Below are 226,331 nucleotides of genomic sequence, written 5' to 3' on the forward strand. Positions count from 1 at the left end.
GATGACTACGCTGGACGTTCAACATATTCGATACCGGCATGCAGCCAGGTCATAGAGATGACAAAAACTGCAGGGTGAGAAAAGTTACAGGGGCAATGGTTTTTCAAGCACCCGCCGCCCACCGAAGTCATTAATGACCTCGTAATGAACAGAGGCTTTGCGATAGGTCTGAGGAGCCCGTTCGGGTAATGGGAAAAACCCACTACTGAAAGGTGCGATCATTTCATCTTTAACTGCAACCCGTCGCCCATCCAGAGCAACTTCTATCTTGCCGAAAGAAACGTAATATGCAGTCGGATTAGTCACCTGAACTCCCAGGCGATTCTCGACTTTACCTTTTCCATCTGGATGCCTGGCCTGTTTGAATTGCCAATCGAGCTTGTTCGCCACCAAGTCCACATCCGACTTCAGGTTCTTGGGTCGAAAGAACACTTTGATTCGGGTTCTGAAGGTAAACTGCAAGACATTTTCATCGACTTCCTTGCGTGGAGGTGTTTCCAGTACATTGAGCCAGAACAAGGATTCCCGATCTTCTGCAAGTTTTTCACCCGTGAAGGAAACACGCAGTGAAGCTGAACTGTCCGAATCCAGGCGAATCACCGCCGGGGACACCAAAAATGGAACTTTCATTTCCTCGGGCCCCTTAGTTGAATCGCCATCATCAATCCAACTTTGGACCAATACAGCAGAGGCACCGGTATTGTTCACTTTTATTGTCACTTCACGAGCATCCGACGGATAAACCAACCGAGTACCCTGGATGACTACCGACGCCTGTACGATTCCAGAACATACGCCCAAGAACATGACGCCGAGAACGAAAGAAGAAAAAATACGCGCTTTCGGCGTCATGAATCACTCCTCGGGCGCTGGTCTTTACTTATACGACAGGGTGTATCGAACGAAAGAGTTACCCGAACCCGCACCAACACTAGCCGCGGTCGCAACATAGTTCGCCTTGAACTTGAGGGTTGCAGTGTTGGCTGCAACGGTGGCGACCTGTGGCGTGGCTTCCGACTGACCGAGCGGGATTTTCGTGCCAGCAGCCACATTGTCGTTGAACACCTGGATCTGCACGCCGGTGGCAGGCGCTGCGCCGATCAGCTTGAGGTTTCCGGTCGCCGAGTCGACGTTGCCCACTTGGTCAAAATCAACGACGACCTTGGTTCCATTGGCACATTGCGCGCCGGACAGCACCAACGCGAACTTCTCGAACGGAGAAGCATCGCCAATGGCCTTGAAGATCGAAGGAGAGATGCGCCCCAGTTCCACGTTGGTGATGTTGTTTTCACCCGGTGCCTGGCCGTTGATATTGCAAGTCACGTCAGAGATGCTGCCAGAGAAGTTAACCACGCCATCAGTGGCATGAGATAACGAAGGAACAAGCGCAGCAAGCATCAAGCTGGAAGTTGCCAGGGACAGTAAAGATGTGCGTTTCATGTGATTTCCTTGTTCACGTTGATCGGCAAAAGAAGTGCAATCTATTTGATTGTTCTCCCGGTTCAGCCATGACCAAATCACACCGGCCATGGCAGCCCAAGCCTCTCTCACTCAAAGTCTAAGTCAATGGGTCGACAACAATAGCAAGCTCCTTTAGGTGCCCCATGAAGAACCCCCAAAGGAAGCCGTAGCTTACCGATCAGCCTTCGAATTTGAATTGAGAGACGGCCGAAGCACCCATCAGAAATATCTTAATAAACCGCTCATTGATTTCGTCTTTACTTATGAGACAAGACTGTGTACTTCTTCAACGCGCGCGTGTTAGCTGAACTCTACCAAGTGCTCGCGTCGCAGTAGCCTGAACCAGGCCAACTCGCTACTCAATAAAAAATTAAAGGAGTCTACCCGTAGGCCTGCGCAATGAGCGCCGACAAAAAGGCCCAACCTCAATGAGAAGAATTGAATATAGAGAGTAAGAATATAAAACCTACACGCATAACCAATATAGAGAGAGCACACTATGGGATCCATAGTCATAGTCGACGACCACCCCCTGGTCAGGATTGCATTGAAAGTCATACTTGAGCGTAACGGGCACCATATCGCCGCCGAGGCAGACAATGGCGTCGACGCCATTCAAGTTGTTCGTACCCATAAGCCGGACTTGGTAATACTTGACCTCGATCTACCGCAACTGGACGGGCTATCCGTACTTACTCACTTCAAGGCCAATAACTTCCTGGTAAAAACACTGATATTGACTTCCAGCGACTCAAAGAACTTTGCCGTACGTTGTTTGCATGGGGGCGCAGCAGGGTTCATCTGCAAGGACGAAGCGCTGGATGAGGTGGGAGATGCAGTAAAAGCATTGTTATCAGGACATACCTATTTTCCTGAAAGTTCTCTGCTCCTGTTGCAGGAAAGCATTCACACCAACCAGATGCAAAGCATTGCCGCCTCCCAGCTGACCAACAGGGAAATCACCACATTAAGGTTATTGGCACAGGGTCTTAACAACAGGGAGATTGCAGCGACTCTGCTTATCAGTCACAAAACGGTCAGTACTTACAAAGTAAGACTCTTGAAGAAGTTCAACACCACCAACCTTCTGGCCCTGATTGAAATAGCCAGGCAGAAAGGAATCATATAGGCCTCTTGCGAACCCCAGCAACGCATGGACATCTGTCTGTTCCAGAATCAGCGTCTTATCGGTTTTGCGACGGGACATCGAGCACTACTCCCTTGGAGCAGCAGAGGAATCAGCGCTCACGAGGCAGTTCTCTCAGATTGATTGGCCCATCATCCTGTATGGCTACAAGACAGATGTCCTTGAGGTTGAGCAGCGCCTGCTCGACCCACTGCGCCCTTTCCAGCAGCACTGGCCAGGTCCCTGCGATACTGATTTCCCTCAGGCGCTGGCAGCTGGAGATCAGCGGCTGGTACTTCAATACACAAGCCGCACCCGCCATCTTGTGGCACAGCCTGGCAATGGCTTGCCGATCTTTTTGTTCGCAGTACGCCCGCAACAGTTCAAGGTCTTTGATCTGGTAAGTCCGTACCTCCTCGATGAGCCGTCGGGCGACTTGCTCATTGTCGCCAGCAAGGTCCATGAGCCTGCCAAGCACCTCCAGCAACGACTCGGCGGAACCGACCCGAATAGCGTGAAACACCTCCTCATCCACGCTTCCCCCTGCGTTGAAGCTTGGTGTCTCCGGCGTTGCGCCGGCCTGTGCATCCTGCCTATTCATATCTGCCTCCTTGCTCACTTGAATATGCCGCAGCCCGTTCATCGAATACGGGTCAGGCTAGGCAAAACTCCTGGAGGCGAATATCAGACGTTTCTCAAAGCGCTGAATAGGGCGGCTTTACTGAGGGAGTCCCCAGACATTGAAGTCCGGAGAGCATGAAAAAAAACCGCCAGAAAAATGCTCTGCCGGTTTTTTTTAATAACTGACGCTGCAACTTGCGGCCACCCAGCACTGGCATGAGCCAGCCAGCCCTTGCCGCATAAGGGTTTCAGCCAATTGAGCCGCATCAGTGCCGGGTACCTGCGAGCATTTCGCCAAAAACACATCGACACAATATTGACACCAAAACACCCGCCTGTCGGAATATTGGCACTTCGTGCTGTTACTCCCGGTTAACACCTTTACAAGGCCTGACCCCACAACTAAACAACTATCCAACTGATATCAGGAATGGCCGTATCCCTGAATCAGAATGACCCAGATTCATCCAGCCATTACTTCAGGAGTCCCTTTCATATGGGTGCTCTCAGGCTATTGCGCACCCTGCGCAGCGCAGCTCCAGGCTTGGGCTCATGTTCGCCCAACCGCTCCTGCGACTCGCTTTTCAAGTACGGCGAACTTCTTCACCTGCACGCCACCTGCGTCCCTCTTCCGGCAGGCCCAGACGGCCGACGATGTCCGGGATCAGCTCGCACCGCTCCTTGACACCCTGAGCGGTACAAGCATGGGACTTCGTCCTGTCAGCAGGACCTGGCGATTCTAAAAAAAGCATTCTCGGGAGAAAGACATGGCTACCACTACAACGACCAGCGGCGGCACCACCACTTCGTTTTCCAATACACCGCAGGCGCAGGACGACATTTTCACTACAGGTGTCATTGGCACGAGCAGCGCAGCCATCACTGAAGACCTGCTGGGGATCGTGTATCTGGACGTCATGTCCAATGACCTGGGCGGCAATGCAAAGACACTCTGGTCACTCGATAACGCGACCAGCCTTTCTACTGCTACCAAGATTTATGCTCCGGCCGATCTCCTGGTCCAGGACACGAGCAGAGTCGAGGCGACGAGTTCCGACACCAGCTTCAATGGTGCAAAAATCTGGATTACGTCGGATGGAAAAGTCGGCTACGACGCCACGACCTTATCGACGGCTTTCAAGGCGCAACTTCAAGCGCTTGCTGCCGGAGCGTCCCTGACAGACAGCTTTACGTACGCGATTCGTCTCGGCAATGGCACGCTCAGCTGGGCCACTGCGCAGGTGCAATTTGCCGGTGCGAATGACAGTGTGACGATGAGCTTCGGCACACAGGCCGGTACCGTGACCGAAGATGCGGCCACGACAGCGAGCCCGACCGACTCGCACAGCGCGACGGGCACGATTGCCTTTAGCGATGTCGATCTGAGCGACACGCATACCGCCTCGTTCGTGGCGGCACAAGGCAATGCCACAGCGCTGGGCAACTTCGCCCTCGCCTCTGTGACGGAAGCCGCCGATACGGCCAACGGCACCGTCAACTGGACTTACACCCTGGATAACGCGGCAGCCCAGTCCCTGGCTCAGGGTCAGACGGTCAGCGAAACTTATGTGGTCACCATCAGTGACGGGCATGGCTCGTCGACAACGCAGAATGTGACCATCACCATCACCGGTACCAACGACCAGGTGCAGATCACCAGCGGCGTACAGAGCGGAGATGCCAAGGAAGACAGCGGCGACTACGCTGCCAGCGGCAACATCACCTTTACCGACGCCGACCTGATCGACAGCCATAGCGTTACCGTCACGCCGGGCGCTTCGGGCTACCTGGGCAGCTTCACTACAGACCCGCTGAACGACAGCACCGGCACGGGCAGCGGCTCGCTGGGCTGGCACTTCGCGGTAGACAACACTGCGCTGCAGTTCCTGGGCGAAGGCCAGACCGTCACCCAGACCTATAACGTGGCGATCGGCGACGGCACAGTGCAGACCGTGACCATTACCCTCACCGGTACCAACGACCGGCCGACGCTGACGATTGCCGACACTACCGGCGCCATGAGCGAAGGCAACGCTGCGGCCACACTGAACGACAGCGGCGCCCTGAGCTTTGCCGACCTGGACAACATCGACGTGGTGACGGTGTCGCACACCGCCAACGGTGACATCGCCTGGAGCGGTGGCACTCTCAATGCGGACGTGGCTTCGGCACTGGTGGCCGGCTTCTCGGTCGATCAGAACAGCTGGGACTACAGCAGCAGCCAGAACCTCGACTTCCTCGGCGCGGGTGAAACCATCACCTTCTCGTACAGGGTGGTCGCCACCGACAACAGCGACGCGGCCAACGCTACATCGGCGACGCAGACCGTCAGCATCACCATTACCGGCAGCAACGACGCGCCGGTACTCAGCTTCGCCAGCGGCAATGATGCCGGAGCCGTGCAGGAAGACATTACCCTCAGCATCAGCGGCCAGTTCAGCTCGATCGACATCGATCACGATGCCTCCGCTATCTGGACCATCAATGGCTCGCCAACTGGTAGCTACGGTTCGATTGCCGTGGACGGCAGCGGCCAGTGGACCTACACCCTGGCCAACGGCACCGATGGCGTTGCCAGCGCCGTGCAGTCATTGAAGGCCGGCGAGAGTCATGATGAGGTGTTCAGCGTGCAGGTCAGCGATGGCCTGGGCGGCGTGGATACCCAACTGGTGACCATTACCGTCACCGGCAGCAACGATGCGCCGGTACTCAGCTTCGCCAGCGGCAACGATGCCGGCGCAGTGCAGGAAGACACTACCCTCAGCGTCAGCGGTCAATTCAGCTCGACCGATATCGATCATGCCGCCACCGCTACCTGGAGCATCGTCGGAGCAAACACCGGCTCCTTCGGTTCGATCGCCGTGGACAGCAGCGGCCAATGGACCTACACCTTGGCCAACGGCACCGATGGAGTCTCCAGTGCCGTGCAGTCGCTGAAGGCGGGCGAGAGTTACGACGAAGTGTTCAGCGTGCAGGTCAGCGACAGCCTGGGCGGTGTCGACACCCAACAGGTGACCATCACTGTCACCGGCAGCAACGATGCGCCGGTACTCAGCTTCGCCAGCGGCAACGATGCCGGCGCAGTGCAGGAAGACACCACCCTCAGCGTCAGCGGCCAATTCAGCTCGGCCGACATCGATCACGATGCCTCCGCTATCTGGACCATCAATGGCTCGCCAACTGGCAGCTTCGGCTCGATTGACGTGGACAGCACCGGCCAGTGGACCTACACCCTGGCCAACGGCACCGATGGCGTTGCCGGTGCGGTGCAATCGCTCAAGGCGGGCGAAAGTCATGACGAAGTGTTCAGCGTGCAGGTCAGCGATGGCCTGGGCGGCGTGGATACACAACTGGTGACTATTACCGTCACCGGTAGCAACGATGCGCCGGTACTCAGCTTCGCCAGCGGCAATGATGCCGGCGCAGCGCAGGAAGACACCACCCTCAGCGTCAGCGGTCAATTCAGCTCGGCCGACATCGATCACGATGCCTCCGCTATCTGGACCATCAATGGCTCGCCAACTGGCAGCTACGGCTCGATTGCCGTGGACGGCAGCGGCCAATGGACCTACACCCTGGCCAACGGCACCGATGGCGTTGCCAGCGCCGTGCAGTCATTGAAGGCCGACGAGAGTCATGATGAGGTGTTCAGCGTGCAGGTCAGCGATGGCCTGAGCGGTGTCGACACCCAGCTGATGACCATCACTGTCACTGGTACCAACGACGCCGCCGTACTGTCCTCGGCCAGCGTCACGCTGAGCGAAACCAATGCTCCATTGACTACCGGCGGCAGCCTGACCGTCAGCGATATCGACAGCCCGGAAAGCTTCCAGGCGCAAACCGACACCGCTGGCAACTACGGCAAATTCTCCATCGACACCGGCGGTGCCTGGACCTACGTCGCCGACTCCGCGCACAACGAGTTCGCCGCCGGCACCACCTACACCGACACCTTCGCCGTGAGCAGTGCCGATGGCACCCTCACATCGGTCACTGTACATATCCTCGGGACCAACGATGCCGCCGTGCTGTCCGCCGACATCGCCAACCTGACCGAGACCAATGCCGCCGTCGACATCTCCACCGCCGGCACCCTGACCATCAGCGACGTCGACAGCGCCGCGACCTTCGTCGCGCAAACCGACACCGCTGGCAACCACGGCAAGTTCTCCATCGACACCAGCGGTGCCTGGACCTACGTCGCCGACTCCGCCCACAACGAGTTCGCCGCCAGCACCACCTACACCGACACCTTCGCGGTAAGCAGTGCCGATGGCACCCTCACTTCGGTCACGGTGCATATCCTCGGCACCAACGATGCCGCCGTGCTGTCCACTGGCATCGCCAACCTCACCGAGACCAATGCCGCCACCGACATCTCCACCGCCGGCAGCCTGACCATCAGCGACGTCGACAGCGCCGCGACCTTCGTCGCGCAAACCAACACCGCCGGCAACTACGGCAAGTTCTCCATCGGCACCGGCGGTGCCTGGACCTACACCGCCGACTCCGCGCACAACGAGTTCGCCGCCGGCACCACCTACACCGACACCTTCGCCGTGAGCAGTGCCGACGGCACCCTCACTTCGGTCACCGTGCATATCCTCGGCACCAACGATGCCGCCGTGCTGTCCGCCGGCATCGCCAACCTGACCGAGACCAATGCCGCCGTCGACATCTCCACCGCCGGCACCCTGACCATCAGCGACGTCGACAGCGCCGCAACCTTCGTCGCGCAAACCGACACCGCTGGCAACTACGGCAAGTTCTCCATCGACACCAGCGGTGCCTGGACCTACGTCGCCGACTCCGCCCACAACGAGTTCGCCGCCAGCACCACCTACACCGACACCTTCGCCGTGAGCAGTGCCGATGGCACCCTCACTTCGGTCACCGTGCATATTCTCGGCACCAACGATGCCGCCGTGCTGTCCGCCGACATCGCCAACCTGACCGAGACCAATGCCGCCGTCGACATCTCCACCGCCGGCACCCTGACCATCAGCGACGTCGACAGCGCCGCGACCTTCGTCGCGCAAACCGACACCGCTGGCAACCACGGCAAGTTCTCCATCGACACCAGCGGTGCCTGGACCTACGTCGCCGACTCCGCCCACAACGAGTTCGCCGCCGGCACCACCTACACCGACACCTTCGCGGTAAGCAGTGCCGACGGCACCCTCACCTCGGTTACCGTGCATATCGCCGGCAGCAATGACTTGCCGACCATCACCTCCAACGGTGGTGGTACGACGGCTTCGATCAACCTGGAGGAGAACACTGCAGCGGTCACGACCGTGGCGGCAACCGATGCCGATCTGCCGGCACAGATATTGAGCTACAGCATCGTCGGCGGAGCGGATGCCGCGAAGTTCTCAATCGTTACCAGCACAGGTGCATTGAGCTTTATCTCTGCCCCCAACTTTGAAGCACCGACCGATTCGGGAACGAACAATGTCTATGACGTGATTGTGCGGGCGTCGGACGGCACGCTGTTTGACGACCAGGCGATCGTGGTAACCGTGACGGGCGTCAACGACAACAGCCCGGTGATCACCTCCAACGGCGGGGGTGCGACGGCTTCGGTCAACGTGGCGGAGAACACTACGGCAGTCACGACGGTGGTGGCGAGCGATGCCGATCTACCCGCGCAGACGCTGAGCTACTCGATCCTGAATACGGCCGGCACGGACTTCAGCAAATTCTCGATCAGTTCGAGCGGAGTGCTGACGTTCAATTCGGCCCCCGATTACGAAAATGCCCAGGATATCGGGGGTACCGATGGCGACAATGCCTACGTTGTGGACGTCCAGGTGTCCGACGGCAATGGCGGAACCGACACGCAGACCCTTACGGTAAACGTGCAGAACGTTGTCGAGACGCCAGTCGATAGCGTACCGCCAACGGTGACAGTGACGGGAACGGCCTTGGGCAGCTCGATCGGCTCTACGTCGACGGTCACATTCCAGTTCAGTGAGGCAGTGAGCGGTTTCAGCCTTTCGGATGTCTCGGTGACTAAGACGAGCGGAGCGCCCCGCGGAACCTTCAGCAACTTTACCCAGGTCGATGGCGATACCTACACCGCGACGCTGACCAGAACGCTGGGCGGTAGCGTGAAAGTCGACGTTGCCGCGAACAGCTACACCGACCTGGCGGGTAATGCTGGGGCTGCCGGGAGCAGTGCAAACCTTCCGGCAGGCGTTGCCGGCGAGCCCATCAACCTGGCCCTCGACATTCCACCGGCCGAGATTGACGGCCCCGTAACGGTGGCCATCAGCGGCGTTCCTTCGGGGTGGGTGTTCAATGCAGGAACCGACAATGGCGACGGCACCTGGATCGTGCAGACCAACGATCCCGGTGCCTTGACCGTGACAACCCCAAGCGACTTCGCGGGTGCGTTGGTGCTTGAGGTCAACCTGTACTGGAGCAACAGTGACGGCAGCAGCGCAAGCGCCTATGTGTTCAACAACGTCGAAGTCTATGCCCCCGGCTCGCCGATCTTCGCCTTGTCCGCTGACGACAACCTGACCGGCTCATCCGGTGCCGACACGTTCGTCTTCGCCCAGCCGATCGGCAACAACCAGATCTACAATTTCGACGTCACGGCGGACAAGATCGACTTGATCGGCTTCACAGGCGTCACCGCCTTCGCTGATTTGAGCATCAGCAACGACGCAAACGGCAATGCCCTGGTCAGCATCGGCTCCGGCCAGACGGTCACCCTGAGAGGTGTCGATGCGACGGACCTGGGCGAAGCGAACTTCCGGTTCGATACGGACCCACTCACCCACAACAGCGGTACCCTCACCATCGCCGACAGCGCGATCATGCCGTTCGGTGGCGGCCTCCATAACAGCGGCACCATCGAACTCGGCTCCGCCGGCAACGAGACCAGCCTGGAGATTCTGTTCCGTGGCGCGACCTTGACCGGTGGCGGCCAGGTACTGCTATCCGACAACGCGCAAAATGTGATTTTCGGCGGCAGCGCCGACACCGTGCTGACCAATGTCGACAACCGCATTTCCGGCGCCGGCCAGTTGGGTGCAGGGCAAATGATACTGGCCAATGCGGGGCTGATCCTGGCCAGCGGCATGAACAGCCTGGTGCTCGACACCGGCACCCACACCATCAGCAACAGCGGTGTACTGGAGTCCACCGGCACAGGCGGCATGACAGTGGCCAGCGCGGTCGAAAACACCGGCCATCTGTGGGCCAACGGTGGCGACCTGCGCCTGCTGGCCGACGTGACCGGCAATGGCAGCGCGACCATCGACGGCGACGCCAGCCTGACCTTCGCCGGTGCCGCACACACGTCCGTCGCCTTTCACGGCGCAGGCGCCGGCTCGCTGGTGATCGCCCAGGCTGAAGCAGCGGGGTCGCTGGTCGGCATCCTCGGCCTCGAGAGCGATGACTTGCTGACGTTCGGCGATCTCGCTTTCGGTGCCAATACCCAGCTCAGCTACACCGCCAACGCCTCTGGCGCCGGCGGCCTGCTGACGGTGGACGACGGCGCACATCGAGCCGAGGTGAACCTGCTGGGACACTACTCGGCGGAAGACTTCCAGGTCACCGATGGCGGCGAAGCCGGCACCCAGGTCAGTTACCACGGCCAATCCAGCGGCACACTGGTGGGCAGCATGCTCGCGGACACGCTCAGCGGCAGCGACGGCAACGACATCATCGTGGGTCGTGGCGGCGAGGACAGCCTCAGCGGCGGCGCGGGAGCCGACATGTTCGCCTACCTCAACGCGAATGAAGGCGGCGACCATATCCTCGACTACAACTTCGCCGAAGGTGACACCCTCGACCTCTCCACGCTGCTCAACGCCAACTTCGTCAGCGGCACCAGCCAGGTGGCCGACTTTGTCCAACTGGCGCAGTCCGGCAGCGACATAACGGTGCAGGTGGATCCCGATGGCGCCAATAATGGCAAGCACTTCGTTGATGTCGCGGTGCTCGACCACATTGGCACACCCAATCCCGATCTGGTGCGCACCTGGTTCGGGGAAGCCGACCATACACTGACGGCGTGATGCATTGGGCTGGAGTTGACTGGGAGGGTAAGTGTTCTCGATGTGGATCGAGCGCCCCCTCGAAATCCCAATAGGGGAACAAGCGGGGGAATAAAAAACAGCCAGAAACGACGAAGCCCCTGAAAACTTTAACGTTTTCAGGGGCTTCGGCTACTTCAATAATGGCGGAGAGATAGGGATTCGAACCCTAGGTACCCGCGAAGGTACAACGGATTTCGAATCCGTCCCATTCGGCCACTCTGGCATCTCTCCAACGGCGCGCATCATAACAGCACCTTTGCCCGAAGCGAAGCCCCTCGGGCAAATTTTTTCCGTGCTATCAGTCGGTTGCGTCGATTACAGCGGTACGCCCAGACGGTTTGCGACTTCTTCGTAGGCTTCGATCACATCACCGAGGCCCTGACGGAAGCGGTCCTTGTCCATCTTCTTGCGGGTTTCCTTGTCCCACAGGCGGCAGCCATCCGGGCTGAATTCGTCGCCCAGGACGATCTGGCCGTGGAATACGCCGAACTCCAGCTTGAAGTCCACCAGCAGCAGGCCAGCGTCGTCGAACAGCTTGCTCAGGACTTCGTTGACCTTGAGCGACAACTCTTTCATGCGCGCCAGTTGCTCGGCGGTGCCCCAGCCGAACGCCACGACGTGGGATTCGTTGATGAACGGGTCGCCCTTGGCGTCGTCCTTCAGGAACAACTCGAAGGTGTAAGGGTTGAGTTTCAGGCCCTCTTCCACACCCAGGCGCTTGACCAGGCTGCCGGCGGCGTAGTTACGCACGACGCACTCGACCGGGATCATGTCCAGCTTCTTCACCAGGCACTCGTTGTCGCCCAGCAGTTTGTCGAATTGGGTCGGCACGCCGGCCTCTTCGAGCTTCTGCATGATGAAGGCGTTGAACTTGTTGTTCACCATGCCTTTGCGATCGAGCTGCTCGATACGCTTGCCGTCGAACGCCGAGGTGTCGTTGCGAAACAGCAGGACCAGGCGGTCGGCGTCGTCGGTCTTGTAAACCGATTTGGCTTTGCCACGGTAGAGTTCTTCACGTTTTTCCATGATGGGCTCCGCTTGCTAAGTAGGTGGGCTAGGCGATGTGGCGCCAGTCGAGCCCTGAATCTTGATCGGCCAGTTGCAGCCAGTCCGGGTCGCACCCGAGGGTGTCGACAAAACATTGCCGGGCCAGCTGCGGCAGGTTGTTCTTGCTGCTGAGGTGGGCCAGTACCAGATGCTGCAGGTCCTGCCAGCCCAACTCGGCCACCAGGCTTGCGGCCTGATGGTTGTTCAAATGTCCCATTTCCCCACCGACCCGCTGCTTGAGGAAATACGGGTAGTAACCTCGGGCCAGCATGTCGCGGCAGTGATTGGCCTCGATCATCAAGGCATCCAGCCCGCGATAGCGGTCGATCACTGTGTCGCAGTAGGAACCCAGGTCGGTCAGCAGGCCGAAACGCCGCTGGCCGTCACTGAACACGTACTGCACAGGTTCCAGCGCATCGTGGGCGACGCGGGTCACGTCGATGCTCAAGGCACCGACCTGAAGCGTCTCGCCCCCGGCGAGAAAACCCGCGGCGTCCACCGGCTTGCGCATCCCGCGCAACGTGCCGCGACTGAGGTAGACCGGTAAATTGTAGCGCCGAGACAGCAAACCCACGCCATGCACGTGGTCGGCATGTTCGTGGGTTACCAGAATCGCGCTCAGCTGCGCGGGGGCTACCCCCAAGCGCAGCAGGCGCCGCTCGGTTTCGCGCAAGGAGAAACCACAATCCACCAGGACGTAGGTGTCGTCACTGGCTATCAGCGTGCCATTCCCTTGACTACCACTGCCGAGAACGGCGAAACGCATCGGATCAGCCCAGGTTGTCCTGAATCACAGTCAACACTTTGCGCGCCACTTCAGGCGGGGCAACGGTGTTGATGTCTTTCTCGACGGTGACCTGGACGTTGTCGCCCACCTTGCTCAGGCGAACCTGATAACGCTCGGCGCGGGCTTCGATTTCTTCCTTGGCCGGTGCGCTGCCGAACAACTTGCCGAAGAAGCCCGGCTCGTCGTTTTTCTTCTCGGCTTTTTCCGCCAGGTTGATGTAGTACAGGCCCAGGCTGCGGTTGATGTCTTCAACGCGCCACTCACCCTGTTCCAGGGCGCGGCCGACGCTCGACCAGGCGCGGTCGAGGTCTTCGCCGAGGTTGAGCACCACGTTGCCGCTGCCGTCCTCGGTGAGGCTGACACGGCTTGGGGTATCGAAATCACGCGCAGCCAGCAGGGAGACCGAACCGCCCTTCTCGGCGCTGCGGCTCATGCTGGCAAGCATTTCGTCGACCAGCGCGGCATCCAGGCTGGTGTTGACCGAACGGTTGGTGAAATCGACGTTGGAGGTACTGCCGACAGGACGCTCGGCGCTGACCACGTAGACTTCACTGGTATTGCGCTGCACGCCGGGTTCGATACGCACCCGCACGCGGGTTTCGTTATCGGCCGAACCTACGCTGCCCAGGCGCTTGGCCATGGATGCGGAGAGCTCGTCGGAACGCTGCCAGGCGGTGCTGAACTCGCCGGTTTGCGGGCGTTGGTCGTCGATACGGAAACCGTTGTCCTGGAAGAACTGCATGGCCACCGGCCAGACTTCGGCCGGGGCGTGCTGGGCCATGACCCAACGTGCATCGCCGCTCTTCTGCAGGGTGTAGTCGCTGGCATCGGCCACCGAGCCCAGCGGCTGCGGACGCGGCACGATGTATTCGCCCTTGACGGTGTCGTCGGCCACGTTGCGCGGAATCGGCAACAGCGGATCAAGGCGTTTGGAGGTGCTGACATCCGACGGCAGTTGCATCGGTGCGGTCTGTTGCGCTTGCAGGTAATCGCTGCCGCGGTCACGGAAGTAGCCTTCCGGCCCCCAGATCCAACCGCAGCCACTGGTGCTGGAGATAATCAAGGCAAGTGCGGAAAGTCCGGCCAATCGCTTCATGCGTAGTACTTCCTCAATTAAACCAATACGCCGGACTGGCGCATGGCCTGCCGCAGCGGTTCGTGACAGGCAGCACTGAGCCAGGTGAGCGGCAGACGGATACCGTTCGCCATCAAGCCCATCTCGCACAGGGCCCATTTCACGGGAATAGGGTTGGATTCGATAAACAGCGTCTTGTTGAGCGGCATCAGCTTCTCGTGGATCGCCCGGGCGGTGGCGGCATCGCCACGCATCGCGGCGGCGCACATCTCGCTCATGGCTTTTGGCGCCACGTTGGCGGTCACCGAAATATTGCCCTTGCCGCCCAGCAGGATCAGTTCGACGGCGGTTGCGTCGTCGCCGGAATACACCAGGAAGTCGCTGCTCACGCCGGCCAGGATGTCCTTGGCGCGCTGCAGGTCGCCGGTGGCTTCCTTGATGCCGATGATGTTCGGCACGGTCGACAGGCGGATCACAGTCTCGGCCTTCATGTCGCAAGCGGTGCGACCCGGCACGTTATAGAGGATCTGCGGGATATCGACGGCTTCGGCGATGGCACGGAAATGCTGATACAGACCTTCTTGCGTCGGCTTGTTGTAATAAGGGGTCACCAGCAGGCACGCGTCGGCACCGGCGATCTTCGCGTTGGTGGTCAGTTCGATCGCTTCGCGCGTCGAGTTCGCGCCGGTACCGGCGATCACCGGGATGCGCCCTGCAACCTGAGCGACCACGCGACGAATCACTTCGATGTGTTCGTTCACATCGAGGGTAGCCGACTCACCTGTAGTGCCGACCGCCACAATGGCGTTGGTGCCCTCTTGCAGGTGGAAGTCCACCAGTTTGCTCAGGCTGTCCCAGTCGAGACGACCCTGTGCATCCATGGGTGTGACCAGTGCCACCATACTGCCCGCAATCATGCAACCGCTCCTGCCGGAAAAAGAGAGCGGTAATGGTACTGGCGCCAAGATGCTTGCACAAGCGAAGTACCGCGCTGCGAGCATTCCCCTGAGCGATGTATTTCGCTACCCTTCAGACTTTGATCGGTACTGCTAAGCTCGTACGCCGGGTTCCAGCCTCCCTTTTCGGCATCCGAAGCCCCAATCCCGCGTTGCCGCCCTTCGCTCTCGCCTTTATGGAGTTCGTTGCAACCGGGCGGTTCAGGGCTTCTGAAACCGCATCCGGACGTTTACCCAGTACTCGAGCCTGTAAAAGTATCGACCGCTCATCGCTTTAGGAATGCTGCATGTCCACCCCCACAGTCCGCGAACAATTCCTTGTCATCAGTGCCCTCGGCGCCAACCCCATGGAGCTGACCAACGTCCTGTGCCGCGCCAGCCATGAAAACCGCTGTGCCGTGGTGACCTCCCGCCTGACCCGCCACGGCGAGTGCAGCGCGCTGGTCCTGGAGGTTTCCGGCAGCTGGGATGCCCTGGCGCGCCTGGAGGCCGGCCTGCCGTCGCTGGCGAAGAAATACGCCTTCACCGTCAACGTGGTACGCAGCGCGGCCCTGGAAAACCGCCCGCAGGCCCTGCCTTATGTGGCTTACGTCAGCGCCGCCTACCGCCCGGACATCGTCAACGAACTGTGCCAGTTCTTCATCGACCACCATGTCGAGCTGGAAAACCTGACCTGCGACACCTATCAGGCCCCGCAGACCGGCGGCACCATGCTCAACGCCACCTTTACCGTGACCTTGCCGGCCGGCACCCAGATCAGCTGGCTGCGCGATCAGTTCCTGGACTTCGCCGACGCCATGAATCTCGATGCGTTGATCGAACCCTGGCGCCCACAGAACCCAATGTAAGGAAGCCCCAATGGCCGTTGCCATCGACCAACCTGTTGCCAACTTCGAAGCCCCGGCCACCAGCGGTCAGACCGTCAGCCTCGCCGCGCTCAAGGGCAAGCAGGTGGTGATCTACTTCTACCCCAAGGACAGCACCCCGGGCTGCACCACCGAAGGCCAGGGCTTTCGCGATCAATACGCCGCGTTCAAGGCCGCCAACACCGAGGTGTTCGGCATCTCCCGCGATAGCCTGAAGTCCCATGAGAACTTCAAGTGCAAGCAGGAACTCCCCTTCGAGCTGATCAGCGACAAGGACGAAGCCGTCTGCCAATTGTTCGACGTGATCAAGCTGAAGAAGCTCTACGGCAAGGAATACATGGGCGTCGATCGCAGCACCTTCCTGATCGACAAGAATGGCGTGCTGCGCCAGGAATGGCGTGGCGTGAAAGTGCCAGGCCACGTGGATGCGGTACTGGCTGCCGCGCAGGCGCTGAACAAGGCCTGAGCGGGGTAAACGACTAAAAAAGGGGGCGGCTGAATCAGCCGCCCCCTTTTCATTTCCAGGACAGAGCCGTTCTAGAGCAAGGGCGCCACGACCGGCTCCTTGCGCGGCCAGGCATCCAGTACCGCCTTGAACAGGGTGGCCAGGGGAATCGCGAAAAATACGCCCCAGAAGCCCCACAACCCGCCAAACAGCAGCACCGCACAGATGATCGCCACTGGATGCAGGTTCACTGCCTCGGAGAACAGCAGCGGCACCAGCACGTTGCCGTCCAGGGTCTGAATGATCCCGTAGACCGCCATCAGATAGATAAACTGGTCGCTCCAGCCCCACTGGAACAAGGCGATCAGCGCTACCGGCACGGTCACCACCACCGCCCCGACGTAGGGCACCACTACTGAAATCCCCACCAGCAATGCCAGCAGGGCCGCGTAGTTCAGCCCCAAGGCCACGAAGGCGATGTAGGTCACTCCACCACAAATGACGATCTCGATCACCTTGCCACGAATGTAATTGGCGATCTGCCGGTTCATCTCCTGGGCCACCCGGGTGATCAGCGCCCGCTCGCGCGGCAGGTAACCGCGCACCCACTGGCTGATCATCGCCCGGTCCTTGAGGAAGAAAAACACCAGGATCGGCACCAGCACCAGATAGATCATGATGTTGACCAGCAGTGGCAGGCTGGACAGCGAGAAGGTCAGCGCCCACTGGCCGAACTTGCCGATCTCGCCACGCGCCACCTCGATCGCCTGCAACACCTGTTCGTCGGACACCAGGTGTGGGTAACGCTCCGGCAACAGCAGAAGCAGCGATTGCCACTTGGCGAGCATTCCCGGCAGCTCGTTGAACAAAGTGATCAACTGATGCCACAGCAGCGGCACGACGACCACGATGAACACCAGCAGCAGCCCCATGAACAAGGCAAACACCAGGCCCACCGCCGCCCCGCCAGGCAAACGCCAGCGTTCCAGCGTGAGCACCAGCCCCTGCATCAGGTAGGCCAGCACCATTCCCGCCAACACCGGCGCGAGCATGCCGCCCAGGGTCAGCACGGCGGTGAAGGCCAGGAACAACAGAACGGCCAGCACCACAGCCTCTTCGTCGGAGAAGTAGCGCTGAATCCAGTCGCGTAACACTTTGAACATCAATGATCCTTAGACAGAGGCGCGATGATTTCCGGGGCGGTTCAGGCCTTCTTCAGCCAGTAACGATAGACCCCGGCTTCGTCTTCCTCGCGCAGCAGGGTATGACCGGCCAAACGGGCAAAGGTGCGAAAGTCGCGCTGGGAACCGGCATCCGTGGCGATCACCTTGAGCACCGCGCCGCTGGCCAGGCGATTGAGTTCCATCTTGGCCTTGAGCAGCGGCAGCGGGCAGTTCAGGCCGCTGGCATCGAGCTCGGCGTCGTGGGCTACAGCATCAGTCATTGCGTCACTCCGGGAGGGTCGTCGAGGTGCCTAGAATATCTGGTCCAAGGCCTGGTGTCCGGCTACAGTAGACTCTTTGTCGACTAAGGCTTTGTGCATGACTTTTTTGCGCCCTACCCTGCTGACGCTCGCTTGCCTGCTCGCCTCACCAGGCTTCGCCGACGACCTGCCGTCACTCGGTGATGCCAGTTCTGCCATTGTCTCGCCCCAACAGGAACACCAACTGGGCCGCGCCTGGCTGGCGTTGCTGCGCAGCCAGGTTTCGCAACTCAACGACCCGCAACTCAAGGATTACGTCGAGACCAGCGTCTACAAGCTGGTCGAGACCAGCCAAGTCAACGACCGGCGTCTCGAGTTCATCCTGATCAACAGCCCGCAGCTCAACGCCTTTGCCGCTCCCGGCGGCATTGTCGGGGTCAACGGCGGGCTGTTCCTCAATGCCCAGACCGAAGGCGAATACGCCTCGGTGCTGGCTCACGAATTGGCGCACTTGTCGCAACGCCACTTCGCCCGTGGCGTCGAGGCCTCGCAACGCATGCAGGTGCCGATGATGGCCGCCCTGCTGGCCGGTATCGTGATCGCCGCGGCGGGTGGTGGCGACGCCGGGATCGCCGCCATTGCCGGCACCCAGGCCGCGGCCATCCAGGAACAACGGCGCTTCTCTCGGCAGAACGAGCAGGAAGCCGACCGTATCGGCATCCTCAACCTGGAAAAGGCCGGTTATGACCCGCGCTCCATGCCGACCATGTTCGAGCGCCTGATGCGTCAGTACCGCTTCGACGCCAAGCCGCCGGAGTTCCTGCTGACTCACCCGGTCACCGAATCGCGGATCGCCGACACCCGCAACCGTGCCGAACAGGCCAAGGCTGGCGGCAAGGAAGACAGCCTGCGCTACCAGCTGATCCGCGCACGCGTGCAACTGATCTACGAAGAGTCTCCCGGCATGGGCGCCAAGCGTTTCCGTGCCCAGCTCGACGAAAACCCGAAAAACGACATCGCCCGCTACGGACTCGCCATCGCCCAGATCAAGGGCAGCCAGTTCAACGATGCCCGGGAAAACCTCAAGCAACTGCTGGCCAAGCAGCCTAACGACATCACTTACAACCTGGCCCAGATCGATCTGGATACCGCCACCAGCCGTTTTTCCGACGCTCAGGCCCGGGTGGATAAAATGCTTGCGCAGTACCCGGGCAACTATCCACTGAACCAGGTCAGGGTCGATCTGCTGCTCAAGCAGAATCGCCCGGCGGACGCCGAAAAGGCTCTGGAAAGCCTGCTCAAGACCCGCTCCGATGATCCGGACGTCTGGTACTCGGTGGCGGAAACCCGTGGCCTGTCCGGCAACATCATCGGCCTGCATCAGGCGCGGGCCGAATACTTTGCCCTGGTCGGCGACTATCGCCAGGCGATCCAGCAGCTGGATTTCGCCAAACGCCGCGCCGGCAGCAACTTTCCCCTGTCTTCGCGGATCGACGCACGTCAGCGTGAGTTGATGGACCAGGAGCAGATGGTCAAGGACATGATGCGCTGAGCCCGACCGGCGCCCACAAAAAAGCCCGCCTCTTCCGAGGCGGGCTTTTTATTGCGCGATCAACCCGCTAAGCGGATTACTCGGCCAGCTTGAAGGTAATGAAGCTGGCGCGCCCCTGACGCAGAACCCGCATCGAGACCGAACGGTTCTTTGGCAGCGCCTGGGCGATTTCGGTGAAGTTCTTGGTTGAAGTGATCGCCTGATTGTTCAGGTGAGTGATCACATCACCCGGCTGCAGGCCGATCAGCGCGGCTGGGCCATCCTGGACTTCCTTGATCACCACACCACCCTTGAGGTCGAAGGCTTTCTTCTGCTCATCGGTCAACTCGACCACCGCAACGCCCAGACGGTTGCTGCTGCGCTCGGCACCGGACTTGCTGATGACATCCAGGGTCTTGTCTTCGTCCGGAATCGCACCAACGGTCAATTCGACGTTCTTGCGCTTGCCGTCACGAATCACTTCAAGGTTGGCTTTCGCGCCTGCCTTGAGGGCACCGACCAGATGCGGCAGGTCCGCCGACATGATGATCGGTTGACCGTTCATGCTCAGGATCACATCGCCCACCTGCAGGCCGCCCTTCGCTGCCGGACCGTCGTCCTGGATCTGTGCCACCAGCGCACCGGCCGGTTTCTCCAGGCCGAAGGATTCCGCCAGGTCCTTGTTCACTTCCTGGATGACCACGCCCAGCCAGCCGCGGCTGACTTTGCCACCGGCTTTCAGCTGGTTGGAAACATCCATGGCGACATCGATCGGGATAGCGAAGGACACACCCATGAAGCCACCGGAACGGGTGTAGATCTGCGAGTTGATACCCACGACTTCACCGGCCAGGTTGAACAGCGGACCACCGGAGTTACCCGGGTTGATCGGCACGTCGGTCTGGATGAACGGCACATAGTTTTCGTTCGGCAGGCTACGACCGATGGCACTGACGATGCCCTGGGTCACGGTGTGGTCGAAACCAAATGGCGAACCGATGGCCACCACCCACTGGCCGGCCTTCAGGTCCTGGGATTTGCCCAGTTTCAGCACCGGCAGGTCCTTGCCATCGATTTTCAGCAATGCCACGTCGGAGCGTGGATCGGTGCCGATCAGCTTGGCTTTGAGTTCGCTGCGGTCAGCCAGGCGGACAAGGATTTCATCCGCGTCGGCGATCACATGGTTGTTGGTCAGGATGTAACCATCCGACGAAATGATGAAGCCAGAACCCAGGGACTGGGCCTCACGCTGGCGATCGCCCCGTGGCGAACGCGGCTGCGGCGGCATGCCACGCTCGAAAAACTCGCGCAGCATCGGCGGCAAGCCTTCGAGGTCTGGCATCTGGGCGGAAACCTTGCGGTCCGGGAGCTTCTGCGTGGTACTGATGTTGACCACTGCAGGCGATGCCTGCTCGACCAGTTGTGTGAAGTCAGGCAAGTCCGCCGCCTGCGCGGTAACGGCCTGACCGAGCACCAGCACAGTAGCGAAAATGGAGAGATAGGATTTCAAACGTGGTATCGACATACGGCTCCCATTACAACGAGCGTGGTTAAGCGATAGGGACAAGAAATACCAGGCGATTCGCGCAGTACTTTTGTCCCGGAAACGACAAACAAGGCCAGAACCTAGTGGCTCTGACCTATAAGAAAAAACAGGGGGTTTTGCAAATGAAAATGTTCACCGAACATTTAGATATCTCGATTGCAGAGCTGGCATTGCAGACCTCTTACACAACCAACATTAACGCTCGATGAACACCTGGGCTGTACTCACTGCGCCTTGGGCGCAGCGGCGTCGGTACGCATCGACAAGGCGATCCGTTCGGCGGTGCCGATAGGGATCTCGCCCACCACCGTTACCATCATTTCGCCTTCAGGCGTGGTCAGGCGCCGGGATACCGCCACGGTTGGGCCCAGTTGAGTGCGAGTGTCGGTCACCGTCGCACCGTTGAGCGGCTCGAGGAACACCGAGAAGCGGGCCAGGCCATCGTCATACATCAAGCTGTTGACCATGGCCTTGGTGTCGGGATCCTTGCGCGCACTGCTGCTGGTCAACTCGAAGCCTGGCGGCAACCAGTCGGAATGCCAGGTCTGCGCAGCCTTCACCGCGGAAGCCTTGTCGCTGTCCAGGGCCACAGCCTTGCATTCGGCGCTGGCCTGCAACTCGCTGTCCTTCGGCACATCAGCCGTATCCAGGCGAGTGAACTGGAAGCGCTCGAGCAACTGCCCCTTATCGTTCAATAGCAACGATTTCAGCGGCAGGCCCGTCTCGCGGTCCAGATGCAATTCAAAACCATAACGGTGCTGGTCCCGTGGGGTCAGGGAAACAATGACCGCCGCACGCCCAGCCACACGCGACTTGCCGATGACGGCAAGGTCGTACCAATTCTTGAGCTTTTCTGGATCGAGTGAGTGGGCCGAAGCGTTGGGGGCATCCCCCAGTCCAGCCACCAGCGTACCGCTGACACATTGGGTACGCCCATCAACACGCACAACCTCTTGAGCGGAACCGTCGAGCTGAATCAACCGCTCGCGGACCTGGCCATCCTGGACGCGATGCCAGATGTTATGGGTAGAAAAACTACCGTTACGCTCGTAGACGAAAGTACCCTGGAAGCTTTGCTGCTGTTCGGCTTGCCCAAGACGTTTCAACCAATCCTGAGCTTCGTCGGCGTGGGCTGGAACGATGAACCAGCCACTGAGCAGAAGCGAGAGTAGAGGGATGGCGCGCATGATCCTCCTTAACGGTTTTCCAGGCTCGCCGCACGAGCATAAGGCAGAGCGCTTTCAGTGCCCTTCAGTGCAGCTTGTTGAGCATGCTGACGCAGGTAGCTTGGCAGACGCTGATCGTGCCAGCCTGGCTGACCTTGCAATACGCCGTTGGCCATAGGGCCAGTGGCTTCCGAACTCTCATTGTAGCCGGCCAATACCGCTGGGCCTTTTACTTGAGGAGCGGCCAGGGTTTGTTGGTTCGATTGCTGTGCCAGTTCGACACCAGCGATCTCGTCCTGGTTGTACAGGCGAACACCCGCCAGCACGGCAACGGTCACCGACGCGGCAACAGCCAGGCGACCCAGGCTGCGCCATGGACCACGAGTGGCCTTGGCCGGTACGGCTTCGTCAGCCAGCGCAGCAGAAACGGCCGCGGCGATGTCCAGACGCGGAAGCAGCAATTCCTTGTGCATGGCCGCCCGGGCGATCTGGTAACGAGCCCAGGTCTCACGGGTTTCCACTTCGTCGACGGCATTCAATACCCGACGTAATTCCAGTTCGTCCGCTTCGTTATCCATCACCGCGGACAGCGATTCCTGCAGGGCTTCACGACTCATGGCGGTTCCTCTCTTGGCTGTCGCCGCTGTCTCAGGTTTCCTGCAACAACGGCTGCAGGGCTTTATCGATGGCTTCCCGAGCGCGGAAAATCCGGGAGCGCACGGTACCCACCGGACATTGCATGACACTGGCAATGTCCTCGTAACTCAGACCATCGAATTCACGTAAAGTTAAAGCCGTACGCAAATCTTCTGGCAGTTGCTGAATGGTTCGATGGACGGTGCCTTCGATCTCATCCCGCAGCAATGCGCGCTCTGGAGATTCGAGATCCTTGAGGCCATGATCGCCATCGTAGAACTCCGCATCCTCGGAACTGACATCGCTATCCGGCGGCCGGCGGCCGCGTGAAACCAGATAGTTTTTCGCCGTGTTGATGGCGATACGATACAGCCACGTATAAAACGCACTGTCACCGCGGAAATTACCAAGCGCACGGTAAGCCTTGATAAAGGCTTCTTGTGCAACATCCTGGGCTTCATGGGTGTCGTGCACGAAACGCACGATCAACCCGAGAATTTTGTGCTGGTATTTCAGCACTAGCAGATCGAAAGCTCGCTTGTCGCCGCGCTGAACGCGCTCGACCAGCTGCTGATCCTCTTCCTGGGTTAGCATGAACACTCCTCGATAAGCTCGGAGGAGGCTTGCATAACTAAACGATCAGGCTTGCAAACATAGACTCGGGCTTTTCGCAAAAGTTCTCCCCCTCCAAGCAAGTTTCCTGCGGGCTCTGATTTGGCACGCACGAAAAACGCAGCGCGGGCAAGGCCGGCTGCGCGAATAATCCTGTCGTCGAATTGAGTTGCATGACCACAACACAAGTCCTGCATAAAACCGACGCTGTCCCTTCTATCAGGCAACCTTCTATTGAGTTTGGGGCCGTGTCAAAAGTTCCCAATCTTTATAGCCGTGCAGGGCGAACATTGTGTAACCATGAAGAGAAAAAGGTTGCTACATCTTCGATACAGTCGCCAGTTTCCCGATTTGACGGAAAAATCTAACCGCCCGCCACTGCCTCGCAACACCGCCTTTTCCCGCGCCCATAATTTCATAATGCCACGAAGGCACCGCTATTGTGCCGATCCCCCCCTCTATATACTAGTGGGCTGCATGGCTGCTTTGACTCGCCGATCCAGGCGTCTTGCGCCAACCCCGACCCGGGTCGCTTTTGAGCGGAATCTTCCAATGAGCCAACAGTTTCAACACGATGTTCTGGTGATAGGCAGCGGCGCTGCCGGTTTGAGCCTTGCGCTGACCTTGCCCGGTCATCTGCGCATCGCCGTATTGAGCAAGGGCGATCTCGCCAATGGCTCGACCTATTGGGCTCAGGGTGGCGTCGCGGCAGTGCTGGACGACACCGATACCGTCGAATCCCACGTCGACGACACCCTCAATGCCGGTGGCGGCCTGTGCCACGAAGACGCGGTGCGGTTTACCGTCGAGCATAGCCGCGAGGCCATTCAATGGCTGATCGATCAGGGCGTGCCCTTCACCCGTGACGAACAATCGGGCAATGAAGACGGCGGTTTCGAATTCCACCTGACCCGCGAAGGCGGCCACAGCCATCGCCGCATCATCCATGCCGCCGACGCCACCGGCGCGGCCATCTTCACGACATTGCTGGACCAGGCCCGGCAACGCCCGAATATCGAGTTGCTGGAACAGCGGGTCGCCGTCGATCTGATTACCGAAAAACGCCTGGGGCTGGAAGGCGATCGCTGCCTCGGCGCCTATGTACTCAACCGCGCCACCGGCGAAGTCGACACCTACGGTGCGCGTTTTGTCATCCTCGCTTCCGGCGGTGCCGCCAAGGCCTACCTCTATACCAGCAACCCCGATGGCGCCTGTGGCGATGGCATCGCCATGGCCTGGCGTTCGGGCTGCCGGGTGGCCAACCTGGAGTTCAACCAGTTCCACCCGACCTGCCTCTACCATCCGCAGGCCAAGAGTTTCCTGATCACCGAGGCCCTGCGCGGCGAAGGGGCACTCCTGAAGCTGCCCAACGGTGAACGCTTCATGCCGCGTTTCGACCCGCGTGCCGAACTGGCGCCGCGGGATATCGTCGCCCGGGCCATCGACCATGAAATGAAGCGCCTGGGTATCGACTGCGTGTACCTGGACATCAGCCACAAGCCGGAAGCCTTCATCAAAAGCCACTTCCCGACCGTGTACGAACGCTGCCTGGAATTCTCCATCGACATCACCAAGCAGCCGATCCCGGTGGTACCGGCAGCGCACTACACCTGCGGCGGGGTGATGGTCGACCAGCAGGGCCGCACCGACGTTCCGGGCCTGTATGCCATTGGCGAAACCAGCTTCACCGGCCTGCACGGCGCCAACCGCATGGCCAGCAACTCGCTGCTGGAATGCTTCGTCTATGCCCGTTCCGCGGCCGCCGACATTCTCGAGCAACTGCCACAGATCGCCATTCCGATCGCCCTGCCCGCCTGGGACGCCAGCCAGGTCACCGATTCCGACGAAGATGTGATCATTGCGCACAACTGGGACGAACTACGGCGATTCATGTGGGACTATGTCGGTATCGTGCGCACCAACAAGCGCCTGCAACGGGCTCAGCACCGGGTGCGCCTGCTGCTGGACGAAATCGATGAGTTCTACAGCAACTACAAGGTCAGTCGCGACCTGATCGAGCTGCGCAACCTGGCCCAGGTCGCCGAGCTGATGATTCGTTCAGCCATGGAGCGCAAGGAAAGCCGGGGCCTGCATTACACCCTCGACTACCCGAACCTGCTGCCCCAGGCACTGGACACTATTCTGGTGCCGCCCACCTACGGCGACTGAACTTGAGCCGCACGCGCAGGCGCCGATGCACATCGGCCGCCTGCGCATCCCGCGGCACACAGACCGACCTCACCCAGCGCTCGCCCGGCAAGCGAAAACGCAACACCACCAGCAACGGCAGCGCCAGGCTGTCAGGCCGCAGTTGCACCGGCCGCCAGCCCTGCCCCGCGCACCACAACTGCCAGCCATCGACATCGCGACGCAGACCGCTGAAAGCCGAGGGATGACTCAGCAGAATCCGCCGCGGCAACGTCCAGACTGCGTGGCCCAGGCACAGCAGAGCCCCGAACAGACCGGCCCAAAGCGGAATATCGAGCATCAGCAAGGCGCCCAGCGCGAACAGCTGGGCCAGGAGATAGGCCGCCAGCAATTGCCTGGAAGGCTGCCAGCGGCATTCGAAGGTGTTACTTGGGTTGGACACGATCCAGGATCATGCGGACCATGCGTTGCAGCTCGGGATCTTCGGATTCGGAGCGTTCCATGAACCAGCCGAACATGTCCTGATCTTCGCATTCGAGCAGCCTGACGTAGCAGGCACGGTCAACATCGTTCAGATGCGGATAGACTTCTTTCACGAATGGCACCAGCAACACGTCCAGTTCCAGCATGCCGCGGCGGCTGTGCCAGTAGAGGCGGTTCAGTTCAACATCTTCGACCATGGAGCGCTCCTCAAATAGAGCGTAAGTATACAGTCCGACGGATGCCAGAACAGTCGGCTTTGGTCGATCGCCACCCATCCTTTGTGAACTACCCATTTCAAGGGCACCACCTTATGATGTTCGCCAGACTTTTTACCCTGCGATGACCCATGGCTGATTCCGCTTTTTTCTGCTCCCTGTCCCACGAGGGCGTTCTCGCCGTCCGCGGCCCCGATGCCAGCAAGTTCCTTCAGGGCCAGCTGACCTGCAACCTCAATTACCTCAGCGATAGCCAATCCAGCCTGGGCGCCCGTTGCACCCAGAAAGGCCGCATGCAATCGAGCTTTCGCATCCTGCTCGAAGGCGATGGCTGCCTGCTGGCCATGGCCACCGAGTTGCTGGAGCCGCAACTGGCGGACCTGAAAAAATACGCGGTGTTTTCCAAGGCCAAGCTCAGCGATGAAAGCGCCCTGTGGGCGCGCTTCGGCCTGGGCAACGCCGATGCGCTGCTGGCCGGTCTCGGGCTGCAGCTGCCGGCGGAAGACGGCGCGGTCGCCCGCAACGACGGCCTGATCGCCATTCGTGTCTCAGCGGACCGGGCCGAGCTCTGGGCCCCGGCAGATAAAGCTGAAGGCCTGCGCGAAAAGCTGGCCGCGCAACTGCCCGAAGGCGATCTCAACCAATGGTTGCTGGGCCAGATCCGCGCCGGTATCGGCCAGGTCATGCCGGCCACCCGCGAGCTGTTCATCCCGCAAATGCTCAACCTGCAGGCCATCGGCGGCGTCAGTTTCAAGAAAGGCTGCTACACCGGCCAGGAAATCGTCGCGCGCATGCAGTACCTGGGCAAACTCAAGCGCCGCCTCTACCGCCTGGCCCTGAACGTCGAAGAGTTGCCGGAACCCGGTACCCCGCTGTTCTCCCCGACCCACGGCAGCTCCATCGGCGAAGTGGTGATCGCCGCGCGCGCCGAACAAAACATTGAACTCCTGGCCGTACTGCAAGCCGAAGCCGCAGAGGATGGCAATCTCCATCTCGGCGCGCTCGAAGGCCCCGGGCTGCAGTTGCTGGACTTGCCTTACCAGCTGGATCGCGATCGAGAAATCCAGCGCTGATCGCCGCAACTTCCTGCAATACCCCTAGAGAACAGAAATGAGCGAGCTGGCGGAAAAGGTCCAACAGGATTTGGTTGAGGCCATCGATAACGATGACCTGGTTCTGCCAACGTTACCGGAAGTGGCCCTGCAGATTCGCCGGGCCGCCGAAGATCCGGAAATCAGCGTCAGTACCCTGAGCAAAGTGATTGGCCGTGATACGGCGCTGTCGGCGCGCCTGATCAAAGTGGTCAACAGCCCGCTGCTGCGCGCCACCCAGGAAGTCACCGACCTGCACACCGCGATTACCCGGCTGGGGGTCAATTACAGCAGCAACCTGGCCATCGGCCTGGTCATGGAGCAGATTTTCCATGCCCGCTCGGAGGTGATCGCGCAGAAAATGCACGACGTCTGGCGCAAAAGCCTGGAAGTGGCCGGCGTCAGCTATGCCCTGTGCCGCAGCCATACCCAGTTGAAACCCGACCAGGCCGCCCTTGGCGGACTGGTGCATCAGATCGGCGTGCTGCCGATCCTGACCTATGCGGAAGATCACTATGAGCTGCTGTCCGACCCGGTCAGCCTCAACCACGTGATCGAACGCATCCACCCGTTACTGGGCGACAAGCTGCTACAGGTCTGGGAGTTTCCGGAACAGCTGGCCAAATTGCCGGGGCAGTACCTGGACTTCAAGCGCCAGTCCACACGTGTGGATTACGTCGACCTGGTGCAGGTCGCCAGCCTGTATTGCCACAAGGACACCGATCATCCGCTGGCGAAGATCGATCTCCTCAGCGTACCGGCCTTCAAGAAGCTCGGGATCGATCCCGAGAACAAGGTGATGTGCAGCGATCTGGCCGAGTCGCGGTCAATGTTCTACTGAACCTGTACCGCAAGCCCCTAGCCCGCGTTAAAACTCACCCGCACCTTCAGCCCCGCCTGCGCGCCATCGTGCAGGCTGATCTGCGCCAGATGGGCGCGACAGATTTCGCCGACAATCGCCAGGCCCAGGCCGGAACCGGCGACATGGGGGTTACGCCGGTAGAAACGCTCGAATACCCGATCGCGGTCTTCCAGCGGAATCCCCGGGCCGTCGTCCTCCACCTCCAGCACCGCCGGTGCACTGACCCGCAGGATCACGTTTCCGCCCGCCCTGGTGTGGGCCAGGGCATTGTCCACCAGGTTGCTCAGCAGCTCGTTCAAGAGGGTCGGCTCGCCGCGTAGCCAGACCGGCTCGTCGGCTTCCAGGGCCAGGGCGATCCCCCGGGCGTGGGCCAAGGGCGCCATGGCCATGCCCAGTTCGCGGGCCAGCTGGCTGAGATCGAGCAATTGCGCGCCGCCCTCGGCAATCGCCCGGGCACCGTTTTCGATCCGCGCCAGGGACAGCAACTGATTGGCCAGGTGAGTCAGGCGATCGGTGCCCTGGGCGGCGCTTTCCAGGGTGCTGCGCCAAGTCTCGGGTTCCGACGCCCGCAGCCCCAGTTCCAGGCGTGCCTTGAGTGCCGCCAACGGGGTGCGCAATTCGTGTGCGGCATCGGCGATGAACTGCGCCTGGCGCTCGAACTGCCCACGCAGCCGCTCGGTGAAGTGATTCAGCGCCCGCACCAGTGGCCACAGCTCGCGCTGCACCTCGACCAGCGGCAAGGGGCGCAAATCATCGGGCTGGCGCTCTTCCACCGCGCTGCGCAAACGCTCCAGCGGACGCAACGCGGCGCTGACCGCGAACCACACCAGCAGCAAGGCCCCCATGGCCAGCATGCCCAGGCGCAACAGGGTATCGGCCATCAGGCTGCGCGCCATGCGGACCCGCGCCTCGTCGGTCTCCGCCACGCGAATCTCCGCCATGCCGTTCATGTTCGGCTCGCTGACCGCCTTGAGCAGGCTCACCACCCGGACGTTCTGCCCTTGATAGGTGGCATCGTAGAACCGCGCCAGCGCCGGGTAATCGTCGGTGCGCGGCGTGCCCGGCGGCGGACCGGGCAGGTTTTCGTAACCGGAAATCAGTTTTTGGTGGATGTCGTTGACCTGGTAATAGATCCGCCCGGCGCTGTCGTAGGCGAAGGTATCGAGGGCGACATAGGGCACATTGGCGCTCAGGCCGCCGTCGCGCTGGGACAGGCCGGCGGCGATGGTGCGGGCCGAGGCCAGCAGGGTCCGATCGTAGGCGGTGTCCGCCGCCTCGCGGCCGTTCCAGTAGGCACTCAGGCCGCTGGCCAGCATCAATACCACCAGCAGCAGCGCCAGGTTCCACAGCAGGCGCCAGCGCAGGCTCCTGGGCCTATGCATCGCGGCTTTCCAGCAGGTAGCCGAGGCCACGGAAGGTGACGATGGCCACCGGCTGGCCGTCGAGTTTCTTGCGCAAGCGATGGACATAGATTTCGATGGCATCCGGGCTGGCCTCTTCATCCAGGCCGAAGACCTGGGAAGCCAGTTGCTCCTTGCTCATGACCCGCCCCGGCCGGGCGATCAGCGCCTCGAGCACCGCCTGCTCGCGAGAGGTCAACGTCAGCAGTTCTTCACCGAGGGTAAAACGCCGGGTATCGAGGTCGTAGGCCAGCACTCCGCAGCGCTGCACCCGCTCGCCGCCGAGCACGCTGCGCCGCAGCAGGGCCTTGACCCGCGCTTCCAGCTCGGTCAGCTCGAAGGGCTTGGCCAGGTAGTCGTCCGCCCCCAGGTTGAGGCCGTGGACCCGGTCCTTCACATCGCTGCGCGCGGTCAGCATCAGCACCGGCAGGTTCTTGCCCCGCGCTCGCAGGCGCGCCAGCACTTCGAAACCATCCAGGCGCGGCAGGCCCACATCGAGGATCGCCATGGCGTAATCCTCGCTACCCAGGGCCAGGTCCGCGGCGACCCCATCGTGCAGCACATCCACGGTCAAGCCCGTGCTCTTGAGCGCCTGGGCGACACTTTCAGCCAGCTGCAGGTGGTCTTCGACGAGAAGCACGCGCATGGATTTCCTACCTCGTTCAGGGGATCGACGGCACTTTTTATTGCCGCGGAGTTTACAGCCGGGACCGCTGCTGTGAAGCCCGAAAACCGTGAAAGTCTGCTGAAAGGTTAGCGAAAGGTTGGCCCTTTAGAGTCCTGTCACGGATTGTTTCGACTTCCGTGGCTACCCCCCGGTGGCCTCCCGAAAAACGCCTCGAAGCGTTTTCGCCAATAAGAACAATAACGGAGTACAACACGATGCTGTCCATGCAGCCTCAGGCTTGCCAGCCTGTTCGTTTTTCCCGTCTGAGCCACACCGCCCTCGCCAGCGCCGCCGCCCTCGCCGGTTTCTCACCGATCAGCCAGGCCGCCTTCTTCGAAGACAGCAGCGCCACCCTCGAAACCCGCAACATGTACTTCAACCGCGATTTCCGCAGCGGCACCAGCGCCCAGCAATCCAAGCGCGACGAATGGGCCCAGGGCTTCATGCTCAACCTGCAATCGGGCTACACCGACGGCACCGTGGGCTTCGGCGTCGATGCGCTGGGCATGCTCGGCATCAAGCTCGACTCCAGCCCCGACCGCACCGGCACCGGCCTGCTGCCGACCCACGACGACGGGCGCGCCGCCGACGAGTACTCCAAGGTCGGCCTGACCGGCAAAGTGAAGATCTCCGCCACCGAACTGAAGATCGGCAGCCTGATCCCAGAACTGCCGACCATCAAGCCCAACGACGGGCGCATCCTGCCGCAGACCTTCGAGGGCGGCCTGCTGACCTCCAGGGAAATCAAGAACCTGACCTTCACCGGCGGGCGCCTGGAGAAAGCCAAGGATCGCGACAGCACCGACTTCGAGGACATCGCCCTCAACAACAAGAACAGCCGCTTCGCCGGCACCGTCGCCGGCAAGCACTTCGACTTCGGCGGCCTGGACTACAAGTTCACCGACAAGATCACCGGCAGCTACCACTTCGCCCAGCTCGCCGAGGTCTACAACCAGCACTTCTTCGGCCTGCTCGCCTCGCAGCCGATGGGCCCGGGCACCTTCGCCACGGACCTGCGCTTCGCCGTCAGTGACGACCAGGGCCAGGCCCGCGGCGGCAAGATCGACAACAAATCCCTCAACGGCCTGGTGAGCTACGCCCTGAACGGGCATAAACTCAGCGCCGGCTACCAGCACATGTCCGGCGACAGCGCCTTCCCCTACCTCGACGGGGCCGACCCGTACCTGGTCAACTTCGTGCAGATCAACGACTTCGCCGGCGCCGAAGAGCGCTCCTGGCAAGCCCGCTACGACTACGACTTCGGCAAGCTCGGCATCCCCGGCCTGACCTTCATGACCCGCTACCTGAGCGGTGACAACATCGCCCTGAAAAACGGCGACACCGGCAAGGAATGGGAACGCAACACCGAGATCAAGTACGTGGTGCAAAGCGGCACCTTCAAGGACGTCGCGGTGCGCCTGCGCAATGCCACCTACCGTTCCAACTATTCGGCCCGCGATGCGGATGAAGTGCGCCTGCTGGTGAGCTACAGCCTGGCGCTCTGGTAATCGACCGACCTTCGGCAAGTGCTGACACCTGCCGAAGCCCCTGGCATGCAATACACAACAACAACTCCTGTGGAGACAAGCATGAACCCATCACTGCGTAAATTGGCCCTCGCCGCCGGCTGTATGCTGTTCGCCGGTCAACTACTCGCCGCCAGTGGCGAACCCAAGCGCCCGGAATGCATCGCCCCGGCTTCCCCCGGCGGCGGTTTCGACCTGACCTGCAAACTGGCGCAGAGCGCGCTGGTCAACGAAAAGCTGCTGACCAAACCAATGCGCGTGACCTACATGCCCGGCGGTGTCGGCGCGGTGGCCTACAACGCGGTGGTGGCCCAGCGTCCGGCCGACGCCGGCACACTGGTGGCCTGGTCCAGCGGTTCGCTGCTGAACCTGGCCCAGGGCAAGTTCGGCCGCTTCGATGAAAGCGCGGTGCGCTGGCTGGCCGCGGTCGGCACCAGCTATGGCGCCATCGCCGTGAAGAGCGACTCGCCGTACAAGACCCTCGACGACCTGGTCAAGGCCCTGAAGAAAGACCCGAGCTCGGTGGTGATCGGCTCCGGCGGTACCGTCGGCAGCCAGGACTGGATGCAGACCGCGCTGATCGCCAAGGCCGCAGGGATCAACCCGCGCGACCTGCGCTACGTGGCCCTGGAAGGCGGCGGCGAAATCGCCACCGCGCTGCTGGGTGGGCACATCCAGGTCGGCAGTACCGACATCTCCGACTCCATGCCGCACATCCAGAGCGGTGACATGCGCCTGCTCGCGGTGTTCTCCGACAAGCGCCTGGACGAGCCGGAAATGAAGGACATCCCGACCGCCAAGGAGCAAGGCTACGACATCGTCTGGCCAGTGGTGCGCGGCTTCTACCTCGGGCCAAAGGTCAGCGACGAAGACTACGCCTGGTGGAAAGACGCCTTCGACAAGCTGCTGGCTTCCGAAGAGTTCGCCAAGCTGCGCGACCAGCGCGAACTCTTCCCGTTCGCCATGACCGGGCCGGAACTGGACGCCTACGTGAAGAAGCAGGTAGCCGACTACAAGACCCTGGCCAAAGAGTTCGGCCTGATCCAGTAATCGCCCCTGTCTAGCGGTCCTGCCCCTTTCGCGGGGGCAGGGCCCAGGAGTTTGCCATGCTCTTACAACGCATTTTCGCCTCGGTGCTGCTCCTGGTCTGCCTGGGCCTGGCACTGATGGCCTGGCCTTACCAGGCCGCTTTTTCCTACGAACCGGTCGGCCCGCGCGCCTTTCCCCTGCTGATGCTCGGGCTGATGGGCCTGGCGCTGCTGTACATGGTGTTTCGCCCGGCGCCGATCAAGCACAGCGAAGACGAACCGCCGCTGGACCGTGAAACCCTGACCAAGATCAGCATCTGCGTGGTCCTGCTGCTGATCTTCGCCGGTCTGTTCGAACCCCTGGGTTTCATTCTCAGCAGCATCCTGATCGGCATTCCGATGGCGCGCCTGTACGGCGGCCGCTGGGTGCCCAGCGCCGTGGTCACCACGCTGATGGCCATCGGTCTGTACGTGCTCTTCGACCGGGTGATGGACGTGCCACTGCCCCTGGGCCTGCTCGACGTTCTGGAGAACTGATATGGATACGCTTGGCTATTTGGGCCAGGGTTTCGGCGTCGCGCTGAGCCCCTACAACCTGGTCACCGCCCTGACCGGCACCCTGATCGGCACCGTGGTCGGCCTGCTCCCGGGCCTGGGCCCGATCAACGGCGTGGCGCTGCTGATCCCGATCGCCTTCGCCCTCGGCCTGCCACCGGAGTCGGCGCTGATCCTGCTGGCGGCGGTATACCTGGGTTGCGAATACGGCGGCCGGATCAGTTCGATCCTGCTGAACATCCCGGGCGAAGCCTCCACCGTGATGACCACCCTCGACGGCTACCCGATGGCGCGCCAGGGCCTGGCCGGGGTGGCCTTGTCGCTGTCGGCCTGGAGCTCGTTCATCGGCGCCTTCATCGCCACCTGCGGCATGGTGATGTTCGCCCCACTGCTGGCGAAATGGGCAATCGCCTTCGGCCCGGCGGAGTACTTCGTGCTGATGGTGTTCGCCATTGTCTGCCTCGGCGGCATGGCGGGTGACCGACCGATCAAGACCTTTATCGCGGCGCTGATCGGGCTGTTCCTGTCGTCGGTCGGCATCGACGCCAACAGCGGCGTGTACCGCTTCACCGGCGACAACATCCACCTCACCGACGGCATCCAGTTCGTGGTGCTGGTACTGGGCCTGTTCTCCATCAGCGAGATCCTGTTGCTGCTGGAAAAAACCCATCGCGGCCAGGAAGCGGTGAAAGCCACCGGGCGCATGATGTTCAACTTCAAGGAAGCGGCGTCGGTGTTCGTGGTGAACATCCGTTGCGGCCTGCTGGGCTTCATCATGGGCGTCTTGCCGGGTGCCGGCGCGACCCTGGCCAGCGCCGTGGCCTACATGACCGAAAAACGCATCGCCGGCGCCAGCGGCAAGTTCGGCCAGGGCGACAAGCGCGGCCTGGCGGCTCCGGAAACCGCGATCGGCGCCTCGGCCTGCGGCGCCCTGGTGCCGATGCTGACCCTCGGCGTCCCGGGCTCGGGCACTACCGCGGTGATGATCGGCGCCCTGTCGCTGTACAACATCACCCCGGGCCCGCTGCTGTTCCAGCAGCAACCGGACATCGTCTGGGGCCTGATCGCCTCGCTGTTCATCGCCAACATCATGCTGGTGATCCTCAACATCCCGATGATCCGCGTCTTCACCCGCATCCTCGCCGTGCCGAACTGGGCCCTGGTGCCGGTGATCGCAATCATCACCGGGATCGGCGTCTACGCGGTGCACGCCACCACCTTCGACCTGTTCCTGATGGTCGGCATCGGCATCTTCGGCTACATCCTGCGCAAGCTGGATTTCCCGCTGTCGCCAGTGTTGCTGGGCTTTATCCTCGGCGGACTGATGGAACAGAACCTGCGTCGCGCGCTGTCGATCTCAAACGGCGCGATGGAAATCCTCTGGTCCAGCCCGATCACCGTCGGCGTCTGGGTGCTGACCGTGATCATGCTGCTGATGCCGATGATCCGCATCTGGCGCAAGCGCTCGGCCCTGCAACGCGCCGTGGCCGATGTCTGAGGTCAGCTTCAAACAGTGGTGGGGGACGCCCCTGGTCGGTCTGGTCGGCGGTTACCTCGCCAGCCAGATCGGCTGGCCGCTGCCGTGGATGGTCGGCTCGTTGCTGGCGATCATCCTGGTGCGCTGCCTGACGCCCTGGCAACTGGGGGAAATCCCCGGCGGCCGCAAATGCGGGCAATGGGTGGTAGGGATCGGCATCGGCCTGCACTTCACCCCGGTGGTGATGGAGCAGGTCATGAGCCATTTCGGCCTGATCTTCTTCGGTGCCCTGGTCACCAGCCTGTCCAGCGTGGTCGGGGTCTGGCTGCTGCGGCGCACCGGTGAGGACCGGGCCACCGCGTTCTTCTCCAGCATGCCGGGCGGCTCCGGCGAGATGGTCAACCTCGGCGCGCGCAACGGCGCGGTGCTCAGCCGTGTGGCGGCCGGGCAGAGCCTGCGGGTGCTGGTGGTGGTCTTGTGTGTACCGGCGGCCTTCAAGTACCTGTTGGGTGAAGGCGTGCCCCAATTGCATCCGGCCAGCGTCGATTGGCGCTGGCTGGCGGTATTGTTTCCGGCGGGCGCCCTGCTCGCCTGGCTCTGGCAGCGTCTGCGCCAGCCCAACCCCTGGCTGTTCGGGCCGCTGCTGGTCAGCGCCGCGGTCAGTATCGGCTGGGACCTGCACATCGGCCTGCCGGACGGCGGCAGCCAGATCGGCCAGTGGCTGATCGGCAGCGGCCTGGGCTGTCACTTCAATCGCCAGTTCTTCCGCCGCGCGCCCTCGTTCATGGGCCGCACCCTGGTCGGCACCGCGCTGACCATGCTGATCGCCAGCCTCGCGGCCGTGGCCCTGAGCGCCCTGACTCATCTGGATTTGCGTTCGCTGACATTGGGCATGATGCCCGGCGGTATCGCGGAAATGAGCCTGACGGCCGAGACCCTGCAACTGTCGGTGCCGCTGGTGACGGCGATGCAGGTGATGCGCTTGCTGTTCGTGCTGTTTCTGGCCGAGCCGCTGTTCCGGCATTGGGACAAGAAACCGGACTGAAGCCGGTCCCCCGTAGCCGCTGCCGCAGGCTGCGATCGACCCCGAAAGGGGCGCAATATACAGAATCGCCGAGGTCCTTCGGACCTATCGCAGCCTGCGGCAGCGGCTACAGGGTTTTGCGTTGTTTCTGTAGGAGCGAGGCTTACCCGCGATGACGGCCTTCAACCCTCCATCAAACCGGCGGCAAGCGCCATTCGATCGGCGTCTCGCCATTCTGCTCGAGGTATTTGTTGGTCCGGCTGAAATGCCCGCAACCGATAAAACCGCGGTACGCCGACAGGGGCGACGGGTGTACCGAGGTCAGCACCAGATGCTTGGTGGCATCGATCAGCTTCTGCTTGCTCTGGGCATGGGAACCCCACAGCAGGAACACCAGATGGGGCTGGTGCTGGCTCACCACTTCGATGATCCGGTCGGTGAAATGCTGCCAGCCCCTGCCCGCGTGGGAAGCGGCGTTGGCCCGCTGTACGGTCATGGTCGTGTTGAGCATCAGCACACCCTGGTCGGCCCAGCTCTGCAGGTAGCCGTGGTTGGGCATGTCGATGTTCAGGTCGCGCTTGAGCTCTTTATAGATGTTCACCAGGGACGGCGGCGCCGGTACGCCGGGCTGTACCGAGAAGCACAGGCCGTGGGCCTGGCCCGGGCCGTGATAAGGGTCCTGGCCGAGGATCACCACCTTGACCTTGTCCAGCGGCGTGGAATTCAGCGCGTTGAAGATCAACGGGCCCGGCGGATAGATCTCCTTGCCGGCGGCATGTTCCTGACGCAGGAACTCGCGCAACTCCGCCATGTAAGGCTGGTCGAATTCGGCACGCAGCGCCTGCTTCCAGCTGGGTTCGAGTTTGATACGGTCGTCATCGGTCATGGTTGCACCCGGTAAAATCAATGGGCGCACCCTAGGAAAGCCCACCACGCTTGTCAATTGATCTGACGCAGAACCGCCACTTTCGCCTATAGCGATCATACTGAACGCTCAAATTCCCGATCGAGGTCACGATGAATCTGCACTTCGAAGAACTCACCGGCACCGATGGCGCACGCATCGCAATTGCCAGCCTGGATGCCGAACAATCCCTCAACGCCTTGTCCCTGCCGATGATCCATCTGTTGAGCGACCGCCTGGAAGCCTGGGCCAAGGACCCGCAGGTGGTCTGTGTGCTGTTGCGCGGCAACGGCGCCAAGGCCTTTTGCGCCGGCGGCGAAGTGCGCAGCCTGGTCCAGGCCTGCCTGGCCCACCCCGGCGAAGTACCGCCGCTGGCCGGGCAGTTCTTCGCCGCGGAATACCGCCTCGACTACCGCCTGCACACCTACCCGAAACCGCTGATCTGCTGGGGCCACGGCTATGTGCTCGGTGGCGGCCTGGGCCTGCTGCAAGGCGCCAGCATTCGTATCGTCACACCGAGCAGCCGCCTGGCGATGCCGGAAATCAGCATCGGCCTGTACCCGGATGTCGGCGCCAGCTGGTTCCTCTCGCGCCTGCCGGGCAAGCTCGGGCTGTTCCTCGGCCTGACCGGCGCGCATATGAACGGTCGCGACGCCATCGACCTGGGCCTGGCCGACCGCTTCCTGCGGGACGACCAGCAGGAAGCGCTGATCGACGGGCTGCTGCAACTCAACTGGCAGGAGCAGACGCCGATGCAGCTCAACAGCCTGCTCAAGGCCCTGCAACAGGAAGCCATGGCGCAGATGCCCGCGGCCCAGTGGCTGCCACGGCGCCAGCAAATCGACGAGTGGCTGGACGTCAGCGACGTACGCTGTGCCTGGCGCGCCATCAGCCAGCTGCACAATCACTCGGATGCCCTGCTCGCGCGGGCGGCGAAAACCCTCGGCGAGGGCTGCCCGCTGACCGCCTGCCTGGTCTGGGAACAGATCCAGCGGGCCCGGCACCTGTCCCTGGCCCAGGTGTTCCAGATGGAATACACCCTGAGCCTGAACTGCTGCCGGCATCCTGAATTCAGCGAAGGGGTGCGGGCGCGCTTGATCGACAAGGACCACAAGCCCCGCTGGCACTGGCCGGACATCAACAGCGTTCCCGCCGCCGTGGTGCAGGCGCATTTCCACAAGGCCTGGGAAGGCCGTCACCCCTTGGCGGATCTGTCGGACTTCTAAAAAAGCCAGCCATGAAAAAAGCGGCGCACCAGGCGCCGCTTGTTCGTTGTGGGCAGATCAGCGGTTGTGATGACGGTCACGACGGTGATCGTCGCGGCCGCGATCGCTCCAGTCTCGACCGCCACGCCGGCCGTCATGGTCGCGGCGGCCGTCATGACGCCGATAGTCGTTGTTCCAGCCCTGGCGGTGGCCATCCCAGCCACGGTTCGGGTAGGCGCGATAAACCGCCCGCGGAGCCGATTGGTAATACCGCGGCTGGTAGTACCGGGGCGCTGGCTGATAGTAGCGAGGCGCAGGTTGGTAATAACGCGGCGCGTAATAGCCGCGGCCGGAAGAATAATAGGAGCCGCCGTAGTAGACCGGCGCCGGCGTCGTATAGACCTCAGAGCGGTAGTAAGTGGAACCTCCGTCGTAGTCGTAATAGGGAACGCAGGCAGAAAGAGCCAAACCCAGGAACGCAGTGAGAAGAATTCGACGATACATGGCGGCCTCCTGGACCGCTGATGGGCCATGCCAGCGACGCTGGCCGGCGGCAGCCAAGGATGTTCTGGCTGACGGAATATCTGACCGCGAAAACCGGGTCTGGTGCGATTTTGGTTACACCTTGATACAAGTCGCCAGGCGAGGATTTTGGATCCGAGAAGGCCCGGTTTTCGCTGGCTGCGGGCCATTGCTGGCGAGCTATCAAATCACGCCGCTACTCGTCGACGCAGCCACTAGAATGCTTGCATCGGGTCACTGCCAGGGAATCGCCCATGCCGCTTAGTTCCCCGCTGTATTCGCAGCGCTGGTTGATCATCACGCTCATCGTGCTGCTGGGTGGCGGTTTTATGGCCACGTCCTTGCTCAGCTATTACGCCTCGCGAACCTCGATCCGCGACAACATCGTCAACACCGAGCTGCCGCTGACTTCCGACACCGTGTATTCGGAGATCCAGAAAGACCTGGTACGACCGATCCTGATTTCTTCGATGATGTCCCGCGATACCTTCATGCGCGACTGGGTGATGAGTGGCGAACGCGATCCCGAGCAGATGACCCGCTACCTCAACGAAGTCATGACCCACTACGGCGCCTACACCGCGTTCTTCGTCTCCAACAGCACCCTGACCTACTACCACGCCAAGGGCGTGCTGAAAAAAATCGCCCCTGATACCCCTCCCGACGCCTGGTATTTCCGCGTCCGCGACATGGCCACCCCGTATGAAATCAACGTCGATCCGGACCAGGCCAACCAGAACAACCTGACGTTTTTCATCAATTACAAGGTCTACGACTACCAGGACAATTTCATCGGCGTTGCCGGTGTCGGCCTCAAGGTGGATACGGTGGTCAAGCTGATCGACCGCTACCAGCAGCGTTATCAGCGCAGTGTGTATTTCGTCGATACCCAGGGCCGGATCGTCCTCACCGGGGCCGAAGGCGGTCCGCAGGGCGCGCGGGCCGGCCAATCGCTGTCCGAACTGGAAAACCTGCGCGACCTGCAGGCCAGGCTGCCCAAGCCTCACAGCGGCAGCTACGAGTACAGCGCCCCAGACCAGCGGCACTTCCTCAATGTGCGTTTCATTCCCGAGCTGAATTGGTACCTGTTCGTCGACAAGCACGAGGGCAGCGCCCTGGGCGATATCCGCCGCTCGCTGTACCTCAACCTGCTGATCTGCCTGGTCATCACCCTGATCGTGCTGGCCCTGCTCAACGGCGTGGTCAGGCGCTTCCAGCGCAAGATCGAAACCCAGGCCACCCTCGACAGCCTCACCGGCCTGCACAACCGCCGCGGCTTCGACCTGCTGGCCGCCCAGGCCATGCTCGAAGCCCAGCGCGAGCCCAAGCCGCTGACCGCCCTGCTGCTGGATCTGGATCACTTCAAACGCCTCAACGACACCTATGGCCACCTCACCGGCGACCAGGTGCTGAGCGGCTTCGCCCGGCACCTGGAAAGCTGCCTGCGCAAATCCGATATCGTTTGCCGTTGGGGCGGCGAAGAGTTCATCGTGCTGCTCAAGGACACCGACAGCGCCACGGCGCTGAAGATCGCCGAGAAAATCCGCCTGCTGATCGAGCAACAGCGCTACGCCTATAAGGGCAAGAACATGCAGCTGACCGTCAGTATCGGCGTGACCACGCTGCAGGCGGACGATACCCTGCACAGCCTGCTGTCGCGCGCCGACCATGCGATGTACCGTGCCAAGCAGACTGGCCGTAACCGAACCTGCGTGGAAATGCCTCACTCCCGTTATGAATGAACCGACCCTGAACAGCCCCAGCCTCTGCCCGGCCTGCGGCGCCCGCAACGACTGCAGCCTGGCCGACCCGCGTACCGCCGACCAGGCCTGCTGGTGCTACAGCGTGAGCATCGATCCGGCGGTGCTCCAGGCGCTGCCGCCGGAGCTGCGCGATCGTGCCTGCCTGTGTCCGCGCTGCGCCCGGGTCGAGGCGCAACTGCAAGCGGCCGCCAGGCCGATCCCGTAAGATGCGCAGCCCTTTGCCAGCCTGCCGATAGCCATGCGCGTTGACCGTTTCCTCAGTAACCTGCCCCGCTTCAATCGTCAGCAGGTGCGCCTGTTGCTGGTGGCAAAGCGCATCCGCATCGACGGCCAGGTGGTCAGCGATCCCCACGCCGAGGTGCGCGAATTCAGCCGGGTCGAGCTCGACGACGAAGTGCTGCAGGCCGGCAAGCCGCCGCGCTATTTCATGCTGCACAAACCCATGGGCTGCGTCAGCGCCACCCGCGATCCCGAACACCGCACCGTGCTCGACCTGCTGGACGAACCGGACAAACACGAGCTGCACATCGCCGGGCGCCTGGACTACAACACCACCGGTTTATTGATCCTCACCAACGACGGCAACTGGTCGCGACGCCTGACCCAGCCGCAGACCAAACTGCCGAAGCGCTATTACGTCGAGACCGAACAGGACATAGGCCCGGAGTACGCCGAGACCTTCGCCCGGGGCCTGTACTTCGCCTTCGAGGACCTCACCACCCTGCCCGCCGAGCTGCAGATCCTGGGCCCCCGGTGCGCGCGGCTGAGCATCGTCGAAGGCCGCTACCACCAGGTCAAACGCATGTTCGGCCATTTCGACAACAAGGTCTTGCGCCTGCACCGCGAACGCATGGGACCGCTGGCCCTCGACGAAAACCTGGCGCCCGGCGAGTACCGGCCGCTGACCGATGAAGAAATCCGCCTGATCTGAGCACCTACAATTTCTGTAGCCGCTGTAAGCCATCGACGATGCGATGACCATTCAGCCGAAAGTTGTCGAACAATTTACCAACGGCACTTGCGAGACGGCGTTCTCCCTGCTTGAATCAGTCCGTCGGCCGAAATGTGACCGATGAGTCACGAACATACTTCTAAGAAATCCTTTGCCGTCCGAGCCGCCTGTGCTCATTCCTGTTGTCCGGCAAATTGCCCGCCTATAACAACACCCGTCGACCATCTGTTGCGGATCGACATGGGCTCAAAAATTCCAGGCGTATGCCTACCTGTCACAAATCTCGTGCACCCTCGGTTGCGCGCATACCCGCTTGCCAGGAGTCTTATGACATGAGGCCAGAAATCGCTGTGCTGGATATACAAGGTCAGTATCGGGTTTACACGGAGTTCTATCGCGCAGATGCCGCAGAAAAGACCATCATTCTGGTCAACGGCTCAATGGCCACCACTGCGTCTTTTGCGCAGACCGTGAAGAACCTGCATCCGCAGTTCAACGTTGTGCTCTACGACCAGCCCTACGCCGGTCGTTCGAAAGCCCACAACAGACACGAGAAAATGCTCACCAAGGAAGTCGAAGGACAGATCCTCCTGGAACTGATCGACCACTTCGCCGCCGAGCATGTGATGTCGTTTTCCTGGGGTGGCGCGCCGACGCTGCTCGCCCTGGCACAGCGCCCGCGACGCATCGAAAAGGCGGTGATCAGCTCGTTCTCGCCAGTGATCAACGAGCCGATGCGCGACTACCTCGAACGCGGTGTCGATTACCTCGGCAGCCTGGACCGCGACCGGGTCGGGCACCTGGTCAACGAGACCATCGGCAAGCACCTGCCGTCGCTGTTCAAGCGCTTCAACTATCGCCACGTCAGCACCCTGGCCGAGCATGAATACGGGCAGATGCACTTCCACATCAGCCATGTCCTCAACAGCGACCGCCAGTGCTACCTGAAAGCGGCGAAGAACATCGACGTACCGGTGCTGTTCATGAACGGCGAATGGGACGAATACACCGCCGCCAATGACGCCCGGCTGTTCGGCAACCATGTCCGGCACTCGACCTTCAGCACCATCCAGGCCGCCGGGCACTTCCTCGACATGGAACACAAGGCCGCCTGCCGGGACAGCCGCAACGCGCTGATGGGGTTTCTCAAACCGACCCAGCACACCAGTCGCCCGCGTTATCACTACCTGCAGGACCACCATGCCCTGGCTATCTGAAGTGGCGTCATCGCGAGCAACTCGTCCCCTGCCGCAGGAGCGAGCTTGCTCGCGATAGACCGCAAGACGGTCTTCGCCCCGTCACCGCGATGACGGCGTAGAAGCGTGCCCGTGCACGTCTCCCGCCGCTTCGCAAACACAGGCCCGGTAAAGAAAAACTTCAAATCCGCGCGCACTTCTGGTACAAAGTCAGCCGCTCCGAGCGGGTGTCGTATAATGGCATTACTCCAGCTTCCCAAGCTGATAACGAGGGTTCGATTCCCTTCACCCGCTCCACTATTTTCAAGGCCTCCAGCGGTATCGATGTAGCGTCAGGCGAGACTGGTGACAGTTTTGGTGACAGTTACTCAATATGCGTGGAAGCGCCGGTCAGCATCCCCTCCCTTAGCAATACCCCCGTTTTCAGTTGACCCATGGGAAAAAGGTAATTTTGGTAATGTCCTTTTTCACCACTCTGAAAGCTCAACAAAATCAAGCACTTATAGCCATTCTTCAAAGGTAATAATTGAGTAATAGATAGGTTAGAAAATTACCTATTCATTCAGTAATACCACGCCCTAACAAAACCCAATGAAATCAGGAACTTGGTGAAATATTACCTCCAGCCTTACCGAATATTACCTCTCAAGGTAATAAGTGGAAGCCGCGTCCGGTAAGGGTTCCATCCCATTCCTTGGTCTTCCTTACCAAAATTACCCTTTCGCCTAATCACTTCTAAATTTTCGAGGGCGCCCAGCGTGTGAAAGCTTGATCGTTAACCTTTTGCACCACTGACCTATCCTACGAAGAACGCAGAATGTAAATTATGCTGTTATTCGCTATGGATAACGGCAGGTACAAAAAGATTATGGAAATTTGGAACAGCGACTCGCTGGAGGGTTTCTCCAGCAAATTCGGTATCATTTTGGGTGAGGGCGAAGACCTTCCAAAACAAATAAATGAACTCGAAATAATAAGGGATGATAACTTCGGCATCCATATGATTACGCGATCACACGCGAATGATCGTCCCGAAAGAAAGCAAATCCCTCTCGGCCTCGTTTATCGCTTAGACAATAGCGTCGCTATATCCGGCTATGTGGGATCTGGAACAATACGAAGCTATTCTCAAACAAATGTTAGCATAAAATCCCTTAGCCCAAACCAAGACACAGCCACTACAGCAACATATAACATCGCAGAAATTGAGTATGCAAACTCCGACTCCGAAGCAATCTACACAATTGATCAAATTGCCAACCTACCAGATCACTATATTTGGTGCGATCGTTCTGAAAGTAAAAAATCAGGCGAGCATGAAATTACTTTCCCGGGACAGCCTGAGATAAACATAAAAACCTATCTACCAAGCAACACCAGCTTTACCACAGCATGTGCTAGATTTAATTTCGACGAACACGCCGTTATTATTTGTTCAGTTAAAGACTCATTCATACCTCTTTCAAACCGACCCGGATACATTTATTACAGTGGACATCCAGACAAAGCAACAAGAGAAAAAATCCGGACAAGTCTATCTTTCGCATTCGGATTACCTTTAGTTTATTTCGGTTCCAAATTCTTCACAGAACAAGGAGGGGTTATAGGTTTCGAGGCGGTGACCCCTTCAACCATCGGCGGTAGAGCATGGGATATAGTGTCGCAGCCATTCTCCCCCATCACGTCCAACGGTACGAATTTATTAAATAGTCCCCTCCTTCAAAAGATGGCCACGGGATTTTACAAAAACTACGAGCTTCTTGACCTGCAGAAATTCATTTTCCGACTATGGCATGCAGAGGTTTCGCCACCCTACATGAAAGCTGCTTATTACGGTGCAATGATAGAAACAATTCAAAAACGAGAAATTGAAAGAAGCAACTCAAAGATCAGTCACACCATCGTCGAAAAAGCCCAATATAGGCGCTCAATTAAAGTACTGACGAAGTACCTTCAGAAGCAAGGTATCCCTACTGAAGCGAAGGATCTTTTTCTTAAAAAAATACAAAATGGCAATATGGCACCCCAACGAACTTTAGCCGAGCGTTTCTATAGTTCACTTGGGCTTACGCTTGGAGTTCTTGAAAATGGTGCATGGGATAAGCGCAACAATGCGGCGCACGGAAATGAAGAGTTATCTGTAATCGAAAGTATTCGCTCCACAAAAATACTTAGAATCATACTCGGCAGGATTGTTATTAAACTAACTGAGGGGAGCGAAAAATACATTGACTACTATACATTTGGTCACCCTGTGAGGGATCTGCGCGAACCAATCGTAGAAAGTGACTGACAACAGAATGGGAGGAATATTCGCCAGGGATTTCGCGAGGCTCCATGGAAATGATGTGCAATCGGTGTGAAATCCAAACCCTTGTATAACGAGGGTTTCCAACCTTTAGGCTTAAGGACGAGTCTTTCAAATAGTAGGGTACCACTTAGTAAAAAATTCAGATTTTCGTGCTTTTTTTCAGTTCGCGCTTAGCAAAGCTGGGCATGTGGCTGATATGGCTATTGACTCCTGCTTTCTGCCGCTTTTGAAACGAAGCTGCAAATCCTTGCAAAAGGCTTCACAGATTGAAATTACCCCCTTGCACTCTCCCCCTTGGCGGGCGTGCTTGCCTAAACGGTTCGCATCACTGATGCGATTGCAAAAAACGACGAGATGAAGCCCGCTGGCGGGAGGGGGATAAGTGATTTCTCAGCAGATTTTTTCTCTCTGCAAGAAGTTTTGCTGGGCTGATGCTGCGCATAAAAAAAGCCCTCACCAGCCAAGGCCGTGGGGGCTTGTTTCAAGCGATCTGCCGCTGGGCTTAGGCCGCTTCCATCTTCTCTACGGAAAGCGTAATCCGACGCCCTAGCTCTTGTAGAGCACGCTCAACGTTCTCGATTTTGGAGTGATGGAGAAAGTCGACCAGGCGATCCACCTGAGGTCGATTAACCTCCAAGCGGCGGGCCAACTCGGCTTTGCTCACTCCCGATTCCAGGAGCGTATTCCACAACGCGACTTTCGACGCGGTGAGAGCTGGTAGACGCAACACGACTTCGCCCGTAGCCCCCCCACCAGTTGGGATAGCCCGACGATCATCGACATAAATTGACAAAGCTGTCTCGATTGAATCCAGTGCGCTGTCCAGCGCTTCCTCCAGAGTTTCGCCGGCGGCGTGCATCTCTGGAATCTCTACACATGACAACCAAACGCTGCCCGGCTCTTTGTGAACCTCTAACGTATACTCAAACATAAACGTGACCCCTCCGCGGCTTCCGCGACTACCTCGACTTCCTCGACTTCCTGCCTTCCTGCCTTCCTGCCTTCCTGCCTTCCTGCCTTCCTGCCTTCCTCGGCTTCCTCGGCTTCCTCGGCTTCCTGCCTTCCTTCCTGAATTGCTGATTTCCTGAATTGCTGAATTGCTGACGAGGGGTAAAGCTTGGCCTCAATCCTTGAGGCCCAGCTGTTTGATTATCGACTTTCTCAACCCTTCGCCCATTTCCTTGGCGCCATGGTCGGGAAATACGGTTGACTTACCATCTAGAGAAACTTTGAAGTGGCTACCCTTGCCGGCCTGAAACTCTACGCCTTGGGCCTTCAACCAACGCCGAAACTCACTGTACTTCATCTGTATCCCTCGCCGTTTCGGTGAAGCCATTGTGCATCACTTATGATGCACGTGCAACACTTATGTTGCGCGTCGTTGGAATTCAATCGTAACAAGTTCCGTACAGTCCCCCCGCCATCGTTTTGACATAATTGCCGCAACAGGCGCGGCTCTAGTCCGCGCCTTTCGTCGTTTTGCAGGAGTGGGTTGGTGTCAGAAAGGATTAAAGGCTTGTGCGGGAAAATCATGTTCGACGTGGATGCTGTCTACTGCATTTCGTTGAAAGAGCGCTCAGACCGGCGAGAGCTGTTCCGGGACTCGGTACAAAGCCTTATCCGAAACCCGGTGGTGTTCCATGTCGTGGAGCGGAACGCGGACCCTGTCCGAGGCTGCTATGAGTCGCACCAGGACTTGGCACGGATTGCGCTCGAGCGCGGACTTGACCGGGTATTGATCTTCGAAGACGACGTTGCACCGTATGAGCTGAAAGCGACCCCCATCCGCTGGATCAATAAATTCATCCGTACTCGGCAATTTGAAGCGCTGCACTTGGGGTACAGCATGGGCAGGACCTGGTTAACCTGGTTCCCCTTTATCGCCCGGGGTCGCGTCGTTGCGCTGCACGCCTATATCCTGTCTCGTGAGGGTTGTCAGATCCTGGCGAACACCCCGTACAACGGCACGCCTGTTGACGTGATTTTCAAGAAGCGCATAAAGCAGCACTGCGCCTTCCCGATGCTGTTCCGCCAGCAGCCGGCCACCCTGGCCGGTAGCGACATTGAGACCGAAGTGAAAAACGAGGATGAATGGTGGCAGCGCAATTGGGACAAGCACCGGATCTCGCCAATTAAAAACCTCTGGCGGACGATGCTCAGGCTCAACTTTTAAAGGGTGATTGGCTTCATCTTTCCGCCCAGCAGGTTGGCCTTGGCTGCCGCTGCAGTGAATGCAGCGGCGTTGCCCGGCGGCGGTGTCGGCCCATGGGTGTGAGTCGCCAGATGGTTGTTCATGTCGGCCACCAGGTCGAGCAGATCGCATATCACCTGCAGCGCATTAACCCCTTCTGACCCTATCCAGGTTCTTGGCGCCTGCAGGTGCTGGTTGACGGCCGCCACACTCCGGCGCAGCCCCTGGATTCTCTCCTGCATGTCACCGCCGACGGTGGCGTTATGTTTCTGCCCCACCACCAGATTCAGGTCGCGGCCGGTGGCCTGGTGCAGGTCATCCACGGCCGCCAGGCTTGCGGACCCGCCTGAAAGCAGCTTGAGCGCGCCTAGGGCCTCGATCTTCTTCACTCCACCCACTGACTCGGTCGAATGGTCGTCGATCGTCTGGGTGTGGCTCTGGAACTGCTCGCGGTTGTCCAGGGCCTCCACCTCGCGCTCGATCGCCTTGTCCTGGATCTTGCCATCGGTTTGGCGCAACCAGTTGCCATCGGCATCGACGCGCTGCTGGCAGGCCTCGCTGTGCTGCCAGACCTGATTGCCTTTCGGAACCCGGGGCAAGCTCAGGCCATGCGGCAGAACCTGAGTGATGAAAGGTTTCCCAAGCTGATAACGAGGGTTCGATTCCCTTCACCCGCTCCACTTCCCCATTCCGGGACGTCTCGACCCAAGGCGGACGAGCCTGGAAACGCCGCTACTACCAGGCAGACACGCAAAACCCCATCTCCCCCAATCGACCAAGACTTCCAGCCCACACCAGCGTGATGGTTCTGTTGGGCCTGCCGCGTCAGATATTACTGAAACATCTCAACGAACATCCTTGTCGCAGCCATGGTTTGCCCGATTGTATTGGCAGCCACTGAAGGGTTACGCCGCGGCGGGGCAGCCATTGCCTGCGTTGGAAGCGCTGCGGGAGCCGGGAAAAACACGCTCTGGCCGCCGTGTCATACAAGGCCGTTTTTAAGAACCTTCTTATGTTCTCAGTGCAGAAACGGCGGGGAGAATTGCGCATTCGAACTCGCCGCACACTCACGAATCGTTGACGACTCGTGGAGTCGGCGCAGTCGAGACACTCCTGCCAACCCTTCACGCCCATCGATTCTGTACGAATGAAATCCATCAATATCGCAGTCTGATGATTCGATAATTCGTGTGGAGCGGCGTCCAGCGGAGCCCTACTCCATGACACTGAAGCCGACTCGCCTCTCTCTCGCCATCCTGGCGGTGTTGTTCCCGTCACTCTCCATGACCGCGGCAGCGGCCACCTATCCCAGCATCGACCTGTCCTCGCCCAATGGCGAATCCATGCTGCTCGATCCCGGTGATACGGTGGTCAATCGGCAAGTCGCTCCAGCCATCCTTATCAGTGGGCCCGGCAACGCTCTCGCGGGCGATCGCGTCAGCATCGAATCCGGGATCGCCGATACGGGAGTCGGGGCCACGGGTATTACCCTGAGATCGGGCGGGACACTGGACCTGTCCAATAGCACGATCAACACCCAGGGCTACCGCAATGCCCAAGGCGTAGTGGTGCAGGACGCCGGCAGCAAAGCCGCCCTGAATGGCAACACGATCACCACCGAAGGACAGGAATCCCACGGCGTATACGCCCGCGAGGGCGGCCAGGCCGAAGTCACCGGGGGGACGATCAGCGCCCGGGGCTATGGCGCCCATGGCCTGAATAGTGCGGGAGCAGGTTCGACAATTACCGCTCAAGGCTTGGAAATTACCGCCTGGGGAGCGGAAGCCGCCGCGGTCAATGCCGAGGACGGTGGGAGTATCGTCCTGGACAAGGCCAGGCTGAATGCCAACGACACTGCCACGCAATGGGGCAGCAGAGGCATCATGATCAACCGTGGCTCGGTCACTGCGACCCATACCGATATCCGCACGCTCCGCGGAAGGGGTATCGAGACATCCGGGGGAACGCTTTCGCTCTCCCAAAGCACCATCGACGCCTATAGTTCCGGTGTTCACCTGGGCAGCGCTTCGGGGGCCAGCATCACCCAATCCACGGCCAAGTTGACCGATGTGAAGATTCATTCCGAGGCGGGCTATGGCCTCAACGCACAAAGTGAGAGTCGCGCCACCCTGGAACGCGTACAGATCGACAGCAACGGTTCCCAGGTTTCAGGCATCTGGCTGCCGAGCAAGGCGGTCGTATCCGTCAAGGACTCGACCATCGAGATGACCGGCGCCAATGGCGTGGGTGTCGACAACCGCGCGGGTACTTTCACCATGGACGGCGGTTCGATCACCACCCACGGGACCAGCGGCCACGGTATCTACTCATCCGAAGCCTGGACCGGCAGTGGCGGCCGCGCGACAAGCACCGCTCGTAACGTGGCCATCGAGACCTTTGGCGATCGGGCCGTTGGCGTGTTTTCCCGTACCGCGGTATCCAATATCGAGCTCGAAGGCGGCTCGCTGGCCACCCATGGGAATACCGCCTACGGCATGCTGGTCAATGGCGGTCGCTTGCAGGCCACGGGGACGACAGTACGCACCACGGGAGACTTCGCCACCGGCTTGATGGTGGGCAACAGCGGCGCAGCGGTCACGCTGGACGGCGTTGACATGCGCACCAGCGGTACGGGCGCCGCAGGCATGGTGGTCTACTCGAACACCGCTGGGGTCGACAATGAAGCGACGATCCGCAACAGCCATATCGAAACCGAGGATGGCAATGGCATCGCCGTCAAAGGCTCCGGTTTCATTGCGAACCTGATCGATAGCACGGTCATCGGCAAGTCGCAAAACGGCGGCAATGGCACCCTCCTGCAACTGGATGAATGGACCGGCAGCGACAACGCCAAGCTGAACATCGCCGCGCGTAACGTGCAGCTCAATGCACTGCGCAGCCGCCTCGAAGGCGATGTAGCGATCGATAGCGGATCGGCGAGCCTGAGCTTGCAGGACCATTCCATGCTGACCGGCGCACTGCTCGATCGGAACGGTCAGACCGTGGACAAACTGAGCATCGACGACAGCAGTGTCTGGCGCGTGCGCGGCAACTCGGCAGTAGCGGACCTGGACACGACGGGCAGCGTTTCCTTCGACACCCCTGGAAGCGGTTTCAAGACGCTGGACATCAGCGGCAATCTCAAGGGTGGCGGCCTGTTCGAAATGCGCACCAACATCGGCTCCGGCCAGGGTGACCTGCTGCGTGTCGCAGGCACCGTCGAGGGCAATCACCGCGTACTGGTGGCCAACAGCGGGACCGAACCTGCGACGGCCAATGGCGCCCTGAAGCTTATCCAGACCGAAGGCGGTCCAGGCTCCTTCTCGTTGGCCAACAGGGGCCAGGTCGTGGACGTCGGGACCTACCGTTATGAGCTCAAGCGCGATGACAGCGCAGGCGGCCGACCTACGGACTGGAGGCTGTTGAATACCGGACGAAACGCCCCGGTCGAGCCTCCTGCGATAATCCCCCCTCCAGTAACTCCGCCTCCCGTGGAGCCCCCGCCTGTGCTGCCGCCACCGGTTCCGCCTCTCCCCGTCGATCCGCCACCGGTCACTCCCCCTGGCCCTGACAAGCCGCGGCCGGAACATTTGTCGACGGCTGCCAACGCGGCGATCAACACCTCGGCCGCCAGCACCGCGCAGGCGATCTGGCATGCGGAGTCAGGCACGCTGGCCAGGCGCATGGGCGAGCTGCGTCAGGGCAAGGATCAAGACGGGCTCTGGATACGCAGCTTTGGCGAGCGTCAGAAGCTCGATAACCATGGAGCGCGAGCATTCGAACAGACCGTCAGCGGGATGCAAATCGGCGCCGACAAATCCCTGCCGGTCGAGGATGGCCGTTGGTACATCGGCGGCATCGCCGGCTACAGCTCCGCCGACCGCCACTTCTCGGGCGATGGCTCGGGCAGTGCCAACAGCTATCACCTGGGCGCTTATACCACCTGGTTGGCGGATTCCGGTTGGTACGTCGATGGCGTGCTCAAGGCCAACCGTATACAGCAGGACTTCAAGGTGGAGGCCACCGATGGCCAAAGGGTGAAAGGCAAAACGTCCCAGAACGCCATCGGCGCCACCCTCGAAGCGGGGCGCCAGCTGCAATTGGGCGAGGGCTGGTTCGTGGAGCCGCAGGCTGGCATGGCGGTCGTCCACGTCAACGGCGATAACTATCGAGCCAGCAACGGGCTCGACGTTTCGGCGGGAGCCGGCAATTCACTGCAATTACGGGCAGGCTCCGCGCTGGGTCGCCGCATCGAACTGGCCAACGCAGATTTTATCCAACCCTATGTCAAGGTAGGCCGTGCGCAGGAGTTCAACGGCAAAAGTACGGTGCGCACCAACGGCATCGCCACCCGCACCGACCTGTCCGGTGGCCGTACCGAGCTGGGCCTGGGCATCGCTGCCGCGCTGGGTGCCAGCCACCGCGTCTATGCCGACTATGAATACGCCAACGGCTCGAAGCTGGATAAACCCTGGTCGGTCAGCGCCGGCTACCGGTATACGTGGTGACAGCTCTCTTTGAGTCGACGCACTCATTGCCCGGCAAATACACACGTCCATTCGGTATTTGAAACCGCCCTGGCGTTCGGGCAAAAGGTCGAGGCCCTGCTCGCCCGTTCGCCGCGGTGAGACTTTAGTCGTACAGGTCGCCCACAGGCACGCGCGGACGAGTACGGCTACGCCCAGGTCGCATCCGGTGCATCGGCAGCGCTCGAAACTTCTACGATGGGCCCTCGCCTTTCACCGTAGAGACCGACCATGCGCCAGATCCTGCTCGCTCCCTTGCTCGCACTTTCACTGGTCGCCGGCAGCTGTCTGGCCGGCCCTTCGTTCGATCATCTCTACGCCTTTGGCGACAGCTATTCCGACAACGGCGCCAGCGACCGCTTGACCCGGGACATGCTCGCCCGCCAATTCAAGGATGCCCAGCAGTTGCCCGGCGAGCTGTACTGGCAAGGCCGCTGGAGCAACGGTCCGACCGCCGTCGAAGTGCTTGCCAAAAGCCTGCGGCTGCCCCTCACCGACCACGCCGTTGGCGGCGCGAAAAGCGGCCAGAACAATTACTACGCCTGGATGACCGCATACCGCGACACAGGAGTGAGCGGGCAAATCGACGACTACCTGGCCAACGCCAAAGGCCAGGCCGACCCTCGCGCGCTGTACTTCATCTTCATCAGCGCCAACGACTTTTTCGAGCACGCCGACTTCGGCCACCAGGAGCCGATCGACGAATTGGCCGCCAGCAGCATCGGTCATATCCAGAACGCCGTCAGCCGCCTGGCCAAGGCCGGGGCCAGGCATTTCCTGGTAATCGGCAGCACCGACCTGAGCCATGCTCCGGCAGTGGTGGCCAGCGGGCAGCGCGAACCGGCGCTGCGCTATCAGCAGATACTTGAACGGCAACTGCCGCCGCTGCTGGTGGCCGAGAGCAAAAAGCTCGATGTACAAATCACCTACTTCGACCACATCGCCTTCAGCGACCAGCTGCGCCGCCAGCCTGGCGAACAGGGCCTGACCCAGCTCGACCAGCCGTGCCAGCCGACCTACCCCGAGGTGAAGCCGGCATGCGCCCATCCAGACGAATATTTCTATTGGGATGAATGGCACCCGACCCGCAAGGTTCATGCCCTGGTGGGGGAAGCCATGGCCAAGGCCCTCGGCCAGGCCCACTAAGCCACAGCCGCATCGATGAGCAGCAGCCCTGCCCTAGACGCAGGACTGCAACGGAAAACGATTCGCCCCGCTCCAGGCCAGGAAGCGCTCCTGCAACATCGGCCGGGCGAGGAAATAGCCCTGGGCCTCATCGCAACCGAACGCGTACAGCATCTGCAGACATTTGAAACTCTCGATACCCTCGGCCACGGTGCGATAACCCAGTTCGCGGGCCAGGCTGATGATCGAGCGGGTGATCTTCTGGTGCTGGGTGTTGCGTTCCAGGTCGGTGATCATCGACTTGTCGAGTTTCACCACATTGGCCGGGATCTGATGCAGGTAGGCGAAGTTGCTGTAGCCAGTGCCGAAATCATCGATGGCCACATCCATGCCCAACTCGCGGATGCGCGTCAGCTGCGCCAGGACATTCGGGTTGGAACGTAGCCACTCGCCTTCGGTGATCTCCACTTCAAGCCGCCGCGGGTCGATGCGATGCAGCTCGCAGGCGCGACGGATCAGCTCGGCGATATCCTGGTCCTCGAAATCCTTGGGCGACAGATTGATCGACAGCTTGCTGCTCTCGGGCAGGCTCCAGGTGTGCAGCTTGCTCAGCACCGTGTCGATGACCCAGCGGGTCACCTGATGAATCAAGCCATTGCGCTCCATCACCGGAATGAACTCGGCGGGCGAGATCGGCCCCAGCCACGGATGCTCCCAGCGCAGCAAGGCTTCGGCACTCACCTGGGCCCCGTCGGGCAGGGCGAAGCGTGGCTGGAACATCAGGTAGATCTGGCCACTGCGCAAGGCATCGTTGAGGTCCGAGGCCAGGTTGAACGCGCGGCGCTGGGCATGATCGCGCCCGGCATCGTAGTGCGCCCAGAAGCTGCGCCTGGCCATGGCCAGTTCCAGGGCGAACATGGCCTTGCGCAAGGCATCGTCCACCGACTGGGTATCGATCTCGAACTCCACGGTTCCGGCGCAGACCGTGGGAATCATGGGAAACCCCAGCCCGGGCGGCTGGCGGCGCAGGCGACTGACCAGGGCATCGAGCAACTTGTCGAGTCCTTCGGCCGGCGCCGGCAGCAGGAAACCGAAGCGCTTGACCGACACGTGATAGACCCGCACATGCCGCCCCAGGTACTCCTGCAGGCGCAGCGCGAGAAAACGGATGATGGTCTCGAAAGGTGCCAGCCCCAGGGCCAGGGTCAATTCGTGGGCGACCTTCATGTCCAGGGCATCGATCAGCACCAGCACGCGCTTTTCGCCGAGGTGGTGCTCGGCCAGGTCCCGCAGGTCGCCCTGGAACTGCTCGCGATTGGCCAGGCCGCTGACCGGGTCGCGACGCCGCAGGCGCTGGCGTTGCTCGACCTGCTCCATGACCATCGCCGCCATGTCCCGCAACTGCTGGCGTTCGACGATGCTCAACTGCTGCTCGACCTTGTCGATGATGCACAGGCTGCCGATGGCATAACCGGAGGAGGTCAACAGCGGCGCCCCGGCGTAAAAGCGGATGCCCTGGTCCCGGGTCACCAGCGGGTTGTCGCAAAAGCGCGGATCGAGCGCCGCGTTGCGCACCTCCAGCACCTCGCGGCCTTGCACCGTGAAGACACAGAATGACTGGCTGATGGGGGTCTGCGGCTGATCGAACCCCACCCGCGACTTGAACCACTGGCGATCGCGATCCACCAGGCTGATCAAGGCGGTCGGCACCTTGAAGTACTCGGCCGCCATGCGGCAGATCCGGTCGAAATTCTCGCAACTGGCGGTGTCCAGCAACTCCAGGGCATGCAGGGCGGCCAGGCGCCGCTCCTCGGCAATCGCCTTATCGGGCATACACAACCTCGGGCCGGGATAACGCGATCATCACAATAAACAACCTATTCGCAGGGAGGCTGGAGGGACGCGACGACCTTGAATGCGATAGTGGCATTAGGACATCGCCCTCCAGAATGACTGACGGGCAGGCGCTTGCCAAACCCATCCGTCGGACGAACGGTATCGGTTACAAAAAAGTGCGGTTCTCAAGACCTTCGGTCTAGAGCGCTTTGACGGTTTTCGGCGCTGATCTCAGGCGCCAAAACGTGCGATAGCCGCATCGATGAAGTGCCGCAGCTTGGCGGTCATCTGCCGGTCCGGCCGGTACAGCAGATGCATGGTGCGGCTCGGCGCCTCATAGCCGGGTAGCAACTGCACCAACTCCCCCGCGGCCCGCGCCGGTTCGAGAAAATCCGCCGGCCCCAGGACGATGCCGAAGCCATCCACGGCCGCCGACAGCAGGGCCCTGCTCTCGTTGACCTGCAAGCGGCTGCGCACCTGAACCTCATGCACCTGGCCGGTGCGGCGGAACTGCCATTGGTGGTCCGCCGGCCGGGACCAGTAGACGTACCCCAGGCACTCATGCTGTTCGAGATCGGCCGGCACCCGTGGCGTGCCCCGGGCGGCGAGGTAGGCAGGCGCCGCGCAGGCGATCAGCCGATAGGGCGCCAGCGGCCTGGCGGTGAGGCTGGAGTCGGCCAGTGGCCCGATACGAAAGGCTGCCTCGTAGCCCTCCTCCACCAGGTCGATGTAGCGATCGGTGAGGTGCAGGTCGATTTCCACCTCCGGATGCTCGCGCAAAAACGCCGTCACGAACGGCATGAGGCTGTAGGAGCCGAAGGTCACCGGCGCGCTGATACGCAGCTTGCCCCGGGGCGTGGCGTTCATGATCTGCGCCAGGGAATCGGCGGCCTGGGCCTCGCCGAGGATGTGCTTGCAGCGCTCGAGATAGGCACTGCCCAGCTCGGTCAGGCTTTGCCGGCGCGTGGTGCGGTTAAGCAGGCGCGCGCCCAGCCGCTGCTCCAGCGCCGCGACATGCTTGGCAACCATCTGCGGCGACAGCCCCAGGCGGATCGCCGCACGGGCGTAGGAACCGCTTTCGGCAGCCGCGACAAAGGCCTCCATGCTGGTCAGACGATCCATCATTCAACACTCCCAGTAACGAGACCCAGTACCAGACGCTTATTTATCGCCATCCGGTGGCGAATCATCATAGCCGCTCGACCCTTTCAACGGAGCATGGACATGCGTATCGGCATTATCGGAGCAGGTTTTATCGGGCGCGCCGTGGCGCAACTGGCCCTGGCGGCGGGACATGAGGTGCTGCTCAGCAACTCCCGCGGCCCGCAGACCATGAGCAGCGTGGCCAGCGGCATTCGCGGCAGCCGCATCGGCAGCGTCGAAGACGCCGTGCAGTTCGGCGAGCTGGTGCTGGTGGCCATTCCGCTGGCCCACTACCGCAGCCTCCCCGCGGCCCTGCTGGCCGGCAAGACGGTACTGGATGCCAACAACTATTACCCGGATCGCGACGGCTATATCGAGGCCCTGGACCGCTTCGAAACCACCACCAGCCAACTGCTCGCCGAGCACTTCGAAGGCGCCAGGGTGGTGAAGGTGTTCAATGCCATCCTCGCCCAGGACCTGCTGACCGACGCCCGCCCTGGCGGTGCTGCCGATCGTCGGGCCCTGCCGATTGCCGGCGACGATCCGCAGGCCAAGGCGCAGGTCGTGCAATTGCTCGACGAACTGGGTTTCGACGCTGTCGATGGTGGCGGCCTGGCGGACAGCTGGCGCTTCGAACGGGCCAAACCGGCCTACTGCATCCCGCTGGATAAACCGGGGCTGCGCGCGGCCCTGGCGCAGGCGCAACGCGAGGTCGAACTGCCCGAAGGCTGGTGGCGCTCCTAACGCCAGCAGCATTTGATGTCGATCAGTCAAAGAAAGGGTAGGAGCGAAGCTTGCTCGCGATGGTCGCTAACGATAACGCGCATCTACTGGGTAAACGCGGCGCTCTCAAGTCCATCGCGGGCAAGCCTCACTCCTACAACGGATTACCTTCGCTTTTATAGCTGGGGCTATTCTCGCTCAACTGGCCCAGCCACCCGCATGCAGGTGCCAGCCATCGCCGCGACGCTCCCAGAACGGGTGCACATAATGGTACCCGGGGCGCAACGACTCCCAGTGGCCATGGACCGCCACATACTGCCGGCCATCCCAGTGCCAGTAAGCCCGGGACCAGACATAACCCGGGCGATGCATGGGCTCGACTTCGATGACCCGCACCGGCGGTGGCTGCGACGCAACCACCTCGGTGTACTCCACCGGCGCCGCGCGTTCGACCACCCGCCGCTCATGCACCACCCGTTCCTGCACGCACCCGGAGGCCACTACGACCACCGCCATCAGAGCCGTGTAACGTAACAACATGCTGCCTCCCCGGCGCTTGACGCCGACGTTTGAACTGCTGACAACGCCCCCTGCAACTACCCGGCTCCTGCCAGGCGTACGGAGTGTTTTAACAGCTCGAAACTGTCTGCTTGCTGAACCTGGTAGCGGCAGGCAGACCGCGACAGCGGGGTGGCGACAAACGGCCAGTCAGCGGCGGTAGATCAAGATCGTCGAGCGTCGAAATCCGCCCGGGTCATCTCGAAGAACTTGCTCGGCAAGCCTTCGAACTCACCGTCGCGCACAAAACGAAAACCCACTTTGCGCGCCACCGCCAACGACGCCTGGTTCAAGGCATGGGCATCGGCGACGATGCGTTCGACTCCAGCGCCGAGAAAAGCATGCTCGACGATGCGCCCCGCCGCCTCGGACGCAACCCCCTTGCCCCACGCCCGTCGCACCAGGCGCCAGCCCATTTCCAACTCGGGGCCGACGGCCTCGTAGGGAATGAACGACACCCAGCCGAGAAACTCCTCCGGCGCGGACTTGGCAAAGATCGCCCAGTAACCGCAGTGCTCACCAAAATCGCGCTCGATGCGCGAACGCACGAAATCGCGGTGCTCCTCGCCACCGTCCCAGGGGCCGGGAAGGTAACGGGTGACGTGGGGATCGAGGTCCATGGCGATGCACGCCTCGAAGTGTTCGAGGGTGCGCGGGCGCAGCAACAGGTTGGGGGTTTCGAAGTGGAGGTTCATTTGTCGTGATATCCATATTCCATGACATTGGCAGCACCCAGGGAGCAGCGTGTGCTCAAGAACAACAACACCTGGCATGCGATATCATTTGAGTTCTTTATAATTAAAGCCATAGCCATACGGAGCGACATTATAGAGCTTCACATAAGGAAACTTACTCCGAAACATATCGACCACGTCCTCGCTGTACTTCTCATCCATATTCGGCCCCAGATAAACACCTTTGATAGCCTCATTGGAAATATTGAACAACCCTTCCCTGCCACTCAGGAAGCGGAGTTCCTTTTCATACTCCCAGATCGAATGTTTTCTTAGAATCGATGTCTTGATGTAATCGTCCATTCCCACCTGATGGGGCTTGATGGCATTACGCATGAACTGCGGAAAATCCAGCTCACACATTTCAGGTTCGTAACTGATCAGCTCGTTATCCATGGCGTCATCGCGATTGAGCTCACGAAGCGATCTGTCGAGCACATGAAAGTCAAAGTCTATACACAAGCCGCGGAAGCTTTTCGTGTAGTGAGCCCACATAAGGATTTCATTCGCTCGTTCTGCGACGGTACTTCCAGACATGACTCGGCAGCATGAGAAAGCGGAGAAGGTTTCCATGATGTTTCGGACAGTATCTTTCTCTATCTCGCCAATGGCTTCCACAAGCCCATCATAGTGACCATCAATCTCCAAAGCTTTTCTGTATTCCGGAAGCTCCGCCGGGGCAATGGCCCCTTTAGAAGTGACGACCTCCAGAAATACATTAATAACTTCCTCACGCTCCAGCTTCGAAAAGCGGACATTGCCCTCAAAGGGATCATTCAGATTCTTCAAGTAACTGAACCAGACTTTTTCGTCTTTCAAAGAATCCAAGACATAGTCTTCTGGCGGTAGAAACTTCAACAACTTCTCGATTTTATCAACACTCATCACACTGTCCTTGTTCAACCCGCATAAGGTCCCTATCTAAAAGCCAGGGCAAGAATACAGAAGCCCCACTACACATATCAATGTGATATCACTCAAGCAAAAGCGAACATGCCTTGCGGTTTTTCAGCGGGATAAAGCGCCAGGCAACACGTAAGCCCATTGGTTATGCAGACGCTCAGGACAGTAGCGCCTGAATGTCTTGCCAGAGGGAACGAGGAATCTGCACACCGTGCTCGAGACTGCGCTTTCGAGCCTCGAAACGCCGCTGCGACGGCAGCCGCGCGCCTTGCGCGGTGATGGCCGCGAATAGCCCTTCGGCGCGCGCCAGGCCGTTCTCGTAGTCCTGCCCCAGAAACACCTTCGGATCGAACGCCAGGATCAGTTCGCCATGGCAGGGCGCGGCGCCGACGCCGGCGTCGAAGGCCATGGACTCGGCGCTGGTGAGGTCGCCGATCAGCGCGCCGGCCAGCAGTTCGATCATCGCCGCCAGGGCTGACCCCTTGTGCCCGCCGAAGGTTTGCATGGCGCCTTGCAGGGCCGCCTTGGCGTCCGTGGTGGGCTGGCCCTGGGCGTCGATGGCCCAATGTTCGGGGATGGCTTTGCCTTGGCGCGCGTGCAGTTCGATATCGCCGCGGGCGATGGCGCTGGTGGCGAAGTCGAACACGAACGGCTGGCCCGACGGCCGTGGCCAGGCGAATGCCAAGGGATTGGTACCAAACACCGGTTTGCTGCCACCGGCCGGCGCCACCCAGCTATGGCTGGGGTTCATGGCGATGCCCACCAGCCCTTCGGCGGCGATCGCCTCGACCTCCGGCCACAGCGCCGAAAAATGGAAGCACCGCTTGATCGCCATGGCCGCGAGCCCCTGGCTGCGGGCCTTTTCCGCCAGCAACGGCAGGCCAGTCTGGAACGCCAGCAAGGAATAGCCGTAGTGCGCATCCACCTCCAGCACGCCCGCGGAAATAGACCGCAGGCTCGGTTCGGCCAGCGGGTCGACCTTACCCTCGCGCACGGAACGCACACAGCCCAGCAGGCGATACACCCCGTGGGAGTGGCACTCGTCGCGCTGACCCTGGGTGATGACCTCGGCAATAGCCCGGGCATGGGCATCGGACAGGCCGTGGCGGGTCAGGACTTTGAGGGATAGTGCCTGGACTTCGGCAAGGGAAAGGGTAACGAGATCGGACATAGGGACTCCTGGTCCGGTGGCGACAGTCAAGGCCGGGGAAACCCGACCCTATTGGGTTGAAGGTGAGATCGCCGAAGGCCTGCGGCCTTATCGTCCGAACGCGGCCCGAACCTTCGGCAGCGGCTACAGACTCTCAACGCGGCCGTTCACCGTTGAGGCGCTGCGGAACCTGCCAGGGGTTGTCGCTGCGCAGGGCCTGCGGCAGCAGTGCTTGCGGCAAGTCCTGATAGGACACCGGACGCAGGAAACGCTGGATCGCCAGGCTGCCCACCGAGGTGGTGCGCGTGTCCGAGGTGGCGGGGAACGGCCCGCCATGGACCATGGCATGGCCGACTTCGACACCAGTGCCAAAACCGTTGACCAGAAGGCGGCCGGCCTTTCGCTCCAGCAACGGCAGCAGTTCCCGGGCTTGCGGATGGTCGTCGTCACTCAGGTGCAGGGCGATGGTCAGCTGACCTTCCAGGCTCGCCAGCAGCGCCTTCATCTGGGCCGCATCAGTGCAGCGCACGAGCAACGAGGCCGGGCCGAAGACCTCTTCCCGCAACTCAGCCCTGGCCATAAAGGCCGCCGCCGACGTGGCGAACAGCGCAGCCCGGGCCTGATAACGCTCGCCCTCGCCGCCCTGCCCCAGGCAGTCCACCTCGGCATGCCGCAGCAGCCGCTCGACACCCTGGCAGTAGCTAGCGTGGATGCCCGGCGTCAGCATGGTCTGCGCCGGCGCCACCTTGAGCGCCGCGGCCGCCGCGGCTTCGAATGCCCGCAACGCCGGGCTGTCGACGGCGAGGATCAACCCCGGGTTGGTGCAGAACTGGCCGGCGCCCAGGGTCAGGGAGCCGACAAAGGCCTTGGCAATTTCCTCTCCTCGCTCGGCCAGCGCATTGGCCAACAGCAGCACCGGGTTGATCGAACTCATCTCGGCATAGACCGGGATCGGCTCCTCGCGGGCCGCGGCGATCTGCATCAGCGCCACACCGCCGCTGCGCGAACCGGTAAAACCCACAGTCTTGATCCGCCCATCCGCCACCAGCCCCTGGCCGATGCTGCGGCCGGCATCGAACAGCAGCGAGAACACCCCTTCCGGCAACCCGTGGCTGTGCACCGCCTGCTGGATCGCCTGCCCTACCAGTTCCGAAGTGCCGGGGTGCGCCGAATGCGCCTTGACCACCACCGGGCAACCGGCGGCCAGCGCCGAGGCGGTGTCGCCACCGGCCACGGAAAACGCCAGGGGGAAGTTCGAGGCACCGAACACCGCCACCGGCCCGATGGCGATCTGACGCAGGCGCAGATCCACCTTGGGCAAGGGCTGGCGCTCCGGCTGGGCCGGGTCGATGCGCGCCTCCAGGAAACTGCCGTCGCGCACCACCACCGCGAACAAACGCAGTTGGCCGACCGTGCGCCCGCGCTCGCCTTCCAGGCGGGCGCGAGGCAGGCCGGTCTCGCTCATGCAGCGCTCGATCAGCTCGTCGCCGAGGGCGAGGATGTTGCTGGCGATGCTCTCGAGGAACGCCGCCCGTTGTTCCAGGCTGGTTTCCCGATAGCGGTCGAACGCCGCTTCGGCCAGGGCGCAGGCGCGCTCCAGGTCATTCGGGCCGGCGCCGCCAAAACTCGGCGCCAGGACCTCGCCAGTGGCGGCGGCCAGCGCATGCACTTCGCCGTGGCCGCCACGCACACGGGCTTGGCCGATCAGCAGTTGTCCTGTTACAGGCATGGGTTACCTCTCCGAATAGATGGTATGAACAGCGGTCATTCGTCTTCCCCTTCCAGCACCAGCTTGCTGCCCGGTACCCCGGTATTGGCGCCCCAGTAGTAGATGCACAGGGCCATGAGCGTGACGGCCAGGGTGTCGTAGGGATGGGTCAGCGTACCGATACCGCCGAAGCTGCCCAGGTAGGAAATGACGATGGTCAGGGCGTAAAAGGCGATCAGCCACAGGGACGAGCGCACCTGTTCGCTGAGGCTCAGGTGGTCGGTGGGTACCAGGCGCTTGCAGCCCAGGTAGATGACGAACATCAGGATCTGCAGGCCCAGCAGCCAGGACACCGTGCCCCAGCCGGACCAGTAGACGATCAGCGCGGCGATGACAAAGGACACCGGCCCCAGCAGGCCGAAGCCGCTGACCCGGAACGGCCGCGGCAGGTCCGGCGCGCTCTTGCGCAGCGCCGCCACGCTGATCGGGGCAATCGCATAACTGAGCACCAGGGCCGCCGACACCACATTGATCAGCGCCTCCCAGGACGGGAACGGCAAGGTCCAGAACACCGACAGGCCGAAGGTCAGCCACAGCGCCGGGCGCGGGATGCCGGACTGCTCGTCGATGCGGGTGAAGATCTTGAAGAAGGTCCCGGTCTTCGCCCAGCCGTAGACCACCCGTGGCGTGGCGTTCATGTAGATGTTGCCGCAGCCGCTGGGGGAAATCACCGCGTCCGCCACCACCAGATAGGCCAGCCAGCCGACGCCCAGGGTCAGGGCGATGTCGCGGTACGGCAGGGAGAATTCCTTGCTGATGCTGCTCCAGCCGTTGGCCAGCATGTCGGTGGGAATGCTGCCGAGGAACGCCAGTTGCAGCAGGCCGTAGATCAGGGTCGAGAGCAGCACCGAAAGGATCAATGCGATGGGAATGGTGCGCTGTGGATTACGCACTTCGCTGGCCACCGAAATGATCGGCGTCAGGCCCAGGTAGGCGAAGATGATACCGCCGGCGGAGACCGCCATTTCGATGCCGGACAGGCCGAAGGGGGCAAAGCCCTGGACGTGGAAATTGTCCGGTTTGAAGAAGGTGAACAGCACGCCGATGACCAGCAGCGGCACGACGAACTTGAACAGGCTGATGAGGTTGTTGGACTTGGCGAAGGTCTTGACGCTGGAGTAATTGAGCCAGAAGAACAGGCACAACAGGGCGAATTGCACCAGCCAGCCGAGAATGGTCGGGTTGCTGTTGCCGGCATGGGTCAGCCCCGGAAACCAGGCCGCCGCGTATTGCCGCGCCGCCACCACTTCAATGGCCACCAGGCTGGAAAACGCGATCAGTGTGATAAAGCCCATCAGGTAGCCCAGCAACGGCCCGTGGGAGAACACCGGATAGCGCACCACCCCGCCCGCTCGCGGCAAGGCCGCGCCCAGTTCGCAATAGACAATACCCAGCAGCAGGACGGCGAAACCGCCGAGCAGCCAGGAGAAGATCCCCGCCGGCCCGGCGATGGCCGAGACATGGCTGGCGGCGAACAACCAGCCGGAGCCGAAGATCGCCCCCAGGCCGATGAAGGTGAGGTCAACCAGAGAGAGCTGTTTCTTGAATTTGCCTTGGCCTGACATAGGCGCGCCTTCTTATTGAGTTATTGGAGTAGGCAGATCGAATGTCGCGCCGGCCTTCCGCGGACGGGGTACCGACGTGGTGAAACACGGCACTGCGCGAGTACCTGATTGTTCTTCTCGTGGACCAGGACGCCCCGCAAGCCACTGCGCGGGGGCGTCCTGTCGGCGGGCCTACAGACCGACGTCGGGCAATTGCGGACGCTCGGCCAGGGCCTTGGCGACTATCGCCTTGACCTCGGCCAGGGTCTCGCCCTGCAGGGCCAGGCGCGGTGGGCGGGTGATCGAGGAGCCGCGACCGACCAGTTCCTCGCAGAGCTTGATGCACTGCACCAGGTCCGGACGCGCATCCAGGTGCAGCAGCGGCATGAACCAGCGGTACAGCGTCAGGGCCTCTTCAAAGCGTTTTTCCTTGGCCAGGCGGAACAGGGTCTCGCCCTCTTTCGGGAAGGCGTTGGACATGCCGGAGACCCAGCCTTCGGCGCCGACGGCGATGCTTTCCACCACCACGTCATCCAGGCCGGCGAACAGCACGAAGCGGTCACCCACGGCATTGCGCAGGTCGATGAAGCGCCGGGTGTCGCCGGAGGAGTCCTTGAAGCAGACGATGTTTTCGCAGTCCTGCAGGGCGATCAGCACGTCCGGGGTGACGTCGTTTTTGTAGATCGGCGGGTTGTTGTAGACCATCACCGGCAGGTCGGTGCCGGTGGCGATGCTGCGAAAGTGCGCGGCGGTCTCATGGGACTTGGCCGAATACACCAGGGCCGGCATCACCATTACCCCGTCGACCCCGACCTTGGCCGCTTCGCGCACGGTGTTGCGGGCGAACTCGGTGGTGAACTCGGCGATCCCGGCGATCACCGGTACGCGGCCGCCGGCGGCGTCCTTGGCGACCTCGATCACCGAGAGTTTTTCCGCGGTGCTCAGCGAGGTGTTTTCGCCCACGGTGCCGCACACCACCAGGCCCGACACGCCGTCGGCCACCAGGTTGCGCATGACGCTGTGGGTGGCGTCCAGGTCCAGGGAAAAGTCAGCTTTGAACTGGGTGCTGACAGCAGGGAACACACCGCTCCAGTGGATGGCTTTACGGCTCATGGTCTTGTCCTTGTTGGTTGAGTCGGCCGGGCCGACAGGCGTTGAAAACGAAAAACAGATTCCGCCTTTCGCCGCCCTGGAGCTTGAGGTTTTTCCCGCTCAAGCAAGACGAAATCGGCACATTCACCCAATCGTCCACAGACCTTTTCCGTCCATTGCACCTGCGCGCTACCCTCCTTCGACCCGCCTGAAATCCCCTGCACCTGTAGCCGCTGCCGAGGTACGAGGCTGCGATCGGCTGCGCAGCAGACGCAGAACCTGTATCCCCGATCTTTCTGTCACACCACGTCGTCCGATCTGGCGGACGCTGCGCGTCCGTGCGCAGCCTGCGGCAGCGGCTACAGGGTTGGCGGGAAACCCCACTGTGCCAATTTCGTCATCCGCCGCAGAGAAAACCCACAAGCGATACAGCCCTTTCCCGAGCCAATCTGTAGGCCTTTTCCGTCAGGTGCTGCCATGAAAAAAATAACCGTCATCGATTCACATACGGGGGGCGAGCCGACTCGCCTGGTTGTCGACGGCTTTCCCGACCTGGGCAGCGGTTCGATGGCCGAACGGCTGGCGATCCTGCAAGAGCGTCACGATCGCTGGCGCACGGCCTGCGTGCTGGAACCGCGGGGCAGCGACGTGCTGGTGGGGGCCCTGCTGTGCGAACCCCAGGCGGCGGATGCCTGTGCCGGGGTGATCTTCTTCAACAACAGCGGCTACCTGGGCATGTGCGGCCACGGCACCATCGGCCTGGTGCGCTCGCTGCATCACCTGGGCCGCATCGCGCCCGGCGTGCACCGTATCGAAACCCCGGTGGGCACCGTCAGCGCCACCCTGCATGACGACCTCTCGGTCAGCGTGCGTAACGTGCCGGCCTACCGATACCGCAGCGGCGTCGAGCTGCAGTTGCCCGGCCACGGCCCCGTCCGCGGCGATATCGCCTGGGGCGGCAACTGGTTCTTCCTGATCAGCGAGCATGGCCAGCGCATCGCCCTGGATAACGTCGAGGCCCTGACCCACTACACCTGGACCGTGCGCGAAGCCCTGGAGGCCGCCGGCATCAGCGGCGCCGACGGTGGTGTGATCGACCATATCGAGCTGTTCGCCGACGACCCGCACGCCGACAGCCGCAACTTCGTGTTGTGCCCCGGCAAGGCCTACGACCGCTCCCCCTGCGGCACCGGCACCAGCGCCAAGCTGGCCTGCCTGGCCGCCGACGGCAAGCTGGCGCCCGGGGCGATTTGGCGTCAGGCCAGTGTGATCGGCAGCCAGTTCAGCGCCCGCTACGAGCAGGCGGGCGAGCAGGTCATCCCGACCCTTCGCGGCACCGCCCATATCAGCGCCGAAGCCACTTTGCTGATCGAGGACAGCGATCCCTTCGCCTGGGGCATCGTCTCGTGAGCGAGCCGGCCGAAGCCGACGTGCTGGTGATTGGCGGCGGCATTGTCGGGGCCGCCTGCGCCCACGAAATGGCCCGCCGCGGCCTGCGGGTGCGGGTGCTCGACAACGCCAGCGGCGGCGCCACCGGCGCGGGCATGGGCCACCTGGTGGCGATGGACGACAACCCCGCCGAACTGGCGCTGAGTCATTACTCCATCGGCCTGTGGAACCAGCTGCGCACGCACCTGCCGGCCGCCTGCGCCTACCGCAATTGCGGCACCCTGTGGCTGGCGGCGGACCCGGCGGAAATGGACCTGGCCCGGGCCAAGCAGGCGACCCTGGCCCAACACGGCGTGGCAGGCGAATTGCTCGACAGCGCGACCCTGGCCGGACTCGAACCCATGTTACGCAAAGGTCTTGGCGGCGCCCTGAAGATTCCCGGCGACGGCATTCTCTACGCCCCGGCCACGGCCCATTGGCTGTTGCACAACACGCCTGGGATCAGCTGCGAGCGAGCCACGGTCAGCGCCATCGCCGCCCAGCGCGTGGAGCTGGATGACGGCCGTGTGCTGCGCGCCGAGTACGTGGTACTGGCCAACGGTCTGGCGGCCAGCAGCCTGCTGCCGGAGTTGCCGCTGCGGCCGAAGAAGGGCCACTTGCTGATCACCGATCGTTACCCCCGACAGGTGTCCCACCAACTGGTGGAGCTGGGCTACGCCGCCAGCGCCCACGCCAGCAACGGCACCTCGGTGGCGTTCAATGTGCAGCCACGGCCGACCGGGCAATTGCTGATCGGCTCGTCCCGCCAGTTCGACACTCTCGACCCGGCCATCGAGCCCGAGGTGCTGACGCCGATGCTGCAACGGGCCGTGGCCTATCTGCCGGGCCTGGCGCAATTGAACGGCATCCGCGCCTGGACCGGCTTTCGCGCCGCCACCCCGGACGGCCTGCCGATCCTTGGCGAACACCCGCGATACACCGGCCTGTGGCTGGCGGTCGGTCATGAAGGCCTGGGCGTCACCACCGCCCCCGGCAGTGGCCGGCTGTTGACCAGCCTGATGCTCGACGAACGGCCGGATATCGATGCCCATGCCTATCGCCCCGAACGCTTCGCCGAGCTGACCGCCACCCTGACAGGAAGCGCCCCATGATCATTTACCTGGACCGTCAGGCGCTGACCGTGGGCGCTGGCCTGAGCGTCGCCGCCGCCATCGCCGCCAGCGGCGACCCACGTACCCGAACCTCCTGCACCGGCCAGCCCCGGGCGCCCTTCTGCGGCATGGGCATCTGCCAGGAATGCCGCATGACCATCGACGGCCGGCGCCAACTGGCCTGCCAGACCCTGTGCCGCGAAGGCATGCACGTGGAGCGCACGCCATGAAGCAACAGCGCCTGAGCTGCGACATCCTTATCGTCGGCAGTGGCCCGGCCGGCCTCGCGGCCGCCCGGGCGGCGAGCCGCAGCGAGCTCTCCATCATCCTGCTCGACGACAACCCGCGCCCCGGCGGCCAGATCTGGCGCAATGGGCCCGGCGTCACGCTCCCCGGTATCGCCCGCGAAGCCTTGCAGGTGCTGCAACACCCGCGGCTGCGCTACCTGCCGGGCACCCGGGTGGTGGCCGGCGCCGGTGCCAATGCCCTGCTGCTGGAAGATGCCGAGCAGGCTCTGCTGGTCCACTACCAAAGCCTGATTCTGTGCTGCGGCGCCCGCGAACTGCTGCTGCCCTTCCCCGGCTGGACCTTGCCCGGAGTGACAGGCACCGGGGCCTTGCAGGCGCTACTGAAAAACGGCCTGGCCGTGGCCGGCGAGCGGGTGGTTATCGCCGGCAGCGGGCCGTTGCTGCTGGCCAGCGCCGCCACCGCCCGCCAGGCCGGTGCCCGGGTCGAGGCGGTCCTGGAACAGGCCCCGCTGGCCGCGCTGGCGACATTCACCGCCGGGCTCTGGCGCTGGCCGGCCAAGCTCGGCCAGGCTGTCGGGCTGGCCACCACTTCCTATCGCTGCAACGCCCATGTGCTCGAAGCCCTGGGCGACGATCGCCTGGAAGCGGTGCGCATCCAGCAGGGCGAACAGGTGCGGGAAATCCCCTGCGAGCGCCTCGCCTGCGGGTTCGGGCTGGTGCCCAACACCACCCTGGCCAGCCACCTCGGCTGCCAGCTGCAAGCCAACGCGATTGCGGTGGACCGTTACCAGGGCACCAGCCTCCCGCAGGTCTACGCGGCCGGCGAATGCACCGGGGTCGGCGGCAGCGAACTGGCGAGGGTCGAAGGCGAGATCGCCGGACTGGCCGCCAGCGGGCAGACCCGGGAGGCCACCGCGTTGATCCAGCGCCGGACCCATTGGCAGGCGTTCGCCGAGCGAGTGAGTGAAACCTTCGCCCTGCAACCGGCGCTTCTGCGCCTGGCGCGAGCTGATACGCTGCTGTGCCGCTGCGAGGATGTGCCCTACGCCGCCGTGGCTGGCGAAGCGGGCTGGAGCGAGGCCAAACTGCACAGCCGCTGCGGCATGGGTGCCTGCCAGGGGCGGGTTTGCGCCACGGCGGCACAGGCCCTGTTCGGCTGGACCGTACCGACACCACGAGCGCCCCTGGTGCCGGCGCGGATCGAGACCTTGCTGATGGAGTCGACGCCCGGCGCGAAGTGAAGAGCAGACCATTGCCGCTGGCCGCCCACCAATGGCGCCGCGGGATTCAAGGATGAGCCAGTAGACCCAAAGTCGCGGGGCGCGCCCCGCCCCCTAACAAGAGCAGCCCTTGATGATCGACACCGCTCAGCTGCACCGCCTGCCCGAAGCCATCGCCAGCCAGGCGCCCGAGGATATTCACGACCTGCTGGGCAGCATGGCCCTGGTGATCCCGCTGCTCGACACCCTGCCCAACGCGGTGTTTTTCATCAAGGACCTGCAGGCCCGCTACCTCACCGCCAACCTGACCCTGGCCCAGCGCTGCGGTTTCAAGAACGTCGCGCCGCTGCTGGGCAAGACCTCGGCCGAGGTGTTTCCCGCCGTGCTCGGCCCGGTCTATACCGAGCAGGACCAGCGCGTGCTGCGCCAGGGCATCACCATCAAGGGCCAGCTGGAACTGCACCTGTACGGCAGCCGCGAACCCGGCTGGTGCCTGACCCACAAGCTGCCGCTGCATGGGCGCGACGGGCGGATCATCGGCATGGCCGGCATCTCCCTCGACCTGCAGGCCGCCCGCGACGCGCACCCGGCCTACGAACGCCTGGCCGCGGTCGACCGGCATATCCGCGAGCACTACAACGAAGCCATCCGCCTTGACGACCTGACCCTCATCGCCGACCTGTCCATCGCCCAGCTGGAGCGCTACTGCAAACGCATCTTCCACCTCACCCCGCGGCAGATGATCCACAAAGTACGCCTGGAACACGCCTCGCGCCTGCTGCTCGGCGAACTGCCGATCACCGACGTCGCCCTGCAATGCGGCTACACCGACCACAGCGCCTTCAGCCGCCAGTTCAAGGCCCTGACCGGCGTCAGCCCACGGCAGTTCCGGCAGAACGCTGCGCACTGACCTGGGCAGCCCGCAGGCTGAAGTTTTATCGGATGAAGGAATACGCAGGGATTGAAACCGGAGACTGTCTGCAAAAAAGAAGTTTATTCCCTTCATCCGTCCATTCTCTTGAGCGATCTATTTTGGTTCGATCTAAGTACTTAACAAAAGAACATATGCTAGATCTGAAACATTCAAATCTATAACTTAATGTTCCATATGATTTTTATGATTCGCACTATTTTTGTGCCGTTGCGCACCATAAGATGGCGACCAGACAAATTCATAAACCCCACAAAAAAGTTATTGACAGCTTTCCATTAGACAAGCACTTTTCAGTGCCACAGCCGTTCACACAAACAACACCGAAGACGTCAGGACAGACGCTGGTGCAGATGCGTTTTCTCTATCGAAAGAGGGATCTATGTTCGAGGAAATTGGCAACGACACTCACCAGGCCGACTTTTTAATTCCAGGCCTCAGATTCGAAAAGAACTCTGTCAGTAATACCTATGCTGGAAACGGCTGGTTCAGTCGAAAATTAATGTCCAGCAAGGGTCCGCTCATATCAGACTTCGTCACTCATGAACCCGACTTCAGTTATTCAACCTATGGCATACATGTCGGCCAGGACGATCGCCTGACATTCATGGGGGAAAACGGCAAGAAAATAGAAGGCTTCTTTGTCGATTGCCGAGAAGGCAGTCCTAGTATCCATCAAGTTGTCCAACTCAGATTCTCGCCAAGCCTGTATCGACACTTGGTCATTCCACGAGGCGTGGCTCATACCTTCGATAACCTAGAGTACATTGTCACCCGGGACGAACCAGTCTGGCACTCGGATCAAGACAATGCAGCATGGAATCTGGACAACGATCTTGTTTCAGTCCCTCGTACTACGGAACTTGCAAAGTTTCCAATTATCAAGGCCAACAGATACCGCTTGCCCGATGAAGCCCATCGCTTTCTTTCGAAGATTTCCCAGTCTTTGCTGGAGAACCCCAAATCCTATCTGGCCCGATACCCGGTGACCATTCGCGGCGCCGAACAGTATGTGATGTTCGAGCCCAAGACCTGGTCGGACGATGCCCGCAGCGTCGCTGAACGATTGACGGACGAGGAGTTCTGCGGAGTACGGATAAAACGCAACCGCTATGCCCTGACTGGCGCCAGGTCCTATACGCTGGTGCCCAATACTGCCTCCTGCGTGGCCGACGTCCTGGTGCTTCCAACGTCCGTTCCGGGCACTCCTCACCAGTACTACTGGCACGCCAGAACGAAAAAAACCTATACCTTCCTCAATAATCAGGAACTGCAAATCGACTTGAACCTGATTGATTTCAGGCATGACTCCGCCACTTACGGTCAGCACAAGTCTCTCCAGATCATTTGTGATCCACGCACCAGCATTCATATCGAGCAAGGTATTGCCTACACGTTCAACTGCAGTAAACCGACGCTGGTTCGCTGTGAACATGAAGTCTTCGTCAGCCAGAATGAGCCACGCTCGGATATTCCCATGTTCGGTCAGGACTTGATTCCATTCGCTATCGACCAGCCCTATCCAAATATCAAACTACCTGACATGCGCTGCCCGGACATCCTGCTGTACAAGATGGCCAAGTTCGAGCAGCAGACACTGGAAAGAACTTAGTTTTGGGGTGTGCACCCAAGTTGCAAACTTACTTACACCATGGAGATTCACATGAAAGCAACTCAAGAAGCAGTATCCTGGAAAGAAGAGCTGGCTGATCTGGTTGGTTCTGCGCAAAACGCGGAAGAGTCTCTGGCTCTTGCAGCGTTCGAGAAAGCGCTGTCCCCTTACCTGCAAGAACCTGGAGCACTGCGTACACTCCTGGGCAAGATACAAGCCATGGAAATTGTTGCGCTGGACAGCCTTACATCCAAAAAGGAGTTCAACAGCATAGAAGAACTCCAATCGTTCTTGCCTGCCAACATCAAAGCCCTGGCTGCATGATACCGGGCATATAAAAAATTTAACGGATTAAATTTCTGTGCACACCTCTTTCAATTCAACGGCGCGGTCAGTGTGGTCCTTTGTGGCTTTGGGGGTATTACTTATACTTTCCGAAGCCATCTACGACCTGGTATTCGCCAACCTCGCCTATTCCATTAGCGGAACGACGCTCGCTGTTACCACCACCTACGCCGTCGGCTATAGTGCTGAAATACTGGTAACCCTGCTAGGCGCGGGTTTTATCGATCGTTTCAACAAATGGAAACTGTTCATTGCCACGCAACTGGCCAACATTGCGGTGTTTGCCCTGGCTGTTTTTGTCCTCAGGATCTACGACAGCTCCGTGGAGTGGGTGTGGTTTTTTGCCTTCTTCGTCGACCTGATCCATCAGTACTCACGGCTGATCATGTTTGCCTTGATCCCGTTCCTTTTCACCGCTGACAACATCCCCAGAATCAACGGCCTGCTCGCCACCTTCAATGGCATCGCCAGGACCCTGGGGCCGGTCATCGGCGCCCTGGTCATTTTCAACGTCGGCTTGTCGATCTCACTGCTGGCCTCCATTGCCTTCATGCTGGCGGCGCTCGCCTTGACGATCAGCCTGAGCGCCTTGAATGAGAAGACCTCGACCCTCGATATCTGCAGCACGTCGTTTGCCCAACGCTTCCAGGAAAGTGTCACCGGCGCATCAAGAGCCACCATCGATCTGTTGCGCGCTCCACGCTGGCGGTATTTCCTTGCCTCCTATGCCACCTGCCTGCTGGTGGTCAGCGTGCTGGCGCTGCTGTGGGTCCCCTTGCTGCGGGGCTTTCATGGTTTTTCTGAAGCACAGACCGGCTACCTGTTCTCAGTTGGAGCAGCAGGCGCCATAGCCGGCGGACTCGCCTTGCGCGCCAGTGGCCAGGCCTCCCGGGTGCCGGGCACGATATTGCTGTCCCACCTGATCATGATCTCGGGGGTCTGCATCACGTTATGTCTGCGCGGCAACCTCTGGCTCGCGGGCACCGGCATGTTCGTGTTCCAGTTCGGTACCACGCTGTATTTTCGTACCACAGCCAGTGCCATCCAGCTCACCGTACCCAAGGAAATCATTGGCAGCTGGTATGGCTCGATAGACTTCATCAGCCGCTTTGCCGGACTCGTGGGCATTCTGCTGGCGGGTTGGGCCTACGATAAGCTCGGGACCTACGCCATCTACTCGATCCTCTTACTCTTGCTGGCACTGAGCAGTTTCAACTGGCGCGGCAGTCGCCAGGCTCGCTGGTTGGTCAATACCTGAGGCTGTGCCCCCTCGGTCCGTCTCAGTGCCCATGACCTGAAGCATGGGCACTTTGCGCGAAAGCCTCCTTGCCCGATGTTACTCGAGCAGCTCGCTGCATAGCTCGTCAGCATCTTGTCGTCCTCTGCTTCTGCATCATCGTTATCGGCATTCCCTGCTCCGAAGGCGCAGGCAACCGCAAGAGACGGCTGGATAGCACCACTCATTGCAGACCTGAGACGATCATTGATTTGATCATTGAGAAATTGACCCACCATTTTTCGAGTCAGCTCATAAAACTGTTCCCGGACTTTTTGGGTAATCACTCCGTCGTACACCCGCGATGCAAAGACATGGTTTTTTCCAGCGCCAGGGCACGCCGGCCGCACAACCCGGATCAATTTCGTGAACGCCAGGACTTGCGATGAATTATGATGCGCGCCCTTTCGGCTCGCGTTTCAGCGCAGGCTCACAGCGCCACCCCCTCGTTCGCCATCCAAGGCCAGGAACCCTACATGCTTCACCTCAGGAGCTTCACCCGAACGCTGCATCGGCAGCAGATCGATGGCGTGACCTTCCATTTCGATCCATCCCACCGGCACGAACTGGACACGCTGCTACGGCGTTTTTTGGCCAAGCCCGAGCAATACCCCACGCTGGATATTCCGGAAGACACTCGGGGCGTGTTCCTGCTCGAAGGCGAACGCCAATGGGTGCTCAAGCGCAACCGCCTGACTCACTGGAAAAAGCAGCTGCAGAACTTCCTCGGGCTCAAGCGCAGCTTCGGCCTGCACGACCTGACCAACGAATTCATCAACCTGTCGGTGGTGTCGGGCAAATCCGCCCTCTCGCCCCAGGTCTCGGCATTTGGCTACAAAGGGCGTTTTCCCTTCCTGCGCGAAGAGTACTTGCTGGTGGGTTTCTGGGCGGACCATTGCAGCGTCGACGACCGCTTGCTGGCTCATCCCGAGCAGGCTGAAACCCTGTTGCCGGCGATCTTCCGGCTGTTCGGCCAGATGCTCGACGACGACTTCGTGCATATGGACCCTCACCCGAAAAACATTCTGCTCGCCGCCGATGGCCGACTGCGCCTGATCGACTTCGAGTGCTGCGCCCACTCGGTGCTCGACCGCGACTTCAGCCTGGGTTTCCTGCTGGGTTACTTCTACCGCTTCTGGTTCCGGCGCTTCATCTCGCAGCAGGATTACGACCGGCTTTGCGAGGCCTACCTGAACGCGGAGCAACCCCACCTGGACCGCACCATCTTCCAGCCGGTGTACCAGCGCTTTCGCGACCAAACCGTCTCCCGCAGCACGCGCTACCGCATCCTCACCTGTGCCCGGGCACAAGCGGCATTCCAGCGTGAAATCAGCGGTCTGCCCGAGCAAGCGCGGAAGCCGAGTTGAATCGATATTGAACAATGCCTGGGGGAAACGGCGGCACTGGACGCGGTGCGCCTTCAGGTCATGCCCAAAGACACATCAGCGGCAGAGCCCCACTCAGCCATCCAACTGATCCAGGGCCCGGCCAGCCTTGAGGGCCTTGGCCATTTGTAGGTGGTTTTGCAGTTTCGGCAGGGTCTCTTCGGCAAAGGCCTTGAGTTCCGGTACCTCGGTGATTTCGGCCTGTTGCTGGATCTGCTCGATGGCCTCTTCGGTGGCCTTGACCTGGCTCTCGGCATAGGCGGCGTCGAAGGCTTCGCCTTCCGGGACCTCGGGGATCAGCGCCTTGGCCTTGCTGATCACTTCTTCCCTAGGCGCCACGGGCAGGTCGAGCTTTTTGGCGATTTTCGCCAGGTGCTGGTTGGCGGTGGTGCGGTCGTTGATGACCACGATGGTGTAGTCCTTGACGGCCTTGGAGGACGTCTTCTGGTGGGCCAGACGACTGGCCTCGATGTCTGCCATGCCCTTGGCCGAGGCGTCATCGATAAACTCCGCGGGGGACTGGGCGAACGCCGCGCTGGCGCTCAGGCCGAGCAGCAGCGCGAGGCAGGTGCGGGACAGATGGGTGGCCATGAAGCTCATGGTGTCGGCCTCCTTTGATCAGGTGACGGCGCACGGCGCCTGCACAGAGTGAGAGTTTTCAGGCCATCGAAGGTTTGAAAAAGTTGCATCGGCCACGACGAACGGTTGGCAAAAAAACGGCCAGCTCCGCCGCTTCCATCAAGCGCGGGATGGGCTTCGCTGGGCGCGCTTGGCCGCGTACATCGCCTCGTCGGCGTGCTTGAACAACTGCTTTTCGTCATGGCCGTGTTCGGGGAACAGGCCGATACCGATGCTCGGCAGAATGCTCAGCTGATGGCCGTCCAGGCGCAGCGGCTCGTTGAGTGCCTGGCGAATCTTTCCGGCGACGATGCCGGCATCTTCCGCGTGCTGGATACAGCCGAGCAGCACCACGAACTCATCGCCACCGATCCGCGCCACGGTATCGCTTTCGCGCACGCAGGCCTTGAGCCGGTTGGCCACAGCCTGCAACAGCATGTCACCCACGGCGTGGCCAAGTGTGTCGTTGACCTGCTTGAACCGGTCCAGGTCGACATAGAGCAAGGCCATGCGCCCGGACTCGCGACGGGCTCGGGCCAGGGCGTTGCGCAGGCGCTCGCGTAGCAGTTCGCGGTTGGGCAACTGGGTCAGCTGGTCGTACTGGGCCATGTACTGCAGGCGCGCATGCAGCTGCTTGCGCTCGATGGCGGTGGCGAGCTGGGCGCAGACGTATTGCAGCAACTCCTTGTCCTGCTCGGTGTATCGCTCGTCGCCCGGCGCGCTCTTGACGATCAGCGCGCCGATGGTGCCCTTCTGCGAATTCAGCGGCACACCGAGCCAGCAGGGTGAATGCGGGTCGGCGCTGGCATCCGGCAGCGGCACATAATCGTCAGGGGTCAGCAGCAACGGCTGGCCACTGCGGATCACCTCGGCACACAGGCTGCCGGTCAGCGTGCCCGGCTGCTCCGGGCAACGCTCGCGGTCGTCGACGTGATAGGGAAAGCTCAGCGCCTGGCATTGCTCGTCGTACAGCGCGACGGAGAAATTCAGCGCCGGCAGCCATTCCCCGATGATCCGGTGCACGCGCCGGAACAACGCCAGCAGGTCCTCGGCGGCATGGGCCGCTTCGGAAATTGCATACAGCGCCGCCTGCCGCGACTCGGCCTGCTTGCGTTCGGTGATGTCGCGGGCCACGGCGATGCGCAGCTGGTCGACCTCGGACCAGCGCGCCGACCAGAGGATATGTGCGACCTGCCCGTCCTTGCGCAGGTAACGGTTCTCGAAGTTGGGCATGGGTTCGCCGGCCATGATCCGCTCGGCGGCCTGCAAGGTGCGCGCACGGTCCGCGGGGTGCACCAGCTCGATCATGCGCCGGCCGACCAGCTCGTCCGGCGTATAACCGAAGATCCGCTCGCAGGCGGCGCTGACGAAGACGAAACGGCCTTCGACATCCACCGCGCAGACGGCATCCAGCAGAAGGTCGATGAAACTGGCCAGGGGCGCGGAGTTGTTGGTTGCCATCAGGGAACGACACTGCCTGTGAAGATAAAGCGCCGAGTATCAATCCCTGGGTTCCGGCAGCGGCGCAAAGCCGCTGCTTGTCCGTGACTGTCGCAACCTTGCGAACAGCCTTTATGCCTTGTTCGCCAGCAATCCCGGAACGGCATGCAGCAAGGCGTTGATGGCAAACCCGATGAACATCACGCCGCAAAGCCGGGTGATCGCCAGTTCGTGGCGCTGATACAGGGTCCGCACCCGCCGCGCACCGACGATGCCAATCAGAATAGCGTATGCGCCGATGCCGCCGAGGAAACTGAGGAAGATCAGCCAGGGCAGCATCGACCAGTTGAGCAGCTCGGCACGACTGGACAGCAGCGCGGTGAAAGTCGCCACGGCCACCGGGTACGCCTTGGGGTTGGTCAGGCCGAACAGGATGCCGTGCCAGAACGGCTGGCGCGCCGGCCCCTGGGGCTCCTGCCCGCTGCTGCGCTGGCTGCGGATTGCCCGCAGGCCGAGCCAGAACAGATAAAGGCCGCTGAGCACGCCCAGCACATCGAAGGCGCTGCTGCCAATCTCCCGCGCGCCGACGATGGCGATCAGCGCGGTGCTGCACCAGACCACATCGCCCAGCAGATGCCCGCAAAGAAAGCCGGCCCCGGCCCGCCGCCCGCGCGCCGCGCCAATGCCGAAGACCGCCAGTACGCCAGGCCCTGGGGTAATGCCGTAGATAAAACCCGAGGCGAGGACAGCCAGTAACAGCGAAGAAGTCATGCCACACTCCGAAGCGCCGAAGGTGGCGCGGTTTTGATCGCAGGATTCTGCCGGCTTGTGCGCCCCCGCACCACCCCACAATGGTCGTCACAGCGACAGCCAGTCGTCTTGAAGCGGCGGCGAGCGGTCATTCGTCGGTAAAGATCGTCATCCCGGCATAGGGTTGCTGCCGACAGGCGCGCAAGCGCGAGGCCAGATCGCCGACATGGGCTTCCAGCTGGTGGCCGTCGGGGTCGAGGAAATAGAACGAGGCGCCTTCGCTACGGTTGTCGCGCCACTCCCGCACACCGGCAGCACGCAGGCGCTGGACGAACGCCACGAAATGCCCGGCCTCGATGCTGAAGGCGTAATGGGTGTAGTCCGGCACCTCCGCCGAACGGCGCGACGAGTCCAGCGACAGGCACAACCACAGGCCCGGCAGCGACAGATAGGCGCCGCTGTCCCAGCTGGCGTCCAGGCGCAGGCCCAGCAGGTCGCGGTAAAACCCCAGGCTGCGGTTCAGATCGGTAACGGCGAGGGTCAGGTGGTTGAGGCCGGTCAGCATGCAAAGTCCTTGTTAAGAGGAAGGTCCTGAATCGTCTTGAATCAAAGCAGCGTTCGCACTGGACGAATGGCTCTGGCGGCGAGCCCCGATTGGCGATGTAGTATGTTGTATTACAAACCACTACATCGAGATCACCATGTCCGTCATGTCCTTGCGCCTGCCCGATGATGTTGCCGATACCCTGGCTCACTTGGCCAAGGCGACAGGCCGCAGCAAGTCATTCCTCGCTGTGGATGCACTGAGAGAATATCTGGCCCGCGAAGCCTGGCAAATCAACGAGATCCAGAAAGCCCTGACTGAAGCAGAGGCAGGCGACTTCGCCAGCGCCGAAGAGCTGGATGGCGTACTCAACAAATGGACTGGCAATGCACGTTGAGTGGCTGCGCAGCGCCCTCAAGAACCTCGATGACGAAGCCGCCTACATTGCACAGGACAGTCCTCAGGCCGCCGCGGAATTCGTCAAAGCCATCCTGAGTAGCATTCAACACCTGAGCCGTTTTCCTGCCAGTGGTCGCGAAGGTCGCCTGCCCGGTACCCGGGAGTGGGTGGTCCCCAATCGTCCTTACCTGATCCCCTACCGCGTACGTCAGGGACGCCTGCAGATACTGCGGATTTTCCACACCCGGCGCTTGCCGCCTGCCGGTTGGCAAGACGACCGCCAATAGCTCGTGGCGGCGCGCCCAGGACAGCAAGTCCCGAGCGCGCGGTAAAACATCTGTAGGTATCAGAACGCGCTGCGGAAGATTTCCTCGATCTGGCGCTGGTCGGCGGTGCGGGGGTTGGTCAGGCCGCAGGCGTCTTTCAGGGCGTTGGCGGCCAGGATCGGGATGTCCGTCAGCTTGGCACCCAGGTCGCGCAAGCCGCTGGGGATCTCGACATCCCGGGCCAGGCTGCGAATGGCGCTGATGGCCGCCTGCGCGCCCTCCTCCGGGCTGAAGCCACGGATGTCCGCGCCCATGGCGTGGGCCACGTCGGTCAGGCGTCCGGCGCAGACCATGGCGTTGAAGCTCTGCACATGGGGCAGCAGCACGGCGTTGCACACGCCATGGGGCAAGTCGTAGAAGCCACCCAGCTGGTGCGCCATGGCATGCACGAAACCCAGCGACGCATTGTTGAAGGCCATGCCGGCGAGGAACTGGGCGTAGGCCATGTTTTCCCGGGCCACCAGGTCGCTGCCGTCGTGCACCGCCTGGCGCAGGTTCTGGCTGATCATGGTCATGGCTTTCAACGCACAGGCATCGGTGATCGGGTTGGCCGCGGTGGACACATAGGCTTCGATGGCGTGGGTCAGCGCGTCCATGCCGGTGGCGGCGGTCAGGCCCTTGGGCATGGCGACCATCAGCGCAGGGTCGTTGACCGACAGCAGCGGCGTGACGTTACGGTCGACGATGGCCATTTTCACGTGGCGCTTTTCGTCGGTGATGATGCAGAAACGGGTCATTTCGCTGGCGGTGCCGGCGGTGGTGTTGATGGCGATCAGCGGCAGCTGGGGCTTGGCCGAACGGTCGACGCCTTCGTAGTCGCTGATATGCCCGCCATTGGTGGCGCACAGGGCGATGCCCTTGGCGCAGTCATGGGGCGAGCCGCCACCGAGGGAAATCACGAAGTCGCAGCCACTTTGCTGCAATTGCGCCAGACCCTTCTCGACGTTGTCGATGCTCGGGTTGGGCTTGGCGCCGTCGAAGATCACCGAATCGATGTCCTGCATCGCCAGCTTCTCGGCAATCATTCCGGCCACCCCGGCCTTGGCCAGGCCGGCGTCGGTGACGATCAGCGCCTTGCGAAAACCGTAGTTGCGAATCGCGACCATGGCCTCGTCGAGACAATCGATACCCATGATGTTCACGGCGGGGATGAAAAAAGTGCTGCTCATGGCGCGTCCTCCAGGCTAGGGGCGGATCGACCGTGCCGATCCGGCAAATGCGCACAGGATCGACCCATCGGTCACGCGCGTTGTTGATCTGGCTCAAGGGTCGGTCGTGATAAAGTCGGCGCCCTGTACACCTTCTGCCTTGAGACGACGAACCGCGATGATGGATTTCCAGGAATTTGATACCGACCTTGAAGACTGGAACGCCTTGCGCGCCAGCACGCCGATCGCCGGCCTGCTGATCGGCAACGGCGCCAGCCGCGCGGTGTGGGAAGACTTCGCCTACGACTCGCTGTTCGAGAACGCCCGCACCGTCGAGGAAAAGCCCCTGAGCCCCTCCGAGCTGAGCGTGTTCGACGCCCTGCAGACCCGCAGTTTCGAGCAGGTGCTGGGCGCGCTGAAGACCACCAGCCGGGTCAACAAGGCCCTGGCCGTCAGCTCCGCGGCGCCGCGCAATCGCTACTACGCGATCAAGGAAGCGCTGATCAATACCGTGCACGCGGTGCACATTCCGTGGCGCCTGGTGCAGCCGGCGAGTCTTTCGCAGATCAACCAGGAACTGCGCCGCTACCGCACGGTGTTCACCAGCAATTACGACCTGCTCAACTACTGGGCGATCCAGCACGACGCCCAGGGCATCGACGACCTGTTCCAGGGCGCCGACCCGAGCTTCGACATCGGCCAGACCGCCAGCCAACAGACCCGCGTGCTGTACCTGCACGGCGGCCTGCACCTGGTGCGCAACCAGGACGGCACCGCGCGCAAGCTGGGTTCCACCGAGGGCACCCTGCTGGGCAACTTCGCCATCAACAACACCCTGAAGACCCTCGACGATGTGCCGCTGTTCGTCAGCGAAGGCCCGGTGGCGGACAAGCTCAAGACCATTCGCAGCAGCGACTACCTGTCGTTCTGCTACCAGCAGTTGCTCAACCACAGCGACGCGCTGTGCATCTTCGGCCACGACCTCGGCCCCCAGGACAGCCACCTGGTGCAGGCGATCCGCCAGTCCGGGGTGCAGACCCTGGCGATCTCGATCCACCCGCGCAGCAAGGCCTTTATCCAGAACCAGAAGCGGCGCTACACCCAGCTGTTTGAAGGGATGGAAGTGACGCTGCGCTTCTTCGATTCGAAGAGCCATGCCCTGGGCGCGCCTGCGCTGTCGGTGCCGGTCGAACGCTGAAAGCTACCCGCGATCCGTAGGAGCGAGGCTTGCCCGCGATCCAGGCACTGCGGTCTGCCCGCAAGGACGCCATCGCGAGCAAGCTTCGCTCCTACAGTTTTCAAGCTGGTACGCCACCTGTAGCCGCTGCCGAGCGCAGCGAGGCAGCGGCTACGGGCCTACGGGGCAGCGGTTCGGCGCCGATGGTGTAGGAAAATCCACAATCCGCAGGAGCGGGCTCATTCCTCGCCGCTGTGCACCACCACCAGCAACTGTGCCTGCACCTCGCCCACCGAGCGCAGGCGGTGGGGTTTCTGCGCGTTGAAGTGCAGCGCATCGCCACGGTTGAGGATCACCCGCTCGTTCATGAAATCCACTTCCACCTGCCCTTCGTGGACAAACAGGAACTCCTCCCCCAGGTGTTCCTTGAAGCTCTTGTCGGTGAACTCCCTGGGCGGATAGATGATGAACGGCAGCAGGCTGCGCTCGCTGACCTGATGCGCCAGCACCGCGTAACCCGGCGCCTGGTCGTTGGCCGCCAGCGACTGGCGTTCGTCGCTGCGCACCAGGCTGTAGCTGTCGAGGCTGACCTTGTCTTCGGCGAACAGCTCCTCGACGTTCACGTTCAACGCCTTGGCCAGTTTCAACGCCGCGGCGATCGAGGGCGTGTTCAGGCCGCGTTCGACTTTCGACAGGTAACTCTTGGTCATGCCGGATTTCTCGGCCAGGGCCTCCAGCGTCACGCCAAGTTTTTTTCTCAATAATTTCAAACGGATAGACATGTAGAACGGTTAACCCATCAAGGAGCCGACGATTTGTCCTTGCCAATGACACAAAGTGTCATATAGCCTCTTTAGTGTCATTTGCTTTCACCCAACGACCTTGCGAGCAGCGGGAGCTGGCAAATCCGACGTCCATTGAAACGACCAAAGGACACCGATATGGCCAAGACATTAGCACTACCCAAAGAGCAACTGGTCAAGCAAGCCTTGACCCAGATGCAAAACACCCTGGCGGATAATACGTGGACCGACCGGCAAAAGCTGGCGCTGACGTGCCGCATCCTGTTCGAGAACGGGCATGACTCCGGCCTGGCCGGGCAGATCACCGCCCGCGGCCCGCAGCCGGGCACTTACTACACCCAGCAACTGGGCCTGGGCTTCGATGAAATCACCGCGGGCAACCTGCTGCTGGTCAACGAAGACCTGGAGGTGCTCGAAGGCCACGGCATGCCCAACCCGGCCAACCGTTTCCACAGCTGGGTGTACCGCGCCCGCCCCGACGTGAACTGCATCATCCACACGCACCCGACCCACGTCGCCGCGTTGTCGATGATCGAAGTGCCGCTGGAAATCTCCCACATGGACCTGTGCCCGCTGTATGACGACTGCGCCTTTCTCAAGGCCTGGCCGGGCGTGCCGGTGGGTAACGAAGAAGGCGAGATCATCTCCGCGGCCCTGGGCGACAAGCGCGCCATCCTGCTCTCGCACCACGGCCAGCTGTCCACCGGCGCCAGCATCGAGGAAGCCTGTGTGATCGCCCAGTTGATCGAGCGCGCCGCCAAGCTGCAATTGCTGGCCATGGCCGCCGGCACCATCAAGCCGATCCAGCCGGAGCTCGGTCGCGAGGCCCATGACTGGATCTCCAAGCCCAAGCGTCACGCCGCCGCCTTCAACTACTACGCTCGGCAGAACCTCAAGCAACACGCCGATTGCCTGAACTGAAACCACCCTATTCGCTAAAGGAGCGTCGCCATGTCGAACACCCACATTCACGGCATCATCGGCTACACCATCACCCCGTTCACCGCCAACGGTGAGCAACTGGACCTGGACACCCTCGGCCGTTCCATCGATCGCCTGATCGACAGCGGCGTGCATGCCATCGCGCCCCTGGGCAGCACCGGCGAAGGCGCCTACCTGAGCGACGCCGAGTGGGACCAGGTCGCCGAATTCAGCATCCGCCACATCGCCAAACGCGTGCCGACCATCGTCAGCGTTTCCGACCTGACCACCGCCAAGGCCGTGCGCCGCGCGCGCTTTGCCGAGGCCAAGGGTGCCGATGCGGTGATGGTGCTGCCGGCTTCCTACTGGAAACTCAGCGAAGCCGAAATCCTCGGCCACTACCAGGCCATCGGCGCCAGCATCGGCGTGCCGATCATGCTCTACAACAACCCGGCCACCAGCGGCACCGACATGTCGGTGGAGCTGATCCTGCGGATCTTCAATGCCGTGGAAAACGTGACCATGGTCAAGGAGAGCACCGGCGACATCCAGCGCATGCACAAGCTGCAACTGCTGGGCGAAGGCCAGGTGCCGTTCTACAACGGTTGCAACCCGCTGGCCCTGGAAGCCTTCGCCGCCGGCGCCAAGGGTTGGTGCACCGCCGCCGCGAACCTGATCCCGCAGCTCAACCTGGACCTGTACCAGGCGGTGCTGGACAACGACCTGGACCGCGCGCGCGAGCTGTTTTACCGCCAGTTGCCGGTGCTCGACTTCATCCTCAAGGGCGGCCTGCCGACCACCATCAAGGCCGGGTTGAACATGACCGGGCTGCAGGTCGGCGACCCGCGCCGGCCGGTGTTCCCGCTGGGTGAGGCTGGGCGTAATCAATTGCAGGCCATGTTGAACGCCGTGCGCTGATCGGGCCTTCACTGTAGCGGCGAGCTTGCGGGCCTCATCGCCGGCAAGCCTGGCTCCTACAGAAGCCAAAGACGCCACCGACCTGTAGGAGCGAGCTTGCTCGCGATGATGCCAGCAGGAGCGCCGCACAACTTGCCCGAGATAGCGGTGCATCAGGCAAAACACCTTGCCTTAAAACGCCGCCCAACAAAAAGCCCGACAGGTTGTCCTGTCGGGCTTTTGTGCTTCAGAGCAGAAAACTAAACGGTCTTGTCCTTGATGGTGGTGGTTGGACCGTTGGTCTTGACGCTTTCGATACCGCCGTCGCGTGCCGCCTCGGACGAATAGCGCTGGCTATTGCCGATGATCTGGTGGTTCGCCGCCTTGAGGTTGAAATAAGGCTTGCCGTCCTTGGAGACTTCCTTGGCGTAGCGGGCCTCGTTGGGGCTGTTGGTCTGCACCGAAGCGATGCCGTTTTCGGCGGCGCTGCGGGAGGAATACAGCTCACTCGTCAAAATGGTTTCAGCGTTGCCAGCCTTGAGAACGAAGCGGAACTGCCCGTCACTGCTTTTGCTTAATTCATACCATCCAGCCATGGTCCTGCTCCTGAGTGTCCAAAGATGCGAATGCACTTCGGATTAAAGCTTGTCTTTGCCGGTTTACCAGCGTTTGGGGTGTGTTGCTGAGGCACGCAGCATCAGACAGGAAAAATCGCATCCGGTTCATGAAGCGAAACTCATGCAGACAAATAGTAATAATTCTCGATATCATTCACGACCTTTCTGCCCGGCAGTACTTGCGAAGGATTTTCATGTCTCGCTTCAAGCCCGACCCCACCTCGGCGGACCCCGTCCGCGGGTTCTATGCGGACATCCTGCATTACCTGCGTAAACGCACGGACAACGCCAGCGATGCGGCGGACATGACCCAGGACGTCTTCACCCAATGGCTCGATTACCGCGACCGGGCCAAGGTCGAACAACCCCGCGCCTTTCTGTTCCAGATGGCGCGCAACCTGCTGCGCGATCACTGGCGCCGGCAGAAGGTCAGGCACAAGGTGCACCACGAACCGCATGCAACAGAACCCGAGCCGCTGGCCGACGAACACCACGAGCCACTGCCCGCGGCCCAGCGCCTGCAACGCCTGGAGCGCTTGAAGAGCGTGCTCACCGAACTCTCGCCGCGCCGTCGCGAAGCCCTTATGCTGCACCGCTTCGAAGGCCTGAGCCAGGCGCAGATCGCCGAACGCATGGGCATCTCCCTGAGCATGGTGGAAAAACACATCGCCTTTGCCCTGCTGCACTGCAAGCAGCGCCTGGAACAGGAACACGGCAAGGAGCAACCCCAATGACCCGCCCCCACGACACCGAGCAGCAGATCGACAGCATCGATGCCCAGGCGGCCGGCTGGTTCACCCGCAATCGCGACGATCGCAGCCAGGCCACGCGCGACGCCTTCGCGGCCTGGTCCAGCGAACCGGCCCACACCCGGGCTTATGCCGAGTTCGAGCGCTTGTGGGCCGACCTGGCCGAACTCGAACCACTGAACCGACCGACGCCGCTGCCGCTGAGCAAAAAGCCGCGCTGGCGTCCGGCCCTGGCGGTGGCCGCCGCGCTGGTCTGCGCATTGCTGGCCATCGAACTGGGTGCACCGCCGGCGATCTATTCGCAGCAGATCGCCGCGCAACGCCAGGGCATGCGCAGCTTCAACCTGCCCGACGGCAGTACCCTGTACGTCAACGCCAACACCCGTTTGCGCATCGACTTTACGGCGCAGCAACGCAACCTCTATCTGGACCAGGGCCAGCTGTACCTGGAAGTCGCCGCCGACAAGGAACGGCCGCTGTGGGTGCATGCCGGCGCGGCGCGGGTGCGGGTGGTCGGCACCGGCTTCGATGTGCGCCGCGGCGAGAAGCAATTGGTGGTCAGCGTCGCCCATGGCCAGGTGGCGTTCGTTCCCGACGAACAAAAGCCCGATTCGCTGCTGCTTGGCGCCCGCCAGCGCGGCATCTATGACTACGCCAGCGGCACCCTGCGGGAACAGCCCGTGAACGTCGCCGAGGTCGCCGACTGGCGCGGCGGCCACCTGGCCTTTCGCAATCGCGACCTGGCCAGCCTGGTGGACGAGTTGAACCTCTATCGCCGCCAGCCGGTGTTATTGGCCGACGGCGCCCTGGGCAACTTCAAGGTCTCGGGCAACCTCGATGTGCGGGATCCGGACGCCCTGATCAAGGCCCTGCCGGCGCTGATCCCGGTGAAAACCGTGGCCCTGGCCGACGGCCGCGTGCGCATCGAAGCCCGGCGCTGAAACTCATATGCGAATATTTTTCATTCGCATATGAGGTTTTAGTTTACTGACGCGTCTTCCTCCGGTCTGCGTTGTTTACGCACACCTTTTCTGGCCTTTGTCGCCGCTCCGGGGGATTTCATGTTTCGCGTGCCTTATCACTTGCAGCTCATCTGTTCGCGTCCGACCTTGCTCGCCGCCTGCCTGGCGTTCAGCCTGCAGGGCCAGGCGCAGATTCAGGCCGAATCGTTCGCCTTCGCCCTGCCCGCCCAGCCGCTGGCGGCCTCGCTGAGCCAGGTGGCGCAGCAGGCGAAGATCCAGTTGCTGTTCGACGAAGAGTTGCTGCGCAACGTGAAGGCCCCGGCGCTGAAGGGCGACTTCAGCCCCGAGGCGGCGATCCAGCAACTGCTGGGCGGCAGCCAGTTCAGCCTGGTCAAGGTCGACCAGACCTACGTGGTGCGCCCCGCGGAAAACAGCAGCACCCGCAGTTCGGCGTTGCAGCTGGGCGCCATGAGCGTCATCGGCAGCGGCCTGGAAGTGGACTCCGCCACGGTCGGCCGCTCGACCCTGAACCAGGCCGAGATCGATCGCCACCAGGCCACCAACATTCCCAGCCTGATCGCCACCCTGCCCGGCGTCAGCCTCGGCGGTTCGCTCAAGCCCGGCGGCCAGACCATCAACATCTGGGGCCTGGGCGATGCCGAAGACGTGCCGATGAGCGTCGACGGCGCAACCAAGAGCGGCTTCGAACGCTACCAGCAGGGTTCGATCTTCATCGAGCCGGAACTGATCAAGCGCATCGAAGTGGAAAAGGGCCCGCACTCGCCCGAGACCGGCAACGGCGGTTTCGGCGGCACCGTGCACATGGAAACCAAGGACGCCCCCGACCTGCTGCAAGAAGGCCGCGACACCGGCGCCATGCTCAAGTACGGCTACAGCAGCAACAGCCATGAGCAGGCCTACACCGGCGCGGTGTACGGGCGCACCGAGGACCGGCGTTTCGACGCCCTGGCCTACTGGACCAAACGCGACGGCGACGACATGAAGCTGGCCAGCGCCCAGCCGGACCCGCGCAACGCCTACCCGATCAACCCCAAGCGCCTGCCCAACACCGCCCAGGACCTGGACGGCGAGCTGTTCAAGCTGAACATGCAGCTGACCGACGAACATCGTCTGGGTTTGAGCTACATGCGCTCCAACAGTGATATCTGGGCGCCCTTCTCGGCCAAGAGCTACCCGACGCCGCCGACCCAGCGCGATATCGACAAGTACGGTTACGACGGCGCCACCCGGCGCTTCCTGGCCCAGCGCAACACCATCGACACCACCTGGCAGGCCAAGTACCAGTACACGCCGCTGGACAACCCGTGGATCGACTTCGAGGCCAAGTACTCCGACTCCAAGACCGACCAGACCGACGAGCGCGGCCCGAATGCCTACGCCCAGCCGGCCTCCGGTGGCCGCAAGATCACCGTGGGTTACGAGGACAGGATCCTCTCGCTGAAAAACACCAGCCGCTTCAACACCGGCCCGCTGGAACATGCCCTGACCCAGGGCATCCAGATCCGCAAGCACGACCGCGAAGTGGACATGTGGATGCCGGGCAAGACCTACGAGGTGCCCAAGTACAACAACGGGCATTACCAGCCGGGCTTCATGCCCCATGGCAAGGTCGACAACAACGCCTTCTATATCCAGGACGCCATCACCCTGGGCAACTTCACCCTGACCCCGTCCCTGCGCTACGACCATGTGCGCAACCGCGGGCAGAAAAACGACGCGCCGGTCTACAACAGCCCCGACCCGGTGGTCGGCCACGATTACGGCGACAAGACCTACACCGGCTGGTCGCCACGGCTGTCGGCGTTCTGGACGGTCACCCCGCAATTCGCCCTGTTCGCCGACTACAGCAAGACCTGGCGCGCGCCGGTGATCGACGAGCAGTACGAAGTCCAGGCGGCCGGCACCACCCGCTCCTCCACCAGCCGCGACCTCGACCCGGAGCGCATCACCGCGTTGCGCGCCGGTAACATCACCCGCTTCTCCGACGTCCTGACCCAGGCCGACAGCCTGCAGATCCGCACCACGGTGTTCCGCAATGAGATCAAGGACGAAATCATGAAGAACCTGGGGATCGGCTGCCCCGAGCAACTGAGCAGCGGCAAGAACATCGGCCAGGTGTGCAACCAGCCGACCATCGGCGTCTACCGCAATATCGGCGACCTGACCATCAAGGGCTTCGAAGTCGAGAGCTTCTACGATTCGACCTACCTGTTCGGCTCGCTGTCCTACTCCTGGATCACCGGCAAGCATGAAGGCGCCTACACCAACCCCTGGGGGCCGAATGTCTGGGCCCGGGACATCCCGCCACGCAAGTGGGTCGCCACCCTGGGGGTGAAAATCCCGCAGTGGGATGCGCAAGTGGGCTGGCAGGGCCAGTGGGTACGCCAGACCGACCGCGTGCCGAGCGACATCTACCCGGGCGGCCCGGCCAGCGCCGCGGGCGATTCCTACTGGGACCAGTACGAGAACGACCGCTACAACGTGCAGGGCCTGTTCGCCAACTGGAAACCGCAGCAGCCGTACCTCAAGGGCACCGAGGTCAATTTCACCCTGGACAACATGTTCAACCGCGATTACCGCCCGCCCCTGAGCGGCGAAAACGCCTCCAGCCTGGGGCGCAACGCCAAGATCAGCGTGACGCGGTTCTTCTGAAGCGGCGTTGCCTGATCGATCGCCATCGCGAGCAAGCTCGCTCCTACAAAGGAACGCCTATCCCTGTAGGAGCGAGCTTGCTCGCGATGGCAGTACGTCAGACACACCGCGTTGCCCGCATCGCCGGCAAGCCTGGCTCCTACACAAGCCAAGATCGCCACGGACCTGTAGGAGCGAGGCTTGCCCGCGATGACATTCTCACAGCCGCTGGAGGTCCTGCGACCAGCGTGGCCCGGACCATCGCAGCCTCGCTGGGGCTCGGCAGCGGCTACAGGTATTGGTCAGGGAGAGGTGCTGGGCAGAGAAGAAGTTTCGCTTTGTTTTGTAAGGTATTTCCTAGAAAATCCCCAACGCCTTTGAGCGCCTTGTCCCCCTCAAACCGATCAGGCAGTCTGCCTGGATCGCTGCAAAATCAGCGGCCCGGATGTGGAAGTCTGGTTCTGGAGAGCGTGCAATTCGTCTCATACGAAAACATCAGTGACCTTCAGTCCTGGTGAGTTCGTTTTATGGCGGCTGTATGTGGGGCACCCTCGGGTGCGCCGGTTCTTCAGTCCGGTCTTCCACACCTGCGTACGGCTGCCACCTCTCATGTGGAAGTGAGACCCGGCGGTTCCTTGAACAACTGGAGAAATCACCTCATGAAAAAGCTCGTCCCCGATCCCCCCTGCAATCCCCTCGTAAACTGCGCGACCCGGAACTGGATCGCGCCAACGCCAGCCTGATCGCCACCTTGCAAGGCACACGCCGCCGCCCCTTTGGCCTGCGCGATGGCCAGCACAACCCACTGTTCGCCGTGCAACCCGGCGTCAATGCCGAAGACGCGCTGATGCACGTTTCCCTGCTGCTCAAATGCGCCGAGGAGGTTTCCGATGAAATCACCGAACGCGCCAGCGGCGTCGAGCGCGGGCTGATCTGGTCCATGGTGCATTCGGTGGAAATGGCCCGGGCAGTGGTGGATGCCCTGCTCGATGGCACGCGCCCGACCTCATGACCTGAAACGAATCCTGTAGCCGCTGCCGAGCCTTGGCGAGGCTGCGATCGGGGCGCAGCCCCGTAAAACCTGGCGACACGGTATGTCTGATGTGTGGCGTCGCCTGGCTTGGCGCCTGCTACGTCGGAGTGCCGCCCAAGTCGATCGCAGCCTCGCCAAGGCTCGGCAGCGGCTACAGGGATTGCGGGGATCGCAGGGTTATTTGGTGGCGCTGCGCACTACGCTGAGTTCCGGCGTGGCGCTGCGGCGCTGGCTCAGGTAGCGGGTGCAACTGACCCGCAGGAAGGAGGCGAAATTCACCACCTCGCCGCGGTAATCCATCACTTCTTCGTAGAGCTTGGCGATCAACTGGTTGGTGGTCATGCCATCGACTTCGGCGATTTCGCTGAGGATGTCCCAGAACTGGTTCTCCAGGCGCAGGGTGGTGACCACCCCGCAGATGCGCAGCGAGCGCGAGCGGGACTCGTAGAGGATCGGGTCGGCTTTGACGTAGAGCTCGCACATGCTGGGCGCTCCTCGGTTGGCGGTAGGACGATGGCGCTGCTTCCTGACAGAAAAGCAGCGCCAGCGGGTCATCCGTTTACAGGGTGATTTTGGTGCCCAGCAGGCCGAGGAAACCGGCCAGCCAGCTGGGGTGCGCCGGCCAGGCCGGGGCTGTCGCCAGATTGCCTTGAACGTGGCTGTCCGTCACCGGGATATCGATGTAGGTACCGCCGGCCAGGCGCACTTCCGGGGCGCAGGCCGGATAGGCGCTGCACTCGCGGCCTTCGAGAATACCCGCCGCGGCCAGCAGCTGGGCGCCGTGGCAGACGGCGGCGATCGGCTTGCCAGCCTTGTCGAAGGCCTGCACCAGTTGCAGGACCTTTTCGTTCAGCCGCAGGTACTCCGGGGCGCGACCGCCAGGTATCAGCAGCGCGTCATAATCGGCCGCCTCGACCTTGGCGAAATCGAAGTTCAGGGCGAACTGATGGCCCGGTTTTTCGCTGTAGGTCTGGTCGCCTTCGAAGTCGTGGATCGCGGTGCGCACGGTCTGCCCGGCCTTTTTGTCCGGGCACACCGCATGCACGGTGTGGCCGACCATCAGCAGCGCCTGGAACGGCACCATCACTTCGTAGTCCTCGACGTAATCGCCGACCAGCATGAGGATTTTTTTCGCGGCCATGGAGATGACTCCTCTACAAGGGAAAACAGGAATGTTCAAGGTAGTCCTTATCTGTGGAGCCGGGTAATAACCCGGTACTACACCCTCAACGCTTCTGTAGGAGCGAGGCTTGCCCGCGATAGAGGCAACGCGGATTGCCTGATACACCGCGTCATCGTTCATCGCGAGCAAGCTTCGCTCCTACAAAAAAGCGTGATCCATGGCCTGCAGGAACGAGGCTTTCCCACAATAAAAGCGACGCGGATTGCCTGATACACCGCGTTATCGTTCATCGCGAGCAAGCTTCGCTCCTACAAAAAAGCGTGATCCATGGCCTGCAGGAACGAGGCTTACCCGCGATAAAAGCGACGTGGATTGCCTGATACACCGCGTTATCGTTCATCGCGAGCAAGCTTCGCTCCTACAGAAGAGCATGCCCTCCGTCGCCCCGTAGGAGCGAGGCTTGCCCGCGATAGAGGCGACACGGATTGCCTGACATACCGCGTTATCGTTCATCGCGGGCAATCGAGCGTCGACCGGCCGCTCCTACAGAAGCCGAACTGTATGGATAACTCTGCGTACAGCTGTAACAGGGTGCCGCGGTGGGTTTATGGCTAGATAAGCGCACCTGCCCTTCCCCAATAAAAAACGGTTGTCATCATGTCTTCCCGCGAAAACACCGGCATGGCCCTGGGCCTGCTCGGCGTGGTTATTTTCAGCCTGACCCTGCCCTTCACCCGCATCGTGGTGCAGGAACTTCACCCACTGCTCAACGGCCTGGGACGGGCGCTGTTCGCGGCGATCCCGGCGGCGCTGCTGTTGCTCTGGCGGCGGGAAAAATGGCCGACCTGGCACCAGATCAAAGGCCTGAGCCTGGTGATCGCCGGGGTGATCCTGGGGTTTCCGGTGCTGTCGGCCTGGGCCATGCAGACCCTGCCGGCGTCCCACGGCGCGCTGGTCAATGGCCTGCAACCCTTGTGCGTGGCGCTGTACGCGGCGTGGCTGTCCCATGAACGGCCGTCGAAAGCCTTCTGGGGCTGCGCCGCACTGGGCAGCGCATTGGTCCTGGGTTACGCGCTGATCAGCGGCGCCGGCAGTATCCAGGCCGGCGACTTGCTGATGCTCGGGGCGATTGCGGTCGGCGGGCTGGGTTATGCCGAAGGCGGCCGGCTGGCCAGGGAGATGGGCGGCTGGCAGGTGATCTGCTGGGCCCTGGTGCTGTCGACGCCGCTGTTGATCGGCCCGGTCTGGTACCTCGCGGCGCAGCATCAGGGCGCGGTTTCGGCAAAGACCTGGTGGGCCTTCGGCTACGTGGCGCTGTTCTCGCAGTTCATCGGCTTTTTTGCCTGGTACGCCGGGCTGGCCATGGGCGGTATCGCCCGGGTCAGCCAGATCCAGCTGCTGCAGATCTTCTTCACCATCGCCTTCTCGGCGCTGTTCTTCGGCGAACAGGTGGAACCGGTCACCTGGCTGTTCGCCGTGGGCGTGATCCTTACCGTGATGCTCGGGCGCAAGACTGCCGTGCAGCAAGCAACCCCAGCACGCGCCCTGTAGCCGCTGCCGCAGGTTCGGGCCGCGTTCGGACGATCGACGGCGTAGCCGGCGCAAAGGCGGTATCCCGGCCCTGTCAGATGTAGCGCGTCGCCTGGTTTGCGGCCCCTTCGGTGCCGATCGCAGCCTGCGGCAGCGGCTACAGGCGCGTGGTCAGCTCAGGTAGCCGTCGGCCCGCAGCAGGGTTTCCAGGCAGTGCTCGCTGATGTGGTAGAACGCCTTGAGTTCGCCGATCTTCGCCAGCAGTTGGGTCGGGTCCTGGGGTTCGGCACGTTTGACCGCGAGGATCATCTTGTTCTTGTTGGTGTGTTCCAGGGAGATGAACTCGAAGACCTTGGTCTCGTAGCCACAGGCTTCGAGGAACAGCGCGCGCAGGCTGTCGGTAACCATCTCCGCCTGCTGGCCCAGGTGCAGGCCGTATTGCAGCATCGGCTTGAGCAGCGCCGGGCTCTGCATCTGCGGGCGGATCTGCTTGTGGCAGCACGGCGAGCACATGATGATCGACGCACCGGAACGAATGCCGGTGTGGATCGCGTAGTCGGTGGCGATATCGCAGGCATGCAGGGCGATCATCACGTCCAGCTCGCTCGGCGCCACGCTGCGCACGTCGCCGCATTTGAACTCCAGGCCCTGATGGTCCAGGCGCGCCGCCGCGGCGTTGCACAGGGTCACCATGTCTTCGCGCAGTTCGACACCGGTCACCTGCCCTTGCGCCTGCAAGGTGTTGCACAGGTAGTCGTGGATGGCGAAGGTCAGGTAGCCCTTGCCAGAGCCGAAGTCCGCCACCCGCACCGGCTGCTGCAGGTCGATCGGCGACGAACTCAGCGCATGGCTGAAGACCTCGATGAACTTGTTGATCTGCTTCCACTTGCGCGACATCGCCGGGATCAACTCGTGCTGCTTGTTGGTCACCCCCAGGTCGGTGAGGAAGGGCCGGCTCAGCTCCAGGTAGCGGTTCTTCTCGCGGTTGTGCTCGGCGGACGGCACTTCGCGCTGCTGCTGGGCCTTGCCCTTGAACAGCGAGCTTTTGCCCTTCTTGCTGTATTCGAGCTGCACTTCATCGGTGAGCGACAGCAGGTGCGCGTTCTTGAACGACGCCGGCAGCAGCCCGGCGATCAGCGCCACGCCTTCGTCCAGGGGGAAGTTCTTGGTGATGTCGCGGGTCTTGTAGCGGTAGACGAAGGACAGGCACGGCTGCTCCTTGACCGTCAGCTGCTTGATGATCAGCCGCTGCAAATCCGCCTCGGCCCCCACATGCTTGGCCAGCACCAGTTTGATAAAGGCGTTCTGCGCCAGGCTGGTTTCCAGCAGCTCAAGAAACTGGGCGTGATGATCCGGCGCAAGGCTGGCGGGGGTTGCGGTTGCAGACATGGAAAAAGGCGCCTCGGGCGGTGCGGGTGTGAATCGGGGAATGGCGGGTATTTTAGGGGGGATGGCCCGCCGGGGCACGGAGTTATTTACCCGGCGGCGCAGATTCTGCGGGAGCGGGCTTCCTGTAGCCGCTGCCGAAGGCTGCGCAAGGTCCGCAGGACCTCCAGCGATCTTGCGGACGCCACGGCCTTCGGCCGATCGCAGCCTGCGGCAGCGGCTACAGGAGCGGGGGGGATCAGGCCAGGACCACCAGGCGGTTGGGCAGTTCGTTGCGCACGTGGGTCACCGGCACATGCACCTTGAGCAGTTCGCCGCAGGCCTCGATGCAGGTGATGAAGCCTTGCAGGGTCTGCCCCTGCTTCACCTGCTGGGTGAAAGCCTGGACGATGGTGTCCCAGGTCTTGTCGTCGAGGCGCTTGGAAATGCCCTCGTCCACCAGGATCTCCACATAGCGCTCGGCTTCGCAGACGAAGATCAGCATCCCGGTGCTGCCGACAGTGTGGTGCAGGTTCTGTTCGAGAAACTGGCGGCGGGCCAGGTTCGAGGCGCGCCAGTGGCGTACCGAGCGCGGGATCAGGCGGGTGGTAATGCGTGGAATGCGAAACACCAGGCAGAGCACGATAAAGGTCGCCCACTGCACCAGCAGCAACAGGTGCATGCTCATCCAGCCGGTGGCGTAATGCACCACGCCCGGCACGATCAGCGCCAGCAGGCTGGCCCAGAGCAAGGGGATATAGGCATAGTCGTCGGCGCGGGCGGCCAGCACGGTGACCAGTTCGGCATCGGTCTGCTGTTCGACCCGGGCGATCGCCTCGGCGACCTGCCGTTGTTCGTACTCACTCAGTAGTGCCATGTCTTCCCATACTCATCGATTATTTTTAGTCACCAGCCGCCTGACGATCCGCCGCCGCCAAAGCTACCACCGCCACCGCTGAAGCCCCCGCCGCCTCCGCCACCAAAACCGCCCCCGCCAAAACCGCCTGAACCGCCACGCCCGCCGCCACCGCTGGGCAGGATGCCAAGCAATTGGCAGACGAAGATCGTCACGAAAAACAGCAGCACCAGGAACACCAGGGCGCCGGGATGCCGATCGAAAAACTCGCTGCCGCGCTCGCCGCCACCCTCATAGGCGGCGCTCGGCTCGTCCAGCGGATTGCCGCCCAGCACCAGCAACATGGCCGACACGCCGTCACTGATGCCCTTGCTGAAATTGCCGGCCTTGAAGGCCGGGGTGATGACCTGATGGATGATCACCGAGCTTTGCGCGTCGGTCAGGCGGTCTTCCAGGCCATAACCGACTTCGATGCGCAGCTTGCGATCATCGCGGGCGACGATCAACAAGGCGCCGTTGTTCTTGTCCTTCTGGCCGATGCCCCAGTAGCGCCCCAGCTGATAGCCGAAATCCTCGATGCTGGTGCCTTGCAGGTCCGGCAGGGTCACGACCACCACCTGCTCGCCGGTGGACTGCTCGTGGGAGGCCAGCTCCTGGGTCAGTTGCTGGCGCACCGCCGGCTCGATCATCTGGGCGTTGTCCACCACCCGCCCGCTCAGCGCCGGGAACTTCAGCTCGGCCTGGGCCGTTATCGCAAACACCCAGAGCAACAGCACCAGGCCAACTCTCAACACGCGCATTGGAACCTCATCCGTGGTAACGCCGGGCCGGATCCCGCGGCCGCTCGGGCGATCCGCGGGCAGCCGCTGCTGATCAGAACTTCACTTCTGGCGCTTTGTCGGCGTCGGGGCTGGTGGCCTCGAAGGTCTCGCGCACCGGCAGGTCGCTGTACATCACGCTGTGCCACAGGCGGCCGGGGAAGGTGCGGATCTCGGTGTTGTACTTCTGCACCGCGAGGATGAAATCGCGACGGGCCACGGCGATGCGGTTCTCGGTGCCTTCAAGCTGCGATTGCAGGGCCAGGAAGTTCTGGTTGGCCTTGAGGTCCGGATAACGCTCGGACACCACCATCAGGCGGCTCAAGGCGCCGGTCAGCTGGTCCTGGGCCTGCTGGTACTGCTTGAGTCTTTCCGGGTTGTCCAGGGTGCTGGCATCGACCTGGATCGAGGTGGCCTTGGCCCGCGCCTCGATCACCGCGGTCAGGGTCTCCTGTTCGTGCTTGGCGTAGCCCTTGACCGTTTCCACCAGGTTGGGGATCAGGTCGGCGCGACGCTGGTACTGGTTCTGTACCTGGCCCCAGGCCGCCTTGGCCTGTTCGTCGAGGGTCGGGATGTTGTTGATCCCGCAGCCGCTGAGCAGGCTGCTGAGCAGCAGCAATGCCATCATCGGCCAGCTTGAGCACAGGCTCTGTCGTACGTTCATGGTGGTGACGCTCCTTGCAACCTAGGGGATGGAACCTGTAACCCTTTGAATCGAGTGCATCGACATAATCTGCCGCCACCACTGGATTGCATCGGGCCAATCGGCTAAAAGATGCCCAGCGCGAAAAAGAGTTCAGAAGTGTGCTGCATTTATCCGAACAACAATAGTCGTTCCTTTATTAGCCGCTCTCCCAATTTTCGGCCGCTCGACGCGTACTGATCGCGTCTGTTTTAGGCCCTAGAGAACAATATTCATGAAGAAGCTGTGTTTGCTGGGCTTGCTGGTCAGCCTGGCCAGTCACCCTGCCCTGGCCGCCACCACTCCGGTAGCGACCCAGGAAAAACCCTTTTCCGATGCGGTCCTGCAGAACAAGGACGCCTTCATCGACAACCTGCTCAAGCAGATGACCCTGGATGAAAAGATCGGCCAGTTGCGCCTGATCAGCATCGGTCCGGAAATGCCCCGCGAGATGATCCGCAAGGAAATCGCCGCCGGCCGCATCGGCGGCACCTTCAACTCCATCTCCCGCCCGGAAAACCGGCCGATGCAGGACGCGGCCATGCGCAGCCGGCTGAAGATCCCGATGTTCTTCGCCTATGACGTGATCCACGGCCACCGCACGATCTTCCCGATCCCCCTGGCCCTGGCGTCGAGCTGGGACATGGACGCCATCGGCCGCTCCGGGCGCATCGCCGCCCAGGAAGCCAGCGCCGACAGCCTGGACATCACCTTCGCGCCGATGGTCGACATCTCCCGCGACCCGCGCTGGGGCCGTACCTCCGAAGGCTTCGGCGAAGACACCTACCTGGTCTCGCGCATCGCCAAGGTCATGGTCAAGGCCTACCAGGGTGACAGCCCGAAGAACGCCGACAGCATCATGGCCAGCGTCAAGCACTTCGCCCTGTACGGCGCGGTCGAAGGCGGTCGCGACTACAACATCGTCGACATGAGCCCGGTGAAGATGTACCAGGACTACCTGCCGCCCTACCGCGCCGCGATCGACGCCGGTGCCGGCGGGGTGATGGTGGCGTTGAACTCGATCAACGGCGTGCCGGCCACCTCCAACACCTGGCTGATGAACGACCTGCTGCGCAAGGAGTGGGGCTTCAAGGGCCTGGCGGTGAGCGACCACGGCGCCATCGTCGAGCTGATGCGCCATGGCGTCGCCAAGGACGGCCGCGAAGCCGCCAAGCTGGCGATCAAGGCCGGCATCGACATGAGCATGAACGACTCGCTGTACGCCAAGGAACTGCCGGGGCTGATCAAGTCCGGCGAGGTCAGCCAGCGCGACCTGGACAACGCCGTGCGCGAAGTGCTGGCCGCCAAGTACGACATGGGCCTGTTCGCCAACCCCTACCTGCGCATCGGCAAGGCCGAGCAGGATCCGGCCGACACCAACGCCGAAAGCCGCCTGCACCGCAGCGACGCCCGCGATGTGGCGCGCCGCAGCCTGGTGCTGCTGAAGAACGCCAACGACACCCTGCCGCTGAAAAAGGCCGGCAAGATCGCCCTGGTCGGCCCGCTGGCCAAGGCGCCGATCGACATGATGGGCAGTTGGGCCGCCGCCGGTGTGCCGGCGCAATCGGTCACCCTGTTCGACGGCATGAGCAACGCCCTGGGCGACAAGGCACAACTGATCTACGCCCGTGGCTCGAACATCACCGCCGACAAGGCCGTGGTCGACTACTTGAACTTCCTCAACTTCGATGCCCCGGAAGTGGTGGACGACCCGCGTCCGGCCCAGCAGTTGATCGACGAAGCGGTGAAGGCCGCGCAGCAGGCTGATGTGGTGGTGGCGGCGGTGGGCGAATCGCGGGGCATGTCCCACGAATCCTCGAGCCGTACCGACCTGCACATCCCGGCCAGCCAGCGCGAGCTGATCAAGGCCCTCAAGGCCACCGGCAAGCCACTGGTGCTGGTGTTGATGAACGGCCGGCCGCTGGCGCTGCTCGACGAGAACCAACAGGCCGACGCGATCCTGGAAACCTGGTTCAGCGGCACCGAAGGCGGCAACGCCATCGCCGACGTGCTGTTCGGCGACTACAACCCGTCCGGCAAGCTGCCGATCACCTTCCCGCGTTCGGTGGGGCAGATCCCGACCTACTACAACCACCTGACCATCGGCCGGCCGTTCACCCCGGGCAAGCCGGGCAACTACACCTCGCAGTATTTCGACGACACCACCGGCCCCCTGTTTCCGTTCGGTTATGGCCTGAGCTACACCACGTTCAGCCTGTCGGACATGGCCCTGTCGTCGACCACCCTGAACAAGAGCGGCAAGCTCGACGCCAGCGTGACCCTGAAAAACACCGGCAAGCGCGACGGCGAAACCGTGGTGCAGCTGTATATCCAGGACGTCGCCGGCTCCATCATCCGCCCGATCAAGGAGCTGAAGGGCTTCCAGAAAGTGCAGCTCAAGGCCGGCGAACAGAAGGTGATCCGCTTCAGCATCAGCGAAGACGACCTGAAGTTCTACAACGCCCAGCTCAAGTACGCCGCGGAACCGGGCGAGTTCAAGGTCGAGATCGGCCTGGACTCCCGGGACGTCAAGCAACAGAGCTTCGAACTGCTGTAACCCTCCCCCCGGCCTCGCTCCTATGTAGGAGCGAGGCTTGCCCGCGATAGCGATTTCCCTGACACACCGCGTTGCCCGCATCGCCAGCAAGCTTGGCTCCTACAGAAGCCAAAGCCGCGTCGCTTCTGTAGGAGCGGCCGGTCGACGCTCGATTGCCCGCGATAGCGATTCTCCTGACACACCGCGTTGCCCATATCGCCAGCAAGCTTGGCTCCTACAGAAGCACAAGCCGCGCCAGGTCGGTGTAGGAGCGAGGCTTGCCCGCGATAGCGATTTCCCTGACACGCCGCGTTGCCCGCATCGCCAGCAAGCTTGGCTCCTACAGAAGCACAAGCCAGGCCAGGGCGGGTTCAGTCGCGGCGATTGAGCAGGTTCACCACCAGCCGGTCCACCCAGCCCCAGATCCGCTGCTTGATCCGCCGCCACAGCGGGCGGTTCTTCCAGGCTTCGAGGCTGACTTCCTGGCTCTGGTCGAAGTCGGCGAGGAAGCTCGCAAGCACCGCATCGGTCAGTGGCATGTCGAGGGCTTCGAGGTTGGCCTCGAGGTTGAAACGCAGGTTCCAGTGATCGAAGTTGCACGAGCCGATGCTCACCCAATCGTCGATCAGCACCATCTTCAGGTGCAGGAAACGTGGCTGGTATTCGAAGATTTTCACCCCGGCCCGCAGCAGGCGCGGGTAATAACGATGCCCGGCATAACGCACCGACGGGTGATCGGTGCGCGGCCCGGTCAGCAGCAGGCGCACGTCCACCCCGCGTCCGGCCGCGCGGCGCAGGGAGCGGCGGACCTTCCAGGTCGGCAGGAAATACGGGGTCGCCAGCCAGATCCGCCGGTGCCCGCTGTTCAGCGCGCGCACCAGCGATTGCAGAATGTCCCGGTGTTGCCGGGCGTCGGCATAGGCCACCCGGCCCATGCCCTCGCCCTGGGCCGGCACGCGCGGCAGGCGTGGCAGACCGAAGTTCGACGCCGGCTTCCAGGCGGTGCGATAGCGGTTGGCGATCCACTGCCGGTCGAACAGCATCTGCCAGTCGAGCACCAGCGGGCCGCTGATTTCCACCATGACCTCATGCCAGTCGCAGCTGTCCTGCAGCGGGTTCCAGAATTCATCGGTCACGCCGGTGCCGCCGACCACCGCCAGCTCCTGATCCACCAGCAGCAACTTGCGGTGGTCGCGATACAGGTTGCGCACCCCGCGGCGCCAGCTCAGGCGATTGTAGAAACGCAACTCGACCCCGGCGCCGGTCAAGCGCTGGCGCAGGCCCATGGTGAAGGCCAGGCTGCCGTAGTCATCGAACAGGCAACGCACCCGCACCCCGCGCTCGGCGGCCTGGGTCAGGGCCTGGACCATGGCCTCGGCGCAGGCGCCCGCCTCCACCAGGTACAGCTCCAGTTCCACCTGCTCACGGGCCCGGGCAATCGCCACCAGCATCCGCGGGAAAAAACTCGGACCGTCGATCAGCAACTCGAAACGATTGCCTTCACGCCAGGGAAAGACCGCGCCCGCCATATCAGCGCGCCGTGAAGATCAGCACCGCACCCACCGGCACCGACAGGCTGATCGCCGACAGGCCGGCCGCCTTGCGCAGGGTTTCGAGCCCCGGCACCAGGTCGAAATCGGCAGCGTTGAGCACCAGCGGCTCCAGGGTCACCACCTGGAAGCGTCGATCGTCCAGGCGCGTGGCCAGCAGTTCGGCGGTGTATTCGTGCTGTTTACCGTGCAGGGTGACATTGACCGGCAGACGCAGTTCGATCTGCGCGCCGGGCGCCAGGTCGTTGATCGGCCGCAGGTTGATTTGCGCGTTGATCAGGGCATCCGGATGCCGGTCGATCTCGAACAGCTCCTTGCGCATGCGCTCGTCGCGCAGCGGAATCCCGCTGTTGATCGAGTCCAGCTCGACTTCCAACTGCGCCATGCCCTTGGCGTCGACCTTGCCGTGCAGGACCAGGAAACGATGGACTTCGGAAACATTGGCATTTTTGGTGGTGACGAAAGACAGGCGCGAGGACTCGTTGTCCAGGTACCAGTTGGCCTGGGCCGGCCAGGCCGCGCAGGCCAACAGCAAAGCGGCCAGGGCCTTGGGGAAAGAGGCGTTGAACATGGAAGACTCATGGGGTCGAGAAATCTGAGCCGAACCTTAACCGGCCCGCGTGCGCTTGCAAACAGCGACAGGGCCGTGAACGGCGAATACTCGGAGTGCATAAAGACGAAAAAGATCCCCGGTCCCCTGTAGCCGCTGCCGTAGGCCACGATGGCCTTGCAGCGGCCCCGAACAGGGCAGCCGGTGGTCCGGATACGCCGCAATGCCAGGCCGAGCGGCTGAGTCTAGATCAAGCTGCGCTCGACATCGTGGACAGTCGCCTCGAGGCTCGCCAGGTGCAAACTCAGCACCCGCTCCACCGGCGCCTGGTCCATCGGCCAGTGCAGGGCCATGCTGCCCACCAGCCGGCCCTGGTCACGAATCGGCAAGGCCACGGCGCGGATCAGGAACGGCAGCCGCACCGGGTACTCCCAATAACCCTCGGTGCGCTGGCCGAAACCCTGATGCTGGGATTGTTCGCAGGCGCGGTACTGGTCCTCCTGGGGCACCCGCTCGCGGACGGCCAGGCGCTGGACTTGCTCGTGATCCAGTTCGGCCAGGCAGGCCTTGCCCATCGCCGAATGGAACAGGCTCGAATAGTGGCCGACGATCTGGCAGTTATGCGGGTAACGCTTGCGCAGCACTGCCGGGATCGAACTTTCCATGACCTCCAGGCGTTCGCCGTCGAAACACGACAGGTCGACCACCAGCCCGGTGCGCTCGCTCAACGCCTGCAACCAGGGCGCGGCACGCTCCACCAACTGCCGCTTGAAGCGTTGCTGCTGGTCGCCGAACAGCCGCCTGGCGCACAGCCGATAGCGCCGGTCGCTCAGGCCGCGATAGATCCAGCCCTGCTCCTGCAACGTCAGGAGCATGCGCGACACCGTGGCCTTGGGCAGCGCCGTCAGGTAATGCAGTTCCTCCAGGCCCAGGGCCTGGTGCTGGCCCAGCAGTTCGACGATCGCCAAGGCCCGTTCGACCGAACGCACACTGCCGGTTTCTACCTTGCTGGCCATATGCCGACCTCCCTGATAAGCGGATGGATGAGCGTTTTACGCAGCAAGATGCGGGCCCGATAAACCCGCACACCCCGGTTCGAGGGTTACAACGGATGACCAGGCGGCCGGCGCCTGACCCACTGCGTCAGTTGTTCGTGGGCATGACCGAGCTGCAACACCGCCCGGTCGGCCTGGGCCGGGCCGATGATCTGCAGGCCCATGGGCAAGCCCGCCGGATTGAAGCCGACCGGCACGCTGAGGCTCGGCAGGCCGGCCAGGGTCGGGCCGATCACCACTTCCATCCAGCGATGGTAGGTGTCCATCTCCCGCCCTCCGACAAAGCGTGGCCACGGCACCCCTGCATCGAAAGGGAACACCTGGGCGCTGGGCAGCAGCAGGAAATCGTAACGTTCGAACAGGCGCTCCAGGGCCCGGTACCAATCGCTGCGAACCTGCGAGGCGCGGTAGACCTCCGCCGCGCTCAGGCCCAGGCCGCCCTCGACTTCCCACTGCGCCTCGGGCTTGAGCAGGTGACGCTTCTGCGGGTCGGCATACAGCGGCCCCAGGTTGCCCTGGACCAGCCAATGCCGGTGCACCAGCCAGCACTGCCACAGCGCCGCCATGGAAAACGCCGGCTGGCAGGCCTCGACCTCGCAACCCAGTTGGCGAAAGTCCCCCAGCGCCGCTTCGCACAGCGCCAGCACGCCGTCGTCCATGGCCAGGTAGCCGTCGAAGTCCCCCAGCCAGCCCAGGCGCGCGCCGCGAAAATCCCGTTGCAAGGGCTCGTTGAAGATCGCCGGGTCGTCCTTCAGCGACAAGGGCACCCGCGAGTCGTACCCGGCCTGGGTGCCCAGCAAGCGCGCGATATCGGCCACGCTGCGGCCCATCGGGCCCTCAGTGGCCAGTTGCTGGACGAACAGCTCCGGTGCCGGGCCATGAGGCACCCGGCCCTGGGACGGGCGCAGGCCAAAGACATTGTTGAAGGCCGCCGGGTTGCGCAACGAGCCCATCATGTCGCTGCCATCGGCCACCGGCAGCATGTGCAGCGCCAGGGCCACCGCCGCCCCGCCACTGCTGCCGCCGGCATTCAGCCTCGGGTCGTAGGCATTGCCGGTGGTGCCGAACACCTTGTTGTAGGTCTGCGAGCCCAGGCCGAACTCCGGCACGTTGCTCTTGCCGACGATGATCGCCCCGCTGGCCCGGACCCGCGCCACACAGATGGCGTCGTGGGCCGGTATCTGTTCGGCGAACAGCGGCGAGCCCAGGGTGGTGCGCAGCCCGGCGGTGGCCGCCAGGTCCTTGATCGCCTGGGGCATGCCGTGCATCCAGCCCATGGACTGGCCCCGGTCCAGCTGGCGGTCGCGCTCGTCGGCCTCGGCCAGCAACACCCGGCGCTCGCGCAGGGACACCAGGGCATTGACCCGCGGGTTGCAGCGCTCGATCCGGTCCAGGTAGGCCAACATCACTTCGCGACAGGAAAACCTGCGGGCGTGGATCGCCCGGGACAGTTCGACGGCGCCCAGCTCAACGATGGGCCCAAGGTCTTGTGCTGCGATATCCATCAAGGTTTCACCCCGAAATTCAGTGCGCTCGGTTTCTTCTCTTTGGGTGCCTCATGCAGGCAATAAGTGCCCAGCAGCGTCAACACGCAGGCAAACAATACATAAAACGCCGGGGCCACCGGGGTGCCCAGCACCTTGCTGAGCCAGGTCACGATCAGCGGGGCAAAGCCGCCGAAGACCATGACCGCCACGTTGTAGGCCACCGACACCCCGGTGGAACGCACCTGCACCGGGAACTGTTCGGCCAGCGCGGTCGGCGCCGGGCCGAAGAAGCCGCCGATGGCGCTGCACAGCAGCACCTGCATCACCAGCAGCCGCTCGATCGACGGCGCCGCGGCCACCCAGACGTACAGCGGATACACCATGACAAAAAACGCCAGGGTAAAGGCCAGCAACACCGGGCGCCGCCCCAGCCGGTCCGACAGGGCGCCGGACAGCGGAATCACTACGGTCATCAGCGCCACCGCGAACATCTGCACCAGCAACACCTGGTCCAGCGGCAAGCCGAGGTTCTTGTGGGCGAAGGTCGGCATGTTCACCAGCACCACGTAGAACGACACCGTCGCGCCACAGGCCAGGCCCATGGACACCAGGATGCTGCGCCGATGCTCACGTATGACCTGCATCAGGCCCCGGCCGTTGCCGCGCACCTGCTTGCGGGCCTCGACGAAGGCTTCCGGCTCTTCCATGTACTTGCGGATCCACAGGCCCACCGGACCGATCAGCAGGCCGATCACGAACGGCAGGCGCCAGCCCCACAGATCGAGGTCCTCGGGCGAAAACAGATGGGTGACCAGCGCCACCATCGCCGCCCCGGAGAACACCGCCAGGCATTGCCCGACCAGTTGCCAGGAGCCGTACAGGCCCTTGCGATGGGCCGGCGCGCTTTCCACCAGGAAAGCCGTGGCGCTGGCGTATTCGCCGCCGGTGGCGAAGCCCTGCAGCATCCGTGCGACGACGATCATCAGCGGCGCGCCCATGCCAATGGCCGCGTAGTTGGGGGCAAAGGCGATCAGGGCGATGGAGACCGTCATCAGGCGGATGATCAGCTGCATGGCGGCCTTGCGGCCTTTGCGGTCCGAATACATGCCCAGCAGGACGCCGCCCACCGGCCGCATGAAGAAGCCCACGCCGAAGGTGGCCAGGGCCATCAGCAGCGAGGCGTACTCGTCGTCGGAGGGGAAAAACTGCCGGGCGATGATGCTGGCCAGAAAGCCGTAGACGATGAAGTCGTACCACTCCAAGGCGTTGCCGATCACCGCGGCGACCACTTGCCGGGTACGCGAAACACTGGATCTCGAGGCGTGCATGAGCGCTGTCCTTCTATTCTTGTCGGGCCTCTCGGGTAACGAGTCGGGCCCTTATGGGAAGTGCCGGGCGCCACGGCGCCCGATTCAGCGGCAGAAGAAAGGGAAAACTCAGGCCGGCTCGAGCCAGCTCTCGGCCAGCGCGGCCCAATAGGCGGCGCCGGTCAGCAGGATGTCGTCGTTGAAGTCGTAGCCGGGGTTGTGGACCATCGGCCGGGACAGGCCGTTGCCGATGAACAGGTAGCTGCCGGGGCAGCGTTGCAGCATCCAGGCGAAGTCTTCGCTGCCCATCAGCTTGCGCGTGTTGCCGTCGACCGCCTGCTCGCCCAGCAGCGCCACCCCCACCTGACGGGCGAATTCGGTCTGCTCCGGGCTGTTGACCAGCACCGGATAGGCCGGGCGGTGTTCGATACTGGCCGAGCAGCCAAAGCTCTGAGCCTGGGTGTGGATGATCGCCTTGACCCGTTCGAGCATCTGCTCGCGCACTGGCGCGTTCAGCGCCCGCAGGCTCAGGCGCAGCAACGCCTGTTGCGGAATGACGTTGGCCGCCTCGCCGGCCTGCAGCGCACCGACCGTCACCACCGCCGCCTCCTGGGCATCGATGTTGCGCGCCACCACGGTTTGCAAGGCCATCACCACACTGGCCGCGGCCACCAGCGGATCGACCGTCAGGTGCGGCATCGAACCATGCCCGCCCACGCCTTCCAGGGTCACGGTGAGCAGGTCCTGGGAGGCCATCATCGGCCCTTCGCGAAAGCCCAGGTGACCGGCCGGCAGCCCCGGCATGTTGTGCATGCCGAACAGCGCATCGCAGGGAAAACGCTCCAGCAGGCCATCGGCGAGCATCGCTTCGGCACCGCCCTGGCCTTCTTCGGCCGGCTGAAAAATCAGGGTCAGGGTGCCGTCGAACTGGCGCGTGGCCGCCAGGTAGCGCGCCGCGCCGAGGAGCATGGCGGTGTGGCCGTCGTGCCCGCAGGCATGCATGCACCCGCTGTGGCAGCTACTGTAGGCCACGCCGCTGTTCTCGATGATCGGCAAGGCGTCCATATCGGCGCGCAGGCCCAGCCGGCGCGGGCTGCTGCCATTGCGCAGCACACCGACCACACCGGTCTTGCCGATACCGCTATGCACTTGGTAGCCCCATTCCTCCAGGGAACGGGCAACCAGCGCCGCGGTGCGGTTCTCCTCGAAGCCGAGTTCGGGGTGGGCGTGGATATCCTGGCGCACGGCGCGCAGGTCGCTGGCGACGTCGTCGAGCCAGGCAAAGATATGCGGGAAACGGGTCATGACGTATCTCCTTGGCCGGGTGTAATCCCGTTCTTTTTTTCGGAGCGTCTCACGGTGCAGCAAGGCGTGATCGCGGCGTGCCCTCAGATAACCGCGAGCCGTCGCCTGCGACAATCAAATGTGGTTCCACAGGGTGGAACCTTGTGCGGGGAGCCAATCAGCACAGGGGCTGGCAGCCCCGGGAAAGGATTACCGATCGTTGCGTGGCGCCGTTCAGGGCTCCAGTCGACAGCCCTGGCGCTCGCTCAGCCAGACAGCGCTGTGGCTGCGTCCCAGGCCGCTGGCGCTCACCCGCTTGTGCTCGGCATCGTCATGCAGACTTTTGAGCGGCAGGTACTGCTGCACATAACCTTCGCAATACTCGGCAGCGTTATGCATCACGTAGCGGCAGGAGCAGTACTCCTTGGCGCTGTAGGCACTGAGGATGTCCGGGAAGGCCCGCAGCGCGACCCGCTCGTGCCAGCCCCAGCCGAGCAAGGCCAGCAGCGCCAGCAACAGCAGGCTGGCGAAGGGATGGCGCACAACCCACGGACGCCGGCTCATGGCTGTACCTGCCGGGCGAAAGCCGCCTGGGCCAGTTTGAGCAGCTCGTTGTGGCTATAGCTGCCGTCGCGGTCGTCGGCATAACGCACAATCACCAACCCGGCGCTGGGGATCACGTACAACGCCTGCCCCCAATGGCCCAGCGCCGCGAAGGTATCGGCCGGCGCGTCTGGCCAGGGCGATGGGGCACCACCGACGGCGCGATTGAGCCACCAGTGGCCACCGGGCACCAGCTCGTCCTGGTTCGCCTGATAACCGGCGAACGGCGTGCGACTGAATTCGACCCAGTCCCTGGGCAACAACTGGCGCTCGCCCCAACGTCCGTCGCGCAGCATCAACAGGCCAACCCGCGCCAGATCGCGGGCAGTGAGGTAGGCATAGGAGGAACCGACAAAGGTGCCGGTGGCGTCGCTTTCCCACACGGCGTGGGTAATGCCCAGGGGCTCGAACAGCGCCTGCCAGGGATAGCCGGCATAACGCTGGGCTCCCAGCATGCCTTTCAGGGCCGCCGACAGCAGGTTGCTGTCGCCGCTGGAGTAACGAAACACCTGCCCCGGCGGGCTGAAGGCCGGGTGCTCGGCGGTAAAGGTCGCCATATCGCCGTGGCCGCGGGTGTAGAGCATGGCCACCACCGAGGACTTGAGTGGCGCGTACTCGTAATCCTCCTGCCAATCCAGGCCCGAGGCCCAGTGCAGCAGGTCGGCCAGGCTGATGTCCGGATGCTGGCGCAACGCCGGAAGGAAGCGGACGGCCTTGTCCTGCAACTGGAAACGCCCTTCGCCATAGGCCACGCCCAGCACCGCGGCCAACAGGCTTTTGCTGATGGACCAGGTCAGGTGCGGGGTGTCGGCACTGGTCGGGCCGGCGTAACGCTCATAGATCAACTGGCCATCGCGGATCACCAGCAAGGCATCGCTGCGGATGCCCAGGCGGGTCGCCTCGTTGCGGGGTGCGAAGGCGTAGGCCTCCAGCGCCTCGAGGGCCGGGCCGCTGGCTGCGGGGCCCGTGCTCCATTGCGCGCCGGGCCAGTTTTCGGCCCAGGCCGGTGGGAGCATGAATAGCAGCGCGAGCAGCAGGGTCGAGCCTTTGAGCATGGCGGGAACTCGGGCAAGGGAACCCGCTGAGGGTAGACCAGGGAGATGACAGTTTTTTGCCACCCGCGGCCCTTCGGGCCTATCGCGAGCAAGCTCGCTCCTACATGAGCAGCGTCGCTTTTCTGTAGGAGCGAGCTTGCTCGCGATGGGCCGCGCAGCGGCCCCTCCTTTATAAGGCCAGCGCCTTGGCCAGGCGTTTGCTCCGCGCCCCCGCCGCCAGGTCCAGCACTGCCCGATCGCGCTTCCACAATTCGGCCCACTCCGGCGGGCCATCGGCAAAGGCTTGCTCAAGGGCCGGCTTGAGCCCGTCGAACTGGGCGAACAGGCCACCCAGCAACACATGCCCACTGCCCAGCGACGGGTTCTGCCGGCTGACTTCCGCGCAACCGGCGAGCAAGGCCAGCAATTGCAGGAGCAGGGTCTGCGGCCAGTCGTTGTCCTGGCCGACGCCATACAGCCAGGCCGTCATGGCGCTGAGCACATAAATGTCTTCCAGGGTGCGGAAGGGTTTGACGTAGGCATCCCAGCCGTCGCCCGCCAGCAGTTCGCACAGGGCGTTATCCAACTGCAGGCGGCCGTGGCTGATGTCCGGCATCAGCGGGATCGCCGGCAGCTTGTCGACCTTGACCCCAGGCTCGCCAGCGTAGACCACAGCCAGGCTCAGGCGCGGCGATTCACCTTGGGCCTCGCAGCGGGCGGCGATCAGCAGCCAGTCGGCGGCATCGCCCGCGGTGACGAAGTCCTTGCGCCCGCTCAGGTGCAGGTCCCGCAGCCGAGTCTGCATGTCAGCCGGGCGCAGGCTGCGCTGCTCGGTGGCACACAGCGCGCCCAGGCTCAGCGGCGCGCTGGGCCAGAGCATGCGCAAGGCCGCCTGGTAGCCCACCAGGAAGGCCAGCCCCGGAGTGGCCATCAGCCGTCCGCCGCGCACCGCCAGCTCGAAGGGCGTCACCGGTCCCGACGCCTGTAACAACAGCTCCTGTAACAACGCGGCATAACCTTCGGCCAGGTCCGGGTGGGCGGGCAGTCGGCGACGGCTGTGCAGCAGGGCTTGCCAGGGCATAAGCGGGTCCTCAGGGGCTGTCATATAAGCATCACCAAAGCTTCATGGCGATGACACCGGGGCTACATAGCCTGACTTTGCACAACAAAGTCGATCGGCTGCAACCCAAGGCGGGTCAGTGGCCCGCACGGAGATTCACAATGACTCAGATCGCCCGCATCAGCGACACCGGCAATGAACGCCGCCTGCAAGCCGAGCGCCTGGTTGGCGCCGCGGCCCTGCAAGAAGCCCAGGCCCTGCGCTTCAACGTCTTCAGCGGCGAGTTCAACGCCAAACTGAAAGGCGCTGAGCTGGGTCTGGACATGGATGACTATGATGTCCACTGCAGCCACATCGGCGTGCGTGACTTGAGCAGCGGCCGCCTGGTCGCCACCACCCGCCTGCTCGACCACCAGGCCGCCAGCAGCCTGGGGCGTTTCTACAGCGAAGAAGAATTCAGCCTGCACGGCCTGGTCCAGCTCAAGGGCCCGATCCTGGAGATCGGCCGCACCTGCGTCGACCCGGCCTACCGCAACGGCGGCACCATCGCCGTGCTCTGGGGCGAGCTGGCCGAAGTGCTCAACCAGGGCGGCTACAGCTACCTGATGGGTTGCGCCAGCATCCCGATGCAGGACGGCGGCGTGCAGGCCCACGCGATCATGCAGCGCCTGCGCGAACGCTACCTGTGCACCGAACACCTGCGCGCCGAACCGAAGAACCCGCTACCGAACCTCGACATCCCGTCCAACGTCATCGCCGAGATGCCGCCGCTGCTCAAGGCCTACATGCGCCTGGGCGCGAAGATCTGCGGCGAGCCGTGCTGGGACCAGGACTTCCAGGTGGCCGACGTGTTCATCCTGCTCAAGCGCGACGAGCTGTGCCCGCGCTACGCCCGCCACTTCAAGGCGGCCGTGTGATGCGCCGGCTACGGGTCTACGGGCGCATCGCCCGCGTGCTGCTGGTGGTGGCGCTGGGCCTGAGCATGGCCTGCGTGTTCGGCGTGTTCGAGCGCCTGGGCATCGCCAATTCCATGGTCCGCCGCCAGCGCTGGTCGCGCTTTTTCATGGCGCGCCTGAGCAATGCCTTGCCCTTCGGCGTGACGGTGCACGGCGAGTTGCCCAAGCAGCCGATGCTCTGGGTCAGCAATCACGTGTCCTGGACCGACATCCCGTTGCTCGGCGCGCTGACGCCGCTGTCGTTCCTGTCCAAGGCCGAAGTGCGCACCTGGCCGGTCGCCGGCTGGCTGGCCGCCAAGGCTGGCAGCCTGTTTATCCGCCGTGGGTCGGGTGACAGCCAGTTGATCCGCAAGCAGATGACCCGCCATTTGCAGCAGACCCACCCGCTGCTGATGTTCCCCGAAGGCACCACCACCGACGGCCGCAGCCTGCGCACCTTCCACGGGCGCCTGCTGGCCAGTGCCATCGAGGCCGATGTGGCCTTGCAGCCGGTGGCCATTCGTTACCTGCGCGATGGCGATATCGATCCGCTGGCGCCCTTCGTTGGCGATGATGATTTGCTGTCGCACCTGATGCGCCTGTTCGCCAACGATCAGGGTCGGGTGGAAATCCATCTGCTCAAGCCGATTGCCTGCCAGGGCCAGGAGCGCGCCGCATTGGCGTTCCAGGCGCAACAGGCGGTGCAGAAGGTCCTGTTTGGCGATATCGCCCAGCCAGCCGAACCACGGCGTGCCGGCGAACTGATTGCTGCCTGAACCCAGTACCTGTAGGAGCGAGCTTGCTCGCGAAAAAACCTGAGCCTTGAACCGTATTCAAGGGCCTCATCGCGAGCAAGCTCGCTCCTACACGGGATGGATGTGTTGCGCGGCGAATGCCTGCAACTGCGGGTAGAACGCCCGGAAATCCTCGCTCAACGGCTGATACAGCCGCTCCAGCTCGCCCATCGCCGCCGCCAGCTCTTCCGGACGTGACAGGCGCCGGGCAATCCCGCGCAACACCTGCTCCAGCACCTCGAACTCGCGGTAGGAACCCAGCCAGTCATGGGCGGCCATGTGCGGCGCGATCTGCGCCAGGCGCCCGGGCAACCGGGGTTCGGCCGCCAGCACCCGGTACACGTCCGAAGTGAACAGTTCCAACGGCCGGTCGGCATAGATCGCCCAGTCCCGCGCCAGGCAGTGGTCGAAAAACACGTCCAGCACAATGCCGGCGTAACGCCGGCGGGTCAGGGAAAAACGCGACAGCGATTCGCCCACCAGCGGATGGCGGTCGGTAAAGATGTCGATGCTGCGATGCAGCTGGATGGCCGCCTCGATCTCCGGGTCGAACTGGCCCTGCAGGCGCCCTTTGACGAAGTCGCCATACAAACTGCCGAGTAATTGACCGGGGCGCTGGCCGCCGAGGTGCAGATGTGCGAGATAATTCATTCGCGCAGCTTAGCACTGCGCCTCACATATCGTTATAACCCGATATACCGATTAACGCTGATCTCAGATCAAAATCATATTGGTATATCGCGAAATAGCGATTTAAAGTTCGCCTCATCGCGATATAACGTTTTACGGAAAACGAGCACCGCCATGTCCATCGACCTCGACGAAATAATAAAAGCCCTGGCGCACCCAGTACGACGAGACATCCTTATCTGGCTCAAGGACCCGAAGGTCCAGTTCCCCGATCAGACCCACAACCACGAGTACGGCATCTGTGCCGGACAGATCGACCAACGCTGCGGCCTGTCGCAGTCGACCGTCTCCGCGCACCTGGCGACCTTGCAGCGGGCGGGCCTGATCAGCAGCCAGAAAGCCGGCCAATGGCACTTTTTCAAACGCAACGAGGATGTGATCCAAGCCTTCCTCGAAGCGCTCACCCAAGAACTCAGCAGCAGACGCTGACAAGGACCCGACAATGCCCCTCTCGCTCCTCATCCTGGCCTTGAGCGCCTTCGCCATCGGCACCACCGAGTTCGTCATCATGGGCCTGCTGCCCGATGTGGCGAACGACCTGGGTGTGTCGATCCCCGGCGCCGGCTGGCTGGTGACCGGCTACGCCCTGGGCGTGGCCATCGGCGCGCCCTTCATGGCCCTGGCCACCGCCAGGCTGCCGCGCAAGGCCGCCCTGGTAGCGTTGATGGGGATTTTCATCGTCGGCAACCTGCTGTGTGCGCTGGCCAGTGACTACAACGTGCTGATGTTCGCCCGTGTGGTCACCGCCCTGTGCCATGGCGCCTTCTTTGGTATCGGTTCGGTGGTCGCGGCAGGCCTGGTGCCCGCCAACAAGCGTGCCTCCGCCGTGGCCCTGATGTTCACCGGCCTGACCCTGGCCAACGTGCTCGGCGTACCGCTGGGCACTGCCCTGGGCCAGCAGGCCGGCTGGCGTTCGACCTTCTGGGCGGTGACCGTGATCGGCGTGATTGCCCTGATCGGCCTGATCCGCTTCCTGCCGGCCAAGCGCGACGAAGAGAAGCTCGACATGCGTTCGGAACTGGTCGCCCTCAAGGGCGCCGGGATCTGGCTGTCGCTGAGCATGACCGCGCTGTTCTCCGCCTCGGTGTTCACCCTGTTCACTTATGTCGCCCCGCTGCTGGGCGAGGTGACCGGCGTCTCGCCCCAGGGCGTGACCTGGACCCTGGTGCTGATCGGCCTGGGCCTGACCCTGGGCAACATCGTCGGCGGCAAGATGGCCGACAAAAGCCTGTCGGGCACCCTGGTCGGCGTGCTGATCGCCATGGCCGTGACCAGCTCCGTGCTGACCTGGACCAGCGTCGCGCTGATCCCCACCGAAGTCACCCTGTTCCTCTGGGCCACCGCCTGCTTCGCCGCGGTGCCAGCCCTGCAGGTCAACGTAGTGACCTTCGGCAAGGCCGCGCCGAACCTGGTGTCCACGCTGAACATCGGCGCCTTCAACATCGGTAACGCCCTGGGCGCCTGGGTCGGCGGCAGCGTCATCGCCCACGGCTACGGCCTGGTCAACGTGCCGCTGGCGGCCGCCGCGCTGGCGATCCTGGCCCTGCTGGTGACGCTGATTACCTTTCGCCAGGGCGGCAACGCCGATCTGGCTCCTGCGACCAACTGATACGTTCATCTAAAGAAGGGTGTATTCCATGACGACTATTTTCGATCCGATCAAACTCGGCGACCTCGAGCTGGCCAACCGCATCATCATGGCGCCGCTGACCCGCTGCCGCGCCGACGAAGGTCGCGTGCCGAACGCGCTGATGGCCGAGTACTACGTACAACGCGCCTCCGCCGGCCTGATCCTCAGCGAGGCCACTTCGGTGACCCCGATGGGCGTCGGCTACCCGGACACCCCGGGCATCTGGTCCAACGACCAGGTGCGCGGCTGGAGCAACGTGACCAAGGCCGTTCACGGCGCGGGCGGCAAGATCTTCCTGCAGCTGTGGCACGTGGGCCGGGTTTCCCACCCAAGCTACCTGAACGGCGAAGCGCCGGTCGCGCCAAGCGCCATCCAGCCCAAGGGCCACGTCAGCCTGGTGCGCCCGCTGGCCGACTACCCGACCCCGCGCGCCCTGGAAACCGCTGAAATCGCCGATATCGTCGACGCCTACCGGGTCGGCGCCGAGAACGCCAAGGCCGCTGGTTTTGACGGTGTGGAAATCCACGGCGCCAACGGCTACCTGCTGGATCAGTTCCTGCAAAGCTCCACCAACCAGCGCACCGACCAGTACGGCGGCTCCCTGGAAAACCGTGCCCGCCTGCTGCTGGAAGTGACCGACGCCGCCATCGAAGTCTGGGGCGCCGGCCGTGTCGGCGTACACCTGGCGCCACGGGCCGACTCCCATGACATGGGCGACGACAACCTGGCCGAAACCTTCACCTATGTCGCTCGCGAACTGGGCAAACGCGGTATCGCCTTTATCTGCTCCCGCGAGAAAGAAGGCGCCGACAGCCTCGGCCCACAACTGAAAGAAGCCTTCGGCGGCCCGTATATCGCCAACGAGCGCTTCACCAAGGACAGCGCCAACACCTGGCTGGCCAGCGGCAAGGCCGACGCCGTGGCCTTCGGTGTGCCCTTCATCGCCAACCCGGACCTGCCGGCCCGCCTGAAGGCCGATGCACCGCTGAACGATGCGCGTCCTGAACTGTTCTACGGCAAGGGTCCGGTCGGCTATATCGACTACCCGACGCTGTAAGACGCTTCAATTAAAAAGCCCCGGACTCGCGAGAGCCGGGGCTTTTTGCTGCCCCTCCTTTTGTAGGAGCGAAGCTTGCTCGCGATGAACCCTCGAGCAACGGGTAGTTTCAGGCATACCGCATTATCGTTGACCGACATCGCGAGCAAGCTTCGCTCCTACAAAAACGGGGCGCGATTAGCTGCGCTTGCGCTGGCCCCAGGCCACGGCCAGGCCGCTGAGGCAGATCACCGCGATCCCGACTATGCCGAAGCTGTCCGGGGTGTGATCGAAGATCAGGTAGCCGTACATGCCCGCGAACAGGATCTGCCCGTAGCTGAATGGCGCCAGCATCGCCGGCGCGGCATGGCGGAAGGCCTGGGTCAGCAACAGGTGGCCAAGCATGCCGCAGGTGCCGAGGCCGATCATGAACAAGGCGTGCCACAGGGTCGGTGTACTCCAGAAGAACGGCAGCGCCGCGCTCATGATCAGGCTGTTGAGAATTCCGGTGAGGAAGTTGCTGGTGGTGGGGCTGTCGACGCCGCTGAGCTTGCGGGTGAGCAACTGATAGAAGCCGAAACACAAGGCCGAGCACAGCGGCAGCAGGATCGCCGGGGTGAACAAGGCGCCGCCCGGACGAATCACGATCAAGACCCCGACGAAACCGGCCAGCACCGCCAGCCATTGGCCGCGGGTCACCCGCTCGCCCAGCAGCGGCACGGACAAGGCGGTGACCAGCAAAGGCGCGAGGAAGTTGACCGCGGTGGCCTCGGCCAGGGGGATATAACGCAGGCCGGTGGTGAAAAACAGGCTGGTGCCGATCAGGCACAAGGCGCGCAACAGTTGCAGGCCTGGCCGCTTGGTACGCACCACGGCGGAGAAACCGCTGCGCGGCACGAACACCACCAGCATCAACAGCGTGTGCACCACATACCGGGCCCAGACCACCATGACGATGGGGTAGAACCCGGACAGGTATTTGGAGAGGGTGTCATGACTGGCGAACAGCAAAACCGCCAGGCAAATCAGTGCGATACCTTTTACCGGTTGCTCGGCACCCTTGTAAGCCGCGGTACTTACACTCATTCACATACCCGCAACAATTTCCCTACAAAATACGTAGCTCGCTATCTATCAAGATAAAGTCGCCACGTATATAAAGGCATCCCGGTGAGTCGTGACGAATGAAACATCAAGCTTTATAACGCGCAAACGTTGACATCTGCCGACGTAATTCCGCATTTTGTCTCAATTACGCAGGCTGGGACTCAGGCGCAGCATGTCCAATCCGGTATCGATCCAGCGCTCCGCTTCCTTATGGAGTTCGAAACTGTCCGGCGCCAACAGCCACTGATAAAGAATGCCATCAATATAGGCGTGGATGCTGATGGCCGCCCGGGCAGTATCGAGGTTCTCGGGCAGTTGTCCTCGCTTCACGGCATTGCGCAATCCCAGCTCGATATGCACGTTGCAATCCAGGCTGGCCGCGCGACGCTGGCGCCGCATGTCGCACATTTCATCGGTGATTTCGCACTTGTGAAACAAAATCTCATTAATGCGTCGGGTTTTCGGGTCCAGGGCAATTTGATGAAACAAATGAATCAGCAGCTTGCGCATGCACCCCAGCGGATCGACTTCTTCTTCGTCTTCACTGGCCCTGGCCATTTCATTCAGCGGCTCGCGCAAGGTATCGAGCATGGCCTGCACCAGATCCGCCTTGTTGCTGAAATGCCAGTAAATGGCTCCACGCGTGACACCGGCCAACGCCGCGATATCGGCCAGGGTGGTACGCGCCACACCGCGCTCGTAGAAAGCTTTTTCGGCCGCCTCGAGTATCTGTTTGCGGGTTTCTTGAGCTTCCTCTTTGGTACGACGGACCATGGCAGTAAACCTCGATCAGGATGTTTCAGCGATGCATGAAGCTCATCTGAATAAATATGGAACGGCATCTCGGGTGCCGTTTGCCCAGCCTACAATTCAACGTTTGCAACGGCTTTTGTAACCGAATGGGTACGCCGCCAAGGTATTTACAAACAACCATGAACGTAAGTATATTCCTTAGCAAGCTACTTATCCACTCAGCACCCGTTTTTTACCCTTCCACTTTTCGAGTGCGCATTTTGCGCGCCTGACCCGAGGATCTTCATGCAACTCAAGCCAGCTGTTACCGCTCTGGTCACTGCCGTCGCCCTGGCATCGCTGCTCAGCGGATGTAAAAAGGAAGAGGCGGCTCCCGCCCCACAAGCCCCTCAGGTCGGCGTAGTCACCCTGCAACCTCAAGCCTTTACCCTGACGTCCGAGCTTCCAGGGCGCACCACCGCGTTCCGGATCGCCGAGGTCCGTCCTCAGGTCAACGGCATCATTCTCAAGCGCCTGTTCAAGGAAGGCGGCGACGTCAAGGAAGGTCAGCAGCTCTATCAGATCGATCCGTCGGTCTATGAGTCGACCCTCAAGAGCGCCCAGGCCAACCTGCAATCGACCAAGTCGATCTCCGATCGCTACAAGCAGCTGGTCGACGAACAGGCCGTAAGCCGCCAGGAATACGACACCGCCGTCGCCAACCGCCTGCAATCGGAAGCCGCGCTGCAGAGCGCCCAGATCGACCTGCGCTACACCAAGGTGCTGTCGCCGATCTCCGGGCGTATCGGCCGTTCTTCGGTCACCGAAGGCGCATTGGTCAGCAACGGTCAATCCGCCGCCATGGCAACCATCCAGCAACTCGATCCGATCTACGTCGACGTCACCCAGTCGTCGGTGGAACTGCTCGAGCTGCGCCGCGAGCTGGAAAGCGGTCGCCTGCAGAAGGCCGGCGACAATGCCGCCAAGGTCAAGCTGACCCTGGAAGACGGCAGCCAGTACAAGCTCGACGGCAAGCTGGAGTTCTCCGAAGTGTCGGTCGACGAAACCACCGGTTCCGTGACCCTGCGCGCGGTGTTCCCGAACCCGGAACACACCCTGCTGCCAGGCATGTTCGTGCACGCGCAACTGCAGGCCGGCGTGAATGCCGCGGCGATCCTCGCTCCGCAACAAGGCGTGACCCGCGACCTCAAGGGCACACCGACCGCCCTGGTGGTTGGTCCGGACAACAAGGTTGAACTGCGTCAGCTCAAGGCCAGCCGCACCGTCGGCAACCAGTGGCTGATCGAGGACGGCCTGAAGGCCGGTGATCGCCTGATCACCGAAGGGCTGCAATTCGTCCGACCTGGCGTCGAAGTCAAAGCCAGCGAAGCGACCAACGTTCCAGCAAAAAACCCGGCCACTGCACAGGCAACTGACAAAGCTGCAGGCGGCAAAGGGGAGTAAACCATGTCGAAATTTTTTATCGACCGTCCGATTTTCGCCTGGGTAATCGCCCTGGTGATCATGCTGGTCGGGGCTCTATCGATCCTCAAATTGCCGATCAACCAATACCCGAGCATCGCGCCTCCAGCGATCGCCATCTCCGTGACCTACCCAGGCGCTTCCGCACAGACCGTGCAGGACACCGTGGTGCAGGTTATCGAGCAGCAGCTCAACGGTATCGACAACCTGCGTTATGTGTCCTCGGAAAGTAACTCCGACGGCAGCATGACCATTACCGCGACCTTCGAGCAGGGCACCAACTCGGACACCGCGCAGGTCCAGGTACAGAACAAGCTGAACCTGGCCACCCCGCTGCTGCCGCAAGAAGTGCAGCAACAGGGTATCCGCGTGACCAAGGCGGTGAAGAACTTCCTGTTGGTGATCGGTGTGGTTTCCGAGGACGGCAGCATGTCCAAGGACGACCTCTCGAACTACATCGTGTCCAACATGCAGGACCCGATTTCGCGGACCGCGGGCGTGGGTGACTTCCAGGTGTTCGGTGCCCAGTACGCCATGCGTATCTGGCTCGACCCGGCCAAGCTGAACAACTTCAACCTGACTCCGGTTGACGTGAAGAACGCCGTGGCGGCGCAGAACGTCCAGGTGTCGTCCGGCCAGATCGGTGGCTTGCCAGCCCTGCCAGGCCAGCAACTGAACGCCACCATCATTGGCAAGACCCGCCTGCAGACTGCCGAGCAGTTCAAGGCGATCCTGCTGAAGGTCAACGCGGACGGCTCGCAAGTGCGCCTGGGCGATGTCGCTGATGTCGCCCTGGGGGGTGAAAACTACTCCGTCAGTGCCCAGTTCAACGGTGCCCCGGCTTCCGGACTGGCCGTGAAACTGGCCAACGGCGCCAACGCCCTGGACACCGCCAAGGCCCTGCGCAAGACCATCAGCGACCTGGAACCGTTCTTCCCGCAAGGGATGAAAGTGGTATTCCCGTACGACACCACCCCGGTGGTGACCGAGTCGATCAAGGGTGTGGTTGAAACCCTGGTCGAAGCGATCGTGCTGGTGTTCCTGGTGATGTTCCTGTTCCTGCAGAACTTCCGCGCCACCGTCATCACCACCATGACCGTTCCGGTGGTGTTGCTGGGTACCTTCGGCATCCTCGCGGCCGCCGGGTTCAGCATCAACACCCTGACCATGTTCGGTATGGTGCTGGCCATCGGCTTGCTGGTGGACGACGCCATCGTCGTGGTGGAAAACGTCGAGCGGGTAATGGCCGAGGAAGGCCTGTCACCCAAGGAAGCGACCAAGAAGTCCATGGGCCAGATCCAGGGCGCCCTGGTCGGTATTGCCCTGGTGCTGTCGGCGGTACTGCTGCCAATGGCGTTCTTCAGCGGTTCCACCGGTGTGATCTACAAGCAGTTCTCGATCACCGTGGTCTCGGCCATGGCGCTGTCGGTCCTGGTTGCCCTGATCTTCACCCCGGCCCTGTGCGCTACCATGCTCAAGGCCATTCCCCACGGCGAACACGCCGCGCCGAAACGCGGCTTCTTCGGCTGGTTCAACCGTACCTTCGACCGCAGCGTCAAAAGCTACGAGCGTGGCGTGGGCAACATCCTGCGGCACAAGGCGCCTTACCTGCTGGCCTACGCGCTGATCGTGGTCGGCATGATCTGGCTGTTCGCCCGTATCCCGACTGCGTTCCTTCCGGAAGAAGACCAGGGCGTACTGTTCGCCCAGGTACAGACCCCGGCCGGCTCCAGTTCCGAGCGGACCCAGGTGGTCGTCGATGAAATGCGCGCCTACCTGCTGGACAAGGAAAAGGACACCGTGGCCTCGGTCTTCACCGTGAACGGCTTCAACTTCGCCGGTCGCGGCCAGAGCTCGGGCATGGCGTTCATCATGCTCAAGCCGTGGGACGAACGCTCCGTGGACAACAGCGTGTTCAACCTGGCCGCCCGTGCCCAGCAGCACTTCTTCAGCTTCCGTGACGCAATGGTGTTCGCCTTCGCTCCGCCGGCGGTACTGGAGCTGGGTAACGCCACCGGTTTCGACGTGTTCCTGCAGGACCGCGCCGGTATCGGCCACGAGAAACTGATGGAAGCGCGCAACCAGTTCCTCGGCATGGCGGCGCAGAGCAAGATCCTCTCCCAGGTGCGTCCGAACGGCCTGAACGACGAGCCGCAGTACCAGCTGGAAATCGATGACGAGAAGGCCAGCGCCCTGGGCGTGACCATCTCCGACATCAACAACACCTTGTCGATTGCCCTGGGCAGTAGCTACGTCAACGACTTCATCGACCGCGGTCGGGTGAAGAAGGTGTACATCCAGGGTCAGCCTAACGCTCGCATGAGCCCCGAGGACCTGAAGAAGTGGTACGTGCGCAACAGCGCCGGGACCATGGTGCCGTTCGCCTCCTTCGCCAAGGGCACGTGGATCTACGGTTCGCCGAAACTGGCCCGTTACAACGGCGTGGAAGCGGTGGAAGTCCTGGGTGCCCCGGCGCCGGGCTACAGCACCGGTGAAGCCATGGCCGAAGTCGAAGCCATCGCCAAGAAGCTGCCGGCCGGTGTCGGTATCTCCTGGACCGGCCTGTCCTACGAGGAACGCCTGTCGGGCTCGCAAGCGCCTGCGCTGTACGCCTTGTCGCTGCTGATGGTGTTCCTGTGTCTGGCGGCGCTGTATGAAAGCTGGTCGATTCCGATCGCGGTCATGCTGGTGGTGCCGTTGGGGATCATCGGTGCGCTGATGGCGACCAGCCTGCGCGGCCTGTCCAACGACGTGTACTTCCAGGTGGGGCTGTTGGTGACCATCGGTCTGGCGGCGAAAAACGCCATTCTGATCGTCGAGTTCGCCAAGGAACTGCACGAACAGGGCCGCAGCCTGGTGGACGCGGCGATCGAAGCCTGCCGCATGCGTCTGCGTCCGATCATCATGACCTCCCTGGCCTTCGTGCTCGGTGTGGTACCGCTGGCCATCTCCACCGGCGCAGGCTCGGGTAGCCAGCATGCGATCGGTACCGGGGTGATTGGCGGTATGCTCACCGCGACTGTCCTGGCAATATTCTGGGTACCTTTGTTCTTCGTCACCGTGTCCAAGATGGGCCGCCGCAAGGCAGACGAAGCGCAAACTACTGAAACTCCTGAAGAGGCTGGCCAATGAGCAAGTCGCTACTCTCCCTCGCAATCACCGCCGCCGTGCTGAGTGGTTGCTCGCTGATACCGGATTATCAGCAGCCGCAAGCGCCGGTCGCGGCGCAATACCCGCAAGGGCCGGCCTATTCGCCTGCGGAGGCAGCCAACCAGGCAGCCGCCGAACAGGGCTGGCGGCAGTTTTTCCATGACCCTGCCCTGCAGCAGCTGATCCAGACCGCGCTGGTGAACAACCGCGACCTGCGGGTCGCGGCGCTGAACATCGACGCCTACGCCGCGCAGTACCAGATCCAGCGCGCGGACCTGTTCCCGGCGATTTCGGCCAACGGCAGCGGCAGTCGTCAACGTACCCCGGCGCGGATGTCGCAGACCGGTGAAGCGGCCATCTCCAGCCAGTACTCGGCAACCCTGGGTATCAGCGCTTACGAGCTGGACCTGTTCGGTCGCGTTCGCAGCTTGAGCGAGCAGGCCTTGCAGACCTACTTCTCCAGCGAAGAAGCCCGGCGCAGCACGCAGATCAGCCTGGTGGCCAGCGTGGCCAACGCCTACCTGACCTGGCAGGCCGACAAGGAACTGCTCAAGCTGACCCAGGACACCCTGGCGGCCTACGAGGAGAGCTACCGCCTCACCTCGCGCAGCAACGAAGTCGGCGTGGCCTCGGCCCTGGACCTGAGCCAGGCGCGGACCTCGGTGGAAAACGCCCGGGTGCAACTGGCGCGTTACACCCGCCAGGTGGCCCAGGACGAAAACAGCCTGACCCTGCTGCTGGGTACCTCGATCCCGGCCAACCTGCCGAGCGCGCAGCCGTTGTCGGCCGACCTGCTCAGCGAGTTGCCGGCCGGCCTGCCGTCGGAACTGCTGCAACGCCGTCCGGACATCCTCGCCGCCGAGCACAACCTGAAAGCCGCCAACGCCAGTATTGGCGCGGCACGCGCGGCGTTCTTCCCGAGCATCAGCCTGACCGCCAATGCCGGGACCTTGAGCCCGGACATGGGCGGCCTGTTCAAGGGTGGCTCGGGCACCTGGTCGTTCGCGCCGCAGATCAATATCCCGATCTTCAACGCCGGCAGCCTGCGCGCCAGCCTGGATTACTCGAAAATCCAGAAAGACATCAACGTGGCGCAGTACGAGAAATCCATCCAGACCGCCTTCCAGGAAGTCTCCGATGGCCTGGCCGCACGTCAGACCTACAACCAGCAGTTGCAGGCCCAGCGTGACTTCGTCAACGCCAACCAGGACTACTACCGTCTGGCCGAGCGTCGCTACCGCATCGGTGTCGACAGCAACCTGACCTTCCTCGACGCCCAGCGCTCGCTGTTCAGCGCGCAGCAAGCGTTGATCACCGACCGGCTTGCGCAGCTGACCAGCGAGGTCAACCTGTACAAGGCCCTGGGTGGCGGTTGGAACGAGCAAGGTTCGCAGAAAGCCGAAGTGAGCAAAGAGGCACCGCCACTGAAGCTGTTCTGAGTGCATGACGCTTGAAAAAAGCCCACCTTCCGGTGGGCTTTTTTATGGGCCGAAGACGGCCGCCACTTGTGTTCGTTAATCGCCCAAAACCCGCCAAGGCCAATTGAACAGGCCCGTTGATCCAACGCACCATTCCCCGCACCTACAAAAACCAATAACAACAGGTTCGTCATCATGACCCCGCGCCCTGCCCGCTCCGGCTGATTCCGTTCCATCCACCCTCCCGGTTTCAACCTTGTCTGCAACCTGACGTTGCGGCAGCGCCCTGCCTCACCCCTAACAATTAGAGAGCCCGATCCATGAAGCCATCCACTCGCACTCCCTATTCCCTGCTGCCCAGCCTGCTGGCCGTCAGCATCGCCGGCACGGCCCTGCCGGTCATGGCCGCGGAGTCCGGCTTTCTCGAAGACGCCAAGGTCAACCTGAACCTGCGCAACTTCTACATCAACCGTAACTTCACCAACCCGGGCAAGAGCCAGGGCAAGGCTGAAGAGTGGACCCAGAGCTTCATCCTCGACGCCAAGTCCGGCTTCACCCAGGGCACCGTCGGCTTCGGCATGGACGTGCTGGGGCTGTACTCGCTGAAGCTCGATGGCGGCAAGGGCACCGGCGGCACCCAGCTGCTGCCCCTGGATCATGACGGGCGTCCGGCCGACCACTTCGGCCGCACGGGCGTGGCGTTCAAGGCCCGCCTGTCGCAGACCGAAGTCAAGATCGGCGAATGGATGCCGGTGCTGCCGATCCTGCGCTCGGACGACGGTCGCTCCCTGCCCCAGACCTTCCGCGGCGGCCAGATCACTTCGAAGGAAATTGACGGCCTGACCCTCTACGGCGGCCAGTTCCGCGCCAACAGCCCGCGTGACGACAGCAGCATGAGCGACATGTCGATGACCGGCAAAGCGGCCTTCACCTCCGACCGCTTCAACTTCCAGGGCGGCGAATACAGCTTCAACGACAAGCGCACCCAGGTCGGGGTGTGGAACGCCCAGCTCAAGGACATCTACAGCCAGCAATACCTCAACCTGATCCACAGCCAGCCGCTGGGCGACTGGACCCTGGGCGCCAACATCGGCTTCTTCTACGGCAAGGAGGATGGCAGCGCCCGCGCCGGCGACCTGGACAACAAGACCTGGTCGGGCCTGTTCTCGGCCAAGTACGGCGGCCACACCTTCTACGTCGGCCTGCAGAAACTCACTGGCGACAACGCCTGGATGCGCGTCAACGGCACCAGCGGCGGCACCCTGGCCAACGACAGCTACAACGCCAGCTACGACAACGCCCAGGAAAGATCCTGGCAACTGCGTCATGACTACAACTTCGTCGCGGTCGGCATACCCGGCCTGACCTTGATGAACCGCTACATCAAGGGCGACAACGTGCACACCGGCACCATCACCGACGGCAAGGAATGGGGACGCGAGAGCGAGCTGGCCTACACCGTGCAAAGCGGCACGCTGAAGAACCTCAACGTCAAATGGCGCAACTCGACCATGCGCCGCGACTTCAGCACCAACGAGTTCGACGAGAACCGCCTGATCATCAGCTACCCGATCAGCCTGCTGTAAACCCACTCGCTCGCCCACACCAAAAACAAGGCCAGCCCCATTCCCCGGGGCTGGCCTTGTTTTTTGCGGGAGCAAAGCTTGCTCGCGATGATCGTCAACGATGGCGCGTACTGGCGGATTGAACGCGGCCCCCTCAGGTTCATCGCGAGCAAGCTCGCTCCTGCAGGGAAAGCGCAGCGGCGCCGAGTTGCTCGGCGCCGCCTTTCTTTACAAGTCGCGGGTCATCAGGCGCGGGATTCGACGCCCAGCTCGTCCCACACCGACTCGGCCAGGTGGAAGGTCGCGTTGGCCGCCGGAATACCGCAGTAGATCGCGCTCTGCATGATCACTTCCTTGATCTCGGCGCGGCTCACGCCGTTGTTGGCGGCGGCGCGCAGGTGCAGCTTGAGCTCTTCGTTGCGGTTCATGCCGATCAGCATGGCGATGGTGATCAGGCTGCGGGTGTGGCGTGGCAGGCCCGGACGTGTCCAGATATCGCCCCAGGCGTGCCGAGTGATCATTTCCTGGAACTCCGAGTTGAACTCGGTCAGGGTGTTCAGGCTGCGATCGACATGGGCATCGCCCAGCACCGCGCGACGCACTTGCATGCCTTCGGCGTAACGTTGTTTCTCGTCCATCGGGGGCTTCCTCAAATGTTCTGGTCAGCCAGCAGAAATGCCACGACCCGCTCGCTGAACGCCGCGCCGGCCTGGACGTTGGACAGGTGCGCCGCATGGAACTCGGCGTATTCGGCGCCGCGCACGCGCTCCTGAATGAAATGCCCGCCGGAGGGCGGCGTGACCGCATCTTCGGTACCGGACACCACCAGGGTCGGTGCCTCGATCGCCGACAGTTGATCGCGGAAATCCGCATCGCGCACCGCCGCGCAGTTGGCGGCATAACCCTGGGGCGAGGTGGCCGCCAGCATGTCGGTGATCAGCTTGGCCTGGTCCGGGTGCGCCACGGCGAAGGCCGGGGTGAACCAGCGGGCGATCGAGGCATCGCGCAATGCGACCATGGCCGCCTGGCCATCGCGCAGCACGGTTTCGATGCGCGGGTTCCATACCGACGGATCACCGATCTTCGCCGCGGTGTTGCACACCACCAGCTTGTTCAGGCGCTCGCCGGCATTGATGCCCAGCCACTGGCCGATCAGCCCGCCCATGGACAGGCCGCAGAAATGCGCGCGCTGGATATGCAGCGCGTCCAGCAGCGCCAGCACGTCACGCCCCAACTGCTCGATGCTGTAGGGGCCTTCGGTGACCAGGGATTTGCCGTGGCCACGGGTGTCGAAACGCAGCACCCGGAAGTGCTTGGTAAAGGCCGGGATCTGGATGTCCCACATGTGCAGGTCGGTACCCAGGGAGTTGGACAGGACCAGCACCGGCGCATCGACCGGGCCATCCAGTTGGTAATGCAGTTCGCCATCGGCGAGTTGTACGAATGCCACGGCAGTCTCCTTCAGGCGTTCAAGGCTAAATGTTCGGCCACGGCGCGCTCGACCCAGGCGTGTGCCTGGCCGAGGTAATGCGCCGGGTCCAGCAGGCGATCCAGTTCTTCCGCCGACAGCTCGGCGGTCACTTGCGGCTCATCCCCCAGCACCGCGCGCAGATGCCGTTGTTCGGCCACCGCACGCTTGCAGCACTGCTCCAGCAGATGGTGTGCGGTCTCGCGGCCCAGGCGCTGGGCCAGGGCGATGCTCACGGCTTCCGCCAGCACCAGCCCCTGGGTCAGGTCGAGGTTCCTGGCCATGCGCGCGGCGTCGACTTCCAGCCCGTCGGCCACCAGCAGCGCCTGTTGCAAGGCACCGGACACCAGGCAGCAGATCTCCGGCAGGGTTTCCCATTCGGCGTGCCACAGGCCCAGGCTGCGTTCGTGCTCCTGGGGCATGGCGCTGAACATCGTCGCCAGCAGCCCGGGAACCCGGATCGCCGCGCCGATCAATACCGCCGCGCCCACCGGGTTGCGCTTGTGCGGCATGGTCGAGGAGCCGCCCTTGCCCGGCGCCGACGGCTCGAAGACTTCCGCCGCCTCGGTCTGCATCAGCAGGCTGATGTCACGGCCGAGCTTGCCGAGGCTGCCAGCGATCAGGCCAAGCACCGAGGCGAACTCCACCAGCCGGTCGCGCTGGGTGTGCCAGGGCTGTTCCGGCAGGCTCAGTTGCAACTCCTCGGCCAGGGCCTGGGCAATGGGCAGGGCCTGCTCGCCCAGAGCCGCGAGGGTGCCCGAGGCCCCGCCGAACTGCAGCACCAGCAAGCGCGGCTTGAGCTGCGCCAGACGCTCGCGGCTGCGGGTCACGGCCCCCAGCCAGCCGGCGATCTTCATGCCGAGGGTGACCGGCGTGGCATGTTGCAACCAGGTGCGGCCGGCCATGGGTGTGTCGGCATAACGTTGGGCCTGGGCGGCCAGGATGCCGCCGAGGCGCGCCAGGTCGTTGTCGATCAGGCTCAGCGCCTGCCGCAGTTGCAGGACCAGGCCGCTGTCCATCACATCCTGGCTGGTGGCGCCCAGGTGCACATAACGCTCGGCGCTGGCATCGGTCTTGGCGATCTGCTTGCCCAGGGCCTTGACCAGTGGGATCGCTGAGTTGCCCGCAGTGGCGATGGCCTGGCCCAGGGCGGAAAAATCATAGAGTCCGGCGCGGCAGGCCGCCTCGATCGGCGCCACCGCCGCGGCCGGAATCACTCCGACCCGAGCCTCGGCCCGGGCCAGCGCGGCCTCGAAGTCGAGCATGGCCTGGACCCAGCCCTGGTCGCAGAACACCGCGCGCATATCGCGGGTGGTGAAGTAGGCATCGAACAGTTGGTTGCTCGCCGGTGTACTCATAAACAATCCTTTGGGGCGTGCGTCCGCGACGGACGCGCGCGGACAGGTCAAAGATCGTGGTGCAGGTACGCCGCCTGTTTAGGCAGACGCAGGCTGAACAGGAAGGCAATCGCCATCATCGCCGTCACGTACCAGTAGAAGGTGTTTTCCATGCCCAGGGATTTCAGGCCCAGGGCCACGTATTCCGCCGAACCGCCGAACAGCGCGTTGGCCACCGCATAAGCCAGGCCTACCCCCAGCGCCCGCACTTGCGGCGGGAACATCTCGGCTTTTACCAGGCCGCTGATGGAGGTGTAGAAACTGACGATCGCCAGGGCCAGGGTGATCAGCACGAAGGCCAGGAACGGGCTGCTGATGGTTTTCAGGGTCAGCAGGATAGGCACGGTGCACAGCGTGCCCAACGCGCCGAACCAGAGCATCGAGTTACGCCGGCCGATCTTGTCCGCCAGCATGCCGAACAGCGGCTGCATGCACATATAAAGGAACAGCGCGCCGGTCATGATGTAGCTGGCGGTCTTGGCGTGCATGCCGGCGGTGTTCACCAGGTATTTCTGCATATAGGTGGTGAAGGTGTAGAAAATCAGCGAGCCGCCGGCGGTGTAGCCAAGCACGGTGACAAAGGCCTTCGAGTGATGCTTGAACAGCGCGGCCACGCTGCCGGCGTCCTTGTCTTCACGCATTTCCTTGCTGGTGGTTTCTTTCAGCGAGCGCCGCAGCAGCAGGGAGATCAGGGCGGCGATGGCGCCGATCACGAACGGAATGCGCCAGCCCCAGGCCTTGAGTTCCGCCTCGTCGAGAAACTGTTGCAGGATCACCACCACCAGCACTGCCAGCAGTTGACCGCCGATCAGGGTCACGTACTGGAAGGAGGCGAAGAACCCCCGCTGGCCCTTGAGCGCGACTTCGCTCATGTAGGTCGCGGTGGTGCCGTATTCCCCGCCCACCGACAGGCCCTGGAACAGCCGCGCCATCAGCAGCAGCGCCGGCGCCCAGGCACCGATGCTGGCGTAGGTCGGCAGGAAGGCGATGACCAAGGAGCCGGCGCACATCATCAGCACCGAGATCATCATGGAATTCTTGCGCCCGTGCTTGTCGGCCACCCGGCCGAACAGCCAGCCGCCGATAGGACGCATCAGGAACCCGGCGGCGAACACGCCGGCGGTATTGAGCAGTTGCACCGTGGGGTCGTCGGAGGGGAAAAACGCCGGGGCGAAATAGATCGCGCAGAAGGCGTAGACGTAGAAGTCGAACCATTCGACCAGGTTGCCGGAGGAGGCGCCGACGATCGCGAAGATCCTCTTGCTGCGTTCCTCGGTCGTGTAGTGACTGGTTAACGTTGTCATGGCTTTTCACTCTTTGGGGACGTGGTGAGTCTAGACATACTTTGTAACAGTCCCGTTCCGCAAGACGACCTTGGGGGGTATCGGCCTATTCGGCCTTATCGCGAGCAAGCTCGCTCCTACAGGATGTGGGTCGATCACGATGCCGTGATTCAACTGCGGTCATGTAGGAGCGAGCTTGCTCGCGCTCCCCCCAGGCACACTCAATAATCGAAAAACACGGTTTCCGCGTCGGTACCCTGCAGGATCACGTTCCAGTGGTAGTGACCCGGCGCATCCGCCTTGGCCAGCAAGGTGGCGCGACGCTCTGCGGGCACGCAGGCCAGCAGCGGATCGGCCGCGTTGGCCGGTTCGCCGTCGAAGTAGATGCGGGTCAGCAAGTGCTTGACCAGGCCCCGGGCAAACACCAGCACCACCAGGTGCGGCGCCTGGGTCGAACTCTGCAGGCCAGGCACGCTGCCCGGCTTGATGGTGGTGAAGCGGAAACGCCCTTCCCCATCCACCGGCACCCGGCCGAAGCCCTGGAAGTTCGGGTCCAGGGCCTTGTCCTGATCGTCTTCCGGGTGATCGTACTTGCCGGCCGCGTTGGCCTGCCAGATTTCCAGCATGGCGTCGTTGACGAAGTCGCCGTTGCCATCCACCACCTGGCCGCTGATCGCTACCCGTTCGCCGAGGGTCTCGGCCTGGGTCAGGTCTTCGCGGTTCAGCCAGGTCAGGCCGATGTGGTAGTAGGGGCCGACGGTGTGGGACGTGGTCGCAGTCAGCGTCATCTTATTTCTCCATCGGCGTGGCATCGCGGCCGCGCAAGACGATGTCCCAACGGTAGCCGAGGGCGTAGGACGGAATGGTTTTCTCCAGGTCGAAGCTGGCGATCAGGCGTTCCTTGGCGCTGGTGTCCGGCACGCAGTTGTAGATCGGGTCGTAGGCCAGCAGCGGGTCGCCCGGGAAATACATCTGGGTCACCAGGCGCGTGAGGATACTCGGCCCGAACAGCGAGAAGTGGATATGCGCCGGACGCCAGGCATTGTGGTGGTTACCCCAGGGGTAGGCACCGGGCTTGATGGTCTGGAACTGGTACCAGCCATCGGCGTCGGTGACGGTGCGCCCGGTGCCGGTGAAGTTCGGGTCCAGCGGCGCATCGTGCAGGTCACGCTCGTGGTTGTAGCGACCGGCGGCGTTGGCCTGCCAGATCTCCACCAGGATCCCCGGCACCGGCAGGCCGTTCTCGTCCAGCACCCGGCCGTGGATGATGATGCGCTCGCCCTGGGGCTCGCCGGCATGCTGGGCGGTGAGGTCGTTGTCCTTGTCCTGCAGGTAATCGGCGCCGATGGTCGGGCCGGTGATTTCCGACAGCGAATGGGGCAGGAACACCAGCGGCTTGGACGGCGAGCGGGTGTTGGTGGATTTGTAGGCCGGGTGCAGGTAATCAGGCTGAGTACCTGGTTGCGGGCGCCGGTAACCGGGCTTGTCGGTCATGCTCGATCCTCGTTCTTATAAAAAGCGCGTCAGACGCGCTCGATGGCCAGTGCCAGGCCCTGGCCGACACCCACGCACATGGTCGCCAGGCCTTTCTTGCCACCGGTCTTTTCCAGGTGGTGCAGCGCGGTCAATACCAGGCGCGCGCCGCTCATGCCCAGCGGATGGCCAAGGGCGATGGCGCCGCCGTTGGGGTTGACCTGGGGCGCGTCGTCCGCCAGGCCCAGTTCGCGCAACACCGCCAGGCCCTGGCTGGCGAAGGCTTCGTTGAGTTCGATCACATCAAAATCGCTGACCGCCACGCCCAGGCGCTCGGTCAACTTGCGCACCGCCGGCACCGGGCCGATGCCCATCACCCGTGGCGCGACGCCGGCGCTGGCCATGCCCAGCACCCGGGCTCGGGCGGTCAGGCCGTGCTTTTTCACCGCCTCGGCCGACGCCAGGATCAGCGCCGCCGCCCCGTCGTTGACGCCCGAGGCGTTGCCGGCGGTGACGGTCTTGTCCGGGCCATTGACCGGCTTGAGCTTGCTCAGGGTTTCCAGCGAGGTATCGGCCCGCGGATGCTCGTCCTGCTCGACCACCGTCTCGCCCTTCTTGTGGACGATACGCACCGGGACAATTTCCTCGGCAAAGAACCCGGCGGCCTGCGCCGCGGCGGTGCGTTGCTGGCTGCGCAGGGCGAACGCGTCCTGGTCGGCGCGCGACACCTGATAATCGTCGGCGACGTTGTCGGCGGTCTGCGGCATGGCATCCACGCCGTACTGGGCCTTCATCAGCGGGTTGATGAAGCGCCAGCCGATGGTGGTGTCTTCCAGTTTCATGTTGCGCGAAAAGGCGGTGTCGGCCTTGCCCATGACAAAGGGCGCACGGGACATCGACTCGACGCCGCCGGCGATGGCCAGCTCCATCTCGCCACTGGCGATGGCGCGGAAAGCGGTGCCGATGGCATCCATGCCCGAAGCGCACAGGCGGTTGAGAGTCACACCCGGAATGGTTTCCGGCAGCCCTGCCAGCAGCAGCGCCATGCGCGCCACGTTGCGATTGTCTTCGCCGGCCTGGTTGGCGCAGCCGAGGAACACCTCGTCCACCGCGCTCCAGTCCACCGACGGGTTGCGCTCGATCAGCGCCTTGATCGGCGCGGCGGCCAGATCGTCGGCACGGACGGTCGACAGGCCGCCACCAAAGCGGCCGATGGGGGTACGAATGGCGTCACAGATAAACACTTCACGCATCAGGCTTCTCCCGGGGTCTGGCCATGGGCCGCGGCGGTGCGGGCTTCCAGGTCGCGCAGGGCGGTCAGTTCGATCTCGGTCGGCGCGGCGGTCTCTGCGACCTGGTCGGCGAAACGGATCGCCCAACCGGTGGCGGCGACCACCTGCTCACGGGTCACGCCCGGGTGCAGCGAGGTAACCACGAACTCATGGGTGCCGGCTTCCGGCTCCATGATGCACAGGTCGGTGATGATCCCCACCGGCCCGGCCCCTGGCAGGCCCAGGCGTTTGCGCGAGTCGCCGCCTTCGCCATGACCGACCGAGGTGATGAAGTCGAGCTTGTCGACAAAGGAGCGCGACGACTGCTTGAGGATGATCAGCACGCTTTTGGCGGAACCTGCGATCTCCGGCGCACCGCCAGCACCTGGCAGGCGGACTTTCGGCTGGTGGTAATCGCCGACCACCGTGGTGTTGATGTTGCCGAAACGGTCGACTTGGGCGGCGCCGAGGAAACCGACGTCGATACGCCCGCCTTGCAGCCAGTAGCGGAAGATCTCGCCGGTCGGCACCACGGTGTCCGCGGTCTCGGCCAGTTCGCCGTCACCGATGGACAGCGGCAGCACGCTGGGCTTGGCGCCGATCGGGCCGGATTCGTAGATCAGCACCACGTCCGGCGACGAAGTCAGGCGCGCCAGGTTGGCGGCCTTGGACGGCAGGCCGATCCCGACAAAGCACACCGAGCCGTTCTGCAGGCGGCGGGCGGCGGCAACGGTCATCATTTCATTGGTGGTGTAAGTCATTATTTGGCCCCCGTTGCTGCGGCCAGCTTGGCCTGGAATTCGCTGAAGTCAGCGCTGCCGCGGATGTATTCGTTGATCCAGGCGGTGAAGGTTTCACGGTCGCGGGCGATCGGGTCCCAGGCCTGGTAGAAGATGTTGTCGCGCTCGGTGTAACCGTGGGCGTAGGACGGATGGGCGCCGCCCGGTACGTGGCAGACCGCGCTCAGGGCCCAGGTCGGCAGCACGCAGGCGTTCATCGGCGCATTCAGGTCGTCGACGATTTCTTCCACGGTGACGATGCAGCGCTTGGCGGCCAGGGCGGCCTCCTTCTGCACGCCAAGGATGCCCCACAGCAGCACGTTGCCCTTGCGGTCGGCTTTTTGCGCGTGGATCACGGTGACGTCAGGGCGTACCGATGGCACTGCCGCCAGCACTTCACCGGTGAATGGGCAGGTCACGCTCTTGATCAACGGGTTGACCTTCGGCAGGTCGGAGCCGGCATAAGCGCGCAACACCGCGAATGGCAGGCCCGAGGCACCCGCCACGTAGGCGTTGGCCAGGTCGGCGTGGCTGTGCTCTTCGATTTCCAGGGCATGCGGCCATTGCTTCTCGACCGCGTCTCGCAGGCGATGCAGGGAACCCACGCCCGGGTTGCCGCCCCAGGAGAAAATCAGCTTGCGGGCACAACCGGCACCGATCAACTGGTCGTAGATCAGGTCAGGGGTCATCCGTACCAGGGTAAGGTCTTTTTTGCCCTGGCGAATGATTTCGTGACCCGCGGCCGTGGGGATCAGGTGGGTGAAGCCTTCGAGCGCGACGGTATCGCCGTCGTTGACGAACTGCTTCACCGCATCGTGCAGCGAAAGGATTTCAGCCATGGAGGGATCTCCCGATTGTTATTGAGCGACTGGAAGAAAAAGGCGCGAGGGATACGCCTGAGTGACTGAAGATTAAGCCGGGGGAAAAACCCAAACAATCCGATAATCGACTGAGCGTTCGTTTATCGAACAGATTGTTGCCTGACTATCGATTGCGCCGCGGCCACTGCCGCAGGCTGCGATCGACCCGGGCCGCGTCCGGAGAACGGTCGCGAAGACCTCAGGCTCGCTGAAGGCCTTCGGCCTTATCGCAGCCTGCGGCAGCGGCTACAGGTATTCAGCGCCCCCTTCGGGAGCGCTTTGCTCATTCGATCAGGTCGCGTCCGCATGGCTGACCATGCCCTTGATCACCACCGCCGTGGTCGCCAGCGCCGCCGGGATCACTAGCGCGGTCAGCACCTGCTCGAAGTTCCAGCCCAGCCCCAAGAGCGTGGCGCCCATCCAGGCCCCGAGGATGGCGCCGAAGCGGCCGATGCCGAGCATCCACGACACGCCGGTGGCGCGGCCCTGGGTCGGATAGAAACGCGCGGCCAGGGATGGCATCGCCGATTGCGCGCCGTTGACGCACATGCCGGCGATCAGCACCAGGGTCGCCAGCAAGGTGATGTTGCCCAGGCTTTGCCCGACCGCGTAGGCGAAGACCCCGGCCAGCAGGTAGAAGGTGCCGATGACCTTGTGCGGGTTGAAGCGGTCCATGGCCCAGCCCACCGCCACGGCGCTGAGCACCCCGCCAAACTGGAACAGCGCGCCAATAAAGGCCGCCTGCTCCATGCTCGCGCCGCTGTCGCGCATCAGGGTCGGCAGCCAGCTGGTCAGCAGGTACACGATCACCAACCCCATGAAATAGGTCAGCCACAACAGCAAGGTGCCAGCGCTGTAGGTCCCGGAGAAAATCACCGCAAACACATTGCGCGCCTTCACCGTCTTCTGTTCCGGCACGCTGAAGCTCGCGGCCTGGCCGACCGTGCCCGGCTCGATGGGCGCCAGGGCCTTGCGCACCTTGTCGGTACCACGATTGCGCACCACCAGGTAACGCGCCGACTCCGGCAGCCAGGCCAGCAGCACCACGGCCAGGATCAGCGGCAGGATCCCGCCGATCAGCAGCAGGCTGTGCCAGCCGAACGCCGGGATCAGCTTGGCGGAAATGAAACCGCCACCGGCCATGCCCAGGTTGAAACCACAGAACATGCTGGTCACCAGCAACGACTTGTGGCGCTCGGGGGTGTATTCGGAGAGCAGCGTGGTGGCATTCGGCATGCCGGCGCCCAGGCCCAGGCCGGTGAGGAAACGCAGCACCAGCAACTGGTCGACATTGGTGCTGTAGGCCGACGCCAGGCTGAACGCACCGAACAGCAGCACCGCTCCCACCAGCACCACTTTGCGCCCGAAGCGGTCAGCCAGCGGGCCGGAGCCCAGCGCCCCGAACACCATGCCGATCAGCGCCGCACTCATCACCGGGCCGAGGCTGGCGCGGTCGATACCCCAATCCTGGGACAGCGCCGGCGCGATGAATCCCATGGCCGCGGTGTCGAGGCCATCGAGAAAGACAATCAGGAAACACAGGATCACCACCCGCCACTGATAGCGCGACAGCGGCTGGGCATTGATAAAGGACTGCACATCGAGGCAGTTCCCTACAGCGGATTGAGGCTGGTTCATTATTTTTATTCCACGCGAAAAACGCAGGCGAACAGGTGCCAGCCAAAGCTGGTCGGTTCAAATCGAAAGAGGGTCTTGCGGGATCAGGCCGTCGGCAGGCGAAGGCAGGATAAAGGAGCGCGGCTGGGTGCGCGGGCGATGCTCATGGGGGGTTGGCCTCTTCATTATTATGGGGTCGCCACGCGGCCAATGGAGAGGCAGAACTCCAGTGGCCGGATGACGCTGCCGCGACATTAATGAGGCAAGGGAAAGAGCGTCAATTCAGCAAGCGCGTATCTGTGCGTTTATCGAACAGCTTAAGCAGGCAGCCCTCAAGCGAACAATTGGGCGCTGAGGTCGCGACTGGCGCTGAGCAGGCCCGGCAAGAAGCGCTGCTCCAGCTCGGCGCGGCTGACGCGGCCGGCATGGGTACTGACGTTGAGCGCGGCCAGCACCTGGCCCGAAGCGTCGTACACCGGCACGGCGATGGAGCGCAGGCCTTGCTCCAGCTCCTGATCGACAATGCACCAGCCCTGCTGCCGAACCTGTTGCAGGCATTCGAGCAGCGCCTCCGGCGTGTGCAGGGTACGGCTGGTCTTGGCTTGCAGGTCGGCATGCTCGAGGTATTCGCGCAACGAAGCGTCATCCAGCGCTGCCAGCAGGATCCGGCCCATGGATGTGCAGTAGGCCGGCAGGCGCCCACCGACCGAGAGATCGACCGAGATCAGGCGCTGGGTGGTGGCCGAACGGGCGATGTACAGAATGTCGTCGCCTTCCAGGGTGGCCATGTTGCAGGCTTCGTGCAGTTGCTCGCTCATGCGGTCCAGGTAAGGCTGGGCCGACACCGCCAGCGGCGTGGAAGACAGGTAGGCGTGCCCCAGCGTCAACACCTTGGGCAGCAACGAATAGGTACGGCCGTCGGTGGTGGCATAACCGAGCTTGATCAGGGTATGCAGGCAGCGGCGCACGGCGGCACGGGGAATCTCCGTGCGGTGGCTGATCTGGGCGATGGTCAGATGGCGCTTGCGCTCCTGAAAGGCCTGGACCACCGCCAGGCCGCGAGCCAGAGAAGTCATGAAATCCGGATCACCCGTCAGCGCCTGAATCCGCTTGGCCGGCGAAGCGACAATCGGTGGCGCGGCGGAAGCGAAGGAATTACGCAATTGATCGTTCATTTCAGGTTCTCTGCGACGGAAGTCTGGCTTATTACAAGCCGTACTGGAGAGGATGCACAAGCCTGCACAGCCAACATTGGGCGATTATCGAACCATCGACCGATAATCGCAATCCACCACGATTAAGTGCTTCTACGCGATGTGGCGTTTTTTCGCCGCCAATAAAACTCTCATTTCTTCCGTGTTAATCCAGGCAACTTGTCAGGCCTTGTTACAGAACTGCAGCGTCACCACTCTCATCATCCGGCTTAAAACTTTCGTGTAACAAAACCCTGATATCAAGTTGACGATTTTTAACTTATTGCCGATAGAGTTATTCATGGCCGCCGCTATAATGAGCAAAGTGATCACCGACGCTTTTCTGCGTTCGGCAGCATCATCAGGGTGCGTATCGGTAAGTGACGCTTCCTGCTGCAAGCGCTTGACGCTCATCTCAATATGCCCGGCCAATGTGCTTGCAAAAAAGTGACTGTTGCTACGACAGCTGTTCTTGTCCGGTGGCGTGGCCGCATGCAACAAGAAGCGGTTTGGCGAGCCCCATCGCAATCCTGGCTCCTTTAATCGAGCCGAGCACGAGGCGCTCGATAAACCCGATCGAGGCAATGCGTATCATCGGGATAATCTCAACTCAGTTAGGTAACACTGTGACGAAAGACGAACTGCGCGCGGAACTTGAGCGCCAGGAACAACGTTACAAGGAAGTTTACGGAGGCGAAGTCACCACCTACGCCGCCCAGCCTGAACCGGAACGCAAACCTTGGCGAAAACGCGCCAGCATTCTCGACCAGGCATTTACCCAAGAACTGCAGAAGATGGAAAAAGAGCTCAAGGCAGAACAGCCGTGACGCTCTTCGCCTGAAGCTTTCGCACTGCTCGATGCCCTTGCAGATAAATGCCGATCGCAAGGTCGGCCGGGCATCCGCCGTGCAGCCGCGGATGGGCCCCAAAGGCTCAAGAACTGTCATGGAAGTGAAATTTCATACAAGCGTTTGAGACGTTTGGCTGAGTCTTGCATCCCTGACCTAGAGGATGAGCCCCAGTAAAATCAAGGGTTTGCCCATGCCTCGAAAAAAGGCATGGCCATTGGCCTGCCTCCGGCTTTTTCGTTGAAGAATGTTACCAACCAGCACCTAGTGCATCGATTACCAGGGTTTTCTGGCATAATCGCGCCCCCTTATGACCGGGTCAGAAAACCTTCATGATCGATTTATTCAGCGGACTGGATGCTTGGGTGCTTGTGAGCCTCTTGCTCGCCCTGGCTTTTGTCCTCGCCTACGAGTTCATCAACGGCTTTCATGACACCGCAAATGCGGTTGCCACTGTTATCTACACCAAAGCCATGCCGCCGCACCTGGCCGTATTCTTTTCCGGTGTATTCAATTTCCTCGGCGTGCTGCTGGGCGGCGTCGGCGTGGCCTATGCCATCGTCCATCTGCTGCCGGTCGAGCTGCTGATCAATGTCAACACCGGCCACGGCCTGGCCATGGTCTTCTCGTTGCTGGCTGCGGCCATCACCTGGAACCTGGGCACCTGGTACTTCGGTATTCCCGCCTCCAGCTCCCACACCCTGATCGGTTCGATCCTCGGCGTCGGCCTGGCCAACGCCCTGCTCAACGACATCCCGCTGGGCGATGGCGTGAACTGGCAGAAGGCGATCGACATCGGCGCTTCCCTGGTGTTCTCGCCCATGGCCGGCTTCCTGATTGCCGCCCTGGTGCTGATCGGCCTGAAGTGGTGGCGCCCGATCTCGAAGATGCACAAGACCCCGGAACAACGCCGCAAGGTCGACGACAAGAAACATCCGCCCTTCTGGAACCGCCTGGTGCTGGTGATCTCGGCCATGGCCGTGAGCTTCGTGCACGGTTCCAACGACGGCCAGAAAGGCATCGGCCTGATCATGCTGGTACTGATCGGTATCGTGCCCGCGCAGTTCGTGCTCGACCTGAACAGCACCACCTACCAGATCGAACGTACCCGCGACGCCACCCTGCACCTGAGCCAGTTCTACCAGCGCAACCAGGACTCCCTGGGCGAGTTCCTGGCCCTGGGCAAAAGCGTGAAGGACGATCTGCCAGGCAAATTCCGCTGCAACCCGCAGCAGACCGAACCGACCATCGCCGCGCTGCTGGGCACCCTCAAGGGTGTAGCCGACTATCACTCGCTGCCGGCCGAAAGCCGCATCGAAGTGCGTCGCTACCTGCTCTGCCTGGACGACACCGCGAAGAAAGTCGGCAAGCTGCCGAACCTCGCGGCCCGTGAAAAGGCTGACCTGGACAAGTTGCGCAAAGACCTGACCGCCACCACCGAATACGCGCCGTTCTGGGTGATCCTGGCCGTGGCCCTGGCCCTTGGCCTGGGGACCATGATCGGTTGGAAACGTGTGGTGCAGACCATCGGCGAGAAGATCGGCAAGCAAGGCATGACCTATGCCCAGGGCATGTCGGCGCAGATCACCGCCGCCGGCCTGATCGGCATGGCCAATATCTTCAGCCTGCCGGTATCGACCACTCACGTGCTGTCGTCGGGTGTGGCCGGGACCATGGTCGCCAACAAAAGCGGCCTGCAAAGCGGCACCGTGCGCACCATCCTGCTGGCCTGGGTACTGACCCTGCCGGCGACCGTGGCGCTGTCGGCCGGTCTGTTCTGGCTGGCCTCGAAAGCCCTCGGGACCTGATTCGCTCGGTCCGCGACAAAAAAGGTGCGCCCCTTGGGTCGCACCTTTTTTTGTGCCTGAAGGAAGTGATCGTTCCCCCACAAAACACACAGGCAAAAAAAAGGGCAACCGAAGTTGCCCAAAATGCCTTGCGTGCTCGTTACCGGAAAGACTTAAGGTTTTTTGCGTTTATGCGCATCTTTCCAGATGAAAAATCCAAACCCGGCGAAAAACAGAACCATGAGGCCGACAGTCAGCACTCCGGCGATCACCACATTATCGAAAAACATGACTGGCCTCCTGCTCTTGCCCTGTTGCGATGGGGCTAAGTTAACCAAAGAGGCGGCGGGGAAAATTGACCGGGGTCAATGGTCGCCCAAGACAGGACGACAGGGAGGGGAAATAACTGACTTACATCAACAGATCGCGCCCGGTTCAGCGCTTTTTCGGCTTTTTCGGTTTCTTCTTCGGCTTGCCCAGAGGCATTGCCTGCTCGAAGGCCTGGCGCACTTCATTCAGGCGTTTTTCCTTCAGGTCATGCACACGCTTGGCACGTTCGGCGTTCAGGTCGATCAGGTTGTCGTCTTGGCTCATGGCGTTGGCTTGCATCATTCAGGTCAATGTCGACCACAGCCTCTATATATAGATAGCGCGGCTGCGGCCCTTGCGGGTTTGCCAATAATGCGGCGTGACGCGGCGGCTGACCAGTGATCGGCAGGTATCGAGCGCAATTAAAGGTGGAGGTCCGCCGTATTTGACCAGCATCGTGCGGATTGCGGCATGTGATGCCTGCCTCGCCGTTGCAGGCATTCAAGAGCGCTATCTAAACCTCGACGTCGACCCACAGCCCCTGGCGTGGCGCATCCTCGATCAGCGGCACCACCGGCACAGTGTTGTCGGCATTCAACTCGTCCCCGGGCACGGCCAGGTGCAGTTCGGGATCGTTCTCGGCCTCACGCTGGCGTTTGTGCTTTTGTTGCTGGCGCTGCTGTTCTTCGCGCAGCAGCAGCGCCGACTGTTCGGCATCGCGCTTTTGCAGGTCGATGGTGCTTTCGTTGGAACTCTGTTGCACCGGCACCACCGGCGGGATATCCGGGCGCGGCCGGATCGGATCCTGCTGGGAGGTCACGGGCACGGCACTCAAGGGCAGCATCGGGGGCAGCATATTATTGGTCTCCTGTCGGCAGGCTGTCGGCTGCTGCGGGGGCGACTTGAGCCATCGGTCGCAAACTTGTGACCCAGTCGTCACCCGATAGTGCCCCGAGCCCCGACAAATGCGCCCGATACGCTACCTTCCAGCGTAGTTGTTTTTGTTAGAGTTCTTTGGCCTGAGGGCGCCGATCCGTTAACATAGTCGGCTTTTTCAAGGCGGGAGTCAGGCAGCATGGCGCAGCAGTATCAACCGGGGCAACGCTGGATTAGTGACAGCGAAGCCGAGCTAGGTCTAGGCACCGTTCTGGCACAGGACGGCCGCTTGCTGACCGTGCTCTATCCGGCCACTGGCGACACTCGCCAGTATGCGCTACGGAATGCGCCCCTCACTCGCGTGAGGTTTTCCCCGGGTGACACCATCACCCACTTCGAAGGCTGGAAGATGACCGTGCGCGAAGTCGACGACGTCGATGGCCTGCTGGTCTACCACGGCCTCAACGGGCAGAACGAAGTCGTCACCCTGCCGGAAACCCAACTCTCGAACTTCATCCAGTTCCGTCTGGCCAGCGACCGTCTGTTCGCCGGGCAGATCGACCCGCTGGCCTGGTTCTCCCTGCGCTACCACACCCTGGAACACACCAGCCGCCAGTTGCAATCGTCGCTGTGGGGCCTGGGTGGCGTACGCGCCCAGCCGATCGCCCACCAGTTGCACATTGCCCGTGAAGTCGCCGACCGTATCGCGCCGCGGGTTCTCCTGGCGGACGAAGTGGGCCTGGGCAAGACCATCGAAGCCGGCCTGGTGATCCATCGCCAGCTGCTGTCGGGCCGCGCCAGCCGCGTGCTGATCCTGGTCCCGGAAAACCTGCAGCACCAGTGGCTGGTGGAAATGCGCCGGCGCTTCAACCTGCAGGTCGCGCTGTTCGACGAAGAACGTTTTATCGAAAGCGATGCCGCCAACCCCTTCGAGGACACCCAGCTCGCCCTGGTGGCCCTGGAATGGCTGGTGGAGGACGAGAAGGCCCAGGACGCGCTGTTCGCCGCCGGCTGGGACCTGATGGTGGTCGACGAAGCCCACCACCTGGTATGGCACGAAGACCAGGTCAGCCCGGAATACGCGCTGGTGGAACAGCTGGCCGAGGTGATTCCGGGCGTCCTGCTGCTCACCGCCACCCCGGAACAACTGGGCCAGGACAGCCACTTCGCCCGTCTGCGCCTGCTCGACCCGAACCGTTTCCACGACCTGGCCGCCTTCCGCGCCGAGAGCGAGAACTATCGCCCGGTGGCCGAAGCCGTGCAGGAACTGCTGGATAAAGGACGCCTGTCGCCCGAAGCGCACAAGACCATCCACAACTTCCTCGGCAACGAAGGCGAAGCCCTGCTCGCCGCCGTCAACGAGGGCGACAGCGAGGCCAGCGCGCGCCTGGTGCGCGAGCTGCTGGACCGCCACGGCACCGGCCGCGTGCTGTTCCGCAACACCCGCGCCGCGGTGCAAGGCTTCCCCGAGCGCAAGCTGCACCCCTACCCGCTGCCGTGCCCGGACGAATACCTGGAACTGCCGCAGGGCGAACACGCCGAGCTGTACCCGGAAGTCAGCTTCCAGGCCCAGCCGGACGCCAGCGAAGAAGAGCGCTGGTGGAAATTCGACCCGCGTGTCGAGTGGCTGATCGACCAGCTGAAAATGCTCAAGCGCACCAAGGTCCTGGTGATCTGCGCCCATGCGGAAACCGCCATGGACCTGGAAGACGCCCTGCGCGTGCGTTCCGGCATCCCGGCCACGGTGTTCCACGAAGGCATGAACATCCTCGAGCGCGACCGCGCCGCCGCCTACTTCGCCGATGAAGAGTTCGGCGCCCAGGTGCTGATCTGCTCGGAAATCGGCAGTGAAGGTCGCAACTTCCAGTTCGCCCACCACCTGGTGCTGTTCGATCTGCCGTCGCACCCGGACCTGCTGGAGCAGCGGATCGGCCGTCTCGACCGGATCGGCCAGAAACACGTGATCGAACTGCATGTGCCGTACCTGGAAACCAGCCCGCAAGAGCGCCTGTTCCAGTGGTACCACGAAGCGCTGAACGCCTTCCTCAATACCTGCCCGACCGGCAACGCCCTGCAGCATCAGTTCGGCCCGCGCCTGCTGCCGCTGCTGGAAGAAGCCGACGACGGCGAGTGGCAAGCGCTGATCGACGAGGCGCGCACCGAGCGCGAACGCCTTGAGGCCGAGCTGCACACCGGTCGCGACCGTCTGTTGGAGCTCAACTCCGGCGGCGCTGGCGAAGGTGATGCGCTGGTGGAAGCGATCCTCGAGCAGGACGACCAGTTCGCCCTGCCGATCTACATGGAAACCCTGTTCGACGCCTTCGGCATCGACAGCGAAGACCATTCGGACAACGCGCTGATCCTCAAGCCAAGCGAAAAAATGCTCGACGCCAGCTTCCCCCTGGGCGACGACGAAGGCGTGACCATCACCTACGACCGCAACCAGGCGCTGTCTCGCGAAGACATGCAGTTCATCACCTGGGAACACCCGATGGTGCAAGGCGGCATGGACCTGGTGCTGTCCGGCTCCATGGGCAACACCGCCGTGGCGCTGATCAAGAACAAGGCGCTGAAACCCGGCACCGTGTTGCTGGAACTGCTGTACGTCAGTGAAGTGGTGGCACCGCGCTCGCTGCAACTGGGCCGCTACCTGCCACCGGCCGCCCTGCGCTGCCTGCTGGACGCCAACGGCAACGACCTGTCGGCGCGCGTCGCCTTCGAGACCCTCAACGACCAGCTGGAAAGCGTGCCACGGGCCAGCGCCAACAAGTTCATCCAGGCCCAGCGCGACCAGCTGACGCCGAAGATCAACGCTGGCGAAGCGAAGATTGCCCCACGTCACGCCGAGCGCGTGGCCGAGGCGCAACGTCGCCTGGCCGCCGACACCGACGAAGAACTGGCGCGCCTGACCGCGTTGCAGGCGGTCAACCCGACCGTGCGCGACAGCGAGCTGGTGGCCCTGCGCCAACAACGCGAACAAGGCCTGGCCATGCTTGAGAAAGCAGCGCTGCGCCTGGAAGCGATCCGGGTACTGGTAGCGGGCTGATTCCCCCTGCTCTCCCGGTAAATGAAAAGGCCCGCACAATGCGGGCCTTTTTTATCGGCTTCTGTAGGAGCGAGGCTTGCCCGCGATGGGGGCAACCCGTTCTATCTGGCACACCGCGTCATCGTTCATCGCGGGCAAGCCTCGCTCCTACAAAGCACTGTTCAGGCGGTCACCGCAGCCCCCGCTGGCGCGGCCGGCACCAACCCGTCCTTCATCCGCTGCGCATCGCGCACGAAGCAGCGCGAGGCCAGGAACAGGAACAGCATGGTCAGCAGCAACGCCACCGGGATCAGGTACATGGCGTCATGCAGGCCAACCGCCTTGAACGCCTCGGTCATCTGCTCAGCCCCGGCGGCGTACATCGCCGCATGGGCAAAGTGATCGGACAGCGCCCCCACCACCACCGGCCCCAGGCCACCGCCCAGCAGGTACAGGCCGGCGAAGAACAGCGCCATGGCCGTGGCGCGCAGACGGGGTTCGACCACATCCTGGATCGCCGTGTAAACGCAGGTATAGAAGTTGTAGGCGAACAGCCAGCCGACACTGAACACCGCGACGAACACCCCGATTTCGATGCGCCCGGCATGCAGGGCCCAGGCGGTGCACAGGGTCGAGATCAGCATGCTGAAGGCGGCGAACAACAACCGACCGTTGGCCACACGCTGGTGAATCTTGTCGGCGACCCAGCCGCCCAGGGTCAGCCCGAACAGGCCGGTCAACCCGACTATCACCCCGGTCGCCACCGCGGCGTCCTGCAACGGCATCAGGAAATAACGCTGCAGCATCGGCACCAGGAACGAGTTGCAGGCGTAGGTGGCGAAGTTGAAGGTCAGCCCGGCCAGCACCAGCCAGAGAAAGGTCGGGATCGCCAGCACCCGGCGGATCGGCCGGTCGACGCGTTCCTGGGAAACCTTGACGGTTTCCGCCGCACCGCGCTTGGGCTCCTTGATGAAGAACATGAACACCGCCAGCAACAGGCCCGGCACCGCGGCGATAAAGAACGGCGCGCGCCAGCTGTCGAAGACCTTGACCATGGCGCCGATGGTGAAGAACGCCAGCAACAGGCCCAGGGGCAGGCCGAGCATGAAGATACCCATGGCCCGGGCCCGGCGATGGGCCGGGAACAGGTCGCCGATCAGCGAGTTGGCAGCCGGTGCATAGCTGGCTTCGCCGATGCCGACACCCATGCGCACGAGCAGGAAACTCCAGAAACTGCCCACCAGGCCGTTGACCGCGGTCAGCCCGCTCCACACCGCCAGGCCCCAGCCCATGAGTTTGCTGCGCGAGCCGGTATCGGCCATGCGCCCCAGGGGCAGGCCGGCAATGGCGTAGACGATGGTGAAGGCGGTGCCGATGATGCCGATCTGGAAGTCGCTCAGGTGCCATTCCATGCGGATCGGCTCGATGATGATGGCCGGAATGGTGCGATCGAAGAAGTTGAACAGGTTAGCCAGGAACAACAGGAACAGAATGCGCCAGGCATTCGCCGCTTGGGTCGAGTTCTGCATGGGTCGGTCTCTTTTATTGTTATTCGGCCAGACGCAACCGAGCCTGGAAGTTGCAATCTAGTCAGCCCCGCCGCGCTTGTCTGTAATGATTCGTAAGGCTGATACCAGGCAATCCGAAGCGCGGGCCGTCGACCGCGCTCGACGACCGCCCGAACAGCGCCAGCGCCCCCGCCTAAACCGCCGCAAGCCCCCGGATACCGGGGCTAAAGCCCGATTTTTCAAGGGCTTGCGCAGGGCCTGAAAAATACCTCGCGCGCCCCCTTCCCAAGGCCGTTGCGAAGCCTAGAATAGCGGCCTTGCTACCCCCCTCATCAACCTCCTCCCCTTTGAATACGCCCATGTCCGAAGCCAGTCCGTGTCTGAATTGCGGTGCCTGCTGTTCACACTTTCGTGTGTCTTTTTTCTGGGGTGAATGCGCCTCTTCCGGCGGTACGGTCCCCGACGATCTGGTGGCGTCCATCAGCCCCAGCCGGGTCGCCATGCTCGGCACCGATTGCAAGCCGACCCGCTGCACCGCGCTGACCGGCGAGGTCGGCAAGGAAGTCAGCTGTTCGATCTACCACCAGCGCTCCAGCACCTGCCGCGAATTCGAGGCGTCCTGGGAAAATGGCCAACAGAACGTCGATTGCGACGCCGCGCGCGCGGCATTCGGGCTCGCGCCCCTGGAGCCGGCGCTGTACTTCGAACAGAGTGCTTAGCTCGATTGGCTATGAGCTGAATTCCAAAATCATTTAAGTCAATTTGCCACCATCGTTCCCGGCCTCGACTCGGCTTCCTATACTCAGTCCCATTGGCCAGCCACCCAGGGCTGGCCCTGGATGACTCAAGAAACGGGGCATGCGATGGAATGGCTTGGTCTGCATTTTTTTACCGAGCTCCCCGAAGGCGGGCAGGTATTACTCACCTGCAACCACAACCCCGTGCTGGTGATCCTCGCCTATCTGGTGGCCTGCGCCGGCAGCTTCGCCACCCTGGACATGGCCGAACGGGTGCGCCACGTCGACCTGGCGGCGGCCCAGCAACGCTGGCGCTGGGTCGGCGCCTTCTGCCTGGCGGGCGGCATCTGGGCCATGCACTTCATCGGCATGCTGGCACTGCAGATCCCCATCGAAACCCATTACGACCTGCCGATGACCCTGCTGTCGCTGCTGATCGCGGTGATTGCATCCTGGCTGGCGATGAAGACCCTCAGCCATCCCCAGTTGCAGCTATGGCGCTACCTGCTGGCGTCGATCTGGATCGGCCTGGGCATCTGCGCCATGCACTATGTCGGCATGGCGGCCATGCGCTCGCCAGCCACGGCCTACTACCAGCCCGACCTGTTCGGCCTGTCGATTGCCATCGCCATCAGCGCGAGCCTGGTCGCCCTGCTCTTGTCCCGCTACCTGAGCAACGGCAGCGGCGTGCTCCACCAGTTGCTCAAATACGCGGCCAGCCTGCTGCTGGGGGGCGGCATAGTCGCCATGCATTTCACCGGCATGTGGGCGTTGAAACTGGTGCTGCCGGCGACGGGCACACCCTCCATCGCGGTGGACGACAACCCCTTGCAACTGGGCCTGACCATCGCCGTCATCGCCCTGTTGATCATTGGCAGCAGCATCAGCGCGGCCTTGGCGGACAAGAAACTCCAGCACAAGGAACAGGACCTGCGCCGGGTCAACACCCTGCTGAGCCAACTGGACCAGGCCCGGGTGGCGCTGCAACAGGTGGCGCACTACGACTCCCTGACCAACCTGATCAATCGTCGCGGCTTCAACCAGCTGTTCGCCGAAAAGCTCATTGAAAAGACCGTGCAGGGCGGCATGCTCGCGGTGATGTTCCTCGACATCGATCACTTCAAGCGGATCAACGACAGCCTCGGCCACGATGCCGGCGACGAACTGTTGAAGGTGATTGCCGGCCATATCAAAAGCTCCACCCGCAGCCATCAAGACGTAGTGGCGCGTTTCGGCGGAGACGAGTTCTGCATCCTCATGAGCTTGAGCGACCGCGACGAAGCCCAGCACATGGCGCAACGCATCATGAGCAAGATGAAGGAACCCATCGAGCTGGCAGGAAGGCGCATGGTGATGACCACCAGCATCGGCATCAGCGTCTTTCCCGACGACGGCAAGACCAGCGAAGAGCTGCTCAAGCATGCCGACCTGGCGCTCTATCAATCCAAGGGCAGCGGTCGCAACAGCCTGCATTTCTTCAGCACCAACCTGAAGACCAAGGCGAGCCTGGAACTGCAACTGGAGGAAGAACTGCGCAATGCCCTGCGCAACGAAGCCGGCTTGACCCTGTATTACCAGCCCATCTACGACCTGGGCAGCCGCAAGGTCAGCAAGCTTGAAGCGCTGGTGCGCTGGCGGCATCCGTTGCACGGGCTGCTGGCCCCGGATCGCTTCATCGGGATCGCCGAAGCCAACGGGCTGATTGCCGAACTGGACAACTGGGTCCTGCGCAAGGCCTGCGAGGACCTGGCCGCCCTGTCCCGCCACGGCTTTGCCGAGCTGAAAATCGCGGTGAACTGCTCGGCCCTGAACCTGGCCCGGGAGGAGTTGGCCGAAGAGATCGCCAACGCCCTGGGCAGCGCCGGTGTCGCGCCCCAGCGCCTGGAACTGGAAGTCACGGAAAACGCCCTGATGGGCAACATCGACAGCACCGTGGCCCTGTTGCGGCAGGTTCGCAATCTCGGGGTGTCGCTGTCGATCGATGACTTCGGCACCGGTTACTCGTCCCTCGCCTACCTCAAGCGCCTGCCGCTCAACACCCTGAAGATCGACCGTTCGTTCATCCAGGACGTGCCCCAGTCGACCCAGGACAAAGAGATCGTCCAGGCGATCATCGTCATGGCCCATACCCTGCACTTGCAGGTGGTGACCGAAGGCGTCGAGAGCGTGCAGCAGTACGAGTTCCTCGCCCAATACGGCTGCGACTTCATCCAGGGTTACCTGCTCAGCCGCGCAATACCCCTGGAAGAGTTGCCCGGGGTGATCGACGAGATCGAGCAGCGCATGCGGCCCGCCGTCGCCGCGGTCAGCCCTCTGACGCCGGTTCGCGATACAGGCGGACCAGGGTCGCGGGATCCTGCTCCAGATAGCCCTGGCCGCCATGCAGGCGCATCAGTTGTGCAGCCAATCCGCTGATCGGCGTGGCCGAGCCCTGTTCACGGGAGAACTTCACCGCACCGTCCAGATCCTTGAGCAGGGTGCGTACATGCCATTTGATCGGTTCGAAGCGGCTCTCGGCCATCTGCGGGGCGAGGATCTGCAGCGGCCTGGAATCGGCGAAACCACCGGCCAGCGCCTCGGCCAGCAATGACGCATCGACCCCGGAACGCTCGGCCAGCGCCACCACTTCGGCGATCACCAGCGCATTGCAGGCGACGATCATCTGGTTGCAGGCCTTGGTCACCTGGCCGGCGCCGACACCGCCCATATGAGTCACCCGTTGCCCCAGGTTGAGCAGGACCGGGCGTACCCTTTCGATATCCGCCGCCTCGCCACCGACCATGATCGCCAGGCTGCCAGCCTCGGCACCGGGCGTGCCGCCGGACACCGGGGCATCGACCCAGCCCATGCCGGTCGTGCTCGCCAGCTGCACGGCCATTTCCCGGGTGGCGGTCGGCTCCAGGCTGGAGAGGTCCACCAGCAACTGGCCGGCCCGGGCTCCCTGGGCAATGCCCTCGGCACCGAATACCACCTCGCGCACCACCTCGGTGTTGGCCAGGCACAGCAGCACCAGGTCCGCCGCCTCGCACAACCGGGCCGGGGTCTCGGCCAGTCGCGCGCCAGCCTCCAGCAGCGGCGCGCATTTTTCCCGGTTGCGATTCCACACCACCAGGGGATAACCCGCCGCCAGCAGACGGCGACACATGGGCAAGCCCATCAGGCCAATACCGGCAAACCCGAGGGTGGGTAACGTTGCCATCATCTTGCCTCCTTTTGATTAAAGATCACCGAAAACTGGCCGATTTATCTGAACTTATGAAAGGATTCCCCCTAGCGGCCATCAGACTTATCCCTATCGCTGGGGCCAATATCGCACTGTAAAGTCGCGAGATCCCACTTGATGGCTCTTTGATATCTTGTCACCGAGCCGACCAGTCCAGGCACACGGCGCACAATGACTTCTAAAAACAATTCTGCCAACGCAGTATCCGAACTGACGCTGACCCCGGGCAGCCAGAGCTTTTCAGAGTCGAAGCCATTGTCCAGCTCGCGCCCACAGGCGCCCCAGCAATACCTCTACTTCACCGAAACCAACACCGACCGCATCCTCGACAACCTCGACGGCCTGCGCGACTCGGTATTCCCGCGCCTGCCGCACCTGGAAGACGAGCTCGAAGCGCGCCGCGAGCAGGAGTTCCCCTCGGTCTGCCTGATCGGCCTGGGCCGCTGCGGGTCGAACATCGCCCTGGATGTGGCGGAGCTGGTGTACAACGCCCGCAAGTTCTACCTCAACGAATTCAACAACGACGACAAGGCCTATGCCGACAAGGGCTACAGCCCCGCCCAGTGGATCCGCCACAACCTGCGCCTGGGCCAGAACAAGGCAAGCAAACCAGTGTTCCTGGTCGAGCCGCTGGTGATGCTGGGCGACCTGGACAAGGACATCGCCGGGCGCATCCGCTTCTCGCGCAAGGGCGAAAAAAGCGGCTTCATCCGCGACTACAGCAAGATGAAGATCATGGACCTCTCGGAAGTCCACGCCGGTGGCGCCGGTAACGCGCCGATCCTCGGCCAGTACCTGGCCAAGATCATCCTCAACAAGGACACCCAGCGTTTCTCCAGCCCCGACTGGAAAATGATCCACTCGTACCTGATCGACTCCTGCGGCATCAAGGCCAACCAGTCGCGCCTGTACTTCTCGATCTTCAGCGCCGGCGGCGGTACCGGTTCGGGCATGGCCTCGGAGTTCGGCCTGGCCCAGCAGTACTCGTACATGAACAAGACGTTCGACACCAAGCCGATCGACGAACACGACAGCAAGAGCGGCCACTCCTTCGTCTTCGAGCCGATCTTCACCAGCGGTATCTGCGTACTGCCGAATATCTCCGATCACCGCAGCGAAATGTCCGAAGCCTTGCACATCAACGCCGGACGCCTGCTGTGCAAATACCTGTCGGAAGAATGGGACTTCTCCTACAACTTCGATAACGAAGACAGCAGCGAAGCCAGCGTCATGGGGCGTATCCGCCCATGGAACGCGATGATGCTGATTTCCAACGACATCATGCGTTATGCCGAAGAAAGCGATGACGGCAACATCCAGAACATCGACGTCAACGCCATGGAGAAGCACGCCAACCAGTACATCTCCCAGCAGATCTTCAACATCCTCACCGCCCAGGCGGTGACCACCGACTACGACCAGAACTATTTCCGCCGCGCCGGCATCGACATCGGCGAGACCATCCGCCTGGATGCCAACGACCTGTTCATGAGCCTGGCCGGCCCGGTGGCGATCGCCTATGCCGAGTCCGTGGTCCCGGAAACCCCGGTGCCGACCGGCGACAAGTTCAAGGTGTTCGAGAAAGAGCCGCAGCGCCTGAACATCGACGACCTGTTCTTCCGCTCCATCGACCTGCCGCACTTCAACAAGGTGACCCAGGCCATCGAGGGCATCAGCCTGTTGCCGATCGAGTCCAAGCGTTATCGCGCGGCGCTGGAGCAATACAAGGCTTCCGGTTACGACGCGGCCGCGCTGCACGACCTGCACTTCTTCAAGAACTGCTCGTCGGTGGTGTCGATCGTCTCCCTGCCGAAGGACTACAAGCTGTCGTACATGGACCTGAACCGGCTCAAGACCCACCTCAACAGCCTGTTCCCCAACACCACCCTCAAGCGTTACGCGCTGGTGATCGGCGCCTCGGCCAACCTCTCGCTGACCACCCTGATCGCCAAGAGCCCGTGCCTGTCGGACGACTTCCTGACCCTGATCGTGGCCTTTATCAAGCGTTGCTTCGCCCGCAACCCGTACCGCTTCGACGAGACCCTGGACAACTCGATCCTCGATTTCATCGTCAGCGAACAGTTCGATGAAAGCCGCATCGACGAGCTGCTCAACGAGTTCGAGAACCCGGCGAAGATCCTCGATACCAACTGGTACGCGATCAAGCCGATGTACGAGAAGAAGTACCGCGAGCTGATCAACGACAAGGACAAGTTCGTCTCGATCAACGACATCCGCCTGTCCCGCGATTGCGTGAAGAAAGCCATCAAGTACCTGCGCGAGATCTATCGTCACCGCATCGGCAAGACCAAGGTCATCTCGCTGAACAACCATACGGGCAGGACAGCGTACTAACAGCTGCCCGTTCTCTTCTGTAGGAGCAGCCGGTCGACGCTCGATTGCTCGCGATCAGCGGCATCAAGCTCAAGCGATGTCGACTGGTAGGGCGCCATCGCGAGCAAGCTTCGCTCCTACAGGGGAAATGGCGTTTTACAGGGAAGTGGCGTTAATACCCGGAAACAATCAGGCCGCCCTTAGGCGGCCTTGAAAACTGTTCCCATTCCGCTTACGTCACCGTCAGCCTGAAACGGGTGGGGCCTTTCTCCACGGGCAACTTGCCATCACCGTGATCGCGGTTACTCGGCTACACACTTCCAGCCGGAAAAACCAGGCACCCTTTTGGTGCTCAACCTTCGGCCGGCGCCCTTTCCTGGACCAGAATCCACGGCGAAACCACCACTGCCCACAGCAGTGGATCACGCTCCACCAGATCCAGCGCCCGCGTCGCAGACACCTTGCCCACCTTCTCGGCGGCCAGCCAGGCAGAGACTTTCTCGGCCTGGTTCTCGGCCATGGCCTCGGCTGCCTCGATCAAATCCAGGCCGGCGTCGACCCACAATAGGGCACCCTTGGCGAAGAACGGCTCCAGCTCCTTCCAGGTAATAGATGCGGTTTCACCAAGCAGCTTGGCATAGAGGGTGCTAGGTTCTTGAGTCATGGGCCTGTCCCGAAAAGAAATCGGCGCAATGATAACGTCGGTGCTCTGGCAGACAAACCCGGTTGCAATTGCGTCAACGATAGAGAAGTGCAGGAGAGCCAAGGATTGCTCGCTGAATACGGTCAAAACCCCGCCGCGATTCTGTCTTTTTCTTTCAATAAAGCGACACCCCCTGATTTTGCCCCCTGGCGCCAGCTTCCCAGGCTAACAATCGGCGCTCTACACTGTACCGGTACAGTTGCCGGGGGCATTTTCCGGGGATATCCAAGAGATATCTGACCCGGTTCTGCTGCTACGGCGCCAGGACTATAAAAATTACAACAGTAAGAGTGGAGCACTATGAATAAGGCTACTAAGCAGATTTCCAAACTGTTTGCCGCTATGGTTCTGGCCGGAGTCGCCAGCCATTCGTTCGCAGCTGACACCATCAAGATCGGCATCGCCGGCCCCAAGACCGGCCCTGTAGCCCAGTACGGCGACATGCAGTTCAGTGGCGCGAAAATGGCCATCGAACAAATCAACGCCAAGGGCGGCGTCGATGGCAAGCAGCTCCAGGCCGTCGAATACGATGATGCCTGCGATCCGAAACAAGCCGTTGCCGTAGCCAACAAAGTCGTCAACGACGGCGTCAAGTTCGTGATCGGTCACCTGTGCTCCAGCTCCACTCAACCGGCTTCGGACATCTACGAAGACGAAGGCGTGGTCATGATCACCCCCGCCGCCACCAGCCCGGACATCACCACCCGTGGTTACAAGATGGTGTTCCGCACCATCGGCCTGGACAGCGCCCAGGGCCCTGCCGCCGGCAACTACATCGCCGACCACGTGAAACCGAAAATCGTTGCCGTACTGCACGACAAGCAGCAATACGGTGAAGGCATCGCCACCGCCGTTAAACAGACCCTCGAGAAGAAAGGCACCAAGGTTGCCGTGTTCGAAGGCATCAACGCCGGCGACAAGGACTTCTCCTCGATGATCGCCAAGCTCAAGCAAGCCAACGTCGACTTCGTCTACTACGGCGGCTACCACCCGGAGCTGGGCCTGATCCTGCGCCAGGCCCAGGAAAAAGGCCTGAAGGCCAAGTTCATGGGCCCGGAAGGCGTGGGTAACGACTCCATTTCGCAGATCGCCAAGGACGCTTCCGAAGGCCTGCTGGTGACCCTGCCGAAATCCTTCGACCAGGATCCGGCCAACGTGGCCCTGGCGGATGCGTTCAAGGCCAAGAAAGAAGACCCGAGCGGTCCGTTCGTGTTCCCTTCCTACTCCGCGGTTGAAGTCATTGCCGGCGGTATCACCGCCGCCAAGAGCGAAGACCCGACCAAGGTGGCCGAAGCCATCCACGCCGGTACTTTCAAGACCCCGACCGGCGACCTGAGCTTCGACGCCAAGGGCGACCTGAAAGACTTCAAGTTCGTGGTCTACCAGTGGCACTTCGGCAAACCTAAAACCGAAGTCTCGCCTCAATAAGGCCCTGTCTGACTGACTGCCAATAAAGCCCACGGCGTGCCGTGGGCTTTGTTTTACGAACGTATTGGGCCTGTTTTCCGTGATCCGGAAGCCCGCCCACCTGAAAATCTCAAAACCGTCATCAGCGGTTCGCTGGCAAAACCTGACCCGAAGTGGATGCAGATCCACGGGGCGCAGGCGGGAAAATGACTCCACCAGTGAAATGCGTATCAGGTTTTTAGGAGCGCTGTAATGCCTGACCTCTATCACTTTTTCCAACAGCTGGTTAACGGTCTCACCGTTGGCAGCACGTATGCCCTGATCGCCATCGGCTATACGATGGTTTACGGCATCATTGGAATGATCAACTTCGCCCACGGCGAGGTGTACATGATCGGTTCCTATGTGGCGTTCATCGCCATCGCGGGCCTGACCATGATGGGACTCGACAGTGTCCCGCTGTTGATGACCGCGGCCTTCATCGCGACCATCGTCGTTACCAGTGCCTACGGCTACAGCATCGAACGGATCGCCTACCGCCCCCTGCGCGGCAGCAACCGTCTGATCCCGCTGATCTCGGCCATCGGCATGTCGATCTTCCTGCAGAACACGGTTCTGCTGGCGCAGGACTCCAAGGACAAATCCATCCCCAACCTGATCCCGGGCAACTTCTCCATCGGGCCAGGTGGCGCACATGAAGTGCTGATCTCCTACATGCAAATCGTGGTGTTCGTGGTGACCCTGATCGCCATGCTCGGCCTGACCCTGTTCATCTCCCGTTCCCGCCTGGGCCGCGCCTGCCGTGCCTGCGCCGAGGACATCAAGATGGCCAACCTGCTGGGTATCAACACCAACAACATCATCGCCCTGACCTTCGTGATCGGTGCCGCGCTGGCGGCGATCGCGGCCGTGCTGCTGAGCATGCAATACGGCGTGATCAACCCCAACGCCGGCTTCCTGGTCGGTCTCAAGGCCTTCACCGCCGCGGTACTGGGCGGCATCGGCAGCATTCCGGGCGCCATGCTGGGCGGCCTGGTACTTGGGGTGGCGGAAGCCTTCGGTGCCGATATCTTCGGCGACCAGTACAAGGACGTCGTGGCGTTCGGCCTGCTGGTTCTGGTGTTGTTGTTCCGGCCAACCGGCCTGCTGGGCCGTCCGGAGGTTGAGAAAGTATGACTAGGAATCTTCGACAGGCGTTCTTCAGCGCCTTGCTGGTGTGGGCTGTCGCCTACCCGATACTCGGTTTGAAACTGACCATCGTCGGCATCAACCTGGAAGTCCATGGCACCAGCCCCACCACGCTGACCATCATCGCCCTGTGTTCGGTACTGATGTTCCTGCGGGTGCTGTTCGACCATCAGATCAGCGCGGCCTGGAAGTCCTCGCCCAACATGCCGGTGATCCCGGCCAAGGCCAGTAACTTCCTGACCCTGCCGACCACCCAGCGCTGGATCATCATTGCGCTGATCATCGGTGCGTTTATCTGGCCGTTCTTCGGCTCCCGCGGCGCGGTGGACATCGCCACCCTGGTGCTGATCTACGTGATGCTCGGCCTGGGCCTGAACATCGTGGTCGGCCTGGCCGGCCTGCTGGACCTGGGGTACGTCGGCTTCTACGCCGTGGGCGCCTACAGCTACGCGCTGCTGTCGCACTACTACGGGTTGAGCTTCTGGATCTGCCTGCCTATCGCCGGCCTGATGGCGGCCACCTTCGGCTTCCTGCTGGGCTTCCCGGTATTGCGCCTGCGCGGTGACTACCTGGCGATCGTGACCCTGGGCTTCGGTGAAATCATCCGCCTGTTCCTGCGCAACCTGACCGACCTCACCGGTGGTCCGAACGGTATCAGCAACATCGATAAACCGACGTTCTTCGGCCTGTCCTTCGAACGCCGGGCCGCCGAGGGCTTGCAGACCTTCCACGAGTACTTCGGCATCGAATACAACTCGATCAACAAGGTGATCTTCCTTTACCTGGTCGCGCTGTTGCTGGCGCTGTTTGCCCTGTTCGTCATCAACCGCTTGCTGCGCATGCCCCTGGGGCGTGCCTGGGAAGCCCTGCGTGAAGACGAAATCGCCTGCCGCGCACTGGGCCTGAACCCGACCGTGATCAAGCTGTCGGCCTTCACCCTGGGTGCCTGCTTCGCCGGTTTCGCCGGCAGCTTCTTCGCCGCGCGCCAGGGCCTGGTGACGCCGGAGTCCTTCACCTTCATCGAGTCCGCGACCATCCTCGCCATCGTGGTATTGGGCGGCATGGGTTCGCAGTTGGGCGTGGTCCTCGCGGCCACCGTGATGATCCTGCTGCCTGAACTGATGCGTGAATTCAGCGAATACCGCATGTTGATGTTCGGCGCCATGATGGTGCTGATGATGATCTGGCGTCCTCAAGGACTGCTGCCCATGCAACGTCCCGTCCTGCAACTGAAAGCGGAGCCGCGCAAATGAGCCGTGAGATCCTCAAAGTAACGGGCCTGAGCATGCGCTTTGGCGGCCTGCTGGCGGTCAACGGCGTAGCCCTGACCGTCAAAGAAAAACAGGTGGTGTCGATGATCGGCCCGAACGGCGCCGGCAAGACCACGGTGTTCAACTGCCTGACCGGTTTCTACCAGCCCACCGCCGGCAGCATCCTGCTGGACGGCGAGCCGATCCAGGGGCTGCCCGGCCACAAGATCGCCCTCAAGGGTGTGGTACGCACCTTCCAGAACGTGCGGCTGTTCAAGGACATGACCGCGGTCGAGAACCTGTTGATCGCCCAGCACCGTCACCTGAACACCAACTTCCTGGCCGGCCTGTTCAAGACCCCGGGGTTCCGCAAGAGCGAGCGCGAGGCCATGGAATACGCCGAGTACTGGCTGGAAAAGGTCAACCTCAAGGAGTTCGCCAACCGTCCCGCCGGCACCCTGGCCTACGGTCAGCAACGCCGCCTGGAAATCGCCCGCTGCATGATGACCCGTCCGCGGATCCTCATGCTCGACGAACCGGCCGCCGGCCTCAACCCGCGGGAAACCGAGGACCTCAAGGCGCTGATCGGCGTGCTGCGCGAAGAGCACAACGCCACGGTGCTGCTGATCGAACACGACATGAAGCTGGTCATGAGCATTTCCGACCACATCGTCGTGATCAACCAGGGCACGCCCCTGGCCGACGGCACGCCAGAACAGATCCGCGACAATCCCGAAGTGATCAAAGCCTACCTGGGGGAAGCGTAAATGCTGCAGTTCGAAAACGTTTCCACCTTCTACGGCAAGATCCAGGCGCTGCACAGCGTCAACGTCGAGATCCGCCAGGGCGAGATCGTCACCTTGATCGGCGCCAACGGCGCCGGCAAATCCACCCTGCTGATGACCCTCTGCGGTTCGCCGCAGGCCCACAGCGGCAGCATCCGTTACCTGGGTGAAGAGCTGGTGGGGCAGACCTCCGCGCAGATCATGCGCAAGAGCATTGCCGTGGTGCCGGAAGGTCGTCGGGTATTCGCCCGCCTGACCGTGGAGGAGAACCTCGCCATGGGCGGGTTCTTCACCGAAAAGGGCGATTACCAGGAGCAGATGGACAAGGTCCTGGGCCTGTTCCCGCGCCTCAAGGAACGCTTCAACCAGCGCGGCGGCACCATGTCCGGCGGCGAACAGCAGATGCTCGCCATCGGCCGCGCGCTGATGAGCAAGCCCAAGCTGTTGCTGCTCGACGAACCGTCCCTGGGCCTGGCGCCGATCATCATCCAGCAGATCTTCGACATCATCGAACAGCTGCGCCGTGACGGCGTGACGGTGTTCCTGGTGGAGCAGAACGCCAACCAGGCGCTGAAGATCGCCGACCGAGCCTATGTCCTGGAAAACGGCCGGGTGGTGATGCAAGGCACCGGCGAAGCCCTGCTGACCGACCCCAAGGTGCGCGAAGCCTATCTGGGCGGCTGAACACCTGCTGCAACAAAGAACGGCCCTTCGGGGCCGTTTTTTTTCGCCTGGAAATCGCCCCTCCTGTAGCCGCTGCCGCAGGCTGCGATCGGGGCGACGCCCCGCAGAGGCTGGCCACTCGGAAGGCCAGGTACACCGTGCGGCCAGTGATTGCGCCGGCTTCGCCGTCGATCGCAGCCTGCGGCAGCGGCTACAACTGGATTTTTTTCACCTGGGCTGTAACAAACCCCATCGACCTTTCTCTAGAGGGGTAAGCAGGCACACATGCCTGCCTTCCCAAATACCTTTTCTGGAGAAACACCATGACCGCTACCACTCGCACCCTGTCCGCCGCCGCCCTGGCCCTGGCCCTCGGTTCTGCCTTGAGCATGGCCGCGCTGCCGACCACCGCCCAGGCCGCCGACGACATGGAGAAATGCTTTGGCGTCGCCATGAAAGGCAAGAACGATTGCGCCGCAGGCGCGGGCACCACCTGTGCCGGCACCGCCAAAGTCGACCACCAGGCCAACGCCTGGAAACTGGTTCCTAAAGGCACCTGCGAGAAAACCGCCAGCAGCACCTCGCCTACCGGTTTCGGCCAGCTCCAGGCCTACAAAGCCAAGTCGTAATCCACCGTCTGCCTGAGTGTCGATGATGAACATGGCCGTACCACTCCCCCTCCATCCCGCCACTCAGGCGACCGCCTCCAGCCTGCCGCAACGCGCCGGGCTGGGGCTCAAGACCGAGCATTTTCGCCAGGTCCTGAGGGAACAGCCCGATATCGGTTTCTTTGAAGTCCATGCGGAAAACTACATGGTCGCCGGTGGGCCGTTCCATCACTACCTGGGGCTGATCCGCGAGCAGTATCCGCTGTCGCTGCACGGCGTCGGCCTGTCGATCGGCGCCGAAGGTCCGCTGGACCAACAGCACCTCAAACGCCTGGCCGTGCTGATCGAGCGTTATCAACCCCAGTCCTTTTCCGAACACCTGGCCTGGTCCAGCCATGGCCCGGTGTTTCTCAATGACCTGCTGCCCCTGGCCTATGACCGCCCGACCCTGGACCGCGTCTGCGAACACATCGACCAGGTACAGAACACATTGCGCCGCCCCATGCTGCTGGAGAACCCGGCGACCTATCTGGAGTTTCGTCAGTCGAGCATGGACGAGGCCGAATTCATCCGCGAGGTGATAGGCCGCACCGGCTGCGGCCTGTTGCTGGACGTGAACAATGTCTACGTGTCGTGCATCAACCACCGGCGCGACCCGTTGGCCTATATCGATGCCCTGCCGTTGCACGCGGTGGGTGAGATCCACCTCGCCGGGTTTGCCGAAGACACTGACAGCCTGGGCGACCGCTTGTTGATCGACGATCACGGCGCGCCGATCGATAACGCCGTGTGGGCGCTGTACCTGCGGCTGCTGGAACGGATCGGGCCGACCGCGACCCTGATCGAGCGCGACAACCAGGTGCCGGCGTTTTCCGTGCTGCACGCCGAGGTGCGCCAGGCGGACGAGCTGCTGCAATGCGCCAGGAGGCTGCCGTGAACACGCAAGCCAGCTTCGCCAGCGCCCTGCTCGACCCCGACCAGCCCTGCCCCGCGGGCCTGTACTGCGGCAACGGCGCCGACCCGGCCAGCCGCTTCGCGGTGTACCGCAACAATGTGCAGAGTTCGCTGATCAACGCCCTGGCCGATGCCTATCCGGTGGTGGCGCAACTGGTGGGCGATGAGTTCTTCCGGGCCATGGCCGCGCTCTACGTCAGGCGCTTTCCGCCCACCAGCGCCGTGCTCAGCGACTATGGCCATGACTTCGCCGACTTCATCGGCGGTTTCCCTCCCGCCACCAGCCTGCCTTACCTGGCCGATGTCGCGCGCCTGGAACGCCTGCGGGTCAGCGCCTATCACGCCGCCGACGCCTGCCCGGTACAACCGCAGCAGATCGCCGCGGCCATGGCCGAGCCTGCAAGCCTGGGGCAATTGCGCCTGGAGCTGCACCCTTCGCTCGGCCTGCTGGAATCAGCCCACCCGGTGGTCGCCTTATGGGCCGCCCACCAGGGCGATGGCGACTGGCAGGCGATCGACTTGCAGCAAGGACAAAACGCCCTGGTACTGCGTCACGACCTGGAGGTCGAAGTGTTCGCCATCGACGCCGGAGTCGCCTGCTTCATCCACAGCCTGCGCCACTCACAGCCGCTGCAGGTCGCTGTGGCCAATGCCTTGGCGGCCGATCCGGCATTCGAGCCGAGCCAGGCCCTGGCGCTGTTGATCGGTCGCGGCGCCATCACTCGCCTGTCCCCCCATTCCGAGGTTTGAACATGCACACCCACTGCACCAAGCACCACCCGCTCAGCCACGGGGTGAACCGACTCATCCAGTTGCTGGAGCGTATTCCCCACAGCCTGATCGCCTTTATCGCGCGCTTCTCGATTGCCGCGGTGTTCTGGAAATCCGGCCAGACCAAGGTCGAGGGCCTGGCCATCGATCTGTTCTCCGGGACGTTCGAGCTCGGCATGCCGCGCCTGGCCGACTCGACCATTCCCTTGTTCCAGAGCGAGTACCGGGTACCGCTGCTCTCCCCCGAACTGGCCGCGCACCTGGCGGCATTCGCCGAGCATCTGTTCCCGCTGCTGCTCCTGGTCGGTTTCGCCACGCGCTTCTCGGCCCTGGCGCTGCTGGGCATGACCCTGACCATCCAGCTGTTCGTCTACCCCGATGCCTACCCGACCCACGGCACCTGGGCGGCGGTCCTGCTGTACCTGATGGCCCGCGGCCCCGGCAAGCTCTCCATCGACCACCTGATCGCCCGCCGCTACCAGCGACCTTGACCCTCTGTCCCTGTAGGAGCGCAGCTTGCTCGCGATGAACGATAACGCGGTTTTTCAGACAGTCCGTGGCGCGGCCATCGCGAGCAAGCTGCGCTCCTACAGATTTGATCGCCCACCGCTGTAGCTGCGGCAGCGGCTACAAGGTCCATCGCAGCATCAAGTCAGAGGCGATCCAACGCTTCGCCGCTGCGCTTGAACCAGCCGATCAGGTAATCGGCCAGGACCTGGGTGCGCCTGGGCAGCCCGCCCTGATACGGGTGCACCAGGTACATCGGCATGCTGCGGGTCTGGTAGTCGCGCAGCAGCCCGCGCAAACGCCCATCGGCCAATTCCGCCTGCAGCAGGTAGGACGGCAGCCGGGCGATCCCGGCGCCCACCAGCGCGGCCTTTTTCAGCAGGTTGTAGTGATTGCTGGCGAAGGGCCCCGACACCCGCACCCGCAACAGCTCGTGCTGCTGGTGATAGAGCCACTCCTCACGACCGCTGTAATGACTGTTGAGCAGGCAGCGATGCTCGGCCAGGTCCCTGGGCGTCTGCGGCTCGCCATATTGCTCCAGGTAGGCCGGGCTGGCGCAGGTCATCTCGTGCCAGGCCAGCAGCGGCCTGGCCACCAGCCGCTGGTCGTTGGCCACTTCCGAGCGGATCGCCAGGTCGAAGCCGTCCCGGGTCAGGTCACGGTAGTTGTTGTTCAGCTCCAGCTCGATCTGCACCTCGGGATACTGCCGGGAAAACTCCAGCAACAGGCCCTCGAAAAAGGTCTCCCCCAGGGACACCGGCACCGTCAGCCGCACCGGCCCGGCCATGTCGTCCTTGAGCCGCGCCAGCGCCTGGCGCGCCCGCTCGACCTGGACCAGTAGCGCCTGGGCCTGGGGCAACAAGGCGGCGCCCGCCGCAGTCAGGCTCAAGCGGCGCGTGGTGCGCTGCAACAGCACGACCGAGAACTGCGCCTCCAGGGCGCTGATGCGCTTGGACAATTGCCCCTTGCTGCAACCCAATTGCTGGGCGGCCAGGGTGAAACTGCCGGCCTCGATCAGCACGGCGAACGCCGCCAGGTCATCCATCTCGCTCATGGATTGTTTCCATTTGAAAACCAAAGGTTGCCTATTAGTGCGCTAATCAACGGGAAAAACCAGCACTAGACTGCAACCTCGTTCAACCCACGCGAGGAACAGCCCCATGAAAATTCTTCTGATCGGCGCCAACGGCACCATAGGTTCAGCGGTCGACAAAGAACTGTCGCAGCGTCATGAAGTCATCCGCATCGGCCGTACCAGCGGTGATTTCCAGGTGGACATCAGCGACAGCGCCTCGATCCGCGCACTCTTCGAGCAAACCGGCACATTCGACGCGCTGATCTGCGCCGCGGGCAATGTCACCTTCGCGCCACTGGGCGAGATGAGCGAACAGCACTTCGCCCTGGGCCTGCAGGACAAGCTGATGGGCCAGGTCAACCTGCTGCTGATCGGTCGCGAGTTCGCCAACGACGGCGCCTCGTTCACCTTCACCTCCGGCATCCTCAACCGCGACCCGATCCGCAGCGGCGCCTCGGCAGCCCTGGTCAACGGCGCCATCGACGGTTTCGTCCGCGCCGCCGCCATCGAGTTGCCGCGCGGCCTGCGGGTGAACTCGGTAAGCCCGACCGTGCTGGTGGAGGCCATGGACAGTTACGCCCCGTACTTCCATGGCTATAAGCCGGTTCCCGGCGCCGACGTGGCGCTGGCCTACGCCAAGAGTGTGGAAGGCCTGCAGACCGGCCAGACCTATATCGTCGGCTGACCCACATGGATCTTCTGTAGGAGCAGCCGGTCGACGCTCGATTGCTCGCGATAGCGGTACGCCAGTCACACCGCAGTACCTGCATCGCCGGCAAGCCTGGCTCCTACAGAGGCGCGATTGGATCCGGGGTTGTGATGAACGGTCAGGCTGCGTAACGTGGCGGCACTTGATTGGAGACCCGACGATGCGTGCCGCCCGTTCCCTTGTTTGTATTGCCCTGCTCCCCCTGTTTGCCGGTTGCCAGATGCTGTCGGTGTTCGATGGCCAGCCCCGGACGCAGTCCCAGGCCGGCCAGACCCGCATGCAGGGCACGCTGAGCGCCGCCGACGGCCAGTTGCTGTTCAAGCCTTGCGTCGGCGAGCAGCGTTATGTGGTCAAGGACAACGGTGGCACCAGCATCCTCCAGGAAGCCGCCAGCCTGGCCGACCAGCAGGGCACGCTGTTCGCCGACCTGCGCGGGCACTTTTCCCCGAGCAAGGCCGGCGGCGCCGACAGTGAAGTGGCGCTGAGCCAGTTGTATCGCGTCGAACGCTCGAGCGATGCCTGCGGCGATCCCGACTTCCCGCGCCTGATCCTGCGGGCCAGTGGCAAGGCTCCGGACTGGAACGTCGATGTCAGCGCCAAGGGCATGCGCATCGAACGCGCCGGCCAGCCGGCACTGGCGCTGCCTTACCTGGAAGAGCAACTGGGCGACGGCCGCTTCAACCTCAGCAGCGAAGCCAACAACCGCCATGTCGAACTCTGGGTCGCGCCGCAGCGCTGCGTGGACAGCAAGACCGGCAGCGTGCAGCACCTGACCGCGGAATTGCGGGTCGATGGCCAGGTCCAGCGCGGTTGCGCCTATTTCGGCGGCTCGCGCAGCGACTGAGGCGACGGACAACCGTTTTAACCTCACGGGGTCCGGGCTTTGCGGCTTATAATCGCCGGTTTGTAAAACCGCCCTGACGCATTGGTGCGTCCCGCGAACCGGACCCTGTCATGTTACGAATCACCGAACTCAAGCTGCCGATCGACCATCCCGATGAAGACCTGCGCCCTGCCATCCTGCAGCGCCTGGGCATCGCCAGCGAAGACCTGCTCGACTTCACCCTGTTCAAGCGCAGCTACGACGCGCGCAAGAAGTCGTCCGAGCTGTGCTTCATCTACACCCTCGATCTGAACGTGCGTGACGAGGCCAAGCTGCTGCACAAGTTCGCCGACGACCGTAACGTCAACCCGGCGCCGGATGTCAGCTACAAGGTCGTCGGCCAGGCGCCCGCCGACCTGGCGCAGCGCCCGATCGTGGTGGGTTTCGGCCCCTGCGGGATTTTCGCCGGCCTGCTGCTGGCGCAGATGGGCTTCAAGCCGATCATCCTCGAGCGCGGCAAGGAAGTGCGCCAGCGCACCAAGGACACCTGGGGCCTGTGGCGCAAAAGCGTGCTCAACCCGGAATCCAACGTGCAGTTCGGCGAAGGCGGCGCGGGGACCTTCTCCGACGGCAAGCTTTACAGCCAGATCAAGGACCCGAAACACCACGGCCGCAAAGTCCTGCACGAGTTCGTCAAGGCCGGCGCGCCGGAAGAGATCCTCTACGTCAGCAAGCCGCACATCGGTACCTTCCGCCTGACCGGCGTGGTCGAGAACATGCGCCAGCAGATCATCGCCCTGGGCGGTGAAGTGCGCTTCGAGCAACGGGTCACCGACGTGCTGATCGAAGACGGCCAGCTGGTCGGCGTCGAGCTCAACAGCGGCGAACAGATTCACTCGAAACACGTGATCCTGGCCCTCGGCCACAGCGCCCGCGACACCTTCCGCATGCTCCACGGCCGTGGCGTGTACATGGAGGCCAAGCCGTTCTCCGTGGGTTTCCGCATCGAACACCCACAGTCGCTGATCGACAGCGCGCGCCTGGGCAAGTACGCCGGTCACCCGAAGCTCGGCGCCGCCGACTACAAGCTGGTGCACCACGCGAAGAACGGCCGTTCGGTCTACAGCTTCTGCATGTGCCCGGGCGGCACCGTGGTGGCGGCGACTTCCGAGCCGAACCGCGTGGTCACCAACGGCATGAGCCAGTACTCGCGTAACGAGCGCAATGCCAACTCCGGCATCGTGGTCGGCATCACCCCGGAAGTGGATTACCCGGGCGGCCCGCTGGCCGGTATCGAGTTGCAGGAGCGCCTGGAATCCCACGCCTTCGTGCTCGGCGGCAGCAACTACGAGGCCCCGGCGCAACTGGTCGGAGACTTTATCGCCGGCAAGCCGTCCACCGCCCTGGGCAGCGTCGAGCCGTCCTACAAGCCGGGCGTCGCCCTGGGCGACCTGGCGCTGGCCCTGCCGGACTTCGCCATCGAGGCGATCCGCGAAGCGCTGCCGGCCTTCGAGCGGCAGATCAAGGGTTACTCCCTGCATGACGCGGTACTGACCGGGATCGAGACCCGCACCTCGTCGCCGCTGCGTATTACCCGCGACGAATCGATGCAGAGCCTGAACGTGAAGGGCCTGTACCCGGCCGGTGAAGGCGCCGGTTATGCCGGCGGCATCCTGTCGGCCGGGGTCGACGGGATCCGCATCGCCGAAGCGGTGGCGCGCAACATCCTCGGCATCGAGGCGTAAAAAAGGCCTATGCCAGGGGGAGATGCCCCCCTGTAGGAGCGAGCTTGCTCGCGATGGAGGCCAACGATAACGCGGGGCATCTGAAACACCGCGTTGTCTTGATGTTTTTCGCGAGCAAGCTCGCTCCTACAAGGGCGGGCTTGCAGCCTCAGATGCCAGCGCGCAATACGCTGGCCGGCAACGCCTCGCCACGCTCCACACTCGCTGCCACCGCCTCGATCAAGGCCGTCAACTGGTAACCCTGGGCGGTCAGCCAGTCCTGATCGTAATAGGTGGTCGCATAACGCTCGCCACCGTCACACAGGATGGCGACGATCGAACCACTCTCGCCGGCCTGTTTCATCTGCTGCGCCGCCATCAGCGCGCCGATCAGGTTGGTCCCGCTGGAACCGCCCACCCGCCGCCCCAGGCGCTGCGCCAGGTAATGCATGGCCGCCAGCGACAGGGCATCCGGCACCTTGACCATCGCATCGATCACCTTGGGCAGGAACGACGCCTCGACCCGTGGCCGGCCGATCCCTTCGATGCGCGAACCGCAATCCAGGCGCAGGCTGGCGTCACCGCTCTGGTAGTAATCGAAGAACACCGAACGCTCGGCGTCGGCGCAGAGTACCCGGGTGCAATGCTGGCGATAGCGCACATAACGCCCCAGGGTAGCGGTGGTGCCGCCGGTGCCCGGGCTGGAGATCAGCCATTTGGGCTCCGGGTAACGTTCGAAGCGCAGTTGCTGGAAGATCGACTCGGCGATGTTGTTGTTCGCCCGCCAGTCGGTGGCGCGCTCGGCGTAGGTGAACTGGTCCATGAAATGCCCGCCGCTCTCCCGGGCCAGGCGCTCCGATTCGGCGTAGATCTGCGTCGGGTCCTGCACCAGGTGGCTCTTGCCGCCGTAGAAGGCGATCTGCGCGATCTTTTCCTGGGACGTGGTGGCCGGCATCACCGCAATGAACGGCAAGCCCAGCAGGCGCGCGAAATAGGCTTCGGAAATCGCCGTCGAACCGCTGGACGCCTCAATCACCGGTGCCCCGGGCTTGAGCCAGCCGTTACACAGCGCATAAAGGAACAACGAACGCGCCAGGCGATGCTTGAGGCTGCCGGTGGGATGGCTGGACTCGTCCTTGAAATACAGCTCGATGCCCGGTAGCCCCGGCAGGGGCAAGGGGATCAGGTGGGTATCGGCGCTGCGCTGGAAATCGGCTTCGATGATCCGGATGGCCTCGCGGGCCCACTGACGGTTGTCGCTCATGGTGTTTTCTCGTTGGCTCGAACGCCACACAGGACGCAAAAAGATGATGTGCACCCAGCATAGGTGATCCAGGCACAAGGAAAATCAGGTGCTGCAACAGGCAAAAGTCCCCGGCCCGTCGGGCTGGGGCCGGACATGTTAAGAAACATCCCCGGTCGCTCACAGGTACAGTTTTGAATCAATTGGATACACAACTGCTAGGCTGGTTTTCCAGCGGGCCGCTGCTCTGCTGCATATAACAAAAAAGAATATAACTTTTGTTTTAACAACTAACAGTACGGGTTAGGGTGTGCCACCTTTTTAGTTTTCTGATGGAGAGCGACCTTGCCTCTGCGTAGCACTTTCACGCGTTTCTTTCAGTTGGAAGCTGCCAGCGGTCTGTTATTGATTGCCGCTGCCGTGCTTGCCCTGATCATCAACAACTCACCGCTGTCCTGGCTGTACAACGGCCTGCTGGACACTCCCGTGGTCGCCCAGATCGGCGCCCTGAAAATCGCCAAGCCCCTGCTGCTGTGGATCAACGACGGCCTGATGGCCATGTTCTTCCTGCTGATCGGCCTGGAGGTCAAGCGCGAGGTCCTCGACGGCCACCTGTCCAAGCCTTCGCAGATCGTCCTGCCGGGCGCCGCCGCCATCGGCGGCATGGTGGTGCCGGCGCTGATCTACTGGTTCCTCAACAAGGACAACCCGCCGGCGCTCAGCGGCTGGGCGATTCCCATGGCCACCGACATCGCCTTCGCCCTCGGCGTGCTGGCCCTGCTGGGCAAGCGGGTGCCGGTGTCGCTGAAACTGTTCCTGATGACGCTGGCGATCATCGATGACCTGGGGGCCATCATCGTCATCGCGATTTTCTACTCCGGCGCCCTGTCGACCCTGTCGCTGATGCTCGCCGCGGCCTGCCTGGTGGCGCTGGTGGCGATGAACCGTTTGGGGGTGGTCAAGCTCGGGCCGTACATGATCATCGGCCTGATCCTCTGGGTCTGCGTGCTCAAGAGTGGCGTCCACGCGACCCTGGCCGGCGTGACCCTGGCGTTCTGCATCCCGCTGCGTACCCGCAATGCCGAGCCTTCGCCGCTGCTGAGCCTGGAGCATGCGCTGCATCCGTGGGTGGCATACGGCATCCTGCCGCTGTTCGCCTTCGCCAATGCCGGCCTGTCGCTGCAGGGCATTACCGTGGAAAGCTTCACCCATTACGTGCCCATGGGCATCGCCATCGGCCTGCTGCTGGGCAAGACCGTCGGCGTGTTCGGCCTGACCTGGCTGGCGGTGAAGATGGGCCTGGCCGCCCTCCCCGGCGGCGCCAACTGGGGCCAGGTGCTGGGCGTGGCGATTCTCTGCGGGATCGGCTTCACCATGAGCCTGTTTGTCGGCTCCCTGGCCTTCGTGCCCGGCAGCAGCGAATACGCCGGCATGGACCGCATGGGCATCCTCACCGGCTCGCTCTTCGCCGCCCTGATCGGCTACGCCGTAACGGCCGCGGCCAGCCGCAAGAACCCACAACTGCCGGCATAACCACCGGCGTTGCCAGGGCTGAAAATACAAAACCCCGACCAGTTACCTGGCCGGGGTTTTGTTTTGTCGCGGTTAACCCTTAGTGGGCAACACGGCTGGTGCCGTTGACACTCATGATGCGCACGCGCTCGCCAACGCGGAACACTTCGTTTTGTTCAACTTGTTGTACATAGGCACGCATGCTGCCGTCGTCTTCACGCACGGTGATTTCCACGCCCTGGGTACGGGTCAGGCCTTCCTCGGTGGCGGAACCGATCAGGCCGCCAGCCACCGCACCGATGACCGCCGCCACGATGCTGCCTTTGCCGCCGCCGATGGCGCTGCCGCCAACGCCGCCGACCGCTGCACCGGCGAGGCCGCCGATCGGGGTCTTGGTGCCTTCGATTTTCACCGGACGCAGGGATTCGATGGTGCCCATGCGAACGGTCTGTACGCGACGCGCCTCGTCACGGGAGTAAGAGTCACCGGACAGGTTGGATTGGCAACCGGTGAGCAACATGGCCATCGTGGAAAAGGAAGCAACCAGCAAAACAGACTTACGCATAGGATCAACTCCAAAGGACAGATAATCATTAAACTCCGCAGCTTGACGCCTGTCACGGCATCGCCCGGATAAAATTGGTTCCATTCAGCAGCAGTACAGACTGCATGCATATAAAAACTCTTCACACGGTAGCGCTTATTTCCCGAGTTGCGCCACCGGCCAAAGGATTTTCCATGGATTACTTCATCATCGTCGTGACCACCGTTGCCGGCCTGTACTTCCATTGGTGGCTGTATGTACGGATCAAGCGCTGGATGGACCGGGACCTGGCGCTGTCGCTGGCCGGCGGGGACGAGAAGAAAAAATCCTTCATGCTGCAACAGCTGGCGAATGCCCATCGCCAGAAAGTAAAACGCCGGGACCTGCCACAGTGGCTTGAAGCCGCCGCGGCCGGTTATCCCGGCGAATGAGCTGATTCGGGTTCAGGGGGCCAGGCGCTCACGCACCCAGTCGGCACCTTGCAGGCGGTAGTTCAGGCGATCGTGCAAACGGCTGGCACGCCCCTGCCAGAACTCGATGCGCTCCGGTAACAGGCGATAACCTCCCCAGTGCTCGGGGCAATGGGGCTGGGTATCGCTGAAGCGCTCCTCGGTGTTCTTGAGCAAGGCTTCCAGTTCCTGGCGATTGGCGATCACCTGGCTCTGCGGCGATGCCCAGGCGCCCAGGCGGCTGCCCAGCGGGCGGACCTGGAAGTAGGCATCGGACTCCTCGGCGGTGACCTTGACCACCCGCCCCTCGATACGCACTTGGCGCTCCAGGGCCGGCCAGAAGAAGGTCATGGCGGCAAAAGGCCGTACGGCCAGTTGCTGCCCCTTGGCGCTGTCGTAGTTGGTGAAGAAGGTGAAGCCCTGCGCATCCAGCCCCTTGAGCAGCAGGATGCGGCAATGAGGGCGCCCCTCTTCGTCAACGGTCGCCAGGGTCATGGCGTTGGCCTCGACAGGCGGCTGCTCGGTTTTCACCGCCTGTGCGAACCACTGGTGGAACAGCGTGAAGGGCTCGACCGGAGCCTGGGCTTCGGTCAGTCCGTCACGGGTGTAGTCGCGGCGCATGTCCGCCAGTCCCTGGGTCATTGCTGGTTCCTTTTGCCCGATGCCTGATGAATCAGTTCTTCGCCTGTTCGGTCGCTGCCTTGGCCGGAGCCTTGGCAGTGGTGGTTTTCTTGGCGACGGCTTTCTTCGCCACAGGCTTCTTGGCTGGGGCTTTTTTCGCCGGGGCGGCTTTCTTCGCGGCGACGGCTTTCTTCGAGGAAGCAGCAGGAACGACCGACTTCACATCCTGTACGGCAACCAGTTCAGCCTCGGACGGGGTCGGCTGGTTGTACTTGCTCAGCAGGGCCAGCATGGTGCTGCGCTGGGTGACGATGATTTCCACGCGACGGTTCAGCGCACGACCTTCGGCGCTGTCGTTGGCCGCGCGAGGCATGACCGAACCCATGCCTCGCAGCATCAGGCGATCACGCTTGAGGCCAGTGAGGCTGAAAATCGCGGCAACGGACTGCGCACGATCACGGCTCAGCTTCTGGTTGGCCGCTGCGGCACCGGTGGTGTCGGCATGGCCCAGTACCAGCACGGAAGTCTTGGCATCGGTACCCACGGCCTTGGCCACGCGGGTGAACGGGCTCAGGGTGACCGGCAGCAACATGGCCGGGCGATCCGGGTTGAACGAACCGTCGACCGGAGCGGTCACCACCAGGGTGTTCTCGCGACGCTCCAGTTGCAGGCGGCTGTCCTTGATGGCTTCACGCAGGCGCGGCTCGTAGTCGTCCAGCCAGGCCTGGGTAATTTTTGGATCCGGCATAGGGATGTCTTTCACGTCTGCCTTGGTCGGAGACGTGGGCTGCTGGTTGAAAGGCCACCACCAGTTGCCAGTCTCGGTCTTGGCGACCTTCGGCGCCGCGGTCGCGGCGTCCGTCTTGGCCTTGGCGTCGGCTAGCGGCTCTTTGACTGCGTCTTTGCTCGCGTCCTTGGAAGGGAACGGCCACCACCAGTTGGTGGTCTCGGCCTTGGCGGCCGGAGCAGCGGCGGAAGCGGTTGCGGTTTCGACCTTGGCTGCGGCAGGAGCGGTCGCGGACTTGGCGGTGGAGGTGGCGGCGGACTTGGCCGCGGAAACTTCGTTGGCAGCTGCTTTTGCTACCGGTTGCACCGCTTCCTTGCTGGCGGTCTTATCGGAACCGAAAGACCACCAGTGCCCTCCTTCTGCGTCATTTTGTGGAGTTTGTGCACAACCGGTGACAGTGAGGCAAAGAGCCAAGGCTAAAGACTTGTTCGACGACATGGGATATCCACAAAATGAGATCAAAAATTACGGTCTCTACGAACCGTACAAACAGACGCTTTGAAAGTATAAAAGCCACAGGGTTCCTTTCTGATGCCTTTACTCATGTTTAGGCAAAAAAAATCCTGACAGCAACCTTTTTACAGACAATCCGACAGAACCCTCACCAACTTCTGCGCTCTTGGATCCATCAGCACGTATGGCCCCAGGGTATTGGTGACAAAACCGAAGGCCACATCGTACTCAGGATCGGCGAAACCGATGGAGCCACCCGCTCCCGGATGACCAAACGCACGAGGGCCGAGACCGAAGGTCGCGTTGGCCACCTGCGGCTGGTCAAGCATGCAACCCAGGCCGAAACGGGTCTGGGTCAACAGGGTCTTGTCCATGCCGACGCTGTGTTCGCGGGTCAGCTCTTCGAGCATGTCCGCTTCCAGCAGGCTGCCATCGAGCAGGCCGCTGTAGAACCCGGCCAGGCTGCGGGCATTGCCATGGCCATTGGCCGCTGGCTGTTGCATGCGCCGCCATTCCGGCTTGTTGGTACTGGTCATGATCGACGGCGGGTTGGTGAACGCCCGGGTGGTCATGGCCGTGGGTTCGCGCATGGTCACTTGCAGCAGGCGCTGTGCGGCCGCGTCGCCGACATTGCCCTTGCCCCGGGCGATATGCGCCACCCGGTAAAACTCCTCGTCGGGCAGGCCAACGAAAAAGTCCAGCCCCAGCGGCCTGGCGACCCGCGCCACGATGGACTCGCCGGGACCGCGCCCGTCGGCCCGACGCAACAGCTCGCCCACCAGCCAGCCGTAGGTGATGGCCGCATAACCGTGGCCTTCGCCCGGCGTCCACCAAGGCGCTTGCGCCGCGAGGGCATCGACCATGGTTTGCCAGTCGTAGAGCGCTTCCGGCGCCAGCAGCTCACGCAAGGCCGGCAGCCCGGCCTGATGGCAGAGCAACTGACGCAGGGTGATCGCTTCCTTGCCGGCCGCGGCGAATTCAGGCCAGTACCGGGCAACCGGCGCGTCCAGCTGCAACTTGCCTTCGGCCACCAGTTGCAGGGCGGTGACCGCGGTGAAGGTCTTGGTGCAGGAAAACAGGTTGGCGATGGTATCGCAGTGCCAGGCCTCGCTGCCGTCCTTGTCGGCGGTGCCGGCCCAGAGGTCGATCACGGTTTCCCCGCCGATCTGAATGCACAACGCCGCACCGCGTTCCTGGGGATCCTCGAAGAGGGCCGCGAAGGCTTCGCGCACCGCTTCGAACTTAAGCTCGTAATGACCCTGAATCTGCACCCGTAACTCCCCGGACCATGCTCTACAAAGTGGTGCGCATTGTTCCAGCCCTTGAGGGTTTTGGGAACAGAAGCGAGCCCGGCGGTGATCCACCGGAAGAATTGTTCAGAAATCGACGGACATTGAACGCAGCGCGGGCCGGCCAGCCCCTACGAGTGAGTGTAGGGGCGGACCGGCCCACGCGGGGAAGCCGTACCCTAAAGGCCTGGCTCAGCGATCAATGGCCATTGCCCGAATGACCGCCCGCATGACCGCCGCCCTGCCCTGCGCCCTTGCCATCATGGCCCGACTTGCCGCCGTCGGCGGCATGACCCGCGGCCTTGTCGGCCTCTGCCTTGGCCTTCCCGGCTTCCTTGCCCAACTGGTCGAGGGCTTGCAGGTTGCTCTTGCGCACACTGTCGACAAAACCCTGGAACGGCACATCGGTGATGCCCACCAGGCCGAAATGGCCGTTCTCGCCATCCAGCAGGCGACCGGTGACCGGCTGATCGAGGTACTGGAACCAGTGCACGCCGACAATCGACGGCTCGCTCAGCGCCTGCTTGAGGAACTGGGCATAGGCCGGGCCGCGATCCTCCTCCCGCACCAGCTCGGTCACGCCCCCCCAGAACGGGCCGCGATCCCTGGAACCGAAGTTGAACTCGGTGATCAGGACCGGCTTGTCCAGCGTGTTCAGCCGGGCAAAGTCGTAACCGTCCTGCGGCTTGAGGGTGTACATGTTGAAGCTCAGCACATCGCAGTACTGGGCACAGGACGCCACCGCCTCGGGGGTACTGATGGCGAAGCGTCCGCCCAGCAGCAGGTGATTCGGCGCGTGCCATTTCAGCGAATCGGAAATGGTCTTGAAGTACGTGTCGGCAAAGACCTTCTGGAAGTATTTGAAGTCGGCTTCGATCTCCGGATGCTCCGGGCTAGGCAAAGGCGGCTCGAACCCCGGATCTTCCATCAGCTCCCAGGCGGTCAGGTTGATGCCCCAGGCCTTCGACAGGCCCTCCTGGTTGCGGTACTTGTCGCGCAGTTGCTTGAGGAACGCGCGCTTGGCCGGCACGTCGGTGGTCATGCGCAACGTGCCGTAGGCCAGGGCATAACGCGCCTTGGGGTCATCGCCGGGGCCGGCCCAGGCCAGTTCGTTGTCGGCGAAGTAGCCGATCAGCCATGGATCGTCACGGTGATCGCGCGCGGCAATGGCCACGGCACGCTCGGTGGCCATGGCGAAACGCGGATCGAACGGATCGGGCATGCCGCCCCACCAGTCGGTGCCGGTGCTGATGCTTGCATAGTCGCCGACGATCGACAGTGGCAAGGTGTAGGGCACACGGTCGTTCAGGCCCAGCGCCGGCGCGCTCCAGTTGCCGATGGTGTTGAAACCCCAGGCTTGCAGGCGATCCAGGGTGTGGCTGGCCCAGCGCTTCTGGTCCAGGGCCGCGACAGGGCAAGGTGCCGCGGCTGGCGGTTCGCTGCCCTGCCCGGCCTGGGCCTCCTCGGCGTCGGCCTTGGCGGCGTCCGCCACACCGGCCTTGGTTTCGCTGCCCGGGGTGCAAGGCACACCGTAGGTGCGTTGCAGGTTGGCGCCATAGAAGTCGTACCAGCGACCGGCGTTATAGGCGCGGCCCCGGTCGGCGCCATTGCCGCCGCGGTTGTCGCCTTCGCCGTAATAACCGGCCAGCGGTTCGCCGACGTTAGGCAGTGTCGAGAACATCCATTCACGGCCGGCGATATAAGTCTGGCTGTCGTCCGCCGTGACCGCATTGACCCCCAGGGAATAGAACGGATGCCCCTGGGGCGTCACCAGATACCAGCGGCCATCGCGTTTCTCGGTACGGAAGAAGCCACTGGCCTTGAAGGCTGGCCCGTTGCTCCAGCCGCCAAAGGTGTCCAGGGAGGAACGCTCGCGCTCGGCCAGCCAGGTTTTCAGCTGCTGCTGTTCCTTGGTCGCGGCGGCCTTGAGTTGCTCGTCGCTGGCGACCTTTTCCGGCCACCTGGCCCGGGTCGACTGGCCATAGGCATCCACCAGGCCACCGTAGGCCGCCTTGACCACCGCCTCGCCGTCCTGCACGCCAAAACGTTCGAGCAGGATGCTCTGGGCGGCTTTCGGCTGATCCATCGACAAGGTCACCGACACCACCTGGCTGCGGTCCAGCTCGCCTTCGCTGCTGGCCAGCAAGACGCGCTGGCCTTCGAAGGTCATCGGCATCGGCGGGCCGGCCTTCATGCCCTGGCTCAGCGGCGAGCTGGCAACCAGCGGCACCAGCAGGGTCTGCGCCGGGCCGGCCGGCAAGTCGATGCGGCTGACCAGGGTCTTGCCGTCATTGCTCTGGATCTTCACGTACAGGGTCAGGGCCCAGTTCATCGCGCTCTGGATCCGCAGGCTCATGGCCCCGGACTGCGACCAGTCCCAGGCGCCCGTCTGCGGGGTCAGGCGCAGGCTTGGTTGAATCGCCGGATTGAACGTCACCCGGCGCAGTACTTCGCCCTCGGCTGTCTGCTCCGCGTTGGCTTGCGGCAGGCTGGCATCCTGTGTCGCTACCTGCACCACGTCGGCAGGCCGGACAAAGTTGAACAGCGTCTGTTGCCCTGCCGGCGCGGCAAGCAGCGGCGTAGCGAACAACAGCGCAAGGACAGCGGGTAACGAACGGCGAATCATAGGGACCTGGTGCTCCTTAACGACCGATGAACGGCCTGTGTGCAATCAGTGACATGCAATAGACAACGCGACCGGCCCACAGGCCGGCCGCGCTCAGGAAATTTCCCGGCGGAACGGCGGCAACGCATTGAGGATAGCCTTGCCATAACGCTGGGTGACCAGGCGCCGGTCCAGCAGGGTGATGGTGCCGCGGTCCTGCTCGGTACGCAGCAGGCGGCCGCAGGCCTGGACCAGCTTGAGCGAGGCGTCCGGCACCGAGATCTCCATGAACGGGTTGCCGCCCCTGGCTTCGATCCACTCGGCCAGCGCGGCCTCCACCGGATCGTCCGGCACCGAGAACGGGATCTTGGCGATCACCACGTGCTCGCAGTAGGCACCAGGCAAATCCACGCCCTCGGCGAAGCTGGCCAGGCCGAACAGCACGCTGGAATCACCGCCATCGACCCGCGCCTTGTGCTTGTTCAGGGTTTCCTGCTTCGACAGGTTGCCTTGAATGAACACCTGCTTGCGCCAGTCGCGGTCGAGGCCGTCGAACACGTCCTGCATCTGCTTGCGCGACGAGAACAGCACCAGGGTGCCCCGCGAGCCCTCCACCAGCTCCGGCAGGTCGCGGATGATCGCCGCGGTGTGGGCCGGCGCATCCCGTGGGTCGGCGCGCAGGTCGGGGACCCGCAGCACCCCGGCGTCGGCATGATGGAAGGGGCTGGGCACCACCGCGGTCACGGCCTTTTTCGGCAGCCCGGCACGCATGCGGAAGCGATCGAAGGTACCCAGGGCGGTCAGGGTGGCGGAGGTCACGAGCGCGCCATAAGCCACGTTCCACAGGTTCCGACGAAGCATCTCCGCGGCGAGGATCGGGCTGGCGTTGACCTCGATGTCGAACAGCGAGCCGCTTTCCGCCAGGGTCAGCCAGCGCGCCATCGGTGGGTTGTCTTCCGGGTCTTCGGTGGTGAAGGCGGTCCACAGCTCCCAGTTGCCCGAGGCGCGGGACAACAGGCTGCCGAACAGTGGGTACCACTCCTCGGCCTGGTTGCTGGCGATGCCGATGTTGACCTCGCCGTCCATGCCTTCCTTGAGCAAGTCGGTCAGGCGGGTGAACAGGTCGGTCAGGCGCGAGAAGCCTTTCTTCAGTTCGATGCCCATTTCCCGCATATGGTCGGGGATCAGCCCGCCGACGAAACGATGGCGCGGCCGCTCGCGGCCTTCCATGTCTTCGCCGGTCTTGAAGTCGGCCAGTTGCTCGCAGGCGGTGAACATGAACTGCTGCTGGGTCTTGATCTCCCGCGCCAGCTCCGGCACCTGCTCGATCAGCTTGCCCAGGTCGCCCGGCAGCGGGTGCTGGGCCAGCAGCTTGGTGAGGTTCTTGGCGGTCTGTTCCAGCCAGTCGGCGGTGGAACGCAGGCGGGTGTAGTGGGCGAAGTGGCCGATGGCCTTGTCCGGCAGGTGGTGGCCTTCGTCGAACACATAGAGGGTGTCGCGCGGGTCCGGCAATACGGCGCCACCACCCAGGGCCAGGTCGGCCAGGACCATGTCGTGGTTGGTGACGATCACGTCGACCTTGCCCATGCCTTCGCGGGCCTTGTAGAAGGCGCACTGGCCGAAGTTCGGGCAATGGCGGTTGGTGCACTGGCTGTGATCGGTGGTCAAGCGCGCCCAATCGGCGTCTTCCAGGGCGGTGGGCCAGCTGTCGCGGTCACCGTCCCATTTATTGCCGGCGAGCTTCTCGATCATGCTGGTGAACAGCTTCTGGCTGGCCTCGTCGACCTCGATCTTGAAGCCTTCTTCTTCGAACAGCTGGGCGGTGGCGGTTTGCGCGTGGCCTTCCTGCAGCAGCATGTCGAGCTTGGACAGGCACATGTAGCGACCACGGCCCTTGGCCAGGGAGAAGGTGAAGTTCAGCCCGCTGTTGCGCATCAGGTCGGGTAGATCCTTGTAGACGATCTGCTCCTGCAGGGCGACGGTGGCGGTGGCGATCACCAGGCGCTTGCCGGCGGCCTTGGCGGTCGGGATCGCCGCCAGGCTGTAGGCCACGGTCTTGCCGGTACCGGTACCGGCTTCCACGGCCACCACGGCCGGGTCGCCGGAACGCCGGCCTTCGTCGTCGGTGTCGACATCGCCCAGGACCTTGGCCACTTCGGCGATCATCAGGCGCTGGCCGTAACGCGGTTTCAGGCTCTTGGCTTCGAGAAAACGCGAGTAGGCGCCCTGGATCGTGGTTTTGAGTTCGTTGCTGATCATGATTCTTCGGGCGCGAGAAACGCTGGATAAATTTTCAGTGGTTCGGATCGGCCGCTATCATACCCCGCTAATTCATCCCGCGCAGAACGGAGTACCCGAATGACAGCCTTTGCCCTTGCCTACACCCTGCATGTCCTGGCCGCCCTGGTCTGGGTCGGTGGCATGTTTTTCGCCTGGATGGTGTTGCGTCCCGCGGCGGTGGCCGCCCTTGAGGGGCCGGCGCGGTTGAAGCTGTGGGCAGAAGTGTTCCCACGGTTTTTCGTCTGGGTCTGGGTCGCGGTGGTGCTGTTGCCGATCAGTGGTGTCGGCCTGATCCACCTGCGGTTCAGCGGCTTCGAGACCGCGCCGCGCTATGTGCAGGTGATGATGGGCCTGTATGTGGTGATGACCGCGCTGTTTATCCGGATCCAGTCGTTGCAGCTGCCAGCGCTGCGCCAGGCGGTGGCGGCCGAGGACTGGCCGGCGGGGGCCACGACCCTGGGCAATATTCGGAAATTGGTGGGGATCAATCTGATCATTGGCTTGTTGCTGGTGGCCGTGGCGGCGGCCCGGCCGATGTTCTAAAGGCGGATAGCGGGAGAAGCATCGCGGGCAAGCCTCGCTCCTACAGACAACACCCCCCTGTAGGAGCGAGGCTTGCCCGCAATGGCGCTGGAATCAGCGCCGCCTATTTAAGGACTGTTTACAGGCGCTGTACCGTGACCGAACCCGCGGGGCCTGCCGGCCCTGGATGGCCTTCGGCGCCAGGACGGCCGCTCTTGCCACCGTCGGCGCGATAGACGAAGCAGCCCTTGGACTTGCCGCCGGCCCCGGGTTTGCCGCCCGCACCGGCCACACCGCCGGCCCCGCCATCGACCCAGACCTTGATCTGCTCCGCCGGGTAATCGCGCGGCAGCTCGACCCGCACCTGGGCGCCCGCCGCCCCCGGCTGGCCGTCACCGCCGTTGTCGCCATCGGCGCCACGCCCGGCCTGGCCCCAGGTGCACCCCGGCTCTTCGCCGTTGGCGCCATCGAGGCCGACATAACCCGGCGCGCCGGTGCCGCCGCGTGCATCCACCGAGAGTTCCCCGGCCTGCAGCGAGGCGATACGCAGATTCAGGTTGCGCCCGGGTTTGGCCGCCTTCTGGTAAGTCCCCGGAGCCCCGCGAGAGGTGATCTGGCTACCAGCCTCCAGGTCGGCATGGTCGACGTTCAGCAGCAGGCTCTGTTCGGCCGGAACGATAGCGATCCGCGCTTCACGCCCCAGGCGCAGCTCGCCGACCTTGACCTCGGTAACCGTGGACGGAATCAGCAAGGTGCCGTAGTCGGCCACTTCCAGGCGCTCCAGTTGCAGGCTGCTGGTGGTGTTGGGCAGGCGCATCAGGGAGTTGGTCTCGACCGTCACCACCTGGGCCTGGACCAGTGGGCTGCATAGCACGGCGAGCAGGCAGAGCTTACGCATGGCCGACCTCCGCGGGCTTCGCCGCCTTGAAGGTCTGCAGATGGAAAATGCCGGTCAGGAGAATCTGCAGGCGATCTCGCCAAGGGTGGGCGCGGCCCTTGAGGCTGCCGTTGAACAGCAGCAGCTCCATCAGGTGGGTCAGCAGCAACAGGCTGCCTGCCAGATTGATCAACAGATGAATCGGATTGATCAGCGGGATGACCAGATTGACCAGCACCAGCAACCAGAACAGCAGCGTCAACAACTTGCCCAGCCCCCAAAACACCTTCATATGCCCCCCTTTGCGAGTTTTTCTTTGCGCGCACAGTAACGACTTCGGCGAGGCATAAGCCAGAGGGCGACGAAAATTCTCCCGCCGCCCCCTGCCAAGCCGCCCTGGCGCCTGGTGATCAACGCTGAATATGCAGCTCCACCCGACGGTTCTGCGCCCGCCCTTCTTCGGTGGCGTTGTCGGCGACCGGCTCGCTCTCGCCCTTGCCCTGGCTGGTCAGTTTGTCCGGTGCCAGGCCCTGGCTCAGGAGGAATGCGACGACGCTGCTGGCGCGGCGTTCGGACAGTTTCTGGTTGTATTCATCCGTCCCTTGGCTGTCGGTGTGGCCGACCACCTTGATGCTCTGCACGTCGGCACCCTGAAGCTTGGCCAGCAGCCCCTGCAGCTGGTTTTGCGCTTCGGGTGTCAGTTCCGTCGAGTCGAAGGCAAACAGCACATCGCCCTGATCGCTGAGGGTGATCACCTCGGATTGCGCCGCCGGCTCGGCTGCGGGTGCGACCGGGTATTGCGGCAACGGGCAGCCACGATTGTCGACCGGGGTATTGGCCGGGGTATCCGGGCAACGGTCACGGCGGTCGAACACGCCGTCATCGTCCTTGTCGCCATCCTGGGCATAGCAGATCAAGCCACCGGTCACCAGGCCGAGCGCCGCGCCACCCGCGGCCCAGCCACCGCTTTCAATGGCGCCCAGGCCACCGCCCACCAGGCCGCCGAGCAGGCTGCAGATTGGCCACGTACGCTGGTTGAGGGGGGCAGTGCCGTCACTGTGGGTAGCGCAGCCTGTGAGCAGGCTGCCGAGCAGTAGAACCGGCAAGGCGGCTCGCGCGAGAAGACTCATCATGAATGCTCCTGTGTCACCGGCCCATACCGGTCACACAGGAGTAAAGACCCGCATGGGCGGCTGCACAAGCCGCCCATGCCAGGCAATCACGCCTGGCAATCAGCGGTTGATTTTGATTTCCGTGCGCCGGTTCATCGCCCGGCCGTCGGCGGTCTTGTTATCCGCGACCGGTTGGCTCTCGCCGGCACCGACTACCGAAACGAAACTGCTGCGGGGTACGCCCGCGCTGATCAGGTACTCGGTCACCGAACGCGCGCGTTTTTCCGAGAGGCGCTGGTTGTAGGCATCGCTGCCCACGCTGTCGGTGTGCCCGGTCACGCGCAACTGCGCACTCGGGGCTTCCTGTTTCAGGCGCGTGGCGATGGTGTCGAGCTTGGCTTTGTCGGCGGCCGTCAATTTGGCCGAGTCGAATTCGAAGTGCACGTCACGGATGACAATGGTCTCTTCCTTGACCACCACCACTTCCTCGACCACGGCTACAGGTTCTGGCGGGCAACCGTTGGCGTCCACCTGCACGCCTTTAGGCGTGCCAGGGCACTTGTCGCGGCTGTCCGGCACGCCATCGCCGTCTTCGTCGCCATCTCCATGCACCCAGCAATAACCGGCCGCGACGCCGGCGCCCAGCAAGGCGCCGTATCCCGCCCAGGACGAGCTTTCAATCGCGCCCAACGCAGCCCCACCGACACCCCCGACAGCAGCGCAGGTCGGCCAATCGGTTTTCTGCAAACCTGCGCAACCAGTCAACACACTGGTTAGCAGAACCAAGGGTAATGCTGTCCGAACTATGCTCATCTAGTTATCTCCTGAGGGAATCGGCTTAGAACCGATTGGGGGAGTAAAGACCTGGCTTTAAATCTCCGCCAGCATCAGGCTGGCGGGCTTTGCCCCTGGATTTGCCCAGGAACGGCTGTCATTTCAGACAAAACGGCTCTAGGCCCGCGGGTCCGGGCAGGCTAGTCTTTGCCACTCAAAGATTGAGGAACTTCGATGACCGCAGGTATTTCTTCGCGCACGCCCCAGCAGGCCCTGGCCGCCCTGCTCGACCGCTACGCCCCACGACAGCTGCTGTTGATCGGCGCCAGCGGGTTTCCAGCCCTGGAGGCTTTTCGCCAGGCACACCCCGAAACCGTCATCGCCCAGACCGCGCCCGGCCCGTTGCCTACGGAACTGGCGGCGCGCCGTTTCGACCTGGCGCTGGCGGTCGACTGCCTGGAGCATCTGCCCAAGCGCGACGGCCTGAACCTGCTCGGCGGGATCCGCAATCTCAACGCCAGCCGCATCGCGGTACTGGCCGACCTGAATGCCTGCGGCTGGAAGGAGACCGACTTTTTCTCCCTGGCCCTGCAGGCCAGCGAACGTTTCCAGCGCGACGAACAGGTCCTGACCCTGTTCACCTACGATCTGCTTGAATACAAACAAGTGCCCGACTGGCTCAACTCCAGGTTCTGGGCGAATCCGGAAAACTTCGGAAAGTACTGGTGGTAATGCGATGAGTACCTCTATTTGTCCCTGCGGCAGCGGCAACCTGCTGGACGCCTGCTGCGGCCACTACCATGCCGGCCACCCCGCGCCCTGCGCCGAGGCCCTGATGCGCTCGCGCTACAGTGCCTACGTGCTGGGCCTGGTGGATTACCTGGTGGCCACCACGCTGCCGGCACAACAGAGCGGCCTGGACCGCCAGTCCATCAGCGACTGGAGCGCGCAGAGCACCTGGCTGGGCCTGGAAGTCGAAAGCTCGGAAGTCTTCGGCGGCCAGCCGGAACACGCCTTCGTCACCTTCACCGCACGCTGGCACGACAGCCATGGCGAACACAGCCATCGCGAACGCTCATCCTTCGTGCAGAACAGCGGGCACTGGTATTTCATCGACCCGACCGTGCAACTCAAGGCCGGCCGCAACGATGCCTGCCCCTGCGCCAGCGGGCAGAAATTCAAGAAGTGCTGCGCCAGCTATTTCGCCAGCTGAATCCCCGCCCCTGAGCCTGTCCTCGCGTGCGCTCCGCGGTTGCTAGACTGGGAGTTCAAACGGAGTAACGCCATGGTCGTTCAGCTGCGCGCACTACGGACCTTCGGACTGCTCACGGTGCTGGCGCTTTCGGGCTGTGCCTCGTGGTTCGTCGACAACACCCTCGACCCGCAGGTGCACCTGGTCAAGGTCGAGGTGATCAAGGCGAATTTGCTGGAGCAGCGTTTGCGCCTGCACTTTCGCGTCGACAACCCCAACGATGCCGACCTGACCGTCCGCGCCCTGGAGTACCGGATTCATCTCGGCGACGTGTTGCTGGCGGAGGGTGAGCATGAACACTGGTTCACCATCGGCCCCAAGCACAGCGCCTACTTCCAGGTCCCCGTGCGCACCAACCTGTGGCCACAGATACGCCAGGTAGTGAAATGGCTGAAGGAGCCGCAGCAACCGATCCCCTATCGCCTGGACGGTTTGCTGGAAACCGGATTATTCATCGGCCATGACGTGCACCTGGCGCGCAAAGGCGAGATAATTCCCGCCGATTTTATTCCGGAGCAACCTCGATGACCCAGCAACCCCATGTCCATGGCCCTGACTGCAACCACGATCATGACCACCACGATCACGATCACGGCCATGTTCACGGTCCGCATTGCAACCACGCTCACCAGGAGCCGGTGCGCAACGCCTTGAAAGATGTCGGCCGCAACGACCCTTGCCCATGCGGCAGCAGCAAGAAATTCAAGAAGTGCCACGGCGCCTGATGCCGTAATGCTGTGTCTTTGTCCTGCTTCTATGTAGGAGCAAGGGGGCGCCTAGCTCTTGCTCGCGATGAGATCAACTCGATTAACCGAGTCGCCTGCATCGCGAGCAAGCTTCGCTCCTACAGATCGCGTTGCAGGATCTGTCTCGAATCGATCACCGTCGCATACTCGCCATGCAGGTTGCCCAGCGACATGGCATGCACCTCCTCGGCGCTGTGGGCCTGACCGAAAAAGTCGACCTTGTCGAAGGTGTAGCAGGCGTCTTCCACCACCCAGGTATCGAACCCCAGATTGCCGGCGGTCCGCGCCGTCGATTCCACCGAGTTGTGGGTCGCCACACCGACAATCACCAGTTGGCCGATCCCGGACTTGCGTAAATCGGCCTCCAGGGGCGTGGCGCAGAAGGCGTCCGGCACCTGCTTCTGGATCACCGCCTCAGCGCCCTGCGGCAAAAACCGCTGCTGAAACTCCACCCCCGACTGCCCCGGCCAGAACACCGACTGCTCGCTGCGCGACAGGTGCTGCACATGGATCAAAGGCCGCGCCGTCTGGCGCCAGTAAGCCAGCAACTCGGCGATGCGCTCCTCGGCCTGGGGGTTGTTACGCCGCCCGAGCCTGGGGTGCAGGATGCCCTGTTGCTGATCGATCAGGATCAGCGCTGCATTGGTCTGAAGCTCCATGCTGACTTTTCTCGTGTCGGGTCATTGAATTCCACGCACTTCAACATCACCTCTCCAGACAGGCAAGCCGTCGAACGTAGACCGGACCACCGAATACCACTGTTGGCTATCCGTAACAGAATGTCCTTCGTTTACCTGGAGAGTCCCATGATCGACCTGTATTACTGGACCACCCCCAACGGCCACAAGATTTCCCTGTTCCTCGAGGAAACCGGCCTGCCCTACAGCGTGCACCCGGTCAACATTGGCCAGGGCGAGCAGTTCAAGCCCGAGTTCCTGAAGATCGCGCCGAACAACCGGATCCCCGCCATCGTCGATCATCAGCCTGCCGATGGCGGTGCGCCGCTGTCGCTGTTCGAGTCCGGGGCGATTCTGCTGTACCTGGCGGAAAAGACCGGGCAGTTCCTGCCCAAGGACCTGCGTGGACGTCAGGAAGCCTTGCAGTGGCTGTTCTGGCAGATGGGCGGCCTGGGACCGATGGCCGGGCAGAACCACCATTTCAGCCAGTTCGCCCCGGAGAAAATCCCTTACGCGATCAAACGCTATGTCGATGAAACCGCGCGCTTGTACGGGGTGCTGGACCGACGCCTGGCGGACCGCGATTTCGTCGCCGGCAGCGAATACAGCATCGCCGACATGGCGATCTATCCGTGGATCGTCTCCCACAAGTGGCAAAGCCAGAATCTGGAAGACTTCCCCAACCTGCATCGCTGGTTCAACCGCATCCTCGATCGCCCCGCGACCGCGCGCGCCTATGCCATCGCCGCCCGGATCAACCCACCCAAATCCTGAGGCCCGATAGTCCACTGCCGGCCGGCAAACAGCAGTGGCTGCTCTGTTCCGGGCAACCACCGAACGGCCGGCGCGGGCTATTTATCCGGCAACGCAGAAATACTCTCAGCCCCCGCTTGCGCGGCACTCGCCTGCTCACTAACGTAGCGCCTTTATCGACGCTACCCCCCGCAGGAGCTTTGCCATGGCCTCGCCAGCCTTCTCACATTTTCTTCCCCGGTTCGGCGTTGCCGCGGCAGTGGCCGGCGTTCTCAGCCTGGCCGGTTGCCAGTCATGGAACACCCAGGACAGCCTGCCGCCGACCTCTGGCGTGCAACCGCTCAAGGGCCTGGCCCAGAACGTTTCGGTCCGGCGCAATGCCATGGGCATGCCGCTGATCGAAAGCAGCACCTTCCACGATGCGCTGTTCGCCCTGGGTTACGTGCACGCCAGCGACCGGATCAACCAGATGGTGACCCTGCGCCTGCTGGCCCAGGGCCGGCTGGCCGAGATGTCCGGTGCCGACGTGCTGGACGTCGACCGCTACATGCGCGCGGTCAACCTGAAGAACAGTGCCGGCGAGCTGTACAAAGCCTCGTCCCCGAGGATCAAGCGCTTCTTCGAGGTCTACGCCCGCGGGGTCAACGCCTACCTGTTCCGCTACCGCGACAAGCTGCCGCCAGACCTGGCCGCCACCGGCTACAAGCCCGAATACTGGAAACCGGAAGATTCGGCGCTGATCTTTTGCCTGCTGAACTTCAGCCAGTCGGCCAACCTGCCGGAAGAAATCAACGCCCTGGTGCTGGCGCAGAAAGTTGGCGCCGACAAGCTCGCCTGGCTGACCCCGAGCTACCCGGACGAAGCGCTGCCGCTGGCCGAGAGCGACAAGCTCAAGGGCCTCAACCTGAATGTCCCGGGCTTGAGCGAAATCAGTGCCGCCGCCGGCAAGCTTGGCGAACTCAACCCGCTGAGCATCGCCGGCGCCAGCAACTGGGCCATCGCTCCCCAGCGCAGCCGCAGCGGCAAAAGCCTGCTGGCCGCCGACAGCCACTCGCCGGCATGGAACCTGGTGCAGATCCGCGCGCCCAAGTACCAGGCCGCGGGCGCCTCGATCGCCGGCCTGCCGATGATCATCCAGGGCTTCAACGGCAAGGTGGCCTGGAGCATGACCTCGGTCGCCGGTGACAACCAGGACCTGTTCCTGGAAAAACTCAAGCGCCAGGGCAATGCGCTGTATTACGAAGCCAATGGCAAATGGCTGCCGGCCGTGGTGCGCAACGAAACCTACTTCGTCAAAGGCCAGCGGCCGATTCGCGAGGTGGTCTATGAAACCCGTCACGGCGCCCTGCTCAACAGCGCCAGCAACCTGAGCGGCGGTTACGGCCTGGCCCTGCAACAGCCGGACCTCAAGGACGACAAGAGCCTGGACGCGTTTTTCGACCTGTCGCGGGCGCAGAACGTGGAGCGAGCCTCCGACGCCAGCCGCGAGATCCGCGCTATCGGCCTGAACATGCTGTTCGCCGATGCCAGCCATATCGGCTGGCAGGTCACCGGCCGCTTCCCCAACCGCCGTGAAGGCGAAGGCCTGCTGCCGTCGCCGGGCTGGGAAGGCCGTTACGACTGGGACGGCTATGCCGACCCGATGCTCCACCCCTATGACCAGGACCCGGCCCAGGGCTGGCTGGGCACCGCCAACCAGCGGATCATCCCCCACGGCTATGGCATGCAGCTGTCCAACTCCTGGTACTACCCCGAGCGTGGCGAACGCCTGGCCGAGTTGGCCGGCAGCGGCAAGCACGACGGCCGCAGCATGATCGCCATGCAGTACGACCAGACCACCCCCTTCGCCGCCAAGCTGAAGAAGATGTTCGAAGCCCCCGGCATGGCGCAGCCCCTGAAGAAAGCCATCGACGCCCTGCCCGAAGCCGAGCGCAGCAAGGCCCGCGAGGCCTACAGCCGCCTGATGGCGTTCGACGGCAAACTCAGCCCGGTATCGGCCGATGCGGCGATCTATGAGCTGTTCCTGCAGGAAAGCGCCCGGCAGATCTTCCTCGACAAACTGGGTTCGGAATCCAGCCCGGCCTGGAAGGCCCTGGTGGCCAACGGCGCGCTGTCCTACTCGGCCCAGGCCGACCATTTGCTGGGCCAGGAAGACAGCCCGTTCTGGGATGACAGCCGCACCCCACAGAAAGAAGACAAGCCGGCGATCCTCGCCCGCAGCCTGGCCGCCGCCATCAGCGCCGGTGAAAGCCAGCTGGGTGGCGACCGCAGGGCCTGGCAATGGGGCAAGCTGCACAGCTACCACTGGAAGAACGCCAATGGCCAGGTCGTTCGCGGGCCGCTGCAGGCCGGTGGCGATCACAGCACCCTGAACAGCTCGCCGTACCGCTGGGGCCAGGACTTCACGGTGACCGAGGCGCCGGCGCTACGGTTGATCGTCGATTTCGGCCAGAGCGAACCGCTGAGCGTCATCAACAGCAGCGGCCAGTCGGGCAACCCGGCCAGCCCGAACTACCTGAATGGCATCGACGCCTGGCTCAAGGGCCAGTACCTGAGCTTGCCGCTGCAACCGCAGAACTTCGACCGCCTCTACGGCAAGACCCGCCTGACCCTGGCGCCAGGCAAGTAACACCGGCCAGCCCGCCCCTCTCCACAAGGGGCGGGCTTGAGCCCGGTAACGCTTCACTCCCCTCGCCGATCCAGGCCTGCCACGCTCCCGGCAGCCGCGCCCTTTCCTGCGCGAAATCGCCCACGCGCCCTATTGATGCAAGGCTTCCCACACGCTCTTTTTTGGGGCGCGGCCGACGCACGGCAGGCTCTCGCACCACCTTTTAAAACAGTTGTTCGGGACTCTGGTTCGGAAATTGCTACTTTCATTAAGTCTGACGCGTTGCAGTAACAGTACTAATGCGCCACAAGCGCTCATATTGGTTTTTAGGGATTTAATAATGAAAAAAGCATTGCTGACCCTTTCTGCACTGGCTCTCTGCATGGCCGCCGGTTCCGCGCTGGCCAAGGAATACAAGGAACTGCGCTTCGGCGTTGACCCGTCCTACGCACCTTTTGAATCCAAGGCCGCCGATGGCAGCCTGGTCGGCTTCGACATCGATCTGGGCAATGCCATCTGTGCCGAACTGAAGGTCAAGTGCAAATGGGTCGAAAGCGACTTCGACGGCATGATCCCGGGCCTCAAAGCCAATAAATTCGACGGTGTGATCTCGTCCATGACCGTCACTCCGGCCCGCGAGAAAGTCATCGACTTCTCCAACGAACTGTTCTCCGGCCCGACTTCCTTCGTGTTCAAGAAAGGTTCCGGCCTGACCGAAGACACCGCATCGCTCAAGGGCAAAACCGTCGGCTACGAGCAGGGCACTATCCAGGAAGCCTACGCCAAGGCCGTGCTGGACAAGGCCGGGGTGAAGACCCAGGCCTACCAGAACCAGGACCAGGTGTATGCCGACCTGATTTCCGGGCGCCTCGATGCGTCGATCCAGGACATGCTGCAAGCCGAACTGGGCTTCCTGAAATCGCCACAGGGCGCCGACTACGAGGTGAGCAAACCGGTGGACAGCCCACTGCTGCCGTCCAAGACAGCTATCGGTATCTCCAAAGGTAACAAAGAGCTCAAGGCCCTTCTGGATAAAGGTATCAAAGCGTTACACGACGATGGCACCTACGCCACCATTCAGAAAAAGCACTTTGGCGATCTGAATCTCTACAGCGGTAAATAAGGTCCTGGCGCCCATCCTCGATGGGCGCCTTTTTTATCGCCACAGGTCTCTGATTTATGTTCGAAGAACTTCTGCAAACCCTTGGGCTTTCCGCCTTCAGCCTCAAGGGGTTCGGTCCGTTGTTGCTGGAAGGCACCTGGATGACCATCAAACTCTCGGTATTGTCGCTGTTACTCAGCGTCCTGCTCGGCCTGCTCGGCGCCAGCGCCAAACTCTCGCAGCTGGGCCTGCTGCGCCTGCCCGCCCAGCTCTACACCACGCTGATCCGCGGCGTACCGGACCTAGTGCTGATGCTGCTGATTTTCTACAGCCTGCAAACCTGGCTGACCACCTTCACCAACTTCATGGAATGGGAATACATCGAGATCGACCCGTTCAGCGCCGGGGTCATCACCCTGGGCTTCATTTATGGGGCGTACTTCACCGAAACCTTCCGTGGCGCCATCCTCGCCGTGCCGCGCGGGCAGATCGAAGCCGCCACCGCCTACGGCCTCAAGCGTGGCCAGCGTTTTCGCTTCGTGGTGTTTCCGCAGATGATGCGTTTTGCCCTGCCGGGTATCGGCAATAACTGGATGGTGATGCTCAAGGCCACCGCGCTGGTGTCGATCATCGGCCTGGCCGACCTGGTCAAGGCGGCCCAGGATGCCGGCAAGAGCACCTATCAGCTGTTCTACTTCCTGGTCCTGGCGGCCTTGATCTACCTGGTCATCACCAGCGCCTCCAACATTGTCCTGCGCTGGCTCGAACGCCGTTATGCCGCGGGCTCGCGGGAGGCGGTGCGATGATCGAGCTCCTGCAGGAATACTGGAGGCCCTTCCTCTACAGCGACGGCTACAACGTCACCGGCCTGGCGATGACCATGTGGCTGCTCAGCGCCTCGATCTTCATCGGTTTCCTGGTGTCGATCCCGCTGTCCATCGCCCGGGTCTCGCCCAAGCTCTACCTACGCTGGCCGGTGCAGTTCTACACCTACCTGTTTCGCGGCACGCCGCTCTATATCCAGTTGCTGATCTGCTACACCGGGATCTACAGCATCGCCGCGGTCCGCGCCCAGCCCATGCTCGATGCGTTCTTTCGCGACGCGATGAACTGCACCATCCTCGCCTTCGCCCTGAACACCTGCGCCTACACCACGGAGATTTTCGCCGGGGCGATCCGCAGCATGGCCCATGGCGAGGTCGAGGCGGCCAAGGCCTACGGCCTCAGCGGCTGGAAACTGTACGCCTACGTGATCATGCCCTCGGCCCTGCGCCGCTCGTTGCCCTACTACAGCAACGAAGTGATCCTGATGCTGCACTCGACCACCGTGGCCTTCACCGCGACCATCCCGGATGTGCTGAAAGTCGCCCGCGACGCCAACTCGGCGACCTTCATGACCTTCGAGTCCTTCGGCATCGCCGCGCTGATCTACCTCACCGTGACCTTCGCGCTGGTCGGCCTGTTCCGTCTCGCCGAACGCCGCTGGCTGGCCTTCCTCGGGCCGACCCACTAGAACAAGGCAAATCATCATCCATGCGCCAACAGACTCATGATCTGCTCGCCCCGGTGCCGGGGACCTCGCGCCAGATCCACAGCTTTCACTTCGGCCCCGAGCGGGCCGAAGGCAAGATCTACATCCAGTCGTCGCTGCACGCCGATGAACTGCCGGGCATGCTCGTGGCCTGGCACCTCAAGGCGCGCCTGGCGGAACTGGAGGCCCAGGGCCGCCTGCGCAGCGAAATCGTCCTGGTCCCGGTGGCCAACCCGGTCGGCCTGGAACAGGTGTTGATGGACGTGCCGCTGGGCCGCTACGAGCTGGAAAGCGGGCAGAACTTCAACCGCTGGTTCCTCGACCTCGGCGAAGAAGTCGGCAACGACATTGAAGGCCAACTGGGCAACGACCCACGGCACAACCGCGAAATCATCCGCGCCAGCCTGCGCGACGCCCTGGCACGGCAGACCGCCGGCACCCAGTTGCAGTCCCAGCGCCTGGCCTTGCAGCGCCTGGCCTGCGACGCGGACATGGTGCTGGACCTGCATTGCGATTTCGAAGCCGTGACCCATCTGTACACCACGCCCGAGGCCTGGCCGCAGGTCGAGCCGCTGGCCCGCTATATCGGCTCGCAAGCCAGCCTGCTGGCCACCGACTCCGGCGGCCAGTCGTTCGACGAATGCTTCACCCTGCTCTGGTGGCAGTTGCAGCAGCGTTTCGGCGAGCGCTTCGCCATTCCCCTGGGCAGCTTCGCGGTCACCGTCGAGCTGCGCGGCCAGGGCGACGTCAACCACGACCTGGCCAGCCGGGATTGCCAGGCCATACTGGATTACCTGAGCCATTTCGGCGCCATCGCCGGCGAGGCTCCGTCCCTGCCCGAGCTGCCCTACCCGGCCACGCCGCTGGCCGGCGTGGAACCGGTGGCCGCCCCCGTGGGCGGCCTGCTGGTGTTCACCGCCCTGCCCGGGGAGTACCTGGAAGCCGGGCAACAGGTGGCCGAAGTCATCGACCCGATCAACGATCGCGTCACCCCCGTTCATTGCAGCTGCGCCGGCCTGCTCTACGCCCGCTCGCTGCGCCGCATGGCCACGGCCGGCATGGTGATCGCCCATGTCGCCGGCCACGAAGCCTATCGCAGCGGCTACCTACTTTCGCCTTGAGGATGCATGCCCCATGTACAAACTGACCATTGAAGGCCTGCATAAATGCTACGGCGACAATGAAGTGCTCAAAGGTGTTTCGCTCAAGGCGAAGACCGGCGACGTGATCAGCCTGATCGGCGCCAGCGGCTCGGGCAAAAGTACCTTTCTGCGCTGCATCAACTTCCTGGAAACCCCGGACGACGGCGCCATGAGCCTGGACGGCCAGCTGATCCGCATGGTCAAGGACCGCCACGGCATGCACGTGGCCGACGCCGACGAATTGCAGCGGATTCGCACGCGCCTGGCCATGGTGTTCCAGCATTTCAACCTGTGGAGCCACATGACGGTGCTGGAGAACATCACCATGGCCCCGCGCCGGGTGCTGGGCGTCAGCAAGAAGGACGCCGAGGAGCGCGCCCGGCGTTACCTGGACAAGGTCGGCCTGCTCTCCCGGGTGGCCGACCAGTACCCGGCCTTTCTCTCCGGTGGCCAGCAACAGCGGGTGGCAATTGCCCGGGCGTTGGCGATGGAGCCGGAAGTGATGCTGTTCGACGAACCCACCTCGGCCCTCGACCCGGAACTGGTGGGCGAAGTGCTCAAGGTGATCCAGGGCCTGGCCGAGGAAGGCCGGACCATGATCATGGTCACCCATGAAATGAGTTTCGCCCGCAAGGTGTCGAGCCAGGTGCTGTTCCTGCACAAGGGCCTGGTGGAAGAGGAAGGTACGCCGGAAGAGGTGCTGGGCAATCCGAAGAGCGAGCGCTTGCAGCAGTTCCTCAGCGGCAACCTGAAGTAAGCCAGGCGCCTCTATGGAAAAGGCCAGCCCGCCGGGACCTCGATGAGGTTCGGCGGGCTGGCCTTTTTCTGGGGGATGGCGTCAATCAGGCGACAGGAGCGGGAGGCGGCTCGTCCGGCAAGGTCGGCTCGCCTGGTTCGGTCGGCTCGGCGGGTTGCGGGGTATCCGGGTCGGGCTGACCGGGAATGCCGCCTGCCACACTGGGGTGCGCCAGCAGTGACCAGGCCAGGACGCCGACCTGATTGGGCTCAAGTCTGGCAAGTGTGGCGCTTATAAGCGGATCGATCTTCATGGGGCACTCCTGAGCTAAGCACGGTCCGCTGTGCGCAAACCGGGGCAGTCCTCTGGTTAGAGTATCTGCCCGCTGAGGAATTCCCGCTATTCGTCAGACGACGGACTCAGGTACGCGGCAGGGTCACGCCACGCTGGCCCTGGTACTTGCCGCCACGGTCCTTGTAGGACACTTCGCACTCTTCGTCGGACTCCAGGAACAGCATCTGCGCCACGCCTTCGTTGGCGTAGATCTTCGCCGGCAAGGTGGTGGTGTTGGAGAATTCCAGGGTCACATGGCCTTCCCACTCAGGCTCGAGCGGGGTGACGTTGACGATGATGCCGCAACGGGCGTAGGTGCTTTTACCCAGGCAGATGGTCAGCACGTTGCGCGGAATGCGGAAGTATTCGACGGTGCGGGCCAGGGCGAAGGAGTTGGGTGGAATGATGCACACGTCGCTCTTGATGTCGACGAAGCTGCCGGCGTCGAAGTTTTTCGGATCGACGGTGGCCGAATTGATGTTGGTGAACACCTTGAACTCATCGGCGCAACGCACATCGTAGCCGTAGCTCGAGACACCGAAGGAAATCAGCCGATCCGAGCCTTCGCCACGCATCTGGCGCTCCACGAAAGGTTCGATCATGCCGTGCTCTTGCGCCATGCGGCGAATCCACTTGTCCGATTTGATGCTCATGGCGGGTGTCCTGAAATAGCGAGGTGGAAAAAATCTGTCCGGCATCTTACCGGGGTGCGCCTGCGGGTTCAAAGTCTGCACCGCTTTTCTCGCTGAAAGCCGCAATACTTGTGGGCTGGAGGCTATGTACGGCACCGCCAGTCACTAAAAGCGCGAATCCTTGGCAAAGAACATTGGCAGGTTCCGGAAAAAGGGTTAAGGTGGCGCCACTGTGCTGCTTGTGTCACTGAGAATCTCTACACGATGTTGAATTTCGATCCAACCATCTCCAAGAATTTTTCCTGCTCTTTGCACTCAGTCTCGGCCAGGGCTTTTCCTGAGTCGCAGTTAACTTTGTCCAAGGAGATACACCATGTCTAATCGCCAAACCGGTACCGTTAAGTGGTTCAACGATGAAAAAGGCTTCGGCTTCATCACTCCACAATCCGGTGACGACCTGTTCGTACACTTCAAAGCTATCCAATCCGACGGCTTCAAAAGCCTGAAAGAAGGCCAACAGGTTTCTTTCATCGCTACCCGCGGTCAGAAAGGCATGCAAGCTGAAGAAGTTCAAGTTATCTAACTTGTACTGAAACAGTAAAAAGCCCCGCCCTCAAAGCGGGGCTTTTTTGTGCCCGGATGTTTTTGCTTAATGGCACCCACGCTATATGATCCGCCCCCTCGGACAATCATATGGAAATAGCAGGATGCCGTTCAGACACTGGAAGTTGTTGAGCGCAGCGGTGCTCACACTCGCCCTCCCTCTCGCACTCAACGCCACACCTCGCCCCGACCATCCAACGGTCATCGTCGGCATGGACAGCAACGCCAGCTACATTGCCAAGGACTCGACACAACAACCCGAGTTGCGGCGCGCAGTGCTGCTGGAGCTTTCCAGCGCCCATCGTTGCGGCAGCAACGAGGTTTACCTCACGCCGGAATCCTCAGGCATCCCCGCGGAGTCGTTCGGCCAGGTCCTGGAAGAAATCCAGCAACTGATCGATGACCGGGCCCCACTCTTGCTGACACTTTCGGACTGCGACGGAAAACGAGCCTTTTTCGAAAAAGTCCGGCCCTGCACCGCCCAGGAGTGCGCTGAACTGACAGCCTCCCTGGTCGACGGCAAGCTCTACCTCGACGAACACTATGCGCCGACAGGCCAAGGCCAGGCCTCGTATTTCCTGACGATGCCGATGAGCTACGACGACCGGCAAAAGGCCTGGAACGCAAAAATCTTCTACGTCGAGTCAGGCACCCTGCGCCGGGACTATTTCGTCAGCGCCGAGGACTTCGTTTCGGGCAAGGCTGTTCACGCCTCGAAAACCTACTACCCGGACGGACAGGTCCGCCACAGCGTTGGTTATGACCTCAATGGCAAACGCCAGGGCGAGGCGCTGACCTACTCCGAGAGCGGTGTCGTGGTTAAACGCTCGAACTATCGGGACGGTCTCCTCGAGGGCTGGCAGAGCACTTATCACGACAATGGCAAAGTCGCCGACTCCTACAACTGGCGCCAGGGCAAACGCGTCGACGGCGAATACCTGGAGTACGACGAGAACGGCAAGCGGGTCGGGCGCATCAGCTACCGTGCAGATCTGCCGGACGGCCCAGCTATCAGCTACTACCCGGATGGCCAGATCAAAGACAGCGGACAGTTCGTTGCCGGCAAGAAAGTCGGCCCGAGCCTGTCCTACTACCCTGACGGCACCCTGGAAAGCACAGTCGATTTCGTCGACAACCAGCCCGTGGGCTGGCAAATCCAGTACCACCCCAACGGCAAGGTAAAGCAGAAACAATTCAACGACGAACACGGCACCCAGCGCAGTTATGCCCTCTGGAACGAACAGGGCGCGCAAACCCTCCAGTGGCAATGGGATGAACAGCACCGCGAGCAGGGCGACTTCAAGGCGTGGTACGACAACGGCCAGCTCAAGGATCACAAGATCTACAAGGACGCGAAACTCGAAGGCCCTGCCGTTACCTGGTACGAAAACGGTCAGATGGAATCATCTACGGATTACCTGGATGGCAAAGAGCATGGCTGGATGCGCCTCTGGAACCAGGACGGCAGCCTGCAGAGCGAATGCCAGTACCAGACAGGCGCCCGTCAAGGCGCATGCAGTTGAGCCGGGCATGACACAGCGCTATTGAGACAGCACTTGCGCTGCCAAACAAAAAAGTCCCGCCGGTGCAAACCGCGGGACTTCTTCATTTCAGGGCCTGTGAGCTTACCAGGCGACGCCAAACCCCGCGGTGTAACGGGTCTTGTTGAGATCGCTCTCCTTGGTGCCACTGATGATGTCCCGTTCGGCCTTGAGGTTGAGCGACGCCCACTCCGTGACCTTGTAGCGCAGGCCGATTTCGGCATCCAGGGCGTAATCGGCAATATTGGACAGCGGCCTGCCCACCTCGCCATTGGTAAACAGCTCGACCCGCTTGCCAATCAGGTAACGGTTGTAGTCCCACTTCATGGCCAGGGAATAGAAGTTGTCTTTGCCGCCATCCTTGTACTCGTAGTCGGTGCGGTTGAGCAGCGAACCCAGGGAGAACGCCCCCAGTTCGTTATCCCAGAACTGGTAACCCGGGCCGGTACCCACCACACGCTGGCGGGCCAGATCCTCGACCTTGTCACGCTTGTAGTTCAGCCGCCCTTGCCAGAACCACTTATCGGTGAGGAAGCGGTCCAGTGCGTATTCGGCGCGCCAGTTGTCGGTGGTGACGACATCGTTCTGGAATTCGCGGTTGTACTCGCCTTCCGCCGTGTGTCGCCATTTGCCGTGGCGCGCCGAGGTCTTGAAGTCGATGTCGTAGTCGTCGGTGTCCTTTTCCGCCCGCTGATAGTCCAGCGCCATGTCGACATTGCCCTTCCACACCAGATCCTCGACCACTGGCTTGGGCTTCATGATCTGCTGGATGCTCGCCAGTTCAACGGTCTTCGGCGTATCTCCATTGGCCAGGGTGACCTTGCCGTCTTCCGCCGCGTGCAGGGACTTGGCCTTCTCGCCGGTGTAGGCGTCCTGCTTGACCAGCAGCTCCTGATCGCTCTCCAGCGTCTTGACCTGCTTCCAGTCGATCGGGATGGCCCCGGCATACTCGGTCTGGATCAGTAACTTGCCACCATCGAACACGTTGATCTTGCCGGTCAGACGGTCACCGTTCTTCAACCAGACGGTATCGGCGAGTAAAGGTGTGGAGGTACTGAAAACGGCAAGGCACAGCAGGGTTCTGGACAACATAAACAGATACAGGACTCGAGTTTGCGAAAAAAACCGGCATTATCCACATGAATAAAACCTCAGGTAGGGACTGACTCGACTATCTATAGTGAGTTCAATCCTCAACGGTTAATAAACCCTTTGTCCTACAGACGGTTTACAGGCCTGCATCAGGAACCTCCGAACGTGATCGAACCGCCCGACACCAGCCAAAGCCCCGCCGAAATCCGACGCACGGCGCTCTACCTGACCCTGGCCCAAATCCCGGAAGGCAAGGTGGTCAGCTATGGGCAACTGGCGGAAATGGCGGGCCTGGGCCGCGCCGCGCGCTGGGTTGGGCGGACCCTCAGCCAACTGCCCGCCGACACCAGCCTGCCCTGGCACCGCGTACTGGGCGCGGGCGGGCGCATCAGCCTGCCCGTGGGCAGTGCATCGGGCGACGAACAGCGCGCGCGACTGCGTATGGAAGGTGTCTCGATCCTGAACAATCGTGTGGATATTCGGCGCCATGGCTGGCGTCCGGTAGAGCACAGCGGTTAGAGTGCGCGCTTTGTTTCCGTAATTCTTGAGGCAGACTCCAGCCCATGCCCCGTAAAACCTGGCGCGCCGCGCTCGCCGCCTATGCCAGCCCCTCGACGCTCGTGCTGTTGCTGCTTGGTTTCGCCGCCGGCCTGCCCTACATGCTGGTGTTTTCGACACTTTCAGTCTGGTTGCGCGAAGCCGGTGTGGCCCGCGAGACCATTGGCTACGCCAGCCTGATCGGCCTGGCCTACGCCTTCAAATGGGTCTGGTCGCCCTTGCTCGACCAATGGCGCCTGCCCCTGCTGGGCAAACTCGGCCGCCGCCGCTCCTGGCTGGTCCTGTCGCAATCGCTGGTGCTACTCGGGCTGATCGGCATGGGTTTCTGCGATCCGCAAAAGCACCTGTCCTGGCTGATCGCCATTGCCGTTATCGTCGCCTTTGCCTCGGCCACCCAGGACATCGCGGTGGACGCCTACCGCCTGGAAATCGCCGAAGACAGCCGCCAGGCTGCCCTGGCCGCCGCCTATATGTCCGGCTACCGCGTCGCCGCCCTGCTGGCCACCGCTGGCGCCCTGTTCTTTGCCGAAGGTTTCGGCTCCACCGGTTTCAGCTACAAGCACTCGGCCTGGACCGGCACCTATGTGCTGTTCGGCGTGCTGATGATCCCGGCCCTGCTGACCACCCTGTTCATGCGCGAACCGCCGGTGCCGCTGCGCACCCAGCTGTCGGCCGGGCGCTACAGCTTCTTGCACCAGTTGGTGTCGGTATTCGTGCTGATCGTGCTGCTGGTGTCCGTGCCGGCGATGTTCACCCAGCTGTACAACACCGACTTCGCCAGCGTGCTGTTCGAAGGTGTCAGCCTGCTGGACCTGCTGCTGGAAGACCGGGCGTTCCTGCGCGCCATTCTCTACACCATTCTGACCGCGCTGTGCCTGTCGGCCATGGGTCGCCGCGGCCTGGCCCCGGTGCTGACGCCGGTCAACGACTTCATCCTGCGCTACCGCTGGCAAGCCCTGCTGCTGCTGGGCCTGATCGCTACCTACCGGATGTCGGACACAGTGATGGGCGTGATGGCCAACGTGTTCTACATCGACCAGGGCTTCACCAAGGACCAGATCGCTAGCGTCAGCAAGATTTTCGGCCTGATCATGACCCTGGTCGGCGCCGGCATGGGCGGCCTGCTGATCGTGCGCTTCGGCATCCTGCCGATCCTGTTCATCGGCGGCGCCGCCTCGGCCGCGACCAACCTGCTGTTCCTGATGCTGGCCGACATGGGCCCCAACCTGCAGATGCTGGTGGTGACCATTTCCCTGGACAACTTCAGCTCGGGCCTGGCCACCTCGGCCTTCGTCGCCTACCTGTCGAGCCTGACCAACCTGAAGTTCTCGGCGACCCAGTACGCCCTGCTCAGCTCGATCATGCTGCTGTTGCCGCGCCTGATCGGCGGTTATTCGGGGGTCATGGTGGAAAAGTTCGGCTATCACGACTTCTTCCTGATCACCGCTCTGCTCGGCGTGCCGACCCTGATCCTGATCGCCCTGCACTGGTTCCAGGAAAGCCGCCGCGCCGAACCGCCGCAAGCGCCCGAAGCCACGCCACCCGCGCCTCCACCCGCTACTGCGATCAGCGAAGAACCCTAGGAAACCCCGGGGCATACCGGCATTCATCCGGCGCCCCGACCTCCCCCGGCCGCAATCCTGTACGCCAACGGTTCTCGCCCGTACAATGCTTCGTCATTTCTAGTCTTCAGCAACCGACAACGGCCTACCATGCGCACCAGTCAATTTTTGCTCGCCACACAGAAAGAAACGCCTTCCGATGCGGTCGTAATCAGCCATCAGCTGATGCTGCGCGCCGGCATGATCCGCAAACTGGCCTCGGGCCTGTACACCTGGCTCCCGATGGGCCTGCGGGTGATGCGCAAGGTCGAAGCCATCGTTCGTGAAGAAATGAACGCCGCCGGCTCGCTTGAAGTGTTGATGCCGAGCACCCAGCCGGCTGAACTGTGGCAGGAATCCGGTCGCTGGGAGGAGTACGGCCCTGAACTGCTGCGCTTCAAGGATCGCCACGGTCGCGACTTCTGCGCCGGCCCGACCCACGAAGAAGTGATCACCGATCTGGCCCGCAACGAGCTGAGCAGCTACAAGCAGCTGCCGATCAACCTGTACCAGATCCAGACCAAATTCCGCGATGAAATCCGTCCACGCTTCGGCCTGATGCGCGGTCGCGAGTTCATCATGAAGGACGCCTACTCCTTCCACGCCGACCAGGCATCGCTGCAGATCACCTATGACCGCATGCACCAGGCCTACTGCAACGTGTTCACCCGCCTGGGCCTGAAATTCCGTCCGGTCGAAGCCGACAACGGCTCCATCGGCGGCGCCGGCTCCCACGAATTCCACGTACTGGCCGAGTCCGGCGAAGACGACATCGTTTTCAGCAACGGCTCCGACTACGCGGCGAACATCGAGAAAGCCGAAGCCGTGCCACGGGAAACCTCGCGTCCGGCGCCAAGCGAAGAACTGCGCCTGGTCGACACCCCTGACGCGAAAACCATCGCGCAGCTGGTGGAAGGCTACAACCTGCCGATCGAAAAGACCGTCAAGACCCTGGTGGTGCACGCCGAGGAAGCCGGCAAGCTGATCGCCCTGATCATCCGTGGCGACCACGAGCTGAACGAAATCAAGGCCGCCAACCAGCCTGGCGTCGCCAGCCCGCTGGTCATGGCTTCGGAAGCCGAACTGCGTGACGCCATCGGCGCCGGCGCCGGCTCCCTGGGCCCGCTGAACCTGCCGCTGCCAATCATCGTCGACCGTTCCGTGGCCCTGATGAGCGACTTCGGTATCGGCGCGAACGTCGACGACAAGCACTATTTCGGCTTCAACTGGGAACGCGACATGCCGGTCCCAACCGTGGCCGACCTGCGCAACGTCGTCTCCGGCGACCCGAGCCCGGACGGCAAGGGCACCCTGGAAATCAAGCGCGGCATCGAAGTCGGGCACATCTTCCAGCTGGGCAACAAGTACAGCAAGGCGATGAAGTGCGAAGTGCTGGGCGAGAACGGCAAGCCGGTCACCCTGGAAATGGGCTGCTACGGCATCGGCGTGTCCCGCGTGGTGGCTGCGGCCATCGAGCAGAACAACGACGAGAACGGCATCATCTGGAGCGACGCCCTGGCCCCGTTCCAGATCGCCCTGGTACCGCTGCGCTATGAAACCGAGCAGGTTCGCGAAGCCACCGACAAGCTGTACGCGCAACTCACCGCCGCCGGCTTCGAAGTGCTGCTGGACGACCGCGACAAGAAGACCAGCCCGGGCATCAAGTTCGCGGACATGGAGCTGATCGGCATTCCACACCGGATCGTGGTCAGCGACCGCGGCCTCGCCGAAGGCAACCTGGAATACAAGAGCCGTACCGAAGCCGAGGCGCAAGCGCTGCCAGTGGCTGACGTGCTGTCCTTCCTCCAAGCCCGTATCCGTCGCTGAAACCAGATAGAGAAGTCATGTTCAAGCGAAACACCTTAAGCCTCGGTGGCGCCGCCTTGTGCGGCGCCCTGTTGCTCAGCGGCTGTGCCAACCAGATGTCGCAACGCAGCGAGCACGAGGAACGTGTCGAGCGCAAATTGCTCGATCACAGCCTGCAGATCGATGTCGGTGAGCCTAAGGTGCTTGAGCTGCCGCAACGCCGGGTACGCATCCACGAGCAGAAGACTTTCGAAGTCACCGAGTTCGAAGTCACACGCCGCTACGATCGCTACACGCCCTATCAACCCTGGCGGGAGCTCTACGAGATCCCACTGGGCGCGGTAGCCGTGGTCGCCGGTATCGGCGCCAACGTGGTCAATGTGTTTACCCTGGGCAACCTGCCGGACAGCGTCACCAAGGACTGGATCAGCTACGGCGTGGCCGGGCTCAACCCGTTCATGAACGTGCAGTCCCACGGCCGGGCGCAGCAGAACCTGGCGGGGATCGATGAAGTCCAGCGCGACAAGCGCGTGGAGTATTCGAGCCTGCCCTGGAGCGAACGCCCGGTGCAGGTCAAGGCCGGCAAGGAAACCCATGAGCTGAGCACCGACCGCAACGGCGTACTGCGCCTGAACCTGTTGGACAGCCCGTTTTCCGAGCAGGACCTGAACCACATCGGCCAGCTGCAGATCAGCGTCGCGGATGCCCAGGACGACGTGCATTCCGACTCGTCGCTGGCCATCAGCAACACCCTGCGCGGCAAGCTGCTGGAAGCGCATAATCTGATCTACGACGACCTCGAGGATGACGAAGTGAGCCAGTGGGTACACCGGGTCAAGCGTCTCTCTGAGCTGGGCCTGGAAGAGGAAGCCAGCGAACTGGAACAGAGCCTGATCGAACTGACCCGCAACGATCCGGAGCTGCAAAGCGAGTTTCTCAAGTCGCTGACCAAGAACGCCGGCCGCCTGGTCGCCGATCCTGGCGCCCATTGACTTGGAACGGCTACAGGCTGGCACACCACACCTGTAGCCGCTGCCGAGCTTGCGAGGCTGCGATCGGCCAACGGCCGTAAACCGGGCAACCTGTTCTTCCTGGTAAACCGCACGCTCAGGCTCTGCGAGGACTGCGTCGGAATGCCGCCCACCTCGATCGCAGCCTCGGGGGCTCGGCAGCGGCTACAGGCTGTTTGGGCTTTCAGGAAGGGCTGAACAACTCCAGCTGCTCATGCCCGCCACGCAGATCCTGCAAACGCACGCCAATCCCCAATAGCCGCACCGGCCTGTCCCCGCGCTTGAACGCCTGGGTCAAAAGCTGCCGATAACTCTCCAGGTCCCGCCCTGCCCCCGCCTGTTCGAGCGTGGTCTGGGTAAAATCGTGAAACTTCACTTTGACGAACGGCTTGCCCGGACGGTAACTGCTGTCGATTCGTTCGATCCGGCCGGCCAGGGTCTGCATCAGCTCCGGGAGTTTATCCAGGCAGCTCTGCAGATCGGGCAGATCGACGTCGTAGGTGTTTTCCACACTGATGGACTGCCGACGGCTGTCGTTCTGCACCGGCCGCTCATCGATGCCCCGGGCCAGGTTCCACAGGCGCTCGCCAAAACTGCCGAACTCGCGCACCAGCGCCAGCTTGCTCCATTCGCGCAACGTCTCGCAGTTGACGATGCCCAGGCGCCCCAGTTTGTCGGCCGTGACCTTGCCCACGCCATGCAGCTTGTTCACCGGCAAGGCCGAAACGAAGTCCTCGACCTGGTCCGGGGTGATCACGAACAGGCCGTTGGGCTTTTTCCAGTCGCTGGCGATCTTGGCCAGGAACTTGTTCGGCGCCACCCCGGCCGACACCGTGATATGCAGCTGATTGGAGACCCGGCGGCGAATGTCCTGGGCGATACGGGTGGCGCTGCCGGCAAAGTTGGGGCTGTCGGAGACGTCCAGGTAGGCCTCATCCAGGGATAAAGGCTCGATGAGGTCGGTGTAGTCGCGAAAGATCGTATGAATCTCTTTCGACGCCTCCCGGTAGGCCTCCATGCGCGGCTTGACGATCAGCAGGTCGGGGCACAGCGTCAGCGCATGCCGCGAGGACATGGCCGAACGCACCCCAAAGGCACGGGCTTCATAGTTGCAGGTGGCGATCACCCCGCGTCGCTCCGCCGAGCCGCCCACCGCCATCGGCCTGCCGGCCAATTGCGGGTCGTCGCGCATTTCGATGGCGGCGTAGAAGCAATCGCAGTCGATGTGGATGATTTTGCGCTGCGTCATATAAAGGCAGAGTTCATGGAAGCAAGAGGTCGATCACGAAACAGGGCGACAGTATCTCACCGAGAACTGTATATAGCACCAGTAGTTTGATTTCTCCTGCCCGGCGCCAGAAAAATCGGAAGATGAATTTATTTCCTCAATCGGCCAGAGCCCTTCAATAGAGCTGAAAGCCTTGTGCAGCATGCCCCCGAGGCTGATTCAAAGGCTGCTTTTTCAAGCTAAGCGATTGAACGAGAACAGTTTTTTTCGCCTGATCGGTTGACAGACCGGCGATCCTCTGTAGAATGCCGCCACACAGACGCGGGATGGAGCAGTCTGGTAGCTCGTCGGGCTCATAACCCGAAGGTCGTCGGTTCAAATCCGGCTCCCGCAACCAAACATCAAAAAAGGCTACTCGAAAGAGTGGCCTTTTTTGTGCGCGCCGCTTTTATCGCCATGCCTTGCGCGATGTCGCGCAAAAAACAAAACCCTTTGCACCACCGGGACTTAACCCGCCTTGCGAGTCATCCAACACTTATTTGACTCAATGGATCATTAACGGTTGACACTCCAGCATTCGTCTGTAGAATGCCGCCACACAGACGCGGGATGGAGCAGCCTGGTAGCTCGTCGGGCTCATAACCCGAAGGTCGTCGGTTCAAATCCGGCTCCCGCAACCAAACATCAAAAAAGGCTACTCGAAAGAGTGGCCTTTTTTGTATCTGTCGGAAAAATCTTTTCGCAACAATGACCTGGCAATCTCCCGTGAACCGTCAGTCACCTCCCCCACTCTTTCCAACCCGCTATGCTCATTGCCAGGCTGCCACTTGAAAACGCTGGCCGTCCGGGCTCGCAGGGCCATGGTGAGACGCGTTAATATTTGAAACTATTTTTTCTGCAGGGATTGGTAACTTGGCTGGATACCCCCATCCTGTCGCGCACAATCCACGAGGTGATTGATGCGCGCCAACTCGTCTGACTCACAAGACACCGATACCGTTACAACGAACCAACCGGTTGCGGCCACCCGCTTGCGCTGGCTGGAACTGTTGAGCAAATATCGCCAGCCGATCGGCATGGTCGTGACCCTGCTGCTGTTCGGCATAGCCCTGATTGCCTGTCGCCACCTGCTCAGCGAGCTGGATCTGTATGCCCTGCATGACTCGATCCTCGACGTGCCTAAACCGGCCCTGCTCGGCGCACTGGCCGCGACCGTGGTCGGCTTCGTCATCCTGCTCGGCTACGAATGGTCCGCCAGCCGCTACGCCGGGGTGAACCTGCCGTCGCGCACCCTGGCCCTGGGGGGCTTCACCGCCTTTGCCATCGGTAACGCCATCGGCCTGTCGCTGCTCTCCGGTGGCTCGGTGCGTTACCGACTCTATGCCCGGCATGGCGTGGGCGCCGGCGACGTCGCCCATATGACGCTGTTCGCCAGCCTGTCCCTGGGTTGCGCCCTGCCACCGCTCGCGGCCCTGGCGACCCTGAGCAACCTGCCTGCCGCGTCCGCCGCCCTGCGCCTCTCCGAAGGCCTGCTGGCCAGCATTGCCGGCGCCGTATTGCTGCTCTGCGCGATCCTGGTCATCGGTATCTACCGGCGCCGCCTGCCCGAACAGCCATTGCCGGGCAACCTGCTGGTCAAGGCCGGGCGCCGCACCCTGCGCCTGCCGGGACGCCGCCTGACGCTCCTGCAACTGCTGATCACCGCCCTCGACGTCGCCGCCGCAGCCACCGTGCTGTATCTGCTGCTGCCCGAAGCACCGCCCTTCGGCGCCTTCCTGCTGGTCTACCTGCTGGCCCTGGCGGCCGGCGTGCTCAGCCATGTACCCGGCGGCGTCGGGGTGTTCGAAGCGATTCTGCTGGCCGCCTTCGCCGACAAGCTCGGCGCGGCGCCACTGGCCGCCGCCCTGCTGCTGTACCGGTTGATCTACGTGATCCTGCCGATGCTGGTGGCCTGCGTCCTGCTGCTGATCAATGAAGCCCAGCGCCTGTTCCAGACCCGTCAATCGCTGCGGGCGGCCTCGGGCCTGGCGGCGCCGATCCTCGCGGTACTGGTGTTCCTGTCCGGCGTGGTGCTGCTGTTTTCCGGCGTGACTCCGGAAATCGACACCCGCCTGCAACACATCGGTTTTCTGATCCCGCACCGCCTGGTGGATGCCTCGCACTTCGGCGCCAGCCTGGTCGGAGTGCTTTGCCTGCTGCTGGCCCAGGGCCTGCGCCGGCGCCTGTCCGCGGCCTGGATCCTCACCACCATCCTGCTGCTGGTCGGCGCGGTGCTCTCGCTGCTCAAGGGCTTCGACTGGGAAGAAGCCAGCCTGATGACCCTGACCGCCAGCCTGCTGGCGATCTTCCGGCGCTCCTTCTACCGGCCGAGCCGCCTCACCGAACTGCCGTTCTCGCCGCTGTACCTGGTGGCCAGCGTCTGTGTGCTGGGTGCGTCGATCTGGCTGCTGCTGTTCGCCTACCAGGACGTGCCCTACAGCCATCAGCTGTGGTGGCAGTTCACCCTCGACGCCGATGCCCCGCGGGGCCTGCGTTCGCTGCTGGGGGCCGCGGTACTGCTGGTGGTGGTGTCCCTGACCTGGCTGCTGCGCACCGCGCGCCCGGTGATTCACCTGCCCAATGGCGAGGAACTGGACCGCGCGGCGAAGATCCTCATGGCCTCGTCCCAGCCCGATGGCGGCCTGTCCCTGACCGGCGACAAGGCCCTGCTGTTCCACCCCAACGACGATGCCTTCCTCATGTATGCCCGGCGCGGCCGCAGCCTGGTGGCGCTGTACGACCCGATTGGCCCGACCCAGCAACGGGCCGAGATGATCTGGCAGTTCCGCGACCTGTGCGACGTCCACCATGCGCGCCCGGTGTTCTACCAGGTGCGCGCGGAAAACCTGCCGTACTACATGGACATCGGCCTGACCGCGATCAAGCTCGGTGAAGAAGCCCGGGTCGACCTGAACCGCTTTGACCTCGAAGCCAAGGGCAAGGAGATGAAGGACCTGCGCTACACCTGGAACCGTGGCACCCGGGACGGCCTGTCGCTGGAAATCCATGAGGCCGGGCACGCGCCGATGGACGAACTGAAAGTCATTTCCGATGCCTGGCTGACCGGCAAGAATGTCCGCGAGAAAGGCTTCTCCCTCGGACGTTTCAGCGAGGACTACCTCAAGCATTTCCGTATCGCGATCATTCGTTTTGAAGGACGTCCGGTGGCCTTCGCCAACCTGCTCGAGACCTACAGCCATGACCTGGCCAGCCTCGACCTGATGCGCGCCCACCCGGAGGCTCCCAAGCTGACCATGGAGTTCATGATGGTCGGCCTGATCCAGCATTATAAAAACCATGGGTATGCCCGCTTCAGTCTGGGCATGGTGCCGTTGTCGGGCCTGCAACCCCGGCGTGGCGCGCCACTGACCCAGCGCCTTGGATCGATGGTTTTCCGTCGGGGTGAGCAGCTGTACAACTTCCAAGGGTTGCGCCGTTTCAAAGACAAATTCCAGCCTGACTGGGAACCTCGTTACATGGCCGTGCCCGCCGGACTGGATCCGCTGGTGGCACTGGCCGATACCGCCGCCCTGATTGCGGGCGGCCTGACTGGATTGGTGAAACGCTGATGATTCAACGCTCCTGGCGGTATGTATTAGCCACTCTGGTGGTGTTTGCCCTGATAGCGGGAGGCGGCTACTGGTACTGGAATCGTCCGGCGCCCCAACCGACCCTGGAACACCTGGCCCAGACCGATGGTTCGACCCTGACCCGCGTCACCCCGGCCGCCCAGGCCAAGGCCCGGGTCGCCGTGGCCGTCCTCGCCGACGAGGCCCTGACCGATACTCAACTCCTGGCCCTGAGCCGCGGCGGCGCGGCGCAGATCGTCCAGGTGATCCTGCCCAAGGACGACTGCAAGCTGCAGGAACAAGCCCTGCAGAACGCCCTTGGCCAACTCAAGGGCCCGGCGACCCTGGTCAGCGGCATCGGCCCTGGCGCCGCCCTGGCCTGGCGCTGGATCGCCACCCAGAACGATGACAAGGCCCAGGCCGTGTCGGTGGGCTTCACCATTAACCCGGCTCCGGGTTGCACCGACCCACTGCCCAAGACCCTGGCCCACGGCCACTGGCTGGTGGCCTGGAACGACAACCCGGATGACGAAAGCGCCGGCTTCGTGCGTGACACCCCCAATGCCACCACCAGCATCAGCGACTACGACATTCACCTGCCCCAGGTGCTGAACAACGAGTTGCGCAAGCTGCTGGTGGGTTCGGACAATGGCGGCCTGAACATCCCGGTGGTCGAAGTGCCGGCCGGCCAGGCCAAGGACACCGTGACCCTGTTCCTCTCCGGTGACGGCGGCTGGCGCGACCTGGACCGCGACGTGGCCGGCGAGATGGCCAAGATCGGCTACCCGGTGGTCGGCATCGACACCCTGCGCTACTACTGGCAGCACAAGACCCCGGAACAGAGCGCCACCGACCTGACCGAACTGATGCAGCACTACCGGCAGAAATGGGGCACCAAGCGCTTCGTGCTGACCGGCTATTCGTTCGGCGCCGATGTCTTGCCAGCCATCTACAACCGCCTGCCGGAAGCCGAGCAGCAGCGGGTCGACGCCATTATCCTGCTGGCCTTCGCCCGCACCGGCAGCTTCGAGATCGAAGTCGAAGGCTGGCTGGGCAATGCTGGCAAGGAAGCCGCCACCGGCCCGGAAATGGCCAAGCTGCCAGCGGCCAAGGTGGTGTGCATCTATGGCGAGGAAGAAGTCGACGAAAGCGGTTGCACCGACAAGACCGCCGTCGGCGAAGCCATGAAGCTGCCGGGCGGCCACCACTTCGACGAGAACTACCCGGCCCTGGCCCAGCGCCTGGTCAACGTCATCGAGAAACGCCAGGGCAAGGACAAGGTCGCCGACGAGTGATCTGATTGCCGTTGTATCAAAAGCCCCTGCAGCCTGATGGTTGCAGGGGCTTTTTTACGCCTGCTGAAAACGCAAGGCCGACCCGTTGGAACCTCCCCGCCAGCACGCTGCCGGAACGCCTCAAGGTGCCAAACGAAGGTGAAACATCGCAATGCCGGATGACTCCCGCGGAGGTTGTAGGCAAACTCCGAACATTGCGTAAGGGGATGCGCTAGAGCACTTTGCTGCCTTGTTGGCCTTCGCTTCGACGGGATAGGCTCCAGACGTCGCTGACTATTCAGCGATCGGGCTTGGAAACCCGAAGAGTCTGGGCAACTAGCACCCCATAGTGATTGCAGGCGAATTTAGCGCCTGCAATCCATCAGTTATGGCGGCTGTGCGTGGGAGACCTTCGGGTCTGCCGGTTTCCTGGATTCCCGGTTTTCCAACCTGCGTACAGCTGCCACCCATTCGCTTGGAAACGAACGTGGCAGCTCCTCAAATTCAGGAGTTGGTCCATGAACAATGCAAATCCGCCCCAATCTTCAAACCTGACAACAGTCGGCTTAACCCCTTTCCTCTACTGCTCAGAACGCCCGCTGTTCCACGTCAGCGCCGGCGTCCCCATTGGCGACGCCCTGGCCCAAGCCTCCGACCTGCTGTTCCTGGCCAAGGCCTTTGCCGAGGACGCCGCCTACACCAAAGACACCGATCGCCACGCCTGGGCTGCGCATTACCTGACGGCCATGGGCAAGGCCGTGATTGATGACGTGGTGAAGGTGTTGAGATTATGACCAGCTCGCCCAAAGATCAGGCCTGACCGCAGTTCTTCTGTAGGAGCGAGCTCGCTCGCGAAAAACTCAAACACAGCGCATTTCTTCAATGCCTACGCATTATCGTTGGCCATCTTCGCGAGCAAGCTCGCTCCTACAAGGGCCACAAAAAAGCCCCCGTCACCACTGAGGTGACGGGGGCTTCTGCTGTCGCGCCAGCTTACATCTCGATCTGCGTACCCAGCTCGATCACCCGGTTCACCGGCAGCTTGAAGAAACGCAGGTTGCCATTGGCGTTCTTGAGCATGAAGGCGAACAGCGTCTCGCGCCAGCGCGCCATGCCGACGATCTTGGAGGTGATGACCGTCTCGCGGCTGAGGAAGTAGGTGGTGCGCATCGGGCTGAAGTCCAGCTCGTCCAGGTGGCACAGCTTCAGCGCTTCAGGCACGTCCGGCTCGTCGGTGAAACCGAAGTGCAGGATCACCCGGAAGAAGCCTTCGCCATAGGAGTCCACCTCGAAGCGCCGTTGCGTCGGCACCCGTGGGATGTCTTCATAGACCACGGTCAGCAACACCACTTGCTCGTGCAGCACCTGGTTATGCAGCAGGTTGTGCAACAGCGCATGGGGCACGGCGTCGGAGCGTGCAGTGAGGAACACCGCGGTGCCCTGGACCCGATGCGGCGGCTGCACACGGATGCTGTTGATAAAGATCGGCAGCGGCAACGCGCCCTCGCCGAGGCGCTCCATCAACAGTTCCTTGCCGCGCTTCCAGGTGGTCATCAGGGCGAACAGCACAATCCCCGCCACTACCGGGAAAGCACCGCCCTGGAAGATTTTCGGCACGTTGGCGGCGAAGAACAGCCCGTCCACCAGCAGGAAGCCCACCAGGATCGGCACCGTCAGCACCGGCGACCACTTCCACAGCAACAGCATCACCGCCGACACCAGGATGCTGGTAATCAGCATGGTCCCGGTCACCGCCACGCCGTAGGCCGAAGCCAGTGCGCCGGAAGACTCGAAGCCCAGCACCAGGAGGATCACACCGACCATCAGCGCCCAGTTCACCGCACCAATGTAGATCTGCCCCTGCTCCGCGCTGGAAGTGTGCTGGATGTACATGCGCGGGATATAACCCAGCTGGATCGCCTGGCGGGTCAGGGAGAACGCACCGGAGATCACCGCCTGGGAGGCAATCACCGTGGCCAGTGTGGCCAGCACCACCAGCGGGATCAGGGCCCAGCTCGGTGCCAGCAGATAGAACGGGTTACGCGCCGCTTCCGGGTTCTCCAGGAGCAAGGCGCCCTGGCCGAAATAGTTGAGCACCAGCGCCGGCAGCACCAGGGCGAACCAGGCGCGGGCGATCGGCTTGCGACCGAAGTGGCCCATGTCGGCGTACAGCGCTTCGGCACCGGTCAACGCCAGCACCACGGCGCCCAGGATGGCCACGCCCATGCCCGGATGCACGATGAAGAACCGCACACCCCAGACCGGGTTCAGCGCCTGCAGCACTTCCGGATGCTGGGCGATGCCGTAGACCCCCAGCCCACCCAGGGTCACGAACCACAGGACCATCACCGGTCCGAACAGCTTGCCGATGCGATCGGTACCGTGCTTCTGGATCAGAAACAGCGCCACCAGCACGATCAGCGCCATCGGCACGACCCAGTGCTCGAGCCCGTCGAAGGCAATCTCCAGCCCCTCTACCGCCGACAATACGGAAATCGCCGGGGTGATCATGCTGTCGCCGTAGAACAAGGCCGCGCCGATCAGGCCCAGGATGACCAGAACCACCCGCAGCCTCGGATAGGGCGTCGACGCCCGCCGGGCCAGGGCGGTCAAGGCCATGATGCCGCCCTCGCCCTGGTTGTCGGCCCGCAGGATGAACAACACGTATTTGATCGAGACCACCCAGATCAGCGACCAGAAGATCAATGCAAGAATGCCGAACACACCGTCGTGGTTGACCGGAACCCCGTAATGCCCCGCGAATACCTCCTTCAAGGTATAAAGCGGGCTGGTCCCGATGTCGCCATAAACCACCCCGACCGCCGCCACCAGCATCCCCAGGGGCCTGGCCCTGGAATGCTCGCTGCCTACCGCCTGACTACTTGCCTGACCCATCCACCACTCCTACTACCCAGATCGGGGCTTCTTATAAAAGGCATGACATTCAAGACAACGCTAAGCTTGCAAGACTCTCGTGAATGCCCATGCAGCATGCACCCTTTTACTTACAGTTACAGACGTTCTGTTGACTATAAGAATTCACCCGGGCGCAACGGCGCGAAGCATAACGCAGCACTCGTCGTATTTCCCTGCATAAAGCTGGTCAAGTGCGCCAGCCGTCGCTAGAATTGCGCACTTTTTGATCAGAGGCGCCCCTAGCGCCCGTTCGTCGCCAGCGGTTTTATCCAGATCGCCGAGCGACCCGACACCTATACCGAGGTTAGACATGTCCACCCCTACCGCGCCAGCCAACCCCAAGGTCGGCTTCGTTTCCCTGGGTTGCCCGAAAGCGCTGGTCGATTCCGAGCGCATCCTCACGCAACTGCGTATGGAAGGTTATGACGTGGTGTCCACCTACCAGGACGCCGACGTCGTGGTGGTCAACACCTGCGGTTTCATCGACTCGGCCAAGGCCGAATCCCTGGAAGTGATCGGCGAAGCCATCAAGGAAAACGGCAAGGTCATCGTCACCGGCTGCATGGGCGTGGAAGAAGGCAATATCCGCGACGTGCACCCGAGCGTGCTGGCCGTGACCGGTCCGCAGCAGTACGAGCAAGTGGTCAGCGCGGTGCACGAAGTGGTGCCGCCGAAACAGGACCACAACCCGCTGATCGACCTGGTACCGCCACAAGGCATCAAGCTGACCCCGCGTCACTATGCGTACCTGAAGATTTCCGAAGGCTGCAACCACAGCTGCAGCTTCTGCATCATCCCGTCGATGCGCGGCAAGCTGGTCAGCCGCCCGGTCGGCGATGTGCTGGACGAGGCCCAGCGCCTGGTCAAATCCGGAGTCAAGGAACTGCTGGTGATTTCCCAGGACACCAGCGCCTACGGCGTCGACGTCAAGTACCGCACCGGTTTCTGGAACGGCGCGCCGGTGAAAACCCGCATGACCGAGCTGTGCGAAGCCCTCAGCACCCTGGGCGTCTGGGTCCGTCTGCACTACGTCTACCCGTACCCGCACGTCGACGAGCTGATCCCGCTGATGGCCGCCGGCAAGATCCTGCCGTACCTGGACATCCCGTTCCAGCACGCCAGCCCGAAAGTGCTCAAGGCCATGAAACGCCCGGCCTTCGAAGACAAGACCCTGGCCCGGATCAAGAACTGGCGCCAGATCTGCCCCGAGCTGATCATCCGCTCGACCTTCATCGTCGGCTTCCCCGGCGAAACCGAAGAAGACTTCCAGTACCTGCTCGACTGGCTGACCGAAGCCCAGCTCGACCGCGTCGGCTGCTTCCAGTACTCGCCGGTGGAAGGTGCGCCGGCCAACGACCTGGACCTGGAAGTGGTCCCGGACGAGGTCAAGCAGGACCGTTGGGAGCGCTTCATGGCGCACCAGCAGGAAATCAGCTCGGCGCGCCTGCAACAGCGCATCGGCAAGGAAATCGAAGTGCTGATCGATGAAGTCGACGAACAGGGCGCCGTGGGCCGCTGCTTCTTCGACGCCCCGGAAATCGACGGCAACGTGTTCATCGACGGTGCCGGCGACCTCAAGCCAGGCGACAAGGTCTGGTGCCGGGTGACCGACGCCGACGAATACGACCTCTGGGCCGAAGTCCTGTAAGGCGTAAAAAACCGCACAGCCCCGCTCTCTTCGTGAGATGCGGGGCTTTTTTACGTCTATCGTTTGCTCAGGACCACGGATGCGTCACAACACAGGAGCAGGCGGCATGCGCCATCATTCGGTCATCCATACCCCGAAACACAGCGACTACCCGGAACTGACCCGGGTCTGGGAAGCCTCGGTACGCGCCACCCACGACTTCCTGCCGGACAGCTACATCGAACTGCTGAGAAACCTGGTGCTGAACCGCTATCTGGATGCGGTGATGCTGATCTGCACCCGGGACCAGCGCCAGCACATCACCGGCTTCGCCGGGGTCGCCGCCGGCAAGATCGAAATGCTCTTCATCGATCCCGACCATCGTGGCCAGGGCCTGGGCAAGCAATTGCTCAGGTACGCCATCGAACACCTGAACGCCGACGAGCTGGACGTCAACGAGCAGAACCCGCAAGCCCTGGGCTTCTACTTCAAGCAGGGCTTCGAGATCATCGGCCGCTCCGAGCACGACGGCATGGGCCAGCCCTACCCGCTGCTGCACATGCGTCTGAAACAGCCCCAGCAGCAGGCACTGCGCGGCTAAAAGCCACAGCGGGCAAATGGACCCGCGATTAACCGGCGCCGGGCAGGTACAATGCCTGCCCCCTTTTGTTACGGCCCCTGTCATGACTGACCCGATTCGTCTCTCCAAACGCCTCATCGAACTCGTCGGCTGCTCCCGCCGGGAGGCTGAGCTGTTCATCGAGGGCGGCTGGGTCACCGTGGATGGCGAGGTCATCGACGAGCCGCAGTTCAAGGTCGACACCCAGAAAGTCGAGCTCGACCCGCAGGCCAAGGCCACCGCGCCGGAGCCGGTGACCCTGCTGCTGAACGTGCCGGCCGGCCAGGACGTCGACAGCGCCATGCAGTCGCTGGGCGCCGCCAGTCTGTCCGAGGAACACCGCTTCGGCAAACGGCCGCTCAAGGGCCACTTCCTGCGCCTGACCGCCAGCGCCGACCTGCAAGCCAACGCCAGCGGCCTGCTGGTGTTCACCCAGGACTGGAAGATCCTGCGCAAGCTGACCGCCGATGCGGCCAAGATCGAGCAGGAATACGTGGTCGAGGTGGAAGGCGAGATGGTCGCCCACGGCCTCAACCGCCTGAACCACGGCCTGACTTACAAGGGCCGGGAACTGCCGCCGGTCAAGGCCAGCTGGCAGAACGAAAACCGCCTGCGCTTCGCCATGAAGAACCCGCAACCGGGCGTGATCGCCCAGCTCTGCGAAGCGGTAGGCCTGAAGGTCGTCGCCATTCGCCGCATCCGTATCGGTGGGGTTTCCATCGGCAAGGTGCCGGTCGGGCAATGGCGCTACCTGTCCGCCAAAGAGAAATTCTAGGCCGACACCCATTCAGACGCCGCGCTTGCCTGCGGCGCTCAACGTGAACAGACCAGGACTGTAGACATGATTCATAACGATGTACTGCGCAGCGTGCGCTACATGCTCGACATCAGCGACAAGAAGGTCGTCGAGATCATCAAGCTCACCGGCTTTGAAGTGAGCCTGAACGACATCGTCGGCTACCTGAAAAAGGACGAAGAAGAAGGTTTCGTGCATTGCCCGGACGAGGTCATGGCGCACTTCCTCGACGGCCTGGTGATCTTCAAGCGTGGCAAGGACGAAAGCCGTCCGCCGCTGCCGATCGAACTGCCGGTGACCAACAACATCATCCTGAAGAAGCTGCGGGTCGCCTTCGAGCTGAAGGAAGACGACATGCACGCCATCCTCAAGGCCGCCGATTTCCCGGTGTCCAAGCCCGAGCTGAGCGCGCTGTTCCGCAAGTTCGGCCACACCAACTACCGCCCGTGCGGCGACCAGTTGCTGCGCAACTTCCTCAAGGGCCTGACCCTGCGCATTCGCGGCTGATTGCCCCTCGATCCGCGGTGGCCACCCTCGGCCACCGCCATGCATGACCCTTCATTCCCTCGCACAATAATGGCTCCGCTCATCGCGACTGACGACTAGGGTATGCACTGACCCTCAGCCCTCAGGATTCGCCATGCATCCCTACTTTTCCCTGCAAGGCCGTACCGCCCTGGTGACCGGCGGCACCCGCGGCATCGGCAAGATGATCGCCAAGGCTTTTGTCGAGGCCGGCGCCACTGTCTATGTCTGCGCCCGCGATGCCGAGGCCTGCCAGCAGACCGCGACGGAGCTCGGGGCCCTGGGCAGCTGCCACGCCCTGTCCGCCAACCTGGCGAGCGAAGAAGGCATCCAGCAACTCGTCTCCCGCCTCGAAGCCCAGGTCGATCGACTGGATATCCTGGTGAACAACGCCGGCACCACCTGGGGGGCGCCGCTGGAAAGCTACCCGGTCAAGGGCTGGGAAAAGGTCATGCAATTGAACGTGACCTCGGTGTTCAGCTGCATCCAGCAATTCCTGCCGCTATTGCACAAGGCGGGCTCCGCGGCCAATCCGGCGCGCATCATCAATATCGGCTCGGTGGCCGGGATCTCCTCCTTTGGCGAACAGGCGTACGCCTATGGCCCGAGCAAGGCGGCGCTGCACCAGCTGTCGCGGATCCTCGCCCGCGAACTGGTCAGCCAGCACATCAACGTCAACGTGATCGCCCCCGGGCGCTTTCCGAGCAAGATGACCCAGCATATCGGCAACGACGAGCAGGCCCTGGCCGAGGATACGGCGCTGATCCCGATGAAACGCTGGGGCCGCGAGGAGGAAATGGCTGCCCTGGCCATCAGCCTGGCGAGCACCGCCGGGGCCTATATGACCGGGAATATCATTCCGCTGGATGGTGGGTTCAGCCTCTGACTCCACCTGTAGCCGCAGCCTGCGGCAGCGGCTACAGGTCAACGCGGGTTATCATGGCGGCCCCTACCCCGTCTCGACCCCTGACCATGACCTACAGCGTTTCCCCCATCGGCTTCGTACGCTCCTGCTTCAAGGAAAAGTTCGCCATCCCGCGCCAGCCGCAACTGGCCCCGGCGGCCCGTGGCGTGCTGGAGCTGGTGGAGCCCTTCGACCAGGGCGACGCGGTGCAGGGCCTGGAACAGGTCAGCCACATCTGGCTGCTGTTCCTGTTTCACCAGGCGCTGGAAGACAAACCGCGGCTCAAGGTCCGCCCGCCGCGCCTGGGCGGCAACAAGTCCATGGGCGTATTCGCCACCCGCGCCACTCACCGCCCCAACGGCATCGGCCAGTCGGTGGTCAAGCTGGACAAAGTCGAGGCCAATCGCCTGTGGATCTCCGGCATCGACCTGCTGGACGGCACGCCGATTCTCGATATCAAGCCCTACGTGCCCTATGCCGACATCATCGACAGCGCGAGCAATAGCATCGCCAGCGCGGCGCCGGAGCTGATCCCGGTGCAATGGAGCGACAATGCCCTGCAACAGGCCCATACGCACGCTCAACGCCTGCAGGAGCCGCTGGTGGAGCTGATTGAACAATGCCTGGCCCAGGACCCGCGCCCGGCCTACCAGACACCCACTCCAGAGCGTGAATACGGCGCGCAGTTCTGGGACCTGGACGTGCGCTGGCACTACCCGCAGCCGGGCCTGATCCAGGTCCTGGAAGTGGTTCCAGCGCGCTGACAGCCGGCCGGAAACGAAAAAGCCCGCGCTGCCTTCTCAGGCAACGCGGGCTTTTTCTGTGCTGCGAGTCGCTTACTTCTCGACGAAGGCGCGCTCGATCAGGTAGTCACCCGGCTCGCGCATGCGTGGCGAAACGGTCAGGCCGAAGCTGTTGAGCACTTCGCTGGTCTCCTCGAGCATGCTCGGGCTTCCACACAGCATGGCGCGGTCGTCCTGCGGGTTGATCGGCGGCAGGCCGATATCGCTGAACAGCTTGCCGCTGCGCATCAGGTCGGTCAGGCGGCCTTCGTTCTCGAACGGTTCGCGGGTCACGGTTGGGTAGTAGATCAGTTTTTCACGCAGCGCTTCGCCGAAGAACTCGTTCTGCGGCAGGTGCTCGGTGATGAACTCGCGGTAGGCGACTTCGTTGACGTAACGCACGCCGTGGCACAGGATCACTTTCTCGAAACGCTCGTAGGTTTCCGGATCCTGGATGACGCTCATGAACGGCGCCAGGCCGGTGCCGGTGCTGAGCAGGTACAGGTGTTTGCCAGGCTTCAAGTCGTCCAGTACCAGGGTACCGGTAGGCTTCTTGCTGATGATGATCTCGTCGCCTTCCTTCAAATGCTGCAGCTGGGAAGTCAGCGGACCATCGGGAACCTTGATGCTGAAGAACTCGAGATGCTCTTCCCAGTTCGGGCTGGCAATCGAGTAAGCGCGCATAAGCGGGCGGCCGTTGGGTTGTTGCAGGCCGATCATCACGAACTGACCGTTCTCGAAGCGCAGGCCCGGATCGCGGGTGCACTTGAAGCTGAACAGAGTGTCGTTCCAGTGGTGAACACTGAGGACACGCTCGTGGTTCATGTTGCTCATGTACGGGGGACTCCTGGAAAGTTGTCAGCGCACGCTCTGACAGGCGAGCCGAGCGCAATTGCACAGCATTCTAATGGCGGCGACAATATCTGTTAACTGGATTATTAAGATAAGGGTTATCGGTTATATCGATATGCGATTCACTCTCCGTCAACTGCAAGTATTCGTCGCCGTCGCCCAGCAAGAGAGCGTTTCTCGTGCTGCTGGCCTGCTGGCCCTTTCCCAATCCGCGGCGAGCACTTCGATCACCGAGCTCGAACGGCAATCCAGTTGCCAGCTGTTCGATCGCGCCGGCAAACGCCTGAGCCTCAACGCCCTGGGCAAACAGCTGTTGCCGCAGGCGGTGGCGTTGCTGGACCAGGCCAAGGAAATCGAAGACCTGCTCAACGGCAAGTCCGGCTTCGGCTCGTTGTCGGTGGGCGCGACCCTGACCATCGGCAACTACCTGGCGACCCTGTTGATCGGCAGCTTCATGCAAGTCCACCCCGAGAGCCAGGTCAAACTCCATGTGCAGAACACTGCGCATATCGTGCAACAGGTCGCCCACTACGAAATTGACCTGGGTCTAATCGAGGGCGACTGCAGCCACCCGGACATCGAAGTGCAAACCTGGGTCGAGGATGAGCTGGTGGTGTTCTGCGCGCCACAACACCCCTTGGCCAAACGCGGCCATGCGAGCATGGAGGAGCTGACCCACGAGGCCTGGATTCTGCGCGAACAGGGCTCGGGCACGCGCCTGACCTTCGACCAGGCCATGCGTCATCACCGCAGCGCGCTGAATATCCGGCTCGAACTGGAACACACCGAAGCAATCAAGCGCGCGGTGGAGTCAGGGTTGGGGATTGGCTGCATTTCCAGACTGGCGCTGCGCGACGCCTTTCGCCGCGGCAGCCTGGTCCCGGTAGAGACGCCGGACCTGGACCTGGCCCGGCAGTTCTACTTCATCTGGCACAAACAGAAGTACCAGACCTCGGCGATGCGCGAATTCCTCGAGCTCTGCCGCTCCTTTACCGCCGGGGTGCAACGCAGCGACGAGATCGTGCTGCCGAGCATTCCTTAAATCAGGATGACTGCCCAGACCACGGTGATCATGCTCAAGGCCACGAGTTGTGCGGCGCTGCCCATGTCCTTGGCATTTTTCGACAGAGGATGGCGATCCAGGGAGATCCGGTCGATCGCCGCCTCGACCGCCGAATTGAGCAATTCGACAATCAGCGCCAGCAGGCAGACAGCAATCAACAACGCCCGCTCGACCCGGCTGACATTCAGCAGGAAAGACACGGGGATCAGAATCGCGTTGAGCAGCACCAACTGACGAAACGCAGCTTCGCCGGTGAAGGCGGCCCGCAGGCCATCGAGGGAGTATCCCGAGGCATTGAGGATGCGTTTAAGACCGGTTTGACCTTTGAAAGGCGACATAAATTAGGCAACTAGAACAATAAGGAATGGGAAAGCTAGTTCAACCAAAGTCAAAAAAGCGTGAAGAAATAGCCGGTTACTGGCTGGAAATTGACTCAAGTTGTTGCAGGAGCAGTGCCGCCTGAGTGCGGGTACGCACCCCCAGCTTACGGAAGATCGCCGTCACGTGGGCCTTGATGGTCGCTTCCGAAACGCTCAGTTCATAAGCGATCTGCTTGTTCAGCAAACCTTCGCAGACCATGGTCAGCACGCGGAACTGTTGTGGCGTCAGGCTCGCCAGGCCTTCGCTGGCCGCCTTGGCCTCAGCGGAGACGCTGACCTGTTCGAAGGCCTGCGGCGGCCACCAGACATCGCCATCGAGCACACTGCGCACGGCCTGTTGAATGACTTCGAGAGAACTGGACTTGGGAATAAAACCACTGGCGCCAAATTCACGTGAACGCACCATCACGGATGCTTCTTCCTGTGCCGACACCATCACCACCGGAATCTGCGGGTACTGACCGCGCAACAGCACCAGGCCGGAAAAACCGTAAGCACCAGGCATGTTCAGGTCCAGCAGCACCAGGTCCCAATCAGCCTTTTCGGTCAGGCGGGCTTCCAGTTCGGCAATGCTCGCCACTTCCACCAGACGGACATCCGGGCCGAGGCCCAGGGTCACCGCTTGGTGCAGTGCGCTACGAAAGAGGGGGTGGTCATCGGCAATCAGGATTTCGTATGTGGCCATTTTTCAAATGATCCTGTTTTTTATGGGAGAACCGATGCATTCGGTCCTCGCCAAGGCAACACAGGTGTCAGCCAGAATGCTGCACCCAAAGAGCACGATCAACGCCAAGAGCCCGAAAATGCGGCGTTTCAAGGATCGGTCGCGCCCTAATCGGCGCCAAGCATGCCCAGCGAAGCCGGGGTGGTCAAGCTTCGGGCCGTGCAGCATCTTAGCTTGCTAACTAATAAGAGTGCCATCACGCAAAGCCCGCGCCCTGCGCGACTGTGCCTCGATGCTGAGCGCGATACTGGTGGCACAACTCTGGCCGGAAAAACTCCAACCCCTGCCTCAGGCTTTACAGAAAAGGCTTGAGGCGCGTGTGCGTCTCGTCATCAGGGTCGATCTCAAGCTGGAACTTGGCCGACAGGTAATGGGTGCTGAACACATCCAGGTAAGCATCCAGCACTTCGCCGGCCTGCCGGTCGGCGGCCAGTTCCAGGCACAGCGCCGCAACCTCCGCGGTGCAGAAATGGTCATCGCGCTTGGAGCGCCGCAGCTTGTAGCGCGACAACTGTTCCGGCTCCAGGCTCAATACCGGCAAGTGCTCTAGATAGGGGCTCTTGCGAAACATCTTGCGCGCTTCGCTCCAGGTCGCATCCAGCAGGATAAACAGCGGGCGCTTGCCCGCCTCCAGGCGGACTTCGCTCACCACCCGCTCTGGCGCGACGAACTCTCCGGGGAACACCACATAAGGCTGCCACTGGGGATCGGCCAGCAAGGCCAGCAATTGTGGGTCGACTTCCGTCCGTGACCAGGGGAACGCCATGGTGTCTTCTATGACATCGGCGATCAGCCAGCCAGTATTGCTTGGCTTCATGGGTTCGACGTCGTGCATGATCAGGCACATCGCCGACTGCGCGGAAACCTTGGGGCGCCAGGCGCACATGCAGTGGCTGGGAATCACCCGACAGCCCGCACAGCGTTCCGCCCGGGAACCACGGGCAGTAAAAGGCCTGACCGCACGCGCAAGACGTTGGGCACGCAGGCGGGAAACGGCGTGACTCATTAGAAGCCGCCCTGACAGAAAGAAGGAATCGACACGAAAGGAACTCGGAAAGCTGAAAATTCGCACAAGTTTATCAGAGCTCTCTGCTCAAACCTGTACCGCCTACCCTCGCTCCCCTATAATTCGCCGCCACTGAACGCACAGTCGCGTGACTGGTCGAAGCATCAGTCACTGAATCAGGAGAGTTTCATGTTGCGCTTTATCGTTCCCACCGCCGCCCTTCTGCTGGCCTTGCCGTTCAGTGCTCAGGCTGCATCGCTGCAAGACTTCGAACTGAACAAGACCCTGCAGAAAACCGCCGAGGAAAGTAACGTCGGCACGCCTCGGGAAGTCAACGAGAACATCCTCGACCAGGGTTATACCGTCGAAGGCAAGGAACTGATCAACCACCTCAGCGTCCAGGCCGAACACGCTGAAAAAATGCGCGCCAACCCCAAGGCGGTCTACCTGCAACTGGGCGCCAGCGTTTGTCGTGACCCGAACTACCGCAAGCTGATGGCCAAGGGCGCAATCATGCGCTACGAATTCACCGAAAACCGCACCAACCGCCCGGTCGCTTCGGCGCGCTTCCAGGAGTCGGACTGCCCGGCCCCGGCGAAGAAGAAAAAGTAATTCAGTGCCCTGCTGCGCGCCGCTGTTGATCATCGGCCCGCAGCTCCGCCAACAGGGCCTGCAAGTAGCTCGAACGGCGCTCCCCACCTTCAAGCCGGCGTCGGCATTCCTCTTCAAGAGTCAGATGATTGGCGTCTGCCGCTGACTTCAGCAGTTGATACAGCTGCGCATCTATATCCAGCACGACTTTGTGCATGACCAGCCTCCGTGCCCCCACTCGCCATTACCTGCGCGACAACCCCGTCCCGTGCATCCTGCCCTTTGACGCCAAGCTGTCTTGCTGGCGCTGTAACTTAGTAAATCAGAGCCCCCACTGGTTGGTACTCGTTCAGACAAGCGGTGAAAACACTGCGCGCCTGCGGCAATAAGTGATTGCCAGCCCCGACTTTCAAGGGCCATGATCAAGTCAGCGCGAATCATCATGAAGGTCTAGATTTCAAAGTGTTCATGCTGAATTTTCCTGGGTAGATCCGGAGGCTGCCCAAGCGCGTCTTGCAGTGCACATGCTTTCTAAATCAAGGAATAGCAGAACCTGTATGGATGGCCCGCTGGCCACGACAGGGTTTTTCCACCCTGGCGAATCAGCCGCCAAAGCCGGGCTGACAGCGACACATGCAGTGTCGGGATGCCAACGAATGCTTCGTTCGTGTCAAAGGTTCTGTGCAGAAGGAGAAGTTGAATGCCTTACGAACCGAATGACCTCCTCAGTCGTCATTTTCAGAGCAACGGTATCGATCTCAGCAAGGTCGAAGAACAACTCAACCTGATCGCCCCCAACAGCCCCAACATCCCTCTTTATCGCGACATGATTCTCACCGTCCTGCGCATGGCCCAGGACGACCTCAACCGCTGGAACGCGAAAATCACCCTGCAGGCCCTGCGCGAACTGGAACATGCTTTCCGCGTACTGGAACAGTTCAAGGGACGACGCAAGGTGACGGTATTCGGCTCCGCGCGCACGCCGATCGAACACCCGCTGTATGGCCTGGCGCGAGAGCTCGGCGCGGCCCTGGCCCGCTCCGACCTGATGGTCATCACCGGTGCCGGTGGCGGCATCATGGCCGCGGCCCACGAAGGTGCCGGTCGCGATCATAGCCTGGGGTTCAATATCACCCTGCCCTTCGAGCAGCATGCGAACCCGACGGTGGACGGTACAGAGAACCTGCTGTCCTTCCACTTCTTCTTTACCCGCAAGCTGTTCTTCGTCAAGGAAGCCGATGCCCTGGTGTTATGCCCGGGTGGCTTTGGCACGCTCGATGAGGCGCTGGAAGTACTGACCCTGATCCAGACCGGCAAGAGCCCGCTGGTACCGGTAGTGCTGCTGGATGTCCCGGGAGGAACCTTCTGGCAAGGGGCGCTGGACTTTATCCACAACCAGCTCGAGAACAACCGCTACATCCTGCCAACCGACATGAAGCTGATGCGCCTGGCGCATAACACCGAGGAGGCGGTGGAGGAAATCAACCAGTTCTACAGCAACTTCCACTCCAGTCGCTGGCTGAAACATCAGTTTGTCATTCGCATGAATCACAAGCTCAGCGAACCGGCGCTCGAGCAGATGCAGACGGCTTTCGCCGACCTGTGCCTGAGCGATCGCTTCCATCAACATGCTTACAACGTGGAAGAACACAACGAACCGGAATTCAGCCATCTGGCACGCCTGTCGTTCACCTTCAACGCCCGCGACAATGGTCGCTTGCGCGAGCTGATCGACTTCATCAACCTGCCGGAAAACTGGGCGGTAAATCAGGCCAGGACGTCACAACGCAGCAGAGAACCGATCAAGGTCACTTGAGCGCAAATGCAGCGGCCCGCGCATTCGATTCGCGGGCCCTACAGGTCAGTCGTCCACCCTTCGGCCGCTCAACAAGCGGCCGATCATGTCCATCGAATATCCCCGATAGCCCAGAAAGCGGCCTTGTTTGGCACGCTCCTTGGCATCTATCGGGAAATGCCCGGCAAACTTGCGCTGCCAGACCTCTTCCAGTTGCGCCTGCCAGTCAATACCGCTCTCACGCAGGGCGAGCTCGATATCGGCACGCTGCAAACCGCGCTGGCTGAGTTCTTCGCGAATACGCATGGGGCCGTAGCCGGAACGGGCACGATAGGAAACGAAACTTTCGAGGTAACGGGATTCGGATAACAGCCCCTCTTCCGTCAAACGGTCGAGGGCTGTTTCGATCATCTCGGGACAGGCGCCGCGCTGACGCAGTTTACGCGTCAGCTCGACTCGACCGTGCTCGCGTCGCGCGAGCAGGTCCATTGCGGTTCGCCGCACCGCGACGAGGGTATCGAGTACGGCGGTCATCGGATCGATCAGATATCCGCGTCAGCCATGTCATCGATGGTCTCGTTGACCGGCGAAGCTTTGACATCAGCGCTTGGAGCCAGCAGCTTGTCGCGAATCTGCTTCTCGAGGGCATTGCCGATTTCCGGATTGTCCTGCAGGAACTTGGCCGAGTTGGCCTTGCCCTGACCGATCTTGTTGCCCTGGTAGCTGTACCAGGCACCGGACTTCTCGAGGAAACCGTGCAGCACGCCCAGATCGATGATCTCGCCGTTCAGGTAGATACCCTTGCCGTACAGGATCTGGAATTCAGCCTGGCGGAACGGTGGAGCCACCTTGTTCTTGACGATCTTGACCCGGGTTTCGCTACCGACGACTTCGTCGCCTTCCTTCACCGCGCCAGTACGACGGATGTCCAGACGAACCGAAGCGTAGAACTTCAGCGCGTTACCGCCGGTGGTGGTTTCCGGGCTGCCGAACATCACGCCGATTTTCATACGGATCTGGTTGATGAAGATCACCAGGCAGTTGGCGTTCTTGATGTTACCGGTGATCTTGCGCAGCGCCTGGGACATCAGGCGGGCCTGCAGGCCCACGTGCATGTCGCCCATCTCGCCTTCGATCTCGGCCTTGGGTACCAGTGCCGCCACGGAGTCGATCACGATCACGTCGATGGCATTGGAGCGCACCAGCATGTCGGTGATTTCCAGCGCCTGTTCGCCGGTGTCCGGCTGGGAAACCAGCAGGTCGTCAACGTTGACCCCCAGTTTGCCGGCGTATTCCGGGTCCAGTGCGTGCTCGGCGTCGACGAAGGCGCAGGTGGCGCCCATCTTCTGTGCCTGGGCAATCACGGACAGGGTCAGGGTGGTTTTACCGGACGATTCCGGACCGTAGATTTCAACAATACGACCTTTTGGCAGGCCGCCGATGCCGAGTGCGATGTCCAGACCCAGAGAGCCAGTGGAAATGGCCGGGATCGCCTGGCGGTCGTGATCGCCCATACGCATTACGGCACCCTTGCCGAATTGACGTTCGATCTGACCCAGGGCCGCAGCCAAGGCTTTCTTCTTGTTGTCGTCCATTAAAGTCCTCACGTAATCAATAAGGCCTGACGGCCAACACCTGTATAAGTAGCCAGTATTATTCCACAGCGTTCGTGGATCGCCTACCCCTGTTTTGAGATTTCTGCCGCGGCATGTTGCAGCAAGCCCTCTAGCGCGGCCTTCACCGTTTGTCGGCGGACTTCGTCCCGATTCCCGGGAAAGTGCCGGCACTCGGCCGTTACCGCCTCTCCGACGCCCCAGGCCAGCCATACGGTGCCCACCGGCTTCTGCGGCGAGCCGCCGTCCGGCCCGGCCACGCCACTGACCGCCACGGCATAACGTGCCCTGCTTTTGCCCTGCGCGCCCCGCACCATCGCCTCGACCACCTCGCGGCTGACCGCGCCGACGGAAGCGAACAGCGCTTGCGGCACCCCCAGTTGCTGGGTCTTCTGCCGATTGGAATAGGTCACATAACCCGCCTCGAACCAGGCCGAACTCCCCGGAATGCGGGTAATGGCCTCGGCAATCCCGCCACCGGTGCAGGATTCGGCGGTGGTGACGTGGGTATTCAGAACCTGCAAGCGCCTGCCAAGTTCAGCGGCAAGCTGGGTGATTTCGTTCACGGTCCTCTCCTGATCGGGCTGGCGGAGGTCTTACCGTACACGAGCGATACGCGCTTGCAAGGCACGCAACGGATCAAAATGTTTAGCGGCCTAGCGCCCTGACATAGGCCTGACAGGCCTGCAGGGCGATCAGTCCCCGGTCGCCGGCATCGGTGATGCCGACAATTCGTTGAGCATGCGCCGGGTCAAGTCGGGCTCGCGGGGCTCCATGAACCAGGCCGCCGGCGGCGGCGGTGGCAGGCACTGTACAGCCGGCGGCGCTGTCGTGGGCGTCGAGGAGGACTGACAGGCGCAGATCAGCAGTGGCAAGACGGTCGCGCAGGCGACCTTGATCACGTTGGGCATCGCTCAAGGCTCGGTAATGGGTTTGGTCGCTGGCTTGCAGCTGTTGCTCCAGGGCCAGGCGTTTGTCCTGTTCGTCCCGCTGCCGGGCAGCGGCCGCCAGGTTCAGCTGATTCAGCGCTTCACCGTGCAGCCTGGCCTGCTCCGCCAGTTGCCGGCCAAAACGCCACTCCTGGACCTGCCAGGCCAGCGTCCCGGCAACGCCGGCCACCACGGCCAGCAGTACGACGACAGCCATTGCCCGGTAAGACAGCGGCATCAGGCCGAAGGCTGGCATAACACCTCCCGCGCCCGCGCCCAGAGTTGCAGGCGGTCCTCCAGCCCGTTCAAGCCGCCGTTGATACGACGGGTGATGCTGTTGAACTGGTCGCGGTCAGCCAGTTCATTAAGGCCGTTCTGCTGCCAGAACCAGGCGGCCGACTCGGCGGCCCACTGCGGTTGTTCCAGCAATTGCGGCAACGCCAGCAAACGCTCGTCGCCGAACAGTCCGAGGCTGCATTGCCGGTAGTTGTCGCGACCGGTGACCTGGATCAGACCACGGCCCCGGTATTTCTGGCCGTCGCCATCGGCCTCCGGGGTATTCCCCAGACGGGCCGCCAGGCTGCCGGTGTCGTATTTGCTCAGGTACTGGTCATTGCCCAGCTCCCGCACATAACGCAACTGCCCCGACTCATGACCGACCTGCGCGAGGAAGGCGGCCATGCGTTTGGGGGTGTTGATATAGCGGTGCGCCATGGCGGTGTTAAGCGCAGAAACAAAAACGCCCGCTTGGGAGCGGGCGTTGGGCATGATTTTGAGGAGTTGTCCCTCGGTCACAGACATTGGCGTCTCCCTGACATGGACTCATTTGGTACGGAAGAAAGATCGCAATGCCTTCAGCGGACCGCGAGGGGCCTCCACCGCCAGCACGGGCCATTCGATTTCCAGAGGATAACCAGGCTGCTGCTCGATACGGTTCAAGGCAACGCAATAGCGTTTCCACTCCAGCAAGGCGGATTGCTCCTCGGACGAGGCCTCTCCCAGCTCAAGGGCATATTGCAGCGGAGCCATGCGTAACGCCGCCTCACCCAGTCGTTTGTCTCGCTCACTTTGGGCGCCAAGCGCTGCCGCTGCCTGCTGCGCTTTTACATCAAGCTGCCAGGAGCCCTCGCGCCAACTGAAGTACTGTCCCGGCGGTGCTGTTTTCGTGAGTCCTTCGGGCAGGTCGCCCAATTCGGACCACTCCACGGACTCACCGGTATCAGCGCTGTAGGCCGGACCACGCAGGTCGACAACCTGTTGAGGCTGGCCTCCGACAAACGCCCAGACATGGCCTGGCGCGGGGTCATCAAGCTGCTGCTCCAGGTTTATTGCGTTATTGGGCAACTGAATGCCCAAGCCAGGAATAAGGGGAAACTCCACAGGGCCAATCAGAGCCCCCGATGCATCAATCAGGTAGTTCATCATTTCGTCTCAGATCAGTTTCAACCGGCCAGGATAAGCAACGTTATGGGGACGCGCCTCTGCGCCTCCTTCGTTGGATAAACCGGTCCCCACAGGTGTGGTCCCAACCAACTGGTAGGGCAGCGTGTATCTCAGAGACCAGACCGAAGTCTGGAAGACCGCTCCATTCGCATCCCCCTCACCCACTGCCACTGCCGTCGGAGTATGGATATGTGCCCGATTCTGGTCTCGCTGGACAACGCCAGGATTGCGACCCGGATCGATTCCGCGCCCTTCGTCCAGAACCCGCAGGAACTCACCCCGCCCTTCAGGCCCCCGAAACGTCAGTGCTCCATCACCGCTGCTCCAGCCACCTTCTGCACCGACTCGCGTCGCCTCGGTCCACATCATTCCTGACACCTTGGCATGGTCCCAAAGCCAAGGCCATTGGGCCCGACTGAGAATCGCCCCGTTCAAGGCGCCATAACCACCGGGACTGAAAGCGGTCGTCGTTTCAAAGACCGGGCGCCCCAGAGGCGTGCCATCGAATCGACCTACCGGCCACCAACCTCCAGCACCGTCACTGCGTAAGTGCCACCAATCCCCAGCGCCCATCAAGACGAAAAATGGATAACCATCGGCAGCCAAATGCGTGTGGAACTTGATTTTGTCAGTCCCCGAACATTGAACTACCAAGCGGTTACCGCTGTTGTCCACACGGCGCACAATAACGTCACGCACACCTAAACCTGCATTGTTGGGAGGAAGCGTTATCGACACCGAGTCTGCCGCACCATTGACGAGTAACAAACCCAGTTCGTCAGGCTCCAGCAATTTGGAAACTGCAATATTTTTCACGACTGAACGCATCGGGCTTGCGTTACCAACAATGACCTGCAATGCCTTCAGCAATTGGCCGTTATCGTTCTCATCCGGTGCTATACCTGCGCTTTTTACTACCGAGAGTATTTCTTGAGTGACACCATTGCCCCATGCCGCAGGGATCAATGATCCTGGAACACCAGAAACTGCATTTTCATCAATAAATCGACCATCTACCAAGCCAACACTTGGAACACTAATCGGATAATCCATTATTTAACCTTCTACCTCGAACATGACTGATCTTACCCACAACTCCCCTTCCACCAGAGCTGGCACACATGCAACATGCTTCAACCCAGCAATACCGTCGAATAAAAACGATTCAACCAGTGCATCTGGGTAGAAAGGCCAAAAATCATTTTTAATAAAAATACGAATATCCCGGCAACCACTCAGGTGGTGCTGGGCGACTTTCTGGATTTGGAAAAACTGGGAGTGGGCCAGTCACGTAAAGACTGAATACAACTCAGAAACTCATGAGACTGAGCCTCGGAAAGCGTTGTATTTCGATTAATCAGCTGTTCATCAATATGGCGTTCGCAAAGCGGGTTCAGTAATCAGCATGGATGAAAGTCCTCCACCGCAAACGTCTGCAAACTGGCCTCACTCACCAGGGGCCTCGGGCCACTCGACAACCGTTGGAAATCCCTCTTGCTCCTGCACTCGCGATAGCAGCACCCGATACTTTTTCCAGGCACTCAGAGAGACCTTCTTGGTCGCCAAAGCTGCGATTTCCTTATCCGTGGCAATTTCAAGTTCCACGGAGTCCTGCAGGATATTCACGTCAGCCTGCAACTTCTCGATCACGGAGTTGGCGACAGCCGTCAGCTCGGCGCGTTGTAGCAGCATATTGCTCTTTATCATATCCACCCCCGGTTCGGCGATATCACCAAATTCCAAAGCCACTGCACGATCAAATAAGTCCCGACCATGAGATTCCGGGTCATTTGGAGAGGCAGTAAATATGATTTCGCCAAGAGAGTCCTTGGTATCTTCAAATGTCACATACAGGTTAAGCGTTGTATGTGCCACATCATTCCAGCAAGGTGTGTGAGCACTTAGTACTTTCATCATCTCAAGAAACCCTCAAGCATAGAGTTGTAGAGTCGGAGCTCGCGCCGTCTGTATTTCTGACCCCACCCATAATTCGCCAGGTGCCAGCAGGTGCGCCGCCCCAGTCATTGCCATCCGCAGCTGCGTATCTGCAATTCACACCCGCTACAAGTGAGCTAGGTCCGGTACCGCCACCGCCACCAACAAGCAGGAGTGCATAGGAGCCTACCGCGCCCGTGCCGGCCGTGGACTGCGCAGCTACTGCCCTCCCGTTACCGATGTGATCAGTCCAGATGGTTCCCAAATCGAAAGCATCTACTTGCGCCCTGAGACCCGAGCCGTCAGTAGCCCAGCCCAGCATGACCTGATTGGAGCCCTGAGCATTCCCTCCCCCCTGGCGTACAGGGGTATAGCCGAGCTTAAGTTGAAGAGCATAAACACCATTATCGGAAGCCCTTCTGAAGTAGGGAGTGTTCGGGTCATTACTTGCAAAACCGGCATAGGTAATCCCATCCCTTAGAACACGTTCACCTAAAAAGGAATTAACCTGAGTCGCGGTATATGCGTCGGTAATGCCATAACCACCCAGAGTAGTCGCAGCCCTGGCCAGCCCCACATACTCGTTATTATTTTTATTGCGCATATAAGGCGTTGCCGAGTTACCGCTGGCAAAACCGGCAATGGAACAAGCATCGGAACTGATTTTTGCATCCAGCAAAGTATTGGCTGCTGTTTTGTTGTACACCTCGGAAACATCGGCCTTTTTAGCAGGGTCGAAGTTTCGCGAACACCACAGGCTGCCAAAGTTGGTGGCATCGACCTGGATAAGAACGTTCTGCCCATCCCAACCGATATAAACAGCGTTGGTTAATTGGGTACCGACCCCACCTTGCTTGACAAAGGCATTGTTCGCCGCCGTTTTACTGTAAGCGTCAGTAATCGCATAACCGTCCAGGGTGGTCGGGTTCGATCCCGATGTGACCTGGCCGCGTGCATTGACCACTACTTTCCGATACTCCCCGGCAGCCACACCGGTGGGCCCGGCCATCAGTTCGAAAACCAGGGGCGTGGCACCGACGGTAATCGGCCCTGGGGTGGTCATTTGCCAGATACGCGACTTGTTAACCTGCCCTTCATCCGTCCCGACAATAAAGTTAGAGGTCACCTGATAATCCAGCGCCGCATCCGGTGCTCGCGACCAGGAATCGGCCGAAACGATATAAAGCCCGTTCTGCGCCGCATTCGCCTGGTCCTTGACCAACACACGATCGGCGACCGTGAGCTGCACGCCATCGATGGCTTGCAGACCGCTCAAGGCAACGGAGCCCGTGGTGGCGACACGCACGGAGTCCTTGAAATCCCGGGCAGCGAAACTCTGGATCGCCTGCAGCAACTGAGTGGTCGATGCCTCGTCGGGGACCAGGCCGGCCGACTTGATGACGTTCAGGATCTCCTGGGTAACCGCATTGCCCCAGGTAGCGGGAATCAATGATCCCGGAGTACCTGCCACCGGGTTTTCATCGACAAACTTCCCATTCAGCAGCCCGACCCCGGGCACGCTCTTTGGATAATCCATTGCTCTATTCTCTTGTCATGATTGATGTTCACCAGCCCATGGGCCGGAGCACTGGGTTGAATCAGGTATTGCAGAGCGCTGCCGGCGCCTGTCACGAAGTGCTGGGGCCGCAACGCCGGCCCGGCGACAGCCATCCGCCGGCGCTGAGGGGTCAAGTGAATTGCGTCTTCCAGGTGCCGAAATGATCGAGCGCCCCATGCAAGGCGCATGGAGCCCGATAACAGAAGCGCTCGGATAACCCAGGCTGCGGGCAATTTTGACGAAGTACGCCGCGCTCTGATTGCCTCTGGCGAGCAGGCACCGCAACGCTGAAACTCACCAAACCGTTGGCCGCCTGGGCGGCCTTGGACTGGACGGCTGCAAACGCAACACGGCGTTCCAGTTCAGTTGCCGACAACCTTGCGAATCGCCTCAATCGCTGCCTCGCAGGCGTCTTTCGCAGCTTCCTGCTTGCCCTTGCCGGCCTGGGCCCGGATGCGCTCTTTTGCCTGCAAGCGCAGCGTGCGAAGTGCGAGCAGCTTGCTGTTGAGCTCAGCCGCCTTGTCGAGAATCTGGTCGGCCGCTTCCTTGGCGGTACGGCCTTTCACCACCCAGGCGCTTACCGCGAGGGGCACTGCCTTTTTCGGGTACCCGGCCTCCTTGAACGCCTGGGCGTCGCTGGCGGCCTGGACATACTCCATGGCACGCAGCGGGTCGCCGCCGAGCATCTGCCGAGCGGTGTCAGCCTCCGCATCCACTCGCCGACAAAGTTGCTCCGCCTCCTGTTCGGCGATGGTCGCGGCCTTCAGGGAGTCCAGCGACCACTGGCTACCGTCCCAGTAATGAGCAGCGGAGGGTGGAGGTCCATCGACCCGAGTCAGTTCGCCATCCAACACGAAATGCAGCGCGTCTTTCTGCTTCCATTGCTCGGCAGTGACTGGTAGCACCTTCATGGCCGGAGCGGGGGCGGCATAGGCAAACTGATCGAGGTCCTGCCAATCAATGACCGTCCCCGATGTCACGCAATAAAGAACTTGTTTGCTCATGTGTTCACCACTCGATCAGCATGAAACCTGGGGCACCGTTCCCGCCAGGTTGTGCAAGGCCAGTACCCGCGATGTAATAGCCACCTGCGCCGCTACCACCCGCGCCATAACCGTAGGCGGGCTTGCCCGCGTACCCGGAAGTTGTGCCGGATCTGGAGATGCCCCCACCCGCACCATACGGACCACTTGCCCCCGGACCACCAATGCCGGCGACAGTGCTGGGTGAAACATCCGTGGCATCACCTCCCGCAGGGAAACCCGGTCCGCCCGGGGCACCAGGGACATAGCCGGAGAGATTGACCCCAGAGGAACCTCCGTTCCCGCCAGACAGCGACAACAGGGAGCCAGCTGTACCGACCCATGTATTTCCCCCACTGGTCGCCAATACCGCGCCATTGCCACCCACCCCGGCCGCGCCGATCACCACAGGGATGACCTGCCCCGGCGTCACGGTGACAGGAAAGCGGATAACCGGCTGCCCGGCACCGCCCCCGCCGCCACCGGAAGACGTCGCACTCGTGCCTCCCGGGCAGGCGCCACCACCGCCACCACCGGCAGACCCACTGAGCCAGATCTTCGTCACCCCCTCCGGCACGGTGAAGCTGCCATTGGCGGTAAAGCGCTGAATACCCAGCCCCGCGCTCTTGCGGCTGATGCTGCGGATCGCACTCAGCAGCTGCGTCAGGTTCGCCTCGCTGGGTGTCAGGTCAGCCGCCGTGATCACGGCCAGCAGTTCCTGGGTCACCCCATTGCCCCAGTCCGCCGGAATCAGCGATCCCGGGGTGCCGGTCAGCGGGTTCTCATCGACGAACCTGCCGTTGACCAACCCGGCACTGGGCACACTTTTCGGATAATCCATCGGTCTATCCCCTAGTCATAATTGATGTGCACCCGCGTATGGGCCGGTGCGCTGCGGTGGATCTGGCACTCCAGGGCGGAGCCCGGGTTCATGCCGAAACGTTCGCCCCAGTAACTCGCGCCAAAGCGCCGGCCCAGGAGCAGTCGTCCACCGGTGTTGAGCGTCCACATGAATTGCGCCTGCCAGGTGCCGAAATGCGCGTCACCAAACCGTGCGCGGCCCATGCGCGGGGCTTCGTGCTCGGTGATGGTGGCGTTCGGATAACCCTGGCTACGGGCGATCTCGATGTAGTAGGCGAGCGCTTGGCTGCCGACGGCCAGCAGCCGCCGGCGTACGGCCAGGCGGCGGTCATCGAACAGCGGGGTCGCACCCAGGCAGGGATCGGGCAGGTTCATCACCCGTTCCCAG

At 62.3% G+C, this 226,331-nt stretch carries 209 protein-coding genes, 4 tRNA genes and 3 pseudogenes (1 of these 216 only partly in view); 105 read left to right on the top strand and 111 right to left on the bottom strand.

What is annotated here, in order from left to right:
- Positions 1 to 84: 84 nt before the first annotated feature.
- A complete protein-coding gene (locus tag NRG23_RS11900; protein ID WP_009047549.1) occupies positions 85 to 852 on the bottom strand; it encodes a molecular chaperone in 768 nt (255 codons plus the stop codon).
- A 24-nt stretch (positions 853 to 876) separates the two neighbouring features.
- The gene (locus tag NRG23_RS11905; protein ID WP_009047548.1) at positions 877 to 1,440 is read right to left on the bottom strand and encodes a fimbrial protein; all 564 of its coding nucleotides are present in this window, start codon (positions 1,438 to 1,440) and stop codon (positions 877 to 879) included.
- A 520-nt stretch (positions 1,441 to 1,960) separates the two neighbouring features.
- On the opposite strand from NRG23_RS11905, the gene NRG23_RS11910 reads away from it, so the two are divergent.
- Entirely contained in the window at positions 1,961 to 2,590 is a 630-nt protein-coding gene (locus NRG23_RS11910) for a response regulator transcription factor (protein WP_009047547.1), read from the top strand.
- Between the two features lie 109 nt (positions 2,591 to 2,699).
- Here NRG23_RS11910 and NRG23_RS11915 read toward each other — a convergent pair whose 3' ends face one another.
- On the bottom strand, positions 2,700 to 3,188 hold the full coding sequence (locus tag NRG23_RS11915) for an Hpt domain-containing protein (protein WP_028681853.1): 489 nt from the start codon (positions 3,186 to 3,188) through the stop codon (positions 2,700 to 2,702).
- Positions 3,189 to 3,975: 787 nt separating this feature from the next.
- Between NRG23_RS11915 and NRG23_RS11920 the strand changes: the two genes are divergently transcribed.
- On the top strand, positions 3,976 to 11,241 hold the full coding sequence (locus tag NRG23_RS11920) for a VCBS domain-containing protein (RefSeq protein WP_257374659.1): 7,266 nt from the start codon (positions 3,976 to 3,978) through the stop codon (positions 11,239 to 11,241).
- Positions 11,242 to 11,403: 162 nt separating this feature from the next.
- On the opposite strand, the gene NRG23_RS11925 is transcribed toward NRG23_RS11920, so the two are convergent.
- The 5 genes from NRG23_RS11925 to dapA all read right to left on the bottom strand — a co-directional run bounded on the left by NRG23_RS11925 (position 11,404) and on the right by dapA (position 15,088).
- Positions 11,404 to 11,493 (bottom strand) — tRNA-Ser (locus NRG23_RS11925).
- Between the two features lie 84 nt (positions 11,494 to 11,577).
- The gene (purC, locus tag NRG23_RS11930) at positions 11,578 to 12,288 is read right to left on the bottom strand and encodes a phosphoribosylaminoimidazolesuccinocarboxamide synthase (RefSeq protein WP_007930242.1); all 711 of its coding nucleotides are present in this window, start codon (positions 12,286 to 12,288) and stop codon (positions 11,578 to 11,580) included.
- A 28-nt stretch (positions 12,289 to 12,316) separates the two neighbouring features.
- Positions 12,317 to 13,075: an MBL fold metallo-hydrolase gene (locus tag NRG23_RS11935; RefSeq protein ID WP_009042592.1), complete on the bottom strand. Its 759-nt coding sequence runs from the start codon at positions 13,073 to 13,075 to the stop codon at positions 12,317 to 12,319.
- 4 nt (positions 13,076 to 13,079) lie between these two features.
- Complete coding sequence (bamC, locus tag NRG23_RS11940; protein WP_038630838.1) at positions 13,080 to 14,192, bottom strand: outer membrane protein assembly factor BamC; 1,113 nt, start codon at positions 14,190 to 14,192, stop codon at positions 13,080 to 13,082.
- Positions 14,193 to 14,209: 17 nt separating this feature from the next.
- Complete coding sequence (gene dapA, locus NRG23_RS11945; RefSeq protein WP_009047491.1) at positions 14,210 to 15,088, bottom strand: 4-hydroxy-tetrahydrodipicolinate synthase; 879 nt, start codon at positions 15,086 to 15,088, stop codon at positions 14,210 to 14,212.
- A 326-nt stretch (positions 15,089 to 15,414) separates the two neighbouring features.
- Between dapA and NRG23_RS11950 the strand changes: the two genes are divergently transcribed.
- Positions 15,415 to 15,975, top strand: coding sequence for a glycine cleavage system protein R (locus tag NRG23_RS11950; protein ID WP_007930238.1), 561 nt, complete (start codon positions 15,415 to 15,417; stop codon positions 15,973 to 15,975).
- A 10-nt stretch (positions 15,976 to 15,985) separates the two neighbouring features.
- A complete protein-coding gene (locus NRG23_RS11955; protein WP_257374660.1) occupies positions 15,986 to 16,459 on the top strand; it encodes a peroxiredoxin in 474 nt (157 codons plus the stop codon).
- A gap of 71 nt (positions 16,460 to 16,530) precedes the next feature.
- Here the strand turns inward: NRG23_RS11955 and NRG23_RS11960 are convergent, their stop codons facing one another.
- On the bottom strand, positions 16,531 to 17,601 hold the full coding sequence (locus tag NRG23_RS11960) for an AI-2E family transporter (RefSeq protein ID WP_007930236.1): 1,071 nt from the start codon (positions 17,599 to 17,601) through the stop codon (positions 16,531 to 16,533).
- Positions 17,602 to 17,642: 41 nt separating this feature from the next.
- Positions 17,643 to 17,882 (bottom strand): sulfurtransferase TusA family protein, encoded by a 240-nt coding sequence (locus tag NRG23_RS11965; RefSeq protein ID WP_007930235.1) that lies wholly within the window; start codon positions 17,880 to 17,882, stop codon positions 17,643 to 17,645.
- 97 nt (positions 17,883 to 17,979) lie between these two features.
- Here NRG23_RS11965 and NRG23_RS11970 point away from each other — a divergent pair, with 97 nt between their 5' ends.
- Positions 17,980 to 19,413, top strand: a complete 1,434-nt coding sequence (locus NRG23_RS11970; protein ID WP_007930234.1) for a M48 family metalloprotease — start codon at positions 17,980 to 17,982, stop codon at positions 19,411 to 19,413.
- A 76-nt stretch (positions 19,414 to 19,489) separates the two neighbouring features.
- Here the strand turns inward: NRG23_RS11970 and NRG23_RS11975 are convergent, their stop codons facing one another.
- The 4 genes from NRG23_RS11975 to rpoE form a co-directional block, all read right to left on the bottom strand.
- The gene (locus NRG23_RS11975) at positions 19,490 to 20,917 is read right to left on the bottom strand and encodes a DegQ family serine endoprotease (protein ID WP_009047488.1); all 1,428 of its coding nucleotides are present in this window, start codon (positions 20,915 to 20,917) and stop codon (positions 19,490 to 19,492) included.
- Positions 20,918 to 21,162: 245 nt separating this feature from the next.
- Positions 21,163 to 22,125 carry a MucB/RseB C-terminal domain-containing protein gene (locus NRG23_RS11980; RefSeq protein ID WP_041988725.1) on the bottom strand — a complete coding sequence of 321 codons (963 nt, stop codon included), beginning with the start codon at positions 22,123 to 22,125 and terminating at the stop codon, positions 21,163 to 21,165.
- A gap of 8 nt (positions 22,126 to 22,133) precedes the next feature.
- A complete protein-coding gene (locus NRG23_RS11985) occupies positions 22,134 to 22,721 on the bottom strand; it encodes a sigma-E factor negative regulatory protein (protein ID WP_016703250.1) in 588 nt (195 codons plus the stop codon).
- 31 nt (positions 22,722 to 22,752) lie between these two features.
- Positions 22,753 to 23,334 (bottom strand): RNA polymerase sigma factor RpoE, encoded by a 582-nt coding sequence (rpoE, locus tag NRG23_RS11990; protein ID WP_007930230.1) that lies wholly within the window; start codon positions 23,332 to 23,334, stop codon positions 22,753 to 22,755.
- Positions 23,335 to 23,904: 570 nt separating this feature from the next.
- On the opposite strand from rpoE, the gene nadB reads away from it, so the two are divergent.
- On the top strand, positions 23,905 to 25,521 hold the full coding sequence (gene nadB, locus NRG23_RS11995; RefSeq protein WP_257374661.1) for an L-aspartate oxidase: 1,617 nt from the start codon (positions 23,905 to 23,907) through the stop codon (positions 25,519 to 25,521).
- Here nadB and NRG23_RS12000 read toward each other — a convergent pair.
- Both NRG23_RS12000 and NRG23_RS12005 read right to left on the bottom strand, forming a co-directional pair.
- On the bottom strand, positions 25,490 to 25,942 hold the full coding sequence (locus NRG23_RS12000) for a protein YgfX (RefSeq protein ID WP_110176180.1): 453 nt from the start codon (positions 25,940 to 25,942) through the stop codon (positions 25,490 to 25,492). The genes nadB and NRG23_RS12000 overlap by 32 nt on opposite strands.
- Positions 25,926 to 26,180 carry a succinate dehydrogenase assembly factor 2 gene (locus tag NRG23_RS12005; RefSeq protein ID WP_007930227.1) on the bottom strand — a complete coding sequence of 85 codons (255 nt, stop codon included), beginning with the start codon at positions 26,178 to 26,180 and terminating at the stop codon, positions 25,926 to 25,928. Before NRG23_RS12005 ends, NRG23_RS12000 begins: the two co-directional genes overlap by 17 nt.
- A gap of 149 nt (positions 26,181 to 26,329) precedes the next feature.
- Between NRG23_RS12005 and NRG23_RS12010 the strand changes: the two genes are divergently transcribed.
- A complete protein-coding gene (locus NRG23_RS12010) occupies positions 26,330 to 27,271 on the top strand; it encodes a folate-binding protein YgfZ (RefSeq protein WP_016703252.1) in 942 nt (313 codons plus the stop codon).
- 37 nt (positions 27,272 to 27,308) lie between these two features.
- Positions 27,309 to 28,130: an HDOD domain-containing protein gene (locus tag NRG23_RS12015; RefSeq protein ID WP_016703253.1), complete on the top strand. Its 822-nt coding sequence runs from the start codon at positions 27,309 to 27,311 to the stop codon at positions 28,128 to 28,130.
- 17 nt (positions 28,131 to 28,147) lie between these two features.
- Here NRG23_RS12015 and NRG23_RS12020 read toward each other — a convergent pair whose 3' ends face one another.
- Entirely contained in the window at positions 28,148 to 29,533 is a 1,386-nt protein-coding gene (locus NRG23_RS12020) for a sensor histidine kinase (protein ID WP_257374662.1), read from the bottom strand.
- The gene (locus NRG23_RS12025; protein ID WP_009042580.1) at positions 29,526 to 30,197 is read right to left on the bottom strand and encodes a response regulator; all 672 of its coding nucleotides are present in this window, start codon (positions 30,195 to 30,197) and stop codon (positions 29,526 to 29,528) included. Before NRG23_RS12025 ends, NRG23_RS12020 begins: the two co-directional genes overlap by 8 nt.
- 236 nt (positions 30,198 to 30,433) lie before the next feature.
- Here NRG23_RS12025 and NRG23_RS12030 point away from each other — a divergent pair, with 236 nt between their 5' ends.
- The 5 genes from NRG23_RS12030 (at position 30,434) to NRG23_RS12050 (ending at position 35,849) form a co-directional block, all read left to right on the top strand.
- On the top strand, positions 30,434 to 31,726 hold the full coding sequence (locus NRG23_RS12030; protein ID WP_009042579.1) for an OprD family porin: 1,293 nt from the start codon (positions 30,434 to 30,436) through the stop codon (positions 31,724 to 31,726).
- Between the two features lie 81 nt (positions 31,727 to 31,807).
- Positions 31,808 to 32,794: a tripartite tricarboxylate transporter substrate binding protein gene (locus tag NRG23_RS12035; protein WP_028681770.1), complete on the top strand. Its 987-nt coding sequence runs from the start codon at positions 31,808 to 31,810 to the stop codon at positions 32,792 to 32,794.
- 56 nt (positions 32,795 to 32,850) lie between these two features.
- Complete coding sequence (locus tag NRG23_RS12040) at positions 32,851 to 33,309, top strand: tripartite tricarboxylate transporter TctB family protein (RefSeq protein WP_016702126.1); 459 nt, start codon at positions 32,851 to 32,853, stop codon at positions 33,307 to 33,309.
- Position 33,310: 1 nt separating this feature from the next.
- Entirely contained in the window at positions 33,311 to 34,825 is a 1,515-nt protein-coding gene (locus tag NRG23_RS12045; protein ID WP_007930213.1) for a tripartite tricarboxylate transporter permease, read from the top strand.
- Positions 34,818 to 35,849 (top strand): AbrB family transcriptional regulator, encoded by a 1,032-nt coding sequence (locus NRG23_RS12050; RefSeq protein ID WP_009047479.1) that lies wholly within the window; start codon positions 34,818 to 34,820, stop codon positions 35,847 to 35,849. Before NRG23_RS12045 ends, NRG23_RS12050 begins: the two co-directional genes overlap by 8 nt.
- Before the next feature lie 172 nt (positions 35,850 to 36,021).
- Here the strand turns inward: NRG23_RS12050 and ung are convergent, their stop codons facing one another.
- Positions 36,022 to 36,714 (bottom strand): uracil-DNA glycosylase, encoded by a 693-nt coding sequence (ung, locus tag NRG23_RS12055; protein WP_009047478.1) that lies wholly within the window; start codon positions 36,712 to 36,714, stop codon positions 36,022 to 36,024.
- Positions 36,715 to 36,845: 131 nt separating this feature from the next.
- On the opposite strand from ung, the gene NRG23_RS12060 reads away from it, so the two are divergent.
- A complete protein-coding gene (locus NRG23_RS12060; protein WP_038630829.1) occupies positions 36,846 to 37,958 on the top strand; it encodes an enoyl-CoA hydratase/isomerase family protein in 1,113 nt (370 codons plus the stop codon).
- A gap of 57 nt (positions 37,959 to 38,015) precedes the next feature.
- On the opposite strand, the gene NRG23_RS12065 is transcribed toward NRG23_RS12060, so the two are convergent.
- Positions 38,016 to 38,441, bottom strand: a complete 426-nt coding sequence (locus NRG23_RS12065) for a hypothetical protein (RefSeq protein ID WP_081001216.1) — start codon at positions 38,439 to 38,441, stop codon at positions 38,016 to 38,018.
- Between the two features lie 272 nt (positions 38,442 to 38,713).
- Between NRG23_RS12065 and NRG23_RS12070 the strand changes: the two genes are divergently transcribed.
- From NRG23_RS12070 to NRG23_RS12095, 6 genes are all read left to right on the top strand, one after another.
- On the top strand, positions 38,714 to 40,201 hold the full coding sequence (locus NRG23_RS12070) for a sensor domain-containing diguanylate cyclase (protein WP_257374663.1): 1,488 nt from the start codon (positions 38,714 to 38,716) through the stop codon (positions 40,199 to 40,201).
- Positions 40,202 to 40,208: 7 nt separating this feature from the next.
- Positions 40,209 to 40,427 (top strand): cysteine-rich CWC family protein, encoded by a 219-nt coding sequence (locus NRG23_RS12075; protein WP_029526103.1) that lies wholly within the window; start codon positions 40,209 to 40,211, stop codon positions 40,425 to 40,427.
- A 33-nt stretch (positions 40,428 to 40,460) separates the two neighbouring features.
- A complete protein-coding gene (locus NRG23_RS12080) occupies positions 40,461 to 41,153 on the top strand; it encodes a pseudouridine synthase (protein ID WP_009047473.1) in 693 nt (230 codons plus the stop codon).
- 353 nt (positions 41,154 to 41,506) lie between these two features.
- Positions 41,507 to 42,391: an alpha/beta fold hydrolase gene (locus NRG23_RS12085; RefSeq protein ID WP_009047472.1), complete on the top strand. Its 885-nt coding sequence runs from the start codon at positions 41,507 to 41,509 to the stop codon at positions 42,389 to 42,391.
- Positions 42,392 to 42,593: 202 nt separating this feature from the next.
- Positions 42,594 to 42,667: transfer RNA gene (locus tag NRG23_RS12090), tRNA-Gly, on the top strand.
- Between the two features lie 529 nt (positions 42,668 to 43,196).
- Positions 43,197 to 44,663, top strand: a complete 1,467-nt coding sequence (locus NRG23_RS12095) for a hypothetical protein (RefSeq protein ID WP_124339698.1) — start codon at positions 43,197 to 43,199, stop codon at positions 44,661 to 44,663.
- A gap of 520 nt (positions 44,664 to 45,183) precedes the next feature.
- Here NRG23_RS12095 and NRG23_RS12100 read toward each other — a convergent pair.
- Positions 45,184 to 45,612 (bottom strand): type II toxin-antitoxin system HicB family antitoxin, encoded by a 429-nt coding sequence (locus NRG23_RS12100; RefSeq protein WP_124339697.1) that lies wholly within the window; start codon positions 45,610 to 45,612, stop codon positions 45,184 to 45,186.
- Between the two features lie 192 nt (positions 45,613 to 45,804).
- Positions 45,805 to 45,987: a type II toxin-antitoxin system HicA family toxin gene (locus NRG23_RS12105; RefSeq protein WP_124339696.1), complete on the bottom strand. Its 183-nt coding sequence runs from the start codon at positions 45,985 to 45,987 to the stop codon at positions 45,805 to 45,807.
- A 225-nt stretch (positions 45,988 to 46,212) separates the two neighbouring features.
- Here NRG23_RS12105 and NRG23_RS12110 point away from each other — a divergent pair, with 225 nt between their 5' ends.
- Positions 46,213 to 46,854: a hypothetical protein gene (locus NRG23_RS12110; RefSeq protein ID WP_124339695.1), complete on the top strand. Its 642-nt coding sequence runs from the start codon at positions 46,213 to 46,215 to the stop codon at positions 46,852 to 46,854.
- Here NRG23_RS12110 and NRG23_RS12115 read toward each other — a convergent pair.
- A pseudogene (locus NRG23_RS12115) lies at positions 46,851 to 47,510 on the bottom strand (hypothetical protein); the annotation flags it as partial. The gene NRG23_RS12110 and the pseudogene NRG23_RS12115 overlap by 4 nt on opposite strands.
- Before the next feature lie 582 nt (positions 47,511 to 48,092).
- On the opposite strand from NRG23_RS12115, the gene NRG23_RS12120 reads away from it, so the two are divergent.
- Both NRG23_RS12120 and NRG23_RS12125 read left to right on the top strand, forming a co-directional pair.
- Complete coding sequence (locus NRG23_RS12120; protein WP_257374664.1) at positions 48,093 to 51,380, top strand: autotransporter outer membrane beta-barrel domain-containing protein; 3,288 nt, start codon at positions 48,093 to 48,095, stop codon at positions 51,378 to 51,380.
- Between the two features lie 249 nt (positions 51,381 to 51,629).
- The gene (locus tag NRG23_RS12125; protein WP_135006308.1) at positions 51,630 to 52,544 is read left to right on the top strand and encodes an SGNH/GDSL hydrolase family protein; all 915 of its coding nucleotides are present in this window, start codon (positions 51,630 to 51,632) and stop codon (positions 52,542 to 52,544) included.
- A 33-nt stretch (positions 52,545 to 52,577) separates the two neighbouring features.
- Here the strand turns inward: NRG23_RS12125 and NRG23_RS12130 are convergent, their stop codons facing one another.
- Positions 52,578 to 54,356: a bifunctional diguanylate cyclase/phosphodiesterase gene (locus NRG23_RS12130; RefSeq protein WP_028681774.1), complete on the bottom strand. Its 1,779-nt coding sequence runs from the start codon at positions 54,354 to 54,356 to the stop codon at positions 52,578 to 52,580.
- Between the two features lie 234 nt (positions 54,357 to 54,590).
- On the bottom strand, positions 54,591 to 55,481 hold the full coding sequence (locus NRG23_RS12135) for a LysR family transcriptional regulator (RefSeq protein WP_135007088.1): 891 nt from the start codon (positions 55,479 to 55,481) through the stop codon (positions 54,591 to 54,593).
- 102 nt (positions 55,482 to 55,583) lie between these two features.
- Between NRG23_RS12135 and NRG23_RS12140 the strand changes: the two genes are divergently transcribed.
- Positions 55,584 to 56,246, top strand: a complete 663-nt coding sequence (locus tag NRG23_RS12140; RefSeq protein WP_009047467.1) for an NADPH-dependent F420 reductase — start codon at positions 55,584 to 55,586, stop codon at positions 56,244 to 56,246.
- 177 nt (positions 56,247 to 56,423) lie between these two features.
- Here NRG23_RS12140 and NRG23_RS12145 read toward each other — a convergent pair whose 3' ends face one another.
- From NRG23_RS12145 to NRG23_RS12175, 7 genes are all read right to left on the bottom strand, one after another.
- Positions 56,424 to 56,765, bottom strand: a complete 342-nt coding sequence (locus NRG23_RS12145; protein WP_135006307.1) for a YXWGXW repeat-containing protein — start codon at positions 56,763 to 56,765, stop codon at positions 56,424 to 56,426.
- A gap of 182 nt (positions 56,766 to 56,947) precedes the next feature.
- Positions 56,948 to 57,478, bottom strand: coding sequence for a GNAT family N-acetyltransferase (locus tag NRG23_RS12150; protein ID WP_135006306.1), 531 nt, complete (start codon positions 57,476 to 57,478; stop codon positions 56,948 to 56,950).
- 84 nt (positions 57,479 to 57,562) lie between these two features.
- The gene (locus tag NRG23_RS12155) at positions 57,563 to 58,402 is read right to left on the bottom strand and encodes a DUF2971 domain-containing protein (protein WP_016702115.1); all 840 of its coding nucleotides are present in this window, start codon (positions 58,400 to 58,402) and stop codon (positions 57,563 to 57,565) included.
- A 175-nt stretch (positions 58,403 to 58,577) separates the two neighbouring features.
- Positions 58,578 to 59,591: an Ldh family oxidoreductase gene (locus tag NRG23_RS12160; RefSeq protein ID WP_257374665.1), complete on the bottom strand. Its 1,014-nt coding sequence runs from the start codon at positions 59,589 to 59,591 to the stop codon at positions 58,578 to 58,580.
- 133 nt (positions 59,592 to 59,724) lie between these two features.
- The gene (locus NRG23_RS12165) at positions 59,725 to 61,299 is read right to left on the bottom strand and encodes an aldehyde dehydrogenase (NADP(+)) (protein ID WP_124339689.1); all 1,575 of its coding nucleotides are present in this window, start codon (positions 61,297 to 61,299) and stop codon (positions 59,725 to 59,727) included.
- 35 nt (positions 61,300 to 61,334) lie between these two features.
- Complete coding sequence (locus NRG23_RS12170; RefSeq protein ID WP_124339688.1) at positions 61,335 to 62,903, bottom strand: APC family permease; 1,569 nt, start codon at positions 62,901 to 62,903, stop codon at positions 61,335 to 61,337.
- Between the two features lie 171 nt (positions 62,904 to 63,074).
- On the bottom strand, positions 63,075 to 63,995 hold the full coding sequence (locus tag NRG23_RS12175; RefSeq protein WP_016702111.1) for a dihydrodipicolinate synthase family protein: 921 nt from the start codon (positions 63,993 to 63,995) through the stop codon (positions 63,075 to 63,077).
- Positions 63,996 to 64,451: 456 nt separating this feature from the next.
- Between NRG23_RS12175 and NRG23_RS12180 the strand changes: the two genes are divergently transcribed.
- The 8 genes from NRG23_RS12180 to NRG23_RS12215 all read left to right on the top strand — a co-directional run bounded on the left by NRG23_RS12180 (position 64,452) and on the right by NRG23_RS12215 (position 72,128).
- On the top strand, positions 64,452 to 65,384 hold the full coding sequence (locus tag NRG23_RS12180; RefSeq protein ID WP_257374666.1) for a 4-hydroxyproline epimerase: 933 nt from the start codon (positions 64,452 to 64,454) through the stop codon (positions 65,382 to 65,384).
- On the top strand, positions 65,381 to 66,514 hold the full coding sequence (locus NRG23_RS12185; RefSeq protein WP_135006303.1) for an FAD-binding oxidoreductase: 1,134 nt from the start codon (positions 65,381 to 65,383) through the stop codon (positions 66,512 to 66,514). The genes NRG23_RS12180 and NRG23_RS12185 overlap by 4 nt, the downstream gene beginning before the upstream one ends.
- Positions 66,511 to 66,744 carry a 2Fe-2S iron-sulfur cluster-binding protein gene (locus tag NRG23_RS12190; protein WP_101281934.1) on the top strand — a complete coding sequence of 78 codons (234 nt, stop codon included), beginning with the start codon at positions 66,511 to 66,513 and terminating at the stop codon, positions 66,742 to 66,744. Before NRG23_RS12185 ends, NRG23_RS12190 begins: the two co-directional genes overlap by 4 nt.
- Complete coding sequence (locus NRG23_RS12195) at positions 66,741 to 68,003, top strand: FAD/NAD(P)-binding oxidoreductase (protein WP_135006302.1); 1,263 nt, start codon at positions 66,741 to 66,743, stop codon at positions 68,001 to 68,003. The genes NRG23_RS12190 and NRG23_RS12195 overlap by 4 nt, the downstream gene beginning before the upstream one ends.
- A gap of 112 nt (positions 68,004 to 68,115) precedes the next feature.
- Positions 68,116 to 68,892 (top strand): AraC family transcriptional regulator, encoded by a 777-nt coding sequence (locus tag NRG23_RS12200; protein ID WP_009047456.1) that lies wholly within the window; start codon positions 68,116 to 68,118, stop codon positions 68,890 to 68,892.
- A gap of 403 nt (positions 68,893 to 69,295) precedes the next feature.
- Positions 69,296 to 70,525, top strand: coding sequence for a dTDP-4-dehydrorhamnose 3,5-epimerase family protein (locus NRG23_RS12205; protein WP_009047455.1), 1,230 nt, complete (start codon positions 69,296 to 69,298; stop codon positions 70,523 to 70,525).
- Between the two features lie 51 nt (positions 70,526 to 70,576).
- Complete coding sequence (locus tag NRG23_RS12210; protein ID WP_009047454.1) at positions 70,577 to 70,849, top strand: hypothetical protein; 273 nt, start codon at positions 70,577 to 70,579, stop codon at positions 70,847 to 70,849.
- Positions 70,850 to 70,886: 37 nt separating this feature from the next.
- Positions 70,887 to 72,128, top strand: coding sequence for an MFS transporter (locus NRG23_RS12215; protein ID WP_029526093.1), 1,242 nt, complete (start codon positions 70,887 to 70,889; stop codon positions 72,126 to 72,128).
- 101 nt (positions 72,129 to 72,229) lie between these two features.
- Here NRG23_RS12215 and NRG23_RS12220 read toward each other — a convergent pair.
- Positions 72,230 to 72,460 (bottom strand): annotated as a pseudogene (locus tag NRG23_RS12220) (restriction endonuclease); the annotation flags it as partial.
- A 162-nt stretch (positions 72,461 to 72,622) separates the two neighbouring features.
- On the opposite strand from NRG23_RS12220, the gene NRG23_RS12225 reads away from it, so the two are divergent.
- Positions 72,623 to 73,513: an AarF/UbiB family protein gene (locus NRG23_RS12225; RefSeq protein ID WP_257374667.1), complete on the top strand. Its 891-nt coding sequence runs from the start codon at positions 72,623 to 72,625 to the stop codon at positions 73,511 to 73,513.
- A gap of 93 nt (positions 73,514 to 73,606) precedes the next feature.
- Here NRG23_RS12225 and NRG23_RS12230 read toward each other — a convergent pair whose 3' ends face one another.
- The 4 genes from NRG23_RS12230 to fos form a co-directional block, all read right to left on the bottom strand.
- A complete protein-coding gene (locus NRG23_RS12230; protein WP_009047451.1) occupies positions 73,607 to 74,131 on the bottom strand; it encodes a DUF4142 domain-containing protein in 525 nt (174 codons plus the stop codon).
- Positions 74,132 to 74,269: 138 nt separating this feature from the next.
- Positions 74,270 to 75,610, bottom strand: coding sequence for a sensor domain-containing diguanylate cyclase (locus NRG23_RS12235; RefSeq protein WP_009047450.1), 1,341 nt, complete (start codon positions 75,608 to 75,610; stop codon positions 74,270 to 74,272).
- A gap of 111 nt (positions 75,611 to 75,721) precedes the next feature.
- Entirely contained in the window at positions 75,722 to 76,360 is a 639-nt protein-coding gene (locus NRG23_RS12240) for a LysE family translocator (RefSeq protein WP_016702101.1), read from the bottom strand.
- Positions 76,361 to 76,487: 127 nt separating this feature from the next.
- On the bottom strand, positions 76,488 to 76,904 hold the full coding sequence (fos, locus tag NRG23_RS12245) for a fosfomycin resistance glutathione transferase (RefSeq protein ID WP_009047448.1): 417 nt from the start codon (positions 76,902 to 76,904) through the stop codon (positions 76,488 to 76,490).
- Positions 76,905 to 77,040: 136 nt separating this feature from the next.
- Between fos and NRG23_RS12250 the strand changes: the two genes are divergently transcribed.
- Complete coding sequence (locus NRG23_RS12250) at positions 77,041 to 77,280, top strand: CopG family ribbon-helix-helix protein (protein WP_038581543.1); 240 nt, start codon at positions 77,041 to 77,043, stop codon at positions 77,278 to 77,280.
- Positions 77,270 to 77,569, top strand: a complete 300-nt coding sequence (locus tag NRG23_RS12255) for a type II toxin-antitoxin system RelE/ParE family toxin (protein WP_038581545.1) — start codon at positions 77,270 to 77,272, stop codon at positions 77,567 to 77,569. The genes NRG23_RS12250 and NRG23_RS12255 overlap by 11 nt, the downstream gene beginning before the upstream one ends.
- Before the next feature lie 59 nt (positions 77,570 to 77,628).
- Here the strand turns inward: NRG23_RS12255 and yiaY are convergent, their stop codons facing one another.
- On the bottom strand, positions 77,629 to 78,777 hold the full coding sequence (yiaY, locus tag NRG23_RS12260; RefSeq protein ID WP_110177469.1) for an L-threonine dehydrogenase: 1,149 nt from the start codon (positions 78,775 to 78,777) through the stop codon (positions 77,629 to 77,631).
- Between the two features lie 157 nt (positions 78,778 to 78,934).
- On the opposite strand from yiaY, the gene NRG23_RS12265 reads away from it, so the two are divergent.
- Positions 78,935 to 79,954: a DUF4917 family protein gene (locus tag NRG23_RS12265; protein ID WP_009047445.1), complete on the top strand. Its 1,020-nt coding sequence runs from the start codon at positions 78,935 to 78,937 to the stop codon at positions 79,952 to 79,954.
- Positions 79,955 to 80,172: 218 nt separating this feature from the next.
- Here NRG23_RS12265 and NRG23_RS12270 read toward each other — a convergent pair whose 3' ends face one another.
- Positions 80,173 to 80,715, bottom strand: coding sequence for a helix-turn-helix domain-containing protein (locus tag NRG23_RS12270; protein WP_007922237.1), 543 nt, complete (start codon positions 80,713 to 80,715; stop codon positions 80,173 to 80,175).
- A 159-nt stretch (positions 80,716 to 80,874) separates the two neighbouring features.
- Between NRG23_RS12270 and NRG23_RS12275 the strand changes: the two genes are divergently transcribed.
- Together NRG23_RS12275 and NRG23_RS12280 are read left to right on the top strand one after the other, a co-directional pair.
- The gene (locus NRG23_RS12275) at positions 80,875 to 81,657 is read left to right on the top strand and encodes an aldolase (protein ID WP_041988770.1); all 783 of its coding nucleotides are present in this window, start codon (positions 80,875 to 80,877) and stop codon (positions 81,655 to 81,657) included.
- Positions 81,658 to 81,687: 30 nt separating this feature from the next.
- Entirely contained in the window at positions 81,688 to 82,575 is an 888-nt protein-coding gene (locus tag NRG23_RS12280) for a dihydrodipicolinate synthase family protein (protein WP_016702095.1), read from the top strand.
- A 239-nt stretch (positions 82,576 to 82,814) separates the two neighbouring features.
- Here NRG23_RS12280 and NRG23_RS12285 read toward each other — a convergent pair whose 3' ends face one another.
- Positions 82,815 to 83,150: a YegP family protein gene (locus tag NRG23_RS12285; RefSeq protein ID WP_009047442.1), complete on the bottom strand. Its 336-nt coding sequence runs from the start codon at positions 83,148 to 83,150 to the stop codon at positions 82,815 to 82,817.
- A gap of 215 nt (positions 83,151 to 83,365) precedes the next feature.
- Between NRG23_RS12285 and NRG23_RS12290 the strand changes: the two genes are divergently transcribed.
- From NRG23_RS12290 to NRG23_RS12305, 4 genes and pseudogenes are all read left to right on the top strand, one after another.
- A complete protein-coding gene (locus NRG23_RS12290) occupies positions 83,366 to 83,905 on the top strand; it encodes an RNA polymerase sigma factor (RefSeq protein ID WP_041988775.1) in 540 nt (179 codons plus the stop codon).
- Positions 83,902 to 84,861, top strand: a complete 960-nt coding sequence (locus tag NRG23_RS12295) for a FecR domain-containing protein (RefSeq protein WP_041988777.1) — start codon at positions 83,902 to 83,904, stop codon at positions 84,859 to 84,861. Before NRG23_RS12290 ends, NRG23_RS12295 begins: the two co-directional genes overlap by 4 nt.
- A gap of 120 nt (positions 84,862 to 84,981) precedes the next feature.
- Positions 84,982 to 87,555 carry a TonB-dependent receptor gene (locus NRG23_RS12300; RefSeq protein WP_257374668.1) on the top strand — a complete coding sequence of 858 codons (2,574 nt, stop codon included), beginning with the start codon at positions 84,982 to 84,984 and terminating at the stop codon, positions 87,553 to 87,555.
- A gap of 638 nt (positions 87,556 to 88,193) precedes the next feature.
- A pseudogene (locus NRG23_RS12305) lies at positions 88,194 to 88,546 on the top strand (DUF6124 family protein).
- A gap of 198 nt (positions 88,547 to 88,744) precedes the next feature.
- On the opposite strand, the gene NRG23_RS12310 reads toward NRG23_RS12305, so the two are convergent.
- On the bottom strand, positions 88,745 to 89,050 hold the full coding sequence (locus NRG23_RS12310) for a ribbon-helix-helix domain-containing protein (RefSeq protein ID WP_009042529.1): 306 nt from the start codon (positions 89,048 to 89,050) through the stop codon (positions 88,745 to 88,747).
- Between the two features lie 76 nt (positions 89,051 to 89,126).
- Positions 89,127 to 89,708, bottom strand: coding sequence for a DJ-1/PfpI family protein (locus NRG23_RS12315; protein WP_009047437.1), 582 nt, complete (start codon positions 89,706 to 89,708; stop codon positions 89,127 to 89,129).
- 639 nt (positions 89,709 to 90,347) lie between these two features.
- Between NRG23_RS12315 and NRG23_RS12320 the strand changes: the two genes are divergently transcribed.
- Complete coding sequence (locus tag NRG23_RS12320; protein ID WP_101281927.1) at positions 90,348 to 91,241, top strand: DMT family transporter; 894 nt, start codon at positions 90,348 to 90,350, stop codon at positions 91,239 to 91,241.
- A 150-nt stretch (positions 91,242 to 91,391) separates the two neighbouring features.
- Here NRG23_RS12320 and NRG23_RS12325 read toward each other — a convergent pair whose 3' ends face one another.
- From NRG23_RS12325 to NRG23_RS12345, 4 genes are all read right to left on the bottom strand, one after another.
- A complete protein-coding gene (locus tag NRG23_RS12325) occupies positions 91,392 to 92,609 on the bottom strand; it encodes an SAM-dependent methyltransferase (protein WP_053268397.1) in 1,218 nt (405 codons plus the stop codon).
- A 235-nt stretch (positions 92,610 to 92,844) separates the two neighbouring features.
- Positions 92,845 to 93,462, bottom strand: coding sequence for a TPM domain-containing protein (locus NRG23_RS12330; RefSeq protein ID WP_038581565.1), 618 nt, complete (start codon positions 93,460 to 93,462; stop codon positions 92,845 to 92,847).
- A gap of 29 nt (positions 93,463 to 93,491) precedes the next feature.
- Positions 93,492 to 94,241 carry a YgcG family protein gene (locus NRG23_RS32685; RefSeq protein ID WP_124339681.1) on the bottom strand — a complete coding sequence of 250 codons (750 nt, stop codon included), beginning with the start codon at positions 94,239 to 94,241 and terminating at the stop codon, positions 93,492 to 93,494.
- A gap of 73 nt (positions 94,242 to 94,314) precedes the next feature.
- Positions 94,315 to 94,923: a LemA family protein gene (locus tag NRG23_RS12345; protein ID WP_038581567.1), complete on the bottom strand. Its 609-nt coding sequence runs from the start codon at positions 94,921 to 94,923 to the stop codon at positions 94,315 to 94,317.
- A gap of 253 nt (positions 94,924 to 95,176) precedes the next feature.
- Between NRG23_RS12345 and bglX the strand changes: the two genes are divergently transcribed.
- Complete coding sequence (bglX, locus tag NRG23_RS12350) at positions 95,177 to 97,498, top strand: beta-glucosidase BglX (RefSeq protein WP_257374669.1); 2,322 nt, start codon at positions 95,177 to 95,179, stop codon at positions 97,496 to 97,498.
- Positions 97,499 to 97,848: 350 nt separating this feature from the next.
- Here the strand turns inward: bglX and NRG23_RS12355 are convergent, their stop codons facing one another.
- The 9 genes from NRG23_RS12355 to NRG23_RS12395 all read right to left on the bottom strand — a co-directional run bounded on the left by NRG23_RS12355 (position 97,849) and on the right by NRG23_RS12395 (position 107,428).
- Positions 97,849 to 99,006 (bottom strand): phosphatidylserine/phosphatidylglycerophosphate/cardiolipin synthase family protein, encoded by a 1,158-nt coding sequence (locus tag NRG23_RS12355; protein ID WP_028681787.1) that lies wholly within the window; start codon positions 99,004 to 99,006, stop codon positions 97,849 to 97,851.
- A 1-nt stretch (position 99,007) separates the two neighbouring features.
- Positions 99,008 to 99,598, bottom strand: a complete 591-nt coding sequence (locus tag NRG23_RS12360; RefSeq protein ID WP_103331135.1) for a YceI family protein — start codon at positions 99,596 to 99,598, stop codon at positions 99,008 to 99,010.
- A 224-nt stretch (positions 99,599 to 99,822) separates the two neighbouring features.
- Positions 99,823 to 100,593, bottom strand: coding sequence for an IclR family transcriptional regulator (locus tag NRG23_RS12365; protein ID WP_009047428.1), 771 nt, complete (start codon positions 100,591 to 100,593; stop codon positions 99,823 to 99,825).
- Between the two features lie 86 nt (positions 100,594 to 100,679).
- Positions 100,680 to 102,137: an amidase gene (locus NRG23_RS12370; RefSeq protein WP_257374670.1), complete on the bottom strand. Its 1,458-nt coding sequence runs from the start codon at positions 102,135 to 102,137 to the stop codon at positions 100,680 to 100,682.
- Positions 102,137 to 103,447, bottom strand: a complete 1,311-nt coding sequence (locus NRG23_RS12375; RefSeq protein ID WP_257374671.1) for a citrate-proton symporter — start codon at positions 103,445 to 103,447, stop codon at positions 102,137 to 102,139. Before NRG23_RS12375 ends, NRG23_RS12370 begins: the two co-directional genes overlap by 1 nt.
- A 108-nt stretch (positions 103,448 to 103,555) precedes the next feature.
- Positions 103,556 to 104,731: a M20 aminoacylase family protein gene (locus tag NRG23_RS12380; RefSeq protein WP_041988798.1), complete on the bottom strand. Its 1,176-nt coding sequence runs from the start codon at positions 104,729 to 104,731 to the stop codon at positions 103,556 to 103,558.
- 213 nt (positions 104,732 to 104,944) lie between these two features.
- Positions 104,945 to 105,274, bottom strand: coding sequence for a hypothetical protein (locus tag NRG23_RS12385; protein ID WP_016702078.1), 330 nt, complete (start codon positions 105,272 to 105,274; stop codon positions 104,945 to 104,947).
- The gene (locus NRG23_RS12390; RefSeq protein WP_028681789.1) at positions 105,271 to 106,368 is read right to left on the bottom strand and encodes a serine hydrolase; all 1,098 of its coding nucleotides are present in this window, start codon (positions 106,366 to 106,368) and stop codon (positions 105,271 to 105,273) included. The genes NRG23_RS12385 and NRG23_RS12390 overlap by 4 nt, the downstream gene beginning before the upstream one ends.
- Before the next feature lie 169 nt (positions 106,369 to 106,537).
- Entirely contained in the window at positions 106,538 to 107,428 is an 891-nt protein-coding gene (locus tag NRG23_RS12395; protein ID WP_009047422.1) for an acyl-CoA dehydrogenase family protein, read from the bottom strand.
- Positions 107,429 to 107,568: 140 nt separating this feature from the next.
- Here NRG23_RS12395 and olsB point away from each other — a divergent pair, with 140 nt between their 5' ends.
- Complete coding sequence (olsB, locus tag NRG23_RS12400) at positions 107,569 to 108,324, top strand: L-ornithine N(alpha)-acyltransferase (RefSeq protein WP_028681790.1); 756 nt, start codon at positions 107,569 to 107,571, stop codon at positions 108,322 to 108,324.
- Complete coding sequence (locus tag NRG23_RS12405; RefSeq protein ID WP_009047420.1) at positions 108,324 to 109,118, top strand: lysophospholipid acyltransferase family protein; 795 nt, start codon at positions 108,324 to 108,326, stop codon at positions 109,116 to 109,118. Before olsB ends, NRG23_RS12405 begins: the two co-directional genes overlap by 1 nt.
- An 87-nt stretch (positions 109,119 to 109,205) precedes the next feature.
- Here the strand turns inward: NRG23_RS12405 and NRG23_RS12410 are convergent, their stop codons facing one another.
- Entirely contained in the window at positions 109,206 to 109,787 is a 582-nt protein-coding gene (locus tag NRG23_RS12410; RefSeq protein WP_009047419.1) for an ACP phosphodiesterase, read from the bottom strand.
- 153 nt (positions 109,788 to 109,940) lie between these two features.
- Between NRG23_RS12410 and NRG23_RS12415 the strand changes: the two genes are divergently transcribed.
- Genes NRG23_RS12415 through NRG23_RS12425 form a run of 3 tightly spaced genes read left to right on the top strand, consistent with a single transcriptional unit; the run spans position 109,941 to position 112,513 of the window.
- Positions 109,941 to 110,255, top strand: a complete 315-nt coding sequence (locus NRG23_RS12415; protein WP_009047418.1) for a helix-turn-helix transcriptional regulator — start codon at positions 109,941 to 109,943, stop codon at positions 110,253 to 110,255.
- Between the two features lie 13 nt (positions 110,256 to 110,268).
- Positions 110,269 to 111,435, top strand: a complete 1,167-nt coding sequence (locus NRG23_RS12420) for an MFS transporter (RefSeq protein WP_028681792.1) — start codon at positions 110,269 to 110,271, stop codon at positions 111,433 to 111,435.
- 28 nt (positions 111,436 to 111,463) lie between these two features.
- On the top strand, positions 111,464 to 112,513 hold the full coding sequence (locus NRG23_RS12425; RefSeq protein WP_009047416.1) for an alkene reductase: 1,050 nt from the start codon (positions 111,464 to 111,466) through the stop codon (positions 112,511 to 112,513).
- Positions 112,514 to 112,690: 177 nt separating this feature from the next.
- On the opposite strand, the gene NRG23_RS12430 is transcribed toward NRG23_RS12425, so the two are convergent.
- Positions 112,691 to 113,578, bottom strand: coding sequence for a DMT family transporter (locus tag NRG23_RS12430; RefSeq protein WP_053268388.1), 888 nt, complete (start codon positions 113,576 to 113,578; stop codon positions 112,691 to 112,693).
- A gap of 162 nt (positions 113,579 to 113,740) precedes the next feature.
- Positions 113,741 to 114,373: an efflux system transcriptional repressor EmhR gene (gene emhR / locus NRG23_RS12435; protein WP_009047414.1), complete on the bottom strand. Its 633-nt coding sequence runs from the start codon at positions 114,371 to 114,373 to the stop codon at positions 113,741 to 113,743.
- A gap of 264 nt (positions 114,374 to 114,637) precedes the next feature.
- On the opposite strand from emhR, the gene emhA reads away from it, so the two are divergent.
- The 4 genes from emhA (at position 114,638) to NRG23_RS12455 (ending at position 121,967) form a co-directional block, all read left to right on the top strand.
- Complete coding sequence (emhA, locus tag NRG23_RS12440) at positions 114,638 to 115,795, top strand: efflux RND transporter periplasmic adaptor subunit EmhA (RefSeq protein ID WP_009047413.1); 1,158 nt, start codon at positions 114,638 to 114,640, stop codon at positions 115,793 to 115,795.
- A 3-nt stretch (positions 115,796 to 115,798) separates the two neighbouring features.
- Complete coding sequence (emhB, locus tag NRG23_RS12445) at positions 115,799 to 118,945, top strand: efflux RND transporter permease subunit EmhB (protein WP_028681795.1); 3,147 nt, start codon at positions 115,799 to 115,801, stop codon at positions 118,943 to 118,945.
- The gene (gene adeC, locus NRG23_RS12450; RefSeq protein WP_009047411.1) at positions 118,942 to 120,402 is read left to right on the top strand and encodes an AdeC/AdeK/OprM family multidrug efflux complex outer membrane factor; all 1,461 of its coding nucleotides are present in this window, start codon (positions 118,942 to 118,944) and stop codon (positions 120,400 to 120,402) included. The genes emhB and adeC overlap by 4 nt, the downstream gene beginning before the upstream one ends.
- Positions 120,403 to 120,701: 299 nt before the next feature.
- Positions 120,702 to 121,967 (top strand): OprD family porin, encoded by a 1,266-nt coding sequence (locus tag NRG23_RS12455; protein ID WP_124339675.1) that lies wholly within the window; start codon positions 120,702 to 120,704, stop codon positions 121,965 to 121,967.
- Between the two features lie 224 nt (positions 121,968 to 122,191).
- Here the strand turns inward: NRG23_RS12455 and pcaC are convergent, their stop codons facing one another.
- From pcaC to NRG23_RS12515, 12 genes are all read right to left on the bottom strand, one after another.
- A complete protein-coding gene (pcaC, locus tag NRG23_RS12460; RefSeq protein ID WP_009047408.1) occupies positions 122,192 to 122,584 on the bottom strand; it encodes a 4-carboxymuconolactone decarboxylase in 393 nt (130 codons plus the stop codon).
- 11 nt (positions 122,585 to 122,595) lie between these two features.
- Positions 122,596 to 123,396 (bottom strand): 3-oxoadipate enol-lactonase, encoded by an 801-nt coding sequence (gene pcaD / locus NRG23_RS12465; RefSeq protein ID WP_110176255.1) that lies wholly within the window; start codon positions 123,394 to 123,396, stop codon positions 122,596 to 122,598.
- 11 nt (positions 123,397 to 123,407) lie between these two features.
- Positions 123,408 to 124,772, bottom strand: coding sequence for a 3-carboxy-cis,cis-muconate cycloisomerase (locus tag NRG23_RS12470; RefSeq protein ID WP_124339674.1), 1,365 nt, complete (start codon positions 124,770 to 124,772; stop codon positions 123,408 to 123,410).
- Between the two features lie 47 nt (positions 124,773 to 124,819).
- Positions 124,820 to 126,115: an MFS family transporter gene (locus tag NRG23_RS12475; protein WP_009047405.1), complete on the bottom strand. Its 1,296-nt coding sequence runs from the start codon at positions 126,113 to 126,115 to the stop codon at positions 124,820 to 124,822.
- A 200-nt stretch (positions 126,116 to 126,315) separates the two neighbouring features.
- Entirely contained in the window at positions 126,316 to 126,882 is a 567-nt protein-coding gene (pcaG, locus tag NRG23_RS12480; protein ID WP_257374672.1) for a protocatechuate 3,4-dioxygenase subunit alpha, read from the bottom strand.
- A 1-nt stretch (position 126,883) separates the two neighbouring features.
- Positions 126,884 to 127,588, bottom strand: coding sequence for a protocatechuate 3,4-dioxygenase subunit beta (gene pcaH / locus NRG23_RS12485; RefSeq protein WP_009047403.1), 705 nt, complete (start codon positions 127,586 to 127,588; stop codon positions 126,884 to 126,886).
- Positions 127,589 to 127,617: 29 nt separating this feature from the next.
- Positions 127,618 to 128,823: a 3-oxoadipyl-CoA thiolase gene (pcaF, locus tag NRG23_RS12490; protein ID WP_172667003.1), complete on the bottom strand. Its 1,206-nt coding sequence runs from the start codon at positions 128,821 to 128,823 to the stop codon at positions 127,618 to 127,620.
- Positions 128,820 to 129,602, bottom strand: coding sequence for a CoA-transferase subunit beta (locus NRG23_RS12495; RefSeq protein WP_174248213.1), 783 nt, complete (start codon positions 129,600 to 129,602; stop codon positions 128,820 to 128,822). Before NRG23_RS12495 ends, pcaF begins: the two co-directional genes overlap by 4 nt.
- A complete protein-coding gene (locus NRG23_RS12500) occupies positions 129,599 to 130,456 on the bottom strand; it encodes a CoA transferase subunit A (protein ID WP_009047400.1) in 858 nt (285 codons plus the stop codon). Before NRG23_RS12500 ends, NRG23_RS12495 begins: the two co-directional genes overlap by 4 nt.
- Before the next feature lie 312 nt (positions 130,457 to 130,768).
- Complete coding sequence (locus tag NRG23_RS12505; RefSeq protein ID WP_028681800.1) at positions 130,769 to 132,115, bottom strand: MFS transporter; 1,347 nt, start codon at positions 132,113 to 132,115, stop codon at positions 130,769 to 130,771.
- Between the two features lie 311 nt (positions 132,116 to 132,426).
- Entirely contained in the window at positions 132,427 to 133,269 is an 843-nt protein-coding gene (pcaR, locus tag NRG23_RS12510) for a pca regulon transcriptional regulator PcaR (protein ID WP_009047398.1), read from the bottom strand.
- 201 nt (positions 133,270 to 133,470) lie between these two features.
- Positions 133,471 to 133,815, bottom strand: a complete 345-nt coding sequence (locus NRG23_RS12515) for a hypothetical protein (RefSeq protein ID WP_124298652.1) — start codon at positions 133,813 to 133,815, stop codon at positions 133,471 to 133,473.
- A gap of 98 nt (positions 133,816 to 133,913) precedes the next feature.
- On the opposite strand from NRG23_RS12515, the gene NRG23_RS12520 reads away from it, so the two are divergent.
- Positions 133,914 to 134,114, top strand: coding sequence for a hypothetical protein (locus tag NRG23_RS12520; RefSeq protein ID WP_009047397.1), 201 nt, complete (start codon positions 133,914 to 133,916; stop codon positions 134,112 to 134,114).
- 353 nt (positions 134,115 to 134,467) lie between these two features.
- On the top strand, positions 134,468 to 135,943 hold the full coding sequence (locus tag NRG23_RS12525) for an inorganic phosphate transporter (RefSeq protein ID WP_009047396.1): 1,476 nt from the start codon (positions 134,468 to 134,470) through the stop codon (positions 135,941 to 135,943).
- A 152-nt stretch (positions 135,944 to 136,095) separates the two neighbouring features.
- Here the strand turns inward: NRG23_RS12525 and ccoM are convergent, their stop codons facing one another.
- The 3 genes from ccoM to NRG23_RS12535 all read right to left on the bottom strand — a co-directional run bounded on the left by ccoM (position 136,096) and on the right by NRG23_RS12535 (position 137,087).
- Positions 136,096 to 136,212: a cytochrome c oxidase subunit CcoM gene (gene ccoM, locus NRG23_RS32690; RefSeq protein ID WP_007926603.1), complete on the bottom strand. Its 117-nt coding sequence runs from the start codon at positions 136,210 to 136,212 to the stop codon at positions 136,096 to 136,098.
- Positions 136,213 to 136,357: 145 nt separating this feature from the next.
- Positions 136,358 to 136,516: a hypothetical protein gene (locus NRG23_RS12530; RefSeq protein ID WP_023968072.1), complete on the bottom strand. Its 159-nt coding sequence runs from the start codon at positions 136,514 to 136,516 to the stop codon at positions 136,358 to 136,360.
- 229 nt (positions 136,517 to 136,745) lie between these two features.
- Positions 136,746 to 137,087, bottom strand: a complete 342-nt coding sequence (locus NRG23_RS12535) for a hypothetical protein (protein ID WP_009047394.1) — start codon at positions 137,085 to 137,087, stop codon at positions 136,746 to 136,748.
- Positions 137,088 to 137,306: 219 nt separating this feature from the next.
- On the opposite strand from NRG23_RS12535, the gene rapA reads away from it, so the two are divergent.
- Complete coding sequence (gene rapA / locus NRG23_RS12540; RefSeq protein ID WP_257374673.1) at positions 137,307 to 140,153, top strand: RNA polymerase-associated protein RapA; 2,847 nt, start codon at positions 137,307 to 137,309, stop codon at positions 140,151 to 140,153.
- 161 nt (positions 140,154 to 140,314) lie between these two features.
- Here rapA and NRG23_RS12545 read toward each other — a convergent pair whose 3' ends face one another.
- Positions 140,315 to 141,661 carry an MFS transporter gene (locus NRG23_RS12545; RefSeq protein ID WP_324727349.1) on the bottom strand — a complete coding sequence of 449 codons (1,347 nt, stop codon included), beginning with the start codon at positions 141,659 to 141,661 and terminating at the stop codon, positions 140,315 to 140,317.
- A gap of 338 nt (positions 141,662 to 141,999) precedes the next feature.
- On the opposite strand from NRG23_RS12545, the gene NRG23_RS12550 reads away from it, so the two are divergent.
- Positions 142,000 to 142,359, top strand: coding sequence for a YkgJ family cysteine cluster protein (locus NRG23_RS12550; protein ID WP_016702058.1), 360 nt, complete (start codon positions 142,000 to 142,002; stop codon positions 142,357 to 142,359).
- 144 nt (positions 142,360 to 142,503) lie between these two features.
- The gene (locus tag NRG23_RS12555; protein ID WP_257374674.1) at positions 142,504 to 144,792 is read left to right on the top strand and encodes a bifunctional diguanylate cyclase/phosphodiesterase; all 2,289 of its coding nucleotides are present in this window, start codon (positions 142,504 to 142,506) and stop codon (positions 144,790 to 144,792) included.
- On the opposite strand, the gene NRG23_RS12560 is transcribed toward NRG23_RS12555, so the two are convergent.
- The gene (locus NRG23_RS12560) at positions 144,683 to 145,579 is read right to left on the bottom strand and encodes an NAD(P)-dependent oxidoreductase (protein WP_101281920.1); all 897 of its coding nucleotides are present in this window, start codon (positions 145,577 to 145,579) and stop codon (positions 144,683 to 144,685) included. The two genes, NRG23_RS12555 and NRG23_RS12560, sit on opposite strands and share 110 nt — an antisense overlap.
- Positions 145,580 to 145,771: 192 nt before the next feature.
- Here NRG23_RS12560 and NRG23_RS12565 point away from each other — a divergent pair, with 192 nt between their 5' ends.
- A complete protein-coding gene (locus NRG23_RS12565; RefSeq protein ID WP_257374675.1) occupies positions 145,772 to 147,955 on the top strand; it encodes a hypothetical protein in 2,184 nt (727 codons plus the stop codon).
- A gap of 331 nt (positions 147,956 to 148,286) precedes the next feature.
- On the opposite strand, the gene NRG23_RS12570 is transcribed toward NRG23_RS12565, so the two are convergent.
- The gene (locus tag NRG23_RS12570) at positions 148,287 to 148,598 is read right to left on the bottom strand and encodes a DUF2288 domain-containing protein (RefSeq protein ID WP_009047388.1); all 312 of its coding nucleotides are present in this window, start codon (positions 148,596 to 148,598) and stop codon (positions 148,287 to 148,289) included.
- Between the two features lie 339 nt (positions 148,599 to 148,937).
- On the opposite strand from NRG23_RS12570, the gene NRG23_RS12575 reads away from it, so the two are divergent.
- The 9 genes from NRG23_RS12575 to NRG23_RS12615 all read left to right on the top strand — a co-directional run bounded on the left by NRG23_RS12575 (position 148,938) and on the right by NRG23_RS12615 (position 156,754).
- Complete coding sequence (locus NRG23_RS12575; RefSeq protein ID WP_009047387.1) at positions 148,938 to 150,065, top strand: branched-chain amino acid ABC transporter substrate-binding protein; 1,128 nt, start codon at positions 148,938 to 148,940, stop codon at positions 150,063 to 150,065.
- 231 nt (positions 150,066 to 150,296) lie between these two features.
- On the top strand, positions 150,297 to 151,220 hold the full coding sequence (gene livH / locus NRG23_RS12580) for a high-affinity branched-chain amino acid ABC transporter permease LivH (RefSeq protein WP_007926616.1): 924 nt from the start codon (positions 150,297 to 150,299) through the stop codon (positions 151,218 to 151,220).
- Complete coding sequence (locus NRG23_RS12585; protein WP_009047386.1) at positions 151,217 to 152,485, top strand: high-affinity branched-chain amino acid ABC transporter permease LivM; 1,269 nt, start codon at positions 151,217 to 151,219, stop codon at positions 152,483 to 152,485. The genes livH and NRG23_RS12585 overlap by 4 nt, the downstream gene beginning before the upstream one ends.
- On the top strand, positions 152,482 to 153,249 hold the full coding sequence (gene livG, locus NRG23_RS12590) for a high-affinity branched-chain amino acid ABC transporter ATP-binding protein LivG (protein WP_009047385.1): 768 nt from the start codon (positions 152,482 to 152,484) through the stop codon (positions 153,247 to 153,249). Before NRG23_RS12585 ends, livG begins: the two co-directional genes overlap by 4 nt.
- Entirely contained in the window at positions 153,250 to 153,951 is a 702-nt protein-coding gene (locus tag NRG23_RS12595; RefSeq protein WP_103331129.1) for an ABC transporter ATP-binding protein, read from the top strand.
- A 302-nt stretch (positions 153,952 to 154,253) separates the two neighbouring features.
- On the top strand, positions 154,254 to 154,559 hold the full coding sequence (locus NRG23_RS12600; protein WP_009047384.1) for a DUF2282 domain-containing protein: 306 nt from the start codon (positions 154,254 to 154,256) through the stop codon (positions 154,557 to 154,559).
- 31 nt (positions 154,560 to 154,590) lie between these two features.
- A complete protein-coding gene (locus NRG23_RS12605) occupies positions 154,591 to 155,475 on the top strand; it encodes a DUF692 domain-containing protein (RefSeq protein WP_257374676.1) in 885 nt (294 codons plus the stop codon).
- Positions 155,472 to 156,242: a DUF2063 domain-containing protein gene (locus NRG23_RS12610; RefSeq protein WP_038636456.1), complete on the top strand. Its 771-nt coding sequence runs from the start codon at positions 155,472 to 155,474 to the stop codon at positions 156,240 to 156,242. The genes NRG23_RS12605 and NRG23_RS12610 overlap by 4 nt, the downstream gene beginning before the upstream one ends.
- Positions 156,243 to 156,244: 2 nt before the next feature.
- On the top strand, positions 156,245 to 156,754 hold the full coding sequence (locus tag NRG23_RS12615; RefSeq protein ID WP_016702052.1) for a DoxX family protein: 510 nt from the start codon (positions 156,245 to 156,247) through the stop codon (positions 156,752 to 156,754).
- Between the two features lie 161 nt (positions 156,755 to 156,915).
- Here NRG23_RS12615 and NRG23_RS12620 read toward each other — a convergent pair whose 3' ends face one another.
- The gene (locus NRG23_RS12620; protein WP_028681807.1) at positions 156,916 to 157,824 is read right to left on the bottom strand and encodes a LysR family transcriptional regulator; all 909 of its coding nucleotides are present in this window, start codon (positions 157,822 to 157,824) and stop codon (positions 156,916 to 156,918) included.
- A gap of 106 nt (positions 157,825 to 157,930) precedes the next feature.
- Between NRG23_RS12620 and NRG23_RS12625 the strand changes: the two genes are divergently transcribed.
- The 3 genes from NRG23_RS12625 (at position 157,931) to NRG23_RS12635 (ending at position 161,122) form a co-directional block, all read left to right on the top strand.
- The gene (locus NRG23_RS12625) at positions 157,931 to 158,530 is read left to right on the top strand and encodes a short chain dehydrogenase (protein WP_124339667.1); all 600 of its coding nucleotides are present in this window, start codon (positions 157,931 to 157,933) and stop codon (positions 158,528 to 158,530) included.
- Between the two features lie 184 nt (positions 158,531 to 158,714).
- Complete coding sequence (locus NRG23_RS12630; RefSeq protein ID WP_124339666.1) at positions 158,715 to 159,398, top strand: COG3650 family protein; 684 nt, start codon at positions 158,715 to 158,717, stop codon at positions 159,396 to 159,398.
- Between the two features lie 110 nt (positions 159,399 to 159,508).
- Entirely contained in the window at positions 159,509 to 161,122 is a 1,614-nt protein-coding gene (locus NRG23_RS12635) for an NAD(P)/FAD-dependent oxidoreductase (protein WP_016702048.1), read from the top strand.
- Between the two features lie 148 nt (positions 161,123 to 161,270).
- Here NRG23_RS12635 and NRG23_RS12640 read toward each other — a convergent pair whose 3' ends face one another.
- Positions 161,271 to 162,365, bottom strand: coding sequence for a PLP-dependent cysteine synthase family protein (locus NRG23_RS12640; RefSeq protein ID WP_009047376.1), 1,095 nt, complete (start codon positions 162,363 to 162,365; stop codon positions 161,271 to 161,273).
- Positions 162,366 to 162,689: 324 nt separating this feature from the next.
- Here NRG23_RS12640 and nhaA point away from each other — a divergent pair, with 324 nt between their 5' ends.
- Positions 162,690 to 163,877, top strand: coding sequence for a Na+/H+ antiporter NhaA (nhaA, locus tag NRG23_RS12645; protein WP_009047375.1), 1,188 nt, complete (start codon positions 162,690 to 162,692; stop codon positions 163,875 to 163,877).
- 79 nt (positions 163,878 to 163,956) lie between these two features.
- On the opposite strand, the gene NRG23_RS12650 is transcribed toward nhaA, so the two are convergent.
- Complete coding sequence (locus NRG23_RS12650) at positions 163,957 to 164,421, bottom strand: glycine zipper 2TM domain-containing protein (RefSeq protein WP_007923357.1); 465 nt, start codon at positions 164,419 to 164,421, stop codon at positions 163,957 to 163,959.
- A gap of 173 nt (positions 164,422 to 164,594) precedes the next feature.
- On the opposite strand from NRG23_RS12650, the gene NRG23_RS12655 reads away from it, so the two are divergent.
- Positions 164,595 to 164,831 carry a hypothetical protein gene (locus NRG23_RS12655; protein ID WP_009047374.1) on the top strand — a complete coding sequence of 79 codons (237 nt, stop codon included), beginning with the start codon at positions 164,595 to 164,597 and terminating at the stop codon, positions 164,829 to 164,831.
- A 12-nt stretch (positions 164,832 to 164,843) separates the two neighbouring features.
- Here NRG23_RS12655 and pdxH read toward each other — a convergent pair whose 3' ends face one another.
- From pdxH to dinG, 5 genes are all read right to left on the bottom strand, one after another.
- A complete protein-coding gene (gene pdxH, locus NRG23_RS12660; RefSeq protein WP_198919822.1) occupies positions 164,844 to 165,491 on the bottom strand; it encodes a pyridoxamine 5'-phosphate oxidase in 648 nt (215 codons plus the stop codon).
- A gap of 31 nt (positions 165,492 to 165,522) precedes the next feature.
- Complete coding sequence (locus NRG23_RS12665) at positions 165,523 to 166,695, bottom strand: OmpA family protein (RefSeq protein ID WP_016702045.1); 1,173 nt, start codon at positions 166,693 to 166,695, stop codon at positions 165,523 to 165,525.
- Between the two features lie 140 nt (positions 166,696 to 166,835).
- Positions 166,836 to 167,981 carry an EstA family serine hydrolase gene (locus tag NRG23_RS12670; RefSeq protein WP_028681810.1) on the bottom strand — a complete coding sequence of 382 codons (1,146 nt, stop codon included), beginning with the start codon at positions 167,979 to 167,981 and terminating at the stop codon, positions 166,836 to 166,838.
- A 217-nt stretch (positions 167,982 to 168,198) separates the two neighbouring features.
- Complete coding sequence (locus NRG23_RS12675) at positions 168,199 to 170,625, bottom strand: beta-galactosidase (protein ID WP_028681811.1); 2,427 nt, start codon at positions 170,623 to 170,625, stop codon at positions 168,199 to 168,201.
- A gap of 93 nt (positions 170,626 to 170,718) precedes the next feature.
- Positions 170,719 to 172,863 carry an ATP-dependent DNA helicase DinG gene (gene dinG, locus NRG23_RS12680; RefSeq protein ID WP_009047369.1) on the bottom strand — a complete coding sequence of 715 codons (2,145 nt, stop codon included), beginning with the start codon at positions 172,861 to 172,863 and terminating at the stop codon, positions 170,719 to 170,721.
- A gap of 99 nt (positions 172,864 to 172,962) precedes the next feature.
- On the opposite strand from dinG, the gene NRG23_RS12685 reads away from it, so the two are divergent.
- The gene (locus NRG23_RS12685; protein WP_009047368.1) at positions 172,963 to 173,427 is read left to right on the top strand and encodes a CopD family protein; all 465 of its coding nucleotides are present in this window, start codon (positions 172,963 to 172,965) and stop codon (positions 173,425 to 173,427) included.
- 118 nt (positions 173,428 to 173,545) lie between these two features.
- Here the strand turns inward: NRG23_RS12685 and NRG23_RS12690 are convergent, their stop codons facing one another.
- From NRG23_RS12690 to NRG23_RS12705, 4 genes are all read right to left on the bottom strand, one after another.
- Positions 173,546 to 174,304: a hypothetical protein gene (locus tag NRG23_RS12690; protein ID WP_009047367.1), complete on the bottom strand. Its 759-nt coding sequence runs from the start codon at positions 174,302 to 174,304 to the stop codon at positions 173,546 to 173,548.
- A complete protein-coding gene (locus tag NRG23_RS12695; protein ID WP_009047366.1) occupies positions 174,297 to 174,575 on the bottom strand; it encodes a DUF1145 domain-containing protein in 279 nt (92 codons plus the stop codon). Before NRG23_RS12695 ends, NRG23_RS12690 begins: the two co-directional genes overlap by 8 nt.
- 118 nt (positions 174,576 to 174,693) lie before the next feature.
- Positions 174,694 to 175,413, bottom strand: coding sequence for an OmpA family protein (locus tag NRG23_RS12700; protein WP_257375071.1), 720 nt, complete (start codon positions 175,411 to 175,413; stop codon positions 174,694 to 174,696).
- A 102-nt stretch (positions 175,414 to 175,515) separates the two neighbouring features.
- Positions 175,516 to 176,208: an OmpA family protein gene (locus NRG23_RS12705; RefSeq protein WP_124307791.1), complete on the bottom strand. Its 693-nt coding sequence runs from the start codon at positions 176,206 to 176,208 to the stop codon at positions 175,516 to 175,518.
- 195 nt (positions 176,209 to 176,403) lie between these two features.
- On the opposite strand from NRG23_RS12705, the gene NRG23_RS12710 reads away from it, so the two are divergent.
- The 4 genes from NRG23_RS12710 (at position 176,404) to NRG23_RS12725 (ending at position 178,146) form a co-directional block, all read left to right on the top strand.
- On the top strand, positions 176,404 to 176,901 hold the full coding sequence (locus NRG23_RS12710) for a DUF6231 family protein (protein WP_016702041.1): 498 nt from the start codon (positions 176,404 to 176,406) through the stop codon (positions 176,899 to 176,901).
- Positions 176,902 to 176,905: 4 nt separating this feature from the next.
- Complete coding sequence (locus NRG23_RS12715) at positions 176,906 to 177,382, top strand: YchJ family protein (RefSeq protein ID WP_009047362.1); 477 nt, start codon at positions 176,906 to 176,908, stop codon at positions 177,380 to 177,382.
- Between the two features lie 72 nt (positions 177,383 to 177,454).
- Entirely contained in the window at positions 177,455 to 177,949 is a 495-nt protein-coding gene (locus tag NRG23_RS12720; RefSeq protein WP_009047361.1) for an LEA type 2 family protein, read from the top strand.
- Positions 177,946 to 178,146: an SEC-C metal-binding domain-containing protein gene (locus NRG23_RS12725; RefSeq protein WP_007923047.1), complete on the top strand. Its 201-nt coding sequence runs from the start codon at positions 177,946 to 177,948 to the stop codon at positions 178,144 to 178,146. The genes NRG23_RS12720 and NRG23_RS12725 overlap by 4 nt, the downstream gene beginning before the upstream one ends.
- Before the next feature lie 119 nt (positions 178,147 to 178,265).
- Here the strand turns inward: NRG23_RS12725 and NRG23_RS12730 are convergent, their stop codons facing one another.
- Positions 178,266 to 178,826 (bottom strand): cysteine hydrolase family protein, encoded by a 561-nt coding sequence (locus NRG23_RS12730; RefSeq protein ID WP_257374677.1) that lies wholly within the window; start codon positions 178,824 to 178,826, stop codon positions 178,266 to 178,268.
- Positions 178,827 to 178,973: 147 nt separating this feature from the next.
- Here NRG23_RS12730 and NRG23_RS12735 point away from each other — a divergent pair, with 147 nt between their 5' ends.
- From NRG23_RS12735 to NRG23_RS12765, 7 genes are all read left to right on the top strand, one after another.
- Complete coding sequence (locus NRG23_RS12735; protein ID WP_009047359.1) at positions 178,974 to 179,618, top strand: glutathione binding-like protein; 645 nt, start codon at positions 178,974 to 178,976, stop codon at positions 179,616 to 179,618.
- Positions 179,619 to 179,802: 184 nt separating this feature from the next.
- On the top strand, positions 179,803 to 182,226 hold the full coding sequence (locus NRG23_RS12740; RefSeq protein ID WP_041988922.1) for a penicillin acylase family protein: 2,424 nt from the start codon (positions 179,803 to 179,805) through the stop codon (positions 182,224 to 182,226).
- 319 nt (positions 182,227 to 182,545) lie between these two features.
- A complete protein-coding gene (locus NRG23_RS12745; protein WP_009047357.1) occupies positions 182,546 to 183,328 on the top strand; it encodes a transporter substrate-binding domain-containing protein in 783 nt (260 codons plus the stop codon).
- A 56-nt stretch (positions 183,329 to 183,384) separates the two neighbouring features.
- Positions 183,385 to 184,113: an ABC transporter permease gene (locus tag NRG23_RS12750; RefSeq protein WP_009047356.1), complete on the top strand. Its 729-nt coding sequence runs from the start codon at positions 183,385 to 183,387 to the stop codon at positions 184,111 to 184,113.
- Positions 184,110 to 184,820, top strand: a complete 711-nt coding sequence (locus NRG23_RS12755; RefSeq protein WP_009047355.1) for an ABC transporter permease — start codon at positions 184,110 to 184,112, stop codon at positions 184,818 to 184,820. The genes NRG23_RS12750 and NRG23_RS12755 overlap by 4 nt, the downstream gene beginning before the upstream one ends.
- Before the next feature lie 20 nt (positions 184,821 to 184,840).
- On the top strand, positions 184,841 to 185,959 hold the full coding sequence (locus tag NRG23_RS12760; protein ID WP_257374678.1) for a succinylglutamate desuccinylase/aspartoacylase family protein: 1,119 nt from the start codon (positions 184,841 to 184,843) through the stop codon (positions 185,957 to 185,959).
- 13 nt (positions 185,960 to 185,972) lie between these two features.
- Positions 185,973 to 186,737, top strand: coding sequence for an ABC transporter ATP-binding protein (locus NRG23_RS12765; protein ID WP_257374679.1), 765 nt, complete (start codon positions 185,973 to 185,975; stop codon positions 186,735 to 186,737).
- A gap of 85 nt (positions 186,738 to 186,822) precedes the next feature.
- Here the strand turns inward: NRG23_RS12765 and NRG23_RS12770 are convergent, their stop codons facing one another.
- Together NRG23_RS12770 and dcd are read right to left on the bottom strand one after the other, a co-directional pair.
- Positions 186,823 to 187,029: a hypothetical protein gene (locus tag NRG23_RS12770; RefSeq protein WP_016702032.1), complete on the bottom strand. Its 207-nt coding sequence runs from the start codon at positions 187,027 to 187,029 to the stop codon at positions 186,823 to 186,825.
- Between the two features lie 106 nt (positions 187,030 to 187,135).
- On the bottom strand, positions 187,136 to 187,702 hold the full coding sequence (dcd, locus tag NRG23_RS12775; RefSeq protein ID WP_009047351.1) for a dCTP deaminase: 567 nt from the start codon (positions 187,700 to 187,702) through the stop codon (positions 187,136 to 187,138).
- Positions 187,703 to 188,054: 352 nt separating this feature from the next.
- On the opposite strand from dcd, the gene NRG23_RS12780 reads away from it, so the two are divergent.
- Both NRG23_RS12780 and NRG23_RS12785 read left to right on the top strand, forming a co-directional pair.
- Positions 188,055 to 188,264, top strand: a complete 210-nt coding sequence (locus NRG23_RS12780) for a cold-shock protein (RefSeq protein WP_002554837.1) — start codon at positions 188,055 to 188,057, stop codon at positions 188,262 to 188,264.
- Between the two features lie 124 nt (positions 188,265 to 188,388).
- The gene (locus NRG23_RS12785) at positions 188,389 to 189,807 is read left to right on the top strand and encodes a toxin-antitoxin system YwqK family antitoxin (RefSeq protein ID WP_257374680.1); all 1,419 of its coding nucleotides are present in this window, start codon (positions 188,389 to 188,391) and stop codon (positions 189,805 to 189,807) included.
- 102 nt (positions 189,808 to 189,909) lie between these two features.
- On the opposite strand, the gene NRG23_RS12790 is transcribed toward NRG23_RS12785, so the two are convergent.
- Positions 189,910 to 190,917 (bottom strand): DUF481 domain-containing protein, encoded by a 1,008-nt coding sequence (locus NRG23_RS12790; RefSeq protein ID WP_257374681.1) that lies wholly within the window; start codon positions 190,915 to 190,917, stop codon positions 189,910 to 189,912.
- Positions 190,918 to 191,082: 165 nt separating this feature from the next.
- Between NRG23_RS12790 and NRG23_RS12795 the strand changes: the two genes are divergently transcribed.
- The 4 genes from NRG23_RS12795 (at position 191,083) to NRG23_RS12810 (ending at position 195,874) form a co-directional block, all read left to right on the top strand.
- Positions 191,083 to 191,436, top strand: a complete 354-nt coding sequence (locus NRG23_RS12795) for an MGMT family protein (protein ID WP_028681820.1) — start codon at positions 191,083 to 191,085, stop codon at positions 191,434 to 191,436.
- 44 nt (positions 191,437 to 191,480) lie between these two features.
- Positions 191,481 to 193,058, top strand: a complete 1,578-nt coding sequence (locus NRG23_RS12800) for an AmpG family muropeptide MFS transporter (protein WP_028681821.1) — start codon at positions 191,481 to 191,483, stop codon at positions 193,056 to 193,058.
- A 129-nt stretch (positions 193,059 to 193,187) separates the two neighbouring features.
- Positions 193,188 to 194,903: a proline--tRNA ligase gene (locus NRG23_RS12805; RefSeq protein ID WP_009047346.1), complete on the top strand. Its 1,716-nt coding sequence runs from the start codon at positions 193,188 to 193,190 to the stop codon at positions 194,901 to 194,903.
- 17 nt (positions 194,904 to 194,920) lie between these two features.
- Positions 194,921 to 195,874 (top strand): hypothetical protein, encoded by a 954-nt coding sequence (locus NRG23_RS12810; protein WP_257374682.1) that lies wholly within the window; start codon positions 194,921 to 194,923, stop codon positions 195,872 to 195,874.
- Positions 195,875 to 196,076: 202 nt separating this feature from the next.
- Here the strand turns inward: NRG23_RS12810 and dinB are convergent, their stop codons facing one another.
- Positions 196,077 to 197,141: a DNA polymerase IV gene (gene dinB / locus NRG23_RS12815; RefSeq protein ID WP_124301199.1), complete on the bottom strand. Its 1,065-nt coding sequence runs from the start codon at positions 197,139 to 197,141 to the stop codon at positions 196,077 to 196,079.
- Between the two features lie 299 nt (positions 197,142 to 197,440).
- On the opposite strand from dinB, the gene NRG23_RS12820 reads away from it, so the two are divergent.
- The 5 genes from NRG23_RS12820 (at position 197,441) to NRG23_RS12840 (ending at position 202,796) form a co-directional block, all read left to right on the top strand.
- Positions 197,441 to 197,517: transfer RNA gene (locus NRG23_RS12820), tRNA-Met, on the top strand.
- A 206-nt stretch (positions 197,518 to 197,723) separates the two neighbouring features.
- Positions 197,724 to 197,800: transfer RNA gene (locus tag NRG23_RS12825), tRNA-Met, on the top strand.
- A 279-nt stretch (positions 197,801 to 198,079) separates the two neighbouring features.
- Positions 198,080 to 200,728 (top strand): bifunctional lysylphosphatidylglycerol flippase/synthetase MprF, encoded by a 2,649-nt coding sequence (mprF, locus tag NRG23_RS12830; protein ID WP_257374683.1) that lies wholly within the window; start codon positions 198,080 to 198,082, stop codon positions 200,726 to 200,728.
- Positions 200,728 to 202,023, top strand: coding sequence for a virulence factor family protein (locus NRG23_RS12835; protein ID WP_135006294.1), 1,296 nt, complete (start codon positions 200,728 to 200,730; stop codon positions 202,021 to 202,023). Before mprF ends, NRG23_RS12835 begins: the two co-directional genes overlap by 1 nt.
- Positions 202,024 to 202,520: 497 nt before the next feature.
- Complete coding sequence (locus NRG23_RS12840; RefSeq protein WP_016702028.1) at positions 202,521 to 202,796, top strand: DUF3077 domain-containing protein; 276 nt, start codon at positions 202,521 to 202,523, stop codon at positions 202,794 to 202,796.
- Positions 202,797 to 202,995: 199 nt separating this feature from the next.
- On the opposite strand, the gene NRG23_RS12845 is transcribed toward NRG23_RS12840, so the two are convergent.
- On the bottom strand, positions 202,996 to 204,837 hold the full coding sequence (locus tag NRG23_RS12845; protein WP_371920935.1) for a potassium transporter Kup: 1,842 nt from the start codon (positions 204,835 to 204,837) through the stop codon (positions 202,996 to 202,998).
- 391 nt (positions 204,838 to 205,228) lie between these two features.
- Between NRG23_RS12845 and rimO the strand changes: the two genes are divergently transcribed.
- The 6 genes from rimO (at position 205,229) to tsaA (ending at position 210,153) form a co-directional block, all read left to right on the top strand.
- On the top strand, positions 205,229 to 206,566 hold the full coding sequence (gene rimO, locus NRG23_RS12850) for a 30S ribosomal protein S12 methylthiotransferase RimO (protein WP_016702026.1): 1,338 nt from the start codon (positions 205,229 to 205,231) through the stop codon (positions 206,564 to 206,566).
- A 106-nt stretch (positions 206,567 to 206,672) separates the two neighbouring features.
- Positions 206,673 to 207,146, top strand: a complete 474-nt coding sequence (locus tag NRG23_RS12855; protein WP_009047338.1) for a GNAT family N-acetyltransferase — start codon at positions 206,673 to 206,675, stop codon at positions 207,144 to 207,146.
- Positions 207,147 to 207,228: 82 nt separating this feature from the next.
- On the top strand, positions 207,229 to 207,939 hold the full coding sequence (locus NRG23_RS12860; protein WP_009047337.1) for an rRNA pseudouridine synthase: 711 nt from the start codon (positions 207,229 to 207,231) through the stop codon (positions 207,937 to 207,939).
- A gap of 66 nt (positions 207,940 to 208,005) precedes the next feature.
- The gene (locus NRG23_RS12865) at positions 208,006 to 208,467 is read left to right on the top strand and encodes a DUF1456 family protein (protein ID WP_009047336.1); all 462 of its coding nucleotides are present in this window, start codon (positions 208,006 to 208,008) and stop codon (positions 208,465 to 208,467) included.
- Positions 208,468 to 208,600: 133 nt separating this feature from the next.
- Positions 208,601 to 209,371 carry an SDR family oxidoreductase gene (locus NRG23_RS12870; RefSeq protein WP_124354632.1) on the top strand — a complete coding sequence of 257 codons (771 nt, stop codon included), beginning with the start codon at positions 208,601 to 208,603 and terminating at the stop codon, positions 209,369 to 209,371.
- A gap of 86 nt (positions 209,372 to 209,457) precedes the next feature.
- Entirely contained in the window at positions 209,458 to 210,153 is a 696-nt protein-coding gene (gene tsaA / locus NRG23_RS12875; protein WP_009047334.1) for a tRNA (N6-threonylcarbamoyladenosine(37)-N6)-methyltransferase TrmO, read from the top strand.
- 72 nt (positions 210,154 to 210,225) lie between these two features.
- On the opposite strand, the gene fpr is transcribed toward tsaA, so the two are convergent.
- Positions 210,226 to 211,005, bottom strand: coding sequence for a ferredoxin-NADP reductase (gene fpr / locus NRG23_RS12880; RefSeq protein WP_009047333.1), 780 nt, complete (start codon positions 211,003 to 211,005; stop codon positions 210,226 to 210,228).
- Positions 211,006 to 211,138: 133 nt separating this feature from the next.
- On the opposite strand from fpr, the gene NRG23_RS12885 reads away from it, so the two are divergent.
- On the top strand, positions 211,139 to 212,065 hold the full coding sequence (locus tag NRG23_RS12885; protein ID WP_009047332.1) for a LysR family transcriptional regulator: 927 nt from the start codon (positions 211,139 to 211,141) through the stop codon (positions 212,063 to 212,065).
- On the opposite strand, the gene NRG23_RS12890 is transcribed toward NRG23_RS12885, so the two are convergent.
- The 3 genes from NRG23_RS12890 to NRG23_RS12900 all read right to left on the bottom strand — a co-directional run bounded on the left by NRG23_RS12890 (position 212,062) and on the right by NRG23_RS12900 (position 214,196).
- A complete protein-coding gene (locus NRG23_RS12890; protein WP_009047331.1) occupies positions 212,062 to 212,424 on the bottom strand; it encodes a diacylglycerol kinase in 363 nt (120 codons plus the stop codon). The genes NRG23_RS12885 and NRG23_RS12890 overlap by 4 nt on opposite strands.
- A 76-nt stretch (positions 212,425 to 212,500) precedes the next feature.
- Positions 212,501 to 213,151, bottom strand: coding sequence for a response regulator transcription factor ErdR (gene erdR, locus NRG23_RS12895; protein WP_009047330.1), 651 nt, complete (start codon positions 213,149 to 213,151; stop codon positions 212,501 to 212,503).
- A 334-nt stretch (positions 213,152 to 213,485) separates the two neighbouring features.
- Positions 213,486 to 214,196: a tRNA-uridine aminocarboxypropyltransferase gene (locus NRG23_RS12900; RefSeq protein ID WP_016702022.1), complete on the bottom strand. Its 711-nt coding sequence runs from the start codon at positions 214,194 to 214,196 to the stop codon at positions 213,486 to 213,488.
- Between the two features lie 189 nt (positions 214,197 to 214,385).
- On the opposite strand from NRG23_RS12900, the gene NRG23_RS12905 reads away from it, so the two are divergent.
- On the top strand, positions 214,386 to 214,808 hold the full coding sequence (locus tag NRG23_RS12905) for a PA3611 family quorum-sensing-regulated virulence factor (RefSeq protein ID WP_007923938.1): 423 nt from the start codon (positions 214,386 to 214,388) through the stop codon (positions 214,806 to 214,808).
- Position 214,809: 1 nt separating this feature from the next.
- Here the strand turns inward: NRG23_RS12905 and NRG23_RS12910 are convergent, their stop codons facing one another.
- Entirely contained in the window at positions 214,810 to 215,004 is a 195-nt protein-coding gene (locus tag NRG23_RS12910) for a hypothetical protein (protein ID WP_009047328.1), read from the bottom strand.
- 483 nt (positions 215,005 to 215,487) lie between these two features.
- Between NRG23_RS12910 and NRG23_RS12915 the strand changes: the two genes are divergently transcribed.
- The gene (locus NRG23_RS12915) at positions 215,488 to 216,603 is read left to right on the top strand and encodes a TIGR00730 family Rossman fold protein (protein WP_016702021.1); all 1,116 of its coding nucleotides are present in this window, start codon (positions 215,488 to 215,490) and stop codon (positions 216,601 to 216,603) included.
- 45 nt (positions 216,604 to 216,648) lie between these two features.
- Here NRG23_RS12915 and recX read toward each other — a convergent pair whose 3' ends face one another.
- The 12 genes from recX to NRG23_RS12975 all read right to left on the bottom strand — a co-directional run.
- Complete coding sequence (gene recX / locus NRG23_RS12920; protein ID WP_009047326.1) at positions 216,649 to 217,116, bottom strand: recombination regulator RecX; 468 nt, start codon at positions 217,114 to 217,116, stop codon at positions 216,649 to 216,651.
- An 8-nt stretch (positions 217,117 to 217,124) separates the two neighbouring features.
- Positions 217,125 to 218,177, bottom strand: coding sequence for a recombinase RecA (recA, locus tag NRG23_RS12925; protein ID WP_009047325.1), 1,053 nt, complete (start codon positions 218,175 to 218,177; stop codon positions 217,125 to 217,127).
- Positions 218,178 to 218,260: 83 nt separating this feature from the next.
- Positions 218,261 to 218,761: a CinA family protein gene (locus NRG23_RS12930; RefSeq protein ID WP_009047324.1), complete on the bottom strand. Its 501-nt coding sequence runs from the start codon at positions 218,759 to 218,761 to the stop codon at positions 218,261 to 218,263.
- An 82-nt stretch (positions 218,762 to 218,843) separates the two neighbouring features.
- Complete coding sequence (locus NRG23_RS12935) at positions 218,844 to 219,380, bottom strand: lysis system i-spanin subunit Rz (protein ID WP_041985687.1); 537 nt, start codon at positions 219,378 to 219,380, stop codon at positions 218,844 to 218,846.
- Entirely contained in the window at positions 219,362 to 219,925 is a 564-nt protein-coding gene (locus NRG23_RS12940; protein ID WP_009047322.1) for a glycoside hydrolase family 19 protein, read from the bottom strand. The genes NRG23_RS12935 and NRG23_RS12940 overlap by 19 nt, the downstream gene beginning before the upstream one ends.
- A 21-nt stretch (positions 219,926 to 219,946) precedes the next feature.
- On the bottom strand, positions 219,947 to 220,549 hold the full coding sequence (locus NRG23_RS12945; RefSeq protein WP_198919811.1) for a tail fiber assembly protein: 603 nt from the start codon (positions 220,547 to 220,549) through the stop codon (positions 219,947 to 219,949).
- A 6-nt stretch (positions 220,550 to 220,555) separates the two neighbouring features.
- Positions 220,556 to 221,620, bottom strand: a complete 1,065-nt coding sequence (locus NRG23_RS12950) for a phage tail protein (protein ID WP_198919810.1) — start codon at positions 221,618 to 221,620, stop codon at positions 220,556 to 220,558.
- A gap of 393 nt (positions 221,621 to 222,013) precedes the next feature.
- Positions 222,014 to 222,484 carry a tail fiber assembly protein gene (locus NRG23_RS12955; protein WP_041985690.1) on the bottom strand — a complete coding sequence of 157 codons (471 nt, stop codon included), beginning with the start codon at positions 222,482 to 222,484 and terminating at the stop codon, positions 222,014 to 222,016.
- Between the two features lies 1 nt (position 222,485).
- Entirely contained in the window at positions 222,486 to 224,039 is a 1,554-nt protein-coding gene (locus NRG23_RS12960; protein WP_009047319.1) for a hypothetical protein, read from the bottom strand.
- Positions 224,040 to 224,422: 383 nt separating this feature from the next.
- Positions 224,423 to 225,064 (bottom strand): hypothetical protein, encoded by a 642-nt coding sequence (locus tag NRG23_RS12965; protein WP_198919809.1) that lies wholly within the window; start codon positions 225,062 to 225,064, stop codon positions 224,423 to 224,425.
- Positions 225,065 to 225,068: 4 nt separating this feature from the next.
- Entirely contained in the window at positions 225,069 to 225,923 is an 855-nt protein-coding gene (locus NRG23_RS12970) for a hypothetical protein (protein WP_198919808.1), read from the bottom strand.
- 11 nt (positions 225,924 to 225,934) lie between these two features.
- Positions 225,935 to 226,331: the 3' portion of a YmfQ family protein gene (locus NRG23_RS12975; protein WP_009042430.1), read on the bottom strand. It continues 203 nt past the right edge of the window; 397 of the gene's 600 nt are visible here — the last part of the coding sequence; its start codon lies beyond the right edge, outside the window — the gene reads right to left on this strand; the stop codon is at positions 225,935 to 225,937.

It is taken from the genome of Pseudomonas sp. T8 (genome assembly GCF_024610635.1).
GTDB lineage: Bacteria > Pseudomonadota > Gammaproteobacteria > Pseudomonadales > Pseudomonadaceae > Aquipseudomonas > Aquipseudomonas chlororaphis_I.

Bases quoted from the DNA above. Each gene is read 5' to 3' on its own strand.
- NRG23_RS11900 (WP_009047549.1), bottom strand. From the start codon at position 852: ATGACGCCGAAAGCGCGTATTTTTTCTTCTTTCGTTCTCGGCGTCATG.
- NRG23_RS11905 (WP_009047548.1), bottom strand. From the start codon at position 1,440: ATGAAACGCACATCTTTACTGTCCCTGGCAACTTCCAGCTTGATGCTT.
- NRG23_RS11910 (WP_009047547.1), top strand. From the start codon at position 1,961: ATGGGATCCATAGTCATAGTCGACGACCACCCCCTGGTCAGGATTGCA.
- NRG23_RS11915 (WP_028681853.1), bottom strand. From the start codon at position 3,188: ATGAATAGGCAGGATGCACAGGCCGGCGCAACGCCGGAGACACCAAGC.
- NRG23_RS11920 (WP_257374659.1), top strand. From the start codon at position 3,976: ATGGCTACCACTACAACGACCAGCGGCGGCACCACCACTTCGTTTTCC.
- purC (WP_007930242.1), bottom strand. From the start codon at position 12,288: ATGGAAAAACGTGAAGAACTCTACCGTGGCAAAGCCAAATCGGTTTAC.
- NRG23_RS11935 (WP_009042592.1), bottom strand. From the start codon at position 13,075: ATGCGTTTCGCCGTTCTCGGCAGTGGTAGTCAAGGGAATGGCACGCTG.
- bamC (WP_038630838.1), bottom strand. From the start codon at position 14,192: ATGAAGCGATTGGCCGGACTTTCCGCACTTGCCTTGATTATCTCCAGC.
- dapA (WP_009047491.1), bottom strand. From the start codon at position 15,088: ATGATTGCGGGCAGTATGGTGGCACTGGTCACACCCATGGATGCACAG.
- NRG23_RS11950 (WP_007930238.1), top strand. From the start codon at position 15,415: ATGTCCACCCCCACAGTCCGCGAACAATTCCTTGTCATCAGTGCCCTC.
- NRG23_RS11955 (WP_257374660.1), top strand. From the start codon at position 15,986: ATGGCCGTTGCCATCGACCAACCTGTTGCCAACTTCGAAGCCCCGGCC.
- NRG23_RS11960 (WP_007930236.1), bottom strand. From the start codon at position 17,601: ATGTTCAAAGTGTTACGCGACTGGATTCAGCGCTACTTCTCCGACGAA.
- NRG23_RS11965 (WP_007930235.1), bottom strand. From the start codon at position 17,882: ATGACTGATGCTGTAGCCCACGACGCCGAGCTCGATGCCAGCGGCCTG.
- NRG23_RS11970 (WP_007930234.1), top strand. From the start codon at position 17,980: ATGACTTTTTTGCGCCCTACCCTGCTGACGCTCGCTTGCCTGCTCGCC.
- NRG23_RS11975 (WP_009047488.1), bottom strand. From the start codon at position 20,917: ATGTCGATACCACGTTTGAAATCCTATCTCTCCATTTTCGCTACTGTG.
- NRG23_RS11980 (WP_041988725.1), bottom strand. From the start codon at position 22,125: ATGCGCGCCATCCCTCTACTCTCGCTTCTGCTCAGTGGCTGGTTCATC.
- NRG23_RS11985 (WP_016703250.1), bottom strand. From the start codon at position 22,721: ATGAGTCGTGAAGCCCTGCAGGAATCGCTGTCCGCGGTGATGGATAAC.
- rpoE (WP_007930230.1), bottom strand. From the start codon at position 23,334: ATGCTAACCCAGGAAGAGGATCAGCAGCTGGTCGAGCGCGTTCAGCGC.
- nadB (WP_257374661.1), top strand. From the start codon at position 23,905: ATGAGCCAACAGTTTCAACACGATGTTCTGGTGATAGGCAGCGGCGCT.
- NRG23_RS12005 (WP_007930227.1), bottom strand. From the start codon at position 26,180: ATGGTCGAAGATGTTGAACTGAACCGCCTCTACTGGCACAGCCGCCGC.
- NRG23_RS12010 (WP_016703252.1), top strand. From the start codon at position 26,330: ATGGCTGATTCCGCTTTTTTCTGCTCCCTGTCCCACGAGGGCGTTCTC.
- NRG23_RS12015 (WP_016703253.1), top strand. From the start codon at position 27,309: ATGAGCGAGCTGGCGGAAAAGGTCCAACAGGATTTGGTTGAGGCCATC.
- NRG23_RS12020 (WP_257374662.1), bottom strand. From the start codon at position 29,533: ATGCATAGGCCCAGGAGCCTGCGCTGGCGCCTGCTGTGGAACCTGGCG.
- NRG23_RS12025 (WP_009042580.1), bottom strand. From the start codon at position 30,197: ATGCGCGTGCTTCTCGTCGAAGACCACCTGCAGCTGGCTGAAAGTGTC.
- NRG23_RS12030 (WP_009042579.1), top strand. From the start codon at position 30,434: ATGCTGTCCATGCAGCCTCAGGCTTGCCAGCCTGTTCGTTTTTCCCGT.
- NRG23_RS12035 (WP_028681770.1), top strand. From the start codon at position 31,808: ATGAACCCATCACTGCGTAAATTGGCCCTCGCCGCCGGCTGTATGCTG.
- NRG23_RS12040 (WP_016702126.1), top strand. From the start codon at position 32,851: ATGCTCTTACAACGCATTTTCGCCTCGGTGCTGCTCCTGGTCTGCCTG.
- NRG23_RS12045 (WP_007930213.1), top strand. From the start codon at position 33,311: ATGGATACGCTTGGCTATTTGGGCCAGGGTTTCGGCGTCGCGCTGAGC.
- NRG23_RS12050 (WP_009047479.1), top strand. From the start codon at position 34,818: ATGTCTGAGGTCAGCTTCAAACAGTGGTGGGGGACGCCCCTGGTCGGT.
- ung (WP_009047478.1), bottom strand. From the start codon at position 36,714: ATGACCGATGACGACCGTATCAAACTCGAACCCAGCTGGAAGCAGGCG.
- NRG23_RS12060 (WP_038630829.1), top strand. From the start codon at position 36,846: ATGAATCTGCACTTCGAAGAACTCACCGGCACCGATGGCGCACGCATC.
- NRG23_RS12065 (WP_081001216.1), bottom strand. From the start codon at position 38,441: ATGTATCGTCGAATTCTTCTCACTGCGTTCCTGGGTTTGGCTCTTTCT.
- NRG23_RS12070 (WP_257374663.1), top strand. From the start codon at position 38,714: ATGCCGCTTAGTTCCCCGCTGTATTCGCAGCGCTGGTTGATCATCACG.
- NRG23_RS12080 (WP_009047473.1), top strand. From the start codon at position 40,461: ATGCGCGTTGACCGTTTCCTCAGTAACCTGCCCCGCTTCAATCGTCAG.
- NRG23_RS12085 (WP_009047472.1), top strand. From the start codon at position 41,507: ATGAGGCCAGAAATCGCTGTGCTGGATATACAAGGTCAGTATCGGGTT.
- NRG23_RS12095 (WP_124339698.1), top strand. From the start codon at position 43,197: ATGCTGTTATTCGCTATGGATAACGGCAGGTACAAAAAGATTATGGAA.
- NRG23_RS12100 (WP_124339697.1), bottom strand. From the start codon at position 45,612: ATGTTTGAGTATACGTTAGAGGTTCACAAAGAGCCGGGCAGCGTTTGG.
- NRG23_RS12105 (WP_124339696.1), bottom strand. From the start codon at position 45,987: ATGAAGTACAGTGAGTTTCGGCGTTGGTTGAAGGCCCAAGGCGTAGAG.
- NRG23_RS12110 (WP_124339695.1), top strand. From the start codon at position 46,213: ATGTTCGACGTGGATGCTGTCTACTGCATTTCGTTGAAAGAGCGCTCA.
- NRG23_RS12120 (WP_257374664.1), top strand. From the start codon at position 48,093: ATGACACTGAAGCCGACTCGCCTCTCTCTCGCCATCCTGGCGGTGTTG.
- NRG23_RS12125 (WP_135006308.1), top strand. From the start codon at position 51,630: ATGCGCCAGATCCTGCTCGCTCCCTTGCTCGCACTTTCACTGGTCGCC.
- NRG23_RS12130 (WP_028681774.1), bottom strand. From the start codon at position 54,356: ATGCCCGATAAGGCGATTGCCGAGGAGCGGCGCCTGGCCGCCCTGCAT.
- NRG23_RS12135 (WP_135007088.1), bottom strand. From the start codon at position 55,481: ATGGATCGTCTGACCAGCATGGAGGCCTTTGTCGCGGCTGCCGAAAGC.
- NRG23_RS12140 (WP_009047467.1), top strand. From the start codon at position 55,584: ATGCGTATCGGCATTATCGGAGCAGGTTTTATCGGGCGCGCCGTGGCG.
- NRG23_RS12145 (WP_135006307.1), bottom strand. From the start codon at position 56,765: ATGTTGTTACGTTACACGGCTCTGATGGCGGTGGTCGTAGTGGCCTCC.
- NRG23_RS12150 (WP_135006306.1), bottom strand. From the start codon at position 57,478: ATGAACCTCCACTTCGAAACCCCCAACCTGTTGCTGCGCCCGCGCACC.
- NRG23_RS12155 (WP_016702115.1), bottom strand. From the start codon at position 58,402: ATGAGTGTTGATAAAATCGAGAAGTTGTTGAAGTTTCTACCGCCAGAA.
- NRG23_RS12160 (WP_257374665.1), bottom strand. From the start codon at position 59,591: ATGTCCGATCTCGTTACCCTTTCCCTTGCCGAAGTCCAGGCACTATCC.
- NRG23_RS12165 (WP_124339689.1), bottom strand. From the start codon at position 61,299: ATGCCTGTAACAGGACAACTGCTGATCGGCCAAGCCCGTGTGCGTGGC.
- NRG23_RS12170 (WP_124339688.1), bottom strand. From the start codon at position 62,903: ATGTCAGGCCAAGGCAAATTCAAGAAACAGCTCTCTCTGGTTGACCTC.
- NRG23_RS12175 (WP_016702111.1), bottom strand. From the start codon at position 63,995: ATGAGCCGTAAAGCCATCCACTGGAGCGGTGTGTTCCCTGCTGTCAGC.
- NRG23_RS12180 (WP_257374666.1), top strand. From the start codon at position 64,452: ATGAAAAAAATAACCGTCATCGATTCACATACGGGGGGCGAGCCGACT.
- NRG23_RS12190 (WP_101281934.1), top strand. From the start codon at position 66,511: ATGATCATTTACCTGGACCGTCAGGCGCTGACCGTGGGCGCTGGCCTG.
- NRG23_RS12195 (WP_135006302.1), top strand. From the start codon at position 66,741: ATGAAGCAACAGCGCCTGAGCTGCGACATCCTTATCGTCGGCAGTGGC.
- NRG23_RS12200 (WP_009047456.1), top strand. From the start codon at position 68,116: ATGATCGACACCGCTCAGCTGCACCGCCTGCCCGAAGCCATCGCCAGC.
- NRG23_RS12205 (WP_009047455.1), top strand. From the start codon at position 69,296: ATGTTCGAGGAAATTGGCAACGACACTCACCAGGCCGACTTTTTAATT.
- NRG23_RS12210 (WP_009047454.1), top strand. From the start codon at position 70,577: ATGAAAGCAACTCAAGAAGCAGTATCCTGGAAAGAAGAGCTGGCTGAT.
- NRG23_RS12225 (WP_257374667.1), top strand. From the start codon at position 72,623: ATGCTTCACCTCAGGAGCTTCACCCGAACGCTGCATCGGCAGCAGATC.
- NRG23_RS12230 (WP_009047451.1), bottom strand. From the start codon at position 74,131: ATGAGCTTCATGGCCACCCATCTGTCCCGCACCTGCCTCGCGCTGCTG.
- NRG23_RS12235 (WP_009047450.1), bottom strand. From the start codon at position 75,610: ATGGCAACCAACAACTCCGCGCCCCTGGCCAGTTTCATCGACCTTCTG.
- NRG23_RS12240 (WP_016702101.1), bottom strand. From the start codon at position 76,360: ATGACTTCTTCGCTGTTACTGGCTGTCCTCGCCTCGGGTTTTATCTAC.
- fos (WP_009047448.1), bottom strand. From the start codon at position 76,904: ATGCTGACCGGCCTCAACCACCTGACCCTCGCCGTTACCGATCTGAAC.
- NRG23_RS12250 (WP_038581543.1), top strand. From the start codon at position 77,041: ATGTCCGTCATGTCCTTGCGCCTGCCCGATGATGTTGCCGATACCCTG.
- NRG23_RS12255 (WP_038581545.1), top strand. From the start codon at position 77,270: ATGCACGTTGAGTGGCTGCGCAGCGCCCTCAAGAACCTCGATGACGAA.
- yiaY (WP_110177469.1), bottom strand. From the start codon at position 78,777: ATGAGCAGCACTTTTTTCATCCCCGCCGTGAACATCATGGGTATCGAT.
- NRG23_RS12265 (WP_009047445.1), top strand. From the start codon at position 78,935: ATGATGGATTTCCAGGAATTTGATACCGACCTTGAAGACTGGAACGCC.
- NRG23_RS12270 (WP_007922237.1), bottom strand. From the start codon at position 80,715: ATGTCTATCCGTTTGAAATTATTGAGAAAAAAACTTGGCGTGACGCTG.
- NRG23_RS12275 (WP_041988770.1), top strand. From the start codon at position 80,875: ATGGCCAAGACATTAGCACTACCCAAAGAGCAACTGGTCAAGCAAGCC.
- NRG23_RS12280 (WP_016702095.1), top strand. From the start codon at position 81,688: ATGTCGAACACCCACATTCACGGCATCATCGGCTACACCATCACCCCG.
- NRG23_RS12285 (WP_009047442.1), bottom strand. From the start codon at position 83,150: ATGGCTGGATGGTATGAATTAAGCAAAAGCAGTGACGGGCAGTTCCGC.
- NRG23_RS12290 (WP_041988775.1), top strand. From the start codon at position 83,366: ATGTCTCGCTTCAAGCCCGACCCCACCTCGGCGGACCCCGTCCGCGGG.
- NRG23_RS12295 (WP_041988777.1), top strand. From the start codon at position 83,902: ATGACCCGCCCCCACGACACCGAGCAGCAGATCGACAGCATCGATGCC.
- NRG23_RS12300 (WP_257374668.1), top strand. From the start codon at position 84,982: ATGTTTCGCGTGCCTTATCACTTGCAGCTCATCTGTTCGCGTCCGACC.
- NRG23_RS12310 (WP_009042529.1), bottom strand. From the start codon at position 89,050: ATGTGCGAGCTCTACGTCAAAGCCGACCCGATCCTCTACGAGTCCCGC.
- NRG23_RS12315 (WP_009047437.1), bottom strand. From the start codon at position 89,708: ATGGCCGCGAAAAAAATCCTCATGCTGGTCGGCGATTACGTCGAGGAC.
- NRG23_RS12320 (WP_101281927.1), top strand. From the start codon at position 90,348: ATGTCTTCCCGCGAAAACACCGGCATGGCCCTGGGCCTGCTCGGCGTG.
- NRG23_RS12325 (WP_053268397.1), bottom strand. From the start codon at position 92,609: ATGTCTGCAACCGCAACCCCCGCCAGCCTTGCGCCGGATCATCACGCC.
- NRG23_RS12330 (WP_038581565.1), bottom strand. From the start codon at position 93,462: ATGGCACTACTGAGTGAGTACGAACAACGGCAGGTCGCCGAGGCGATC.
- NRG23_RS32685 (WP_124339681.1), bottom strand. From the start codon at position 94,241: ATGCGCGTGTTGAGAGTTGGCCTGGTGCTGTTGCTCTGGGTGTTTGCG.
- NRG23_RS12345 (WP_038581567.1), bottom strand. From the start codon at position 94,923: ATGAACGTACGACAGAGCCTGTGCTCAAGCTGGCCGATGATGGCATTG.
- bglX (WP_257374669.1), top strand. From the start codon at position 95,177: ATGAAGAAGCTGTGTTTGCTGGGCTTGCTGGTCAGCCTGGCCAGTCAC.
- NRG23_RS12355 (WP_028681787.1), bottom strand. From the start codon at position 99,006: ATGGCGGGCGCGGTCTTTCCCTGGCGTGAAGGCAATCGTTTCGAGTTG.
- NRG23_RS12360 (WP_103331135.1), bottom strand. From the start codon at position 99,598: ATGTTCAACGCCTCTTTCCCCAAGGCCCTGGCCGCTTTGCTGTTGGCC.
- NRG23_RS12365 (WP_009047428.1), bottom strand. From the start codon at position 100,593: ATGGCCAGCAAGGTAGAAACCGGCAGTGTGCGTTCGGTCGAACGGGCC.
- NRG23_RS12370 (WP_257374670.1), bottom strand. From the start codon at position 102,137: ATGGATATCGCAGCACAAGACCTTGGGCCCATCGTTGAGCTGGGCGCC.
- NRG23_RS12375 (WP_257374671.1), bottom strand. From the start codon at position 103,447: ATGCACGCCTCGAGATCCAGTGTTTCGCGTACCCGGCAAGTGGTCGCC.
- NRG23_RS12380 (WP_041988798.1), bottom strand. From the start codon at position 104,731: ATGACCCGTTTCCCGCATATCTTTGCCTGGCTCGACGACGTCGCCAGC.
- NRG23_RS12385 (WP_016702078.1), bottom strand. From the start codon at position 105,274: ATGAGCCGGCGTCCGTGGGTTGTGCGCCATCCCTTCGCCAGCCTGCTG.
- NRG23_RS12390 (WP_028681789.1), bottom strand. From the start codon at position 106,368: ATGCTCAAAGGCTCGACCCTGCTGCTCGCGCTGCTATTCATGCTCCCA.
- NRG23_RS12395 (WP_009047422.1), bottom strand. From the start codon at position 107,428: ATGCCCTGGCAAGCCCTGCTGCACAGCCGTCGCCGACTGCCCGCCCAC.
- olsB (WP_028681790.1), top strand. From the start codon at position 107,569: ATGACTCAGATCGCCCGCATCAGCGACACCGGCAATGAACGCCGCCTG.
- NRG23_RS12405 (WP_009047420.1), top strand. From the start codon at position 108,324: ATGCGCCGGCTACGGGTCTACGGGCGCATCGCCCGCGTGCTGCTGGTG.
- NRG23_RS12410 (WP_009047419.1), bottom strand. From the start codon at position 109,787: ATGAATTATCTCGCACATCTGCACCTCGGCGGCCAGCGCCCCGGTCAA.
- NRG23_RS12415 (WP_009047418.1), top strand. From the start codon at position 109,941: ATGTCCATCGACCTCGACGAAATAATAAAAGCCCTGGCGCACCCAGTA.
- NRG23_RS12420 (WP_028681792.1), top strand. From the start codon at position 110,269: ATGCCCCTCTCGCTCCTCATCCTGGCCTTGAGCGCCTTCGCCATCGGC.
- NRG23_RS12425 (WP_009047416.1), top strand. From the start codon at position 111,464: ATGACGACTATTTTCGATCCGATCAAACTCGGCGACCTCGAGCTGGCC.
- NRG23_RS12430 (WP_053268388.1), bottom strand. From the start codon at position 113,578: ATGAGTGTAAGTACCGCGGCTTACAAGGGTGCCGAGCAACCGGTAAAA.
- emhR (WP_009047414.1), bottom strand. From the start codon at position 114,373: ATGGTCCGTCGTACCAAAGAGGAAGCTCAAGAAACCCGCAAACAGATA.
- emhA (WP_009047413.1), top strand. From the start codon at position 114,638: ATGCAACTCAAGCCAGCTGTTACCGCTCTGGTCACTGCCGTCGCCCTG.
- emhB (WP_028681795.1), top strand. From the start codon at position 115,799: ATGTCGAAATTTTTTATCGACCGTCCGATTTTCGCCTGGGTAATCGCC.
- adeC (WP_009047411.1), top strand. From the start codon at position 118,942: ATGAGCAAGTCGCTACTCTCCCTCGCAATCACCGCCGCCGTGCTGAGT.
- NRG23_RS12455 (WP_124339675.1), top strand. From the start codon at position 120,702: ATGAAGCCATCCACTCGCACTCCCTATTCCCTGCTGCCCAGCCTGCTG.
- pcaC (WP_009047408.1), bottom strand. From the start codon at position 122,584: ATGGACGAGAAACAACGTTACGCCGAAGGCATGCAAGTGCGTCGCGCG.
- NRG23_RS12470 (WP_124339674.1), bottom strand. From the start codon at position 124,772: ATGAGTACACCGGCGAGCAACCAACTGTTCGATGCCTACTTCACCACC.
- NRG23_RS12475 (WP_009047405.1), bottom strand. From the start codon at position 126,115: ATGACAACGTTAACCAGTCACTACACGACCGAGGAACGCAGCAAGAGG.
- pcaG (WP_257374672.1), bottom strand. From the start codon at position 126,882: ATGACGCTGACTGCGACCACGTCCCACACCGTCGGCCCCTACTACCAC.
- pcaH (WP_009047403.1), bottom strand. From the start codon at position 127,588: ATGACCGACAAGCCCGGTTACCGGCGCCCGCAACCAGGTACTCAGCCT.
- NRG23_RS12500 (WP_009047400.1), bottom strand. From the start codon at position 130,456: ATGGCTGAAATCCTTTCGCTGCACGATGCGGTGAAGCAGTTCGTCAAC.
- NRG23_RS12505 (WP_028681800.1), bottom strand. From the start codon at position 132,115: ATGAACCAGCCTCAATCCGCTGTAGGGAACTGCCTCGATGTGCAGTCC.
- pcaR (WP_009047398.1), bottom strand. From the start codon at position 133,269: ATGAACGATCAATTGCGTAATTCCTTCGCTTCCGCCGCGCCACCGATT.
- NRG23_RS12525 (WP_009047396.1), top strand. From the start codon at position 134,468: ATGATCGATTTATTCAGCGGACTGGATGCTTGGGTGCTTGTGAGCCTC.
- ccoM (WP_007926603.1), bottom strand. From the start codon at position 136,212: ATGTTTTTCGATAATGTGGTGATCGCCGGAGTGCTGACTGTCGGCCTC.
- NRG23_RS12530 (WP_023968072.1), bottom strand. From the start codon at position 136,516: ATGAGCCAAGACGACAACCTGATCGACCTGAACGCCGAACGTGCCAAG.
- NRG23_RS12535 (WP_009047394.1), bottom strand. From the start codon at position 137,087: ATGCTGCCCCCGATGCTGCCCTTGAGTGCCGTGCCCGTGACCTCCCAG.
- rapA (WP_257374673.1), top strand. From the start codon at position 137,307: ATGGCGCAGCAGTATCAACCGGGGCAACGCTGGATTAGTGACAGCGAA.
- NRG23_RS12545 (WP_324727349.1), bottom strand. From the start codon at position 141,661: ATGCAGAACTCGACCCAAGCGGCGAATGCCTGGCGCATTCTGTTCCTG.
- NRG23_RS12550 (WP_016702058.1), top strand. From the start codon at position 142,000: ATGTCCGAAGCCAGTCCGTGTCTGAATTGCGGTGCCTGCTGTTCACAC.
- NRG23_RS12555 (WP_257374674.1), top strand. From the start codon at position 142,504: ATGGAATGGCTTGGTCTGCATTTTTTTACCGAGCTCCCCGAAGGCGGG.
- NRG23_RS12560 (WP_101281920.1), bottom strand. From the start codon at position 145,579: ATGATGGCAACGTTACCCACCCTCGGGTTTGCCGGTATTGGCCTGATG.
- NRG23_RS12565 (WP_257374675.1), top strand. From the start codon at position 145,772: ATGACTTCTAAAAACAATTCTGCCAACGCAGTATCCGAACTGACGCTG.
- NRG23_RS12570 (WP_009047388.1), bottom strand. From the start codon at position 148,598: ATGACTCAAGAACCTAGCACCCTCTATGCCAAGCTGCTTGGTGAAACC.
- NRG23_RS12575 (WP_009047387.1), top strand. From the start codon at position 148,938: ATGAATAAGGCTACTAAGCAGATTTCCAAACTGTTTGCCGCTATGGTT.
- livH (WP_007926616.1), top strand. From the start codon at position 150,297: ATGCCTGACCTCTATCACTTTTTCCAACAGCTGGTTAACGGTCTCACC.
- NRG23_RS12585 (WP_009047386.1), top strand. From the start codon at position 151,217: ATGACTAGGAATCTTCGACAGGCGTTCTTCAGCGCCTTGCTGGTGTGG.
- livG (WP_009047385.1), top strand. From the start codon at position 152,482: ATGAGCCGTGAGATCCTCAAAGTAACGGGCCTGAGCATGCGCTTTGGC.
- NRG23_RS12595 (WP_103331129.1), top strand. From the start codon at position 153,250: ATGCTGCAGTTCGAAAACGTTTCCACCTTCTACGGCAAGATCCAGGCG.
- NRG23_RS12600 (WP_009047384.1), top strand. From the start codon at position 154,254: ATGACCGCTACCACTCGCACCCTGTCCGCCGCCGCCCTGGCCCTGGCC.
- NRG23_RS12605 (WP_257374676.1), top strand. From the start codon at position 154,591: ATGGCCGTACCACTCCCCCTCCATCCCGCCACTCAGGCGACCGCCTCC.
- NRG23_RS12615 (WP_016702052.1), top strand. From the start codon at position 156,245: ATGCACACCCACTGCACCAAGCACCACCCGCTCAGCCACGGGGTGAAC.
- NRG23_RS12620 (WP_028681807.1), bottom strand. From the start codon at position 157,824: ATGAGCGAGATGGATGACCTGGCGGCGTTCGCCGTGCTGATCGAGGCC.
- NRG23_RS12625 (WP_124339667.1), top strand. From the start codon at position 157,931: ATGAAAATTCTTCTGATCGGCGCCAACGGCACCATAGGTTCAGCGGTC.
- NRG23_RS12630 (WP_124339666.1), top strand. From the start codon at position 158,715: ATGCGTGCCGCCCGTTCCCTTGTTTGTATTGCCCTGCTCCCCCTGTTT.
- NRG23_RS12635 (WP_016702048.1), top strand. From the start codon at position 159,509: ATGTTACGAATCACCGAACTCAAGCTGCCGATCGACCATCCCGATGAA.
- NRG23_RS12640 (WP_009047376.1), bottom strand. From the start codon at position 162,365: ATGAGCGACAACCGTCAGTGGGCCCGCGAGGCCATCCGGATCATCGAA.
- NRG23_RS12650 (WP_007923357.1), bottom strand. From the start codon at position 164,421: ATGCGTAAGTCTGTTTTGCTGGTTGCTTCCTTTTCCACGATGGCCATG.
- NRG23_RS12655 (WP_009047374.1), top strand. From the start codon at position 164,595: ATGGATTACTTCATCATCGTCGTGACCACCGTTGCCGGCCTGTACTTC.
- pdxH (WP_198919822.1), bottom strand. From the start codon at position 165,491: ATGACCCAGGGACTGGCGGACATGCGCCGCGACTACACCCGTGACGGA.
- NRG23_RS12665 (WP_016702045.1), bottom strand. From the start codon at position 166,695: ATGTCGTCGAACAAGTCTTTAGCCTTGGCTCTTTGCCTCACTGTCACC.
- NRG23_RS12675 (WP_028681811.1), bottom strand. From the start codon at position 170,625: ATGATTCGCCGTTCGTTACCCGCTGTCCTTGCGCTGTTGTTCGCTACG.
- dinG (WP_009047369.1), bottom strand. From the start codon at position 172,863: ATGATCAGCAACGAACTCAAAACCACGATCCAGGGCGCCTACTCGCGT.
- NRG23_RS12685 (WP_009047368.1), top strand. From the start codon at position 172,963: ATGACAGCCTTTGCCCTTGCCTACACCCTGCATGTCCTGGCCGCCCTG.
- NRG23_RS12690 (WP_009047367.1), bottom strand. From the start codon at position 174,304: ATGCGTAAGCTCTGCCTGCTCGCCGTGCTATGCAGCCCACTGGTCCAG.
- NRG23_RS12695 (WP_009047366.1), bottom strand. From the start codon at position 174,575: ATGAAGGTGTTTTGGGGGCTGGGCAAGTTGTTGACGCTGCTGTTCTGG.
- NRG23_RS12700 (WP_257375071.1), bottom strand. From the start codon at position 175,413: ATGAGTCTTCTCGCGCGAGCCGCCTTGCCGGTTCTACTGCTCGGCAGC.
- NRG23_RS12705 (WP_124307791.1), bottom strand. From the start codon at position 176,208: ATGAGCATAGTTCGGACAGCATTACCCTTGGTTCTGCTAACCAGTGTG.
- NRG23_RS12710 (WP_016702041.1), top strand. From the start codon at position 176,404: ATGACCGCAGGTATTTCTTCGCGCACGCCCCAGCAGGCCCTGGCCGCC.
- NRG23_RS12715 (WP_009047362.1), top strand. From the start codon at position 176,906: ATGAGTACCTCTATTTGTCCCTGCGGCAGCGGCAACCTGCTGGACGCC.
- NRG23_RS12720 (WP_009047361.1), top strand. From the start codon at position 177,455: ATGGTCGTTCAGCTGCGCGCACTACGGACCTTCGGACTGCTCACGGTG.
- NRG23_RS12725 (WP_007923047.1), top strand. From the start codon at position 177,946: ATGACCCAGCAACCCCATGTCCATGGCCCTGACTGCAACCACGATCAT.
- NRG23_RS12730 (WP_257374677.1), bottom strand. From the start codon at position 178,826: ATGGAGCTTCAGACCAATGCAGCGCTGATCCTGATCGATCAGCAACAG.
- NRG23_RS12735 (WP_009047359.1), top strand. From the start codon at position 178,974: ATGATCGACCTGTATTACTGGACCACCCCCAACGGCCACAAGATTTCC.
- NRG23_RS12740 (WP_041988922.1), top strand. From the start codon at position 179,803: ATGGCCTCGCCAGCCTTCTCACATTTTCTTCCCCGGTTCGGCGTTGCC.
- NRG23_RS12745 (WP_009047357.1), top strand. From the start codon at position 182,546: ATGAAAAAAGCATTGCTGACCCTTTCTGCACTGGCTCTCTGCATGGCC.
- NRG23_RS12750 (WP_009047356.1), top strand. From the start codon at position 183,385: ATGTTCGAAGAACTTCTGCAAACCCTTGGGCTTTCCGCCTTCAGCCTC.
- NRG23_RS12755 (WP_009047355.1), top strand. From the start codon at position 184,110: ATGATCGAGCTCCTGCAGGAATACTGGAGGCCCTTCCTCTACAGCGAC.
- NRG23_RS12760 (WP_257374678.1), top strand. From the start codon at position 184,841: ATGCGCCAACAGACTCATGATCTGCTCGCCCCGGTGCCGGGGACCTCG.
- NRG23_RS12765 (WP_257374679.1), top strand. From the start codon at position 185,973: ATGTACAAACTGACCATTGAAGGCCTGCATAAATGCTACGGCGACAAT.
- NRG23_RS12770 (WP_016702032.1), bottom strand. From the start codon at position 187,029: ATGAAGATCGATCCGCTTATAAGCGCCACACTTGCCAGACTTGAGCCC.
- dcd (WP_009047351.1), bottom strand. From the start codon at position 187,702: ATGAGCATCAAATCGGACAAGTGGATTCGCCGCATGGCGCAAGAGCAC.
- NRG23_RS12780 (WP_002554837.1), top strand. From the start codon at position 188,055: ATGTCTAATCGCCAAACCGGTACCGTTAAGTGGTTCAACGATGAAAAA.
- NRG23_RS12785 (WP_257374680.1), top strand. From the start codon at position 188,389: ATGCCGTTCAGACACTGGAAGTTGTTGAGCGCAGCGGTGCTCACACTC.
- NRG23_RS12790 (WP_257374681.1), bottom strand. From the start codon at position 190,917: ATGTTGTCCAGAACCCTGCTGTGCCTTGCCGTTTTCAGTACCTCCACA.
- NRG23_RS12800 (WP_028681821.1), top strand. From the start codon at position 191,481: ATGCCCCGTAAAACCTGGCGCGCCGCGCTCGCCGCCTATGCCAGCCCC.
- NRG23_RS12805 (WP_009047346.1), top strand. From the start codon at position 193,188: ATGCGCACCAGTCAATTTTTGCTCGCCACACAGAAAGAAACGCCTTCC.
- NRG23_RS12810 (WP_257374682.1), top strand. From the start codon at position 194,921: ATGTTCAAGCGAAACACCTTAAGCCTCGGTGGCGCCGCCTTGTGCGGC.
- dinB (WP_124301199.1), bottom strand. From the start codon at position 197,141: ATGACGCAGCGCAAAATCATCCACATCGACTGCGATTGCTTCTACGCC.
- mprF (WP_257374683.1), top strand. From the start codon at position 198,080: ATGCGCGCCAACTCGTCTGACTCACAAGACACCGATACCGTTACAACG.
- NRG23_RS12835 (WP_135006294.1), top strand. From the start codon at position 200,728: ATGATTCAACGCTCCTGGCGGTATGTATTAGCCACTCTGGTGGTGTTT.
- NRG23_RS12840 (WP_016702028.1), top strand. From the start codon at position 202,521: ATGAACAATGCAAATCCGCCCCAATCTTCAAACCTGACAACAGTCGGC.
- NRG23_RS12845 (WP_371920935.1), bottom strand. From the start codon at position 204,837: ATGCTGGTGGCGGCGGTCGGGGTGGTTTATGGCGACATCGGGACCAGC.
- rimO (WP_016702026.1), top strand. From the start codon at position 205,229: ATGTCCACCCCTACCGCGCCAGCCAACCCCAAGGTCGGCTTCGTTTCC.
- NRG23_RS12855 (WP_009047338.1), top strand. From the start codon at position 206,673: ATGCGCCATCATTCGGTCATCCATACCCCGAAACACAGCGACTACCCG.
- NRG23_RS12860 (WP_009047337.1), top strand. From the start codon at position 207,229: ATGACTGACCCGATTCGTCTCTCCAAACGCCTCATCGAACTCGTCGGC.
- NRG23_RS12865 (WP_009047336.1), top strand. From the start codon at position 208,006: ATGATTCATAACGATGTACTGCGCAGCGTGCGCTACATGCTCGACATC.
- NRG23_RS12870 (WP_124354632.1), top strand. From the start codon at position 208,601: ATGCATCCCTACTTTTCCCTGCAAGGCCGTACCGCCCTGGTGACCGGC.
- tsaA (WP_009047334.1), top strand. From the start codon at position 209,458: ATGACCTACAGCGTTTCCCCCATCGGCTTCGTACGCTCCTGCTTCAAG.
- fpr (WP_009047333.1), bottom strand. From the start codon at position 211,005: ATGAGCAACATGAACCACGAGCGTGTCCTCAGTGTTCACCACTGGAAC.
- NRG23_RS12885 (WP_009047332.1), top strand. From the start codon at position 211,139: ATGCGATTCACTCTCCGTCAACTGCAAGTATTCGTCGCCGTCGCCCAG.
- NRG23_RS12890 (WP_009047331.1), bottom strand. From the start codon at position 212,424: ATGTCGCCTTTCAAAGGTCAAACCGGTCTTAAACGCATCCTCAATGCC.
- erdR (WP_009047330.1), bottom strand. From the start codon at position 213,151: ATGGCCACATACGAAATCCTGATTGCCGATGACCACCCCCTCTTTCGT.
- NRG23_RS12900 (WP_016702022.1), bottom strand. From the start codon at position 214,196: ATGAGTCACGCCGTTTCCCGCCTGCGTGCCCAACGTCTTGCGCGTGCG.
- NRG23_RS12905 (WP_007923938.1), top strand. From the start codon at position 214,386: ATGTTGCGCTTTATCGTTCCCACCGCCGCCCTTCTGCTGGCCTTGCCG.
- NRG23_RS12910 (WP_009047328.1), bottom strand. From the start codon at position 215,004: ATGCACAAAGTCGTGCTGGATATAGATGCGCAGCTGTATCAACTGCTG.
- NRG23_RS12915 (WP_016702021.1), top strand. From the start codon at position 215,488: ATGCCTTACGAACCGAATGACCTCCTCAGTCGTCATTTTCAGAGCAAC.
- recX (WP_009047326.1), bottom strand. From the start codon at position 217,116: ATGACCGCCGTACTCGATACCCTCGTCGCGGTGCGGCGAACCGCAATG.
- recA (WP_009047325.1), bottom strand. From the start codon at position 218,177: ATGGACGACAACAAGAAGAAAGCCTTGGCTGCGGCCCTGGGTCAGATC.
- NRG23_RS12935 (WP_041985687.1), bottom strand. From the start codon at position 219,380: ATGCCAGCCTTCGGCCTGATGCCGCTGTCTTACCGGGCAATGGCTGTC.
- NRG23_RS12940 (WP_009047322.1), bottom strand. From the start codon at position 219,925: ATGTCTGTGACCGAGGGACAACTCCTCAAAATCATGCCCAACGCCCGC.
- NRG23_RS12945 (WP_198919811.1), bottom strand. From the start codon at position 220,549: ATGATGAACTACCTGATTGATGCATCGGGGGCTCTGATTGGCCCTGTG.
- NRG23_RS12950 (WP_198919810.1), bottom strand. From the start codon at position 221,620: ATGGATTATCCGATTAGTGTTCCAAGTGTTGGCTTGGTAGATGGTCGA.
- NRG23_RS12955 (WP_041985690.1), bottom strand. From the start codon at position 222,484: ATGATGAAAGTACTAAGTGCTCACACACCTTGCTGGAATGATGTGGCA.
- NRG23_RS12960 (WP_009047319.1), bottom strand. From the start codon at position 224,039: ATGGATTATCCAAAGAGCGTGCCCGGGGTCGGGCTGCTGAATGGGAAG.
- NRG23_RS12965 (WP_198919809.1), bottom strand. From the start codon at position 225,064: ATGAGCAAACAAGTTCTTTATTGCGTGACATCGGGGACGGTCATTGAT.
- NRG23_RS12970 (WP_198919808.1), bottom strand. From the start codon at position 225,923: ATGGATTATCCGAAAAGTGTGCCCAGTGCCGGGTTGGTCAACGGCAGG.